The following is a 218,476-nucleotide window of genomic DNA, read 5'->3' as shown; positions in this document are numbered from 1 at the left end:
GCGCCGACGCGCTCGCCGTCGACGCGGTTCTCGCCGAGCGCGCCCGATTGGCCGCCGTCGAGGCCCTTCGGCGCGTGTCGCCGGCGCTCGGTGAGCAGCGAGACCGTCGCGCTCGTCTCGACCGTGACCGCGCGTTCGAGCCCGAGGCCGCCGCGGTACTCGCCCGCGCCGCCGGTGTCGGGCCGGAGCGCGTAGCGGTCGACCCGCAGGGGGTACTCGGCTTCGAGGGCCTCGACGGGGGTGTTGAGCGTGTTGGTCATCCCGACCTGGACGCCGTCCATGCCGTCCGACGCCGGGCGGGCGCCGAAGCCGCCGCCGACGGTCTCGTAGTAAGTGAAGTCACCGTCACGGCCCCCGATGATCAGGTTGTTCATCGTGCCCTGCCCCTCGGCGGGCACGCGCTCGGGCACCGCCTCGGCCAGCGCGCGGAACGCGACGTCGGTGACGCGCTGGCTGGTCTCGACGTTGCCCCCGACGACCGCGGCGGGCGGTCTCGGGTTCAACAGGGACCCCTCGGGCGCGCTGACCGAGACCGGGGCGTAGCACCCGTGGTTCGGCGGAATCCCGGGGTCGGTCGCGCACCGGACGACGAAGTAGACCGCGCTCTTGGCGACCGCCAGCGGCGCGTTGAGGTTGCCCGCCACCTGGTCGGCGGTGCCCGCGAAGTCGACCGCGAGCGAGGAGCCCTCGACGGTGACGGTGGCCTCGATCGGGATGTCGTCGTCCGTGACGCCGTCGCCTTCGAGGACGTCGGTGGCCGCGTACTCGCCGTCGGGCAGGTCCGCGATCTCCGACTCGACCCGCTCGCGGGAGTAGTCGATGACGGCGTCGAACGCCGCGAGCAGCCGGTCGCCGTGGTCGGCCAGCAGGTCGCCCAGCCGCTCCTCGGCCCGGTCGTTGGCGGCCAGCTGGGCACGGAGGTCGGCCCGCCGCTCGTCGGGCGTCCGGACGTTCGCCAGCAGCAGGTCGCGCACGTCCTCGTTCACCTCGCCGCCCGCGACGAGTCGGACCGGCGGCAGGCGCAGGCCCTCCTGATAGATTTCTCGCGCGCCCGCGGGCATGCTGCCGGGCGTCATCCCGCCGACGTCGGCGTGGTGGGCGCGGGAGACCGCGTACCCGACGATCTGCTCGTCTCCGATGGCGACCTCCTCGCGAGAACCGGCGTCGGCCGCCACTTCGGGCGCGAGCGGCGAGACCAGCGTCACGTCCGGCAGGTGGGTCCCGCCCGCGAAGGGGTCGTTGACGACGAAGGTGTCGCCGGGTTCGGGGTCGCAGTCGAGGACGGCGTCGACCGCCTCGGGCATCGCGCCGAGGTGGACCGGGATGTGCTCGGCCTGGGCGACCAGCCGGCCCTCGGCGTCGAACAGCGCGGTCGAGCAGTCCTGGCGCTCCTTGATGTTGGGCGAGTACGCCCCGCGAATCAGCACCTGTCCCATCTCCTCGGCGACGCTCTCGAGTTGATTCCGCAGAATCTCGAGCTCGACGGAGTCGATGTCGGCGGCGGCGGTCATCGCGCTCCCTCCTCGTCGGTACTACTGCCTCGCCGATCCCTCGACAGCACCAGCGTCCCGTCGTCGCGGACCGACGCCCGCCACCCCGGCGGGACGACCACGGTGCTGTCGGCCTGCTCGCAGATCGCGGGCCCGGCGAACGACTCGCCCGCCGGCAGCGCCTCCCGGCGGTAGACCGGCGTCTCGCGGAACCCGTCCCCGAAGTCGGCCTCGCGCTCCCCGACCCGGGCCTCGCCCGAGTGCTCGTAGGCGACCGCGGGCGTCTCGCGCGCGACGGTCGCGCTCACTCGCAGACCGACGAGGTCGACCGCCTCGTTCATCCGGTAGCCGTAGGTCGTCTCGTGGGCCGCGTGGAACCGCTCGGCGACCGCCTCGGGGTCGAACGGCTCGCCGACCGCCACCGACAGCTCGAAGCTCTGGCCGGCGTACCGCAGGTCGGCGCGGCGGTCGACCGCGGCGGCGTCGGGGTTCCGGAGGTCGCCTCGGGCTTCGTCCGCCAGGTCCGCGAGGACCGCCTCGATCTCGTCCGAATCGGCGTCGGCGAGCGAGGCGCGGTGGGTCCGGACCGCGTCGCGGGTCTCGTCGGCCGCGAGCAGGCCGAACGCCGAGAGGACCCCGCAGGCCCGCGGGACGACCACCCGCTCGACGTCGAGGTGGTCGGCGAGCGCGGCGGCGTGCATCGGCCCCGCGCCGCCGAACGCCGCCAGCGCGAACGCCCGGGGGTCGTGGCCGCGCTCGACCGTGACCGCCCGGACCGCCCGGGTCATGCTGGCGTTGGCCACCCGGTAGACGCCGCGGGCGGCCTCGACCGGTCCCGCGAGGTCCGCTTGCTCGGCGAGGTCGGCGAGTGCCTCGCGGGCGGCGTCGACGTCGAGCGAGAGTTCGCCGCCCAGCGCGGTGTCCCCGCCCAGATAGCCCAGCACGACGTTCGCGTCGGTGACGGTGGGGTCGGTGCCGCCGCGGCCGTAGCACGCCGGACCGGGATCGGCGCCCGCCGATTCGGGGCCGACCCGGAGCGCGCCGCCGTCGTCGACCCACGCGAGGCTCCCGCCGCCCGCACCCACCGTGGTCACGTCCACCATCGGGACGCCCACGGGACGGTCGCCGATCTCGGCCTCGGTGGTGCGCTCGACCTCGCCGTCCCGGACGAGGCTCACGTCGCTGGAGGTGCCGCCCATGTCGAAGGTGACCAGGTCCCGCGCCTCGGACGCCGATTCGGTCGGGGCGTCCGCGCCTTCGGCGTCCGCGGCCGCTCCCCTCGCGGTTGCGTCCGCGCCGACGACCCCCGCAGCGGGGCCGGAGAGGCAGGTCGTCACGGCGTGCTCGCGGACGGTGGCGGCGTCGGCGATGCCGCCGTTCGACTGCATCACGAGCGGGGCCGGTACCCCGGCGTCCCCGGCGCGCTCGACCAGTCGGCCGAGGTAGTCGTCTATCTTCGGGGTCACGTAGGCGTCGACCGCGGTCGTGGCGGTGCGCTCGTACTCACGGAACGCCGCCAGCACCTCGTGGGACGCCGAGACCGGGACGTCGAGTTCGTCGCGCAGCACCTCGGCGACGACCCGCTCGTTGCCCGGTTCGGCGTAGGCGTGGAGCAGCGAGACCGCGACGCTCTCGGCGCCGCTGTCCCGGATGTCGTCGGCGAGCGCCCGGACCTCGCTCTCCTCGACCGCGCGCTCGACGCCGTCGGGAGTCGCGCGCTCGGCCACCTCGAAGCGCCGTCGCCGGGGGACCAGCGGGTCGGGCTTCTCGGCGTCCAGGTCGTACAGCGCGGGCCGGTCCTGGCGGCCGATCTCGAGCACGTCGCGGAACCCCTCGGTGGTGACCAGCGCGGTCCTGGCGCCCTCGCCCTCGAGCAGTGCGTTCGTCGAGACGGTCATCGCGTGGGAGAAGACGTCGACGTCGCCGGGGTCGAGGTCGGCCTTCGCGCACGCCCTCCGGACGCCCTCCAGGACCCCCTCGCTCTGGTCGTCGGTAGTCGGGACCTTCGCGGTGACGAGTTCGCCGTCGCCCGCGAGCAGGACGACGTCGGTGAAGGTGCCGCCCACGTCGGCGCCGACCCGGACCTCGCCGGTCACGGTTCGTGGCCTCCTCGCAACTCGTCGGCGTCGCGGTGGTTCATGAGTTGTGCCAGTCGGCCGACCGGCTAATAGTTGGTGTCGAGACGGCCCCCGACGAGAGCGGCAGAATCCGAGAAGCGGACCGGAACGGGTGGAAGCGACCGCCGCGGTCAGTCGATGTCGACGCGCTGGAACCGCCAGTAGCCCAGCGCCACCGGCACGACCAGCCAGACGACCAGGATGACCAGGCCGAACCAGTTCTGGACGTAGAACGGGACCGACGACCCGGCCAGCGCCTCGGCCGGAACGATAGAACCGGCGCCCGAGAACACGAGGTCGGCGGCCTGCGAGTAGGCGTTGTTGGGGTTGAGCACCTGGACCAGGTAGTACCACGCCGGGAGCCGGCTCGTGGCGCCGGGCAGCGCGCCCTCCACGAGGTAGTAGACGCCGAGCGGAACGACGTTCCAGAGGACCTGGAAGAGGAAGAACGCGCCGACGGCCAGCGCCATGGCCCGCGACCGGGTGGCCGCGAACGCCGACGCGCCGATGGCGATGCCCACGTACGTGAGCCCGAACAGAACGGTCACGAGCGTCACGAGGACGAAGTCCACGACTGCGAGGTCGCCGAACAGCGCGAGCGCGGTGACGGCCGCGCCGACGAACGCGACGACGATGCCGACCGCGACCACCGCGGTCCGCCCGACGAGCTTCCCGAACACAACGTCTGCGCGCGTGTGGGGCAGGCCGAGCAGGAGCTTGATGCTGCCCGACTCGCGCTCGCCGGCGATGGCGAGGTACGCCACCACGAGCGCCGTGAGCGGGATGATGAGGCTCGCCGGGACGGTGACGAACTGGAGCACGTCGGGCAGCCCCGGCGTCTCGCCCAGGACCGACTCCCGGACGTACACCGCGCCCGCGGTGAACAGCAGGAAGAGGGCGGTGATGGCCCAGAGCATCCGCGAGCGCACCGCGTCGTCGAAGTCCTTGCGCGCGACGACGAGCCAGCTCACGCCGACACCCCCTCGGTGGTGTAGGCCGCGAACAGGTCCTCCAGCGACGCCTCCGTGGTCGAGATGTCGGTGACGGTCGCGCCCTGGGCCTCGACCTGGTTGATGATCTCGGACTTGACCCCCGGGTCGCTGACCGTGACCCGGATGACGTCGCCGGCCGCCATCACGTCGCTGACCGCCTCGATGCCGCTGAGGTCGAGGTCGTCGGGCACGCGGTCGACCGCGAGTTCGAGCGTCGACCCGCGGCCGACCGACTCCCGGAGCCCCTCGATGGTGTCCTCGGCGACCAGCCGGCCCTCGTTCATGATGCCGACCCGGTCGCAGACCGCCTCGACCTGGCCCAGGATGTGGCTCGAGAAGAAGACGGTCGTGCCGCGGCCCGCCTCGTCGCGCACTATCTCGCGCATCTGGCGCGCGCCGTTGGGGTCGAGGCCAGAGGAGGGTTCGTCCATGATGAGCAGGTCGGGGTCGCCGACCAGCGCCATCCCGAGCGCGAGGCGCTGGCTCATCCCGGTCGAGTAGCCGCCGGCCTTCCGGTCGGCCGCCTCCGGGTCGAGCCCGACCCGGTCGAGGATCTCGCCGGGGTCGTCGTCGGTGCCCTTCGAGTCGACGGCGAACTCGACGTGCTTGCGGCCGGTGAGCCGGTCGTAGAGGTCGAACCCCTCGGGCAGGATGCCGATGCGCCGGTGGATGGCCTGGGTCTCCTCCTGGGCGTCGTGACCGAGGACGGTCGCGGTGCCCGTGGTCGGCCGGATGTAGTCGAGCAGCACGTTGATGGTGGTGGACTTGCCCGCGCCGTTCGGCCCGAGGTAGCCGAACACCTCGCCCTCCTCGACGGTGAGGTTCAAGTCGTCGACGGCGACCACGTCATCGCCGAATCGCTTCGTCAGATTCTCGGTTCGGATAGCCGCCATGCAATAATTGTCAGAGCGTTTTCTATTCAAAGTTCGCATTGAACGTTCGGTCAGGTCGGATTCGTCCCGCGGACTCCGCGGCCCTGGACCGGAAGAGGACGACGGCAACCGCGCGACGATGGTCGACCGGTTCGTCTGCTCCGACCGGTCCCGACCCGCCGTCGCGCTCGCTCGTTGCGATCGGCAGCGTCGCCACACCTCGCCAGCGATCGACACTCCATCATCTGAATTGGCGAAAATTTAAGTCTATAATATAGTGAATGGTTGGTGTGACCGAAACGCTCCCGACGAGCGGCGCCGGGCCCGCCGAAACGCCGCCGCAGGTGCCGCCGCCGAAGCCGCCGGACGACCCCGAGGCGTGGTACGCGCCAGAGGTCCGGGCGCAGTACGAACTCCACCCTGACGTCGTCGCCACAATCGCCGAGACCGGCGACGGATTCGACTACCGCGTGCGGGAACCGCCGCTCTCGCCCGGCGGCGAGGACGCTCTGGCGACCGTCGAGGACCACTTCGCCGACGCCAACCTCGCCCGGCCGCTGACCCGGGAGGGCGCCGGCGAGCGGATGGCGGCCGGCTTCGATCCGAAGTACCGCCGCATCGTCGACCGGCTGACAGATTTGCCGCCCGAGAGCCGACGGGCGGTCGAGTACTACGCGCTCCGGGACCTGCGGTGTCTCGGCGAACTGACGCCGCTGGCGCTCGACGACGACATCGAGGTGGCCGACAGCGCGAGCGACCGGCTCGTGGTCCACACCGACGACTACGCGCCGGCCGACACCGACCTGCCGGCCGACGCCGAGTACCTCGAGCGGTTCGCCAGCGAGCGCGTCGAGCGCCACACCGTCGCCTTCCGGGAGTTCCGGGTGCCGGTCGTGGTCTACCGCGAGCACCTGTTGGCCAACGACTCGTTCGCGACCAAGTACGCGGTGCTCGAACCCGACCTGCTACCGGGCGACGAGGAACTCATCCAGGAGTGCAAAGACCGGATCTGGGAGACCAACGTCGACGGCGTGGTCGAGGACCGCGCGGCGTTCGTCCGCGAGCGCGCCCGGACCTTCCTCTCGCGGCGACTGACCGCGCGCAACACCAGGGCGTGGCTCGACGCCGCCGCCTACCGGGTCCGGACCGCGCTCGCGGAGTACGATCTGGCGGTCCCGCCCGTGAACCACCGGTTCTCGGCCGACCGCCTCTCGGACCTGGTCTACTACGTGATGCGGGACTTCGTCGGCCACGGGAAGCTGACCGTCCCCATCCGCGACGACCTGCTGGAGGACATCGAGGCCAACCGGGTCGGCGAGCGCATCAAGGTGGTGCCGCGCGGCCGGGAGATCGGCCACGGCGAGCGCGCGCCGACCAACCTCGCGTTCGAGGACGAGGCCGAGTTCGCCAACGTCGTGACCCAGATGGCCGCCAGCGACGGCACCGAGCTCAACGCCTCGAACCCCAGCGCGAAGGTGAACCTCCGGCCCGAGGGCGTGTCCGAGGAGGTGACCATCCGGGCCGCGCTGGCGCTCGGGGTCATCAGCGAGGACGGCCCGCACATCTCCATCCGGAAGCAGGCCCCCGAGGCGATGACGCCCGTCGACCTGCTGGAGTCGGGTAGCCTCTCGACCGAGATGGTCACGCTGCTCTGGCAGGTGTACGAGCACCACGGCGTCGTCCTCTTCTCGGGACCGACGGGCACTGGGAAGACGACGCTGATGAATTCGCACATGCCGTTCATCCCGTACCGCGACCGGCCCATCTCCATCGACGAGGGCTCTCGGGAGGTGCGACTGCCCCACGAGACCGGCGTCTCGCTCACCACCCGCGACCACGAGAGCGACTACAAGCGGGTCACGATGGCCGACCTGATGACCGAGTGCAATTATCTCAATCCGGACGTCGAGGTCATCGCCGAGATCAACACGCCGGCGAGCTTCGAGACGTTCGCCGAGAGCCTGAATACGGGTCACGGCATCATCGGCACCACCCACGCCGAGGACGTCGAGAAGCTGATCAACCGAGTCGTCGAGCAGGGGCTGCCGCCGTACCACCTCCGGGAGCTGGACCTCGTCGTCTTCCCCCGGCTGGTCGACGGCGACCGCTACGTCGGCGAAGTCGTCGAACTGCTCACCGAATCCGAGTACGAGAGACTGGACCCGACGGAAGCGCGATGCGGCGCGGTCGAGAAGGACGGCGCGACCGTCTACTGGAACGCGGTCGCGTGGCGCGACACCGACGGCGAGTTCCAACTGGCGTACGACCACCCGCGGCTGGGCGACGAGGCGGCGGACAGGGGACTCCGCTTCTTCGACCGCCTCGCCGAGCGGACCGACCGCACCCCCGACGCGGTCGAGGACGAGTTCCACCGCAAGCACCGCTACGTCCAGTACATGGCCCGGGAAGGTATGAACGACTTCGAGGACCTGTTCGCGTTCCTCGCGGACCTCCGGAACGACGAGGCCGCGACCGTCGAGCGCGTGAAGCGAGAGGGAACGCCGTAGCGACGGCGCAGAATCCCTTTCACCACAGCGCAGAGCCTCCATCTCGGAAACCACATATTATCGCTATAAGTACCTGAATTTAAGTACTACAAAGAATGGAATAACCCTCATGAACGCGATTCGAGGAGGGTGCTGCGGTGACCACTGCAACTGAGGCGGAACCTGCGGGCGCGACCACGGAGGCGAGCGACGCGTACGCAACGGCCGAGGCGGCCGGCACGCCCACGCTCTCGGTGCTGGACCGGGCGCTCTACGCGCTGTTCTCCCGGCACGCCGACGCGACGCGGCACGACGCCGACCGCAAGCGCTACCGTGCGACCGACGTGAGCGCGAGCTTCGACGTCTACCTCTCTCGGACCTACGGCCTGTCGTGGCTCGCACTCGCGCTCGTCGGCGGGTGGACGTTCGTCACCGTCGTGGCGCTGCCCGACGCCACGCTCGGGGCCGCAGCCGGCTTCCTCCGGCGCGGGGTCCCCGGCCTCGAAACCGTGGGCGCGCCGGCCGTCTCGCGGAACGCGGCGGCCGCGGGGACGGGGGTCGCGGTCGGCCTCGCGGCCAAGCGCGCGACCGTCGCGCTCGGCGGACGCTACCTCGAGTGGCTCGCGAGCGCCCGGCGGTCGAACATCGAGCGAACGCTTCCGGGCGCGGTCCGGTACCTCCACGCGCTCTCGTCGGGGAGCGACGACGGGGCGGCCATGCTCCGGAAGGTCGCCGACCGCCAGCAGGCGTACGGCGAGACCGCCGTGGCGTTCCGGAAGGCGCTCAACAGAGCGACCCTGACCGGGAGCCTCGGCGAGGGGCTGCGGGCGGTCTCGCGGGACACGCCCTCCCGGGACGCGCTCGCGCCGTTCCTGGTGAAGTTCCGCGAGCACGCCGAGCAGGGACCCGACGCGCTGGCCCAGTACCTCCAGATGGAGAGCCGGATGCTGTCGAACCGCCAGGCCAGGGACCGCGAGCAGGCCGGCGACTTCCTCGAACTCATGGCCGAGATGTTCGTCGTCCTGCTGGTGCTCCCGGCGCTGCTCGTCATCGTCGTGACCGTGATGAGTGTGCTCGCGCCTGGGCTAGGCGAAACCACCGCGACGCCGCTCGGCCCGATCACGGTCCGGGCGCTGCTCGTCTACGGGAGCGCCGGGTTCATCCTGATCGTCGGCGGCGTCGCGGCCGCGGTGGTCGGCTCGCTGCGCCCCCAGGACCAGTCGGGTCGGGACTACCGACGTCCGGCCGGACCGCTCGCGACACTCGCCAGCGCGTTCCGGAACCCCGCGAGCGCGTTAGTCGTGTTCGCACCACCCGCGGTCGCCTTCGGCGGCGCGCTCCTGACGGCCGACTATCGACCGGTCGACGCCGTCCTGCTGGGCTACGTCGCGCTGTCGGTCCCGGTGGGGCTGGTCGCGCTCCGGCGGGCCAACATCGACGACGCCAAGGACCGCGAGATAACCGACTTCGTCCACGCGGTCTCGGGCCACGTCAGCCTCGGTCGGCCGTTCTCCGCCGCGGTCGAGCGCGTCGCACGGGACGTGGATCTCGGCGCGCTGAACGACGACGTGGCAGACCTCGCCTTCAACGTCAACCTGACCACGCGCGACGGCGACCGCCAGGCCGCCGCGCTCTCGCGGTTCGTCGACCGGGTCGGCACGCCGCTGGCCGACCAGACCATCGGCCTCGTCACGGGCGCGCTCGACGCCGGCGGCGACGCCGAGGCGGTGTTCGAGACCCTCCAGGTCGAGATCGGTCGGCTCTACCACGAGCGGAAGTCGCTGCGCGCGAACATGCTGGTGTACGTCGCGGTCGGGTGGACCACGGCGTTGCTGGTCGTCGGCATCATGGTCGCGGTCGACGCCTACGTCCTCGACAGCTTCGCCCAGCTCTCGTCCATCTCGACCGCCGACGCCGGCATCGCGCTCGACGCCGACGCCGTGCAACCCGCGCGCGACCGCCGACGGTTCTACGTCGTCACGCAGGCGACGATGCTGGCCTGCGGGTGGTTCGCCGGGTACGCCAGCCGCGGGCGATACGAGGCGCTGCTCCACTCGGGCGCGCTGGTCGGGGTCGCGTACTTCGTGTTCGCGGGGGTCGGGATGGTGTGAGTCGTAGCTGTCGCACCGACGCCGACGGGCGTCGGAATCGAGAACTACGACTCAGTAGCCGCGATGTTTGCATCGATGCCGATGGGCATCGGACTCGGACATCGCGGCTCAGTTGGCGGAGCCGTCGCACCGACGCCGACGGGCGTCGGACTCGCGGACTTCCATTCGGGAACCGCGACCGCGCCCAGTCGAACGTCGTCGGCGTCGCCGTCCTGCTCGGGGTGGTCGTGGTCGCGCTCGGATCGCTGACCGCCGGCATCGGAACGGTCGTCGAAGAGAACGCCGCGGCGGCCGACTCGGCCCGCGTGGCCGCCGACTTCGACGCGGCGCTCGACCCCGTCGCGGCGACCGGCGTCCACCGGGGCCGCGTGTCGTTCACCGAGGGGCAACTCCGGACCGTCGAACGGGACCTCCGCGTGCTGAACGAGACCGGAGTGGTGCGGCGGATTCGGGTCGACGCGCTCGTCTTCACCGCGGGCGACCGCCGGGTGGCGTTCCTCGCCGGCGCGGTCGTGCGTGGCCCGCCCGACAACGCTCGGCTACGGACGGCGCCACCGGTCACGGCCTCGCGCGGCGGAGGCGGCGCGAGCGGAGGAGACCAACCGGGCGTGCTCGTGGTCGGTGCGCCGAAGCTGAACGGATCGGCGGCCGTCTCGGCGACCGGGGGCGGATCGGTCGTCCTCCGGACGAGCGTCAGCCACCACCGGACCGCGCTGGGCAACGGCACCTACCGGGTAGCGGTCGAGACCGCGACCCCCGAGGCGTGGCGCCGCCACTTCGAGCGTCGGAACGCGACGGCGACGACCCGGGACTTCGACGGCGACGGCGTCACCAGCGTCGTGGCCTCGTACCCGGGCGAGCGGGTGGCCTACCTCGTCGTCCACGACATGCGACTGGAGGTGCGGCATGCCTGACCGTCGTCGCGGCCCGAATCGCAGTCGGAATCGGGGTCGCGCCGCATTCGCCGACGAGCGAGCGGTCTCGCCGGTCGTCGGGAAGGCCCTGGAGGCCAGTATCGTCGTCCTCTACGTCGCCTTCCTCTCGGCGACCCTCTACGGCGGGGTCGTCCCCGAGTACCGGACCGCGGCGGGCGCGGAGGTCGGCGAGCGCGTGCTGGCCCAGTCGGCCGCGCGCGTCCAGCAGGCCGTGCCGCCCGACGCCCGCGCGGTCGAGAGTCGCACCGCAGTGTCGCTCCCTCGGACAATCCGCGGGCGAGCGTACGCCGTCCGGGTCGTGAACCGGACCCTGGTGCTTGACCACCCGCGAGACGGGGTCGGCGGTCGGGTCGCGCTCGCGCTCCCCGAAATCGTCGACTCGGTCCGGGGCAACTGGTCGAGTCGAGACCCGGCGTTCGTAGTGGTCCGGAGCCACGGTGACGACCTGGCTGTCCGACTCGAATCAAGTGGTAGACGCGACAGCGGCCGGGTCGGCACCAGCGGAGGGGATGGATGACCCGCCGCGACCGCGCCCAGATGAACCTGCCCGCGCTGGCGGTCGCGCTGCTCGTCGTGACCACCGTGACGGTCGTGAGCGTCGGGATGGCCGACCGGGCGTATTTGAGCGCCGAGCGCGACGCCGACCGGCACCGGGTCGCGGTCGCGCTCTCGGAGCGATTCGTCGGCCCCGAGTCGCGGGTCACCGCCCGCACCAACGTCCTCGACGCCGGTACCGTCTCGAGGCTGAACGCCAGCCGACTCCGGTCTCTGTTTCCGGTGGCCGAGGGCAAGGACGTGCGGGTCCGGCTCGGCGACCGGACGGTCGCGGCCGCGGGCGAGCCCACGGGCGGGACGACGGTCCGGCGCATCGTGCTGGTGGAGAACCGGACCGCGGCGTCGCTGACGCCGAACCTCTCGGCGAACGCCCCGGCCGTGACGCTCCCGCGCCGGTCGCCCCGGGTCACCGTCGCGCTCGCCCCGCCCGCCGGAACCGACGTGACCGCGGTCCGGGCGAACGGTCGGATCGTCCTCCGGAACGTCTCGGGGCTGGAGGGGACGTTCTCGGTCGACCTCTCGCGGTTCGAGACCGCGACGCTCGCGTTCGAGACCGACGGTCCGCTCCCCACGGGGAGCCTGGAACTGACCTACTATCCGGCCGAGACCCGGAAGGCGGTGCTGGCGGTGACCGTCGATGACTGAGGGGCGAGCCGGCGGCCGTTCCCCGCCGCGACCGGTCAGAGGACAGCTCTCGCTGTCGGTCGTCGAGGCCGGCGTCGGCGCGGTGCTGGTGCTCGCGGTCGCGATGGGGTTCGCGCTGGGCGTCCCGTCGGCCGCCGACGGGTCGGCCCAGCTGGACCTCTACGCCGAGGACGCCGCGACCGTGCTCGCGGGCGAACCGCCGCGCCACGGCGGGGCGACCCGGCTCTCGGAGGTCGTCCGCTCGCCCGACGCCTTCGACCGAGAGCGCTCCGCGCTCCGGCGGCGGGTCGAGCGCATCCTGCCCGACAACCTGCTGTTCCGGGTCCGGACGCCCCACGGAGCGGTCGGGTTCCGGAAGCCGGCCGGGGCTGCGGTCGGGTCGGCCACGGTGAGCACCGCGCACGGCGACGTGACGATCTGGGTGTGGTACGCGTGACGGTCGGCGGTTCGGACCCCGACGCGACGGACCGCGGGGCGGCGCCGGCCCAGCCCCCGACCGACCGCGGCCAGCTCGTGCTCGCGGCGGCCGCGATAGTCGCCGTCGCGCTCGCTCCCGTCGTGATGGCGTACCTCCAGCTGGGCTACCACGCCGACGTGACCGCCGGCGGGCAGTTCGACGCGCCGGGCCGGAACGCCGAGCGCCTGCTCACGCGGGCGGTCCACGGCGCCGCGACCGGCGTGCCCGGTAAATTCGCGTGGGACGAGCGCGGGGAGGCCGCGGCCGCGGTGCACGCCGACCTGCGGCCCAGGCTCGACGCGCTCCGGTCCTCGCGGGTCGAATCCGGGACCGTCTACCAGGTCGAGTACAACCGGTCGGCGGCCGAGGCGTGGCGGCGCGCCAACTGCCCCGTCGGGCCGGACCGGCAGTTCGGCTACTGCGACGCGAGGCGTGGCGTGGTCGTCCAGGAGCGCGCCGGCGAGACGCACGTCCTGGCGGTGGCGTTCGACGTGCGCGTGACGACCGACGACGCTGAGATGGAGTTCACGACCGTCGTCGGCGCCCTCGGATGAGAAGTTCCTCGGTTGCGGGAGGTCCGCGAGCCGACGGCCTGAGCCGTCGTCCGGCTACAGGTCGCTGCGCTCGAATCGCAGCGTTCCGAGCGCGAGCGGGATGCAGAGCCAGGCGGCGAGCACGAGCAGGGCGAACCACGCGGTCTGGTAGAACGCCCCGCCGGGGAGCGAGCTCCCGGGAGCCAGTCCGCGGACCGCCGTCTGGAACGCGGTCGTGGGGTTCAGCTGGGCGAACGCCGCGACCCACTCCGGCGTCGGTCCGGACGGGAACGAAAAGCCGTTGAGGACGTACCGGACGATAGTCGGTATTTGGCTCCACAGGCCCGCGAACAGCAGGAACGAGCCGAACGCCAGCACCGCGGCCCGGTTGGTCGTCCGGACGCTCGCCGAGAGCCCGACCGCGAGGCTCGCGACCGCGGCCCCCAGCGCCACCGTGAGTACCCAGGCGACCGCGAGCACGCCGAGGTCCGGAACGCCGTCGGTGACGAGGCGAATCAGCGCGGCGACGGCGAAGCTGACGGTCACCAGCGTCGCGATGACGGCCGCGCGACCCACCGCGGTCCCGACCGCGACCTCTCGGCGGGTATGGGGGAACGACAGCACGACGCGGAGCCCGCCGTTCTGGCGGCTCCCGACGACGCCCTGGTAGCCGGCGGTGAGAGCCGTCAGCGGGACGAAGTACGCCGCGACGGTCGCGAGCGAGGAGCCCAGCGGCATGCTGCCGGCCGAGACGTACGCCAGCAGCCCGAACAGCAGGACGTACACCGCGAGGTACACCCAGCCGGACCGCGACCGGTGCGGGTCCAGCGCGTTGCGCTCGGCGACGACGAGCCAGCTCACGCCCGACCCTCCGTGTACGCCGCGAACAGCTCGTCGAGCGACGCGTCGCTCGTCTCGATGTTGCGGACCATCGCCCCGTCGGCGCGGAGCGCGTCGAGCGCGTCGATCTTCCGGTCGTCGGGGCACGACAGCGACACCGCGGTCCCGTCGACCGAGACGTTCGACACCCCGTCGACCTCGCGGACGGCTTCGAGGCGACCGTCGGGCGACCCGTCGAGCGTGACCGTCATGGTCGCCTCGGAGCCGACCGTCTCCTGGAGGCCTTCCATGGTGTCGACAGCCACGAGGTCGCCGTCGGCCAGGATGCCGACCCGATCGCAGACCGCCTCGACCTGCCCGAGGATGTGGCTCGAGAAGAAGACGGTCGCGCCCCGGTCGGCCTCTTCGAGGACGATCTCGCGCATCCGGCGCGCCCCGTTGGGGTCGAGGCCCGTGGAGGGTTCGTCGAGGATGAGCAGGTCGGGGTCGCCGACCAGCGCCATCCCCAGCAGGAGGCGCTGGGCCATCCCCTTCGAGAAGCCGCCGACCCGGCGGTCGAGCACGTCGCCGAGCCCGACGCGGTCGAGGAGGGCCCGCGGGTCGTCGTCGGCGTCCTTCGAGTCGATGGCGAACTCGAGGTGGTGGCGCGCGGTCAGGTGGCCGTCGAGGTGGTAGCCGTCGGGCAGGACGCCGACGCGCCGGCGGATCTGCTTGGTCTCGGCCTGGGCGTCGAGGCCGAACACCTCGGCGCGACCGCCGCTGGGTCGGACGAAGTCGAGCACGATGTCGATGGTGGTGGACTTACCGGCGCCGTTCGGGCCGAGGAAGCCGAACACCTCGCCCTCCTCGACCGCGAGGTCGAGGCCGCGGAGGGCGACGACGTCGCCGAACCGCTTGCTGAGGGACCGTAGTTCGATGGCGGGCATGTCGCTCCGTTCAGACGTTCGACACAAGGCTCTTGTGTTTCAGCTGTCACGGTCGCCGTCTCGGTCGCGAGGTGGTTCCCCCGACGGTTCGAGGCGCGACGACAGATAGTACTGCCTGAACGTATCGTATGACGAGAAGCGGGAACGTGCCGCGTCGGTCGACGCCGATGCCGGTTCGCTACTTGCCGGTCAGCTTCTGGAAGACGAACAGCGCGACGATGAGCGGCAGGGCGGGAATCAGCAGCACTGCGGCCCCGATCCCGACGGCGTAGCCGATGGCGCTCATCTCGCTGTTCGGCTGCTGTCCGGCGTAGTCGGACACCTGGTTCACCATACCAGTTAAACTAGCGGTCGGCGAACATATCAATCATTCTAATCGCGCTCGGGTTGCCGCTTCCCGTCGGTCGGTTGTCCGGCCGAGCGCCGAAACCGCGCGTTCGGCGCGCGAGGAGATTACTGCAGTTCCCCGTCCAGACCCCACTCGGCCGCTCGCTCCCTGGCCTCCTCGCGGGCGCGGTCGCGTATCGCCTCGATCTTCTCCTCGTCCTCCAGGAACGCCTCGACCGCGTCGAGCGACTCCCCGCCGGGCGTCTCGTCGACCGCCCCTCCGCGGTCGTCGCCCCGGCTGTCGTCCGGGACGGCCGCCCGCGTGCGCTCGGCGAGGTCGGGGTCGCCCGCGAGGCGCTCGGCGGCCAGTCCCGGCGGGACCCGGAGGTCGGGCCGGTCGTGCCGGGCGAGCGCGTCGTCGGGCAAGCGGCGCAGCGCCACGTCGTAGGGGCCCGGCGCGGCGAGGTCGGCCAGCGCCTCGGGGCCGCCGCGGTCGGTGCCCGTGTGGTAGGCGAACCGGGGCACCCCGTCCTCGAACGCGACCAGGCCCGCCCCGTCGGCGTCGAGTAGAAGCGCGTCCTGCGGTTCGAGCACGGCGTACCCGGTGAGCTCGCGGTCGAGCGCCGCGGCCAGCGGGACGGCCGGGTCGGACTCGACGCGCGAGCGGAGCAGGGTCCCCTCGGGGAGCGTCCCGGACGGGAGGGTCGGCGCGTCCGCACTCGCGGCGTCTCCGTCCGGCGTCTCCTCGGTCGGCGCGTCGCCCCCCGGATTGCCGGCGTCCGGCACCTCTCCGCGTGGCGCGGAATCGGGCGGCGCCCCGTTCTCCGAGTTCGACCGAGTCATGGCGAGTCGGGAACTACGGCGCTCCGGAAGCGGTCGGCCACGTCGTCCGATCCGCCCGGGCGAACGTCGAGCGCCGCGGCGGCCTCGCGGTACGCCCGGGCAGCCTCGCTGTCCGGGGCGTGGGCGAGCAGGGGTTCGCCGGCGCGGCGAGCCGACCGGGCGGCGTCGGCGTCGGGCACCGCCGCCAGCGTCGGGCCGTCGAAGTAGCGCTCGGCCTTCTCGGTGACGCCCGCCGCGCCGCCGGGGTCGTGGACCTTGTTGAACACCACGCCCGCGGTGTCGGTGCCGTAGGAGTGGGCGTACTCCTGGACCTTCAGGCCGTCGCTGAGCGCCGGAATCGTGGGCTGGAGCACGACCACCGCGCGGTCGGCGAGCACGACCGGCAGGACCGCGCTCTTCGACCCGAGCGCGGCGGGCGAGTCCAGCAGCAGGACGTCGGTGTCGGCCGCGAGGTCGGCGATCACCGCGCGGAGTCGGTCGGGGTCGGCCGCCTCGAAGGCGGCGAGGCTGGTGCCGCACGGCACGACCGACATCCCGAACCGCTCGTAGACGGCGTCGTCGACCGACACCTCGCCCCGCTCGGCCTCGTCGGCGACGAGCAGGTCGTGAAGCGTGGCGTCGGCGTCGGTCAGGCCGGTGTGGAAGAGCAGGTTCGCCATCCCGGTGTCGGCGTCGACGACGGTCACGTCGTACTCCTCTGCCAGCGCCATCCCGAGCGCCACCGTGGTCGTGGTCTTGCCGGTGCCGCCCTTGCCGCTGGCTACCGCGAACGCCTCGACCATTACGCCGGGCTTGCGCCCGATGTGTTAAAAACCTACTCCTGTGAAATCAATCCCCCGTCGCGGCCAGGAACGGCGAGTGCAGCCGACGGTACTGGCAGTTCAGTCGGCGGTGACGTGAGGCCTGCAGACGACGAGTAATCGCCGGTTGGGAACTGAACTGTCACGAAGGACCGTGATACTACCCCCCACATTTATGTGGATAGTTATGGAAACTGGTACCGAGACCCATGGTTAACGATGGTAGCGGAACGGGCGAGAAACGGACAACTGGAAAGCGGACTGGGGCAGGAGGAAACAATGATAAGAAGGCGGCGGGCGTCGACCGGCGTCGGTTCCTCCAGTTCGCCGGGGCGGGCGTGGCGACGGCGTCGCTCGCGGGCTGCACGGGCGGGAGCCAGTCGAGCGACGCGAACCAGCAGCTCGACGGGCCGATAAAGATCGGCGTGCTCGCGCCCGAACCCGGGAACAACCCGATCGGCGCGTCGATAGCGAACTCGGCGAAGCTCGCGGCGAACCAGCTCAACGAGGACGGCGGCGTCCTCGGCTCGAACGTCGAGGTTGTCGTGAAGGACACCAAGGAGGACCCCGCGACCGGCCAGCGGGCGTACCAGGAGCTGACCGTCGGCGAGCAGGTGGACCTGACGACCGGCGTGTTCACCAGCGAGGTCCAGCTGAACCTGATGTCCTCGATCGCCCAGCAGCAGACGCTCCACCTGAACACCGGGGCGGCCTCGCCCGAGACGACCCGCCGGGTCGCGGAGAACTACGACCGGTTCAAGTACTACTTCCGGACCGGCCCGGTCAACTCCCACTACCTCGGCCAGAACATGGTCGACTTCGCGACGGCCAACTTCGAGTCGATGGGGTGGGACTCGGTCGCCATCCTGGCCGAGGACTACACCTGGACCGAGCCAATCTCGGAGGCGCTCAACGGGTCGCTCGGCGACGCGGGCATCGACGTCCCGGTCAACCAGCGCTACGCCGGCGGGACCGAGAACTTCTCGCCCATCTACGACGAGGTGGCGAGCGCGGACGTCGACGCGGCGTACGTCGTGATGGCCCACACCGGCACCTCCGCGGTGGTCCAGTGGGCCAAGCAGCAGCGGCCGTTCGGGTTCGGCGGCATCCACGTGCCGATGCAGCTGCCCTCCTACTACGGGTCGGTCAACGGCGCGTGCCGGTACGCGGTGACCCAGAACTCCGCGACGCCGACCAGCGAGATCACCGACAAGACGGTGCCGTACGCCAACGCCTACCAGGAGGCCAACGGGAAGTACCCCGTCTACACCGGCTACATCACCTTCGACGCGGTGAAGATGTACGCCCAGGCGGTCCAGCAGGCCGGCAGCAAGGAGGCGGGGCAGGTCATCCCCAAGCTCGAGAACATGTCCTTCACCGGCACCACGACCGCGAACTTGGAGTTCTACGGGCAGGACCACCAGTACCCCCACGACGTGAAGTACGGGAAGGAGTACGCGTGGCCGCTCTGGCTCCAGTGGCGCGAGGCCGAGGGCAGCGGGAGCCAGCAGGTCATCTGGCCCGACGACCTCTCGACGACCGAGTATCAGTCCCCGCCGTGGGTCTGACCGACGACACTCACCCCCTTTACTATGGTAGACGTACTCACTACGACGATCAACGCCGTCACGATCAGCGCACTGTACGCCCTCGTCGCCATCGGCTTCACGCTGATATTCGGCGTGGGTGGCGTCCTGAACCTCGCGCACGGCGCGATACTCACCGTCGGCGCGTTCACCGCCTACTACGCCACGAGCGCGCTCGGGCTGGGCATCTGGGTCGGCGCGGCCGCCGCGCTGGCGGTGGGCGGGCTGTTCAGCGCGGCGATGTACCTCGGGATGATCCGGTGGGTCCAGGACGAACCCATACTGGTGATGATACTCACGCTCGTGACCTCCATCGCCATCGAGCAGTTCTTCGTGGTCACGGTCGGGACCCAGGCCAAGGCGGTCCCGTCACTGCTGCCGGGTCAGCTGACGTTCGCGGGCCTCACCGTCCAGACGAACCAGGCGCTGACGTTCGTGCTGTCGTGGCTGCTCATCGGCGGGCTCGTCGTGGCGGTCAACTACACCCGGACCGGCAAGGCCATCCTCGCGACCAGCATGTCCGCGAAGGGCGCGGCGCTGGTCGGCATCGAGAGCGACCGGATGTACCTCTACACCTGGCTGCTCGCGGGCGCGCTCGCCGGCATCGCGGGGGTCTTCCTCGCGTCGTACCGGACCGCCAGCTACACGATGGGACGGGGCCCGCTCATCCTCTCGTTCTCCATCGTGGTGCTGGGCGGCATCGGCTCCATCCGGGGCAGCGTGCTCGGGGCGTACCTCATCGGCTTCCTCGAGGTGTTCACCGTCTCGTACGTGGATTCGAGCCTGAGCGGGCTCGCCTCGCTGGTCGTGCTGGTCGTCGTGCTGCTGGTCCGGCCCGAGGGACTGTTCGGCCGCGAGCTCGCGGAGGCCTGACCCATGTCCGAGGAACTGCCAACCGACGCCGAGACCGACTCCGAGGCCGACGCCAGCCGGGACCTGATCGACCCGTCCTCGGTCGGGCTGCGCCACGTCTTCGGCGCGATCGGGCTGCTCGCGCTCGGGCTGCTCCCGCTGGGCGTCGACCGGCTGCTGGTGCTGAAGCTGACGGGCGCGCTGTACTTCGCGGTGTTCGCCATGAGCTGGGACGCCGTCTCGGGATACACCGGCCAGATCAGCTTCGGCCACGCGCTGTTCTTCGCTGTCGGCGGCTACACGTCGGCGCTGCTCAACCTCCACTGGGGGTTCGACCCGGCGCTCACGGTCGTCGCCGGCATGGCGATGGCCGCGGTCGCCGGCGTCGTCGTCGGCGTTCCCGCGCTCCGATTGGAGGGGCCGTACCTCTCGCTGATCACGCTGGTCGCGCCGCTCATCCTGCTCCAGGTATTCGTCGTGTTCAGCGACATCTTCGGCGGCGAGCTCGGCCTGGCGAGCCCCGAGAACCTGCTGGTCTTCGAGAGCTTCGAGACCGCCATCACGGCCAACTACTACCTCGCGTTCGGCCTGTTCGTCGGGGTGCTGGCGCTGCTGCTGGCGGTCACGCGCTCGGACGCCGGGTCGGTGTTCACCGCCATTCGCGAGGACGAGGACGCGGTCGCCGCGGCCGGACTCAACCCGGCCAAGTTCAAGATATTCGCGTTCGTGCTGAGCGCCGCGGTCGGCGGGCTCGCCGGCGCGATGTTCGTCCACACGCCGGTCGGCAACCCCCAGCCCAGCCAGCTGCTCGTGCTCACGGTGAGCATCGAGGTGATCATCGCGGCCGTGCTGGGCGGGATGGGGACCATCGTCGGCCCGGCGGTCGGCGGGCTGTTCTTCTACATGTTCCGGGACTACCTGGGCGGCGTGACCGCGACCGTGCCGGTGCTCGGGGCGCCGATCGCGGAGCTCGACCTGCTGCTGTTCTCGCTAGCCACCCTCGTGTTGCTGTTCGTGCTGCCGGGCGGCATCGTCCGCGGGACCATCGGCCTCGGGCGGTGGGTGCTCCGCCGGGGCGGTCGGGACGCCCCGCAGACCGTCCCGGACGGGGGCGAGCCCCAGGACAGAGAGGGTCCACTCGAACGGACGCTGGCCTCGTACCGCGAGGCGTTCGACGATATCGGCAACTCGCAGGAGGAAGACCATGAGCACTGACACCCCCGCTGGAACCGACGCATCGGCAGCGACCGAGTCGTACGGCCCCGACGACGGCATCCTCGTGCTGGACGGACTGACCAAGCGGTTCGGCGGCCTGACCGCGGTCGACGACCTCTCCTTTTCGGTCGGGGAGGGCGAGATACTCGGGTTCATCGGCCCCAACGGCGCGGGCAAGTCCACGACGTTCAACTGCGTGACCGGGACGTACCCGCCGACCGAGGGGACCGTCTGGTACCGCGGCGAGGACGTGACCGGCGAGCCCGCCCACGAGATGGTCAAGCGCGGGATGGCCCGGACGTTCCAGTCGTTCCGGCCGCTGGAGGACCGCTCCATCGTCCGGAACGTCGCGCTCGCGCTGGTGCCCGACCGCGTGTTCTCGCTGTCGGGGCTCCGGGGCGAGACCCGCCGGCGCGCGACCCGCATCTGCGAGCGGGTCGGGCTGGGCGACCGGCTCGACCAGTTCCCCGACGAGCTCCCCCACGCCGGGCTGCTCCGGCTGGAGCTCGGCCGTGCCCTGGCGACCGACCCCGACCTGCTGCTGGTCGACGAGCCGTTCGCCGGCCTCTCGAACCAGGAGGTCGGCGAGATCTCCGACCTGCTGGAGACGCTCCGGGACGACGGCATCACGCTGGTGGTGGTCGACCACAACATGCGCGGGCTGCTGTCGCTCATCGACCGCGGGGTGGTCATCCAGTTCGGCTCGAAGATCGCCGAGGGCCGGCCCGAGCAGATAAAGCAGAATCAGCGCGTCCAGGAGGCGTATCTGGGGGGTGATTCGGTGTGAGCGCCGATTCGGACTCCGGTGCCGGAGACGGTGCGTCCCCCACGGATGCCTCGACAGCCCGAGAAGCGGACGAGGCGGTGCTGCGCGCCGAGGACCTCCGGGTCTCCTACGGCGAGGTGGCCGCGCTCCGGGGGCTCGACTTCCACGTCGAGGAGGGCGAGATCGTCTCGGTCATCGGACCGAACGGCGCGGGCAAGTCGACGCTGGCCGACGCTGTGTCGGGCCACGTCCCCTACGAGGGTAGCGTCACCTACCGCGGGCGGGAGGTCGCCGAATCGAGCGCGAGCGACCTGGTCGCCGAAGGGCTCATCCACTGCACCGAGACCCGCGACCTGTTCGGCTACATGAGCGTGGCCGACAACCTCGACCTCGGGTCGTACCGCCACCGCGACGACGTCGCCGAGCGCCGGGAGTTCGTCTACGACCTGTTCCCGACGCTGGAGGACCGGGCCGACCAGAACGCCCGGACCATGAGCGGCGGCGAGCAGCAGATGCTGGCCATCGGCCGGGCGCTGATGAGCGACCCCGACCTGCTCCTGCTCGACGAGCCGACGCTCGGACTCGCGCCGGTCATCCTCGAGGACATCAGCGACGGCATCGAGGAGATCCGCGAGTCGGGGGTCACCGTGGTGCTGTGCGAGCAGAACGTGACGTTCGCGATGGACCACGCCGACCGGGTGTACCTGCTGGAGAACGGACGGTTCGAGCGCGAGGGCGCGCCCGAGACGCTGCGGGGCGACGAGTACATCCGCGAGGCCTACCTCGGCGGATAGCCCCGTCGCTACCACCGTAAGAATTTTCCCCCGTATCGCTACGACTGTTAGCCGTTTGTCGGGCTGCGGGAAAAATTGGCACCGACGAGGGTAACTCTTTAGAGGGTGAGCTACGATACCTGCCTACATGGCAAACCTTGCCACGAGCATTCGGTCGGTCGCCGCGGAGCACCCCGACGAGGTCGCGGTCTCCTTCCGGGGCCAGGACGTGACGTACCGCGAGTTCTGGGCGCGGACCGGGCAGTTCGCGGCCGGACTCGACGAGCGAGGCGTCGGCGAGGGCGACAGGGTCGCGGTGTACCTCCCGAACGTCCCCCAGTTCGTGACCGCGTTCCACGGCACGCTCCGGGCGGGCGGCGTCGTGGTGCCGATGAACCCCCAGTACAAGTCCAGGGAGATCAGCCACCTGCTGGCCGACAGCGGCGCCCGCGTTGTGGTGACGCTGTCGGACCTCGTCCCGTTCGTCGAGGAGGTCCGCGACGACACCGACGTCGAGCACGTCGTCACCGTCGGCGAGGCTGCGGACGCGGGCACCGACTTCGAGGCGTTCCTCGGCGACGACCACGAGTTCGAGGCAGTCGAACGCGACGAGGACGACGTGGCGGTCCAGCCCTACACCAGCGGGACGACCGGCCAGCCCAAGGGCGTCCAGCTGACCCACCGGAACCTCACCTCGAACGCAGAGACCGCCGCGGGGCTGGTCCCCGACGGCATCCGGACAGACGACAAGCAGCTGGGCGTGCTCCCCCTGTTCCACATCTACGGGATGACCGTGGTGATGAACGCGACGCTGTTCAACGGCGGGGCCTACTATCCGCTGCCCGAGTGGGACGCCCAGGAGGCGGTCTCGCTCATCGAGGACGAGGACCTGACGCTGATGCACGGCGTGCCCGCGATGTACAACGACGTCATCAACCAGCCGAACGCCGAGGAGTTCGACCTCTCGTCGCTCCGGCTGGCGGGCGTCGGCGGGTCGGGTATCCCGGTCGAGGTGCTCCGGCGGTTCGAGGAGCTCTACGACGTCAAGGTGTACGAGGGGTACGGCCTGACCGAGACCAGCCCGGTGACCCACTTCAACAGCCCCGAGCAGGGCCGGCGGGTCGGCAGCATCGGCAAGACGCTGCCGGGCGTCGACGCGAAGATCGTCGACGGAAACTTCGAGGAGCGGCCCCGCGTCGAGCGCGGCCCGGTCGACGAGGAGGAGACCGACCTCGACGAGATCACCGGCGAGCTCGTGGTCGCCGGCCCGAACGTGATGAAGGGGTACGCCGGCCTGCCCGACGCCAACGAGGGGGCGTTCACCGAGCGCGACGGCAAGCGGTGGTTCCACACCGGCGACATCGGCTACTGGGACGAGGACGGCTTCTTCTACGTCGTCGACCGGAAGAAGCACATGATCAACACCGCGGGGTACAACGTCTACCCCCGCGAGGTCGAGGAGCTGCTGTTCGAGCACGAGGACGTGGCCGACGTCGCGGTGGTCGGCATCCCCGACGAGCGCCGGGGCGAGACCGTGAAGGCGTTCGTGGTGCCGACGCCCGACGCCGAGGCGACCCCGGAGGACCTCAAGCAGTTCTGCCTGGACAACCTCGCGGAGTACAAGCACCCCCGCGAGGTCGAGTTCGTCGAGGAGCTCCCCCGGACCACGACGGGCAAGGTCCAGAAGTTCGGGCTCCGGGAGCAGGATTCGGAGGCGGCCGAGTGACCGGGGAACGGAATCGGCGGGGCGGCTTCGCCATGGGAGGAATCCGTCCGTGACCGACGAAGCAGTCCGCCTCGATATTCAGGACGGCGTGGCGACCGTCACCCTGAGCGAGCCCGACCGCCGCAACGCGCTCTCGACCGAGATCTCGGCCGGAATCCGCGACGCGCTCGCCGAGATCGACGGGAGCGACGCCCGGTGCGTCGTCGTCGAGGGCGCGGGCGGGGCATTCTCGGCCGGCGGGGACATCGCCGCGATGCGCGAGCGCCTCGACTCGGACGTCCCCGTCGACGAGCGCGTCCGGGAGCTCGAGCGCACGACCAGCGAGACCATCGCCCGGCTCGCGACCTTCCCGCTGCCGACTGTCGCGAAGGTCGACGGCCCGGCGTTCGGCGCGGGCGCGAACCTCGCCATCGCCTGCGACGTCCAGCTGGCCAGCGACGACGCCTCCATCGGCTTCGGCTTCCGCCAGGTCGGCCTCTGCGTCGACGCGGGCACCTCCTACCTGCTCCCGCGCGTCGTCGGCGAGAACGTCGCCAAGGAACTGGTGTTCACGGGCGAACTCGTCGGCGCCGAGCGCGCGCTCGACCTGGGGCTGTTCAACCGCGTCTACCCGGCCGACGAGTTCGACGAGCGGGCCGACGAGTTCGTCGAGCGCGTCGCGACCGGGCCGACCGTGGCGCTCCGCCACGCCAAGCGCCTGCTCGCCGAGGGCCTCGACAAGTCGGTCCAGCGCGCGATGAGCGACGAGGCGACCGCCCAGGGGATCGTCTTCGAGACCGACGACCACGAGGAGGGCGTGGCGGCCTTCCTGGAGGACCGCGAGCCCGCGTTCGAGGGGCGGTGACGTGACCGACGATAGTCCGCTCGCGGAGGTCGAACCGGGCTTCGAGTACGAGACGACGTGGGAGGCCGGCCGGCTGGAGCCCCAGACGGTCACCGACGGCATCGAGATCGCCGCCACGCCCGAGATCATCGGCGCCATGGAGAAGACCGTCTACGACGGGGTCGTCCCCCGGCTCCCCGACGGCCACCGCATCGTGGGCGTCCGCATCGAGTGCGACCACCGCGCGCCCACGCCCGCGGGTGAAGAAATTGTGGTATCCATCGAGGTCGAGGAGGTCGACGTCGAGCGCGGCCACCTCGTCTCCACCGGGACGGTCGAGGACGAGGGCGACGTAGCCGCCACGAGCCGGATGCGCCACGCGGTCGTCGAGCGCGAGGCGTTCGCCGACCGGATCCGCGAGCGCGTCGACGGGGAGTGAGAGGTCGCGAGGGGCAGCGAAGTCCATTACTGCCTCCGACGCTTTGAGTCGACCATGACCGGCGACTGCACGTACTGCGGGAGCGACGTGTCCGAACACGATCCCGTGTTCGTGGCCGAGCAGCGCGGCGACGAGCGCGAGGAGACCGGGCAGTTCTGCAACTACGCCTGCCTGTCGGCGCACATCGACGAAGCGAACCTTGTCGACGGGGCGTGCTGCACCGTCGACCTCTGAGAAGCGCGTCGAACCGTCGTTCCGGCGCTCAGAACTCGTCGACGACCGGGATGCCCATCGTCCCGTAGTCGCTCATCGCGGCGAGGCGGTCGGGCACGTCGTCGAGGGTCACCGTCTCGGAGACGACCGCGCTCGGGTCGAGCGTGCCCGCCTCGACCATCCGGAATATCTCGTCGTAGCGCGGGGGCTGCATCCCGTAGGAGCCGATGAACTCGATCTCCTTCGTCGTCATCGCGTCCGTCGGTAGCTCCACGGTACCGTGCTCGTCCTGCGTCGTGAGCCCGATCTGGACGTGCTGGCCCAGCCGGCCCAGGCAGTTCACCGAGTTCCGGCAGGTCTCGGCGATGCCCAGCGCGTCGACCGAGACGTCGGCGCCGCCGTCCGTGACGCCCACGATAGTGCGGGGGACGTTCTCGGTTTCGACGGCGTTGACGGTCGCGGCCGCGCCCAGGTCCTCGGCCTTCGTCAGTTTCTCCTCGTTCAAATCCACGGCGACCACGTTCGCGCCGATGGCGTCCGCGATGTGAACCGCCGAGAGCCCCACGCCGCCGCAGCCGTGGACCGCGACCCAGTCGCCCGCGCTCACGTCCGCGCGGTGGACCAGCGCGTGGAAGGCGGTGACGAACCGGCAGCCGAGGCCGGCCATCGCCACGGGCGAGACGCCGTCGGGCAGCGTCACGGCGTTCTGGTCGGCGTGCGGGACGTGCACCGCCTCGGCGAACGCGCCCGGCGCGGCCTCGGCGAACCCCAGCGGCAGGACGTTCTCGCAGACGTTCGAGTGGCCGTTCCGGCACATCGGACAGGTGCCGTCGCTGAGGTTGAACGGGACCGCCACGCTGTCGCCCTCGCCGAGACGGGTGACGTCCGCGCCGACTTCGACAACGGTGCCGGCGGGCTCGTGGCCCAGAATCTGGCCCTTCGGGGGCTTGGCGCCGATCCACTCCCAGTCGCCCTGCCAGGCGTGCCAGTCGCTCCGGCAGATGCCGCAGGCCTCGGTCTCGACCACGACGCCGTCGGGGGCCGGTTCCGGCCGGTCGACGTCGGCGATCTCCAGGGGCTCGCCGTACTCGCGTAACACGGCTGCGCGCATACCGAGTTCCTGTACGCTCGCCCATATAAAACTACGCCAGACTGTACGCGTTTCGTGGCGGTTTCGTTAACAGTAGTGCCGCTGCCACCAAAACTACTTTTTATTGGAAGGCGATGTGGGGGTATGGCATTCCGACTGTCAGACGAGCAGCGCGCCGTCCGCGACGCGGTCCGGGCGTTCGGCGAGGAGGAGATCGAACCGGTCGCCAGGGAGCACGACGAGCGGAAGGAGTACCCCGCAGACCTGGTCGAGAAGGCCGCGGAGCTCGACTTCGTCGCGCCCTCCATCCCCGTCGAGTACGGCGGCGCGGGCATGGACATGCTGTCGACGATCATCGTGACCGAGGAGCTGTGGCGCGCCGACCCGGGCATCGGGAGCGCCATCGGGAGCCGGGGGTTCGGCTCCAACATGATACGGAAGTACGGCGACGAGTGGATGAAGGAGGAGTGGCTCCCGCGCATCGCGTCGGGCGAGTCGGCCTGCTGTAGCTGCATCTCCGAGCCCGCTCACGGCTCGAACGTGGCGGGCATCGAGACGCGGGCGGAACGAGACGGCGACGAGTTCGTCATCGACGGCAACAAGATGTGGATCACGAACGGCACGGTCGCCGACGTCGCCGTGGTGATGACCAAGACCTCGCCCGACGAGGGCCACCGCGGCATCACCGCGTTCCTGGTCCCGACGGACCTCGACGGGTTCCGGACCGAGAAGATCGACAACAAGCTCGGCATCCGGGCCTCGGACCTCGCGGAGGTCATCCTCGACGGCGTCCGCGTGCCCGAGGAGAACGTCATCGGCGAGGTCGACGAGGGGTTCTACCAGCTCATGGACTTCTTCGCCAGCGGTCGGACCAGCGTCGCGGGCCAGGCGGTCGGGGCGGCCACGGCCGCGCTCGACGCCGCGCTCGACTACGCCGACGAGCGCGAGCAGTTCGGTCAGAAGATCGGCGAGTTCCAGGCCATCGAGCACAAGCTCGCGGAGATGGCGACCAGCGTCGAGGCGGCCCGGTCGCTGACCTACCGCGCCGCGTCGTACGTCGAGGACGGCGACGACCAGCTCGCCACCCAGTTCGCGAGCATGGCGAAGCTGTTCGCCAGCGAGCGCGCGGTCGACGTGGCCGACGAGGCCATCCAGGTCCACGGCGGGGCGGGCTTCGTCACCGACCACCCGGTCGAGCGCTACTACCGCGACGCCCGCATCACGAAGATCTACGAGGGGACCAGCGAGATACAGAAGAACATCATCGCCGACAACCTCCAGTGACCATGCCCGGACACGAGGCGTGGACCGACCGGCAGGAGGCCGCGACCCTGACCGTCGACGGTCACGACCTGGACGTAGCGTACTACGAGGACGGCGAGGCGCGGAGCGCCTCGGAGAACGCGGGCGGTGACAACCGCGAGACGGGAGGCGGCGACCAGCCGGTCGTCTTCCTCCACGGCATCCCGACGTGGTCGTTCCTCTGGCGCGACGTCGCGCCCGCCATCGCCGAGGACCGCCGCGTAATCGCGCCCGACCTGCTGGGCTACGGCAACTCCGCGATGCGCGACGGCTTCGACCGGTCCATCCGCGCGCAGGAGGAGATGCTCGACGCGCTGCTCGCCGACCTCGGCATCGAGACGGCGTCGCTGGTCGCCCACGACATCGGCGGCGGGGTCGCGCTCCGCTACGCCGCGCACAACCCGGACGCCGTGGGCGAACTGGTGCTCTCGAACGCGGTCTGCTACGACTCGTGGCCGGTCGAGTTCGTCAACGACCTCGGGCTCCCGTCGACCGCCGAGCTGTCGGACGAGGAGCTCGACGCCAAACTCGACTTCGCGTTCGCCGACGGCCTCTACGACGACGGGGGCCACGAGGAGTTCGTCGAGGGGATGAAGGCGCCCTGGCAGTCCGAGGAAGGCAAACTGTCGCTGTCGCGGAACGCTGTCGCGACCAACACGAACCACACCACCGAACTCGACTACGGGGCCATCGACGCCGAGACGCTGCTGCTGTGGGGCGGCGACGACGTCCTCCAACCACTCTCGTACGCCGAGCGTCTCGCCGACGATATCGGCAGCGCCGAGGTGGTGACGCTCGACGACGCGTACCACTGGGTCGTCGAGGACCGAACCGAGGCCTACCGCGACCGGCTCGAATCGTTCCTGAAAGAGCAAGGGTCATAAACCGCTCGTGGGAACCACCTACCATGACTAACGGAGCGGACCCGCCGAACTGGAGCTTCAAGGACCGCGACATCGCGATCCTCCGGGAGCTGACCCGCGACCCCCAGCTCTCGTCGCGGGAGCTCACCACCATCCTCGCCGAGGAGTACGACATCGAGGTCTCGCACGTCACGGTCAGCGAGTCCATCCGCGAGATGCGCAACGAGGGCGTGTTCCGGGAGGCCATCATCCCGAACGAGGAGTACTACATCTTCGGCCTCTTCGAGTTCAAGTTCAACACCGAGCACTTCGCGGAGGGGTGGCGCGACGCCATGGAGTACATCCGCGACGACCCCCACACCCTGTTCTACTTCCTCTCGGACGGCGAGTACCAGTGGAAGACCGTGATGATGTTCCCGACCAGGGCGGACGAGTCGCGCTGGATCCACGAGTGCTACAAGGAGCACGGCGACGTCATCGCCAACATCCGCAACTCGGTCATCCACAACGTGCTCAAGTTCGGCACCGACCCCGAGATATTCGAGGGTCTGAACGGCGAGTACCGGGAGTAGCGGGCGTCGGAGGGCCGTTCCCGCCGAACAACTCGGGACCACCCACACCGGACGAATCGCCGCTTCGATCGGTCTGAACCGCCCTCGGCCCAGCCTACTTCACGAGCGAGAGCAGTTCGCACGACAGCACGGTCTCGTCGTCCTGGGTCACCACCTCGGCCTCGTACCGGACCACGCCGCTCGCCGTCGGGTGGTCTCGCTCCTCCTTCTCGACCAGTTCGAGTTCTACCCGGATCGTATCGCCCAGTCGCACCGGGCCGGTGAACCGCAGGCGGTCGACGCCGTAGAACGCCACCACCTCGGCCCGCTCGGCGCGGACCCGCCGGGTCAGCCCGGTCATCGCGGAGAACACGAGCGCGCCGTGGGCGACTCGCTCGCCGAAGGCCGACGCCTCGCCCGCGGCCTTGCTCGTGTGGAGTGGATTGAAGTCGCCGCTGACGCCGGCGAAGTTCGTGACGTCGGCCTCGGTGATAGTCCGCGTGGGCGTCGTGACGGTGCGACCGACTTCCAGTTCCTCGAAGGGGACGGTCACCGGTCCTTCCCCTCTTCTCGGAACAGCCGGTAGCTCGCCCGTCCGACCGCGACTTCGGTCGGTTCCTCGCCGTCGTCCTCGGGGTCCGCACTCCCGGGGTCCGCGCTCGTCACGGTCACCTCGGTCACGCCCATCGACCCGCCGGCCCGGACCACCTCGGCCTGGGCCCGGAGGTCGCCGGTCGCCGGCCGGAGGTACGAGACGTTGAGGTCGGCGGTCGTGAGCGCGGCCTCGGCGGGGTCGTCGAACGTGGTCCGGAGGACGAACCCGCTGGCGGTGTCGACCAGCGTCGCGGCGATGCCGCCGTGGACGACCGGGGTCCCCTCCGGGTCGGGGTTGACCAGCTTCTCGTCGTACGGGACCGACATCACCAGCCGGCCGGGCGCGACGTCCTCGACGGTCACCCCGAGCCACGAGAGGTAGCCGTGGCGGTCGACGAACGCCTGCATCTGGGTCGCGGCGTCGGCGGATCGCTCCTCGCCCATGGGATTACTCACCGCGGAACTCCGGCTCGCGGTCGTCGCGGAACGCCGCGGTCCCCTCGCGGACGTCCTCCGTGCCCATGAGCAGGCCGAACCCCTGGCTCTCGAGGGCGAGCGCGGCGTCGAGGCTGGCGTCGGCGCCCTCGTTCAGCACCTTCTTGGCGACCTTGAGCCCGATGGGCGGGCCCTCCAGCACGTCGTCGACGAACTCGGCGACGGTGTCCTCGAACTCCGAGGCGGGGACGGCGCGGTTGATCAGCCCCCACTCCTCGGCCCGCTCGGCGTCGATGCGGTTGCCCCGAAAGACGAGTTCCTTCGCGCGGGTCTCGCCGAGCAGGCGGAGCAGGCGCTGGGTGCCGCCGCCGCCGGGGATGAGCCCCAGGCCGATCTCGGGCGAGCCGAACTCGCTCCCCTCGGTCGCGATGCGGAGGTCGCAGGCGAGCGCAAGCTCCAGCCCCGCACCCAGACAGTAGCCGTCGACCTTCGCGACGACCGGACGCTCGAAGTCGTTGACCGTCTCGAACGCGGGCGTGACGTCCATCGCGTCGGTGGGGTCGACGTCGGCGAATCCGCCGATGTCGGCGCCGGCGCTGAACGCCCGATCGCCCGCGCCCTCGAAGGTGACGCACCGGACCTCGTCGACGTCGGCCGACGACAGCAGGTCGTCGATTTCGTCCAGCAAATCGGTCGACAGCGCGTTCATGCGCTCGGGCCGGTCGAGTTCGATTTCGAGGAGCCCGTCGTCCGACAGTTCGTAGTTCAGCAACCGGTAGTCGCCGGGGCCGTCGCCCGCGCCGCCGTACTCGTGGAAGCCAGCGCCCGCCTCCTCGCCGGTCCGGCCCGACTCGACGAGTTCGACCAGGTAGTCGTCGGGCGCGAACCGGTCCTCGCCGGTCTCCTCGCGGAGGGTCCGGAGTTTGTCGAGGACGGTGTCGAGCCCGATTTTGTCCGCGCGCCGGCAGATGCCCTCCGGGAAGCCCAGCCCGAGCTTGACCCCGGTGTCGACCTCCTCGGGGGTCGCCACGTCGTCGCCGACGAGTCGGGCGGCCTCGTTGATCATCCGGGCCTCGACGCGCAGCGTGTCGAAGCCCTCGCCGTCGCCCGGTTCGTAGTTCACGCCCTCACCGTCCTCGTAGTCGTAGAACCCCTTGCCGGTCTTCCGGCCGAGCTCGTCGTTCTCGACCTTCTCCTCGGTGATGGGTGGAATCGGCCGACCGGCCTCCTTCCGGACGTGGTAGCCCACGTCGATGCCGGTCAGGTCGGCGAGCTCGAAGGGCCCCATCGGGTACCCGCGCTGGTGGACCATCGCGGCGTCGACCTCCCGGACGGTGGCTTCGCCGTTCGAGACCATCCACGCGGACTCGTCGGTGAACGGCCCGAGCACCGTGTTGACCACGAACCCGTTGACGTCCTTCCGGACGTAGATAGGGGTCTTGCCCAGCGACTCCACGAACTCGTAGGCGGTCTCGGCGGTGTCGTCGTCGGTCTCCTCGCCGTAGATGACCTCCACGAGGTCCATCTTCACCGGCGGGTTGAAGAAGTGCATCCCGACCACGTCCTCGGGCCGCGAGGTCGCGGTCGCCATCTCGGTGATGCTCAGGCTGGAGGTGTTCGACGCCAGAATCGCATCGTCGGGCGCGAACTCGTCGAGGTCGCCGAAGATGTCCTTCTTGAGGTCCATCTGCTCGGGGGCCGCCTCGACGACGAGGTCGGCGTCCGACACCGCCGCCTCGAGGTCGGTCGCGGTGTCGATGCGCCCGAGGATCTCCTCGACCGGCTCGTCGAGGCGGTCCTTCTCGGCCAGTTTCTCGAGGCTCCACTCGATGTCGTCGTAGCCGTCTTCGACGAGGTCCTCCTCGATGTCGCGCATCGTGACGTCGTAGCCCGCCATCGCGGCGACCTCGGTGATGCCGTGGCCCATGTTGCCCGCGCCGAGCACCGTCACTCGTCGGATGTCAGGACGTGTCATACGCTACGCCGTTTCGCGACATGCCGCCTTAACTCCACCGGGAGCGAGTTATCTCTGTAAAATAGTTGCGGTCGTATCGGAAACATCGGTGTCTTTCGTCGTCGAAATCCAGCCGTTGTTAACTTCCTCCGGTGAGCGCCGGATTACTCTCCGGGTGTGAACCGGAGATCGGGGTCGGCGAACCGGTCGCGCAGCACCTTCTTGTCGAACTTGCCGGTCGCGGTCCGGGGGACCTCCTCGACGAAGGCGACGTCGTCCGGAAGCCACCAGTCCGGGAACTCCCCGTCGAGGAAGGCCAGCAGGTCCTCGGCCGAGAGGTCGGCGCCCTCCCGGACCACCGCGCAGGCCAGGGGTCGCTCGCGCCACCGCTCGTGGGGCACCGCGATGACCGCCGCCTCGACCACGTCCTCGTGGGCCATCAGCGCGTTCTCGAGTTCGATGGTCGATATCCACTCGCCGCCGCTCTTGACAACGTCCTTCGCGCGGTCCACGACCTCGATGTAGCCGTCCTCGTCGATGCTGGCGATGTCACCGGTCTTGAGCCAGTCCCCCTCGAACTCCTCCTGGTTTGCTTCGGGCCGGTTGTAGTACTCGGTGACGACCGTGGGACCGCGGACGTACAGTTCGCCGACCGCTTCCCCGTCTTCTCGCGGGCCCTGCCCGCTCGAATGGTCCGCGGAGCTTCGCTCCGCGCTATCCCAGGGGAGTTCCTCGCCGTCATCGTCCACGATTTTCATCTCCAGGCCGGGCGAGAGCAGCCCCTGCTTGGCGCGCTTGGCGAACCGGGCCTCGCGGTCCCAGTCGGCCATCCCCGCCTTCGGACGAGAGACGCTGCCGATGCTCATCGTCTCGGTCATCCCCCAGGCGTGGTCGATGGTCACGCCGTGCTCGTCCTCGTACCGGCGCATCACGCCCTCCGGCGCGGCGCTCCCGCCCACGACGATGCGCTCGAGCGAGGAGATATCGGCGTCGTGGTCCTCGAGGTAGTCCAGCACGTCTATCCAGACCGTCGGCACCCCGGCGGTGAGGGTGACGCCCTCCGACTCGACGAGGTCGACGAGGTCGGCCGCGTCCGGGCTCGGCCCCGGATACACCTGCTTGGCCCCGACCATCGTGGCTGCGTACGGGAACTCCCAGGAGTTGACGTGGAACATCGGGACGACCGGCAGCACCACGTCGGACTCCTCGATGCCGATGGCCGCCGGGGTCGTCACCATCAGGGAGTGGGCGTATATCATCTCCTGGGTGTACTCGACGCCCTTCGGCTTCCCCGTGGTTCCGGAGGTGTAGCACATGCCGGCGGGCTGGTCGCCCGCGAGATCGGGCCAGTCGAAGTCGGCCGAGCCGTCGGCGATCAGGTCCTCGAAGGCGTGGGCCGGGAGGTCCGTGTCGTCGGGAAGGTCGTCCGCCGTCCCCATCACGACCACCGTCTCGACGGTCTCGAACCGGTCCCAGAGGCGCTCGACCGTCTCGAAGGGGTCGCCGGGGTCGACCAGCAGCACGTCGTCGCCGGCGTCGTTCACGATGTACTCGACGTGGTCGTCGCTCAACTGGACGTTGATGGTGTGTAACTGCGCGCCCATCAGCGGCGCGGCGTAGTACGCCTCGAAGTGGCGGTGGTGGTTCCAGCCGAAGGTTCCCACCCGGTCGCCCGACTCGACGCCGAGGTGGGCCAGGCCGGAAGCCAGCGACCGGACCCGGTCGTCGACGTCGGCGTAGGCGTAGCGGTGGACGCCGTCGCGGGTCCGGGCGACGACCTCGGTGCCGGGAAACAGGTTGGCGGCCCGCCACAGGAACGGGCGGATAGTCATCTCCGTCGCCACGGCGGGTCACCCCTGCTCCCGGTCGCCCCGGCCCTCGGCGGGCGCGGCGTCGCCCGACGAGAGTTCGCCGCGCGCCCGCTCCCACAGGCTCCGGATGCCGCCGGTGACGCCGTTCTCGAAGAACATCACGACCGACAGCAGGATGACGCCGAACACGAGCTGCCACCGGGCCGCCAGCGCCGGGTACTGGTCGATGGTGAACCGGATGTACTCGTAGACGAACGACCCCACCGTCGGGCCGAGGAACGAGTACGGCCCGCCGATGACGGTCACGAGCACGGGCGTGGCCGAGAACGTCCAGTGGCCGATGCCCGGGACGACGCTGCTCTGGAGGGGCGCCCACATCGTGCCGACCAGCCCGGTGAACGCCGCGCTGACCACGAACGTCGCCCACGAGTGGCGCGTCACGTCGATGCCCAGCGACCGGGCGCGCTCGGGGTTCTCCCGGATGGCCAGGCAGACCCGGCCGAACGGCGACCGGACGACCCGCCAGAGCGCGTACATCGAGCCGACGAACGCCGACAGGACGACGAAGTAGAACGCGAGGTAGTCGGAGATGTTCATGAACGTGAACGCCCACCCGAACAGGTCGACCTCGCCCATCGCCTGGTAGGAGACGATGAGCCCGTCGTCGCCGTTGGTGACCAGCAGCTCGGTGGCGGTCTCGCCGAGGCCGAGGAGGTCGGCGAGCTGGCCGGTGATGTCCTGGAGCAGCATCACGAACACCGCCATGCTGAACGACAGCGTGATCATCGCGAAGTAGATCTCCTCGAGCTGGACGCTGAGGTAGCCGATGGGCACCGCGAGCAGCGTCGCGAACCCGACGCCCACCAGGACGGCGAGCGCGAACGTCGCAAGGACGCTGGCGCCGCCGAACAGCTCCTCGAGGCCCAGCAGGGGGCCGACGACGTTGAACACCTTGGCGGTCGCGTAGGCGGCGACCGCGAGGAACATCGCGTGGCCGAACGACAGCAGGCCGGTGTAGCCGTACAGCAGGTTGAACGCGGTGCCGAAGATGGCGACTAGCAGCACCGTGATGAGCAGCGACGTCTCGACCGGCCCGAGGTACAGCGGCGCACCCGCGAGCAGGGCGAGGACGACGACGCCGGCGACGACGACAGCCAGGTCGCCGTCCCGGACGCGCTCGCGTACCGTGTCTGTGTAGCTCATGTGAAGGTAGGAACTGGAGAGCCGCCCCGGCTCAGACGCCCGGCGGCAGGTTGGTGTCGGCCTGGCTCAGCATGTCGCTGAGCGTCGAGCGGTCGACGCTGATCGACTCCGAGGGCTGGAGTCCGACCCCGTCGTACGGGACGTCGTCCTGGCTGCTGGTGGTCCCGATGATGGTCGGGGCCTGGGCCTGGTGGGAGTTCGCGTCGATGCTGATCGGCCCGCGCGGGTCGTCCTGGTACTGCATCCCCTCGAGCTGGGAGATGACGTCGTCGGGGTTGGTGCTGCCGGCGTTCTCCATCGCGCGCTTGTACATCCAGAGCGCCGACCACGCGCTCGGCCCGGTGAACGATGGGACGCCGATGGTGTCGGTGTTCTGGTACTCCTGGTTCCAGGCGTCCAGGAAGCTGTTGTTGTTTTCGTTGTCGTACGTCGAGTGCCAGTACCACGACGAGTAGCTGACCCCCTCGGGCATGGTGTTTCCGAGCGCCTGGAACACCGTCGGGTCGGCGCCGAGCGTGTCGAACACGTCGGTGGCCTGCTCGAACAGCCCCTGCTGGGTCGCCTGCTGGACGAAGGTGACCGCGTCGCCGGCCCAGAACGAGGTGAACACCAGTTCGGGGTTCGCGTTCGATACCGTGTTTATCTGCGGGGTCATGTTGCTGGCGCCCACCTCGGGAAACTGGCTGGCGACGTACTCGTAGTCGGCGCCCATCGCGTTCGAGAACGCCTTGAAGTACTCCCAGCACTGCTGGCCGTAGGCGTAGTCCGGTCCGAGGTTGGCGACCCGGGTCACGTCCAGATTCTCGTTGGCGTACCGTGCCATCGCGTACGTGTTGATGGCGGTGTTCGCGTTGGTCCGGAAGTGGACCCGGGTCCCCTGGGCGTTGTCGCCGTACGTGTCCTCGTCGTGCTCGGTGATGAACGGCGTCCCGATGTCGGTCAGCGTGAGCGGGACGCCCAACTGGGCGACCGTGGGCGCGGTCGACAGCGTCACGCCCGAGGAGGTCAGCCCGATCATCGCGGCCACGTTCTGGCGCTGGACCAGGTCCCGGAAGTGCTGGTTGGCGGTCGCGGCGCTGTTCTCGTGGTCCCGGACGACGAGTTCGACGTCCCGGTCGAGGATGCCGCCCGCCTCGTTGATGCGTTTGACCGTGAGCTCGGCGGCCGCGACCGAGGCCGCCCCCAGCGCCTGGCCCAGCCCCGACAGCAGGTACACCGCCCCGATCCGGATCGGGTTGTCCTGTGCGGTGACGGTCCCCACCGGCCCCACCAGCCCGGTCGCGCCGGCCGCGCCGGCGGTCCCGAGGAAGGCGCGTCGATTCCACCCCGTCGATTCGGCTTCCCCGTCCCCGTTTTCGTGGGGACTGTTATCGGATGTCATGAAACCCACGAATCCTTGATGATAGAATCGAACATATACCTTCGCCTGAGTACGGGGTGTCACCGGTCTCGATTCTATCACTAATTTTTGCTACTTTTATTCCCGTCCAGGATTACATCCACATTTCCTGATTTTATAGAAATTGTTCCGGCGTTTTCCTGCGATTCTCCGGTGAAATCGGCGAAACGTTTAATCGTTTTCTCGATGAGTCGTGCGTATGGTTGACATCGGCCTGGTCGCCGATCAGGTGATAACGGGCCTCAGCATCGGCGCCCAGCTGTTCCTCGTCGCCATCGGCCTGAGCCTCATCTTCGGCGTGCTCGACGTGCTCAACTTCGCACACGGCGCGCTGTACATGATCGGGGCCTACGTGGCCGTGACGATGGTCAACGGCCTCACCGTGTTCGGCGTGAGCTTCCCGCGGCTCGGTTTCTGGCCGGGCGTGATCGCGGCCCTGGTCGTCGTCGGCGTCCTCGGGGCGCTCATCGAGATGGGCTTCATCCGGCGGCTGTACGGCCGTCAGGAGGAGGTGCTAGACCAGTTGCTCCTGACGTTCGCGTTCGTGCTGATACTCACCGACCTCACGCGCATCACCTTCGGGACCGGCCAGTTCGTCATCTCGCCGCCGGCCGGGCTCCAGGGCACCGTCCGGTTCACCGACTCGCTGGCGGCGCCGACCTACCGGGCGTTCCTCGTGGTGATGTCGCTGGTCGTGCTCGGGGCGCTGTTCGCGGTACTCCGGTTCACCAACATCGGTCGGCTGGTCCGGGCGACCGCGAGCGACCGCGACATGGCCCGACTGCTGGGCATCGACGTCTCGCGGCTCTACACCGGCGTGTTCTTCGTCGGCGCCCTCCTCGCCGGCCTCGGCGGCGCGCTCGCCGCGCCGGTCGGGGCGGTCAGCCCGGCGATGGGCAACCAGGTCATCATCAACGCGTTCGTCGTGGTCGTCATCGGCGGGCTCGGCTCGTTCACGGGCGCGTTCGTCGGCGCGTACGTCATCGGCCTGCTCATCGCGGTCGGCAGCATCGTCATCTCCGGGGCGGGCCAGCTGCTGCCGTTCCTGGCGATGATCGCCGTGCTCGTGCTCAAGCCCCAGGGGCTGTTCGGCGGCGAGGAGGGAGCGACGTGACGACCGTCCTGCGGACCGACGGCCTGACCCGGCGGTTCGGCGCGCTGGTCGCGGTCGACGACGTGAGCGTCGCGATAGACGACGCCGACATCACCAGCATCATCGGCCCGAACGGCGCGGGCAAGACCACCTTCTACAACCTGCTGGCGGGCCAACTGGAGCCCTCGGCGGGGCGAGTCGCCATCCGGCCCCGCCGCGAGGGGGAGGCCGTCGGCGACGGCGGGACCGCGACGGACGGCGGCAGCTCGACCGGCGGCGACGCCGCCACCGACGGCGGCACCGCGGCGGGCGGCGGGAGCGACGACGAGACGGGACCCTCGGCCGGGCCCGACGACGCGGGAGCCCCGACCGGTTCCGAGGAAACCGGGGACGACGGACTGGTCGACGTGACCGGGATGGAGCCCTACGAGATAAACCGGCTCGGCCTCGCCCGGGCCTTCCAGATAAACAACGTGTTCGAGCGGCTGACCGTGCTGGAGAACGTCCGCATCGCGCGCATCAGCCGGGAGGGCCGGACGCTCGACTTCACGTCGGTCGCGGCCACCGACGACGACCTCAACGCCGAGGCCCGGCGCGTGCTCGAACTGACGAACCTGACGGGGGTGGCCGAGACGAAGTGCGCGAACCTCTCGCACGGCGACGTCAGGAAGGTCGAGATCGCGCTGGCGCTGGGAACCGACCCGTCGGTCGTGCTGCTCGACGAACCGACCGCCGGGATGAACGCGACAGAGACCCGGCGGATGGTCGACCTCATCGGCGATCTCGACGAGCGCACCGACACGACGTTCCTCATCACCGAGCACGACATGGAGGTGGTGCTGGGCATCTCCGACCGCATCCTGGTGTTCGACGGCGGACGGCTCATCGCCGACGGCACCCCCGACGAGGTGATGGCCGACGAGCGCGTCCGGGAGGCCTACCTGGGAGGTGAGGAGTGATGGCGCTGCTGGAGATGGCCGACGTGAACGTCTACTACGGCAACAGCCACGTCGTCTTCGACCTCTCGCTCGAGGTCGAGGAGAACGAGGTGGTGGTGCTGCTCGGCCGGAACGGCGCGGGCAAGACCACCACGCTCCGGAGCATCGTCGGCACCGTCCCCCGCCGCGAGGGGATCATCCGATACCGGGACACCGACATCGTGACGACCCCGGTCAACCGCATCAGCCGGATGGGTATCAAGCTCGTCCCCGAGGACCGCCGCATCTTCCCGACGCTGACCGTCGAGGAGAACCTCCGGGTCGCGGCCGAGACCGCCGAGGACCCCCGGGACGTCGAGGAGATGTACGACGTGTTCCCGACGCTCGACGACCTCCGGGACAGCCGCGGTCGGGACCTCTCGGGCGGCGAGCAGCAGATGCTGTCGGTCGGGCGGGCCCTGGTCCAGAACCCCGACCTGCTGCTGTTGGACGAGCCGACCGAGGGGCTCGCGCCGGTCATCGTCGACGATCTCCGCCGGGTGTTCGCGGACATCGTCGAGCGGGACGTCACCGTCCTGCTGACCGAGCAGAACGTCCAGTTCGCGCTCGACCTGGCCGAGCGGGCCTACATCATCGAGAAGGGGTCGAACGTCTGGGAGGGCAGCGTCCCGGAGCTCCGCGAGCGCGAGGACCTGCTCGAGGAGTACCTCTCGGTGTCGGTCGCCGAGTCGGACTGACCGGTCGCGTAGAAATTCCTCGGGGACGAGGAGCGTCGTCCCCGCTCGGTGCGATTACATCAGCGCGTCGGCGGCCCACGCGATGATGCCGAGCGCGATGAGCGCGATGCCGACGGTCGAGGTGAACGGCTCCGGGAAGAAGAACAGGACGACCCCGGCGACGAGGAGCAGGCCGATGAGCCCCTCGTCCCACCAGCTACCGTCGTCGTCCTCGTCGTCGTACGCCGAATCGTACTCGTCGTCATCGGCGTACCCATCGTCGTAGACGTCGTCCCTGTACTCGTCGCGTCCGGCGGTCTCGTCGTCGTACGCGTCGGTTCCGTACTCTGCGTCGTCGTTGTATGAGCGGTCGTCGGACACGTCCGTTCGAAGGGCCGCGACGTCGTTAGGACTTGGGGCAGAAGCGTTACAAGGCACGCGTCCGCCGGCGAGAGCCGTACGGGACCAGTCGTCGCCCTCCGGCGGTTCGCCGCCGGCCGCCGGCCTACTCGGAGGACTCGCGGTCGCGGAGCTTCCGGCGCTGTATCTTCCCGGTCGTGGTCTGGGGGAGTTCGTCGAGGAACGCGACCTCCCGGGGGTACTCGTGCTTCGCCAGTCGGTCCCGGACCAGGTTCCGGATCTCCTCGCGGAGCGCGTCGTCGCCGGCGACGCCGGGAACCGGCTGGACGAACGCCTTGATTATCTCGCCGCGCCGCTCGTCGGGGACGCCGACGACGCCCACCTGCTCGACGTCCGGGTGTTCGAGGATCGCGCTCTCGACCTCGCCGGGCCCGACGCGGTAGCCCGCGGTGATGATGACGTCGTCGTCACGGGCCTTGAACCAGAAGTAGCCGTCGTCGTCGCGGTACCCGAGGTCGCCGGTCAGGTGCCACTCGGACCCGTCTGGGCCGGTGACGCTCGCGGCCGCGGTCTTCTCGGGCTGGTTCCAGTACTCGCGGAAGACGACCGGGTCGTCGCCGCGCCGGACGGCGATCATCCCGACCTCCCCCTGCGGGCGGCGCTCGCCGGTCTCGGCGTCGAGGACGGCCACGTCGTGGCCGGGGACGGGCTTGCCCATGCTGCCCGCCCGCGCCGGGAACCAGTCCCGGCAGTTGGCCACCAGCAGGTTGGCCTCGGTCTGGCCGTAGAGCTCGTTGACCGCGACGCCCGACAGCGCCTCGTCGGCCCAGTCGAGTATCTCGGGCGTCAACGGCTCGCCGCCCGAGCAGACCGCCTTCAGGTCGAGGTCGTACCGCTCGGCCGGGTCCGCGACGTCCATCATCATCCGGATGGCGGTCGGCGGGAGGAAGGCGTCGGTGACGTCGAACTCCGCCAGGAGGTCGTAGGCGGTCCCGGCGTCGAACCCGCCCATCGGGTAGCCGACCACCGGGCGGCCGTGGTGCCACGCCGGGAAGACGAGGTCGCCGAGCGCGCCGATCCAGGCCCAGTCGGCGGGCGTCCAGAACACCGACTCGTCGACGTCCCGCTCGAAGTACATGTAGAACGCCGGGCAGTGGCCCAGCCAGACGCCGTGGCCGTGGAGCACGCCCTTCGGCGGGCCGGTGCTCCCGCTGGTGTACATCACGATTGCCGGCGTGGCGGCGTCGGTGTCGGCGACCCCGAATCCGGCCGCCCGATCCACTTCCTCGCGGAGGGCCGCGAACGGTTCGACGTCTGCCGGTGTCCCGTCGGGGTCGACCGCGACGACGTGAGCGAGGTCGGGGCAGTCCCCGCGGACCGCCTGTACGGTATCGAGCACCGAATCGTCGGCGACGACCGCGGTCGCGCCCGAGTCGTCGAGCCGGTAGCGGAGCGCGTCCTCGCCGAACAGCACCGACAGCGGCAGCGACACCGCGCCGAGCTTCCAGCACGCGAGGTGCGTGATGGGGTTGGCGGGCTTCTGGGGCACGACCACCGCCACGCGGTCGCCGCGCCCGACCCCGCGGTCGGCCAGCCCGCGGGCGACAGTGTCCGACAGGTCGTCTAAGTCGCCGAAGGTGTAGGTCTCCCGCGACCCGTCGGGATACGCCTGGTACAGCGCGGGCCGGTCGGGGTCCTCGTGCTTGCCGACCAGGTCGCGGGCGGCGTTGTAGTCGTCGGGTATCTCGTCCCACGAGAACTCCTCGCGGGCCCGCTCGTAGGTGTCGGCGTCGAGCGTGATGCGCCAGGACATGGTGCTCCTCGGAAGTAGCACCCTCGTACGACGGGGACGACATAAAACGTGCTGGTCGGTGGCATCCGTCACGGTCGTGATCGGAACCGACGCGACCGACGCCCGCCGTCAGGCGCCGCCCAGCAGTTCCTCGACGTGGCGCTTCCCGAGCGCGATGGTGTCGTAGTCCTCGGTACCGATTTCGAGGGTCGCGGTGCCCGACCAGCCCTCGTCGGCCAGCGCCGCCAGCACCGTCGCGAAGTCGATGCGCCCCATCCCGACGGGCAGGTGCTCGTCGTCGCCGCCCCGGGTGTCGACGAGGTGGAGGTGACCGATGCGGTCGGCGTGCGCCCGGCAGAACTCGGCCATCTCGGCCTCGTCCGTCCCGGCGAGCAGCGCGTGGCTCGTGTCGAACGTCATCAACGCGTCCGGATAGCGTTCCAGCAGTTCGTCGAACGTCGTCACGTCGTAGTAGCTCGAGACGACGTTCTCCACGCAGGGCGCCAGGCCGCGGTCGCGGGCGGCCGGGATCAGGTCGTCCAGGCCGGCGTGCACGAACTCGCGGCACTCCGCCTCGGTCCACCCCAGGTCCCAGGCGTCCGAGGAGGGGTGGAACACCACCGTCTCGGCGCCGAGGTCGACGGCGAGGTCCATCCCCGCGGTGAGTTCGGCGACCGCACCCTCCCGCACGGGCGAGAAGGGCGAGCCGGGGTCGACCGCGAAGGGCAGGTGGACCACGACGCCCATCTCGGCCCCCTCCAGGGTCGCCCGCATCGAGTCGGCCCGGTCGGCGATGCGCTCGCGGGCGTAGGGGCCGTCGAGCAGCACCTCGACGAAATCGAACCCCTCGCTCGCGGCCCACGAGACGGCCTGCTCGAACGCCATGTCGAGGCCGACGGTGAATCCGAGGTCGAGGGCAGGCGCGCTGTCGGCCGGTTCGTCGCTGTCGGACATGGACACGGACTCACGTCACCCTGTGGCATAGAAATTCCGGAGTCGTTGCGGGCGCGGTCTCTGCGTCGGGACGCGACTCCGCCGCGGTCGGGCGGGAACTACTCGGTCGCGGTCGGCGTCCGGGTCACGTTCTCGAATTCGAACTGCGCTCCACCTGCGGTACTCTCCGCCACCGAGCACTCCCATTCGTAGGCGGTCGCCATCTCCTGGACGAACGTGAGTCCCAGTCCCATCCCGCCCTCGCTGGCGGCGGACGTGTATCCCGTCTCGAACACCGTCGCCCGCTCGTCGAGGTCGATGCCGCGGCCGTCGTCGGCCACGTAGAACCCGGTCGGCAGGGTGCCGACCGTGACCGTGACGTCCGTCCCGCCGTGCTCCACGGCGTTTTCGAACAGATTTCGGAACAGGTGCCGGATGTACGTCGCGTCCGCTTCGACCGTCTGGTCGACGTCGAGTTCCAGCGTCGCGTCGGGGGCGTCGACCTCGGTCCACGCCTCGCGCGCCGCGTCCGCGAGATTCACCGCCGAGCACTCGGAGATCGCGTCGCGGCCCCGCGCCACGAGCAGCATGACGTCGATGATGTCCTCGATGCGGTCGAACGCCTCCGCGACGTACTCGACCGCCTCCGGGTTCTCCTCGCGCGAGAGCTGCTGGCTGTATATCTGACCGATGGTGACGGGGTTGCGCAGTTCGTGGGCGAGCAGGCTGGCGAAGCTGTCCAGCTGCTCGTTCTGGCGTTCGAGCCGGCGCTCGCGCTCGTTGCGCTCGGTGACGTCGCGCACCACGACGACCCGGTCGGGAGCGCCGCCGGCCGAGTTCGGGAGCGGCGCGACGCTCCACTCGGCATCGAACGTCTCCCCGGACGCGGTCTCCAGCGACGTCTCGTACGTGTTCGTCTCCGACGGCCCGGCCGTCAGGTCGCGGTCGACCTCCTCCAGGATGGCCGCCACGTCCTCTTCCGTCTCGTCCGCGACGAGCGAGGTGGGCGAACCGATGAGCTCCTCGCGGTCGTACCCCATCATCTCGCAGTACGCGTCGTTGACCAGCGTGAAGCGGTCGTCGGCGTCGGCGACGAAGATGCCGTCGTTGACCGTCTCGACGATGGCCCGGTAGCGTTCGAGTTCCCGGCTGTGCTCCTCGGCGTCGACCGCCCGCGTCTTGGCGCGGCCGTCGTGATAGCCCATCCCGAGGCCGGCCACGCTGGCGAGCGCCGAGAGGATGAGGACGTTCGCGAGGGGGTCGCTCAGGCCCGTGACGAGCGAGATGAAGAGCAGGATGCCGACCATGACCCCGACGGCGCGGACGCACCACCCGGCGACCACGTGGTAGAGGTCCGGGCGGATGTTCGTCCGCGAGAGTCGATAGCCGCCGTAAGAGAGCACGAGTCCGCTCGCGCCGACGAGCAGCGATATTATCAGCACGTCACCTGTCGACCGGTCCCCGGCGACCGGGGTGACCGGAAAGGCCGCGGCAGTCGCTACGTAGAAGCCGCCGAGGGCCAGGACGAGGCGCCGCCCCCCGATACGCTCGATGCTCCTCGACAGGTAGCCCATTACCCACTCCAAGAGACCGGGCGGTCATGACGATTTTGATTCCCCGTCGCCGGTCGTTCTCGGGGCGTGTCCCGGCGGAACCCGGTTCAACGCGCCGTCCACCCGCCGTCGACCGCGAGACACTCGCCGGTGACGTACGAGGCGGCGTCGCTGGCCAGGAAGACCGCGGGGCCGGCTATCTCCTCGGGGTCGGCGAACCGGGCCAGCGGGGTCCGGTCGACGATGGACTTCCGGAGGCGCTCGTTCTCCTGCAGTTCCTCGGTGAGGTCGGTCCGGACGTACCCCGGCGCAAGGGCGTTGACCCGGACGTCGGGCGCCCAGTCGAGCGCCATGCTCTTGGTGAGGCCGACCAGCCCGTGCTTCGAGGCGACGTAGGGGTGCTGGCGCGGCAGGCCCACCAGACCGCCGACGCTGGCGACGTTGACGACGGTCCCGCCGCGCTCCGCGAGGGACTCGGCCGCGGCCCGCGCGCAGTGGAACGCGCCGCCGAGGTTCACGTCGGTCGTGAACTCGAACGCCTCGCTGTCGACGTCCTCGGGCGGGCCGAGCGCGGCGTCGGGGTTGATGCCCGCGTTGTTCACCACCGCGTCGACCCCGCCGAGTTCGTCGTCGACCCGGTCGAACAGGTCCCGGACCGCGGCCTCGTCGGTCACGTCGGTCGGCGCGACCAGCGACGACGCCCCGCGGTCGCGCACGTCCGCGACGGCGTCCTCGACCGTCTCCTCGGTTCGGGACGTGGGGACCACGTCGGCCCCGGCGTCGGCGAACCCGCGAGCGACGGCGCGGCCGATGCCGCGGGTGCCGCCGGTGACCACGGCGACGGTGCCGGAGAGGTCGAAGGCGTCGAGGTCTGTCATGGGTCGAGTGTCGGCGCACGGCGGCAAAACGATTGGGTCGCGCGGGGGTGTTCGAGGGAGTGTTGGCAGGCTACACAGACAACCGAGGGTGGGACTGAAAGGGGCCGCCCGGTCGCGCAACGCCTGGTCGTCTCAGCGACCCCTATCCGAGGTGAGCCCAAGGCGAACCGAGGATATGTCGCTGAGCGACCGCGACCGGGCGGGGGCTTTCGAGAACGAAAACGCCCCGGTCGGGTCGCCGCTGGCGGTGCTGATAGTGAATCGTTATTTAAAGACGTCTCACAGCGGTTCGTCGCCGTCGATGATGCGCTTCGCGCGCGCGGCCAGGTCGGGCACCCGGTGCTCCATCACCGGGTACATCGGGTCGTCGCTGTTGCCCTCGAGGTAGCGCCGGTAGAACATCTCGCCGAGCGCGGCCAGCTTGTACACCGCCAGCGAGCGGTAGAACCGGTCGCGCTCGTACTCGATACCGGTGGCCGCCTCGTACCGGTCGACCAGTTCCCGCCGAGTCGGGTAGCCCTCCGCCTCCATGAACGTCGCTTCGAGCTCGGGCGAGGCGGGGTCGGGGTCGCCGGGGTCGCGCCAGTACGACAGCATCCAGCCCAGGTCGGCCAGCGGATCGCCCAGCGTCGCCATCTCCCAGTCGAACACCGCGGCCAGCTCCGGGGGCGTCCCCGGCGCGAACATGACGTTGTCGAGCTTGTAGTCGCCGTGGACCAGCGCGTGCTCGTGGTCGGTCGGGCAGTGCTCGGCGAGCCAGTCGCCGACCTTCCGGAGTTCCGGCACCGTGCGCTCGTCGGCGGTGCGCTCGAACGCCCACTCGAGCTGCTTGGTCCAGCGCTCGACCTGGCGCTCGGTGTAGCCCGGCGGGTGGCCGAACTCGCCCAGACCGACGTCCTCGTAATCGACCCCGTGGACGGCTGCGAGGGTGTCGACCAGCTCCTCGCCGACGCGCTGTCGGGCTCCGGCCGTCCCGAAGCGGTCGGGCTCGGCGTCCCGGAGCACGTCGCCCGCGACCCGGTCCATCACGTAGAAGTCACTGCCGAGGACGTCGTGGTTCTCGCAGGCCAGCACGGTCGTCGGCACCGGGACGTCGGTGTCCTGGAGCGCGTCCATCACGCGGTACTCCCGGAGCACGTCGTGGGCGGTGTCGGCGGTCTCGCCCGGCGGCGGCCGTCGGACGACCAGTTCCCGGTCGCCCCACGTCACGAACAGCGTCTCGTTGGAGTGGCCCTCGCCGTGGTGGCTGACGGCGAACTCCCCGGCGTCGCCGAGTCGGTCGGTCAGGTACTCCCGGAGCGCGTCGCGGTCGACGAGTCGCTCGAAGTAGTCACTCTCGTCGGCGGCCGCGTCGCGTCCGGCTTCGGTCGTGGCGTCGTCGCTTCCTGTCATAGGTTCGTCCCACCGCGTCGTGCGGTTGCTGGGCCGGCGGCCCGCCGCGCGGGCGTTCGCTCGGCCCGGTCGTTCGCGTCGATTGTACGGACAACTCCGGTATAGAACTTACGAGGGTAACGGAATCGGGGAAATGCTTTTACATCGTTGCGAAGAGGTAGCAGGTATGGAGTACGACGACCCGGCGAGCGGCCAGGAGGTCGCCGAGCGCGCCCGGACCTTCGTCCGCGAGGAGGTGGTGCCCGTCGAGCGCGAGTACCTCGGCGCAGGACCGGTCCCGTCGGAGGTCCTGGCGGACCTCCGCGAGGCAGCGAGAGAGCGCGACGTGTACGCGCCCCAGATACCCGAGGAGTACGGCGGGATGGGGATGGACTTCCGCGAGGTCCTGCCCGTCTTCGAGGAAGCCGGCCGGAGCCTGCTCGGGCCCGCGGCCATCCGCGTCGACGCGCCCGACGAGGGCAACATGCACACGCTCGAGATAGTCGGCACCGACGAGCAGAAGGACGAGTGGCTCCGCCCGCTGGTCGAGGGCGAGGTCCGGTCGGGGTTCTCGATGACCGAGCCGATGCCCGGCGCGGGGTCGGACCCGAAGATGATCCGGACGACCGCGGAGAAGGACGGTGACGAGTGGGTCATCGACGGCCACAAGTGGTGGACCACGCAGGGCAGCGAGGCCGACGTGCTGCTGGTGATGGCCCGGACCGACCAGGACGCCCACCCCTACCAGGGCTGTTCGATCTTTCTCGTGCCCGCCGACACCCCCGGCGTCGAGATCCAGCGCGACATCCCGCACCTCGGCGGCGGCCTCACCGGCGGGAGCCACGCCGAGATCAGGTACGAGAACGTCCGGGTGCCCGAGGAGAACCTGCTCGGCGAGGAGAACGCCGGGTTCGCCATCGCCCAGCGGCGCCTCGGCCCGGCCCGCCTGACCCACTGCATGCGCTTCTCCGGGATGGCCGAGCGCGCGCTCGACGTGGCGAAGGCCTACGCCGAGGAGCGCCGGGCGTTCGACGGGACGCTGTCGGACAAGCAGGCGCTCCGGTTCGAGGTCGCCGAGGCCGAGACCCGGCTCCACGCGGTCCGGACGATGGTCCGGCACGCCGCCCGCCAGATCGCCGCCGGCGAGGAGGCCCGCATCGAGGTGGCGATGAGCAAGACGTTCGCCGCGAACGTCGCGCAGAACGCCATCGACACCGCGGTCCAGATCTGCGGCGGCAACGGCATCGGGAAGGACCTGCCGCTGGCGGACTTCTACGAGAACGTCCGGCAGTTCCGCATCATCGACGGCGCCGACGAGGTCCACAAGCGCGTCATCGCGCGCAACGCCTTCGAGGACACCGACCGGAGCGAGGTCGAGCACCTGCTCCGGTTCGACGACGGGTAGGTCTCAATTCTCTCGATTCTCGACGGTAGAATCGTCCCGGTCAGCTACGCCGACGACGGCCAGCACCTCTCGCAGATTCTCGACCTCGTAATCGACCGCAGGCCCGTCTTCGGCGCCGTACGCGACGGTCGTCAGTCCCAACTCCTTCGCGCCGGCCATGTCGTGGTCGTACCGGTCGCCGATCATGACCGACTCCGGGGCGGCGTCGGGTGACAGTCCGGCCTCCTCCAAGGCAGTCTCGAACATCCGGCGGTCGGGCTTGGTCCGACCGACCATCTCGGAGGTGGTTATCGAGTCGAACCGGTCCCGCACGCCGAACTCTTCCAGGATGCGCAGGCCCTCCTCGGTGTCGACGTCGCTGACGACGCCGACGTGGAGGTCGGTCTCGGCGAGCCGCTCGACGGTCTCGGCCGCGTCGGGTTCGGGGCGGAGCGTCCCCGCAGTCGCCGCCTCGAAGAGGGGCCGCCACTCGTCCTCGGGAATCTCCTCGCCGACGACTTCGGCGACCGCCCGGTGGTAGCCGCGCCGGGCCGATCGGAACTCCGTCCCGTCGCGCGCCCGGAAGTACTCGCCGACCGCGGTCCGCCACGTCTCGATGGCGTCGGCCGTCTCGATCTCCTCCCCGACCGACGTATCGGACGCGTGCTCCGCGACCACGCGCCGGACGAACGCCTCGTGGGCCTCGCGGACCGAGTCCGGGTCGAGGACGACGCCGCCGATGTCCCAGAACACCGCCCGGTAGTCGGATTCGGGTTCGCCGCCCGGCACGGTCAGCTCTCGTCCTCCTCGCCCTCGACCAGCTTGAACTTCTGGACCTTCCCGCTCGCGGTCCGGGGGAGTTCCTCGACGAACTCGACCTCTCGGGGGTGCTTGTACTCCGCGAGGTTGTCGAGGCAGAACTGTTTGAGCTCCTCGGGCGTCACCTCGGCGTCCGGAGCAGGCACGATGAACGCCTTCACTGTCTCGCCCCGGCGGTCGTCGGGGACCCCGACCACCGCGGCGTCGGCGACCCCCTCGTGCTCGAAGAGCAGTTCCTCGACCTCGCTCGGGTAGACGTTGTACCCCGCGGTGTTGATCATGTGCTTCTTCCGGTCGATGATCTCGTAGTAGTTGTCCGGGTCGCGCCGCGCGACGTCGCCGGTCCGGAAGTATCCCGCCTCGGTGAACGCCGCGTCGTTCGCCTCGGGCAGATCGTGGTACCCCTTCATCACCTGCGGGCCCCGGACCAGGAGTTCGCCCTCCTCACCCGGCGGGACCTCCGCGCCCGACTCGTCGACGACCTTGGCGTCGGTCATCCGCAGCGGTTGGCCGATGGTCCCCAGTCGGTGGCCGAAGGTCGTCCCCGCGCCGGTGTGGGTCGCCGCGGTGGTCTCGGTGAGGCCGTACCCCTCCCAGGCGTCGACGCCGGCGACCGACTCGAACTCCCGCTGGACCGCGACGGGCATCTTCGCGCCGCCCTGGCCGGTCTCCCGGAGGCTCGACAGGTCGTACTCGCCGAACGCCTCGTGGTTGACGAGGTCGACGTACATCGCCGCGACGCCGATGAACCCCGTGATGCCCTCCGCCTCGATGGTCCGCATCGCGTCCTCGGCGTCCCACTCGGCGGGGTTGCGGACGTACACCGCGCCGCCCCGGACCAGCGTCTGCCACGTCGAGTGGACGAACCCCGTGATGTGGTACAGCGGCAGGACCGCGAGGCTCCGGTCCTCGCCGGGGTCGACGTCGACCAGTTCGAACCCCGAGAACGCCTGGGCACGGAGGTTGCGGTGGGTGAGCAGCACGCCCTTGGGCTGGCCGGTCGTCCCGCTGGTGTACGGCTGGAGCGCGACGTCCTCGCTCTCTCTGTCGACCGTGATTGCTTCACCGTCAACGGTCGCGAAGGCGACGTCGCCTTCGGGGAGGTCGTCCGAGGGGCCCACCGTGACGACCGCCGGACTCCGGTCGGTCTCCCGGAGGGCCTCGGCGAGGTGGTCCCGGAGCGCGGCGTGGGTGACGACGACCGACGCTTCGGTGTCGTCGAGCTGGTGGCCGATCTCCCGGGCCTTGTACTGGGGGTTCATCGGCGACGCCACGGCGCCCGCCTTCAGTGTCCCGAGCGCGGCGACGACGTACTCCGGACAGTTCGGCAGGTACAGCAGCACCCGGTCGCCGACGTCGACTCCGAGGTCGCGCAGTCCGCCCGCGAATCGCGCCGAGCGGTCCCGGAGCCCTCCGTGGGTGAGTTCCGACCCTCGCATCTCAAGCGCCAGGTCCTCGGCGTGGCGCTCGGCCGTCTCGTCGTGGAGGCGCGCGACGTTGCCCGACCGTGCGCCCTCGGTGAACGCGGACTTGTCCATGAGTGGTAATGACTGGCATTCTAAATCAAGATAACGATTGCAATACCTCGCCCACATTTATTAACGACGGGCGAGTATTCTTCGGCGTAGTTAACAATGGTAACCATCGTTCCGCAGCAACCGACCGCGGAGGGAGTCGCGTGACGACCGAGCAGTTCGGCGTCGACGGGCAAACGGCCATCGTAACGGGCGCGTCGAGCGGCATCGGGCGGACCATCGCCGAGCGGTTCGCCGACGACGGCGCCGACGTCGTGGTCTGCTCGCGCGAGCAGGAGAACGTCGAACCGGTCGCCGAGGGCATCGCCGACAGCGACCGCGAGGGGTCGGCGCTCGCCGTCGAGTGCGACGTGACCGACCGCGACGCGGTCGAGGCGCTGGTCGACGCGACCGTCGAGGAGTTCGGCGGCGTCGACGTGCTGGTCAACAACGCCGGCGCGAGCTTCATGGCGCCGTTCGCGGACATCAGCGAGAACGGCTGGGAGACCATCGTGGACATCAACCTCCACGGCACCTTCCACTGCACCCAGGTCGCGGGCGAGCGCATGCGAGAGGACGGCGGCGGCGCGGTCATCAACCTCGCCAGCGTCGCGGGCCAGAAGGGCTCGCCCCACATGAGCCACTACGGCGCGGCCAAGGCCGGCGTCATCAACCTCACGTCGACGCTGGCGTTCGAATGGGCGAGCGATGACGTCCGCGTCAACTGCATCGCGCCCGGGTTCGTCGCCACGCCCGGCGTCGAGAGCCAGATGGGCGTCAGCGCCGACAACATCGACCGCGGCGACGTCGAGCGCCGGATCGGCACCTCCGAGGAGATCGCCGACATCGCGCAGTTCCTCGCCAGCGACGCCGCCTCGTACCTCGTCGGCGAGACCATCACCGCGGCGGGCGTCCCCCGCATCATGGAGACGCCCGACGTTTGACCGACCCGCGGGAGCTACCCCGACTTCGCCTTCTCGTCATCGACTCGCGCTATTCCGGGGTCCGCTCGCTGCCGGTGTACCGAATCGTGAGGAACTGCCGGCCGAACAGCCACATCTCGTGGCTGGCGACGATCGCGGCGTTCTCACCCGTCACCCGAGCCAGCGAGTCGGGATCCGAGAAGTCACCCTCGGCGGGCCACACCCGGAACCGCTGGTCGAGCGGGAGCGCGACGTTACCGAGCGGCGTCGCCAGGTACAACCCCTCGTCGCCGTCCGTAGAATCGCCGAGCGTCGTGAGTTCGATACCCCCGCTGCCGTCGTCGAGATTCACCGGCCGGAGCACCGTGCTCAGGTTCGCGCCCGGAAGCGGCACCGCGATGTTGACGTACCGGGTCGCGTCGCGCTCGTGGTGGGCGTAGATAGCCACGAAGACCGCCTCGCCCGCCGCGTTCGTCCGGACCCAGGCCCGCGCGCCGGGCCGGGGGTCGACCTCGGGGTCGACGCGGGCGAACCGGCTCCCCAGTTCCCGGGCATCGGCGCCGGGGGCGCCGCTCGACTCGTCCGGACCGGGGAGATTCAACTGCTCGATGCGGCCGGTCAGACGGCTGGCGAGCGCCGCACCGAAGCGGAACGGCCGGTGCCAGCGCACGGCGTAGCTGAGCCGGTAGTCGGCCGTGCGCTCGTAGAAGTCCCGGACCGCGGGGGCGACCGCCTCCGGGTCGAACTCTGGACCGGCGTACGCGTCCATGTCGTCCATCTCGCCGGCGACGTCGCCGTCGGCGACGATGCTCCGGCGCTCGGGGTAGTCCGCGCCGACGCGCCGACCGGCGGTAAGGGGGCTGAGCGGCACGTCGCGAGCGCGGGCGGGTCCGCGTCGGAGCGCGCCGACAAGCATCGCGAGGCCCGCTACGAGAGCGATTGCGGTCAGGGCGGCCGCAGACCGCGCTCGCCGGGAATCGAGGAGGGACACGGCCGGACTTTGAACTGCGAGACGGTCAGTATTCTGGTCGGCGCACCGAGTTGTCGGACTGCATCGAGTCACTCCGCCGGCAGCAGGGAGGCCAGTTCGAGGTGGTCGGCCAGCAGGTCCGCGGCGGCGTCGGAGGGGTCGCCCCGGTCCGACTCGGGAGACGGCCGCGGGACGCCGGCCGACTCGAAGACCGCGTCGAGGAACCCGTCGCGCGCGGCGTCGTTCTCGAAGATGCCGTGGAGGTAGGTCCCCAGCACGCGGTCGGTCGCGGCCCCCGCGTCCGGGAAGGGCCGGTCGACGTCGCCGACGAGGTCGGTCTCGCCCATGTGGATCTCGTAGCCCGACGCGGTCCCCGTCGCGCCGCCGAGCGGGCCGACTCCGGTCAGGTCGCGCTCGGCGCGCTCGACCCGCTTGTCCGGCGAGAACCGGGTCTCGACCGGGAGCAGGCCGAACCCGTCCACCTCCTCGCGGTCGCCGGTCCCCTCGACGTCGGCGTTCGCGATGCGCTCGCCGAGCAGCTGGTAGCCCCCGCAGAGGCCGACGACCGGGCCGTCGAAGGCGGCGAGGCGCTCGCCGAAGCCGGCCTCGCGGAGCGCCAGCAGGTCGTCGACCGTGTTCTTCGTACCCGGCAGGACCACCGCGTCGGCGTCGCCGAACTCCGCGTCCGGCGGGCGGTAGGCCACCCGGACGCCGGGCTCGCGCGCCAGCGGTTCGAGGTCGGTGAAGTTCGAGATGCGGGGGAGTCGGGGCACCGCGACCGTCACGGCCGCGTCGTCGGGGACCTCGTCGTCGCCGCCGCGGACCGCCGACTCGTCCGGCGACGGGAGCGAGACGCTGTCCTCGGCCGGCAGACCGGGGTCGTCGTAGGGGAGCACCCCGAGGACCGGGACGCCCGTTCTCGCCTCGAGTTCGTCCAGGCCGGGGTCGAGCAGGTCGCGGTCGCCCCGGAACTTGGTGACGACGACGCCGACCACGCGGTCGCGGAGGTCGTCGGGCAGCAGTTCGAGCGTGCCGACGACGCTGGCGAACATCCCGCCGCGCTCGATGTCCGCGACCAGCAGGATGTCGGCGTCCGCAAAGCGGGCGGTCTCGACGTTGGCGAGGTCGCGGTCCCGGAGGTTGAGCTCGGCGATGGAGCCCGCGCCCTCCGCGACCACGACGTCGCGGTCGGCCGCGAGTCGCCCGTGGGCCTCGCGGGCGGCCGCCCTCGCTCGGTCCCAGTGGTCGTCGTAGTACGACCCGGCCGAGAGGTGGCCGACCGCCTCGCCGTCGACGACGAGCTGGCTCTCGCCGTCGCCCCGGGGCTTGAGCAGGACCGGGTTGTGGTCGGTCGTCGGGACGACCCCGGCGGCCCGCGCCTGGACGTACTGTGAGACGCCGATCTCCCCCCAGCCGCCGTTCGGGGTCGCGACGGCGCGGGCGTTGTTGCTCATGTTCTGGGCCTTGTAGGGCGCGACCGAGACGCCCCGGCGGGCGAGCAGGCGACAGAGGCCCGCGGCGACCGTGCTCTTGCCGACGTGGCTTGCGGTGCCGGCGACGAGGATCGTCCGGGTCATCGGGAATCGGTCCCCCTTCGGGTCATCGGAGCGCGGTGAGACGGAGCGGCATCGGTACTCGGTCCGCCGCCGAGCGCCGCGGTGGTCCTGCTCTCGCCGTCGCTCCACCAGTCCCGCGCGAGGCCGAACGCCTCGGTGTCGGCGGGTTCGATGCCGCTGTCGGTCCGGAACGGATCGTCGCCTGTCATTGATACCGGTGGCCCCCGGTCCGCGCGTGCGAGTCGTCGGACCCCGGCGCGCCGAGCGGCCGCTCTCGGTCGAGGTTGTGAGCGACGGGCCAAGAATCTGCGCATCTCGCAAGGGCCACCGGATTACAGGAGGATTATGAACAGGGGGTAGTCGGAAATACAATACACGCGTTCTGTATCTCCAATCGATTCACCTATTCGAAAACATTATACGTTATGCCTTGGGCATAGTTAGTATGCCTCGTTCTGACAATACTGGCAGATTCGATATCGGCCGACGAAAGCTCGTTCAGTCGCTGGGGCTCGCAGGCGTCGCGGGGCTCGCCGGCTGTTCCGGCACGAGCGACGACCAGTCCACGACCACGACCGACGAGGGGACGACGACCGACGAGGCGACGACCCAGGACTCGAGCGGCGGTCAGACCGGCAGCGAACTGATCGCGACCTTCGGCGCGGACGTGAAGAACTTCGACCCGACCAAGGCGACCGACACCACCTCACAGAAGGCGTTCGGACTGGTGTACGAGTCGCTGCTCCAGGTCGACTTCGACGGCGAGATCCAGCCGGTTCTCGCGAAGTCGGTCGAGCAGACCGACGCCGACCTCACCTGGCGGGTGAACCTCCGCGAGGGCGTCACGTTCCACAACGGCAAGGAGCTCACAGCCCAGGACGTCAAGTCGTCGTACGAGCGGTACAAGGGCAGCCCGAACGAGTCGGAGGTCTACAAGTGGTACAAGTCGTCGGAAGTCGTCGACGACTACACGCTCGACCTCACCCTCTCGGACGACTACGCCCCGCTGAAGTACACCCTCGCCGCGCTCCCCATCGTGCCGGCCGAGGCCGCGAGCGACGAGCTCAGCCTCGCGGAGAACCCCGTGGGGACGGGCCCGTACACGTTCGTCGAGCACCAGCCCGACAGCCTGTTCCGCATCGAGCGCAACGGCGACTACTGGTTCTCGGGCAGCGACTCGGTGCCGGCCCAGCCGTCCATCGAGCGCATCACGTTCCGCGTCATCATCGAGCAGTCCGCTCAGCTGGCGGCGCTGCAGGGCGGCGACGTGGACATGATCAACGCGCCGCCGGCGGGGAGCGTCTCGGACCTCAAGAGCAACGACAAGTTCACCGTCACCGAGCGCCAGGCCGGCGGGTTCGACCTGCTGTCGTTCCCGACGAAGCTGGCGCCGTTCGACAACGCGAAGGTGCGGCGGGGTATCTCGCGGCTCGTTCCGCGTGACGCCATCGTCAAGTCGGTCTACAACGGCATCGGCATCCCGGCGTACACGCCGGTGTCGCCGCTCGCGGCCGACTTCACCTCCGAGGAGTTCAACCAGCAGATGGGCGAGGAGTACCTCGGGTACAACCAGGAGAAGGCCAACACGCTCCTCGAAGAAGGGTTCGCGAACTCGGACGTCCAGACCCCGTTCAAGACCACGATCATCTCGAACGAGAACCCCCAGCGCGTCCGGTGGGCACAGCTCATCGCGGAGAGCCTCAACTCCACCGACTACTTCGACGTGAGCGTCGAGCAGTTCGAGTGGAACACGTACGTGGGCAAGATCCTCAGCGAGAAGTCGGCGAGCAAGAACGAGCTCATCGCGGTCGGTTGGTCCGGCGGCTGGGACCCCGACGCGTACGTCTACAACCTGGTCCACAGCGGCGGATTCACGCCCAACGGCTTCAACATGGCCCACTACGCGAACGACGAAGTCGACAGCCTCCTCGCGGAGGGCCTGTCGACGTACGACACCCAGGAGCGGGCCGAGATCTACAAGGACCTGATGGAGATTCTGTGTCGCGACGCGCCGATGACGTACATCCGGTTCGGCATGGAGATGGACGCGTTCCACACGGATCGCGTGAAGGGCTTCCAGACCTACCCGATCAACGGGAGCGAGTTCCAGGGCATCTACGCCCCGGCCTCGGACGCGAACACCGAGCTCACGAAGTAGAACCCCGGCCGACCCCCATTTATGTCACTTCAGAAATACCTCGTCAAGCGGTTACTAATCACGATTCCGGTGCTACTGGGCGTGTCGGTGCTGACGTTCTCGCTTACGAAGCTGCTTCCGGGGACCCCGGTCGACTACATCCTCCAGTTCCAGGAGGCGACGCCGGAGCTGCGAGCCCAGCTCGAGGCCCAGTACAACCTCGACGAGCCGGTCTACGTCCAGTACTGGCTGTGGTTCACGGACGCGGTCGCGCTCGACTTCGGCCGGTCGGTCGTCTCGAACCGGAGCGTCGCGGAGGCCATCCTCAGCCGGCTCCCGAACACGCTGGCACTCGGCGGGTTCGGCTTCCTGATCGCGGTCGGCATCGGCATCCCCGTCGGCATCTTCTCGGCGGTGAAGAAGGGGAAACCGGCCGACGAGGTGAGCCGCGTGGGCGCGCTGCTGGGCATCGCGACGCCCAACTTCTGGCTGGGCCTGATGCTGCTGCTGGTGTTCAGCGTCGAACTGGGCTTCTTCCGCGTCATCCCGCCGGACAAACCGCTGCTGACGCCGGCGATGTTCAAGTTCATGGTGCTGCCGGCGATCACGCTCGGGACGGCGTCGGCCGCGCTCATCATGCGGCTCACCCGCTCGTCGATGGTCGAGGAGCTCAGCGAGGACTACGTCCGGACCGCCCGGGCGAAGGGCCTCCCCGAGCGCACGGTCATCATCAAGCACGTCCTGCGAAACTCCCTCATCTCCGTCATCACGGTCGCGGCGCTGCAGATCGCCTTCCTGGTCGACGGCGCGGTCGTCGTCGAGCAGGTGTTCTCGTGGCCCGGCGTCGGTCGGCTGCTCATCGACGCCATCACCCAGCGGGACTTCCCCATCCTGCAGGCCGTCGTCCTGTTGATCGCAACGACGATCGTGTTCGCGAACCTGCTCGCGGACATCGCCTACTCGTGGCTCGACCCTCGCATCAGATACTGACATGTCATACGACTCATCGAGATCTCCGACGACCGAACGCGGCCGCATCCGGGTGACCGGATTCGACGCCGCCGAACTCGACGATCGCGGCGAACTGTTCGACTGGAACCCCGAAGAGAGCACCGTCCGTCGCTCGCGGCGCGCCCGCGCGTGGCAGCGGTTCAAGCGCAACCGGAGCGCGATCATCGGCCTCGGAATCATCGCGGTGATGGCGGTCGCGGCGGTGTTCGCCCGCCCGGTCGTCGTCGAGGGCGTCACGGTCCAGCCGTTCTCGCTGGCGCCGTTCGACCCCGGGCAGTCGAACTTCGGCGCGCTCAAGCAGCCGCCGTCGGCCGCCCACCTGTTCGGCACCGACTGGTCGGGCAAGGACATATTCTCGCGGGTGATGTACGGCGGGCGGTTCAGCCTGTCCATCGGGTTCATCACCGTCGCCATCGCGCTGTCGGTCGGCGTCCCGCTCGGCGCCATCGCCGGCTACTACGGCGGCTGGGTCGACGAGGCGATCATGCGCGTCGTCGACATCCTCTACTCGTTCCCGTTCCTCGTGCTGGCCATCGCGCTCATCGCGGTGCTGGGCCAGGGGTTCTGGAAGATAATCCTGGCGCTGGTGCTGGTCGCGTGGATCGGCTACGCCCGGATCATCCGGGGCGAGATACTCTCCATCAAGGAGAGCGAGTACGTCACCGCCGCGCGGGCGCTCGGCGCCCGCGACCGGTCGATCATCTTCCGGCACATCGTGCCCAACGCCATCGCGCCGGTCATCGTCCAGGCGACGCTCGGCGTCGGCACCATCGTGCTGACGGCCGCCGCGCTGGGCTTCCTCGGCCTGGGGCTCCAGCCCGGCACCTCCGAGTGGGGCAGCATGCTCTCCTCGGGCCGCCAGAGCCTGATCCAGGGCCAGTGGTGGATCACCGTCTTCCCCGGACTGGCCATCTTCCTGTTCGTCCTCTCGATCAACCTCGTCGGCGACGGGATCCGCGACGCCATCGACCCGCAGGACACCGCCGGCGGGAACCGGGGTGTCCGGTGATGTCGGCGACCGACGCGCCCCTGCTGGAGGTCGAGGACCTCCGGACCAGCTTCTACACCGAGGAGGGCGAGGTGAAGGCGGTCGACGGCGTCTCCTACACCGTCGGGCGGGGCGAGCGGTTCGCCGTCGTCGGCGAGTCCGGCGCCGGCAAGTCGGTCACCAGCCTGTCGCTGATGCGGCTCATCGACGACCCCGGCCGCATCGAGGGCGGCACCATCCGATTCCGCTCGGAGACGGCGGTCGCCAAGCTCGCCCGTCGGTTCCCCGACGGCGTCGCGACCGGAGACGGCGAGGGGTTCGTCCACGTCACCGAAGTCATCGACGACGGCGAGGTTCGCACCGACGACCCCGGCGCGGTCGTTCGCGAGCGGTCCGAGGAGGTCGCCACCGACACCAGCGACGGCCGGCTCCGGATCGAGGCGGGCCACGTCGACCTGCTGGACGCGCCCGACGAGGCGATGCGGATGCTCCGTGGCGGCGACATCGCCATGATCTTCCAGGACCCCCACACCGCGCTGAATCCGGTGTACACGATCGGCGAGCAGATCGCCGAGGCCATCCGGGTCCACATGGACCTCGACGGGCAGGCGGTCCGCGACCGGGCCGTCGAGATGCTCGACCAGGTCGGCATCCCCGACCCCGGGGAGCGGTACTCCGACTACCCCCACGAGTTCTCGGGCGGGATGCAGCAGCGCGCGGTCATCGCCATCGCGCTGTCGTGCGACCCCGACCTCATCATCGCCGACGAGCCGACCACCGCGCTCGACGTCACCATCGAGGCCCAGATACTCGAACTCCTCGAGGAGCTCTCGGAGGAGTTCGGCGCGGCGATCCAGCTCATCACCCACGACCTCGGCGTGGTCGCGGAGGTCTGCGAGCGCGTGATGGTGATGTACGCCGGCCGGGCCGTCGAGAAGGCGCCGGTCGAGGAGCTGTACTACGAGCCCAAGCACCCCTACACCGTCGGGCTCATGGGGTCGATCCCGCGCATCGGCGACGAGCGCGACCGGCTCGACACGATTCCGGGCACGATGCCCGACCTGGTCCAGCTCCCCTCGGGCTGCAGCTTCTACCCCCGGTGTCCGTACGCCGAGGAGGTCTGCACGAAGCGCGACCCCCGGCTCACCGATACGGCCGACGGCACGCCCGCCGACCAGACCGACCCGACGGTCCACGCGGCGGCGTGTCTAGAGTACGTCGGCGAGCTCTCCAGGGGGCTGGACTTCGACATCGAGATACGCGAGGATACTGCGACCGACGGACGCGAGGACGCCGCGACCGACGGGGGTGAGCCGCGATGAGCGGCCGCCAGGACGGCGAGCCGGTCGTCCGCACCGAGAACCTCACCAAGCACTACACCACCGACGAGGGGTTCCTCGACCGGCTGCTCGGCGAGTCCGAGACCGTCAGGGCCGTCGACGGGGTCGACATCGAGATCGCCCCGGGCGAGACGGTCGGGCTGGTCGGCGAGTCGGGCTGCGGCAAGTCCTCGCTGGGGCGGACGATGCTCGGGCTCGAGGACGCGACCGCGGGCTCGGTCTACTACGACGGCACCGACCTGGCCGAGCTGTCGGAGAGCGAACTCCGGGAGTACCGGACCGACCTGCAGTACATCTTCCAGAACCCGTTCGCGTCGCTCAACCCGCGGCTCACGATCAGCGACATCGTCGGCGAGGCGCTGGACATCCACGGCCTCGCCGACGGGCAGGAGCGCGAGGAGCGGGTCGAGGAGCTGCTCGAGACGGTCGGGATGCAGGCGAGCCACGCCTCCCGGTACCCCCACGAGTTCTCGGGCGGACAGCGCCAGCGCATCGGCATCGCCCGGGCGCTGGCGGTCGACCCCGAGTTCATCGTCTGCGACGAGCCGGTGTCGGCGCTCGACGTGAGCGTGCAGGCCCAGATCCTGAATCTGCTGGAGGACCTCCAGGACGAGTTCGGCCTGTCGTACCTGTTCATCGCCCACGACCTCAGCGTGGTCGAGCACATCGCCGACAGGATCGCGGTGATGTACCTGGGCGAGGTCGTCGAGTTCGGCACCACCGAGGAGGTGTTCTCGCCGCCGTACCACCCGTACACGCGGTCGCTGCTGTCGGCCATCCCCGAACCGGACCCGCTGTGGGAGGCCGACCGGGTCATCCTCGAGGGCAACGTGCCGTCGCCGATGAACCCGCCGTCGGGCTGTAAGTTCCACACCCGCTGCCCCATCGCGCGCGAGGAGTGCGGCGAGTGGGACGACCACCCCGACCTCCGCGACGTCGACGGCGAGCACGGTATCGCCTGCCCCTACTACGAGGACGTCGAGGCCGAGATGGGGTAGTCCCGTCCGAGGTCACGACGGCGGCCGCCCCCGCCGCACCCGGCGGTGGCTTTATCTCGGTCGGTTCCCTTCTGCGGATATGCGCCGCATCTACGAGTCGGAGGCGCTCCGGCGCGACGACGAGGACCCCTTCGTCCCCAACGACGGGGCGGAGCGCCGCGGCGGACACGTCAACTGGGACAACCTGAGCCACGCCCTCTTCCCGGCCACGCTCCGCCCCTACGCGGTGACGGTCGACGTCGAGACCGACAGGGACACCTACGCCCCGGACGAGCAGGTCCGGTTCCGCGTCTCGTTCTCAAACCGGCTCCCCGTCCCCGTGACGCTCGTGACGGCCACGCCCGGGCGGTGGTCGTGGTCGCTCGACGGCCTCGACGAGTCGTCGGAGCTCCCCGCGGACGCCCCGGCCGAGCGCGCCCGCCTCCAGTTCGGCCGGAGCGAGCGAAAGCTGTTCCACCGGCGGTGGGACCAGCGAATCCGCGAGAGCGAGCGCGAGTGGCGGGCCGCCGAGCGGGGCGAGCACACGCTCGCGGTCGGCATCGACGCCGTCCGCGGGGCCGACCGGCTCACCGCCGAGACGACGTTCCGCATCGAGTGAGCGACGACCTCCGATTGACGACGGCGACGTCGTCGCGCCCGCCCGCGACGGCGCGGTTGCCGGGTCGCCGACGCCGGCCGCGGCTATCCGACCTCGAAGACGTCTGCGCGACGGTCGGTCACGACGCCGTGGTCGGCGTCGGCCACTGATTCCGGAATCGTCTCGTCGGTCTCCCCGTACCGCGAGTCGAGACTCGCGCGCACGGCCTCCCGGACGCAGGCCCGGACGCAGGCGCCGACCTCGGTGGCGCTGCCCGAGAAGGCGGCCGGCTCGCCCGTCGGGTCGCAGGCCGCGATGGCGGCGTCGCTCGTCGTTCCGGGAAAGCCCGTCTCGGCCAGCAGTGCGGCGGCCTTGGCCTCGACCGCCACTGCGAGCAGGTTCGCCAGCGCGCCCCCGTCGAGCGCCCGGTCGGTGCCGACGACGACGTTGACGGTACCGGGGTCGGGCGGGGACCGGCCGTCGGAACCGCCCGACCCCGGTGGTACGGAGGGTCGCCGGTCGCCGTCGGGCATCGGCAGGGCCGCCGGGTTCGAGAGGCCGGCGGTCGCCACCGCCGCGACCGGACCGAGGCGCGCGCCCCGGGCGTGCCGGAGGTCGACGCCGGTGAGTAGGGCCGGACCGGTGTCGTCGAATCCGGCCGCGGCCCGGCGCTCGGCGAGGTAGGCGTCGAGGTCGGTCCGGTCGAACCCCTCGGGCACCGAGACGTTGTAGGCCGCGTCGGCCTCGCGCCGGCCGCCGGCCCACCCGGTCGAGAGCCAGCGGGCGCCCTCGCGGCGCACCCGGAGGACGCCGTCGCTGACCTCGGTCTCGAACACCCCGTCGCCCGCCCGCTCAGACATCGGCGAGCACCGCCAGCAGTCGGTCGTTCGCCTCGGGCGCGCGGACCGCGACCCGGACGTGGGAGTCGAGGCCCCGGAACGTCGTGGCGTCCCGGATCGCGACGCCGCGGTCGCGGGCGCTCCGGACGACGTCGGCGGGGTCGCGCTCGCCGGTGTCGAGCAGGACGAAGGGCGCCGAGGACGACGAGAGCGGCGGTCCCCCGGGCGCGTAGACGCCGAACTCCTCGCCGAGCGCGTCGGCCATCCGGGCGCGCTCCCGCCGGACGCGCTCGCGGGTCTCGGCGACGAACCCCGACTGGCGCAGGCAGTGGGCGCCGACTCGGGCCGCCGGCGCGCCGAGGCTCCAGGCCCGCCGGGCGGTCGCGAGGTCGTCGCCGAGGTCGCCGGTCGCGACCGCGAACCCGGCGCGGAGTCCGGGCAGGCCGAAGAGCTTGGTCAGCGAGCGCGCGACGGCGACGCCCTCGGTGCCCGCGAGCGAGGGGCGGTCGGTGAACCCCAGGAACGCCTCGTCGGCGACGAGCAGGCAGTCGGCGTCCCGGCACCGGGCCGCGAACTCGCGGAGGGCGTCGTGGTCGTAGGCGTCGCCGGTCGGGTTGTTGGGGTTGCAGACCACGGCCGCGGCGCGGTCGGTCGGGTCGGCGTCGAGCAGGTCGTCGTGGGGGACGAACTCGGCATTCCCGCCCTGGAGGCAGATTTCGCGGGCGTACTCGCCGAAACTGGGGTAGGGAACGAGGACCGAGTCGCCGGGCGAGACCCGGGTCGCGAAGGTCAGGCGGAGCGCCGCGAGGCCGCCCGGCGTCGGGACCACGTCCTCGGAGCCGCAGCCCACGAAGTCGGCCGCCGCGGTCCGGAACTCGGGGTAGTCGTCGTCCGGATACGACCGGGCGGCCTCGAGCGCGTCGACGTGGACCTCCTCGACGCCCGGGGGCGTCCGGGGGTTGGTGTTCGCGCTGAACTCCAGCAGGTCGGGGTCGTCGGTCCCGCCGTGGGGGACCCGGCCGGCCTCGCGGACGCTATCGGGGTCCATCCGCGCCTCCGGATGGCGTCACTTCTCCCGCCCCCGAGTCGAGCAGGTCGTCATACACCGCGCGAATCCGGTCGCGGACGCGCGCCATCTCGACTCCCCGGCGCTCGGCGAGCGCGAGCGCGCCGCCCATGCCGACGCCCTCCTTGGCCTCGCCCGCGGCGAACCGGGCCATCGCGGGGTGGTCGACCCCGTCGAAGTCGGGGTCGGTGACGGTCACGTCGAGGTCGAAGTCGACCGCGGCGGAACGGAGGTCGACCGCGGGGTCCTCGGCGACGAACGCGGTCGTCGCGAGTTCGAGCGGCGCCTCGCAGTCGGCGTGGCGCGCGAGCGCGGCGACCGCGACTAACTGAGTGCCGCCGGCCAACGTGATTGTGGTGCCCGACGCCGCGGCCCCTACCACGAATCCGGCGGCGCTCGCCAGCACGGGGTCGCCGACGCGCCGGACCGCGAGGCGGGGGTCGCCGGCCGCGTCGCCCGGGCCGAGGCCGCTCGCGTCGAGGGCTTCGCCGACCACCTCGCGCTTGCGCTCGACGGGGTTGTCCGGAAGCGAGGAGGAGACCCCGCGTTCCTCGCCGAGGACTGTCAGCACGCCCAGCGCGGTCGTGGTGCCCCCGGGGATGGTCTCGGCGACCAGCACCTCGTCGTCGGGGAGTCGCCGGCCGAACTCGCGGGCCGCGGCGAAGGCGCCCGGCGCGGTCGGCACCGGGTCCGCCTCGCGGACGTCGTCGCCGGGGCGCGCGCCCACGGTGACGGTCGGCGCGGCGGTGGGTTCGGTCAGGCCGGCGTCCACCACGGTCGTCGGGAAGTCGGCGCACTCGCGGACCGCGCGGGTCGCCACTGCGGGCGTCGGGCAGCCCGAGGGGCTGACCGGCACGACGGGCGCCCGGACCGGCCGGCCGTACTCGAGTATCTCGGCGTCCGCGCTGGGCGTGTGGGCCATCAGGTCGGGGTCGGCGCCCGCCGCGCTGATGCCGTCGATCTCCGCGGTCCGGGTCGTCCCGGCGAACAGCACCAGCCTCACAGCAACCCCTCCGCGAGGTCGGCGTCCGAGAGTCGGTTCACGTTCACTGCCAGTCGCGCGTCGTAGGTCTCGTACATGGTTTCGGTGTCGGTCTCAGCGACGACGTTGACGCCGGCCGGGGCGAGTTCCCGGCCGTCACCGTCGCTCGGTTCGAAGATGGTGTCCGCGCTCGCCCCGAGTGCGCGCTTGAGCGCGGCCGGGACGCAGACGGTCAGGGAGGGCGGGCCGGATGGTACGGGGTCGGAGTCCCGGCGCGTCGCGTACGCGTCGAGGACCGCGTTCACGGCGTCGGCGTCGAGCAGCGGCAGGTCGGCCGCGACCGTGAGGACCGGGGTCTCGACCGCGTCGAGGGCGGTCTGGAGGTCCGTCACGTACCCGTCTCCCGGCGACTCGATGGTCGAGAGCGAGTCGTGTTCGGTGGCGAATTTCCGTGTCTCAGGTGCATTCGGAGAGACGACAGCATAGACGGTTCCGACCTCGCTCTCGGCGAGCGCGTCGGCGACCCGGGCGAGCATGGGTCGCCCGGCGACCTCGAACAGGGGCTTCTCGCGCTCCGCGTCGAGGCGGGTGCCTCGACCGCCGCACATCACCAGAGCGTCCACGCGACCACCCCCAGGTGGAGGCCCGCGAGGCGGGCGAGTTCGTTCGTCGCGCCGAAGACGTCGCCGTTGACCCCGCCGAGTCGGGCTTCGCTCCACGACAGCAGTGCGAGCGCGGCGGCGACGGCGCCGACGAGCGCGGCGACCGCGGGGGCGCCGAGGAGGGCGACCGGGGCCGCGACCAGCGCCGGGGCGACCAGCGCGGCCGGGTCGTTCCCGGTGAACGCCGAGCCGAGGCCCTCGAAGGCGGGGTCGCCGAGGCAGGCCAGCGCGGCCATGCCGGTCTTGGCGCCGACCTCGGCGGCGACGACGATAGCGACGGCCGCCGGCACGCCGAGGACGGCGGTGGGATGCGCAGACGGCGGGAGGCCGGCCAGCGACAGCGCGGCGAGCGCGAGGCCGACGAGCACGAGACCGAGCGCCAGGACGGCCCCGACGCCGACCTCCGTGTCCTTCAACACCGCCCGGCGGTCCTCGGCGTCGCCGTGGACGACCGCTGCGTCGCCGAGGTCGGCCACCCCGTCGGCGTGGTTGATTCCCGTGACGGCGTAGAGCGCGAGCAGGTAGCCGAACGCGGCGGTCGGACCCGGAATCGGGACGAGGGCCGGCGCGACCAGCGGCGTCGCGGCCAGCGCGCCCGCGACCCACCCTGCCAGCGGGAACGCCGCCGGCGTCTCGCTGAAGGCGGTCCACGCCGCCTCGCTCCGGCCGGTCGGGAGCCGGGTCAGGAACCCGAGCGCGCCCTTCGTCGCGGTCAGTACCACGCGACCACCTCCGGGAGGACCGAGAGCGGTGCGACCGCCGAACCGACATCCGCGGCGATTCCGCCGACCAGCAGCGCCAGCGCGCCCGCGACCGCGAAGGCCAGCGCGCCCGCGACCGCGACCACCCGGACGCCGGCGCGCGCGGTCTCGACCGACGGCAGGCCGGCCTCGGGATTCAGGACGTAGACGCCCGGCTTCTCCAACCGCGCGTCGAGGACCGCCGCCAGCGTGGCCATCGGCCACCCGGAGTTCGGGGAGGGCGGGGCGTCGGCCCACCGGCGGCCGGCCGACAGCGAGGCGACCGGGCTGCGCCCGCCCGAGGCGGTCGACTCGCCAGCCGACCCGGTGGCCGACAGGCCGGAGCGACCCGAAATCCCGCCGCGGGCGAGCGCGGCGACCGCGAGCAGTACCGCGCTCACACGCGCGGGAATCCACATCACCGCGTCGTCGAGGCGGGCGCTCGCGGTGCCGTGGGGCTTGCCGGGGTACCCGAGCATCGAGTCGAGGGTGTTGACCGCCTTCGCCCACGCGGCGGCGCCGGCGCCCAGCGACAGCGAGACGGGCGCGAGGAGCGCGAACGCCAGCAGCGCGGCCACGGCGCCGTCGGCGAGGTTCTCGGCCGCGCTCTCGACCGCGGCGCTCCGGACCTCGCCGGCCGAGAGCGCGGCGGCGTCCCGTCCGGCCAGCGCCCGCAGGCGCTCGCGGGCGGTCGGCAGGTCGGCCTCGGTCGCGGCGACCACCCCGGCGGCCGTCGAGACCAGCATCCGGAGGCTGGTCGTCGCGAAGACGACCAGTCCGGCCGCGAGGACGCCGGCGAGCGGGTGGAGGTGGGCTGCGAGCGCCACCGCGAGCGCCACCGCCGCGGCCGCCAGCAGCGGGAGCGCCGCGGCGACGACCGCGCCCGCGAGGCGGGGCCGCGACCACTCCCGGTCGGCGCGGGCGACCAGCGATCCGAACCGCGCGACCGGGTGGAGTCCCCGCGGGGGTTCGGCGACCGCGGCGTCCAGCAGGAGCGCGATTGCAATTGCGACCGCGGGTCCTGCTCCCTGCGGGAGACCGCCGACCGCGAGCGGCGTCGCCGGCGTCACCGCCGACCCTCCAGCCACGCGGGGACGTCGGTCAGCGGGACGTCGTCGAGCAGGACCGCCTCGCCGCCACAGTCCGCGATACCGCCGTCGGTCCGGGAGTCGTCGCCGACGTGGACGAGGTCAGCGACCGGGACGCCGAGTCGGTCGGCGCAGGTCTCGAACGCCCGGGCGTCGGGCTTGCGCCACCCGCAGGCGGCGCTGGTGACCACGGCGTCGAGGGCGTCGCGGTCGAGGTCGGAGCGAATCAGCGCCTGGCGGGCGAGCTGGGGGACGGCGCAGTTCGAGAGGACGGCGACCGGCCCCCGGTCGCTCGCCGCTCGGACCGCCTCGACCGCGCCCTCCCGGGTCTCCACGTCGGGGTCGAATGCGGCCACGACAGCCCGGCGGGCCGCGTTGCCGGGCGCGCTGACGCCCCTGCTGGCGAGGGCGGCACTGACGTGGGCCGGCAGCGGGACCTCCGCGCCCGCCGGGGCGTCGACGTGGACCTCCCGGTAGGCGTCGGTCCAGTCGTCGGGCACCGCGACGCCCCGCTCGCGGAGCTCCGCGGCGACCGCGTCCGCGGGGTCGGCCGGGCGGTCGGCCCTGACCAGCGTGCCGAAGAGGTCGAACGAGACTGCCACTACGTCGGTATTAGTCCAAGCAGACTTGAATCGGTCGGACCGCGACGGGCCGGCGAGACCGGACCGAGAGCCCGGTGGCGGGGCGCCGGGTCCAAAAGTATAACTCAGTTCGATGATACTACTCCGCAGAATGCGCAATTCGAGCGGACTGGCCGGGTCGGTCGCCGTCTCCGGGCTCGGTGTCGGGCTGTTCCTCCTCCACGCCGCCCGCGCTGTCGGCGAAGACGAGTCGCTGGCGACCCTCGTCTTCGGCGTCCTCCTCCCGATGGCCGTCAGCGTCGGGGTGGCGCTCGGCGGCGTCTGGCTGTGGCGGAGCGGGCTCGCCGCCGCCGGCGCTCGCCGCGTCGGGACATGGTGCGTCGTGGGCGTCGCGGTCCTGGGTCTCGGTGCGGTCCTCATCATCCTCTACCAGAGGGCCCACGGAGCGACCATGGTCGACCGGTGGTTCGTCGTGCTCGACACCGCCACGGGCGGGGCCTTCGTCGGGTTCGTCGTCGGCGTGTACGACGCCGAGCGGCGCCGCCAGCGGCGGACGATCCGGGCGCGCGAACGGGCGCTCGACGAGCTCCACGCCAGGACCCGGACGCTGGTCGAGACGTCCGACAGGGAGGCTGTCGCCTCGCAGGCGGTCGAGGCCGCCCGAGACATCCTCGGCTTCCGCATCAACACGTGCTGGCTCTACGACGGCGCCGACGACGTGCTGCGTCCGGTCGCCCAGACCGACGACGCCGACGACCTGGTCGGAGAGACGCCGACCTACACCGGAGACGACAGCCTGTCGTGGGAGGCGTTCCGGGCGGACGAGACGATGGTGTTCGACGACGTGCGCGAGGCGGCGGGCCGACACAGCGAGGACACGCCGATCCGGAGCGAGATCGTGCTCCCGCTCGGCGAGTACGGGGTGATGAACGTCGGGTCGACCGAGCCCGGCGCGTTCGACGAGATGGACGTCTCGCTGGCCCGGATCCTGGCGGCGAACACCCAGACCGCGCTCGAGCGCGCGGACCGCGAACAGGAACTCGAGACCGCCCGGGACGAGGCCGAGCGGCTCAATCGACAGCTCACGGTACTGAACCGGGTGTTCCGCCACGACCTCCGGAACGCCGCGAACGTCATCGAGGGTCACGCCGACCTGCTGGTCGAGGACGCGACCGACGAGGCCGCGGCCCGGAGCGCGGCGACGATACGCGAGCAGGCCGCCGGGCTCGTCCAGACCGGCGACCAGATACGGGACGTCGAGCGCCTGCTCCAGAACGAGGGCGAGGAGCGACGGGTCGTCGACATCGCCGCCGTCGTCGGGACCCAGCTCGACCGCGTCCGGCGCGACTACCCGACGGTCGTCGCGGACGGTCCCGACTGTGACGCCTGCCGCGTGTACGCCCATCCGCTCGTGGAGTCGGCGATCAGGAACCTGTTCGACAACGGGGTCGAACACAACGACGCGGACGAGCCCCGCATCGACGTGACGTTCGACTGCGGGTCCGAAGACGGCGTGACGGTCCGGGTCGCCGACAACGGCCCCGGAATCCCGGACGAGGAGGTCGCGGTGCTCGAACGGGGGTACGAGACGCCGCTCGACCACGCGAGCGGGCTCGGGCTCTGGCTGGTGAACTGGATCGTCCGCGAGTCGGGCGGCGCGGTGTCGTTCGACGAGCGGACGCCCCGGGGGAGCGTCGTCCGCCTGCGGTTCGAGCGGGCGCCCCCGGACGCCGCGGCGGCGGCCGACCGCGACGCCGCGCCGTCCCCAGAGCGGTAGCGGTCTCGCGTCGGAGCCGCCTACTCGACCCGGATGACGTTCGATTCGAGGTCCCGCGGGTAGTAGGTCAGCATCTCGGTGCCGTCCTCGGTGACGGCCACGGTGTCCGAGTGGCGGTAGCCGTACTCGTCTGTGTAGATGCCCGGCTCGATGGTGTAGACGTGGCCGGGCTCCATCTCGGCGTCCCCGTCCTCGCGGCCGTCCCGGGACTCGCAGTGGTCGGTCCACCCGCGGTCGATGTACGGCGGTTCGTGGGCGCCCAGCCCGATGTTGTGGCCGACGTGGTGCTGGGCGAGGTCGGCGACGCCCTGCTCGGCGAAGAAGTCCCACACCTGCTCGTCGACGTAGGCGAGTTCGACGCCCGGCCCGAGCGCGTCGATGGCGGCGGTCTGGGCCTCCAGCATCAGCTCGAAGTAGTGGGCCTGCTCGTCGGTGGGCTCGCCGAGGAACATCGTGCGCTCGAGCTCCGAGAAGTAGCCGTCGACGTTGGCGGTGGCGCCCGTGACCAGCACGTCGCCCTCCCGCAGCCGGCGGTTCGCGGTGTGGCCGTGGGGCAGGGCGGTCTGCTCGCCGGTGATGAACCCCGCCATCGCGGGGCCGTCCCCGCGCGTGCGCGGGACGTACTCATCGCCCAGCGTATCGAGCATCGCGCGGGACGCCTCCAGCGAGGCGCGCTGGCTCACGGTCGCGGGGTGCTCGCCCACCTCGGTGTGGTCGGCGAGATAGCGGTGGGCGAGGTTGCCCCACCGGGCGGACTCGCGGACCAGGTCGACCTCGGCGTCGGACTTGGCCCACCGCAGCCGGTCGACCCAGCTCTGGGTCTCGACGTCGACGAACTTCGAGAGCTGCGGGCCCTCGTAGCCCATCACGCCCGGCGCGCCGTCGGCGTCGGCGGCGACCGACTCGGCGTCGAGGTCCGACAGCATCCGAGCGGCAGTCTCGACCGGATTTCCGCCGGGGTAGTCGAAGTAGTGGTGGACCGCGTCGATGCGGGGGTTCGACTCCACCCGCTCGACCTCGAGGCGGGGGACGGTCACGGCGACCCGGTCGGCGGTCACCGCCAGGACCACCGGCCGCTCGGTCTGGATGTGGTCGAACCCGGTCAGGTACTCGATGCTGGTCGCGCCGAACCAGACCCCCGCGTCGGCGCCGGCGTCGGCGATGCGGTCGCGGACGGCGGCGAGTCGGTCCCGGAATTCGGCGTCGGGTACGCGCGTCGGCATGCGTCGACCCACGCAACCCTCGGGGTTAAACGTTGACGTGCCGGCCACCTGTCGGGGAGTTCTGCGGCGGCGAGCCCGTTTCACTCCCGGTCGTCGGGACGCAGCCCCAGCCCGATCCGGAGTAGCACGGCGTACACCGCGGTGCCGAACCGGAAGAACAGTCCGAAGACCGCCGCGAACAGCAGGCCCAGGCCGACCGCGGCCGCGGCCTCGCTGGCGGGGCCCGATCCGGCGCTGACCACCTCGACCGCGACCGTCGCCAGCGCCAGCAGCGCGCCGACGCCGCCCGCGACGTAGGCGCCCAGCGAGAGCCCGAGGCCGAGCCGCGGGGCCAGGAACTCGGTGGTCGCGCCGAGGTCCCGTGCCAGCCCCCCGTAGAAGCCGAGCAGCGCCACGAGGACCAGCGCGTCGCCGACCAGTGACGTCACCATGTCAGGCGCGTTCTCGGCAGGGTGCTATAAAAGGGCCGGACCGCTCGTCAGTCCGAGGCCGGTCCGTCGGAGACGTCCGCCGCCTTGTTCGTGTCTGACGTAGCTTTATGCCGGTCTCGGGAGATGCAGCGAACGATGGGAGACCCCGGCGGTCCGGCGGTCGGTTCGCGAGCCCCGGAGTTCACCGCGCCGCTGGCGGCGCCCGACGGGTCGGTGACGGAGGCGTCGCTGTCGTCGCTGGTCGAGGACGGCGCGGTCCTGCTGGTGTTCCAGCCGACCGACTTCGACCTGGAGGGGTTCGCCGAGCGCCGCGCGGTCGGCAAGTACGACTGGTTCGCGGCCGACGACCGGATCCGGGTGGTCGGAATCAACCGCGCCCGGCCCCGGACCAACCGGGAGTTCATCGACTACCTCGACGTGACCTACCCGTTCTGCTCGGACCGCGACCTCTCGATAGCGCGGTCCTACGGCGCGACCTACCGGGCGTTCGGCGTCGCGCCGCGGGCGCGCCGGGCCTGCTTCGTCGTGGACTGCGAGGGCGTGGTCCGGTACCGCTGGATCGGCGACCGCGGTCGACGCGACGACGGTCACCCGCAGGTCGAGAACCTCTACGCGGTCCTGACCGACCTGCTCGGCCGGCCGGACCCCGACAGCTTCGGCCTGGCGTGAGCGGTCGCCGCGGCCCGCGAGTACCGGGTCCGCGGCCGCCGCGACACGGCCACCGGAACGCTAACGTGACCCTTCTCCGATACTCCGGACGATGCTGCAGGGAGCTCCCGCCCCGACCGTCGACGTGCTCGTGGTCTTCGGCATCGTCGCCGTCGCGGTGGCGCTGTTCGTCACCGAGGCGATCCCGTCCGACACGACCGCGCTGGCGGTGCTGGTCTCGCTCGTGGTGCTCCGGGAGTTCACCCGCGTCTCCCCCGAGGACGCCATCTCGGGGTTCGCGAACCCCGCGACCGTCACCATCGTCGCGATGTACATCCTGAGCGCCGGAGTCCAGGCGACCGGGGTGGTCGAGCGGCTCGAGGTCGCGGTCGCCCGGTTCACCGGCGGCGACAGGAACCGGCTGCTGACCGCGACGGTCGCCATCACCGGACCGCTGGCGGGTGTGGTCAACAACACGCCGGTCGTGGCGCTGTTCATCCCGATGATAACGGACCTGGCCGACCGGACCCACGCCTCCCCGTCGAAGCTGCTGATTCCGCTGTCGTACGCCGCGATGCTCGGCGGGACGCTGACGCTGGTCGGCACCGCGACGAACCTGGTGGCGAGCTCGCTCGCGGCCGACCTCGGGGTGGCGGGCGCGCCGTTCTCGATGTTCCAGTTCACGCCGCTGGGCGTGATCGTGCTACTCGTCGGCACGGTCTACCTGCTCACGGTGGGCCAGTGGCTGCTGCCCGCCCGCATCGCGCCGCACGACCTGACCGAGGAGTTCGGGCTGGGAGGCCGACTCGCCCGGGTGTACGTCCGGCCGTCGTCGCCGCTGGTGGGCCGGAGCGTCGCCGAGGCCCGCACCGAGGACTGCAAGATACTCCAGATCATCCGGGGCGAGGAGACGTTCGTGGCGTCCCGGACCGACCGGGAGATAGAGGCCGGCGACGTGCTGACCGTCCGGGCCGACGAGGAGACGGTGTCGGCGTTCGTCGAGGCGTGCGACCTGCGCCGGCTCCCGCGGGCCGAGGTCACCGAGGAGGAACTCGCGCTCGGCGAGGGCCGGGGCACGCTCGCGGAGGTCATCGTGCCCGCGAACTCCGGATTCGTCGGGCGAGCGGTCGGCGAGACGAAGGTGAGCGAGCGTTACGACGCGACGGTGCTGGCGGTCCGGCGCGGGGAGACGCTCGTGGTCGAGGACGTGGGCGACGCGGTACTCGACGAGGGCGACGGGCTGCTGGTACACGCCACGCGGGTCGGCCTCGACCACCTCGAGGAGTCGGGCGACCTCCAGGTCACCGAGACGGTCGGCGGCGGGCTCGACATCGAACCCGAACCCATCGACCGCGGGCGGGCCGCGCTCGCGGTCGGCATCGTCGCGGGCGTCATCGCGGTCGCGGCCGCCGACCTGCTTCCCATCTCCATCGCGGCGCTCGGCGGCGTGGTGGCGATGGTGGTCGGCGACGTCGTCCGGCCCGCCGACGCCTACGACGCGGTCGACTGGGAGGTCATCTTCCTGCTCGCCGGGGTCATCCCGCTCGGCCTCGCGATGGAGCAGACCGGCGCCGCCCAGCTGCTCGCGGCCTACGTGACCGCGGCCTCGGCGACCCTCCCCGCGATAGCCACGCTGGGGCTGTTCTACCTCCTGACCGGGCTGCTGGCCAATCTCATCACGCCGGTCGCCAGCGTGGCGCTGGTGCTGCCCATCGCGGTCGGCACCGCGGGCGAGGCGGGCGCGAGCGCGTTCGCGTTCTCGCTCGCGGTCACGTTCGCGGCCTCCACGGCCTTCATGACGCCGATGGGCTACCAGACGAACCTGATGGTGTACAGCCCCGGCGGCTACCGGTTCACCGACTACGTGCGGGTGGGCGCGCCGCTCCAGTTGCTGTTGACGGTCGTGACGACGCTCGGCATCGCCGCCATCTGGGGCGTGACTCCCTGAGCGGTCGTGGCTCCGTAGAGACGCGTTGCGGCGTGCGGTCGCCGACTCGGACGTTTTCGGACCGATTCCCGGAACCGACTCCCGGAGAGCACCGGGGCTATGCACAGATAGTTATATAATAGTCGAGAGAGGTGCGAACAAATACCATGAGCGTTCCGTCGGCCTCGTTCCCGCGAAGCGTCACGCTGGGCGGCCTCACCGTCGCCGGTATCGGGTTCTTCCTCACCAGGTTCACCGTGACGCTGGCCGCCTACGAGGAGCCGACCGCGTTCTACCTCGCGGGCCTGCTCCCGCTGGTCCTGGGCCTCCTCCTGGCGGCGTTCGGCGTGGCGCTGGTCGTCGGGCCGTTCGACCCGGCGTTCGTCCGGCGCACCGCGGTCTGGTGTCTGGCCGGGACCGGGGCGATGGCGGCGCTCGTCGGACTCACCCTGCTCGGGTCGAACCCCCGCGGCGTCGGCGGCGTGGGGGCGACCCTCTCGGAGGCGTACCTCTCGAACTTCCTCATCGGCGGCGGCGTCGGCGGGACGCTGACCGGGGTGTACGCCGCCCGGAGCGAGCGCCAGCGCGGAGAGCTCCGGTGGCAGGCCAACCGGCTCGTGACGCTGAACCGCATCCTCCGCCACGAGGTGCTCAACTCGGTCACCGCCATCTCGGGGTACGCCGACGTCGTCGCCGACCGCGACGGGGGCGCAGGAGGGGACGACCCCCGAGGCGACCGGGCGGTCGAGGTCATCCGGCGGCGCTCCGGCCACATCGTCGACACCATCGAGGACGTGCAGTACCTGACCGAGTCCGCCCGGTCGGCCGAGACCGACCTGGTCGCGGTCGACCTGGTCGAGTGCCTCGACCGCAGCATCGAAGCGGTCCGCGAGCGCCACCCGGACGCCGAGTACGTCCTCGGCCAGGGGTTCGACGGGCCGGTCCCGGTGTGGGCGAACTCGCAACTGGACCGGCTCTTCGAGCACCTGCTCGACAACGCGGTCGAACACAACGACGCCGAGGCGCCACGGGTCGAGGTGAGCGTCGACGTCGCCGGCCAGCGCGCGACGGTCCGCGTGGCCGACGACGGCCCGGGGCTGCCCGACCGCCAGCGGTCGATACTCGAGACGGGCGCGGTCGCCGAACACGACGACCCCGCGAGCGGCTTCGGTCTCAACGTCGTCCGGCTGCTGGTCGAGCGGTTCCGCGGCGGGGTCTCGACGGACGTCTCCGACGCGGGAACGACCGTCGCGGTGTCGCTGGTCCGCGCGACGGGGTCGGCGTTCCCCGGCACGGGCCCGTCGGCGGACCGGGCGTACGGAGTCGCGACGCCGCGGCTGGCGGTCGCGGTCGGCGCCGCCCTCGTCGCGGGCGTCGCGATGGGGGCGTTCAGCCAGGCGGTCGCGAGCGTGATTCCGGTCATCGGGGCGCTGTACGGCGTCGCGCACCCGGTCGTCGGCTGGGTGACTCACGAGTTCCACAGCGTCGTGTTCGGGATGGTGTTCACGGGGCTGCTCACCGCCGGCCCGGGCAGGCGGGTCGACGGGCCCGGCGGCCACGTCCTCGCCGGAGCGGCGTGGGGGGTACTCCTTTGGGCCGTCGCCGCGGGCGTCGTCATGCCCGTGTGGCTCCGACTCGTCGGGATCCCGGCGCCGGTCCCGAACCTCGGCCCGACCGCTCTCGGGAGCCACCTCGTCTGGGGCGTCTCGCTCGGCGGCCTCTACTACCTGGGGACCGAGTGGCTCGACGCCCGGGCCGTCGACTGACGGCGCCGATTCCGACATCGTCGGGCGCCCGCAGCGTGGACCGCCGGCCGCCGCGACGACGTCCGGCCATGTCAATTATCACCGCGCGCGTGCAAGCCCGGGCATGCTCGTCAACCTCGAACAGTACCAGCGCGACGACGCCGACGACGAGGTCCGGTCGGAGGGCGACGTGTCCCCGGACCGCGACGCCGAGGACTACTTCGGCAAAGACGACCTCGCGGCCGAGGAGTGGGAGCGCGTGACCGAAGGCGACGAGACGCTGCTCCGGCGCTCGATGACGCTGGAGGAGGTGACGGCCGTCTCGGTGCCACAGGAGAAGACCCACGAGGACCTGCCGGGCATGACCATCCAGATCCGGAAGGGCGGCGAGGAGGAGTACGTCGACAACGCCAGGATCGTCGAGGTCCAGGACCCGAACCCCTGAGCCGTCGGCGTTCGCGGTCCGGACGGCGCTCGGTTCGGAACGCAGTAGATTCGACCGGGGCGCGCAGCGGCGCGGATTCACTTCGCCCCGGACGCGAGGAGAAAGCCGGGGCAGGTGGCTGTCGTGGTCGGTCCGACGAACCGACCCTCTGCTTGGGAAGAACTGACACGGAGGATCCCCTACGGTGAACCGGAGGGGCTCGGGAACGAATGGCAATCGACTTCGCGACCGTCTATCTGAGCATCCTGTCCCCCAACTTCCTCTACCTGGTCGGTCTGCTCTACGGCGGCATCTGGTACGCGAACCGCGTGACGGTGCAGTGCCCGCGCTGCGGGATAAAGTACGCGAAGTACCGCGCCGGGAACCACGAGTGCCCGCCGTCGCTCGTCGGCGACTCCGGCAGTTAGCCGGGAGCAGAGTGTCGACGCAGAGGAGGACCACGCGGAAGTGATTCTCGCACAGGCGCGTCCCGCGGGCGAAATTCGGGCGAGAGACCGAATCGCGGCTGAGTCGGGGCGAGCTCGGCGGCGAGATACCCGAACCAGACCTCGTCTGTTTCTCCCTCCAGGGGGTCCAACGAGGCCCAATGGGAGCTCGCGTTTGGATCACTCGACTACCCGGAGAATGGTCTACCGAGCCTCGATTCGCCAGTAGATGTACTGCTGGACGAACGACGGGAAGTTGTCGTGACCGCACTCCGGGCAATCGAACCCCGCAACTTCGTCGACACCGACCGGGAACACGTACCCGCAGTCGTTGTGACAGTTGGTCCCGCCGAACGCCAGAGAGAACACGTCTTCGAGGTCGGTACGATGGTCTTCGAGGTGAGTCCGTGCGTCGTCTTTCACCCCATCAGCGACGTCGTTCTCGATGACGGTATCGCAGAAGATGCACTTGAACGAGTACCCAGTCATTCCCCACCTCCTACTTCGTCGATGTCGATCACCCCATCGCTTTCGACCCAAATTCGATACCCCTCGTAGGTGAACTCGACGTGTCCGTCGGCGTCGCGGGTTGTTCGACCGTTACGGGAGGCAAAGAGCGCATCCAAGGCGTCCAAATCGACGACCTCGTTGAGGGGAGGTTGCAATTCCACCGGGTCCACGTTCTCTCGGTGAGACACCTTCGAGACGATTCGCTCTGAGGGGGTCCAGGCATCAAACTCGGACATCCGGCGAGGGTACGGACACCAGGGCAAAAAATCAAGGGGAATTTGCTTTTCTGTCCCCCTGTATCAGATATATCTGCTATACCGTTTCCCCTAGAGATGCTACATCAGCAGAACTGAACGTGGCGAGTTACTTCCGGTTAGTCCCGTTCATCGCCGTCGACGACGGACGTTCCGAAGTCGTTGAACGGCTGTTGGACCTGTTCCTTCAACACGTCCGACCGTACGATCTCGAGTCCCATATTGCGGAGGCGTTCCGCTGTGTCCGTCAGGTGTTGGGTATCTGTCCCGACTACCTCGATGTGGAGGTTCTCCTGACCGGCGAGCAGTTCGCGGACAGCGACGACGCCTTCCTGGTCGAGAACGTCGTGGCAGATACTCTCGGGGGTACCTGATGCGGTACAGGTAAACAGAACTCGAAGCGGATACCCGGCCTTCTCGTAGTCGAGCCGCGGGATGTAGCGCTTGATAACGCCTTCATCCTGCATACGAGAGAGGCGGTTCCGCACCGTACTGGCGGCGATGTCTAACTGCTCGGCCATATCGGTACTGGTGCTGTTACGCGCGTCTTGCTGGAGATAGTAGAGGATGCCTTTGTCGATCTCGTCCAGTTCGTAGGTATCCATACACCGGATTACTTCTCACTCCGATAAAAGACCACTTCCATGGCAGTTTTCCGCACCGAGATACGTCGCCACACGCCCGAGGGACGGCCGCCTTGAGGACACTTCACCCCATAACGCGAAGTCGACGGGCGCATCTTCTGCCGAGCAGTCTAAACGCCCCACAGGGCTCACTCAGGCGGTCCGCGTCCGGTCTGACAGCCCTACCTCCTGCCCGCGAGGGATGGGCTCGGAACCGGGAAGTGGTGCTAAGGTATGACCATCTGGTTGTTGTCGGTCCTGCCGGAACAGAGGCGGAGAGTTCACCGGGCCACCCGGTCGACTCACTGGGCGGAGACGGGGTATCAACACCGAAAACACGTCGCTGTCTGTCGAACGTGGTTCGTTCGGCGGAGAAGTCCGCCCTCCCCGATTCGAACACTGTAAGACGTGCTCGCTTCGCTGCGCGCGACTCACAAGCTCAAATCGGCACGGGGATCGCTGATCCACTCGGCGCGGCTCGGTCGCTCCCTCGCGTTGCGCCGAGAGAAATCAGTCCGCCCTCCCCGATTTGAACGGGGGACAAGTCGATCTACAGTCGACTGCTCTACCAGTCTGAGCTAAGGGCGGGCACGCAGTTTCACGTAGGTGCCCTGCCAGACTTAAGGGTTATTATTCACCGGTGGCGACCCCGGGACGGAGTCGACCGCGACCGGCCCGAATTCGCGCGAGTGCGGACAGTTGCCGGAGGGCGAACGATGCCCGTTGGAACGTACCGAACTAAACTATCCGCGTTCTTTACGACAGACACGTCGCCACCGATGAGGACCCGGCCGGCCAGACAGACGCGGCGACGGGCAGCGCGGACCCGCACACTCGCTGTCGGAGGCGGCCAGCCACCTCCCCGGTCGCAGTCATGTCCCGGTGCGGGAAGGACGGCAGTCCGCTCCGAAGACGGAACATACCGAATCTGGAGACATAGCAGCACGGAGACCCACCGACGAAGGAGAACCCGGAGAACCGCGGGAAGGCGGCTCGTCTCCCGTCGTCGCACGGTCGTTAGACATGTTTGGGAAGATTGAAATAGGATGGTCGTCATAGTGTGGGACGAACTGGCACATGAGTAAGATAACCTTCCGCGCGGACGAGGAACTGGTCGAGCGAATCGAGGGCCGCGACGCCTCCAAGAGCGAGATCATGCGCGAGGCGCTGCGCGCCTACCTCGACGAGTCCGGCGGTGACGCGGGCGCGACTCGGGTCCCGGACCGCGAGCGCGGCGGCGAGGTCGACGCCGACCCCGCTCCGCGCCGCGACGCCGCCCCGGAGCCCCGGGACGCCGGTCGGCCCGAGCGTCGGGGCTCCGGCAGCCTCGACGACGTCCTCGCCGAGCGCGTGGACGAACTCGTCGCCGACCGCCTCGCCGCGTGGGAGGCCCGCCGCCGCGAGCGCGACCGCCTCGACGAGCGCGGCCGCGACGTAAACGTCAACGTGACGCTGGAGACCGACGCCGCGGTCCGGACCGACGAGTCGTCGACCGAGCGAACCGGCCGGGCGGCGTCCGACGTGTCGGACGCCCCCGCGTCGGACCGGGGACGCGGTGCCGAGGGCCGCGACCCGCCGGCCGAGACCGAGAGCGTCTGCGGCCAGTGCGGCGAGTCGCTGTCCGACGACCACGTCTACTGCCCGAACTGCGGGGAGAAGGCCGCCCGGCGCGTCTTCTGCGAGTGCGGCGACGAAGTGCGCTCGGACTGGGGCTTCTGCCCCAGCTGCGGCCGCCGAACGCCCGCGGCCGACGTCCTCGACCGGTCGTAAGACGACGTTTTACGCTGGGCGTTAACTATTTAAGTTTTGACTATGTGGGTACGTTCGCGTAAGACGGTCGTCTTACACGGCGGCCCGGAACGTGGCCGAAACCCCGCGTCCCGGGCTCACCTGCCGTAAGACAACAGACGCGCGGGAAGTCGCGCGCCGTCTTACTAACAACAGGGGAATTACAGAAACATGGAGCGTGTGACACTCCGCATTCCGAAGCAGCAGATAGAAGAGGTCGAACAGATGGTCGAGACGGGAGAGTTCCCGAACCGGAGCGAGGCGATCCGGGCGGCCGTTCGAGATATGCTGAACGAACACGAGGAGGGCACGACCGAGCAAACGACGAACAAGCGGTCGTGGGCCAAGGTGTAAACGATGCAGGATATCGTTCAGGACGCGCTGGAGAACGCCGAGCAAGAGAGCCGCGAGATGGAGGCGTCCACGAACGGCGACGAGTTCGGCGACCCCCGCATCGTGATCGTCGGCTGCGGCGGCGCCGGCAACAACACCGTCAACCGGCTCTACAACATCGGCGTCGAAGGGGCGGACACCGTCGCCATCAACACCGACAAGCAGCACCTCAAGATGATCGAAGCCGACACCAAGATCCTGGTCGGCAAGTCCCTGACCAACGGGCTCGGCGCGGGCGGCGACCCCTCGATGGGCGAGCGCGCGACCGAGATGGCCCAGGGCACCATCAAGGAGGTACTCGGCGACGCGGACCTCGTGTTCGTCACCGCAGGCATGGGCGGCGGCACGGGCACCGGCGCGGCGCCGGTCGTCTCGAAAATCGCCAAGGAGCAGGGTGCAATCGTCGTCGGGATGGTCTCGACGCCGTTCAACGTCGAGCGCGCGCGCACGGTGAAGGCCGAGGAGGGGCTCGAGAAGCTCCGCAACGAGGCCGACTCCATCATCGTGCTCGACAACAACCGGCTGCTGGACTACGTCCCGAACCTGCCCATCGGCAAGGCGTTCTCGGTGATGGACCAGATCATCGCCGAGACGGTCAAGGGCATCTCCGAGACGATCACCCAGCCCTCGCTCATCAACCTCGACTACGCCGACATGACCTCGATCATGAACCAGGGCGGAGTCGCGGTGATGCTGGTCGGCGAGACCCAGGACAAGAACAAGACCGAGGAGGTCGTCCGCGACGCGATGAACCACCCGCTGCTCGACGTGGACTACCGCGGGGCCTCCGGCGGCCTCGTCCACATCACGGGCGGCCCGGACCTCACGCTCAAGGAGGCCGAGTCCATCGCCAGCAACATCACCGAGCGCCTCGAGGCCAGCGCGAACGTCATCTGGGGCGCGCGCATCCAGGACAACTACAAGGGCAAGGTCCGGGTCATGGCCATCATGACCGGGGTCCAGAGCGCCCAGGTCCTCGGCCCGAGCACCCAGAAGCAGGCCGACAAGTCGCGCCAGCAGATGGGCGACGTCGACGCCCAGTCGTTCGACGCCAGCCAGAACGTCGAGGAGCTCGGCGGGACGGGCGAGACCCACAGCGCCGAGCAGTCGGACGACTCGTGGGGCGCCAAGAGCGACGGCGGACAGGACCCGGTGGAGCAGAACAACGGTCTCGACGTCATTCGCTGACGGACCGTCCGATTCCGGTTCACCGTCGAATCGTCGATACGCTTTTTGTCGCGCTGAATCAGTCACCAACCGAGCGACGCATCCTCGCCGAACGTCGAACCAGTTCGTCGGCGTCCCCAGTCGTCGAGCCGCGAAGGGTCAGGCCGCGTGGATCGCGTCGAGCAGCGAGCACTTCCGGCAGACGTCGCGGGTGGTCGAGGCGCCGCAGCGCTCGCACTCGCCCAGGTCGGTGTCGCCCTCCTCGCGGGCGCCGAACTGCTCGGCGGCCAGCGACGCCAGCTCCTCGTAGCCCGACATGATGGAGTGGCGGGTCCCCGGGTGGTTCTCCTCGAGTTCGTGGATGAGCTCCTGGATCTCCCCGCGGTAGGCCTCGCTGGCGTGGGGGCACTCGGTGATGTGGGCCGGGAGGTCGTTGAGGTGAGCGTAGAGCGCGACCTCCTTCTCGGGGACGTCCCGGAGCGGTTTGGCGCGTGGAACGAAGTCGTCCTGCTCGCCCCGCTCGTCGAACCCCCCGAGGCTCGCGTCGAAGTGCTTGGCGATCTGGGCGACGTCGCCCTCCAGGAAGTTCATCAGCGCGGTCTCGGCCTCGTCGTCGAGGTTGTGACCCGTCAGCAGCTTGTCGGCGCCGAACTCCTCGGCGTAGGACTCCAACAGGTCCCGCCGGAACACGCCGCAGTAGGCGCACGCGGCCATCCCCTCGGGGTCTTTCTCCACGACGTCGTCCATCCGGACGTCGAACTCCTCCTCGTAGGTGACCAGCTCGTGGCGGATGCCCAGCTCCTCGGTCAGCTCCACGCAGGCGTCGACGCTCTCGTCGCGGTACCCCTCGATGCCCTCGTGGACGGTGAGCGCGACCAGTTCGATGCGGGGGTCCTTCTCGAAGGTCCGGTGGAGGATGTCGGTGAGGACCACGCTGTCCTTGCCGCCGGAGAGGCCGACGACCCACGTCTGGGGGTTCTCGGGCGTGGCGTCGTCGGGCACGAGGTCGTCCTCCCGGACGCGCCGCCGGACGCGCTTGTCCACCGACGCGGTGAAGTGGTCCTCGCAGAGATGCAGTCCCGAGTAGGCGGCGTGCATCACCGCCTCCCGGTCGCACTTGTCGCAGTCCATCGCTCGTGAGGTCGGGTTCCGGGCGTTTGTCGGTTTCGCCTCGAACTGATGAATGAATCAGTGCTATATCAAATCGTCGTCCGGTCTCGAATCCGACATCTCAGGTCCGGGCAACGGAGAAGCGCGCGGGTTACAGATGTAAAACGTGCAATTTCTACGGGAACGGGCGCAGGAGCCGCTAGTTCCCGCCCTCGGAGCGGTTCCGGCGGACTCCACGGTCAGCCGGCACGCACGCCAATCCGGTACCTCGGACAGCCGGTCTCTCTGACGAGCCGGTCGGCCCCGGAGCATAAGGCGGGCCGAAGCGTACGCGGACCCATGCCGGTGGGTGGGTACGACCCCGAGGACCTCGACGAGAAGCTCGAAGCCGCGATGGAGACGGAAGGTACCGAGCCGTCGAACTGGCTGACCGACGAGGAGCGCCGGGAGTGGGATGACGGCGAGAATCTCGTCGACCTCCTCGACGAGGAGGACATCCACGACCTGCTCGGGGAGGACGGCGACGACCGGGCGACCGACGAACCGGGGAGTTGAGTGGCTGGGCGGCGTAGCGCCGTCGATGCGCCGCGTACCCCAGGACGAGGTGCTCCGCGAGTGGCTCCGGGTCGAGCGGAGCAAGCCCGACGCCGAGTGGTTCCCCGTCGACTCGCTGTCCGAGCGGGAGGCGCTCGACGAGCTGCTGGAGCGCAAGCCCGGCGCGGCCGCGTTCGTCTGGCGGGACGCGCCGGTCCGGTGGCGCGAGACGACCCTCGACCGCGAGGCGGTCGAGTCGTTGGAGGTGGTCGAAGGGCCGCAGAACCTCCGGTGGCGCGCGCTCTCGCCCGACGGCACGGTCCGGGGCGCGGCCGACCGCATCGTCCGCGGCGACCCCGACGCGCTGGCGGCCGAGACCGGCGCCGACGTCGGGACCGTCGTGGACTTCGTCGACGAGATGCCCGAGGGACCGCTGGTGGTCTCGACGAGGGAGGGCTGCGTCCCCCGGTTCCTGGCCGACGGCAACCACCGCGCGGTGGCGCTGGCTCTCCGGGCGCGGTCGGCCGACCACGAATTCTCGCCGCCCCGGGCCTACCTCGGCGTCGGCGCGAACCGGGTGCTCCGGCCGCTGGCCCAGCGGGTCTGCGGGGCGGTCCGAGAGCTCCTCGGCGGGGAGTCGGACTGAGTCGGCTGTTTTCGGGCAAAGAATCATAAGTCGACCTGTCGTAGCCCGGGCGGACGGTGCCGAGCCGTCGGGACGGGGAGCATGTCAGCACGGTCGGTCTACTTCACGGGGGACGGCGAGGTCGAGGTGCGCGAGCGCGAGGTGGACGACCCCGGCGAGGGGGAGGTCCGGGTCCGGGCCGAGCGCTCGGCGGTCAGCCCCGGCACCGAACTGCTGGTCTACCGCGGCGAGGTGCCGACCGGGATGGCCGCCGACGCGACCATCGACGCTCTCTCCGAGGAGTTCGAGTTCCCGCTCCGGTACGGTTACGCGGTCGTCGGCCGGGTGACTGCGACCGGACCGGACGTCGACGCTTCGTGGGCCGACCGTCGCGTACTCGCGTTCAATCCCCACGAGAGCCGCTTCTGCGCGTCGGTCGACGACGTGGTGGCCGTGCCCGACGACTGCTCGGCGGCGGCGGCGACGTTCCTGCCGAACGTCGAGACCGCGGTGAACCTCGTGCAGGACGGCGCGCCGCGACTCGGCGAGCGCGCGGCGGTGTTCGGCCAGGGCGTGGTCGGCCTGCTGACCACCGCGCTGCTGGCCGATTGCCCGCTGGCCGCCCTGGCGACGGTCGACCGCCACCCCGCCCGGCGCGAGCGGTCGCTGGAACTCGGCGCCGACGCCGCGCTCGACCCGGCCGGAGCGGCTGAAGTCGACGCCGACGTCGGCGACCGGCTCCGGGAGCGATTGGGCGACGAGTTCGCCGGCGCGGACCTGACCTACGAGCTCTCGGGCGCCCCCGAGGCGCTGGACGACGCCGTCGCGGCGACCGGCTACGACGGCCGGGTGGTGGTCGGGTCGTGGTACGGCACCAAACCCGCGGAGCTGGACCTCGGCGGGCGGTTCCACCGGAGCCGAATCAGCATCGAGAGCAGCCAGGTCAGCACCATCGACCCGGCGCTCCGGGGGCGGTGGTCGAAGGACCGCCGGTTGGCGGTGGCGTGGGACCGGCTCCGGGACCTCGACCCCGAGCGGTTCGTGACCCACGAGTTCGACGTCGGAGCAGCCGACGAGGCGTACGCCCTGCTCGACGAGAATCCCGGGGAGGCGCTCGGCGTGACCTTCCGGTACTGAATTTTCGCTCCGGTCGCGGCCGCACCGTCGCCGAGAATCGGGATTCGTTTCGCGGAGAGTCCGCCTCGAACCCGGCCCCGACTTTCAAGCCGGTAGCGGTCGTGTCGGTAGTGGAATGTACACCGTCACGGTCCGGCGCAGCTTCGTGGCCCAGCACTTCCTGACGGTCCCCGACCCCGGTCCCGAGGGCGACCTCCACTCCCACCACTACACAGCGGAGGTCCGTCTAGAAGGAGGGGACCTGAACGAGTACGGTTACCTCGCGGACATCGACGCCGTCGAGGAGCGCGTCGACGCCGCGGTCGACCGCTACCGGGACGAGACGCTCAACGACCTGCCGGCGTTCGAGGGGCTCAACCCCAGCCTCGAACACTTCGCGCGCGTCTTCGGCCGGCGGTTCTGGGACGGCCTCGACGCCCCCGAGGTCGAGTCGCTGACGGTCGAACTCCGGGAGGACGACGTGGCGCGGGCGTCCCACCGGCGGGAGGTCTGACCGGCCGCCATGCGCGTCGGCCTGGTGGTCTACGGCGACCTCGAGACCACCAGCGGCGGCTTCCTCTACGACCGGAAGCTCGCGACCGCGCTCCGGGCGGCCGGCCACCGCGTCTCGGAGGTCTCGCTCCCGTGGCGCGACTACCCGCGCGCGCTCGCCGACAGTCTCGACCCGCGAGTCCGCCGCCGGCTCCGTGGGTTCGACCTGCTGGTCGAGGACGAGCTCTGCCACCCCTCGCTAATCGGCCACAATCGAGCGGTCGACGCGCCGGTCGTGGCCGTCGTCCACCACCTCCGGAGCAGCGAGCGGTGGCCCGCGTGGCAGCAGCCGGTCTACCGCGCGGTCGAGCGGCGCTACCTCCGGAGCGTCGACGCCGCGATCTACGCCAGCGAGGCGACCCGACGCGACGCCGAGCGACTCGCGGGACCCCGTCCGTCGGCGGTCGTCCGGCCCGCCGGCGATCGGTTTGACCCCGACGTAGACGCGGACGCAATCGCGGCGCGGGCCGAACGCGAATCACTCAGAATCTGCTTCGTCGGCAACCTCGTCCCGCGGAAGGGCCTCCACGTGCTGCTCGACGGCCTCGCCCGCGTGCCGGGCGACTGGCACCTGTCGGTCGTCGGCAGCGAGTCCGCCGACTCGGAATACGCCCGCGAGACCCGCCAGTGCGCCCGGAACCTGGGCATCGCCGACGGCGTCCGGTTCGAGGGACGACTCCCGGACGACGCGCTCGCCGACCGACTCGCGGAGAGCCACCTGCTCGCGGTCCCCTCGCGGGTCGAGGGCTACGGCGTCGCCTACCTGGAGGGGATGGCGTTCGGCCTCCCCGCGCTCGCGACGACGGCCGGGGGCGCACCCGAACTCGTCACCCACGGCGAGGACGGGTTCCTCGTCCCGCCGGGCGACGCCGCGGCGGTCGCCGAGGCGGTCGAGACCGTCCTGGTCGACCGCGAGCGCCTGCGCGAGATGGGGATCGCCGCCCGCCGCCGGTTTGAGCGCCACCCGAGCTGGGACGAGTCGATGGGGAAGGCCCGGCGCTTCCTCGAAGCAGTCGCCGAGGGGCGGGAATCGACGCCGCAACCCGGCCGACCCGGGGAGGAGGCCCGACAGTGAACTTCCGGCGGTACCTCTCCGCGAAACGGAGCGTCGACGACCGGGCGCTGAACCGGCGCGTCGAGACTCGCCTCGCCGAGGAACTCCGGGACCGCGACCGACTCCGCGCGGTCGAGGTGGGCGCAGGCACCGGGTCGGCGGTCACCCGACTGCTCGCCCGGTCGTGGCCCCCCGACCGCGTGCGCTACACCGCGGTCGACATCGAAGAACGAAACGTCGCGGCCGCGCGCGAGCGCCTGCCCGCGCGCGCCGCCGCGCTCGGCTATGCGATCCGGCGCGCAGGCGACCGATTCGTCTGCTCGCGAGGGCACCGGCGGGTCGAGGTGGCGTTCCGGACCGCCGACGCCTTCGAGTTCCTCGCGTCGCTCGACGAGCCGGCCGACCTCGTGGTCGCCCACGCCTTCGTCGACCTGGTGGACCCGGCCGACGCGCTCGCGGCGTTCCGGGACGCGCTGGCACCCGACGGCCTGGCGTACTGTCCTATCACCTACGACGGCGAGACCGCGTTCGAGCCGTCCGCCGACCCCGGCTTCGAAGAAGAACTGTTCGACGCGTTCCACCGCCACCTCGACGCCTCGGGCGAGAGCGAGGCGGGCCGGCGCCTGCTCGCGCTCGCGTCCGAAGATGCTGAACCTGCGGAGGAGACCGGGGGCGCGGGCGTCCTCGCGGCCGGCGGCTCCGACTGGGTGGTCCGGCCGCGCGACGGGGGGTATCCCGCCGACGAGCGCTACTTCCTGCGTTGCATCGTCGCACTGATCGAGCGCGCAGTTCGCGCTGAGGCCGCGGTGCCGGACCGGCGGCTGACCGAGTGGGCAGTCGAGCGACGCGACCAGATCGACGACGCGGAACTGGTGTACGTCGCCCACCAGCTCGACCTGCTGTTCCGGTGAATCGACCGAAACGTCCGATTCCGGGCATACTAGCTCGCGTCCGGGCTGTTCGAGGAAGGTCGTAGGGGGAGACGGAACGGTCCGATGACGGATATTCGATATAGCAGTATCAAATTTATCTTCGGTTAGCACCGGGACTCCGGACGACCGAGTGGACGGGGCGAAAACGGCGAGTCACCTACTCGAAAGGGCGTCTGACTGCGTTACGCAGAGCAGTTGTTCGGCCCCAGCTCCAGTTCGGTCGCTTCGTCCATCGGCACGTCCTCGGCGCCGCGGTTGACCGCGATAATCCGCTCGAAGTTCGGCGGCTTCTCCCGGTCGCCCGCCGTCAGGCGCTCGACGAACTCGTCCTCGCTCGCCCGGAGCAGGTCGAAGGCGGTTCTGGCCTCGCCGACCGTCGCGCGCACCGGCTCGCCCGGTCGCCCGTAGGCGAACTCGCCGTCGCCGGTGACCTCGACGTGACCCGGCAGGACCGCGAGGTCGTCCGGCTCGGCCAGGATCGTGCGGTGGAGCGACTCGTACTGCATCCGGGCGCCCTCCGCGGCGTCCTCGTCGCCGAACTCCAGTTCGGTCCGGCCGACCGACCCGACGTGGAGGGTGTCGGCGGTCAGAACTGCCTCCCGGTTCACGAGCAGGTTGACCGACTCGGTGGTGTGGCCCGGCGCGCGGAGCGCCTTGAGCTGGACGTCACCGACCTCGACCACCTCGTTGCGGTCGAGGGGCGCGAAGTCGTAGGCCACGTCGCGCTCGCGGGCGGCCTCGCTCAGGTGGTAGGGAACGCCGAGTTCCGCCGCGAGGTCCCGGCCGCCCGAGACGTGATCGGCGTGGACGTGGGTGTCGAGGACGCGGGTGATCTCCCAGTCGCGCTCGTCGGCCGCCGCGCGGAACTCCGCGGCGTGGCGGGTGGCGTCCACGACCGCCGCCTCGCCCGCCCCGGGGTCGGCGACGAGGTAGCCCAGACACCCCTTCGCGCGGCGCTGGACCTGCACGATCTCGGCGGGTCCGTCGGTCTCCACGGGCACCGCGTCGTACACCTGGCTCCAGGCCTCCATGCCGCCGGTGACGACCGCCACGTCGTCGTATCCCGCCTCGCTCAACTCCTCGGCGAAGTGGTCGGAGGTGATACCCTTCGCACAGATGGTCACGATCTCGTCCTGGCCGTCCAGCAGGTCGTCGAGTTCGGCCTTTCGGTCGTCGGTCAGGTCCTCTTCGGCGTCGAACGGGAACTGCTCGGCGCCCCGGACGTGCCAGGAGTCGTAGCTCTCGTCGCCGCGGGTGTCGAGGAGGACGAACTCCTCGCCGGTGTCGAGCATGTCGGCCAACCGTCGAGGGGTCACTTTCGCTGGCATCTCGTCGGGGACTCTCGGCGCCCGCGGCCTTAATCCTGATTGCCGCTGTGAAAACAGTGCAAGACCGCGACGCGGCGGTCGGTTGCGGTCGATGTCGGTCGATGTCGGTCGGTCAGACCAGGGAGCGTAGCCGGGGTCAGATGAGCAGCTGGATGTCGGCGTCGGCCATGTGCTCGAGCGCGGTGGCCGCCCCGACGCCGGTCGTCACGTCGTCGTACATCTCGGACTCGTCGTAATCCATCAGCTCCATCGTCATCTGGCAGGCCTGGAGGTCGACGCCGGTGTCCAGCGACAGCTCGATCAGTTCCTCGATGGTCGCGGTGCCCTGCTCGTCGATCTTCTTCTCCATCATCCTGGTCGCCATCGAGTCCATGAACGGGAGTGCGGCGACCGCGTTGGGCATCGGCATGTTCGGGTTGCCGACCGCGCTCATCTTGAGGTCCTTCGACTTCTCCTCGTGGAGGATGTCGAGCCCCCAGAACGTGTGGAACACCACGACGTCCCAGCCGAACGCCGCCGCGGTGCTGGCGAGGATGAGCGGCGGGTACGCCATGTCGAAGGTGCCCTTCGTGGCGACGATGGTCATCTTCTTCTGTCCGTCGCCCTCATCTGCCTTCACCGCCGACAGTTCGTCCTCCAGTTCGTCGACGCGGTCCTGCAGGTCCGCGACCGCCTCGGCGCTGGCGTCGGGGTCGGGACTCTGCGGCGTGTCCGTGCTCATGTTATTCGGTCTTGCGGACGTAGTGCTTGAAGACCGCCTCGCCGCCCTCCTCGCCCTCGTCCTGGTCGAGGAGTTCGACGCCGTCGGTCGTGTTCGCCCAGCCTTCGATGTCGCTCACACTGCCGGAGTCGGTCGCGATCACTTCCAGCACCTCGCCCTCGTCGAGTCCGTCGGCAGCCTGCTTGGACTTGACGACGGGCATCGGGCAGGACTGTCCCTTCACGTCGAGCGTCTCGGTAATGTCGTATGCTTCACTCATTGGTAACACCAGTGGTCTATCTTGTGCGTACCAGGCAATACCGGTTGCCGGGATAAAAGCTTGTTGGTTCTTGGGCGTGCCGGACAAGTTCCTTCCGACGGTGATCAGCACGTGTGCACGCGATGAAGTAATATTTTGCCGGAATCAGGGCTTCAAGGACGTATCGATTCCAGTCCGGGTGGAGAAGCGTCCAGGCCACCGCGAATTTGTTTTGTTGATATTGCGCAATACTATGCAAACCCTTATGAGGGAGCGACCGGTTAGGTTTACCCGTAATGAGCGAACCAGAGTTCCCGACCCCCGACGTGGAGGTCGACAGCATCGAGCCCGAGACGCTGAAAGAGAGCATCGACGCCGGCGAGGACGTGTTCATCCTCGACACGCGCGTCCCCGACGACGTCGAGGAGTGGGCCATCGACGGCGAGAGCGTCGAATCGCTCAACGTCCCCTACTTCGAGTTCCTCGCTGGCGAGCCCGACGAGGAGGTCTTCGATCAATTGCCTGACGACCGCGAGATCGCGGTCGTCTGCGCGAAGGGCGACTCCAGCGAGTACGTCGCCGGCGAACTGATCGAGCGCGGCTACGAGGCCCGCAACCTCGCGGACGGGATGCAGGGCTGGGCGCGCATCTTCGAGTACAGGGAGATCGACGCCGACACCGACGCGACGGTCGCGCAGTACCAGCGCCCCTCCAGCGGGTGCATGAGCTATCTCGTGGTCTCGGGCGACGAGGCCGCGGTGGTCGACCCCCTGCGGGCGTTCACCGACACCTACCTGCAGGACGCCCGCGCGCTCGGCGCGGACCTGACGTACGCCATCGACACCCACGTCCACGCCGACCACGTCTCCGGCGTCCGCGAACTGGTCGACGACGGCGTTCATCAGACTTCGTCCGATGCAGCCCATCAGAACGCAGAGCGTTCTGAGGACGTCGAGGGCGTCCTCCCGGCGGCCGCCATCGACCGCGGCGTCACCTACGACGAGACGGTCACCCACGCCGAGGACGGCGACGCGTTCGCGGTGGGCGACGTCGAGATCGAGACCGTGTTCACGCCCGGTCACACCACGGGCATGACCTCGTACCTCGTCGACGACGCCGTCCTCCTGACGGGCGACGGCCTGTTCGCCGAGAGCGTGGCCCGGCCCGACCTCGAGGGCGGCGACGAGGGCGCACCCGACGCGGCCCGCCAGCTCTACGAGTCGCTCCAGGAGCGCGTGCTCGCGCTCGACGACGACGTCGTGGTGGGCGGCGCCCACTTCAGCGACGCCGCCGACACGCGCGAGGACGGCACCTACACCGAGACCATCGGCAACCTCACTGAGAAGATGGACGCGTTGACGATGGACGAGGAGGAGTTCGTCGACCTCGTGCTCTCGGACATGCCGCCCCGGCCCGCCAACTACGAGGAGGTCATCGCGACCAACCTCGGTCGGGAGGACCAGACCGACGAGGAGGCGTTCGAGCTCGAACTCGGACCGAACAACTGCGCGGCGAGTTCCGACGCGATGACCAGCGACTAAACTCCCGAGGACTGAGAGACCACTATGGAACCACTCGTGACGTTCGGGGAGCTGTTCCCCCACGGGATCTGGCGGTACGCCGCGGGCGGGGCGCTCATCGGACTGGGCGTCGCCGCGATCTACCTCGGCACCGCGATCCCGGCCGGGGCCAGCACGTTCCTCGAGTCCACGCTGTCGTACGTCTCGGACGTGCCGCGGTTCAACCGCGCGAAGTACGTCGCCTCCCGCGACTGGCGGGTCGCGTTCACCCTGAGCATCGTCGCGGGCGCGGCGGTCTACGCCGTCGCGTTCGGTGACTTCGGCTGGACGACCGAAGTCTCGTGGTGGCGGCTGCTCGGCGGGGGCGTCCTGGTCGGCATCGGCACCAGAATCGGCAAGGGGTGCACCTCCGGCCACGGCATCTGCGGCGTCGGGTCGGTCGCGCCCACCTCGCTGGTCAACGTGGCCACGTTCCTCGTGGTCGCGATCGTGACGGCTCAGCTCCTGCAGGCCGCGGGGGTGACGCCGTGAGCGGTCCCGCGAGCGACGCCGGGAGCCGCACCGACGCGGGGGACGGACAGGACCGCCACCCCCTGTTCATGCCCCTCGTCGTGGTCGGCGGGCTGATATTCGGCTTCGGGCTCGGCCTGAGCCACATGGCCCGGCCCGAGGTCGTGCTGGACTTCCTCCAGTTCGAGGACTTCGGCCTGCTGTTCGTGATGGGCGTCGGCTCGATCGTGGCGGGCGCCGCGTTCGCGATCGGCACCCGGTTCCTCGACCGGGCGCCACTGACCGGCCGGGCGTACGCCCGGCGGCTCAAGTCGTTCGACCGCAACGTCCTCACGGGCGGGGTCGTCTTCGGCGTCGGCTGGGGCGTCTCGGGCATCTGTCCGGGCGCCGCCTACGCCAGCCTCGGCATCGGCAACTACCCCATCCTGCTGGCCATCGCCGGGATGTTCGTCGGCGCGTACGCCCAGGGCGTCTGGCGCGGACGGAGCGACGACGCCGACTCGGCCGTCGCGACCGGCGACTGAAACGCCACCCGAACGACTTCACACGTTTCTCGACGCCGCGTTCTAGCTCCGGAGAGCCACCGCGTTGTCGGTCGGCACGCGTCTCGGGCCCGACGTTGCACGACCGGAACGACGAACGATTTCGGACTGCCGACAGTATTGTCCGGAGAGACAATATCAGGTATCGAAATCCACCTGTCAGGTGGCGGCTTTCGCGCGCGGACCGACGAACCACCGTTCGGAACTCGGATTACGGTGCTTCTTCGCCGTCTCCGCGAGGCTGTAGTCACGCATAACGTATGCCTAACTATGCGTAGGATAGCAAGATAGTATTGCATATTTTTCCCAAAACCATTAAATAGGGGTGGCGGATACCCTCGACCGCACAGAAACCCATGATGCTCACAATACTGAAACGGTGGTCGAACCATGTTCGGACTTGAGACCCTCTCCGGGCCCGTCGGGGCCGCCGCGCTGATCGGCGCGGTGCTGCTGGAGGCGGTGGTACTGTACGTCGGCTACGGCGCCCTGGAGCGACTGCTCGGGCCGACCGTCACCGCAGTCCTCCGGGGTGACTGACGATGGAACTGTTCGGCGTCGCCGGGCCCCTGCTGGGGATGTTCGCCGGATTCGGCCTGCTCATCGGCCTCCTGTTCGGCTTCTTCGGGATGGGAGGGTCGTTCCTCGTCACGCCCGCGCTGCTCGTGATGGGCTACCGGACCGACGTCGCGGTCGCGTCCGGGCTCGCGTTCGTGTTCGGGACCTCGGTCATCGCGACGCTCAAGCACCGCGACCTCGGGCAGGTCGACTACAAGCTCGGGGTCCTGATGATCGCCGGCACGACCGCCGGCATCGAAGTCGGGAAGATCGGACTCCACTGGCTCCAGCGCGCCGGGTTGGCCGACACCGTCGTCAGCGTCGCGTACGTGGCGCTGCTCGGCGGCATCGGCGTCTTCATCACCTACAACGCGGTCAAGGGTGAGAGCGGCGGAGGGGTCAGCCACGAGGCGGAGACCGACGGGGAACTCGACGCGGACGACATTCCCGATATTGCCAAGACGATCCAGTCGTACCGGGTTCCGCCGATGATGAAGCTCCGGGGCGGCGTGCGCGTCTCGCTCTGGATGATACTCGGCGTCGCGTTCGCGACGGGCCTGCTGTCGGGCTTCCTCGGGGTCGGGGGCGGCTTCATCCGGATGCCCGCCCTGTTCTACCTCATCGGCGTCCCGGTGCCGGTCGCGGTCGGGACCGACCTGTTCGAGATCGTGTTCTCGGGCGGGCTCGGGAGCTTCCTGTACGCGATGGACGGCGCGGTCAATCTGACCATCGTCGCTCCGCTGCTCGCCGGGAGCGCGCTCGGCGCGCGACTCGGTGCCGCGGCCACGGGCCTCGTCGACGAGGACGACATCAAGGTGTACTTCGGCGCGATGCTGCTGCTGGGCGCCGTCGCGGTCGCGGTCCGGAAGGTCGGCGGCATCGTCGAGATGCCCGTCCTCGACGCGGTCAGCCTCGCCATCATCCTCGGCGCCGCGCTGCTCGTCAGCGGTGCGGTCGTGGCGAGTTCCGTCCGGGAACTCCGCGCCGAGACCGCCGAGCCCGCCGCGTCGTCCGGCGACTGACCCGGCGCGGCCGCGCGGTGCAGTGTTGTACAGGGTATGCAAAACCTTTTACGTGCCTGGTCCCTACCCTGGGGCATAATGGCTGACTCGATGGCTGAATACCTCCAGAAGGACATGGAGTGCGAGGGGCTGCTGGAGTGCATCCACGGCCTGAAAGAGCTCGACCGCGAGTGCTTCCAGGCGCTGGTCGAGACCGAGGAACCGCTGACGATCGACGAGGTGTCCGACCGGGTCGACCGCGAGCGCTCGACGGCGTACCGGTCCATCCAGCGGCTCCTCCAGGCGGGCTTCGTCCAGAAGGAGCAGGTCAACTACGAGCAGGGCGGCTACTACCACGTCTACCGGCCGACCGACCCCGACGAGGTGGCCGACGACATGCAGCGGATGCTCAACGACTGGTACGCCAAGATGGGTCAGCTGGTCCAGGAGTTCCGCGACAAGTACGAGCAGCAGCCGGTCGCGGCCGAGCACTGAGGCCGGTCGGCCGAATTTCTGCGGCCTAGTTGGACTGCCTCCCGTCGAACTCGCGAGCACTCGCGAACCGACGACCGTCTCGAGTCGAGAACACGGCACCGTTAACCGCTCCGAACCCGAACCGGGAATCCATGAACCGAGACGAGGCGATCGAACGCGTCGAGGACATCCTCGCCGCCGTCGAGGACGAGACCATGCCGGTCCCGGTCCGGGAGCTCTGGGTCTACGGCGACGTCGCACTCGGCCTCGACCCGGTCGAGCGACTCGACGTGTACGTCACCAAGGACATCCTCCTGCGGGGCGACGACGGCGACGCCGCCGAGCGCTTCCGGAAGTCCCACGGCGTCGAGGGGGTCGGCAAGACCGTCCGGGCGGAGTGGGCTGAGCAACACCCCGAGTACCTCCGGGCGAACGACAGCGGCCACGCCGCGCCAGAGAAGTGCCTGGCCGCCCACCTGCTGCCCGAGGACGAGCCGGTCCACCTCGAGGTCTGCAACTCCAGCTTCGAGGACAACGTGACTCAGCGACTCAAGGGCGCGATGCAGCGCGAGGCCTACGAGCAGATTCTGGACCCCCGCGGCGTCTGCCTCTGGGTCGGGGGTGAGCCGAGCGAAGCGAGGCGAGGTTCGGCGGACTCGTCCGCCGGTGGCCAGCGCAGCGACGAGGCCCTGCGCAAACTCCGAGAGAGCGAACTCGCCTTCCCGACGCTGCCCGACGCGCTGGAGATGCTCGGCATGGACGAGTCCAAGACCGACGAGGCCGCCGCGGCTGTCGAGTCCTACCGGAAGCGCCAGGAGGGCGCTACCGTCCGCGGCGACGTGGTTTAACTGCGTCGCTCCGAGCGGAACGAAGTGGCGAACAGGCCGCGTTCGAATCCGCGCAGGGGCTCGCGGCACTCTCTCCTTGGCCGCCTGCGCGGCGGGTCTCAGGTCACGGCCGGGATTCATCGCGTCTTCCGTTTTAATCTCTCCCCCGAGAGTGCGAGTCAGTCGAGGAGCCGCTCAAAACGGCGCGAAACGACGACTAATCAGCTCTCGAAGCCGTCCTCGAACGTGAACGTCCCGTTGCGCTGGACCACCTCGCCGTCGACTTCGATGTACGACTCGTCGCTCATGTCGACGAGAATCTCGGCGTGGGTACGGACTCGCGGGTCCATACGTCCCGGAACGACGACCGGGCCGTTAGGTCTGCCGGCGCACCGTCAGTACGGGCACCGGCGAGGAGCGGACGAGGCGCTCGGTGACGCTACCGAGCAGCACCCGGTCGGTGCCGCCGCGACCGGTCGTCCCCATCGCGACCAGGTCGACGTCGTTGTCGTCGACGTACCGCAGGAGCTGTCGGTGGACTCGCCCGCGGAGAATCTCCTCCGCGACGGCGTCGACCCCGGCATCCTCGGCCCGGGCGGCCACGTCGGCCACCGCCTCCTCCGCGACGTCCTCGAATCCCTCGCTGGCCGAGGCCGACCGGACGTCGAAGCCAAGCGACGTGTCGTCGACCACCGAGACGGCGTGGACCGTCGCGTCGAGGGCGGCCGCGAGGTCGACCGCTTCGTCGACCGCCGCCTCCGCCGCGTTGCTCCCGTCGGTCGGGACCAGGACGTCCTCGTAGGGGAACGACGTGCGGGCGTCGTCGTGGGAGCGGATGGTCAGCACGGGCACGTCCGACAGCCGCACCGTCTTCTCGGTGACGCTGCCGAGCAGGAGCCGCGAGAGGCCGTCGCGGCCGTGGGTCGGCATCACCACGAGGTCCATTCCCTGCGACTCGGCGTAGTCGGCGATGGTGCTCGCCGGGTCGCCCTGGACAACCTCGGTCTCGCAGTCGACGCCCCGCTCGCGGAGGTCGGCGGCGACCGGGTCGACGATCTGCTCGCCCTTCCGTTCGAGCGCGTCGACGACCTCGGTGCCGATGGTCGTGACGCTGTCGCGCTTCGTGTTGGCGACGAACAGGACCCGAACCGCGGCGTCGAACCGGTCGGCGATGTCGCCGGCGTGTCCGATGGCGGCGTCGGCCCCCTCGCTGCCGTCCACCGGGACCAGGATGTTCTCGAACATGTCGTTGTGAAGGAGCGCACGCGGTAAAGAGGTTAGCCCGGGAGAATCGTCGCTCTTCAGCGTGTGATGGCAGGGTGGCCCTTCCACCGGTTCCGGCTACCCGACCAAATCTTCGTTTGGGTGGACTGAAAGGGGCCGCCGGTCGCGTGCAGTTCAGTCGTCTGCGGGACCACTATTCGGCGCGGGCCGTGCGGAGAGCGCCGAATATGTCCCGCAGCGACCGCGACCGGGCGGGGGCTTTCGGGGATGTCGTCACAGCAAGCGTAGTCCGAACCCAGTAACGACAAAAGAACCCACTACGATCTCACACCGACCCGACCGTCACGTAGAAGGGGACGACCTCGGCCCGGCGGTACTCGCCGTCGCCCATCTGCTCGACGACGTCCCGACCCATCTCGCGCCAGTCGCTCCGGAGGTCGTCGTACTCCGCGGCCGAGAGGCCGCCGGCCAGCAGCGTCGCCCGGTCGTCGGCCAGTCCCTCGCCGCTGGCCTTCCGGCGGGCCGAGCGCAGGTCGCGGTCGGCGTAGGGCGGTTCGACCGTCCGTGCGTGGACGTGCCGACGCGTGGACACGTCCGAGAGGCCGACCTCCTCGAACGCCTCGCGGGTACCCTCACCGCCGAGGGTCACGTCGGTCTCGACCCCGTCGAGGTAGGCCCGGCGCGCCCGGGCCGCCAGGTCGCTCTCGGCGCCAACCGTGGACTCGACCGCCACCGCGGCGTTGTCGGGTTCGACCGCGGCGACGAGGTCGGTCGAGACTCGCCGGAACTCCCGGACAGCGGCGGCGGGGTCCGGGAGGTTGATGAGCAGGGCCTGGCAGACCACGAGGTCGAAGCGGTCGTCCGGGAACGGCAGGCGGAGCGCGTCGCCCGCGACGGTCTCGACTCCGCCCTGCTCGCGGGCCACGGCGAGCAGGCCGGGGTCGGCGTCGACCCCGACGACCTCGCCCGTCGTCTCCTCGGCGAGTACCCGCGAGAGTTCGCCGGTGCCGCAGCCGACGTCCAGAATCCGCTCTCGGGAGTCGAGGTCGAGGTCGGCCAGCGCCTCGCGGTCGTCCCACATCCCGCGGCGCGTGTCCCGGAGGTAGTCGGCGGAGAACTGTCGCACGGCTGAATCTGAATCGGCGTTGGGACGCGAGAGGCAAAAGCGGGGCGGTCCGTCGCGGCGCGCTCGGCGGAGCAGCCTCCGCGTGACGGACCCCAGCAGTGCGCTCGCGGACGGCTCGCCGGAACACCAAGCGTGATACTGCTGGACCGTCCACCGGGAGACAGTGATGGGAATTATCGTAGCAAGCCGTCGCTTTTCGCAGCGTATCCGGGCAGATCGAGCGACAGGACCCACGGGGCGAGTGGGAACCGCTGAAGGTCTACGATAATTCCTATGAGTTCACCGCGCAGCGACTTCCGGGCCGGAGTCCGCGTGGTCGCGCCCATCCTCCTCGGGGTAATCCCGTTCGGGATGGTCGCGGGCGCGGCGGCCGTCGGCGTCGGCATCCCCGCGGCCCAGGCGGTCGCCATGTCGGTCGTCATCTTCGCCGGGGCCTCCCAGCTCGCGGCCATCGAGCTCGTGGGCCGGGGCGCGCCCGCGCTCGTCGTCGTCGCGACCGTCCTCGTGGTCAACCTCCGGCACGTGATGTACAGCGCCTCCATCGCGCCCCACTTCGCCCGGCTGTCAGCCCGGTGGAAGGCCGGGCTCTCGTACCTGCTCACCGACCAGGCGTACGCGATCTCGCTGATGCGGTTCGAACGGGAGCCGGAGACGAGTCGGCGCTGGTACTACCTCGGGGTCGCGTTCCCGCTGTGGCTGACGTGGCAGGCCGCCACCGTCGTCGGCGTCCTCGTCGGCGCGCGGGTCCCCGAGGGCTGGCACCTGGAGTTCGCGGTGCCGCTGGTCTTCCTCGCGGTGCTGGTGCCGGCGGTCACCGACCGCGCGACCGGCGCCGCGGCCCTCGTCGGCGGCGCCACGGCCATCGCCGCCAACGGCCTGCCGTACAACATCGGGCTGGTGACCGCCGCGGTCGTCGGTATCGCGGCCGGGATGGTCGCGGAGTCGGCGCTGGGGACCGGCGAGGAGCGGGAGGTGTCGTAGATGGCCGCGAGCGACTTCGACACAATCGTGCTCTGGCTGGTCATCCTCGCTGGCGGCGTCGGGACGTTCGCGCTCCGGGCGTCGTTCGTGGCGCTGTTCGGCCGGCTCGACGACGTCCCGCCCCGGGTCGAGCGCGCGCTCAGGTTCGTCCCGGCGGCGGTGCTCTCGGCGCTGCTGGTACCGGAACTCGTCTTCGCCGACGGCGGGCTGGCGCTCTCGCCGGCGAACCCGAAACTGCTGGCCGGCGCGGTCGCGGCCGCGGTCGCGTGGCGGACCGAGGACATTCTCGCGACGCTGGTCGCCGGGATGGGCGCGCTGTGGCTGGTCACGTTCGCGCTGGGGTAGAGAACGAATTCTGCGGTCCGAAACGCGGTTTCGTCAGTTCTCCCGCAGTTCCTTCACGCGCTCGATGTTCCACGCGAAGCCCTTGCCGTCCTCGTGGGGCGTCTCCAGGACCAGCGGGACGTCCGCGAGGTCAGGGTGATTGATGAACGCCCGCATCCCCTCCTCGCCGATGAGGCCCTCGCCGATGTGGGCGTGCTCGTCCTTGTTCGTGCCGCACTCGTGCTTCGAGTCGTTGAGGTGGACGCACTCCAGGTGCTCCAGGCCGACCACGTCGTCGAACTCCGCGACGGTCTCCTCGACCGCCTCCTCGCTGGAGAGGTCGTAGCCCGCGGCGAACATGTGGGCGGTGTCGAGGCAGACGTCGAGGTCCTGGTCGGAGCGGGTCAGCACCTCGTGGAGGTGCTCGAAGTCGCCGCCGAGCTTGGTGCCCGATCCGGCGTCGCTCTCGACCAGCACGGTCACGCCGTCGGGGACGTCGAGTTCGTCCAGGGCGCTGGCGGCGTTGTCGAGGCCGCCGTCGACGCCCGCACCGGTGTGGGCGCCGAGGTGGACGTTGACGTACGGGATGTCGAGCTTGTCGGCGGCGTCGACCTCCTTCTGCATGCTGTCGATGGACTTCTCGCGGAGGTCGTCCTTGGGCGTGCAGAGGTTCACGAGGTACGACGAGTGGATGACCCACGGACCGACGTCGTTCTCGACTGACGTGGTCCGGAACCGCTCGGCCTCGTCGTCTTCGATGTTCGGGTCCTGCCACACCTGCGGGGAGTGGGTGAATATCTGGCCGCAGTTGCCGCCGTCCTCGATCTGCTCGTCGACGGCGTTGTAGACGCCGCCGGCGATGGACTCGTGTGCGCCGACTCTCATGTGTTCGGGCAGGGATGGAGGGGTCAAAGGCGCTTCGGAACCGGGGTCGGTCGCCGCGGCCGCCCTCACCGGAATCGGTCGCAAACGACCGGCGACCGCGATACCGACGGCGCCGCGACCGGCGGGCGACGATACCGCCGCGTACGGTGTCCGCTCGGGGCGCACGCTTTTTCGACTGCGGCCCGTAGGACCGGCGTGCCCATCGACCTCGACACCTTCGAGCGGGGCGGCGAGCGCTACTCGATCGAGGAGCGGATCATCCAGTTCCTGCACGACCACGACGATCAGGCGTACAACGTCCGGGAGATCACCGAGGCGGTGATGGACACCGGCTGGTCGGAGGCAAACGTAGACTATCCGGTCGACGACGACCTCATCGGTTGTATCGTCGACGTCGCGACCGTGAGTTCGATCGTCGACAGGCTCGTGGACAACGGCGCACTCGAACGCAGAATCGTCGACACCGGAGTCGGCGAGCAGAGCTACTACCACAGTCGGGCGGAGTAGCCCGCCGCGACTTCGAAGACGGGCCCGGACGAGTTCGGCCGGAGCCGCGGGGAGCGATATGAGGTGGAGTTAAAGTGGTCCGCGCGTCAGCCTCGGCCATGGGCGATTTCACGGGGATCGAGGTCGGCGAGACGGTCGAGGGCGGCGGCGGGACGCTGGTCCGGCCGGACGGGACCGCGTCCGAGGTCGCGCTGTCCGACCTGCTGGACGACGGGCCGGTGCTGCTCACCTTCTACACCAACGACTTCAGTCCCGACTGCATCGAGGAGTGGTGTTCGTTCCGCGACTACGACTGGTTCGCCAGTAACGACGCGGTGCGGGTCGTCGGGGCGAGCAAGTCGCGACCGTTCACCCACCGGAAGTTCATCGACCACCTCGACCTCCAGTTCCCGCTGTACGCCGACACCGACCTCGACCTCGCGGCGGCGTTCGGCGTGCGCTACCGGGCGTTCAAACTGGTCCCGCGGGCGCGCCGGTCGTGCTTCCTGCTCGACGAGGACGGCGTCGTCCGGTACAGGTGGGTGGGCGAGCACCCGCTCGACCCGAGCCGCGACCAGCCTCCGATATCGGAGATACACGAGGCCATCGTCGAGGAGTTCGGGGGCGACGACCCCGAGACGTTCGGCTTCTAGTAGGGATTATCGTAGCGAGTCATAGGTTCTCGCGACAGGTCCCGGCGTAATCGAGCGACAGCACCCACGTTCTGGTCGATGAATCTCCGAAGTTCTACGATAATCCCTCTGAGCCCCCGAGACTACTCGGTCGGGTCCTCGCGGTCCCGGACCCACGCGTCGCTCTCGTACTTGGCCGCGGCCCGCTCCTCGGCCCGCACCAGTTCGTCGTCGGTCCAGCCGCCCTCGTCGGCGTCGGCCCACGCGCGTAGGGCTTCCTCGACCGCTTCGACCGCCTCCTCGCGGTTGACGTCGGCCTGCTCGCGCATCGTCGTGACGCGTTCGCGGAACTCCGCGGGCGTCGTGTCGGGGTCGGCGAACGTCCCGAGGTGGCGCTCGGCGTCGAGGTCGAACTTGAGCGAGCCGTGCTGGATGACCGCGTCCTTCCGGCGGTACTGGGCGTTGCCCGAGATCTTCCGCGCACCTTCGTCCGCGCCGGAGGCGTCCCCCGCGACCACGTCGTGGGCCGGGTGGAGCTCCCGGAGGTAGCACGCCGGCTGGTGGATCGCGGGCTGCTTCTCGTCGGCGAACCGAGCGTCGACGCCGAGTCGCTCGAAGGCGTCGAAGACGGGCTCGCACAGCAGTTCGTAGGTGTCCATCAGGTCGCCGGGGAGTTCGTCGGCGGGCGCGACGATGGAGTAGGAGATGTCGCCGTGCCGGTCGTGGTAGATGCCGCCGCCGCCCGTAGGGCGCCGGGTGACGGTGACGCGCTCGCGCTCGCAGTCGTCCCACGCCACGGTGTCGGGGTCCTGGCGGTAACCCAGCGAGAGCGTGCTCGGGTCCCACCGGTAGACCCGCACGGTCCGGGGACCGCCCGCGGCGGCGGTTTCGGCGGCGACCTCGTCGAGCGCCATGTTGAGGGGGCCGCGGCGGGACTCCTCTCGGACCAGCCGCCACTCCCGGTCTGCCAGCGTCATACCGTGCGGTTCGGGCGAGGCGACCAAGTGGATTGCGAAGGCGAACAGTTAAGTGATTTAGGCAACCCTAAACTAGGTATGAGACTCGACCGACTGACCGGCAAGCGGCCGAAGCGGAGTCGAACGTGGGCCGCGGTCTGCGCCGGTCTCTTCGGGGACTCGGCGGCCGAGGAGCGCGACGAGTCGGGGTAGCCGTCACGGCTTTCGACGTGGACGGCGAGGCGATACGCGGGAAGCCATGTCCGACGCCTCGATCCGCACCTCGGCGTTCACTCACGGCGAATCGATCCCCGAGAAGTACACCTGCGAGGGCGAGGACGTCTCGCCCGAACTGACGCTCGCGGACGTCCCCGAGGACGCCGCGGCGCTCGCGGTCGTGGTCGACGACCCAGACGCGCCCGCCGGGACCTTCACTCACTGGTTGTGCTGGAATCTGCCGGCCGACACCGTCGAGATCCCCGAGGACGTGCCCGCACTCGCCGAGGTCCCCGACCTCGGCTGCGCCCGACAGGGCGAGAACGACTTCGGCGACGTGGGCTACCGCGGCCCCTGCCCGCCGGAGGGCGACGACCCCCACGAGTACCGGTTCACGCTCCACGTGCTCGACGAGGAACTCGGCGCCGACGCCGGCGCGGTCCGGACGGCGGTCCAGGACGAACTCGACGCGAAGACCCGCGCCGTCGACCGGTTCACCGGGACGTTCTCGCGGGAGTAGCCGAAGGACGCGCGGGCAGTCGCGAGCCGGGGCCGGACGGCGGCCGCGAGAAAGCGGGACTTTCATCCTCGGACGACCGCGACCGAATGCACCGCGCCCGTCGTCGGTCCGCCGTACAGGTATGCATAGCAATCCCACGGTCGCGATAGAACAACGCGTGATTTCTCGTCCGCAATAGAGAAACGTCCACGCACCGATTCGCTCCGACACGCGAAAGAAGATCGTGGTATCGCCCGCTCGGCGAGCGAGACGGGTCGACAGGGTTGAATCTCGTCGGTGGCGTGGTGGCCTCAGTTACCGCCGGTACTGTTACCGCCGGTCTGGTTGCCGCCACCGCCGCCGGCGTTACCGCCACCGCCGCCCGACTCGTTCTTCCGGACGTTGTTGAACATCTGGCGGCTCGTGCCGGCCGCGCCGAACTTCGGGAACTGGACGTTGTCGTACCAGAACCGCTGTTCGAGCTGGTGATAGACGTTCAGCATCGTCACGTCCTCCCAGTTGGCCTCCTCCATCTGGACGTACGCCTGGTTGCGCTGCTGCTCGGCCTGGTCGGTCGGCGCGGGGTTCTGCTGGATCGTGTTCCACGCGTTCCTCGCCCGCTGGGACGCCTGCGTGTCCGACCAGTTGACGTACGAGATCGGCGCGTCCTGCGAGGTGTCGGTCTGTGGCGGGTTCAGCAGCTGCAGGAAGTTGTCCGGCGCGGGCCAGTCCATCACCCACCCCAGCGAGTACGCCTGCAGGTTGCCCTGCCGGCCGCGCTGGAGCAGCGTCGAGAACGGCGCGCTCTGGATGTTCATGTCGATGTGGGCGCTGGCCAGCTTGTCGCGCAGGAGCTGAGCGACCTGCGGCCAGGTGTTCGAGGCCTGGTAGACGGTGAGGGTGAACTGGTACCGGTTGTTCGGGCCGTAGCCGGCCTCCTCCATCACCTGCCGGGCCTGGTCGAGGCGCGTCTCGTTGTACCCGTACGGGTAGTTCTGGCTGGCGTGCTGGGTGGCGGCGTCCGGGCCGCCGGGGTAGATGGCCGGCGGCGTGAGGTGGTAGGCCGGATCGCCCCGGCCCTTGAACACCTGATCGACGAGCTGCTGCTGGTTCATGGCGTATGCCGCGGCCTGCCGGGCGGGCTTCTCGACCCGGTTCGTGTTGAACCCGATGTAGTAGGTGTCGATGGTCGAGACGCCGAGGTACTCCAGCGTCTCGCCGTTCCGGACCGGCCCGTACGTCCCGACCTGCCGACCCCGGTCGTCGGTCCGCTCGACGTTGACCTGGTTCGGGTTGTAGAACGACGTCGGGATGTTGAACGCGTCGGCGTTCTTGTTCATCGCGTACGTGTAGATGGCGTTCGCGTCCGACATGATCTGCCAGTGGACGCGCTCGACGTCCGCGACGTTCCCGTGGTAGTTCTCGAACCGCGACACCGACGTCTCCGTGGCAGACTCCCAGTTCTCGAACGCGAACGGGCCGCATCCGACCGGCTGGCTCTTCGAGAACTCCTGGTACGACAGCTGACCGTCGTACCCCTCGATATCGCCGACGAGTCCCTCCGGGACCGCCGCGAACGACGTGTACGCCAGCATCGGGAGCGTCGCGTGGAACGGTTCGGCGAGCTCGAGCTCCAGCGTGTAGTCGTCCGGGGCCCGCACGGCCATCGACCCGGGGACGTAGTTGCCCTCCCCGTCGGTGGAGTGCTTCACGCCGATGGAGTCGAGGATGAAGTACGCCCGTCGGGACTGCTCGGACGCCGCGAGTCGCTCCCACGAGTAGACGAAGTCCTGAGCGGTGAGCTCGTCGCCGTTGTGGAACTGCACCCCCTGCTTGAGGTTGAACGTGTACGTCCGCAGGTCGTCGGACAGTTCGTACTCCGTCGCCAGCAGCGTCTGGACGTTCGTCTGCCCGTTGGGGTAGTTCATCAGGGCGTCGAACACCTGCTGGATGACCTCGCCCGAGGCGGTGTCGGTCGCCCTGACGGGGTCGAGCGTACTCATCGTCTGGTTGATGAGGTTGAGCGTCCCGCCTCCGCCCTGACCACCCTGCTGGGTCGTCGTTTCTTGTGCCGCACTCTCCTCCGCGAAGCCACTTCCGAGCGCGACGGCAGAGGCCGCACTCCCGGTAGCCGCCAGGAAGGATCGGCGGCTGGTGTCTTGGTCCCCCATTGCAAGGCCAGTTACCGTCTGAACGCCCATTTAAGCCAGTGTCGGTGAGGGAAGACGAAGCAGTTGGTAAAACCCGGTCGCCCTCCAGTATTTCGAGCCGTCGGGCGTGGAAACCCCAATCGGCCTCAAAGATTACATTTTATATCGTCGTCTGTAGTTTATGCCTGGTGGCCGGTCGGTATTTGGCCGACGCTTTGAAGTAGGAGAAGCGACCGGCCGACCCCGAGGCAGAACTGACCGGTACCCGGGCCATTCGAGAACCCCCTCGCAGGACGGGGTCGGCGTCCGTTCCGGCAGTCGACGTCCCGCGGGGCTTTTACCCGACGGACGACTACGTGGCGGTGATGGTCCAGAACGTCGCGGGCATGCTGACCGAGTTGGAAGCCGAGGACTTCCACCTGCTGTCGGGCATCGAGCAGGGCATGCGCTTCTCGGAGTGGGTCGCCCGCGGGAAGCTCCCGGAGTTCTCGCGGCTCACCGCCGAGGAGGTCGACTACCGGCTCGACCGGTGTCTCGACCGCGAACTCATCGAGCGCAGGACGATCCAGTACGAGGGCTACCAGCTCAAGTTCGAGGGGTACGACGCGCTGGCGCTGCACACCTTCGCGGAGCGCGATACCCTGGAGGGGTTCGGCGCGCCACTGGGCGTCGGCAAGGAGAGCGACGTCTACGAGGTCCAGTCGTACAAGCCGCTCGCGCTCAAGTACCATCGCGAGGGGTACACCAACTTCCGGGAGGTCATGAAGGAACGCGACTACACGTCCGACCGCGAGCACGTCTCGTGGCTCTACACCGCCCGGAAGGCGGCCGAGCGCGAGTACGAGGCGCTTGAGTCGCTCTACCCCGACGTGACGGTGCCCCAGCCGGTCGACCACAACCGCCACGCCATCGTGATGGAGAAGATAGACGGCGTCGAACTGTCCCGGACCAAGCTCGAGGACGACCAGGTGGTGCCGATACTCGACCTGATCCTCGGCGAGATGGGCGACGCCTACGCCGAGGGCTACGTCCACGCCGACATGAGCGAGTACAACGTCTTCGTCAACGCCGAGGGCATCACCATCTTCGACTGGCCCCAGGCCACCCCGACCGACCACGAGAACGCCGCCGAGCTGCTCGAACGCGACGTGGACAACGTGGTCGGCTACTTCCGCCGGAAGTACCCCCGGCTCGTCCCCGACGAGATCGACGCCGGCGCGGTCGCGTCGACGCTCGCTTCCGGCGAGTTCGAGACGGTCCGGGAGCACGGTACCGGGGAGTAACCCCGGTCGTAGGGTCGGTTGTAATTCTGTCTTAGTCCGGATCAGTCGTCAGACAGTGTCACGCTCGAGACACTGCCGGTGGCGGACCGGAGCTGAAAAGAGTTACAACCGACCCTATCAGAGCACCAGCGATATCGCGGCCAGCACGAGGAACGCGATCACCAGCCACTTCGCGATATCCATCGACAGCCCGGCGATGCCGCCGGCGCCGAGCGCCGCGGCGATGATGGCGAGCACGAAGAAGCCGATGGCGAGTTCGAGAATCGCCATGCTATCGGCCCCCAGTGGCGCTGGTCGGTCGGTCGTCCACGCTCGGATCTCGACTTGCTCGGAGCATGGACGAACGTCGAACCTCCGCGAGGTTAGTTATCAGGTGGCTAAATTCTTCGGACGGAGGGAGGCCGCCGGGAGCCGCGCGGAACGGTCTGCAACGGTGGAACGCAACGCGCGATTTCCACCCGTTCGGCGGCCCGAAGCCACTTCCGCCTGACGACGGATACCACTAGCCGTCTCATGCGAACGGAGCTGACATTCGCGTTCCTCGTGCTGTTGTCGGGAGTGACGACGTTCGCGGCAGTTCCGGCCGCCGACGCGGTCCCGCGGACCGATGCGCCGCGGACGCAGGACGGCGCACCGCCGGACCCCGAGTCCGACGTGCTGGGATGGGAGAACGGCTACTGGTACAACGAGTCGTTGTCGGTCGACGCGTCCGACGGACTCAACGACTCGGAGCTCGAGAAGGTCGTCGCCCGGTCGATGGCGCGCGTCGAACGCATCCGGCGACTCGAGTTCGACTCCCGGGTTCCGGTCCGGGTCGTCCCGCGGGACGCGTTCAGCCGGCAGCGCGGTCGGTCGCCGCCGTCGGCGCTGCGCGCGTTCGAGAACGCGAAGTACGAGGCGCTGTTCATGGTGAACGAGTCGACCGACTCGCTGGCGGTCCAGCGACGCAACTCCGGAGCGGCCGTCGGCGGGTTCTACAGCCCGACGGACGACCGCATCGTGGTCGTCTCCGAGAACGTCACGACGCCCCGGCTCGACGAGCTGACGCTGGGCCACGAACTCGTCCACGCGCTCCAGGACCAGCAGTTCGACCTCGGCCGGTTCGAGCGCCCGACGCGGGAACAGCACAACGCCGTCGACGGGCTCGTCGAGGGCGACGCCAACTACGTCCAGCACATCTACGAGCGCCGCTGCAACGACGAGTGGGCGGGCACGTGTCTCGGCATCACCGAGCGACCCCAGGACTCCGCCGGGTCGCTCGCCAACATCGGCCCGTACCTCATCAAGTTCCAGCCCTACAGCGACGGGCCGGCGTTCCTCCGGTCCGTCAGGGACGAGGGCGGCTGGGAGCGGGTCAACGGTCTCTACGAGGACCCGCCCGCGAGCACCGAGCAGGTCATCCACCCCGAACTGTACGGTGAGGACCAGCCCCGACCGGTCCGGGTTCCCGACCGGAGCGACGAGTCGTGGGAGCGCCTCGACGTTCCGAACCGGGTCGACTACGGCGAGTTCGGCGAAGCCGGGCTGTTCTCGATGCTGGTGTACCCCGGCATCGCCGAGGGCGGCAACCGGACGGTGATTCCGCCCCGGTCGTTCCTCACGCCCGAAGCGGGCGCCGGGGGACCCGACTTCGACCCGTACAACTACAGCGACCCCGCGACGGCGGGGTGGGACGGCGACAGGCTCGTGGTCTACACGAACGACGAGGCGCCGGCGAACGAGACGGGCTACGTCTGGAAGACCGTCTGGGACTCCCGGCGCGACGCCCGGCAGTTCGCCGAGGCGTACCGGCAGTTGCTCCGGATCCACGACGCGAACGCCGTCGAGGACCGCGAGAGCACGTGGGTGATCCCCGAGGACCGCGAGTTCGCCGACGCCTTCCGGGTCGAGCGGCGCGGGGACGCGGTGACGATAGTGAACGCGCCGACGGTCGACCAGCTCTCGGGCGTCGACTCGCCGCCCGAGGCGGCGGCCAACGCGACCGTCTCCTCGTGACGCGGCCCGACCCAATCCGAAGTTCTTAAACCCCGACGACGAGAAATCCCGGTAACTCGCTGGCAGACGGGCACCAGCGGGCACCTGTGGGCCGGGCGCGGGCGGTTCGCTCGCGGTCGGCCGCGGGACGGGATGTGGTCCGCTCCTGCGGACTGAACCACCCAACGCCCGTGGTGATAACCATGGCAAGGAGCTTCTACTCCCACATCAAGGACGCGTGGAAGGACCCGGACGACGGCGACCTCGCCGAACTCCAGTGGCAGCGCAAGCAGGATTGGCGCGAGCAGGGCGCCATCGAGCGCGTCGAGCGCCCGACCCGCCTCGACAAGGCCCGCGAGCTGGGCTACAAGGCCAAGCAGGGCGTCGTCGTGGCGCGCGTCAGCGTCCGCAAGGGCTCGGCCCGCAAGGAGCGGTTCACGGCCGGGCGACGCTCGAAGCGCCAGGGGGTCAACCGCGTCTACCGACGCAAGAACCTCCAGCGGATCGCCGAGGAGCGCTCCTCGCGGAAGTTCCGTAACCTGCGCGTGCTCAACTCCTACTGGGTCGGCGAGGACGGCAGCCAGAAGTGGTTCGAGACGATCCTGCTCGACCCCGAGCACCCGGCCATCCAGAACGACGACGACCTGAACTGGATCTGCGACGATTCGCACAAGGGACGGGCGTTCCGCGGGCTGACCAGCGCCGGCCAGAGCAACCGGGGCCTCCAGCAGCGCGGCAAGGGCACCGAGCACACCCGCCCGAGCAACAACAGCGGCAAGGGCCGCGGCAAGTAGTCGGCTGCACTTCTCACCCGAATCGAACTCGTCTTTCTATCCGAGCGTCACCGCGATAGCCGACAGGCCGACCAGCGCGACGTGAAATGTCCGGGTCGAAGCACCGACGAAACCGGCCGAGTGACCGAGTCGCGTCCCGCGGAGCGACCACGGATTTATACACGCAAGCGCCCTACTCCCGGCCATGAGTCTCTCGCTCGACCCGACCCAGCTCGACCGCTACTCGCGGCACATCATCATGGACGAGGTGGGCCCGGAGGGCCAGCAGTCGCTGCTCGACGCCGCGGTGCTGGTCGTGGGCGCGGGCGGCCTGGGCGCGCCGGTCATCCAGTACCTCGCGGCGGCCGGCGTGGGGACGCTGGGCGTCGCCGACGACGACGAGGTAGAGCTGAGCAACCTCCAGCGCCAGATAATCCACGGCAACGACGACGTGGGGCGGCCGAAGGTCGAGTCGGCGGCCGACTTTGTGGCCGACCTCAACCCCGACGTGACGGTCCGAACCCACCAGGTCCGGGTCGATCCCGACAACGTCGAGGACCTGATCGCCGACTACGACTTCGTGGTCGACGCGACCGACAACTTCCGGACGCGCTACCTCGTCAACGACGCCTGCACGCTCTCGGGGACGCCGTTCTCCCACGGCGCCATCTACAAGTTCGAAGGGCAGGTCACGACGTTCACCACGGAGGGGCCGTGCTACCGGTGTCTGTTCCCCGAGGCGCCGCCCGAGGGGATGGTCGCCGACTGCGCGAGCACGGGCGTCCTCGGGGTGCTTCCCGGCACGGTCGGCTGCATCCAGGCCACCGAGACGGTCAAGCACCTGCTCGGCGCGGGCGAGGTGCTCGACGGCCGGATGGTGTTCTACGACGCGATGGACATGAGCTTCGAGGAGGTCGAGTTCCGGCAGAATCCGGACTGCCCGGTCTGCGGCGACGACCCCATCGACTCGGTCGCGCAGGTCGAGTACGCCGAGGAGTCCTGCCCGGTGAACGCCGACTGACCGAACGTATTCGCCGTCGGGCTTACGTTTCTCCGAATCTGGGAATCACTCTCCGTTTATATCCCCTACCGGAGCGTCTGTTCAACTGTAAGGTGAACGACGATGGCTACTAACGAAATCAACACCGGAGCGAACGAGTTCGAGAGCACGATCGGCGGCGTCACGGTCCACGGCAAGGCCCACAGCCTGAGCGCGTGGTTCGTGCTGGCCCTGCGGCTCATGATGGGCTACGCGTTCCTCTACTCGGGCTGGGACAAGATCACGGCGGCCGAGCCGTTCAGCGCGACCGGCTATCTCATGAACGCGGTCCCGGCGGCCAGCCCGCTGGTGGACCTGTTCCACTGGATGGGCAGCACGGCGTGGTTCGCCGACTTCCTCAGCGTCGCCGTCCCGTGGGGCGAGCTCCTCATCGGGCTCGCGCTGCTGGTGGGCGCGTTCACCCGCCTGGCGGCGTTCTTCGGCGCGTTCATGATGCTGATGTTCTACTTCAGCAACTGGGACGTCGCCCACGGCCTCATCAACGGGGACTTCGCGTACATGCTGGTGTTCCTCGCGGTCGCGGCGTTCGGCGCGGGCCGCATCCTCGGGCTGGACGCCATCATCGAGCAGTACGACCTCGGCGGCCGGGCCCTGGTCGAGAAGTACCCCCGGCTGCGCTACGTCCTCGGCTGACCGCCGTTTTTTCTCGCGTCGCGAGCGTCTGAACGGCCGTGCTGTAGTTACTGCTCTTCCGTCTAAATCCGCGGATAAATTTATATTTGCTATATCAAACGCTGAGGGCGACGTCACTCAGAGCGCTGGCGTGCGTTCGCAAAGAGCCGTCTCTGCCGACGTCGCGTGCTACGGACTAGCTTGCCACTTGCTACCAGGTGTTGAAAAGTTATAATGTCGACACGTCAGTACAGTACGAGTCCATGGTGCTGAACGAACGCCCCTGACAGACGGCCCGGTCACCGGAGTACACGCCGTGTACGCCCGTGGCGGGGCTCCCGACACAGACGTCCGGCCCGCAGACCGACGACGCACACCCCCGCCAATGTACGATAGCTCCAGTCCGCACGCATCGACCCGCCCAGCCCGCACAGGACCCGCACCGCACCCGACGGACGGCCTCGCCGTGCTCGCCGGCTTCGCCGCGCTGTTCCCGCTGACGCTGCTCGTGCTCGCGCATCCCGCCGTCGCGGCGGCGACCGCGACCGGCGTCGGCGTCGGCCTGCTCGCGCGCCCGCTGGTCCGCAGGCTGACGCGCCGCCCCGTCAGACCCCGCCCGAGTCGGACCGAGCGGCCGACCGACGGGGTCGGCCCCGCCGCGACGGGAGAGTAACCGCCGGATAGCCGGCCACCAGCGACCTATTTTTCGGCGTTCTCGCCGCATCACGCTCGATAGCCTCGCAGCGCCGACTCCGCGGTGGCCCGCCGCGGAGCGAATCGCCTATTGGCGCTCCCGCCCGAGGGCGAGGCGAGAACCATGTCCGAAGACCAGCACTACGACGTGATAATCGTGGGCGGCGGCGTCGCCGGGCGCTCGGCCGCTATCTACACCGCGCGGCACGGCCTCGTCACCGGGGTCCTCGACGCCGGCGGGTCCATCCTCCGGCGGAACGCCCGGCTGGAGAACTACCCAGGCTTCCCGGCGGGCGTCGACGCCCGCCTGCTGCTGGACTCGATGCGCGACCAGGTCGAGCAGGCGGGCGGGGAGTTCCGCGAGGCGGAGGTGGCGGCGGTCCGGCGGGCGGCGGACGCCGAATCGTTCGACGCGGACGCCGGCGGCCCAGTGGCCGACGCCGCGGACAGCGACGAGTCCGTCGACGGTCGGTTCGACGTCGAGACGACGGACGGCGACCGCTACCGGACGGACTACGTGGTCGCCGCGACGAAGAACGCGACCGACTACCTCGACCCGCTCGACCCCGTCGAACTGGTCGACCGCGGGAAGGCGTTCGTCGAGACCGACGAGCGGGGGCGGACCGGCGTCGAGGGACTGTACGCCGCGGGCCGGCTCGCCGGCAAGCCCCACCAGGCGGTCGTCGCGGCGGGCCACGGCGCCGAGGTCGCGGTGACGCTGCTGGAGGACGACGACCGACCGTTCTACCACGATTGGGTCGCTCCCGAGGGGTACTTCACCGGCCGGGGCCGGGAGGTCCCGCCGGGCTGCGAGGAGATCGGCGACGAGGAGCGCCGGCGCCGCGAGGACGAGTCGCTCGACGCGATGCGCGAGTACTTCGCCGACCCGCACCCTGACGGCCCGGAGAACCACCCCAGCGTGGCGGCCGACGACGAGTAAGTCGGTCCGTCGGGACGCGCGACCGGTCGCTCGGTGGTCCTTATTTGGCTACGGGATCTGTAGTACTGACCGAGACCATGGCAACCTCCATCGACTCCCAGACGCGGCCCGGCCGCTCGCTCGCCCGGCGCGGCCTGCTCGCCGTCGCCCCCTCGATACTGCTGAACGCGATCATCCTCGCGGCCGCCCGGGCCGCCGGCGTCGCGCCGGGCTTCCGGGCGCTCACGTGGCCCCCGGTGATGTTCCTTACTGTGGTCGGCGCCGGCGGCGCGGTCGGCGTCTACTGGCTGCTCGCCCGCCGGTCCGACAGCCCGGACCGAACGTTCACCGTCGTCGCCGCCGTCGTCCTCGTGCTCTCGTTCGTCCCCGACTTGCTGCTGCTCTCCGCGGACGAGAGCGCGACCGCGTTCGGCGTCGCGGTGCTGATGGTCATGCACGTCGCGGTCGCCGCGGCCTGCGTCGGCGCGCTCGCTCGCGGGGGCGGGTCGGCGTGACCGACACCGTGCTGGTGACCGGCGCGACCGGCACCGTCGGTTCGGCGGTCGCGGACCAGCTCGCCGAAGCCGACGCCGAGGTCCACCTCCGGGTCGGCGTCCGCGACCCCTCGCAGGCGACAGCGGGCGGCGACGAGGCCTCTGCCGTCGAGTTCGACTTCGAGCGCCCCGAGACGTGGGGCGCGACCCTCGCGGACGTCGACCGGCTGTTCCTCGTCCGCCCGCCGAACGTCGGGGTCGACCGGCTCCGGGAGTTCGCGGACGCCGCGGTTCGGGTGGACGTCGGGCACGTCGTCTACCTCTCGGTGCTCGGCGCGGAGAAGAACCCCTTGCTCCCGCACTACCGGATGGAGCGCCACCTGGAAGCCGCCGACGCGGCGCACACCTTCCTCCGGGCCGCCTACTTCATGCAGAACCTGAGCGAGATCCACCGCCCGGACGTCGCGGAACGGGGCGAGATCTACGTCCCCGCGGGCGACGGCGAGACCGGGTTCGTGGACGCCCGCGACGTCGCCGCCGTCGGCGTCGCGGCCCTCATCGAATCCGGCCACGAGAACCGGGCGTACGACGTGACCGGCCCCGAGGCGCTCGACTACCACGAGGTGGCCGCGGTGTTCTCCGAAGTGCTCGGCCGGCGAATCACGTATCCCGAGCCGACGATTCCGGCGTTCGTCCGCCGGATGCGCTCGCGAGACGTGCCGTATCCGATGATCGCCGTGATGGTCGCGCTCTACTCGGTCACGCGTCTCGGCCTCTCCGGGCGGGTCAGCGCCGACGTCGAGCGAGTGCTCGGCCGGGAGTCGCGGAGCCTCGGGACGTTCGTCGAGGACTACGCAGACGCCTTCGGGCGGTGAGCGCGGTGGTCGGGCGAACCCCCGTCGGCGGTTCGACGGGGGTCTACGCGCCGTCGACCAGCCGCTCGAACTGCTCGGGCGGGATCGCCCCGCGGGCGGCGTGGCCCTCGTAGACGAACGTCGGGATGCCAGAGACGCCGGCCTGCTGGGCCCGCTCGAACTTCTCGCGGAGTTCGGCTTCGAGCGTCTCGTCTCCGGTCGCGTCCCGAATCTCCTCGCCGTCGAGCCCCGCGCTCTCGGCGACGTCGGCCAGCACGTCCGGGTCGCCGATGTCGCGACCGTCCTGCCAGAGCGCCTCGAAGAGCGCCTCGTGGAAGTCGAGGAACGTCTCCTCGCCCTCGGTCTGGCGGACGTACAGGGCGGCCTGCTGGGCGTTCCACGAGTCGACGTCGGTCGAGAAGTCGAGGTCCATCTCGACGTCGTAGCGCGCCTTGAGGCGCTCGACGTTCTCCCGGACCTGCGCGAAGTAGTCGTCGTCCTTGCCGTCGTCGACGTCCTCCCGGATCTCGCCGTCGGGGCCGCGCTTGTACCCCCGGAGGTCGTAGAACCGCCAGTCGACCGCGGGCGGGTCGTCGGTCTCCTCGCGGTACCGCTCCATCGCGGCCTTGCCGAGGTAGCAGAACGGGCAGACGTAGTCGGAGTAGACGGTCAGCGCGTCGTCAGCGGATGCTTCGCTCATGGACGCAGTTAGGTCTCCGGACTCAAAAACGGCGTCCCGACGGCCGGGTTTTCCGCTACCGGTGGCGCCGGCGGAGAGTGAGCGCGCCGACGGCGGCCGAGAGTGCTATTCGCGCCCGCCGCGGGACTCGACGAACGCGACGACCGCCTCGGTCCCCTGGAACCCCTCGGCCATTCTCCCGACCAGCTCCCCGTCCTCGAACAGCAGCAGGGTCGGGACGCTCCGGACGTCGTACTCGTCGACGAGCGAGAGGTCCTCGCGGGGGTTGAGCATCGCCACGGCCGCGTCGGTCGCCCGGGCGACGTTGCCCACCACGGGCTCGATGGCCTGGCAGAGCGAGCAGCCCTCGGTGTAGAGGTCGACCAGCGCCAGGTCGTTCTCGGCCACGAAGGCGTCGAAGTCGTCGCCGCCGTCGAGGCGGACCGGCTTCTCGGGGGTGATGGCGTCGGTGTCGGTCACGACCGGGGGTAGGTGACCGCGACGGTTAGCCCTTCGGTCGGCGTCCGGGACTACCGGAAAAGCCGGGCGGAAATTCGACGGGGACGAACGCAGTAATCGCGGGCCGACGAGGGGCCGACAGCGGGCGGGCGACCGTCGGCCATCGATTCCTATTTCGGGCTCCGGCCCCACTACTCTCACCCATGGACGCGGCGCTGGGGCCACCCGAGAAGATGGCCGAGAACGAAGCGGACCTGACGCCGATGATGAGTCAGTACTTCGAGCTCTGCGGCGAGTACGACGACTCGCTGGTGCTGTTCCAGGTGGGGGACTTCTACGAGACCTTCTGCGAGGCCGCCGAGCGCACCGCCCGCCTGCTGGAGATCGCGCTGACCCAGCGCGAGGACTCGACCGGCACCTACCCGATGGCGGGCATCCCCATCGACAGCGCCGAGTCGTACATCGAGACGCTGCTGGACGCGGGCTACCGGGTCGCGGTCGCCGACCAGGTCCAGGACCCCGAGGAGACGACCGGGGTGGTCGACCGGGCGGTCACCCGCATCGTCACCCCCGGCACGCTGACCGAGGACGAACTCCTCGACACCGACGACAACAACTTCGTGGCGTGCCTCACCGAGGACCCCGACCGCTACGGCCTCGCGCTGCTCGACGTCTCGACCGGCGACTTCTACGCGACCAGCGCCCGACGGGCTGACGCGGTCGCCGACGAGGTGAGCCGGTTCGCCCCCGCCGAGGCCGTCCTGGAACCCGACGCGGAGGATTCCGCGGGCGTCTTCGACGCGGACTGCATGGTCACGCCCTACGACCCCGAGGCGTTCGACGCCGAGGCCGCCGCCGAGCGAGTCGAGGAGTACTTCGGGTCGCCGGAGACCCTGCTGGCCCACGACGCGGAGGTCCGGGCCTGCGGCGCCCTGCTGGCCTACGCCGAGTACACCCGCGGCGGGGTCGAAGGCGCCGAGGGGAGCGAGACCGACGGGGACGGTGCGGAGTCCGAGGGAGACGCTACCGGAACCCCCAGCCTCGACTACCTCAATCACCTGACGCGCTACGAGCCCCGCGAGTACATGCTGCTCGACCGGGTGGCGCTGTCGAGCCTCGAGCTGTTCGAGCGCCGGGCGGTTCACGGCGACGCCGACGTGACCCTGCTGGGCGTGCTCGACGAGACGTCGTGCGCGCTCGGCAGCCGGAAGCTGAAGGACTGGCTCCGGCGGCCCCTGCTCGACGAGGACCGCATCGAGGCCCGGCTCGACGCGGTCGAAGCGTGGACACGCGACGTCCAGTCCCGGGAGGCGGCCCGCGAACTGCTGCGGGACGTGTACGACATCGAACGGCTCATCGCCCGCATCTCGCGGGGCCGGGCCAACGCCCGCGACCTGCGGTCGCTCAAGGCCACCCTCGACGTGGTGCCCGAGCTCAAGGCCGAACTGGCCGACTTCGACGCCGACCTGCTGGTCGAGCTGCGCGAGCGCCTCGACGAACTCGACGACGTCCGTGACCTGATCGAGCGCGCCGTCAGAGAGGACCCCGCCCGCGAAATCACCGAGGGTGACGTCATCAAGCGGGGCTACGACGACGAACTCGACGAGCTCCGTGCGACCGAGCGCGAGGGCAAGGCGTGGATCGACGACCTCGAACAGCGGGAGCGCGAGCGGACCGGTATCGACTCGCTCAAGGTCGGGCACAACTCGGTCCACGGCTACTACATCGAGGTCACCAACCCGAACCTCGAGAAGGTGCCCGACGACTACAACCGGCGCCAGACGCTGAAGAACTCCGAGCGGTTCTACACGCCCGAGCTCAAGCAGCGCGAGGACGAGATACTGCGGGCCGAGAGCCGGGCCGACGACCTCGAACACGAGCTGTTCCGGGAGGTGCGGTCGACCGTGGCGGCCGAGTCCGAGCGCGTCCAGGCGGTCGCCGACGCGCTGGCCCGGCTCGACGTGCTGGCCGCGCTGGCGGAGGCGGCGGCCACCCGCGACTACGCCCGACCCGAAATCGGCGGCGACGGCATCCACGTCGAGCGCGGCCGTCACCCCGTCGTCGAGCGCACCCAGCAGTCGTTCGTCCCGAACGACGCCCACCTCGATTCGGACGATTCGTTCGCGGTCATCACCGGCCCGAACATGTCGGGCAAGTCGACGTACATGCGCCAGGTCGCGCTGATAACCGTGCTCGCCCAGACCGGGAGCTTCGTCCCGGCCGCCGACGCCCGGATCGACCCGGTCGACCGGGTGTTCACCCGGGTCGGCGCGAGCGACGACATCGCCGGCGGGCGCTCGACCTTCATGGTCGAGATGACCGAGCTCGCCGCCATACTGGAGAGCGCGACCGAGGACTCGCTGGTCCTCTTGGACGAGGTGGGCCGGGGCACCAGCACGACCGACGGCCTCGCCATCGCCCGTGCCGTGACCGAACACGTCCACGACGAGGTCGGCGCGCGCACGCTGTTCGCCACCCACCACCACGAGCTCACCGAGACGGCCGACGAACTCCCGGGCGCGTTCAACCTCCACTTCTCGGCGGACCAGACCGACGAGGAGGTCGTCTTCGACCACGACGTCCGGCGCGGGGCGGCCACCGCCTCCTACGGCGTCCAGGTCGCCCGCGAGGCCGGCGTTCCCGACGACGTGGTCGACCGGGCGCGGGAACTGCTGGCCGACGATGAAACGGCGGACGTGGCGGCTGCGAAGGGCGGTGAGGCTGCCGGGGGCGAAACCGGCGAAAGCGCGACCGAAGCCGGCGCGAGCGAATCCGATAGGACCGAAGTCGATGCGGCGGCCGAACCGCCGAGAGCCATCGCGGACGGCCCCGAGGACGAACTCGCTGCGAGGCTCCGCGAGGTCGACGTGGCGACGATGACGCCGCTGGAGGCGATGAACGAACTGGCAGAACTGAAGCGCGAAGTGGAATAATCCGGACGTTCAGTCCGATTCGCAGCCGTACTGCTCGTCGGTCGGTCGCCCACCGTCGGTCAGCGCGCGGTCGGCGACCGGCGACCGGAGGAGACCCCCGACGTCCATCGACTCGCTGCCGAGCACCGCGAAGCCGGCGAAGATGGTGAGGAAGCCGAGGACGGCGAGCGTCGAGACTGCCTCGCCGAGCAGCGCCCACCCGCCGAGGGTCGCGACGACCGGCACGACGTAGAAGGCGAGGTTGGCCCGGATCGCGCCGACCTCGTCGAGGAGGCCGAAGTAGGCGATGTACGCCAGCGCGCCGGCGAACAGGCCGACGTAACCGAGCGCGGCCAGCGCCTCGGGCGTCCACGAGACGGCCGCGACCGACTCGCCGGCCGACAGGCTCAGCAGGTGACAGAGCAGCGCGGCGAACGGCAGCGCCCACGCGGTCCTGACCGTGCTCGACAGGTCGGCGTCGGCCCGCCGGATGAGGACGCTCCCGAGAGCGCCGCTCGTCGCGCCCGCGAGCAGGATCGCCTTGCCGACCGCGCCGCCCCCGAGCAGGTTCGCGGGGTCGGGGCTGGCGACCAGTCCGACGCCGACGAGCCCGAGCAGCATGCCGACCCCGCCGCGGGCCGAGAGGCGCTCGTCCGAGAGCAGTCCGGCCGCGAACACCGGCGTCAGGATCGGGTTGAGGCTGAAGACGATGGAGGCGACGGCGCTGGTGGCGTACTGCTGGCCGACGAACAGCAGGGCGTTGGCCAGCCCGATGACCAGAATCCCGGTCGCGAGGATGCCGGCGACGTCGCTCCGCGTCCGCGGGAGCAGGTCGTCCCGCGGCGTCGTGAGCGCCACGTACCCCAGCAGCGCCGCCGCGGCGACGTCGAATCGCAGCGCGACGAACAGCAGGGGCGGGAAGTAGGCGAGGCCGGCCTTCGCGGCCACGAACGTCCCGCCGAACAGGACGCTGGCGGCCGCGAAGAACGCGAGGGTGCGCTTCTCGATCACTTGCTACGCCACCTCCGTGCGAGCCGTGTGCGCCGGGGGAGAGAGCGCCGACGCGTCGAGAGAACGAATCATACTCGTCCGTAAGGGCGCCGGGGTTATAGTTTCGTTCAGAAATTATTTCACGGCAAGAAATGGCTGCGGACCGGCGAGCGCTTTCGCGACGTGCAACGGTTTCACGGTACGAAAACGGTTTACCGGCGGGAGCACGAGTACGAGGCATGGAGTCCGCGCTGGAGGAGATCGAGTTCCTCGCGCTCTCGGCCAACCGCGTCGAGGTCCTGCGACTGCTGGCCGACGACCGCCGGACGCGCAGCGAGCTCGCGGCGGCCACCGGCGCGTCGCAGGCGACCCTCGGTCGCATCCTCGGCGACTTCGAGGACCGGTCGTGGATACGCCGCGAGGGCGGCGAGTACGCGGCGACCGCGACCGGCCGGCTCGTCGCAGAGGGGTTCACCGACCTGCTCGACATCCTCGAAACGGAGGGCGAGCTCCGCGGCATCGTGCGGTACCTGCCGACCCACGCCATGGACTTCGACCTCCGACGGCTCGCGGACGCGACCATCACGGTCCCGAACCAGACGCGGCCGAACGCGCCCGTTCAGCGGGTGCTCGACCTGCTGGGCGACGCCGACGAGATCCGCATCTTCTCCCACGCGTTCAACGGGCAGAGCCTCGCGCGGGTCCGCGAGCGAGTGACCGCCGGCGAGGGGCGGTTCCGGGGCGTCTTCTCGAAGAGCGCCATTGGCGCGCTCGCCGACGACTCGGGGCTGCGCGGGCAGCTGACGTCGCTGCTCGACGCCGACGGCGCGGAGCTACGCGTCCGCGAGGAGGGGATTCCGCTGGCGGTGACGGTCGCCGACGACGCGGTCCACCTGCTGCTGCGCGACGAGAACGGCGTCCTGCAGGCGTCGGTGGACACCGACGACCGGGCCGTGCGCTCGTGGGCGCAGGACACGTTCGACCACTACTGGCGGACCGCGACGCCGCTCGATACGGACGATCTCTCGGACTGAGCCTGGGCTTGCCGGACAGGGTCGTCCCGTCACTCCGGCGGCCCGAGCGAGACGAACTCCAGGCCCTTCTCGGCCAGCAGTCCCCTGGCGCGCTCGGTCACCGAGGGCGCGACCAGGAACCCACGGATCTCGGCGTCGGCGTGGAGGTCGCGGTCCAGCGCCTCGACGTACCGCGAGAGCTGGCCCACCGCGTCCGGGCCGACGCGCTTGCGCTTGAGTTCGACCACGACGGTCGCGCCGTCGTCGTCCTCGCCGTAGATGTCGACCGCGCCGGCGGGCGTCTCGCGCTCGATGGCGAGCGGCCGGAACCCCGGCTCGACGAGGTCGGGCGCGTCGAGGATGCGCCGGCGGAGGTCCTCCTCGGTGCCCTGGAGCGTCAGGTCCTGGCGGTCGGTCACGTCGAACGTCGAGAGCTGCTCGACCCGCTCGAACGTGACGACCAGCTCCTCATCGGGCGAAGTGCGGCGGCTCACGATACGGAGGTCACCGTCGGCGAGCCTCGCCTCGTGGGTCGAGCCCGGCGGCTGCCAGTTGACCGGTTTCTGGCCCTCGTCGGTGTGGACCAGCGCGGTGCCGTCGGGCTTGAGCACGACCAGCCGGTCGCCGGGGCCGAGCGTGCTGGCGGCCCGGCCCTCGTAGTCGACCGTGCACCGGCCGAAGACGGTCACCATCCCCCCGCGGTCGACCGCCGCGGCCACGCGGTCGCGCGCGGCGGCGGGGTCCGGCCGGCTGAGGGTGGCGCTCGCGGAGTCGCCGTCTGCTATCGTCACTGCCTGCGGGTAGGCGACGGACGCACTAAAGCGGCCCGTGTCCGTCGGTCGAGGTGTCGGAAACCGGGAGTCGGCCTCGTGCCGCGACCGGGTTATCCCGGCAGCGCCCGACTCACTCGGCCACGAACACCTCCCGCTCGCCGGCCCACGCGCGGACGCGGGCGGCGAGGTAGTCGGCCGCCTCCTCGGGCGAGAGCGCGCCCCGGTCGACCATCTCGCCCGCGACGCCCTTGGTGCCGCGGAACCACCCCCGGAGGAAGTCGGCGTCGTTCCAGACCTCGACCAGCGCGCCGTGGCCGACGGTCTCGCTGCGGTCGACCGCCTCGCTGTCGGCGTCGAGGCCGAACCAGAGGACGTGGTACGGCGTCGTCTCGTAGTCGGCGTCGACCACGTAGAACGCCTCGTGATGGAGGAAGTCGACGTAGTTGGCGGCGGCGTCGGCCAGCGTGACGCCGGTCATCACCGGGTCGGGGTCGACGGCGAACGCGGTGTCGGCGGCGAACGGCGACGCGGCCGAGATGTGGTCGGCGAGCGCGAAATCGGCCGCGCCCCAGTGCGAGCGGTGGAGGTCGTACGTCGCGTCGGCGGCGGGAGCAGTTGTTTCGTCGGCGACGGTCGATTCGTCGCAACCGTCGTTCTCGTCAGTTCCGTCGGTCTCGATAGCTTCGCCGGTCTCGTCGGTTCCGTCGGTCTCGTCCCGCCGATAGGCGAGGAGCGCGCGGTGTCCCATCGGCGGGTCTCGTCCCGGTTTCGGATTTAAACGTTCGCGCGTCCGGGACGGCGACCTCGCGCCGGCAGCCCGCCGACCCCTACCTCAGGCGAGGGCCTCGTCCTGCTCCTCGGCGGCGTCGAGGTGCTCGCGGCCCCAGTCGCGCATCTCGAAGATGAGCCGTTCGAGCGACTCGCCCTTCTCGGTCAGCGAGTAGTTGACCCGGACCGGCTTGTCGCTGACGACCTCGCGGTCGACCAGTCGCTTCTCCTCGAGGTCCTCGAGGCTGTCCGAGAGCACCTTGCTGGAGATGCCTCCGACGTCGGACTTGAGCTCGTTGAACCCCATCGGGCCGCCCTGGAGCAGCCGGTGGACGATGACGGGGTGCCACTTCTTGCCGATGAGCGCCGCGGTCGCGGTGATGGGACACCAGTCCTTGCCGGCGCACCACACCGGGAGTCGGTCGGTCTCGTCGGTCATGGACGGGGCTACTGCCGCGGCGCGTAAAAAGTTACCTCGACCCATCTAGTTACCGGAAGTAACTCACTGCGGAGACGCCGCGCCGGTCGGTCGACGTCCGCGTCCCGCGAGCGCGTCTCGTCTCGACGTGAGCGCGCGTCGGTCGCGCGCCCGGGAGAATCACCACCGATTTGTCCGCGACGCCCCAACTGTCGCCGATGACCGACCTCGGCAAGGTGGACCGCGAGTTCTTCGACGAGCGCATCTACCCGCACCTCGGCGCGGACCGCGGCGACGTCAGCCTCGGCCCCCAGCACGGCGTCGACTTCGGCGTCGTGGAGATCGGGGGCAGGGCGGTCGTGCTCGCGAGCGACCCGCTGTCGCTGACCCCGGCGCTCGGCTTCGAGAAGGCGGCGTGGTTCGCGGTCCACGTCGCGCTCTCGGACGCCGCGGTGTCCGGTATCCCGCCGTCGCACCTCGCGGTCACCTTCACCCTCCCGCCGGCGATGACCGACGAGGAGTTCGGCACCGTCTGGGAGACGTTCGACCGCGAGGCCCGCGACCTGGGCGTCAGCATCGTCACGGGCCACACCGCCCGGTACGGCGGCTGCCAGTACCCGTGGGTCGGCGGCGCGACCACCCTCGCGGTCGGCGACCCCGACGACCTGGTGAGACCGGACGGCGCCGAACCGGGCGACCGCCTGCTGGTGACCAAGGGGCCCGCAATCGAGGTCGCTGGCTTCCTCGTGACGGTGTTCGAGGACGCGGTCGACCTACCCGAGGAGACGATCGCCGCGGCCAAGGAGCGGTTCTGGGACATGAGCCCGGTCCGGGACGCGCTGACCGCCGCGGCCGCGGGGCCGGTGACCGCGATGCACGACGCGACCGAGGGCGGCCTCCGGGGCGCGCTGGTCGAACTCGCGCGTGCCGGCGGCGTCCGCCTCGACGTCGACTCCGAGGCGGTGCCGGTCCTCCCCGGGGTCGCCGAGGCGTGCGACCACTTCGGCATCGACCCGTGGGCCGCGACCAGCGAGGGGACGCTGGTGCTGACGGTCGAGGCGGGCGGCGCGGAAGCAGTGCTGGCCGCGCTCGAGGACGAGGGCATCCCGGCCGCCGACGTCGGCGAGGTCCGGGAAGGCGAGGGCGTCTACGTCGACGGCGAGCGGACGACCCACCCGGAGGTCGACCCCACGTGGGCGGTGTTCGAGGAGTACGCCGAGAAGACGGGGCTGGGCGAGTAGCGGGGCGGTTCGGACGGGAGGCCAGGAGCGGTGGGCGACGGCGGAGAGGTCCACAAGGTGTCGTTTTATCAACCGGAGTCGCGTAGAGACGACTATGCGACGCTTCTGGTTCGCCGTCCTTGGCGTCATCTTCGGAATCGCCGGTGTCGCCTTTCTCGCGGCGTTCGGCGCGCCGGCGACCGACCCGGCGGCCCTCGTGACGTTCGCGCTCTGGTTCGCCGCCTCGGCGCTGTACGTGCTGGGCGGCCTGGAGGTCGCCGTCGCCGACCTGAAATGGGACCAGCTCGTCGGCGTGGGCAACGTCTGTCTGGGCCTCCAGCAGACGGTCCGACTCGGGGTCTGGTTCGCGGGCGGGTCCGGGGAGACGGAGACGCTCGCGGTCACGGTCGCCAGCGGGGTAGGTGGGCTGGCGCTGGCGTACATCGGCCTCGACTGGGTCCGCGGCGGTCGCCACTTCGACCTGTCGGGGTTCGGCGAGGACCCGCCGACCGACCCAGAGTAGGCGACCTCCTGACGCTACTGCTCGCTCGACCGCAGCCACGCTTAACCGCACGCAGAGCGTACCGAAGGATGAAATGACCAACTGGTACGCAGTCGCCGTGGGGTTCGTCGTCATGACCGTGGCCGGGCTCGTCGGCCTGGCGGTTCCGGGCTTCGGCCAGCTGACCGCGGGGCTCGTCGGCGGGTTCGTCGCGGGCTACATGGCCGCGGGCGGCGTCGGGAGCGGCGCGTGGCACGGCCTGCTCGCGGGGTCGCTGGGCGGCATCCTCACGGCGCTGATATTCGGACTGGTGGTCAGCGCGGTCGGCGCGATGGGGCTCGGCCCGCTCGGTCCGCTGCTCGGGGGCGGCCTCTTCGTCGCCCTCGTCGTCCTCGCGCTGGTGATGGGCGTCGAGAGCGCGCTCGCCGGGGCGGTGGGTGCGCTGCTCGCGGAGTGAAGACTAGACGAGACTCCTCCGTTTCCGAACGCCGGACCCCACCGACCGAACCATTTTCCGGGTTCGGTCCGAATCCACCCGCATGGCGACAATCGACGCCGACACCCTGCTCCCGAACGAGCGGATGCGCGAAGGCGCGCGAGACGGCGACATCACACAGATCCACCGCGGCCGGCAGTACGCCGACGAGGGCGACCGCTTCGAGGTCGACGGCCAGTCGTTCGAGGTCGTCGAGGTCCGCGAGCGCACCCTCGGCGACCTGACCGACGAGGACGCCCGGAAGGAGGGGATGCGGGACCTGGAGCAGTACCGCGAGATACTGAACCGGGCTCACGACGACTTCGAGTGGGACGACGACAGCGACGTGGTGCTCCACCGATTCGAGAAGGCGGCCCGAGGATCGTAACGGGTCTCGTTCTGTCGGGTTTTCCGGTGTTGAGTGATACTGGTAGTGGCACGGATGACGAAGACGGTCGGCTGAAGGCTATGACGGAGACGGTCGGCGGGAAGCTAGCTACTGCCGTCACCAATGAGTTTCCGCACAGCAACCGCGACCGCCGGCCACACACCTCCCCAACCGACTGCGGTCCTCATCCCTCACGCGGCTGGCGCGACACGAGGTCGCGCCGTGGGAGCGAAGCTCCCACGAGCCTGCGGTCGCTTTCGCTCCCGCAGGCGCCAGCGCGCGCCGACCGCAAGTGAGGATCAGTTTCCGAGAAAGGGGCAATTCACCGACGCTCGCGCAGTTCCGCCCGGAGGTCCGCGACGTCCATGTCCTTCATCGACAGCAGCACGAGCAGGTGGTAGACGATGTCGGCGCTCTCGTGGGCGATCTCCTCGCGGTCGTCGTCCTTCGCCGCGAGCACGAGCTCGGTGGTCTCCTCGCCGAGCTTCTCCAGCACCGCGTTCTCGCCCTTCTCGTGGGTGAACAGCGACGCGGTGTACGACTCGTCCGGCAGGGTCTCCTTGCGGTCCTCGACGACCGCGAACAGTTCGTCGAGCACGGCGTCGGTCGGGGCCGCGGCGGTCGCCTCGTCGGCGTCCGCTCGCGTCTCCTCCGAGTCGGTCGACCGCCCGGTCATGGGCTGAGGTCCGTGACCTCCTTGATGTCCTGGAGGTCCTCGAACTCGTCGGGGTCGCGCCGGCCCGACTCGAACACGTCGGTCTCGACCTCGACCGGGGCGTTGGTCCGGGCCGCCAGCGCCAGCGAGTCGCTCGGCCGGGCGTCGACCACGGTGTCGCCCCGCGGGGTGTCGACGTGGAGGTCCGCGATGTAGGTGTTGTCCTCCAGCGACGTGACCACGACGCGAGTGACCCGGCCGCCGAGCTCCTCGACGAGGTCGAGCGTCAAGTCGTGGGTCAGCGGGCGGCCGATGTCCTCGGCTTCCATCCCGCGGGCGATGCTGACGGCCTCCTTGAAGCCGATGAAGATGGGGAGTACGCCCTCCTCGTCGCGGGGCGCGAGCACGACGACCGGGACCGGCCCGTCGTCGGTCATCGCGACCCGCACCGCGTCGATGTCGGCGTCCATGTGCAACCAGACGGGGGCCAGAAAGAAAAGTCTGCCCTACTGGTCGGGGGCGGTCGCGTCCCCGGACTCGCCCGCCGGGTCCGCTCCGTCCGCCGCCTCGAAGAGCGCGAGGTCGTGGAGCCGGGCGTCGGGCGTCAGTTCCGGGTGGAACGAGGTGCCGACGACCGGCCCGTCCCGGACCGCGACCGGTCGGTCGTCCCACTCGGCCAGCACCTCGACGCCCTCGCCGACGTCGGCGATGACCGGCGCGCGGATGAACACCGCCGGGAAGGGGTCGTCGAGCCCGGACACGTCGAGGGGCGCCTCGAAGCTGTCCTTCTGGCGGCCGAAGGCGTTTCGCTCGACGGTCACGTCGGCCGCTCCGAGGTTCCGGACCCGGTCGTCGCCCGCGTCGGTCGCCGCCACGATGAGGCCCGCGCAGGTCGCCAGCACCGGCTTGCCCGCCTCGACGTGGGTGACGATCTCCTCGTCGATGCCCTCGTCGTGGAGCAGCCGCGAGATGGTGGTCGATTCCCCGCCGGGCACGAGCAGCGCGTCGCAGTCGGGGACCGTCCCGGCCGTCCGGACCTCGACGACCTCGGTCTCCCGGCCGTAGGCCTCGCCGGCCCGCCGGACGGCGTCGGCGTGCTCGCTCACGTCGCCCTGCACCGCGACGACGCCCGCTGTGAGAGTCATGGCCGCGGGTAGGGAGCGGACCGCAAAAAGTGGCGCGTCTCGCCGTCGGCGCGGGGACGATCGAACGTCCATCCAGTCACTCGACGCCGAACTCCCGCAGCGCGTCGCGGTGCTCCCGCGCCCGGGCGTCGACCGCCGACGCCGGACGGCCGGCCATCTCCTCGCCGAGATTGACCATCAGCCGGAGCCGCGCGCCGAACAGGCAGCACCGCCGATGGGTCTCGAAGCCCTCGCGGTCGAGGACCGAGGGGCTGCGCTCACGATAGCCGTCGTGGAGGCGCTCGCGGAGCTGCTCCTGGCGGTGCTCGCCGACGGAAGGCCAGTCGACCAGCAGCGCCTCGGTGACCGCGAGGTCCCAGGCGGCGGGCGCGGCGGTCGGGGTCGCCCAGTCGAGCACCGCTCGCGTCGCGCCGGTCTCGGGGTCGACGAGCAGGTTGGCGAGCCGGTAGTCGCCGTGCGTGACGACCGGGTCGAACGGCGCCAGTTCGCGGAGGTCGTCGGCCATCGCCTCGGCGCGGGCCGACACCGCCGGCCGGAGGTCCGAAAAGCGGGTGTCCGCGAGTCGGTCGGCGTTGTGCCCCAGCCACGCCTCGAAGTAGGTCGGCCAGTCGGGGAACCCCCGGGCCAGGTGGAGGTCGTCCGCGCCGGCGTCGAGGCCCAGCACGCCCCAGCCGTCGACCGCGAAGGGGTCGTCGCCGGTCGGAATCGCGTCGACATCGGCACGAGCCGCATCGCTGCCGACCGGGAACGCCTCGTGGAGCACCGCGAGATTGCGGCCCGCCTCGACGCACACCCGCTCGAAAGCGTCGGCCGAGAGCCCGTCCGGGTCGCAGGCGAGATTCGCGCCCGCTACGCGCTCCATCAGGAAGTACGGGTCCTCACCGAACTCCCCGGTGCCGACGACGGGCGGGACCGGGACGTCGGTGCGCTCGGCGACGGCGTCGAGCAGGCGCGGTTCGGCCCGGCACCCCGCGGCGAAGTGGTGGTCGCCGACCTTCAGGACGAGGTTCCGGCGCTCGCCGTCCGCGGCGACGACGAGCCGGTAGACCGCGTTCTTCCCCTCCTCGACCGGAACGGCGTCGCGGAGTTCGGCGTCCGGCAGGGCGGCGCGGACGGCCGCCCGGAGGTCGTCGACGCCGTGGGGAGCGCCGGGGACCGAGATGTAGTCGTTCCCTGACACGTTCGGCGCTACGGGGACGGTCCTGATATACTTTCTATCACTTCTCGCTCGTCCGGGAGCTGTACAGCGTCCCGAGGCTGAGCCCGTAGACGAGGTGGCCCGCGTGGAAGACGAGGCGCTCGTCGGCGTCGAGTTCCTCGTCGAGGAGTCGTCCCAGCATCACGCGCTCGCCGAAGATCGAGAGGCCGAGCGCGTAGAGGCTCCCCCACGCCAGGCCGAGCGCCTCCCGGGAGGCGGTCGCGCGAGAGGCGTCCTTCCGGGACTGGCGGGCCACCGCCGGCTCCACGGGACTGACGTCCGCCGACGCGCGCGACGAGTCGGCGGGGGTGAGCGCGCCGAAGACGGCGCCGCCGACGGCGCCGTACAGCAGGTGGAGCGCGACGGCGGCGACCGGGTGGTCGTCGGGGTCGCCGCCCGAGACGTACTTCGCCCAGAACTCCGCGGTCGGCGGCAGCGAGCGGGAGACCGGGAGCCGGTAGGCGGTCATCACGAGCGTCGCGACGAGGCCGGCCTTCGACCCCGTTGCGAGGCGGCCGGCGAGGCCGGCGGGCGGTCGGGCGGTCGATTCCGATTCGGTACCGGCGCCGCGGCGGGGCCGCCGGTCGGCGGTGCTGACGAACGGGAGGTCCATGGGGAGACGCCGGTACCGACGCGGATAGCGCTGGCGGCCGGCGGGGAAGCCGGGAATCGGACTCGGGAGTCCGAGGCCGGTTACAATCCGAGGATGTTCAGGACTTCGATGAAGACGCCGAAGAGGACGCCGAAGGCGACGATGGTCTTGGGGTCGATGCGGATAGCGTTGCGGTCCTCGGCGTCGAAGTATCGGACGAGCCCGGCGCTGGACATCAGCCCGCCGGAGTTCTGGCCACTGCTCATAGCCGATGGTCCGGTCGCCCCCTGCGTAAACCTTTCGGAGCGGACGCCGGCCGTGCGGCGGGAACGAAAGGGCGGCCGAGACGAGACTGCCGGGACTCGACCGCGCCGCTCGGCGGCGAGAACGCGGCAAGGACGCGCCGGTGGGAAAACCCTTATGCGCGCGGCGAAGATACTTCCGCGGGAACAGCAATGACTGTCACGCTGAAGGACTTCTACGCGGATTGGTGTGGCCCGTGCAAGACGCAGGACCCCATCCTCGAGGAGATGGAGGAGGACTGGGACGAGAGCGTCGAGTTCGAGAAGATAGACGTCGACGAGCATCAGGACGTCGCCAACGAGTACCAGGTCCGGTCGATCCCGACCATCGTCGTCGAGAACGACGACGGCGTCGTCGAGCGGTTCGTCGGCGTCACCCAGCGCGACGAGCTCGAGGACGCCCTCGAAGAGGCCGGCGCCTGAGCCGGCGGCGCGCGGTTCGCGCCGGGCGGCGTCCCGCGTGCGGAACCCGAACGGATTCGATTTTCGCAGGTCGCTGAACGCGTAGCGTCCGGTACCCTCGCAGGCGCGACCGGATCGGGGCCGACGCGCTGCCGGCGACGACCCGGAACTGTGGGTCGCGGACGGGACAGCGCGAGCACCAAACAGTTAAGATAGCAGTTCGCCAACAGTTACGCATGCCCTCCAGAAGACACGTCCTCGCGGCCGGCGGCCTCGCGCTGGCCGGTGGCGCCGGCTGTGCCCAGGTCAGAGACGCGGTCGCCGCCGCCGACGAGGATGGAACGACGACCGATGAGACGACGACCGGCGACGGCGCCGCGGCCGCGACCACCGCGAGCGACGGGGACGCCGGGTTCCGCATCGCGGTCACCGACGGCGACGGCGGCGAGGTCGAGCTCGTCACGGGCGCGGACGTGGCGACGGTCGGCGATGTCGAGCGGGCCCGAACCGCCGACGGCTATCGGCTGGCGATGACCCTCACCGACGATGGGACCGCGGCCTTCGCCGACGGGCTCGAACGGGTGGGCGCGCTCGACGACCCGGACTCCCACCGGATCCGGACGTACTTCGAGGGCGAACTGCTCTACGAGGCCAGACTCGGGCACGACCTCGCCGACGCCATGGCGACCGGCGACTGGGACGGGGAGTTCCTGTTCCACGTGACCGAGCGCCAGACGGCCGAGAAGGTGAGAGCGGCGCTGAAAACTGGCGGCGCGACCCGGACGACGATCGAGAGCGGGTGAGTCGACGAGACTGCGTGAGTCGTCCAGAGCGGGTGACAGTCGCTACTGGGAGTCGTCGAGGTCGTACAGCTCGCCGTACTTCGACTTCACGTAGTCGAGGAAGTAATCGGCGGTGTACTCCTCGCCGGTCGCCTCCCGGATGAGGTCGTCGGTGGTGTACCGGCTGCCGTGGCGGTGGACGTTCTCGGTCAGCCAGTCGTGGAGCGGCTCGAAGTCGCCCTCGGCGATCTTGCCGTCGAGGTCCTCGATGTCCTCCTCGGCGCTGGCGAACAGCTGGGCGGCGAGCACGCTGCCCAGCGAGTAGGTCGGGAAGTAGCCGAAGTCGCCGTGGCTCCAGTGGATGTCCTGGAGGCAGCCCTCGGCGTCGGAGTCGGGCCGGACGCCCAGGTACTCCTCGTACTTGTCGTTCCAGAGCTCGGGCACGTCCTCGACGTCGATGTCGCCCCGGACCAGGTCGCGCTCGATCTCGAACCGGACCACGATGTGCATGTGGTAGGTGAGCTCGTCGGCCTCGACCCGGATGAGGTTGTCCTCGTACACCTGGTTTGCGGCCTCGTAGACGTCCGCGACCGAGGCGTCGCCCACCTTGTCGGGGAAGCGGTCCTCGACCGCGGGCAGGAACCGCTGCCAGAACGCCTCCGACCGGCCGACGTGGTTCTCCCACAGCCGCGACTGGGACTCGTGGACGGTCATGTCGCGGGACTCGCCCAGCGGCGTGCCGTAGTCCTCGCGGGGTAGGCCGAGCGTGTAAGTCGCGTGGCCGAACTCGTGGACCGTCGACATGAGCGCGCTCAGGGGTTCTTCCTCGTCGAAGCGCGTGGTGACGCGGGCGTCGAACTGGTTGCCGGTCGAGAACGGGTGGGGCGCGGTGTCGAGCCGGCCGTGGTCCCAGTCGTACCCCAGCGTGTCGAGCACGTCGCGGGCTAGCTCCTCCTGGGTGTCGGTGTCGTACTCGCCCGAGAACGTGTCGACTGCGAGGTCGGCGTCCGAGTCCCGGACCGCCTCGACCAGCGGGACCAGCTCGTCGCGGAGCTGCTGGAGCACCTTCTCGGCGGTCTCGATGCCGAGGTACGGCTCGTAGTCCTCGAACAGCACCTCGTAGGGGTCGCGGTCGGGGTCGATGTGCTCGGCGTACTCGCGCTTGAGCTCGACCAGCTTCTCGAGGGTGGGCGCGAACGTCTCGAAGTCGTCCTCCTCCTTGGCCTCCTGCCAGACCGGCATCGCCTCGGAGGACACCTCCGAGATCTCCTCGACGAGGTCCTGGGGCACCTTCGCGGCCCGGTCGTGCCGGCGTCGGACCTCCCGGACGACCGCCTCGCGCTCGGCGTCGAGGTCCTGGCCCTCCAGCTCGTCGAGCATCTCGGCCATCTCGTCGGAGGTGAGCATCTCGTGACTCAGCGTCGAGAGCGCCGAGCGCTGCTTCGACCGGGCGGGCGTGCCGCCCTCGGGCATCATGACCTCCTGGTCCCACGCGAGCACGCCGCCGGCCTGCCCGATGTTCGAGAGCCGCTGCACCTTCTGGATGAACTCCGAGTACGTGTCGGACGCCTCCTCGGCGCCGGCTTCGCTTGCCATGGCTGCGGGGTTCGGCTGCGGCGATTATCAAAGCGCGGATTTCGAATCGAAACACGAGGTGGACGGCGACCGGTACAGGGCCGGCAGCCGAGTCGATTGACGGGAGACGACCTCAGAAGTTCTCGGCGGTCCCGCGGTAGATGTCGTAGCACCGCTCCAGCACGTCGACGCTCACGCTCTCGGTCTCGGTGTGGGCCTCGCCGGGTTCGGCCGCGCCGCAGACCACGCAGGTCGTCCCGGCCTCGGCGAGCCACCCGGCGTCGGTCGCGTGGGGCTTGGTGACGAGTTCGGGCGACTCCGACTGGGCCGCTCGCGCGGCGGCCAGCACCGTCTCGGCGAACGCCTCGTCGTCGCACCGCATCGGCGGAAGGTCCTGGTCGACGGTCCACTCGACGCCCTCGACCGCCTCGACGCGCTCCAGGTCGGCCCGCTCGCCCGGCACCGTCCGCTCGTCGACCGTGACGGTGCACTCCTCGGGGATCACGTTCCAGGCGCTCCCGCCGTCGATCTCGGTCGCGGCGAGGCTCCCCTCGACGCGCTCGCCGAACACCTCGGTCGACGGGAAGTCGAGGTCCCGCAGGACGTCGACCGCGTCGCAGGCCCGGTAGACCGCGTTCTCGCCGGCCTCGGGCTCGCTGGCGTGGGCGGCCGACCCGCGGGCGGTGACCGTGCTGCCCCGCCGGCCCTTGTGTGCGACAGCCACGTCGGTCGCGCCCGGCGCGGAGTAGCCGGTCGAGCCCTCGCCCACCACGGCGTAGTCGGGCGCGAACCCCCGGTCGATGGCCGCACGAGCGCCGACGCCGCCGTCCTCCTCGCCGACGAAGCTGGCGAAGACGAGTTCGGGCGCCGGGTCGGCGTCCGCAGAGAGGACAGCATCGCGGAAGGCCAGCATCGCGGCCGCGACCGCGCCCTTCATGTCGGCGGTGCCCCGGCCGCGGAGCCGACCGTCCCGCTCCGTGACGACGTACGAACCGTCCGCCTCGGTTTGGGAGTCGGCCGGGGGCACCACGTCGTGGTGGCCGACCAGCGCGAGCGAGTCCGCGTCTCCATCGCCGCGCCTGGCGATGACGTTGCCCGACTCGTCGCGGGTCACCGCGGCGTCGGTCTCCTCGCGGAGCCAGCGTTCGATGAAGTCGCCAGCCTCGGTCTCGTCCTCGTGGCTCGGAATCGAGACGAGGTCGCGGGTCAGGTCGACGACGTCGCTCATACCGGGGATGTGGAGCGCGAGCCGCTTCAACCCGGGGGTCGCGGAACCGCAGTCGGATTCACTCGTCGAGCAGTGCCGAAACGAGGGTCGCCTCGGCCTTCCGGAGGTGTTCGGCCGCGGTCGCGGTGGCGCAGTCCAGTTCCCGGGCGACGTCCTCGCCGGTCGCGTCGCGGGGCACGTCGTAATAGCCCAGTTCCAGCGCGGCCCTGACGGCCTCCCGCTGGCGGGGCGACAGTCGGCCGAGGACGCCGTCGTCCGCGACGCGCTCGCCGCCGACCGCCTCCACGTCGACGGCCACGCCCTCCGGGACCTCCTCGACCGCGGCCTGGATGTCGGCCTCGGTGCCGACCAGCGTGAAGGTGCTGCTCGCGTCGCCGTGGCACTCGACGGGCGGGACCGTCATCAGGCTCCCCCGGGTGAAGTTGTCGAACAGTTCCCGGCCGAGGGTCTCGCTCTCGGCCGCCAGGAAGCAGTAGCACGACCGGTCGGTGACCGGGAGGATCTCGGCCTCGGCGACGTTGTCGGCCGCCCGGAGGTCGGCCTCGTAGCGTCGGTAGTCCCCGCGGAGCCGGAGCAGGAACCCCACCGGCGGCGTCGAGACGTTCCAGTTGACCAGGTGGACCTGCGAGAGGTACGCCGCGCGCGTCGTGAGGAGTTCGTACACCGGCGGGAGGTAGGCGGCCGGCGGGTCGATAGTTATCCGCACGCGCTTCATGTCATCGGGTTCAGGGAACCGGCTGATAAGCGTTGCTCCGGTTTCCCGGGCGGGCGGCAGTGATAAACCCCGGCGAAATATCCGGCTCAAGCGGCTTGTCCCGGTCGGCCGAACTGTCGGACCGAACCATGAGCCGGAACTACGACCGCGGTCGGGTCGAGGACTTCGGGCGGTGGACCGAGTTCTCCGCGGGCATGTGGGCGTGGCTGCTCCACAAGTTCAGCGGGTGGATACTCGTCGGATACCTGTTCATCCACATCCCGGTGCTGAGCGCGGCGCTGCGCGGCGCCGACGCGTACACGGCGCGACTGCAGGGGCTCGAGAGCCTGCTCGTCGTCCGGGTGATGGAGGTCGGCCTCCTCGCGGTCGCGGTCTTCCACATCCTGAACGGCGTCCGGCTACTGTTCGTCGACCTGGGTGTCGGCCTCGACCAGCAGGACAGGAGCTTCTACGTCGCGCTGGTCGTCACCGGCCTGATCGTGCTGGCGAGCGTGCCGACGTTCCTGGCGGGGGCGTTCTGAGATGGCCGAGCGCCACTCCTCGTTCCGACGGGGGAGCGCGTCGTGGCTCCTCCAGCGAGTGACGGCGGCGTTCCTCGTCGCGGTCCTGGCGTTCCACTTCTTCCTGCTCCACTTCGTGAACCACCCCGCCGAGGTGACGCTGGCCGGGACGCGAGCCCGGATGCGGAACGTCGGCTACTTCGCCACGATGGCGCTGTTCCTGCTGGCCGCGACGTTCCACGGCGTCAACGGCGTCTACAACGCGCTGGTCGCCCAGGGGCTCTCGGGCACCCCGAAGAAGGTCGTGCTCGCGGTCCTCGCGGTGTCGGGGGTCGCGCTGGTCGTCCAGGGGCTCTACGTCGCGGTCGCCATGGCGGGCTGGGCGTGAAGCGGGCCGAACCGCATTCCGGCCCCGGTCGCCGAGCCTCGACCGCCGCCTACAGCTCCTCGCGCTCGAACTCCCGGACCTGCTCGCGCACCCCAGCGAGTTCGTCGGCGACCGCGGGCGAGGCGTCGTCGGCGAGCCGGTCGAGCTCCGCCCGGACCTCCCGGAGGCGGTCGGGCCGCGGGTCGTTCTCCGCCGACCGCATCCCCGACAGCGACTCCTCGATGGACTCGATGGTCAGGCGCACCTCGCGGTCGGCGTCGGCGTCGTCCCGGATGCGCTGTATCTCCTCGTGTATCGCTCGGAGGTCGGCCATGTCCGAGTCGACGAGTTCCGCGAGAAAAGGCGTGGTGGCTACGCGTAGTGCTCGTCGAGGTACTCGACGATGCGGTCGCTCTCGTAGCGCGACTCGTCGCTCTCGGGGTCGACGAGGAACGGGATCTGGTCCTTGCCGCCGCGGTCGAGCAGTTCCTCGTGGGCCTCCTCGTCGCGCACCTCGCCGCCGTGCGTCCGCGGGTTGTGCGCGACGTACGACAGCCCGAGCGCCTGCATGTGCTCGCGGACCTTCTTGGAGTAGGGACAGCCCTCCGCCTGGTAGAGTTCCAGCACGGTCACGGGTACGCGCCAGCCACGGGAAACGTCCGTGGCCGACGAGTCCGAAGCCGGTTCAGCCGAAGTCGGCTCCGCCTCGACGTAGACTCCGCCGGAGGGCTCGACCGGCCGGGGCACGCTCTCGACCCAGTAGAGCGCGCTCGGCCGGCTGAGTAGCTTGAACAGTCGGGCACAACTTGAAAAAGGGTCGATGTACTATAGCGCCCATGTCTGAAGAGCTACAGTCCGCGTCGGGGGACGCGGCAACCGCCACCGCGGACCGCCAGACTGCCGTGGAGGGGCGGTGCGGCCACACCCACGAGGCCAGCGCCGTCACCGGACTGGGGGGCGTCTGCTGCTGGCGGCCGGTCTGGGGCGAGACCGAGCGGTGCATCTGGCACGCCGACGTGGCACAGAAGCCCTCGCGGGAGCTCGAGGAGTCGGCGCCGAGCGTCGGCGACCGCCTCGACGGGGCCATCTTCCGCGACGTCGAACTGTCGGGGGCCGACTGGACCGTCGGGCTGACCGTCACCGACGCCCGGTTCGTCAACTGCAACCTCGAGGAGACCGATCTCGGCGGCGCCGACCTCCGGTACTCCCACTTCGAGGGCGTCGACGCCCAGGGGGTGAACCTCCGGGGCGCGAACCTCGAGCACGCCGAGTTCGACCGGACCGACCTCCGGGGGGCCGACCTCTGCGGCGCCCGGCTCCACTACGCCGTGTTCGACAACGCCCGCATCGCCGAGGAGACGACGTTCGGGAAGAACGTGGTCTACGAGGAGGAGCTGCTCGACCACGACGACCAGCGGCGGATCGCGTCGCTGGACGTGGTCCGCCCGCGGGACCACGACGAGAACCGCGTCGAGCGGTACGAGGCCGCCCACTGGACGTACAACGAGCTCCAGCGGCTCGCCGAGGACAACGGTCTGACCGAGGCGTCGCGGGAGTACTACAAGAAGCGCAAGAACGTCCGGCGGCGCGAGGCGTGGGAGTTCGGCCCGTACACCCGGGCGCTCGCCCAGGAGGCGTGGCGGTGGACCACGGGGTACGGCGCGAACCCGTGGCGGGTCATCGTGACGTCGCTGCTGGTCATCGTCCTCTGCGGCGTCCTCTACCCGTTCGTCGGCGGCATCCAGGAGGCCACCAACGGGACCACGGTGACCTACTCGGTGACCAACCCCGACGCCGGACGGCTCCAGTACCTCCTCTTCGCGATCTTCTTCCGGAGCCTCTACTTCAGCACCGTCACCTTCGCCACCCTGGGGTACGGCGACATCGAGCCGGTGGGCAACTACGCGCGGGCCATCGCGGGCACCGAGGCCCTGCTGGGCCAGCTCCTGATGGCGCTGCTGGTGTTCGTGCTCACGCGGAACGTCACCTGGTCGGAGTAGTCAGATGGCGCAGTCGTCGACGTACTCGAACCCCTCGTCGTAATCGTCGCGCTCGTCGCCGTCTCCCGCGTCTGCCTCGTTCTCGCCGCGCCCGCCGCCCGTCGCGAACCGGCTCCCGGAGTTCCGCCCGCGCTCGCCGTCGGCCGCGTTACCGCCGGCCCGGTCGCGGCCGTCGCTCCCGCGGTCGGCGCGACCGCCACGGTCGCCGCGCCCGCCGCGCTCGACGTCACCGCCGCGTCCGCCGCCCGCCGCCGTCTCGTCCTCCGCCGCAAGCTTCCGCTCGACCGCGTCGGCGACCCACGACTCGAGCGACTCGCCCCCGTCGAGGTCGTCGTCGATGCGGTCCTTGAGGCCGGCCTCGACCGTGACTACGAGATGTTCGTGGCGCATGGACCGCGGTGTACGGGACAGCGCCGGATAAATGAGTCGCCCACTCCGACGGTCGAATCGGGAGGCCGACGACCGGGTCGTCCGGTCGGTGCCCGCGGACCGGCGGTCGCTCAGTCGTCCATCGCCTCGGTCGCCTCGTCGGCGGCCCGGTCCGGACGGGCCCGGTCCCACACGGCGACCACGAGACCGCCGACGAAGTTGAAGACGAGGTCGTTGACGACGTCGTCGAGGCCGAACTGTATCAGCACCGCCCGCCCGCCGACGAGTTCGGCGGCCGCGCCGGCGGAGAACTCGAGGATCTCCCACAGCACGCCGAACGCCATCACGAACACGAGCACGACCAGCGCCTCCACCCCCGGCGTCAGGGTGGTCCGGTCGGAGTTGCGCTCGACCGCCTTGACCGTCGCGTAGCCCGCGCCGGCGACGACCGACGCCGAGAGGGCGTGGGCCACCGAGTCGTACCACGGGAGGTTCTGGTATGGCCAGACGATGCCGACCGCGTGGACGAACACCGCGACCGAGAGCCAGAGCACGTGACCCGGGTCGAGCGAGATGCCCGCGTCGCGCCGCAGGACCGCCGGGACGAACGTGACCGCCAGCGACACGAGGCCGTTGACCGCGACGCTGTACTCCCCGCGGTAGACACCGTAGCCGGCGATGGCGAGCATGCCGACCTGGAGCAGCCGGACCAGCGCCCGCTCGCGGTCGTCGCCGAGGGGTGGGCTCATCCGCCCTCGCCCTCCGCCACCTCGGACACGCTCTCCTCGCGGCCGCCCTCCGGGCCGTGCTCGAAGTACAGCTCGAAGACGACCGCGGCCGCGACGCCGGCGACGGTCGCCCGGACGAACTCCCAGTTGACCGCGTGCAGCCCGCCGAGGAGGTCGGTGCCGAGGTACCGGTCGGAGTAGAACTGGAGCACCGCCCAGGCGCCGATGGCGGCCATCGTGGTCAGGACCACCAGCGCGTCGGCGAACCGGGGCGCATCTCGGCCTCGGTGAACAGCGACACCTCGACCACGACCGCGAGCGCCACCGCGGCGACCCCGACGTAGACGGCGTACTCGGTGACCCACGCGGGACCGACCGCCCGCGACACGCCCGGCAGCACCGCGAGCGCCGTCACCGCCGGCGGGAGCGTCGCCGTGAGGTCGCGGAACGCCGCCGCGGGCACGACGAGGACGACCAGCGTGGCCGCGAGGAACCCGGTCCAGACGAGGTCGCCGTCGACCAGGTTCTCGAGTATCGTCAGCGCGAGCACGCCGACCAGGACCCAGCTCGCGACGTCGGCCGCGGACAGTGAATCGGACACGCCCATATCAGTTCCTAGTGACCGACGCGATTGAAGGTTGTTGCCCGGCCGGCGTTCCGGAACGTCGCGAACCCACCGCACGGGGCCGCTCGCTCGTAAAGGGTTTGAACGCGCCGCCCGAAAGGCCGGTATGAACGTACTTCCGGACACGAGCGTCGTCATCGACGGCCGGATCTCCGAGCGCGTCGAGGACGGCGACTTCGAGGGCGCGACGGTGCTCGTCCCCGAGGCCGTCGTGGCCGAACTCGAGGCCCAGGCCAACGGCGGCGCCGACAGCGGCTGGGATGGCCTCGCGGAGCTCCAGCGGCTCGCCGACCTGGCCGACGAGGGGACCATCGAACTGCGGTACGTCGGCGCGCGGCCCGACGCCGACGAGCAGGGCCGGGCCAGCGAGGGCGAGATCGACGCCCGCATCCGGGACCTCGCCGCCGAGCACGACGCGGTGTTCGTCACCAGCGACGTAGTCCAGAGCGAGGTGGCCCAGGCGAAGGGCATCGAGGTCGAGTACGTCTCCCCGCGGGTCGACGAGACCGAGGTCGGCCGGCTGGCGGTCGAGGACTACTTCGACGAGCAGACGATGAGCGTCCACCTCAAGGCCGGCGTCGAGCCGATGGCCAAGCGCGGCGACGTCGGCGACATGCACTACCAGACCATCCGCGACGACCCGCTCGACGAGGAGCGGCTCAGGGAGCTCGCACAGGAGATCGTCGACAGCGCCAAGGAGAGCGACGAGGGGTTCATCGAGCTCGACGAACCCGGGATGACCATCGTCCAGTTCCGCGACTACCGGATCGCCATCGCGGAGCCGCCGTTCGCCGACGGCTGGGAGATCACCGCGGTCCGGCCCATCGTCAAGACCGACATGGACGACTACGAGTACGCCGAGGAGCTCAGAGAGCGGCTGCTCGAGCGCCAGCGCGGCGTGCTCATCGCCGGGTCGCCCGGCGCCGGGAAGTCGACGTTCGCCCAGGCGGTCGGGGAGTTCCTCTCGGACAACGACTTCGCGGTCAAGACGATGGAGAAGCCCCGCGACCTCCAGGTCGGCCCCGAGATCACCCAGTACACGGAGCTCGGCGGCGAGATGGAGAAGACCGCCGACTCGCTGCTGATGGTCCGGCCCGACTACACAATCTACGACGAGGTGCGAAAGACCGACGACTTCGAGGTGTTCGCCGACATGCGGCTCGCGGGCGTCGGGATGATCGGCGTGGTCCACGCGACCCGGGCCATCGACGCGCTCCAGCGGCTGGTCGGCCGGGTCGAGCTCGGGATGATCCCCCAGATCGTCGACACCGTCGTCTACATCGAGGCCGGAGAGGTGAACAAGGTGTACGACGTCTCGACCCAGGTCAAGGTGCCCGAGGGGCTGATGGAGGAGGACCTGGCCCGCCCGGTCATCATGATCCAGGACTTCGAGACCGGCCGGCCCGAGTACGAGATCTACACCTTCAACCGCCAGGTCGTCACCGTCCCGCTCAACGAGGGCGAGCGCGAGGAGAGCGGCGTCTCGAAGCTGGCGAAACAGGAGATCGAGCGCGAGATCCAGTCGGTCGCCCGCGACCGGGTCGACGTCGACGTCCAGGGGCAGAACCGCGCCACGGTCTACGTCAGCGACGACGACATCTCCTACGTCATCGGCAAGGGCGGCGGCCGCATCGACGACATCGAGAACCGCTTGGGCATCGACATCGACGTCCGCACCCACGACGAGAAGCCCCAGTCGGCCTCGGGCGCACCCGGCGCTGCGGGCGGTGCAGGCGGCGGGGCCGCGCAGGGCGAGACGGTGACGCCCGACATCACCTCCCGGCACATCGTGCTGCCGACCGACGGCCACGCCGGCGAGACGGTCGAGGTCCAGGCCGACGGCGAGTACCTCTTCACCGCGACCGTGGGCCGGGGCGGCGACATCCAGGTCTCGCGGGGCAGCGCCATCGCCGAGGAACTCGAACGGGCCATCGACCGCGAGCAGGCGATCACCGTCGTGGGGGCGTAATCGGCCGGGAGCGGCTCGTTTTCTCCGTTCGCTCGCGGTTCCCAGTTCGCGGGATTCGCAGGCCGATTAAATGACGGCTCGGCTCCACCGTCTCGACCGTGGATATGTACACCGACGAATCTCCTGCGGGAGCCGACCCTGAACCGTCCGTCGAGAACTCCGGTGACGTCCGGATGTCGGCCGACGCGGTCGAGGAGTTCCTCGACCGGCGAGGGTGGGGCTGCCTGACGCTCGCGAGCGACGGCGACGCCTACGCGATACCGATGTCGTTCGGCTACGACGGCGACGGAACGCTCTACTTCTTCGTCCAGGCCGACCGCGACGGGCGGAAGATGGCGTACCTCGACGCGACCCGGACCGCCACCTTCCTCGTCCCCGAGATCCGACCGCCGTCGTGGACCAGCGCGGTCGTCCGGGGCGGAATCGAGCGCGTCCCCGACGAGAACGTCGAGGCGGCGTACGCCGCCTTCGCGGCGAACGCGTGGTTCCCGGCGTGTCCGTGGACCGGCGACAGGCACCCGACCGCGTTCGAGTTCTACCGGCTCGACGCCGACGAGATGACCGGGCGGAGTTCGAGCGCCGCCGGCGAGTAGGGCGTCGGGGGAACCCGGAACGCATCGAAGGCGCTCGGCCCGGTCAGTCGCCCGCCGTCCCGGCCGCCGACCCGCCGACCGGCGTCCCCGCGCCGAGGTACCGGTACCAGAGGACGAGCAGACTCGGCAGGACGACCACGCTCGACGCGAACGCGAAGACGATGGCGGTGCCCGTGACCGCGCCGAAGCGCTGGAGCGAGGGGACCAGCGCGAGCAGCAGCACCCCGAACCCGCCGGCGGTCGTGACCGCGCTCGCCAGCAGCGCGCCGCCGGTACCGGCGAGCGTCGTCTCCAGCGCCGCGACCGGGTCGCCGGCGGCCGACAGCTCGTCGACGAACCGCTCGCTGATGTGGATAGAGTAGTCGACGCCGATGCCGATGGCGATGCTGGCGATGATGGCCGTCTCGGTGGTGAACGGGATGTCCAGCAGGTACATCGCCCCCAGGATCCAGCTCAGCGCGAACACCACGGGGACCATGGTGACCGCGCCGAGCGAGAGGGTGCCGTACCGCCGGTAGAAGACGGCGGTCAGGAACGCGACGATGACACCGAGCGTGATGAGGAACGTCTCGACCAGCGTGAGCAGCAGTTCCGCGTTGACGATCTCGTTGATGATCGGCTGGCCCGTCGCGGTGACGGTGAGGTCGGTCCCGGACTCGACGGACGCGGCGACGGCCCGCATCTCGCTCGTGACCGCGCCGGTGTCCGACCCGCCGCGGACCGACACCGAGAGCCGGAGCGCGCGGTACTCGCCGTCGGCGCGGTGGATGACCCCGGCGGCCTCCTCGGGCGCGGCGGCGTACACCGCGTCGTAGACCGCCGCCAGGTCCTCGTCGGGCACGCCGTCGCCGTCGGCGTCGCGCTCGGCGACGACCCGGGCGACCGTCTCGTTCTCGGCCGCGACCCGCCGGACGACCGAGAGGGGGCCGTCGACCGCGGGCCGGCCGGAGGCCAGCGTGATGGCGGTCGAACTATCGTTTATCTCCTCGCGGGCGGCCGCGAGGCGGTCGAGGGTGTCCGGGGCGGTGACCGGCCCCTCCACCAGTATTTGGACCTGCGACCGGTCGCGCGACTGGACGAACCTGTCGTTGAGGAAGACGACGTTCTCCCGGATCTCGTAGTCGCTCGGCCGGAGCGGGCCGGGCAGCGAGTCCATCCACGCCGGGGAGTCCCGCGGCAGGAAGTCGACCTGGTTTATCGAGGTGTCGACGTCGGTCGCGGCGTAGCCCCCGGCCGCGCTCACGGCCAGCGCGACCAGGACGACCGCGACCGGGAGCCTGCGGGCCGCGGTCGCGCCCAGGCCCAGCAGCCGGTTCACGGCGGTCCCGCCGGTGCCGAACGCCCGCTTGCGGCGGTCGACCCCGAGGCGTTCGAGCAGCCCGTCGAGCTCAAGCTTGAGCGCGGGCAGCAGGCCGGCGAACACCACGAACGCCGAGACGATGCCGAACGCGCTCACCAGTCCGAACTGCCGGATGGACTCGATGGGGCTCACCAGGTTCGAGGTGAACCCGACCGCGGTCGTGAAGGTCGTCGCCGCGAGCGCGACGGCCACGCCGGCGAGGCCGACCCGCATCGCCTCGCGGGGCGAGCGGTCGTGCTCCTCGGCCCTGGCCTCGCGGTAGCGCATGACGACGTGGAGCGCGTAGTCGATACTGAGGCCGATGAGCAGGAACGGGACCGCGATGATGATCTGGGTGACGCCGACGCCGGCCCACCCCATGAACCCGCCCATCCAGACCAGGACGAGCAGCGTCCCGAGGAGCCCGAGCGCCACGTCGAGCAGGTCGCGGTAGGCGACGAACAGGACGCCGAGGACGAGCACGAGCGCGAACGGGGTGATGACCGCGAAGCTCTCGCCGGTCGCCTGCCCGGACAGTTCGTCGACGATGCCCGCGCCGAACACGAACACGCCGGTCGAGTCGACGGTCCGGTCGGCGACGTCGCGGGTCGCGAGCTGGGCCGCCGCCGCGTCCTCGGAGAGCGAGTCGCCGCCGGCGTCGTTGCGCTGGAAGACGAAGAGGACGCGGGCAGAGGCGGTCGTGGTGCCCGGCTCGTAGTCGGTCGCCAGCAGCGTGTAGGGGTCGACCGGGCCGGTCGCGGCTCGGTCGGGGTCGAGCACGCCCAGGAGGACGCGGTCGATCTCGGACTGCGACATCGACTCCAACTGGGCGATCTGGGCGTCCAGCGTCGGTCGGCGCGGGGCCGGCGCGCCGCGGGAGTCGTTCGCGGCGGTCGCGTTCCCGGCCCGCGCCCGGCGGATCGCGGCGGTCGCGACGAGGTTCGAGAGCCCGACGGTCGGCTGCCCCTCGCGGAGCGTCGGCCCCACCGTCTCGTCGTCGCGGAGCCGCTGCTGGAGTCGCAGGGTTTCGAGCAGCGACTCCCTGGTCAGCACGTCGTCGCCGCGCACGACGACCTGCATCACCGAGGTGTTCTCGTCGCCGGTGGCGAAGTTGGCCTCGATGTAGTCGAGCTTCTGCGCCTCGGTCGAGTCGCTGCCGAAGCTCGCGATGGTCAGTCCGGAGTCGACGTTCGCCGCGCCGTAGCCGACGACGGCGGTCGAGACGAGCAGCAGCGCGAGAACGACTCTGCTGTACGACGTCAGCACGTCGGCGTAGCGGTCGGGGAGGCTCATCGGTCGACCGTCGTTTCGTCCCCGGCATATAAATGGTTGTAGGATTCTACAATAACTTCGAGACGGCGGGGGCGACTCGAAACTACTTAACTACGAGCGGTACCTGCGTTCGGCAGAGCCCACATGAGCGCGCACGACGCAGTCGAGGCGCTGAAGGAGCTCGGCCTGTCGAACTACGAGGCGCGGGTGTTCGTGGCGCTCCAGCGCCTCGGAACCGGGACCGCCCAGTCGGTCAGCCGGGAATCGGACGTGCCGCGGTCGCAGGTGTACGGCGCGGCCGACGACCTGGCGAACCGGGGGCTGGTCGAGGTGGTCGAGTCCTCGCCCAAGGAGTACCGCCCGGTGAGCCTCTCGGCCGCCCGCGAGCAGCTCCGGGCCCGCATCGAGCGCGAGCACGAGCGGGCCTTCCGGAACCTCGACGCGCTCCGGGACGAGCACGCCGACCGCGGCGACGACCGCGACGTGGCGACCCTCCGCGGCCACCACGCGATCCACGAGCGCGTCGCGGACCTGGTCGACGGGGCGACCGAGCGGGTGATCATGGTGGCCGGCCGCGGCGACCTGATCTCGGAGCAAGTCGCGGCGGCGTTACGGGAGCGGGCCGACGCCGGCGTGTCGGTCCTGCTGGTCACCGAGGACCAGACGGTGGCCGACCGGTTCGCCGACGCGCCGGTCCGGGTCACGGTCGCCTCGCCCGACCGGACCGGCGAGTTCACCGGCCGGACGCTGCTGGTGGACGACGCGACCGTGCTGCTGTCGGTCCGGACCGAAGACGGCCCCGAACCGTTCGCCGAGACCGCGCTCTGGACCGCCGACTCGCGCATCGGCGACATCCTCGCCGAGTACGTCCACGCCGGGATGCAGTCGGGGTTCGAGGCGGGCGGGGAGTCGGAGGACTGAGAACTGCGGCGGACCCGCGTGCGGGCAAACGCCTGCGTGCAGGTCGGTTCGGACAATCAGCGGAGAACGGCGGGCGTCGGTCGGTCGCTCACTCGGCGCACTTCTGGGCGTCGGCGCCGTCGGCCGAGGTGTCGCAGGCGACGTCTATCTCGTAGAGGTTCTGACGCGCGTCAGCGAAGTACACGTCCTCGGTCACCACGTCGAGTTCCTCCAGTCGCTCGAGCGCGTACCGCACGGTGCGGGCCGACAGCATCGACTCCTCGACGATCTGTTTCTGCGTGAGCGCGCCCTTGTACTCCAGCACCTTGAAGACCAACTTCGCGCTGGGTGGCAGGTCGTCGATGTCCTCCAGCTCGGACTGAGTAGCCATCATTACGAATCGAAACACGCCACCGGCATAAAAGTACGACCTTTGCACTACGACCTTGCAGCGGCTCGACCAAAAATTGTACGGCGGTGCAAGGGGAGCCGCGTCGGTAGTCACGGCCCAGTTCCGCTCTTGTACCGCGGTTCTCGGCCAGCACCCAGCGAGACAGGGCCCGTGACTACCGCGCAGACCCGGGTCGGAGCCGGACCGGCACGCGGCCGCGAACCGTGGGGAGCGCTGGCCGAACGGACATGACGGGACCGGACGGTGTCGGAATCCGGAGCGGGACGAAAGGTTGGGGTTTTTGAGGGAGCGTCCCCGACCAACAGGCATGGCGACCGAACAGGCTTCCGAGCGACGGGCGTCTCACGTCAGAGGCGTCACCGTGACGGCCGTGGCCTCCCTGGGGGGTATCGCCGCGGCGCTCGTCTCGGCGATGGTCCTCGGCACCGCCGCCAAGGACCAGCTGGGACTGGCCATCGTGGTGGCGTTCGTCGTGCTCGAAATGCCCATCATGCAGGGACTCGGCATCGACGTCGGTGACTTCTCCACGAAGGACCACCTCTACGTCGCGTTCATGACCTTCTCGCTGTGGTTCGTCACGTGGACCATCCTCCTGACCAACGGAGTCACCTTCTGATTCATGGCGGACGACAGCATCGCGGTCGTGGACCTCGAGCGGTGCCAGCCCGACCGCTGCAACTACGAGTGCAAGAACTACTGCCCGCCCAACCGGACGGGCAAGGAGTGCATCACGCTCCGGGGCGACGACGCCGAGGAGGGCGACCCCGACCAGATACACATCAGCGAGGAGATCTGCCTGGGCGAGACCTGCGGCATCTGCGTCGAGAAGTGCCCGTTCGACGCGATCGAGATCATCAACCTGCCCCAGGAGCTCCAGGACGACCCGGTCCACCGGTACGGCGAGAACGCCTTCTCGCTGTACGGGCTGCCGGTCCCGCTGGAGGGGCAGGTCACCGGCATCCTCGGCCCGAACGGCATCGGGAAGACCACCGCGGTCCGGATCCTGGCGGGCGAGCTCGCCCCGAACCTGGGCGAGCACGCCGACCCGCCGGGCTGGGACGCGGTGCTGGAGGCCTACCGGGGCACCGAGCTCCAGGACTACCTCGCGGCCGTGAAGGACGGCGACGTGAGCGTCGCCCGCAAGCCCCAGTACGTCGACAAGATCCCCGACCGGTTCGACGGCCCGACCGAGCAACTGCTCGAGAACGTCGACGAGCGCGGCGTGCTCGACGACCTGCTCGAGCGACTCGAGATCGAGCACGTCCGCGACCAGGACATCGACAGCCTCTCGGGCGGGGAGCTCCAGCGGGTCGCGCTGGTGGCCTGCCTGGCCCGGGACGTCGACTTCTACTTCGTCGACGAGATCACGCCGTACCTCGACATCAGCCAGCGCGTGAAGGCCGCCCGGCTCATCCAGGAGATGGCCGAGGAGGAAGGCAAGTCGATGCTCGTCGTCGAGCACGACCTCGCAATCCTCGACCTGGTGGCCGACAACCTCCACGTCGCGTACGGTGAGCCGGGCGCGTACGGCGTCATCACCTCGCCGAAGTCGGTCCGGAACGGCATCAACGAGTACCTCGAGGGGTACCTCGACAACGAGAACATGCGCATCCGGCCGAACGCCATCGAGTTCGAGGAGCACGCCCCGCGGCAGGTGACCCGGGCCGACACGCTGGTCGAGTACCCCGACATCTCGAAGTCGTACGGCGAGGGCGAGTTCGGCCTCGACGTCGAGGGCGGCGCCATCCGGGAGAACGAGGTGCTGGGCGTCGTCGGCCCGAACGGCATCGGGAAGTCGACGTTCGCCGACCTGCTCGCCGGCCAACTCGAGCCCGACGAGGGCGACGTGGACTTCGACCTGGACATCTCGTACAAGCCCCAGTACATCGAGATCGACCAGCCGATGCAGGTCGAGGCGTTCCTGCGGTCGATCACCGACCGGGTGGGAACCTCGTACTGGGACACCGAGATCGCCCAGCCGCTCCAGCTCGACCGCATCATGGAGCAGAACCTGCTGGACCTCTCGGGCGGCGAGCGCCAGCGGGTCGCCATCGCGGCCTGCCTGTCGGAGTCGGCCGACCTCTACCTGCTCGACGAGCCCTCGGCGTACCTCGACGTCGAGCAGCGGGTGCGGGCGACCAACGCCGTCCGGCGGTTCGCCGAGCAGCAGGACGCCACGGTGATGGTCATCGACCACGACATCTACATGATCGACCTGCTCGCCGACCGGCTGATGGTGTTCGACGGCGAGCCCGCGGTTCACGGCCGCGCCAGCAAGCCGAAGGGGATGCGCGAGGGGATGAACGACTTCCTCGCGAACCTCGACATCACGTTCCGGCGCGACGAGAACGTGGGCCGGCCCCGCATCAACAAGCCGGGGAGCCAGCTCGACAGGGAACAGAAGAAGCAGGGCGAGTACTACTACGCGCCCTGACGACGGCCGGGTTGCCACTCCGGCGGCCCCGGTCGACGTTCTAGCAGTCCGGTTCGATACCCCGTTCTCAGTCGAATCGCCTCGCGGCGACCGACTGCGAGAACCGTACTCGCACGTCCTGCACCCGACCCGTACGGGGCGGTTCTCCGCCGGCGCGGAACCGAACGATTTTCGTCAGCGAACGCATACCCCCACGCAGTGACACGACTTCCGGAGTGGCTAGGGACCGGCCACGAGCGCCGCGCGAAACTGTTCGCGTTCGTCGCGGTCCTGGCGCTCGCGGTCGCGAGCGTCGGCGTGCTCGCCGCCCCCGACCAGCCCCGCCTCACCGTCGCCGAGGAGTCGCCCGAGAACAACACCCTCGTCGCCCTCCAGGGGTACAAGGACGAGGGCCGAGCCGTCGAGTTCTCCCCCGACGGCGAGATCGTCTGGGAGTACGCCGACGCCGACGACGTGTTCGACGTCGAGGCGCTCGGCCCCGACCGGGTCCAGGTGTCGACCGCCACCGAGATCCCGGACGGGGAGTGTCCGGCCCGCTTCCGCGACGACGGGTTCCGGAACTGCGTGCGCAACGCCCTCCGCATCGTCGAGCAGTCGACCGACGAGGTGGTGTGGGAGTACGCGTGGTACGACGCGGAGCTCCACGAGCACGAGCTCCACGACGCCGACCACTACGCCGTGAACGGCAGCGACCGGTGGGTCCTGGTCGACATGGGCAACGATCGCGTGTTCGCGGTCAACCGCCAGCAGGAGATCGTCTGGCAGTGGAACGCCACCGACACCTACGACCGGCCGAAGGGGATGGGGCCGGAGGGCGACTGGACCCACATGAACGACGTCGACCGGATCCGGCCGGGCGTGTTCCAGGTCAGCCTCCGGAACTTCGACACCGTGGTCGAACTCCGCGTCGAGAACGCCACGGGGAGCAGTGCCGGCGCGGGACCGGGCGACCGCGACGTGACGGTCCGGCCGATAGTCGGGCCGAACCAGTTCGCCGGCAAGGGCGACGTCCTCTACGAGCAGCACAACCCCGACCGGCTCGCCGACGGCCACCTGCTGGTCGCCGACAGCGAGCACGACCGGGTGGTGGAACTGAACCGGTCGGGCGAGGTCGTCTGGGAGTTCGGCGGCAGCGCGACCCTGAACTGGCCCCGTGACGCCGACCGGCTGCCGAACGGCCACACCCTCGTCACGGACTCGTACAACGACCGGGTCGTCGAGGTGGACGAGGACGGCGAGATCGTCTGGGCGGTCGAGACCGGCGGGCTGCCCTACGAGGCCGACCGGCTGCCGGGCGAGGGCTCGAGCGACCACCCGACCGCGACCGAGGCCGACCTCGCCGACGGCGGCGAGGAGTCGGTCGTCGAGCGGTACGTCGGCTTCGCGGCCGCCATGACGAAGTACGTCCTCCCGACCGACCTGGGGCGACAGGTGGTGCCCCTCGCGGTGGGACTGGTCGGACTGTTCGGCGCGGTCATCGAGGGCGTCAGGTGGCGGGGGCTACCGTTCCGGAGGTAGTCGGCGACTCGAACGCGGAAGACGGCGATAAAAGGAGGCTAACGGCGTCGGCCGGCGGTTACATCACGTCGCGCTGGCAGGAGCCACAGAGGTTCTCCTCCTTGACGTCGACCTCGCGGACGGTCGGCGAGAAGTTCATGACGCAGCGCTTGTTGTCGCAGTGTTCGAGTCCGAGCGTGTGGCCGATCTCGTGGACGACCTCCTTGCGGACCCGGTCGTCGAAGATCTCGCTCGCGCTCCGGTTCGAGAACCCCCCGTCGCTGGAGGTCTGGAGTCGGTACGTCGAGATGACGCTCCCGTTCCCGTCGAGGTAGGCGAGACCGAACACGTAGTTGCGGCGGCGGTAGAAGAGGTCCTTGGGCGTGATGGCGATGTTCTTCTCCCCCGACCCCACGCGGCCCGCGAGTTCGATGAACTCCTCGGCGCGGTACTGGTCGCGCTTCTCGTCGTGGGCCCCGGTCGGAATCGGCTGGGCGTCGTGGATAGTGACCTCGCAGTCGTAGACCGAGCGCAGGGCGGTCGAGGCCTGTCGCTTGACTGTCGCAGAGAGATCCCCGACCGGGACGACGTCAACGAGCATGGGAAACACTATGCGGGAGCGGCCCATAAACTTCCCGCCGTGCGACCCCGAGCCCGTCGTGCCATCGTCGGCCGCCTGTCGGACTTCGAGCGACTGGTGGAGGTCGGGGTGGGCAACCGACCCGACGTGGCCGGCGGGCTGGCCGACGCCGGCAAGCGCGTCACCGCGACCGACGTCCACCCCCGCGAGGTGCCGGCCGGGGTCCAGTTCGTGCGCGACGACATATGCGACCCCGACCCAGCGGTCTACCGGGACGCCGACGCCGTCTACGCCCTCAACCTCCCGCCGGAGCTCCACCGGCCCGCGCTGTCGGTCGCGCGCGACCACGGCGCCGCCTTCCTGTTCACGACGCTGGGCGGCGACCAGCCCGCGGTGTCGGTCGCCCGCGAGACGCTCCCCGGCGAGACGCTGTACGTGGCGCGCCGGTAGCGTTCGGTCCGCTGAACCGGCAGTAGGGAGACCGTACCCGCCAAGAGCCTTAACACCGCATCGGACGACGAACGAGGTGTGGCAGTCGCACCCGATCCAGCAGAGATCTTCGAGCGGGCGGTCGAGGAGGGCGAGCGGCGACTCGATCAGTCGTGGCTCGAACTCGCCTCGACCAGCTTCATCGCGGGGTTCACCGTGGTGTTCGGCATCGTCGCGCTCGGCATCGTGGAAGCCGCGGTCGAGCCCCGGTTCGGCCACGGTATCGCGAAGATCACGGGCGCGCTCGCGTTCGGCATCGCGCTCGTCTTCCTGGTGGTGGGTCGCACTGAGCTGTTCAACGAGAACTTCTTCGACCCGGTCGCGAAGGCGGTCGAGAAGGACGGGTCGTGGATGGTCGGCCCGCTCGTCCGGCTGTGGGCGGTCACCTTCGTGCTCAACCTCGCCGGCGGCGCCCTCTTCGTCGCCGTCCTGTCGGTCGACGGCGCGCTCCCGTCCGGGGCGGCGGAGGTCCTGGTCGCCTTCGCCAACGAGGTCGTCCACCGGCGGACCGCGCCCGAGTTCGTGAAGGGCGTCGTCGGCGGGATGCTGGTCACGCTGCTGTCGTTCATGCTGGAGGCGGTCGACAGCGTCGGGAGCCGCATCGCGCTGGCCTACGTCGTGGGGTTCCTGCTGACGCTCGGCGTCTTCGACCACGTCATCGTCACGATACTCCACGTCGTCTTCGGGTTGTTCCTGGGCGCGAACATCGGCCTCGGCGAACTGGCGGTCACGACCGCCGTCGTCACGGCCGGCAACTTCGTGGGCGGCCTCGGACTGGTCACGCTCACGCACGTCGCGCAGGTGAAGGGGGCGCGGGAGTCGGGGGAGTAAGTCCGTCGGCAGCCCCACGGTCGAATCGGACGAGTCCGTCGAGCGGCCGAAGCGCGAGCGGGGAGCCGACGGAGCCACCTGCGAGTGGTGTGGTAACACGACACCAGCGTTATGGCAGTGAACGGCGTAGTCGTCGCATGGGCACCTGCAAGCGATGCGGCGAGAAGATGACGGGGGACCGAGGGTGTTCGTACTGCGGCAACACCTACTGCCCCGAGCACCGACTCCCCGAGAAACACGACTGCGCCGGAGTGAAGCACTGGGACGTCGAGGGCGAGCGCTTCGACAGCGGCTTCGGCGGTTCGGAGTGATCCCGTTCCGTCCGGCGCCGACGCTCCGCGGTGGCGCGCGCTCGACGACGGAAGACCCTTCAATTCCCGCTGACTACCCCCTCGCATGCAAGCAGACGCGGTCGTGCTGGACATCGACGGAGTCGTCGTGGACGTGGCCGACTCCTACCGACGCGCCATCGTGGAGTCGATAGAGCGCGTCCACGGCGACACCATCGAGGAGTCGACCATCCAGGCCTTCAAGGATGCGGGCGGCTTCAACAACGACTGGGAGCTCACCTACGCCGCGGCGCTGTTCGTGCTCGCGCGCCGCGAGGGGCTCGACCTGGACGTCGGGGCGTTCACCGACCGGATCGCGGCCCGGCGAGCCGAGGGCGACGAACCCGGGGCCGCCGACGGGCTCGACGCCGCCGAGGCCGTCGTCGACGAGGCCCTCTCATCGGCGGCCCGCGAGCGCGCCAGGGCGGACTGGAATCCCGCGCGCCTCCGCGAGGTGTTCCAGCAGCTCTACCTCGGCGCGGAGCTGTACGCGGACATCGAAGGCGGAGAGCCCGACCTCGACGCGTCCGGCTTCATCCACGACGAACCCGTCCTGCTCGATGACGAGACGCTGGACCGACTCGCCGACTACCCCCTCGGCGTGGTCACCGGACGCCCCGCCGCCGAGGCGGACATCGCCCAGCGCCGGGCGGGCCTCGACGTGCCCGACGACCGCCGGTTCACGATGGACGACTGGGCCGAGGGCAAGCCCCACCCGCGGGCCCTGACGACGCTCGCCGAGCGGTTCGGAGCGGGGTCGGTCGTTTTCGTCGGCGACACGCTCGACGACGTCCGAACGGCCCGCAACGCCGCCGACGAGGACCCCGACCGCGACTACTTCGGCGTCGGCGTGCTGACCGGCGGGCTGACCGGGCAAGCGGGCCGCCGGAAGTACGAGGCGGCGGGCGCCGACGCGGTCGTCGACTCGGTCAACGACCTGCCGGAGCTGTTGGGGTAGGTAGACTTTTCCGGGTCGGCTTCGGACCCCGGACATGGACTGGTCCCGGTTCGGCGGTGCCGTCGTCGATGCCCTGCTGATCTCGTTCCTCCTCGGCGGGCTGTTCTCTCCGCCGGACCCGATCACGCAAACCGTCGTCGTTCCCGCCCTCCTTCTCCTCGTCCTCCCGGCTACCTACCGGTACGAACCCCGTCTGTACGCCCGGGGATGGAAGCGACACGCCCTGTTCGTCGTCCTCGTCCTCGCGACCCAGTTCGTCTGGAATGTGGTCGTGCGGACCGAAGCGGTCGCACCGTCGTCGTTCTACTCGCCGCTCCGACTCGCCATCCTGTCGGTCGGGGTCGCCCTCGCCGCGTGGCTGGCGTACGGCGGTGGCCTGGAGCGTCTGCGCGGCGAACCCGGCGAGGCGTGACCCTCGAGACACACCATCGAGTTTCCGCATCCGAGATTTCGGCGACGTATAATACACGCAACCCATCAAAGGTTTATTATAGATAAGCAGTAACGGAATCGCATGAGCTTCTCGCCCGTCGACGCCGTGGGCCTCGCAGAGCCGAGCGACTCCTCGAACGCCGCGTCTCGGACCGCGGAGAGTTCCGAACGGGACCGCGTCCTCGTCCCGCTGTTCGACCGGTCGCGCGCCGCGCTCGCCGACCAGCTACGAATCGCGGGGACGCTGGCCCGGACGACCGGCGCCGCCCTCCGGGTGGTCGCCCCCGCCCGGATCCCGCCGCAGGCGCCGCTCGGGCTCAGTCACCGGTTCGTCGGGGCGGACGACCGCGAACGCCTCGACTGGGGCGTGGCCGAGGCGGAGGCGTACGCGACGGACGTCGAGCGGGAGCTCCTGGTCGGTCGGCGGCCGGTCTCCCGGGTTCGCGACCACATCCGCGACGGCGACGTCGACGCGGTCGTCCTGCCGGGCGAGTCGACGGGGGGCCGCCTCCGGCGGAGCGAGACCGAGCGCCTCGCGGCCGACGTCGACTGCGACGTCGTCACCGTGAACGGACGGCGGGGCTACGACGAGGTACCGTCGATACTGCTTCCGGTCGCCGGCGGCCCGCACTCGGGACTGGCCGCGGACGTCGCGCGGCAGATCGCGGCCGCCAACGACGCGTGGGTCGACGTGCTCCACGTCGTCGAGGAGGACGCCGGGGAGGCCCGACGGCGGGAGGCCGAGGAGTGCGCGGAGGCCGCGTACCGGCGCATCGGGCGTCCGGAGACCACGACGACGTGGGTACTGGAGGCCGACGACCCGACCGAGGCCATCGTCGAGCAGTCCCGGTACTACGAGCTCACCGTCGTGGGCGCGCCCACGACCGGACGGTTGCGTCGGCTCGTCTACGGGTCGACGAGCAGGACCATCGGGGCCGACGCCGAGAGCGTCGTACTGTCGGCCCGGAGCGCCGACTCGACGGCCTTCCTCGACTGAGCAGCGAGCGGAAGTGAGGAACGTTTAATCCGGCTCCGACCCGACTGTGGGGTATGCGAATCGCACTCCTCGGCGGCACCGGCGACATCGGACAGGCGCTCGCGCTCCGGTGGGCACGCGACACCGACCACGAGATCCTCGTCGGCTCGCGCGACCCGGAGAAGGCCCGCAACAAGGCCGACGAGTACGAGACCGAACTCGACAGCGTCGGCGTCGACCGCGAGGTCAAGGGGTTCGCCAACGAGATGGCGGCCGACCGGGCCGACGTGGTGGTGCTGGCGGTGCCCGCGTTCCACGTCCGGGACCTGGTCGAGGACATCGCCGACCGGATCGGCGACGCCGACGCGCTGGTCACCCCGGCGGTCGGGATGGACCGCGACGACGAGGGGTTCCACTACAAGCCGCCGAAGGCCGGCAGCGTCACCGAACTGGTCGCGGACACTGCGCCCGAGGGTATCCCGGTAGTCGGCGCCTTTCACAACCTCTCGGCCGACCGGCTGGCCAACCTCGACGTGGAGCTCGACCTCGACACGCTCGTGGTCGGCGACGACGGGGATGCGGTCGAGACCGTGGTCCAGCTCGCCGACCAGATCGAGGGCCTGCGGGCGCTGAAGGCCGGCGGAGCCGCCAACGCCGCCGAGGTCGAGAGCCTGACGCCGCTGCTCATCAACCTCGCCCGCGAGAACGAGGGGCTCCACGACGTCGGCGTGAAGTTCGAGTAGCGCTCGCTCGGCGAACCGGCGACGCTCTTCTCCGCCGGCACCCCGTTCGATCACCCCGGCGTTAAGCACCTCCTACGCGGCGCGACAGGTCACGCCACACGAGAAATCGGCCGTTTCGATAGCTCTATAGCCGGACTGTTACACCAACACGGTTATAAGGATGGTGTGCGTTAGCATACCATGTATGGCGACCGCACCGACCGGCGACGACGACGTTTTCGACGAATTCCTGTCCGAGCGCGGCCACGAAACCGAGACGGTCGGCTGGCAGCAGGACTATAACAAGAAGCAGTGTCCCGAGTGCGGCGGACTCCACGACACGTCCGCGAGCGAGTGCTCGGTCTGCGGCTGGCGACCGTAGGCGCGGCCGCCCGTCTCGCGACCGCCCGGCGACGGTCCCGAACCGACGACTCATTCCCGAACGGACGGCTCATTTTTCCGCGGGGCGACCCGATGCAGCCCGTAGCAAGGCGTTTCCGACTCGACGCAGTACCGGACCCATGGTCCGATTCTCGACGCTCGTCATCCTCGCCGGGGTCGTGTTACTGTTCGTCCCGATTCCGCCGATAGCGACCATCCTCGGCGTGCTCACCATCGCGGCCGGCATCGCGATGCGACTGCTGGGGTGACCCGGGCGGCTGCGGCGCAGTGGTCAGTTCCGTGCCGACCGACTGAACACCGCGCCCGCGTGAGTACGGCGCCCGCGACGACACCCGCGTAGCCGTCCCGCGTCCGAAGCAGGAGGGCACGCCGTCGTGAACGGGGGACGCGGTATCTGCCGGCGAGTCGACGACCGCGACCTGACCCCGGGGATCGCCTCGAACAGCGACAGGATCGCGTCCGCCGTGATGGTCCCTGAGACCGCGACCAGATTGTCCGCCCTACGGGGCGGTTCGACACGTAATACCATCGTCCGGTAATTTTCACCTTTCGAATCTAACGACGTAGAACCGTTAGTCTCCGGCGTGCGGTCGTTAGTCCGCGCCTAGAGAGGTTCGAGTCAGTGTCGATAGAAATATATTGTAAGATTTCCGTAGTAGCACGAGAGAAATGCCTGAGTGCCAGAACTGCGGGTCGTTCGTGACGGACGCCTACGCGCGAGTGTTCACGCCGCGAGAGGTGGACAACCCACGAGTGTGCCCGGAATGCGAGGACAAGATCCGAGACGGAAGCGAAGTCCGCGAGGCACGGTCGCCGCGAAACACCTCGTAGTCGGTCGAGCAGCCCCGTTCTCCGCCTGTACCGCGTGTTCCGGAAACCGAGCGGTCCCGGATCGCGGCGCTCGATTCGATTCACATCGTTTTATGAGTGATGGGGCCATGGGATTGGCGTAATGAGCCAAGACTCGGAAGAACGCGTTACCCGTCTCTTCGGTGGCCCCGGGAGCGGGAAGACGACGGAGCTGCTCGACCGCGTCGAGGAGATCCTCGACACGGAGGGCGTCGGGGTCAACGACATCCTGCTGGTCTCGTACACCCGCGCGGCCGCAAACGAGGTCCGCGAGCGCCTGGCCGAGCGCCGCGACCTCAACCCCCGCTCGCTCCAGGGGACCGTCTGCACCATGCACGCGAAGGCCTACGAGCTGCTCGACCTCTCGCGCAACGACGTGGTCGGCGAGTCCGACAAGAAGGAGTTCTGCGAGGACTTCGGCATCGAGTTCGAGGACGAGTACAGCGGTGCGGGCCGCCGGACCGCCCGCTCGACCACGATCGGCAACAAGATCATCGCCACCAGCCAGTGGCTCCAGCGCACCCGCCGCGACGTCGCCGACTGGTACGACGTCCCGTTCCAGTGGAACGACGAGGAGGTCCGGCTGCCGCCGGACATCGACCCCAACGCCCAGGAGGGCAACAAGTACACCCCGACCTGGCCCAGCGACGACGACCGGATCGACGTCCCCGAGGCCATCCGCGGGTGGCGCAACTACAAGGGCGAGAACGACCTCGTGGGCTTCGCGGACATGCTCGAGCGGGTCAAGCAGCGCTCGCTGCTCCCCAACGTCGACTACCTCGTCATCGACGAGTTCCAGGACATCACCAGCCTCCAGTACGACGTCTACGAGGAGTGGAAGCCCCACATGGAGAAGGTGCTCATCGCGGGCGACGACGACCAGGTCGTCTACGCCTGGCAGGGCGCCGACCCCAAACTCCTGCTCGAGGAGAGCGGCGACGACGTCATCCTCGACACCTCCTACCGCCTCCCCTCCGAGATCCTCCAGGTGGTCCAGCAGGAGGTCCGCCACATCGAGGAGCGCCAGGAGAAGAACCTCTCGCCCCGCAAGGAGGGCGGCACGGTCGAGCAGGTCGACTCCCCGTCGATGCTCGACCTGGTGCGCAACGTCCGCCACACCGTCCAGAGCGACGAGGGGACGCTGATGATCCTGTTCCGGGCGCGCTACCAGATGTTCCGGTTCATCGACGAGTTCATCGACGAGGGCATCCCGTTCCAGTGCCTGACCGACCAGCGGATGTGGACCGACCGGCTCCAGCAGTACGTCGAGGCCGTCGAGAAGGTCGACGAGGACGAGCCCATCACGGGGCTCCAGGCCCGCCGGCTCGCCGACATGCTCCAGGACTCGGCGTTCGGCACCAACGAGCGCGACGAGCTGTTCGACGCCATCGACGAGCGCAAGGAGGCGGCCGACACCGACGACCTGGCCGAGATCGAGGTCGAGCCCGACTTCGTGACCGACTTCGCGCCGTTCATGCCCGGCCCGGCGTCGGCGGGCGACATGGTCCGGAAGGTCACCAGCTTCCAGAAGAACTCGATGCGGGCGTACTTCCAGGGCGACTACCAGGGGATGGAGGCCGACCGCGTCCGCCTGGGCACCATCCACTCGGCGAAGGGTCGCGAGGCCGACCACGTGTTCGTCGCCACCGACCTGACCGAGAAGGTGGTCGAGCAGATGGCCGCCACGATGGACGGGATGGTGGACGGCGAGGAGTTCACGTCGACGACCGACCCGGTCCCGGTGCTGACCGACAACGAGCGGCGGGTGTTCTACGTCGGGATGTCCCGGGCCCGCGAGCGACTGGTCATCATGGAGAACCTCGTCGGCGGGGCGCCGACCCTGCCCATCGACGTGCTGCTGTACAACGAGCGCAACGAGAAGGACATCGAGGACGCGCTGGCCGAGGTCTCGGGCGCGACCCCGCAGTGACGACGGCGTAGCTCCCTTTCTCGTCGCCCGGTCCGGCCGCACGTGTTCGGTCGACGAGCCCGTTTTTCGTAGTTCCCCGATAGAAGTTTTGAGAAATTAACCGCGGGATTATCACAGGTAACAAACGCGTACCAAGATTTATATAACGTAATTTTTCATTACGGGTGATGAGAGAGATGAGATTGGATAACAAAGGGAGTTGTTACTCGGTTGCTGACACCTTGTCTGCGGTCGAAGCGTCCTTCGGTAGGAAGACACGTGTCGCCGAGAACGAACGAACGACGGCGGGCAGAGGGAGCGGCCGATGAAGATACGGACGAACCTCATCGTGGTGTTCCTGATAATCTCGCTGGTGCCCGTCGCGGCGGTCGGAATGGCGGGCCTGCAGAACATGGAGTCCGTCGGGTCGTACGCCCAGGACAAGAGCACCGAGCACATGGAGCGCCAGGTCACGGGCGAACTCAACAACAGCGTCGCGGCCAGGCAGGAGGAGTTCCAGAACCTGCTCAACGTGCGGCGCATCGACGCGCGGTCGCTCGCCGACTCCAGGCCGGTCCAGAACTACGAGGCGGCGAGCGCGGGCCAGATGGAGCTGTTCCGCGAGCAGAGCGAGCGCCGGGTCGGCCACACGGCGCTCCAGATGCACGACACCATCGAGACGACCACGCGGACGGTGCTCGAGGAGCGCTACGACGGCCGGAGCTGGAATGAGCTCTCGGCGACCGAACGCGAGCAGGTCGAGCGCCGGGTCGAGCGCATCCTCGTCGGGACGGCCGGCAACGGGACCGAGTCCGACGGCACCGTCTCGGAGATGTTCCAGCCGGGGTACATCGGGGACACCGGCTACGCGTACATCACCGACAGGGACTCGAACATCGTCTCGCACCACAGCCTCGCTGACGGGTTCAACCTGAAGGAGGACGCCTCGCTGACCGTGTTCGACGAGATCGAGTCGAACGTCGAGTCCGAGGCGGCCATCAGGAACGGCTCTGACTGGGGCATCGCCACCTACGAGTGGGAGGACACCACCCAGGAGGGCAACCCGCTCGAACAGAAGTTCATCGCGTACACCTACTACGAGCGGTTCGACTGGGTGCTGGCGCCCAGCGTCTACTACTACGAGCTCCAGACCGCCGCGGTGGCGAACGCCCGGGAGGGAATCAACGAGTCGTTCCGGAGCTACATGAAGAACCGCGCCATCACGGTCGACGGCGTCGACCGGCCGGCCTACGACGAGATCATCCTGACCGACGACAGCGGGCAGGGCGTCCTGCACGCGTCGCGGACCGACGGCGAGCAGGTCGTCACCGAGTCGGTCGAGGGCACCTCGTACGCCGACACCGAGTGGTACCGGGCGACAGACACGCTCGAGCGGGGCTGGGTCCACGTCAGCGACGTCCGGGAGGTCGACGGCGCGCTGCGGATGTACGTCTCGACCCCGGTGTACCACGACGGGGCGTACGCGGGCACAGTCGCGCTCCGGTTCAACTTCTCCATCCTCTCGCGGCTGACCAACGACGTCACGGTCGGTGACAGCGGCCACCTGTCGGTCGTGGACGGGGACGGTCGGATACTCAGCCACCCGAACCGGTCGCTCGTCGACGCCGAGGCCAACATCGCGAACGAGGCGACGTGGGGGTCGCTGGCCGGCATCGCCCGGGATCGCATCCTCGCGGGCAAGTCCGGTCTCGACACGTACGCGCGGACCGAAGGCGGCGCCGAGCACCGCTACTACGTGGGGTACGCGCCGCTCCGGTTCGGCGACCAGCGGTTCGCGCTGCTGGCCACGGTGCCCGAGCAGGACGTGACCGGGCCGGCGGCCGCGCTGGGGAGCGAGGTGAGCGAGCGCACGACGTCGGCGCGCAACCTCGTCCTCGGGCTGGTCGGGCTCGTCGTGGTGGTCGTCGTGGGGCTGGGGTACAAGCTGGCCCAGTACTTCTCACGGCCCATCGAGCAGGTCCGCGACCGGGCGACCGCGCTGGCCGAGGGCCGGTTCGACGAGGAGGTCGACGTCTCCTCGCCCAACGACGAGATAAACGAGCTCGCCGACGCGTTCGCCGAGATGCAGGCGAACCTCCGGCGGCAGGTCGCCGAGCTCCGGAGCGTCAGCGAGAACCTCGGCGAGGGGAACCTGGACCGGGACGTCGACACCGACCTCCCCGGCGAGTTCGGCGCCATCATGACCGACATCGACGACGGCATGGCGCGGCTCCGGACCGGGTTCGGCGAGATACGCCAGACCAGCCAACAGATCAAGCGGGGCGAACTCGACCAGGACGTCGACACCGACCTCCCCGGCGAGTACGGGGCGGTGCTCGCGGATCTCGAGTCGGGCGTCGAGCAGCTCGGCGCCAGCTTCGACCAGATTCGGGACGCCAGCGAACAGCTCCGCGAGGGGAACTTAGACCAGGACGTCGAGACCGACCTGCCCGGCCAGTACGGCGCGGTGATGGCCGACCTCGACGCCGGGCTGAGCGAGGTCGAGCGGAGCCTCGCGGAGGTCAAGGGACTGGCCGACCGGTTCGCCGAGGTGAGCGACGAGACCGCCACCAGCGCCGAGGAGATCGAGGCCGCGAGCCAGGCGACCGCCGAGTCGGTCGAGGAGATCGCCCACGGCGCCGAGCGCCAGACCGAGCAGCTCCAGGAGGCCGCCAGCGAGATGAACGACCTCTCGGCGACCGTCGAGGAGATCGCCTCGTCGGCCGACGGCGTGGTCCAGACCGCCAACGAGGCGGCCGAGATGGCCGACCGCGGCCGGGACCGCGCCGGCGACGCCATCGAGGAGATCGGCGCCATCGAGTCGGAGGCCGACACCGCGGTCGAGCAGGTCGAGGACCTGGGCGACCGCATCGAGGCCATCAACGAGATCGTCGGGCTCATCACCGACATCGCCGAGCAGACCAACCTGCTCGCCCTGAACGCCTCCATCGAGGCGGCCCGCGCAGGCGAGGCCGGCGAGGGGTTCGCGGTGGTCGCCGACGAGATCAAGACCCTGGCGAGCGAGGCGGGCGACGCCACCGACGAGGTCGAGGAGCTCATCGACGACATCCAGGACCACGTCGGCGACACGGTCGGGGACATGCAGTCGATGCAGGAGCGGGTCGAGACCGGCTCGGAGACCATCGAGGGCGCCATCGAGCAGTTCGACGACATCGCCGACGTCATCGAGGACGCCGAGCACGGCGTCGAGGAGATCTCGGCCGCGACCGAGGACCAGGCGGTCTCGACCGAGGAGGTCGTCTCGATGGTCGACGAGGTGTCGAGCGTGAGCGAGGAGACCGCGGCCGAGGCGTCGAGCGTGTCGTCGGCGACCGAGGAGCAGACCGCCGCGATAAACGACGTCTCGCGCAACGTCCAGGAGGTCTCGGAGTCGGCCCGGAACCTCCAGTCGCTTGTCGACCAGTTCGAGGTCGGCGACTACGACGACGAAGTCGGGACCGGCTTCGACGCCACCGAGTTCGAGCCCAAGCCCGCGGCGACCGACGGCGGCGCCGCGGACGCGACCGACCCCGACGCGTAGCCCGTCCCCGCCCCTCGCCGGTGGTGCAGCCAGTCGCCTTTTTGCGCCCTGTCCGCTAGTGCCGCGCATGACCGAACTGAAAGAGGAGGTCGTCGCGGAGCTCGAGGAACATCAGGAGACGCTCCGGTTAGACGAGTTCGTCCGGCTCATCGAGACCTACCACGAGCCCGGCGTCCCGGGCGTCGACCGGGAGACCATCGCGGCGTACGCCGACGCGGCGTACTTCGACGTGGACGAATCCGCGCTCGACGACCGGCTCACCGACAGCGACGACTGGGAATCCGGCAAGCGCCTCTACGAGGTCGGGGACGGCCGCATCAGCAACTACCCGCCGGAGTGGCACGAGCGCCTCGGGGGGACCGACGACGTCAAAGACATCATCGAGACACTCCAGACGGACGTCACCGAGCCCGAGGGCCAGGTGCAGGAGGCGGTCACCGACGAGGGCGTCCCGGAACAGAAGGTCGCCCGAGTGGCCAAGATAGTCGCGGACCTGGACGAACAGGAGGTCCGGGACCGCATCAAGCGGCTCCGCGACGACGGCGAGATCGAGGAGTTCGCGTCCCAGGGGCCGAGCCCGCGGATCCAGGTCCGGGAGCGCCCGGACGGTTAGTGTCGAGAGGCCGGTCGGACCGCGAGATCACTCCTCGTCGTCGGGCGTCTCGACGACCTTGCTCACCGTCTTCTCGGCGACGGCGGCCGGAACGTCGGTCGGCGTGGTCAGGTACTCCTCCAGCGCGACCATCGCGACCGCCACGGCCACGAAGAGGCCGCCCAGCAGGCGCTGGCCGTCGAGCAGGAGCCGGACGCCGAGCAGGCCGAGCGGGAGCGCGAAGACCAGCGTCGCCGCCAGCTGGAGCGTGCCGATGATGCCCTTCATCACCCGTCGGTTCCGAGCGAGCGGGCAAAAACCTCGCGGGTACGTCCCGAGCGGACCGACGCGACGAGAGGAGCGAAAACGCTCCCGCGTCCGAACGGACGCTCGCCCGCCGACGGTCGACTCCGCAACCCTTTTCACTCGACCGTCACCACAAATCTGGTATGTTTACCGGAATCGTTGAGGAGGCCGGCGAAGTCGCCGACGTCACCGCGGCAGACGACGGGCGGCGGCTCCGCGTGGCGGGCGACGAGGTGACGGGCGACCTCGACCGCGGCCAGAGCGTCAGCGTCAGCGGCGTCTGTCTCACGGTCGAGGACCACGGACCCGACTGGTTCGAGGTGTTCCTCGCGAGCGAGACGGTCGCGAAGACCTACCTCGGCGACGTCGAACCGGGCGACCCGGTGAACCTCGAGCGCGCCATGCCCGCCGACGGCCGGTTCGACGGCCACGTCGTGCAGGGCCACGTCGACGCCACCGCAGAGGTCGCGGACGTGCGCGAAGTAGGAGAGGATGGCGAGGCGCGCGCCGCCTCGGAGGAGCCGAGCGGTGAGCGAAGCGAGCCGCGAGGCGGCTGGGAGTACGAGTTCGCGATCCCCGAGGGGTACGGCAAGTACGTCGTCGACAAGGGGTCGGTCGCGGTCGACGGCATCAGCCTCACGGTGGCCGAGCGCGGCGAGGACACCTTCACGGTCGCCATCATCCCCGAGACCAGGGCGGTGACCAACCTCTCGGTGAAGTCGGTCGGCGACCCGGTCCACCTCGAGGTCGACGTCATCGCGAAGTACGCCGAGCGACTGCTCGACGACGCGGGGGTCGAGTCCGACGACGCGACGACGGCGGAGGTTCTGGAAGCGCCCGAACGGTGACGGCCGGAACCCGCCGACCCCTCCGATTTCCGAAACGAGTCTGACGAGCCTTTTTTACCGAAGCATCGAAACCGGAACCCGATGCGAATCGCGGGACTCCTCGTCGGACTGGTCGTCGCCGGCGGCGTCGCCGTCGGCGCCGCGGCGCTCGCCCCCGGCGCCCAGCCGACGCCGACGACGGCCGGCGCGGGGCTGCTCGGCACCGGGCTGGTGGGCCTGGTCGTCGTCGCCTTCGACCGGGCGGTCGAGCGCCGGCGGACGGCCGCGCCGTTCGGTCGCTGGCGCGGGTGCGAGACCGGCCTCTCGAACGCCGACCGGCTCGCGGTCGCGCTCGGATCGGCCGCGGTGTTCGTCCGGTTCGGCCTGGTCCACCTCGTCGCCGACCCGCTCCGGGTCGACGGCGCGGCGCTGACCGCGCTCGCGGTCGCGACCATCGGCGTGACGGTCGGCTATCGAACGGCCGACGGCCTGCTCGACGGGCTCCGCCACGGCGCGCTGGCCTGCGGGCTCGGCGGCGCGCTGTGCGTCACGCTGGCGGCCTACGACGTCCAGCGGGTCGTCGCGGTCGCCGCGTTCGACGCGGCGGTGGCCGGCGTCGGCGTCGTCCTGCCCGTGTCGTTCGGCGCGTTCGGCGGGCTCTCGGGCGCGGTCGGGTGGTGGCTGGCCGACCGGGTCGCCGGTGGCGACCCGCTGGCGTGAGAATTCGGACGCGACCCGTCGGTGTTACTCGGACCGGTCGTCGTCGGCGTAGGGACCCTCGGCGCGTCGGCGCTCGGCGGACGACTCGGCTGACTCGTAGTCGCCGATGCCGTCGGTCGACTCCTCGAAGTCGGCGCGGTCGCGGCCGACGCGACTCTCCTCGAAGGAGACGCTCTCGTTCATGTTGACCTGGCGGTAGGCGTCGCGGTAGCGGGCGATCTTCCGGTAGAGCAGGTAGCCGAAGACCCCGTCGTACACCAGCACGAAGCCGATGAACGCCACGCCCGGCGCGACCGCGACCCCCAGCAGCGACAGGATCGGGTCGAGATAGGTGACCAGCGTGTTGTAGGTCGCGTGGATGAACGCCGCGATGAGCAGCCCCTTGACCACGATGGGGCCGGCGTTCTCGCGGTTGAACTTGGCGAGACCGAGGTAGTAGCCCGCGAACGCCGAGTAGATGACGTGACCCGGGCCGGCGAGCAGTCGGACCGCGGCGGTCTGACCCGCCGACGCGATCTGCTGCTGGCCGACGGTGCCGACGTCGGCGATGCCCTGGGTGATGTAGATGGCGTTCTCGATGGTGGCGAAGCCCAGGCCCGCCATCGCGCCGTACACCGCGCCGTCGATGACCGCGTCGAACCGGTCGCTCCGGAAGGCGTAGAGCCGGATCGCGAGCCACTTCACGGTCTCTTCGACCGGCGCGACCACGACGTAGAAGAACAGCGCCATCCCCACGACCGGGACGAGCGTGACCGCCGCCGCGACGGTGTTGATGATGGCGGCGAAGCCGGCGAACAGGACGCCGAGCAGGAAGGTCCCGACGAGCAGCACGAGCGGTTCGGACGTGGTCACGTCGGCGTACCAGATGTACGCCGCGAGCCCGAACGCGGGCACGACCGACAGCAGGACGAACGCGCCGATGACCGGATCGCTGACGGCCGCCAGGCCGGTCAGCGCGAACTGCGCGACGAGGATGGCCAGCGCGAGGAGGATCACGACGGCGTGGCCCAGCCGCCGCGTGCCGCGGTAGACGCCGCCTGACAGTCGGTCGAGCCAGCTCCGGGGCTCCCAGGTCGCGACGTCGTAGAGGTCCGCCGAGTCGGTCGCGCCTTCTTCTATCGGGTCGCGGTCACGTGCCATCGACCGGGGGTAGGAATCCCAGTACCAATTATCTGGCTCCCGACGGACCTAAGAGCCCTTAGTTGTGATAATACACCATTAGGATGGACAGGGGAACGCTTATCATGGAGAACGGGACTCAGCTTTCGGTATGACGACGTACCGCAGCGAGAGCCGAGGACTCATGTACACAGCCCCGCCGAGCGGGGACGAGAACGCGGAGGACGAGCGAGCCGAGGAGACCGCGGACGAGGAGCGCGGGACGCCCGACCTGGGGCCGACCAGCGCCGCCACTGACGCCAACTGGACCGGTACCGTGCCGGCCGACGACTGAGCGACCGAACGCCGCACGACCTGGAACTGACCGACGGACGCCCGTCGCCCGACGACCCCGTCATCCGACGACCCCGTCATCCGACGACCCCCGGTACCAATCGACGACCACGTCTCTTCTCGCCCGAACCGCTACACCGAAGGGAACGCCGCCCGACCGTCCGGTATGAGCCTCGACCCCCGCATCCGCCGGGCGCTCCGCGAGGCGGGCGTCCCCGAGGAGACGCTCCGGGAGGCCGCGGACGCCGCGGCCGCCGACGCGGAGCGCGCGGCCGACGAACTGGAATCGTTCTTCGAGGACCGCGAGACGGTGTACTCCGACATGGACCTGACCCACAGCGCCGACGAGTACCCCGAGCACGCCGTCGAGTACGCCGACCTGTTCACCCACAGCGAGGACGTCCGGGGCTGGCTCCGGTTCGACTCGTGGGGCGTCTACGTCGAGGGCGGCCGGGTGCTGAGCGACGAGGTGGTCGAACTGACGCTCGGCCCGACAATCCACGACCGGGTTCGGTTCGCCGCCGACCACGAGGAGCTATGAGCCGCGCCCGTGTTCGCGTTCGCGGCATCTACACGACCGCACTGACCGAGCGCCTCCGCGAAGACTTCGACGTCGTCCAGGCCTCGCCGCCCATCCGGCGGCGGTTCGACGCCGACTTCGACGCCGTCGAGTACGACGTCACGGTCGAGACCACCGACGACCGGCAGGGCGTCGGCGTCTCCGGGAGCGGTGCGACCGGAGGCTCGTCGGGCGAGCGAAGCGAGTCCGACGGCGTCTCGGGGACCCCCGACGCCGTGGAGGCCGTCGCCGACGACCTCGCCGCGGTCGGCGTCGACGCATTCCGGTGGCCGGACCCGGCCCCGCGCGGCGCGGTCTTCGACGCGGCGGTGACCGACACCCTCGGCGGCGGCGCGGTCGTCGACCTCGGCGTCCGCGAGGGGTACCTCTCGTTCGGGAGGGTCGACCGCCGCGTCGACGAGGGCGACCGCGTCCGGGTCCAGGTCCACGACCCCGCTCCGCCGTGGGCCGACCACCGGCCGGTCCTCGGCACCGAGGTGCAGGTGTTCGGCGGGGTCGCCAGCCTCTCGACCGGCGTCGACCGGGTGGTCGCGGCGGGCGACGAGGCGACCCGGACAGAGCTCGCCCGGACGACCGAGATGCTCCCGACCGAGGTGCCCGACGGCTGGGGCGTCCGCTGGGAGTACGCCGCCGAGGACGCGAGCATGGACGCGATGGACGACGCGCTCGGCCGGGCGGGCGACCGTGCCGAGGCGGTCGACGACGCGCTCGCGGAGGCGCCCGGCTCCCCCGCGGACGCCGACCGGGGCGACCTGCCCCGTCGACTGGTCGCGCCCGAGGCGACGACGTGGTGCTGGTTCGGCCGGGAGTCGCGGTTCGGACTGGACGCCGACCGCCGGACCGTCACGACGACGATGCCGGGCCACCACCGCGTGAAGGCCGCCCGGGAGTCGGCCAGCGCGGCGGTGGACTTCGTCGAGGACCTGTGGGCGGAAACTGAAGGGCTCGGTACTGCGGACGACGACTTCCCCACCGGGGCGGCGCTCCGGCAGTTCGGGCCGAGCGAGGGCGACCGCGTCGAGATCGCCCACGGCAAGCCCGACGGCCGGTGCTTCTCGCTCGGCCGCGGGGAGGTCACCGAGTGCGACCCCGAATCGGGGAAGGTGACGGTCCGCCGCGAGATGTCGGGGCGGGGCACCTACGACGCGCTCGGGACCGACCGCGAGCGCGGCGACGTCGCAGTCACGAAGTTCCGGGAGGGCCGGTGGTGGTACCCCACGGTCTACCGGAGCGAGGACGGCGCGAGCAAGGGGACCTACGTCAACGTCTGCACGCCGGTCGAGCTGTTCCCCGGCGCCGCCCGGTACGTCGACCTCCACGTCGACGTGGTGAAGTTCCCGGACGGCGGGGTCGAGCGCGTCGACGACGACGAACTCGACGACGCCGTGGAAACCGGAGACGTCGCGCCCGACCTCGCCGAGCGAGCGAGGAGCGTGGCGAGCAGCGTCGAGCGCGCGCTGAGATAGAGGAGAAGTCGGGGTCAGCGCGAGAGCTTCTCGCGGCTGACCTTCACGCCGGTCGGGGTGACCAGGATCTGGTCGTCGCCCTTCTGGACGATGTCGCCGTCGACCTCGCGGGCGACCTGCTGGAGTTCGTTGGTGATGCGCTCGACCGTGGTGTCCTCGGTCCGGAGCCGGGTGATGTCCGCGACCACGAGGTCGCCGTCGTAGATGGCGTCCTTGATGGCGATGACGTCCTGCTGGCCCTGAATCTCGGCGATGTGGACCTGCATCGCGGCGTCGCCCGACGCCGTGTCGAAGTCGTCGAGGTTGAGTTCCACGTAGTCCTCGGCCGTGTGTGCGTCCCGGTCCCCGAGGATCTTGCTCATGAAGCCCATAGGCACATGGGCCGGTCGAGACGGTATAGTTCTTACGTCAGACGGCCGTGCAAGGTTCCCGACCGCGGCGGACCTGCGGGTCGCCCGAGGGGGCTCGCGACGGCCGCCGGGGCCACGGATTACCGCCGGCGACCTGCCGGCAGACCGAGTTTTTTGGCCCGCGGGGTCGTCGTTCGAGTCGTGACATTCAGCATCTGCGTCCGCGAGGAGTACGTCGACGAAGGAAGCGAGGCGGCCGCCTCGGACAGTCGAGCGGCGGAGCCGCGAGACGGCGACGAGCAGACCCGGTTCGGCGTCGCGGTCACGACCCGGCTGCCGGCGGTCGGCACGCTCTGCCCGTTCGCCAGCGAGAACGGCGCGGTGGCCACGCAGAGCCTGGTCAACGTCGACCTCGGCCGGAAGGGCGTCGAGTACCTCGACGACGGACTGGCGGTCGATGACGCCCTGGAGGCGCTGCTCAACGCCGACGACGGGGCGACCCAGCGCCAGCTCCACGGGGTCGACGCCGACGGCACCTTCGCCTTCTCGGGCGCGGAGTGCAAGGGCTGGTACGGCCACGTCGAGCGCGGGAACTTCACCGTCGCCGGCAACCTGCTGACCGGCGAGTCCGTGGTCGAGGCGACCGCCGACGCCTACGAGGAGCGCGCGCCCGGCCCGGACGACGAAGCCGACGCGCCGCTCGCCGAGCGACTCATCGACGCCCTCGAAGCCGGCCACGCCGAAGGCGGCGACAAGCGCGAGGACCTCAGGGTCCAGAGCGCGGCGCTCCTCGTGGAGCGGACCGAGGACCGGGAGATGGAGCCGTACTACGACGACCTCCGGGTCGACGCGACCGAGACCCCGGTCGCGGACCTGCGCGAGACCTACGAACTCGCCCGGGAGGGGTTCGAGGCGGCGGTCGAGCGCTACGAGGAGGCCTACGAGGACGACGAACTGGACGCGGCCGACGACGGGGACGGGACGGGGAGTTCGGACAGCGGCGAGGACGAGACCGCCGGCGCGACCGGCGAGTAGCGCCATGTCGCCGGGCGAGCCGGGGCGGCGCCTCCGCGCGACCGGGGTCGCTGGCGTCGCGGGCGGACTCGCGTGGGCGGCGCGAGCGGTGCTGACGTTCGCGGCCGACCGCGGGGCGTCGGTGCTCGGCTACGGCGCCCTCGACGCCGTCCTGCCCCTCGCGCTCGCGCTGGCGGCGGTCGGGGTCGCGGGCCACTACGCCCGGACCCAGGCGTCGTGGGGCGCCGGGACGACCGCGGGGTTCGTCGCGTTCTTCGCGGGGCTGCTCGGTACGCTCGCGGGGTCGACGGCCTACGTCGGCGGGGGGTTCCTCATCGGGTGGACCATCTCGGTGTGGTCGTACTTCCTCGCGCTCGTCGGCGCGGTCGGGTTCGGTGCGGGGCTGCTCTGGGACGAGGTCCCGCCCCGCGCGGGGGCGGCGCTGCTGGCGTTCGCGCTTCCGGCCGGCCTGTTCGCCTCGCTGTCGCTGGCGGTCGGAGGCGTCGTCCCGGACGAGGCGGTGGTTCCGGTCGGCCCGGGCGTGCTGCTGGGCGCCGGTATCGCCGCGCTCGGCTGGTGGGTGTGGCGGAGCGGGTAGCATCAGGAGCAAAGCGAGCCAAGGCTCGGAAGACGCGGTTTGTTTTCCGGCGCGCCCGCTGGAAAAGGTCGTTGTTAAATATTGAACTCGTAGAGGTCGTCGCCGACGTGGTGGACCGACTCGACGACCTTCCCCTCGGAGCCGACCATGTCGTCGCCGTCGGTCTTCGCCCGGCCGACCGCCAGCACTTTGCCGTGGGACTCCTCGGCGATGGCCACCAGGTCGCCCGCCCCGATGTCGGCGTCGGCCTCGACGATGCCGGGCCGCATCACGTCCGCGCCGTCGCTGACGAACGACACCGCGCCGGCGTCGACGGTGACGACGCGGTTCTGGGGCGGGTACTGGTTCGCGCCGCGGACCGTGAGGAACGGCTCGTCCTCGTAGTAGAGCACCGCGGGGTCGCCGTCGACCAGCACGAGGTCGAACGCCGAGTCCTCCAGTTCCACGAGCTCGTAGGCGTCGGCGTCGAGTTCGACCCCGAGCCGGTCGGCGAGCCGGTCCTCGATGTCGCCCACCTCGTCGCTCCGGAGGTGGTGGCGGGACTTGACTTCCATACAGTAGCGTGTGGCGTTTCGCGGCTTTATACCCTCGGCTTTCGGCCCGATTCCATTTTCAGATAAAGGTAAAAGCCCGCCGGTGTTACTGCCACCTATGAAGGCAAAGCGGGAGTACCGCGACCGGGACGCGGTCGAAGTCGCGGTGCTCGACGCCCTCGTCGACCGGAACGACGAGGGCATGACCGTCTTCGAGATTCGCTCCCACGTCGACAGCGACATCGACGAGCTGGAGACCGCCCTGGCCAACCTCAAGGAGGACGACCTCATCGCCGCCGAGAAGCGCGACCGACGGACGCTGATCCGCCCCGACGACCGGGTGATTCCGGACCCGGACGAGGAGGTCGACGAGCAGTCGTTCGTGGACAAGGTCATCGACCGTCTGCCGCTGTAAGTCGCGGACCTCGGCGGCCGCCGCCCGCGCGCCGGGGGGCGTCGAAACCGCCGAAACCGCCGGACGACCGCTCGGAACCCCGAGCGCCGCCGCCCGCCTCGCCGATTCCGACCGTTTAATCCCGGCCCGGGCCCAAGTCCGTAGTAATGACTGTCATCGAGGGCCAGCAGACCGACCTCGGGGCGGAGTGGACGGAGGTAGGCGACCGGCGCGTCCCCGCCGACTACGGCCGGCCGGGGCGCGCCCACGGGGCGGTCCGGCGGGTGGTCGGCGTGACCGAGATGCCGTACGGGGTGGTGGTCGTCCGGGGCGACGACCGGGTCGAGTACGTCGACAACGTGGTCTCGAACGACGTCCCCGGCGAGGACGGAGAGGGAGTGTACGCGCTGCTGCTCGACCCCCAGGGCGGCGTGGAGCTCGACATGTACGTCTACAACGCGGGCGAGCAGCTCCTGCTGTTCGTCCCGCCGGGCGAGGCCGCGCCGCTGGCCGAGGAGTGGCGCGAGAAGGTGTTCATCCAGGACGTCGAGATCGACGTCGCGAGCGACGACTTCGCGGTGTTCGGCGTCCACGGCCCGAAGGCGACCGAGAAGATCGCCAGCGTGCTCAACGGCGCGTCCTCGCCGGAGGGCCACCTCTCGTTCGTCCGCGGTCGGATGGCGGAGGTCGGCGTCACGGTGGTCCGGACCGACGCGCCGACCGGCGAGGAGGGGTACGAGGTGGTCTGCGCCACCGGCACGACGGTCAACGAGACCGGCGAGGAGCGGGCGAACGCCGAGCTCGTCTTCGACACGCTGCTCACGCAGGGGCTGAACGCCGCGCCGTTCGGCCGCCGGACCTGGGAGTCGCTGACCCTCGAGGCGGGGACGCCGCTGTTCGAGACCGAGCTGGCGGGGCGGATCCCGAACGTCGTCGGCCTCCGGAACGCGGTGGACTTCGACAAGGGGTGTTTCGTGGGCCAGGAGGTGGTCTCCCGCGTGGAGAACCGCGGCCAGCCGAGCCAGCGACTCGTCGGGCTCCGGCCCGAGGCGGTGCCCGACGCGGGCGCCGCCGTGTTCCGGGGCGACGAGGCGGTCGGCGAGGTGACTCGCGCCGCGGAGAGCCCGAGCGTGGAGGCGCCCATCGCCTTCGCCGCGGTGGACTTCGACGTCGGCGAGGACCCGGACGCCGACCTGTCGGTCCGAGTCGGCGGCGAGGAGGTTCCCGCGGAGCTCGCCGACCTGCCGTTCGTGGAGGGGAGCGACCGGTCGGCCCGGATTCCGAAGTACTGACCGTCGGCCCCGTTTACGGACTCGTCAGTACCCGCGCCGGATCGTCAGGGCGTGGGCGTAGTCGGACTCCGAGAGGACCCCGACGGTATCGCCGTTCGACTCGACCAGCGCGGTCGAGGAGCCGGACTGGGTTAGCATCGCCAGCGTGTCGAAGGCGTCGGCGGTCGATTCGACGCGCGGGACCTCCTGGACGATGTCCCCGATTCGCGCCGTATCCCACTCCTCGCGTCCGACAGTCCGCAGGTCGGCGAGCGTCACGACGCCCACGACGGCGCCGTCGTCGTCCGTGACCAGGTGGGCTGTCTGGCGGTCGCGGAGCATCAGGTCGCCGAACTCGTCGATGGTGGTCGTCCCCGGAACCGTCGCCGGATCCCGCGTCATGACGTCCCCGACGGTGAACCCTTCGAGCAGTTCGTCGAGGAGCACGGTCCGGGACTCGGTGGTCGCGGCCCCGTAGATGAACAGCGCGAGCAGCAGCATGATGATCTGGAAGTTGAGCACCCCGACGATGGCGAACAGGAACGCGAACAGGACGCCGACGCGGGCGGCGATCCGGGTGGCGGTGCCGTACGGCCGCGAGCGAGCGAGCAGCGCGCGGAGGACCCGGCCGCCGTCCATCGGGAACGCCGGGAGCAGATTGAACGCGGCCAGCGTGAGGTTCGTGATGGCGAGCCAGCCGACGACGAACCGGGACACCTGAAGCGAACCCGGAAGGAGTAGGGTTCCCGTCCAGCAGACCGCCGCGACGAGGACGCTCGACGCCGGTCCGGCGATGGCGATCCAGAACTCGCGGTCCCACTCCTTCGGAAGGGTCTTCAGCGACGCGATGCCGCCCAGAATCCAGAGCGTGATCGAATCGATCTCGATGCCGTACCTGAGCGCGGCCCAGGAGTGTCCCAGCTCGTGCAGCGTCACGCTCGCGAACAGGCCGAGCGCCGCGGCGACGCCGATGAGCCACGGCGTGAAGCCGGCCCGGAGGCGCTCGAGGTCGAAACCGACGCCGGTTAGCCCTTCGATGAGTCCGGCGTAGAGTTCGATCTGCTGGCCGCTACCGATCAGCCAGGCGAGAATCGGGAGAAAAATCAGCAGCGACGTGTTGATCCGAATCGGGATGTCCCAGACCTCGGTGATGGTGTAACTACGCATACCGCGTCGTTACGATGCCCTCCACTTAATTCACCGCAAAGGGACGGGAGAGTCTCCAGAATTGCCGCGGTTTCTCGGGACGGAGGACTCGGCTCGGTTCCGGTGGACAAACCGCGTCCTCCGACCTTCGTCTCACTGCGTTCGACTCAGTTCCCCTCGATGGCGTCGACCACCATCGCGGCCGCGACCACTGCTTCCTTGGGGATGCCGCCGTCGTCGTCGATGGTCACGTCGTACGTGTCCTTGAGCGAGAACCGGCCATCGATGGTTCCGACGTGGCGGCCGTCCGGGGCGGTGATCTCGTACTCGTGGGGGATGAGCCCGAAGATCTCGCTGAGGTGGCGCAGCAGCGAGACCAGTCTGCTCTTGGAGGTGATCTCGGCGACGGGGTCCCCGGTGTCCGGGTCTCGCAGGGTCCACTTGTCCACCACGAAGGTGAACTCGCGGTCGAGCACGACCACGGTCTCGCCGGTCCGGTCGTCGACCAGCGCGTAGTCGCCCGCGAAGTCGAAGACGCCGCCGGCCTTCACGGTGAACGCCGGGTTCCCGTCCGCGTCGACGAACGGGAACTCCTCCTTGAGCTTGAACAGCTTCTGCTTGCCCCGGAGGACGAGGTCGCCGGCGGCGTCGTAGGCCTTGTACTTGTTGCGGATGGGCGACTGGACCACCGTGTACTCGCTGTCAGTCAGGTCGAGACCGGCGATGTCGGAGACCATGGCACCGATTTCCGCGCCGGCGGTTAAATACCTCCTGGCATCCCGCGAGACGAACGCCACGGCGGACGGGTCGCCGCCCCGGAGTGACCGGCGGGTCAGGCGTACTCCCGGGCGACGACGCCGACGATGGTCTTCGTGAACCCGAGGACGATGGGGCCGACGAAGATGCCCGTGAAGCCGAACACCGCCAGGCCGCCGAAGATGCCGACGACGAGGATGGCGGGGTTGAGGTCGGCGCTCCGGCCGCCCAGCACCGGCCGGAGGTAGTTGTCGGTCAGGTTGACCACGCCGAAGCCGTAGACCAGCAGGCCGACGCCTCGGAACGGGCTGCCGACGGCAAGCAGGTAGACCGCCGCCGGAATCCAGATGAACATCGAGCCGACGAACGGGAGCAGGCCGAGCACGACCGCGAACACCGTCCAGAACAGCACGTTCGAGAATCCCAGGACCAGGAGGGCGGCGCCGGTCAACACCGCCTGGACGACCGCGATGACCCCCTGCGTGATGAGCACCGCGTAGGTGAGCCGGTCGAGGTCCGCGAGGAGTACGTCCTGCACGTCGGCCGGGAGCGGCGTCACGTCGCGGAACCAGCTCACGACGTCGTCGCCGCCGACCAGCAGGTAGTAGAGCGCGAAGCCGAGGATGGTGAGCCCGACCGCGGCGGTCGAGGCCCCGCCGACCACGTTGACCGACTCCGAGAGCACCCGGCCGGCACCCGACCGAACCGCGCTCGCCAGGTCCCGCCCGAGGTCGCTCGCGACGAACTCCTCCAGGAACCCCACGTCTATCTCGCCCGACTGGACCTGCTCGACCACCGTGAGCGCCTGCTGGACGACGACTCGAAGCATCAGGACGAACGGCAGGACGAACAGGACGGTCGCTCCGACCATGAGGACGACCGCCGACTTGCGCGGGCCGATCCTGGGCGCGAGGCGCCGCTGGAGGGGGAACAGCGCGTAGGCCAGCAGGACCGCGAGCGCGACGTAGGTGAAGAAGGGCCGGACGACCAGCAGCGAGACGTAGACGGCGACGACGAGCAGGGCGAGCGCGAACGACTTCTCGGCGTCCATGCCCGACCGCTACGCCGACCCCGATGAAAAAATCACGTGACGGTCTGCGGCGTAAAGGCGGCTTGTCGGCCGGCAGCGGCGCCGAGGACGTCCACTCGACCGTGAGCGACCCCGACGCCGGTCACTCGGTCGACCGGGCCTCGAACGCCGCGACCGTCTCGTCGGGGACCGACTCGGGGGCGAACAGCGTGACCACGTCGCCGGCCTCGACGACGGTGTCGCCCTTCGGGGAGAGCACCGCGTCGCCGCGCTCGATGCTGACGACGAGCGACTCGTCGTCGATGATGCCCGACTCGTTGGCGTCCTCCAGGGTCAGGCCGGTTATCTCGGCGTCGGCGGGGACGGTGAACTCGATGACCTCCGCGCCGCCGGTCAGGCTCTGGACGTCGGCGAGCGACTGCCGGCCGGGGTCGTCGTCCGGGCTGAAGGGGTGGTACGGGTGGAAGATTTCGTCCTGGACGATGTCCTCTCGTTCGAGTTCGAGGCCCAGATTCGAGAGCTCCCGGGCGATGCGGCTGATGTCGTCGGTGTCGGTTCCGACCCCCGTGACCACCAGGTTCTCCCGGCCGGCCATCAGCTTCCGGACGTTGACGACGCCCGAGACCCCGAGCGCCTCCTGGGCCAGCCGCTGGCGGTCCCCGACCGGGACGGTGCACGTGAACTGGTTGACGATGCGGCCGTCGGTCCGCTCGTAGTCGACGTCGGCGTGGTACCCCTCGATGATGCCCTCGTCCTCGAGCTGGCGGATGCGGTGGCGGATGGTGGCCGGCGTCACGTCGACCTCCTCGGCGATGGTCGGCGCCGTCGTGTTCCGGGCGTCGGCGGCCAGATGGTAGAGGATGCGCTTGTCGATCTCGTCGACGCGGTAGCTCATGCGCGCGTCTACACGTGGCGGCGATAAAAGCCCGGCCTTTGCGGTCGGTCTCGGATTTGGCGGGGATGACCGTGCTCCGAACCCACGGTATTCAGTTTCCGAAAACGAGATGCTTTTTTACTTCTGTATCGAAAGCGTTTGTCGGAGCTTTTATCAGATCGGGGCGCATCGGTCGTCGTATGTCCGACCTGGACGACGTGGGGTCGACCCCCTTCGACACGATGACCTCCCACATGGACCACGAGGACCTCGTCTGCCCCGAGTGCGGCCACGAGGACGAGGCGGGCGAGTGGGAGGCTCGGACCAGCGGCGCGGAGGTCGTCTACACGCACGCGTGTCCGTCGTGCGACGCCGTGCGGAAGCGCACCGTCCGCCTCGACGAGAGCGAGGACGACTGAGGGATTCGACCGCGAGAACACCGCCGGAGTCGGGGTCGCAGGCCGACGCCCGCTGCCGCCCCGGCCGGCCATTCAGTTGCGTTAAGTGGCCTGAATCCCTGTCTCCTCTTGATGAACGAGACGGCACAGTACGCTGACGAGCATTCTCTTCGCACACGGAAACGATGAGCAAGGAGTACATCGACGTCAAGGGGGCGGAGGAACACAACCTCAAGGACCTCGACATCTCCATCCCGCGCGAGCAGTTCAACGTGGTGACGGGGCTGTCGGGGTCGGGGAAGTCGTCGCTGGCGTTCGAGACGGTGTACGCCGAGGGCCAGCGCCGGTACATCGAGAGCCTGTCGGCGTACGCCCGCAACTTCCTGGGCCAGATGGACAAGCCCCAGGTCGAGAACGTGGAGGGGCTCTCGCCGGCCATCTCCATCGACCAGAAGAACGCCGCCAACAACCCCCGGTCGACGGTCGGGACCGTCACGGAGCTCCACGACTACTTCCGGCTGCTGTACGCCCGCATCGGCACCCCCCACTGCCCCGAGTGCGGTCGCGAGGTGGGCGAGCAGAGCGCCCAGAACATGGTCCGGCGCGTGCTCGAACTCCCCGAGGGCACCCGGGCGAAGGTCGCGGCGCCCGTGGTCCGCGACCAGAAGGGCGCGTTCGAGGACCTGTTCGACGACCTGGTCTCGGAGGGGTACGGCCGGGTCGAGGTCGACGGCGAGGAGTTTGACCTCACCACGAATCGGCCCGACCTCGACAAGAACTACGACCACGACGTCGACGTGATCGTCGACCGGGTGAAAGTCTCCCCCGAGGCCCGAAGCCGAATCACCGACAGCGTCGAGACGGCCCTGGAGGAGGCCGACGGGGTGCTGAAGGTCATCCTGCCCGACCCGCCGGAGGGGGCCGCCGCGGACCTCGGCGGCGCCACCGCCCGCTCCACGGGCGACCTCGCCGACGACGGCGAGAGCGAAGACGCGGACGACCGCCTCGTCGTCGAGTTCTCCGAGGACCTCGCCTGCACCCACTGCGGCATCGACTTCCGGGAGATCGAGACCCGGAGCTTCTCGTTCAACAGCCCGCACGGCGCGTGCCCGGAGTGTGAAGGCATCGGCGAGACCAAGGAGGTCGACGAGGACCTCGTGGTCCAGGACCCCGAGAAGCCGCTCAAGCACGTGTTCGAGCCCTGGAGCTACAACCGGACCTACTACCGGCGCCAGCTCGACAACGTGGCCGAGCACTTCGGCGTGAGCCTCGACACCCCGTTCGAGGACTTACCCGAGGACGTGCAGGACGCCTTCGTCTGGGGGACCGACGAGACGGTCCACTTCGAGTGGACCACGAAGAACGGTACCCGCGAGAAGGACGAGCGCTTCGAGGGGGTCGTCCCCAACCTCGAGCGCCGGTACGTCGAGACCGACTCCGACAGCACCCGCGACCACATCGAGGAGTACATGGCGGTCACCGAGTGCCCCGAGTGCGAGGGGACCCGGCTCAACGAGCAGAGCCGGTCGGTGTACGTCGACGGCACCTCGATCACCGCGGTCAACGAGCTGTCCATCGGCGACGCCCTGGAGCACTTCGAGGGGCTGGAGGCGAAGCTCGACGAGCGCGAGACCAAGATCGCCGAGGAGATCTTGAAGGAGATCCGGGCCCGCCTGGGCTTCATGGAGGAGGTCGGGCTGGAGTACCTGACGCTGGACCGGGAGGCCTCGACGCTCTCTGGCGGCGAGAGCCAGCGCATCCGGCTGGCGACCCAGATCGGCTCCGGGCTCGTCGGCGTGCTCTACGTGCTCGACGAGCCCTCCATCGGGCTCCACCAGCGCGACAACGACCGGCTGCTCAACACGCTCAAGGAGCTCCGCGACCTGGGCAACACCCTGCTCGTCGTCGAACACGACGAGGAGACGATGCGGCAGGCCGACAACGTCATCGACATGGGGCCCGGCCCGGGCAAGCGCGGCGGCGAGGTCGTCGCCCAGGGCACCACCGAGGAGATCGAGGCGTGCGAGGAGTCGATCACCGGCGACTACCTCGCGGGGCGCAAGGAGATACCCGTGCCCGACGACCGCCGCAACTCCGACGCGAGCATCACGGTCGAGGGGGCGCGCCAGCACAACCTCAAGGACCTCGACGTCGACATCCCGGTCGGGCAGTTCACGGCCATCACGGGCGTCTCGGGCTCGGGGAAGTCGACCCTGATGCACGACATCCTCTACAAGGGACTGGCCCGAGAGATGAACAACAACACCAGCGTCGACCCCGGCGACCACGACGCCATCGAGGGCATCGACAACGTCGAGAAGGTCCGGCTCATCGACCAGTCGCCCATCGGCCGGACCCCGCGGTCGAACCCCGCGACCTACACCGGCGTGTTCGACTACATCCGGGAGCTGTTCGCCGAGACGAAGCTGGCCAAGCAGCGCGGCTACGAGAAGGGCCGGTTCTCGTTCAACGTCAAGGGCGGCCGGTGCGAGGAGTGCGGCGGCCAGGGCACGGTCAAGATCGAGATGAACTTCCTCTCGGACGTGTACGTCCCCTGCGAGGAGTGCGACGGCGCCCGGTACAACGACGAGACCCTCGACGTGACTTACAAGGACAAGACCATCGCGGACGTGCTCGAGATGTCGGTCGAGGAGGCCTACGAATTCTTCGAGCACGACCAGCGCATCGCCCGGCGGCTCGGCCTGCTGAAGGACGTCGGCCTCGACTACATGAACCTCGGCCAGCCCTCGACCACCCTCTCGGGCGGGGAGGCCCAGCGGGTCAAACTCGCCGAGGAGCTGGGCAAGAAGGACACCGGCGACACGCTCTACCTGCTCGACGAGCCCACCACCGGGCTCCACAAGGCCGACGAGCGCAAGCTCATCGAGGTGCTCCAGCGGCTCACCGACCAGGGCAACTCGGTCGTGGTCATCGAGCACGAGCTCGACCTGGTGAAGAACGCCGACCACGTCGTCGACCTCGGCCCCGAGGGCGGCGAGAACGGCGGAGAGGTCGTCGCGGCAGGCACCCCCGAGGCGGTGGCGCGCGACGAGGAGTCGCACACCGGACGCTACCTCCGGGACCTGCTCCCCGACGTGGAACTGGACGGCCCGCGGACCGACCGGCGGGCCGCGCCGGCGACCGACGATTAACGTTCCGTTCCCGTTCTCGGGTCGAGAGCTACGTATCGTCACATTAACTCCGGGAATTGCGCTATTACTGCCAACAAAGGTAATCGAATTGATAGTGGATGCGAGCTAAGTACTGGATAACAAAGTGTGGCCCGAGTGAAACTGGGCTACCGTGATGGGATGGGTGGCGGTGGCACCGGCGCAACAAGCGATTGAGCGACTTCGGTAGTATGAGTTCGGCTGACAATTCACCGGAACGGGAGACACTGTCCGAAGATCTCATCTTCGACGTGTTGAAGAACCGGCGACGGCGATACACGCTGCATTACTTGAAGCAGCAGGACCGGCCGGTCGAGCTGAGCGAACTCGCCGAACAGGTCGCGGCCTGGGAGAACGACACGACCATCGAGGGGCTGTCGGCGAACGAGCGCAAGTCCGTCTACACCTCGCTGTACCAGACCCACCTCCCGAAGCTGGCCGACGCCGGCATCGTGGACTACAACCAGAACCGGGGGGTCGTGGAGCTGTCCGACAACGCGGCCCAGCTGGAGGGGTACCTCCGGCCCCAGGACGAGTTCCCGTGGATCCGCTACTACCTCGCGCTCGCGGTCGTGAGCGCGGTCCTGGTCGTCGGCGACCTGTTCGGCGTCCCGCCGTTCGACGCGATTCCGGACGAGGTCTGGGGGATTCTCATCGTGGCGGCGTTCGCGCTCTCGGCGGCGACCCACTACTTTCGTCGGCGACAGCTCGCCCAACAGGAGGCGCCGCCGAACGTCGAACAGTAGTCCGCGGTCCGTCGAGCAGTGACCGCGGCCGCGGGAGGCCAGAACGGTGATTACTTGGGCGAACGAGTAGTACGCTCGAGCGATGTACGACTTCGTAGTCGTGGGGGCAGGTCCGGCCGGGTCGCGATTCTCCCGACGGGCGGCCGAACGGGGGTACGACGTGCTGACGCTCGAGCGGGGCACGGTCGGCGAGCCGCTGGCGTGCTCGGGCCACGTCAGCACCGACATCTGGGAGTACGCGCCCGACGGCGCCCGCGAGGAACTCCTCCAGAACGAGGTGTACGGCGCGCGTTTCCACGTCGGCGGCCCCGGAAGCGACGACTACCCGTTCTACAAGCGCGAGGCCGTCTCGAACGTCATCGACCGCGTGGGGCTCGACCGCCGGCTCGCCGAGGCCGCCCGAGAGGCCGGCGCGGACCTCCGGGAGGACCACAGCGTCTCGTCGGTCGAGGAGAAGCCCGACCGCGTCGAGGTGACCGCGAACGGGCCCGACGGCACCGAGACGTTCGAGGCCCGGATGGTCGCGGGCTGCGACGGTCCGGTGTCGCGGGTCCGGAGCGAGCTCGGCCTGCCCGACCCCGGCGAGAAGCTCCAGGGCGTGCTCGCCTTCTCGGAGGAGGACGACCCGGGCGACTACGTCGACGTCCACCTCACCGCCCCGAGCTTCTTCGCCTGGCGCATCCCCCGCGGCGAGGCCGGCGTCGAGTACGGGCTGGCCGCGCCGCCGGGCTCCGAGCCCTCGGCAAACGACCTGTTCGGGGAGTTCACCGCGGATTACGACGTCGAAACCGTCGACTTCTGCGCCGGCATGATTCCGGTCGGGCCGGCCGAGACCGTGACCGGCAGACGCGGGTTCCTCGTCGGCGACGCGGCGGCACAGACCAAGCCGTTCACCGGCGGCGGCATCCTCTACGGCATGACCGCCGCCGACCACGCCGCCCGCGAGATCGACCCCGAGCGCCCGGCGACGCTGCGGGACTACGAGGACGCGTGGCGCGACGACCTGAGCACCGAGATCAAGCTCGGCCACTGGATACGCCGGGCCTACTCGCTACCGGAGTCGGTCCAGCACGCCGGGCTGTCTGCGTTCTCGGGCGAAATCGGCGTCCACATGGACAAGCCCACCTCCTTCTTCTCGAAGGAGCACCTCAGGAAGCTGCTGTCGGGGTCGTAACGACGACCCAAACAACCACGTACCCCCCGCGACACCTCCCGGTATGCTCGTTCGAGAGGCCATGTCCGACGAGGTGGTGACCGTCGACGCCGGCGCCTCGCTCCGGGAGGCGGTCGAGCGGATGCTCCGGGAGGGCGTCGGCAGCGTCGTCGTCACGCGCGACGGGACGCCCGCCGGCATCCTGACCGAGACCGACGCGCTGAAGGCCGGCTACCTAGCGGAGCGTCCGTTCGCCGAGATTCCGGTGGCGAAGGCGGCCACCGGGTCGCTGGCGACTATCGCGCCCGGGACGACCCTCCGGAAGGCGGTCGAGACGATGCGCGACCGCGACGTGAAGAAGCTCCCCGTGGTCGAGTCGATGGAACTGGTCGGCATCCTCACGACGACCGACGTGGTGCGCAATCAGGAGGCGCTCCTCGACGAGGCCCACCGGGTGAGCGAGGGCCGGGAGGGCTGGTCGCCCGAGCGGAAGCGATGGGACGCCGGGGACCCGTGATGCGCGGCGGGGCGTGCGACCGGTAGCCATCGAGTCACGTCCCGGAATCGGCACAAAGCACTTGCTCGCCGGCCGGGAAGTTGGCCGGCATGGACGCCCGACTCGGTCCCCTGGCGCTCGCCGGCCTCCTCGTCCTCGCGGGCTGCGCCGGCGGACTACCCGGCGACGATGGCGCGTCGGCAGAGGACGCGCCCCCGACGGGCACCCAGTTCGTCTCGGTCGACCGCTACGAGAACCGGAGTCGCCACGCCCAGTGGCCGGACCGCCAGACGGTCGTCTTCGAGGACCTCTCGGAGTCCCGGCAGCAGGTGTTCGAGAAGGCCCTCTCGGGCGGGTCGGTGGAGGTCGCGCCGGACGAGTCGAACCCGTTCTCGTTCCACGACGACGACCGTCCGCGGGCAGTGCGGTACGACGGGACGTGGTACTACGTGCGCGTTGCTATCGTCTGAGGCCGCGTCAATCCGCGAACCCTGGCCGGCGACGTCACACCGTCTCGGGCAGCCACCCGCCGTCGACCTCGACGTTCTCGCCGCTGATGTAGTCGCTGTCCTCGTCCAGGAAGAACAGCATCGCCTGGGTCACGTCCGCGAAGTCCGCGGGCCGGTCCCGGGGCAGTTCCTCGGGGAACTCGTCGGAGTTCTCGACGACGTACGGCGAGACCGCGTTGACGGTGATGCCGTCGTGCTGGGTGTCGTTGGCGAGCATCCGGGTGAACATCAGGACGCCTTGCTTGGCGATGAAGTACGGCGCGTTCTTCGGGCTGACGAGGCCCTTCCCGGAGCTCGCGTAGCCGACGTTGACGATGCGGCCCCACGACTCCTCGCGCATCGCCGGCAGGGCGCGCCTGCAGCAGAGGTAGGTGCCGTTGACGTTGGCCTGGAGGACGGTGTTCCACTGCTCGAAGGAGATCTCCTCCCAGTGGCGGGGCGCGAACGGGCCGACGTTGTTGACCAGCACGTCCACTGCGCCGAGATCGTCCTCGACCGCGTCGAACATCGCGTCCACGTCGTCGGGGTCGGTCACGTCGCCCTGCACCGTCGTCGCGGCCGGCGCGCCGCGGTCGCGGGCCGCGTCCGCCACGTCCGCGGCGTCGTCGGCGCTGGAGCGGTAGTGGACCGCGGTCGACGCCCCGCTGTCGGCCAGCTCGAGCAGCAGTTCCCTGCCGACGCCCGTCGCGCTCCCGGTCACGAGCGCGACGCGGCCGTCCAAGTCGGGTCGGATCATGTCGGGGGATTCGGGGTCGTCGTATTTCTGCGTTGAGGCTTGGGCGGAGCCTCGCGGTTCCGCGATAAGGAGTGAGTCAGCGATACGACACGTTCGGGCGGCGGCGCGAGCGCGAACGGCCGCGCGCCGGAGCCACGGACGCGAGCGCGCGAGACTCGTCGCGGCCACGCACCCTTAATATCAGGAAGGTAGTCGTTCGGGTATGGCACTGGAGACCATCCTGCTCGCGGTCGGGCCGGGCGACGCCGACCGCACGGAGGAACTGGCGCGGACAGTCGTCGAGGTCGCGGAACCGACGGACGCGCGGGTCGTGCTGGCCCACGTGTTCACCGACGAGGAGTTCGACGGCGTGGTGAGCAACCTCGACTACGACCCCGCGGGCGAGATCGACCCCGACGAGGTGGCCGAGCGTCACGCCACCGTCCGGCGGCTCACCGACGCCTTCGACGACGCCGGCGTCGAGTACGCGGTCCGGGGCCGGGTCGGCGAGCACGGCGAGACCATCGTGGACCTGGCGAAGGAGGTCGAGGCCGACCGCGTCGTGGTCGGCGGCCGGAAGCGCTCGCCGGCGGGCAAGGCCGTCTTCGGCAGCACGGCCCAGGAGGTGATGCTCAACGCGCCCTGCCCGGTGACGTTCGTGCGGGGTGAGTGACGCCTCGAACGACTCCGTAGCTGGGACGACTTCGTAGCGGGGAGTGGTCGCGCGTCTGCATGGCGACCGTTCGACCGGGGACTCGGCGGTAGCCGCGCCCTACTCCTCGGCCCGGCCCTTCCACTCGCGCTCCTGCCGGCGCTCGGCGACGTGGCGACGGCCGCCGGCGACCGACTCCCGGGCGTCGGCGCCGAACGACCCGGCGTCGGCGAGCGGCCCGTCCTGGAACGCCTCCAGTACGCCGTACGACCACGTGTCGCCGACCACGCCGCGGGGGAGCAAATCGTCGCGCAGGCGGTCGGCGAGGTCGTCGTACCCGGCCGCGCGCAGGTCGTCCTCGGCCGCGGCGAGGTGGTCCATCGCGTGGCCGGTCGCGTGGTGGAACTCGACGAGGTGGCCGTGCGCCCGGTGGAGCCACTCGACCCCGAGTTCGACCTCGTGGAGCGCCTCGACCTCCGCGTCCGAGAGGTCGTCGTCCGCCGCGTCGTCGGTTCCGGTTCGCATGTTAATTGTTAACTCATACCCTCCTATAACGGTGTCGCAGGCGAGCGGCCCGAACCGCGCCACGGAGTGCCATACTCGCCGTCGAGTAAATGCTTGTAGTTAAGTGCGACCGGGCCGTCAAACCGGGGTGAATGGCGTACTACGCGGGCGTCGACCTCGGTGCGACGAACGTCAGGGCGGCAGTCGCCGACGACGAGGGTGACGTGGTGAGCGTCCACCGCGCGGACACGCCCAACGGCCCGACCGGCATCGCGATCACGGAGGCCGTCCTGGAGTGTCTCCGCGAGGCGTGCGCGGCCGCCGACGTCGACCCGACCCAGATCGCGGCCGCGGGCATCGGCTCGATCGGCCCGCTGGACCTCGCGGAGGGCGCGGTCGAGAACCCGGCGAACCTCCCGGACACCATCGACCGCATCCCGCTGACGGGGCCGGTCGGCCAGCTCATCGACAGCGACGCGGTGTACCTCCACAACGACACCGTCGCGGGCGTCATCGGCGAGCGGTTCTACAGCGACCGCAACCCCGACGACATGGTGTACCTCACCATCTCCTCGGGCATCGGCGCGGGCGTCTGCGTCGACGGCCAGGTGCTCGCGGGCTGGGACGGCAACGCGGGCGAGGTCGGCCACATGGTCGTCGACCCGCGGGGCCGGCGCACCTGCGGGTGCGGCCGGGAGGGCCACTGGGAGGCGTACTGCTCGGGCGAGAACATCCCCGAGTACGCCGGACTCCTCGCCGAGGACGCCGGCCGACTCGACACCGACCTGCCGCTCGACGACCCGGACTTCTCCGCGGCGGACGTGTTCGAGCGGGCGGGCGACGACGAGTTCGCCGACCACGTGGTCGAGCAGGTCGCCCACTGGAACGCGCTGGGCGTGACCAACATCGCCCAGGCGTACGCCCCGCTGGTGATCTACGTCGGCGGCGCGGTGGCGCTGAAGAACGAGGCGCTCGTGGTCGACCCCATCCGGGAGCGGCTCGACGACCTCGTGTTCAACAACGTCCCCGACGTCCAGCTGACCAACCTCGGCGACGACGTGGTGCTGAAGGGGGCCATCGCCAGCGCCCTGACCGGCGGCACGGGCGACCGGACGAGCCTGGCGGTCTGAGCCCGAAGCGTTACGAAACCCCCGCTTCCCGGCGCCCGCCCATTTATGCGGCTCCGTCCCGTGAATTCCGGCATGGACAGGCGTTCGTTTCTGCGAGGGCTCGGCGGCGCGATGGCACTCGCGACGGTCGGGCCGGCCGGCGCGGTCGAGACGACCACGGCCCACCCCGGTCCGTACCGGCCGCTGGGCAGCGTCTCCGTCACCAACGCCCGCGAGGCGGTCCCCGACCCGAGCGGCGACTTCGCGTACGTCGCCACCGCCGACGGGTTCGCGACGGTCGACGTCCAGGTCCCCAGCGACCCGCGAGTCGTCTTCCGAGCCCAGAATCTGTTGTCCGGTCGGGAGACGGGGCCGCTCCGGCTGGTCCAGGACGTGAAGGTCGAGGGCGACCGCCTGATTGCGGCCGGGCCGGCCGACCCGCTCCGCGGGGACGTGCTTCAAGGGTTCGTCCTCTACGACGTGAGCGACCCCGCCGACCCCGAGCGGGTCGCCTTCCACGAGACCCGGTTCCCCATCCACAACTGCTTCATCCGAGACGGCGTCGTCTACCTCACGGCCAACATGGAGGACACCAACGCGCTCGTGATGGTCGACGTGAGCGGCGGGACGCCCGAGGAGGTGGGCCGGTGGTCGATCACCGATCGGAACGCGGCGTGGAGCGAGGTTCCCGCCAGCCTCTGGACCGTCCACGACGTGTGGGTCCGGAACGACCGGGCGTACCTCGCCCACTGGGACGCCGGGACCTACATCGCGGACGTGAGCGACCCGTCGGACCCGTCGTTCGTCGCGAAGATCGGCGGACGGTCGCCGGCGGAGCTCCGGGAACTCCCCGAGCAGGCGCGGCAGGTCCTCCGACTGCCGGGCAACGACCACTACGCGATGACCAGCGACGACGGCAATCTGCTCGGCGTCAACGAGGAGGCGTGGCAGGTCGACGGCGAGGGCGGGCCGGGCGGCGTCGAGCTGTGGGACGTCTCGGACGCGACGAACCCGACCCGGCTCTCGACCATCGACGCGCCGCGCTCGCCCGGTTCGTTCTACGGCACGTGGACGACCGCCCACAACTTCGACATCGTCGGCGACCGGCTGTTCACCTCGTGGTACCAGGGCGGCGTGAAGATCCACGACATCTCGGACCCGGCGAACCCCCGGCAGCTGGCGTGGTGGCGCCGGCCCGAGGAGGCGTCGTTCTGGACCGCCAAGCGCGCGACCAAGGGGTTCTACGTCGCCAGCAGCATGGGCCGGGACGAGAACGGGATGGGCGGGCTCTACACCTTCCCGATAGAGGAGGACCAGCAGCGAGATCCCCCGTCGCTGACGACCGAGGCCGCCGAGACCGCCAATCGGACCACGAGCGGGCAGGCGGCGTTCGCGGACGACACCACGACCGACGGAACCGCGACCGACGGGTCCGAATCGGAACCCGGGTCCGGCGCGGCCGGGGGCAGCGTCCCCGGCTTCGGCGTCGGAGCGGCGCTCGCGGGGCTGCTCGGCGCGGGCGCGTGGCGGCGATTCCGCGGATAAACCCAAAGTCCTAATCCCCGTAGCTCCTACCCACTCTCAATGACCGAGGACGACGACTCCCTGCAGACCCGGGTCGAGCGCTGGCTCACCGGCCAGATGCCCATCATCAGCATGCACGGCGGCGAGAGCGCCGTCCAGAAGGCCGACCCCGACAGCGGCGAGGTCGTCGTCGAGCTCGGGGGCGCCTGCTCGGGCTGCGCCATCAGCCCGCGGACCGCCCAGAACATCAAGCTCGACCTCGCGAAGGACTTCGAGGAGGTCGACGACGTGACGGTCCGTGTCGCCGACGACGGCACCGGCGACTGGGACATCGACCAGCCCGAGAGCGTGATGGGCATCGACCGCAACGAGGGCGGCCGCGGCGGCCGGGGCGAGGGGTCGCCCGATAGCGACCACTTCTGAGTTCTGTTTTCGAGCGCGGATACCCGTCGCTCCGTCGGAACGCCGTCGAATAGAGAGAAGGCGGTTTCGCGAACGGGACTACGAGACGCCGTCGGGCTTCTCGGCGTCGTCCTCGACCTGCCGCTTCATGGAGTCGCGGCGGGCCTTGGCGTCCCGGCCGGTGGCCTCCAGCAGGAAGGTGTTCTTCTTGTCGACGGCGTCGGCCGCCGCGTCGGCGTTGCCCTCGGCGATGACGTCCTCGGCGTCGCGCTCCTCGAAGTGGACCGCGAGCTTGTCCTTCTTGCCGCTGTACTCGGCCGCGCCGGCCAGTATCTTGTCGAAGACCGGGTTGTCGGGGTCCTCGACCACGTAGAGCTCGTGGCCGTTGTGCTCCTCGGTCCCGGTGACCTCGCCGAAGAACTCCTCGATCTTCGCCTTCATGTCGGGGACGCGGTCGTCCAGGTGTTCGCCGCGTCGCATCTTGTACTCTTTCATGGTAATCGCCCATTGGACAGGGTGGTGTAAACCCTTTTCGCGTCGTTCTCCTTCTTGAATCCGACGCTTCCGTCGCCTGAAACCGACCCGTTACTCGTCGGTGAATTCGTCACTCCTGGGCGAGGTAGCCCCGGGCGCACTCCGGGCAGATGTCGCCGGCCCGGAGCGACGACCCCGAGACGCTCGCGCGGTAGTCGCACTCGGGACAGACGAACTCGGCGTCGAGGTCGGGGTCGTCGGCCGGCCCCGACAGGCTCGGCGCCTCCGCGCCGGCCGAGATGCCCGACGAGAGCTCGGGCCCGCTTCCGCCGGCGTCGCGAGCCTGCAACGTGTCGCCCTCGGCGTTGACGAACTCGACCTCCTCGTCTTCCCCGTCGGCCGGGCCGGCCGACTCCGGGGTGAGGCCGCCGCCGAACTCCACGTCCGTGCGCTCGCCGTCGTCGGGTTCGGCGTCGTACCCCTCGTCCTCGCGGCCGACGTCGGGCCACTCGGTCGCCCCGCTCTCGTCGGTCTCGGCCGGGTGGGTGGTGTCGGCCTCGGGCCACTCGCCGGCCGTCCGTGCGTCGTCGCCCGAGTCCGCACCGCCGTCGTCGTCGAGGATCACGCCGTCGTCCTCGGCCGCCGACGGTCCGGCGTCGACGTCCGCGTCGGCGCCCTCCGGGTCGGCGGTAGCGTCGGCGCCGTCGCCGCCGGAAGCGTCCGCCGCCGCGCCGGCGTCCGACGAAGGCGATCCGTCCGAGTCCGGCGCCGACGGGTCCCCGGAGCTCGGCGAGTCGGTGATGATCTCGGCGTCGTGGCCGCCCCCGGTCCGGCCGACGCCCGCGTCGGGGCCGGACGGCGAGTCGGGATCGGGGGTCGCGTCCGGGCCGGTGCTCGCGTCCGGGCCGGCGCTCGAACTCCCGTTCGCGCCATCGACGTTCGACGCCCCCGCGGCCGCGTCCCCTTCGGCGGACTCCCCGCTCGGTGCGGGCGTCTCGATGGCGGTGACCTCCTTGTTCTCGGTGACGACCCGCCGGTCGCCGCACCGCTCGCACTCCTCGAACTCCCGGACGGTGACCACGACCTCGCTCCCCTGCTCTTCGCGCTCTCGCTCGATCTCCGCGTCCCCGTAGCTGTGACCCAGCAGCGAACACCTGAGACTCATTGTGCTGACCCTTACGTTCATCTGTGGTAAACCCTGTGTTTCGGCGTACGACGGGCGTCTGACGGCGACAGAGCGGGAGGAGGGTCGGGCGTGAACCGACGGGGGAAGGAGTCGGAGAGGAACGGTCGCCGCCCGGGCGACGCGGTCCCGACCCGGCGCGGAGTGACGGCTCGGCGGAGCGGGAGCGGGAGCGGTGCCGGAGGAACGAAGCTGCGGGGTCCAGTTGGGTAGTGGTTCGGGGTGCCAGCCCGGGCGGACAGCGCGAAGGTAGCGCGAAGGTAGGCTGATCGGCGGTGGCGACTGTCTCCACTCGGTGGCTGTTGCGGGCGGTCTATAGGCTTTCTGCTGACCGGAACTGGTAGGTCCGGCGCCCCGAGAGGTCGGGTGTCGCGACGTGATACCGCTACGACCCGTCCCGACGTCGTCAGTTCCTGGGGTTCGGCCGATACATTGAACTACCTGGAGCGAAGAATGCCCCGAGTACGGTATTAATTATGGGGAGCACATTTGAAAATGAAACGGGCGCGACCGACGGCGCAGCGACGCACCGCGTCGAACACGACTGGGCGAGCGACGACGAGCTGAGCGAGACCATCGTCAGCGCCGTGGCGTCGGTGCTGGAGACCGACCCCACCGACCTCTCGCCGCTGTACGAGGTCATCGACCCCGACGCGCTCAACAGGCTCTACGCGCCGACGCCGAACGCGCACGTGCGGCCCGGCGGAGGCCGTCTCACCTTCTCGTACAACGGCTGCCTGGTGACCGCCTACTGGGACGGCGCGGTCGAGATCGAACCGCCGGTCGACCGCGACTGAGGGCGAGCAGGCGAGTCGAGGAGGACTGCGCAGCGCCCGACGAGTCGGCACGCCGAGCGACGGCAGCGGCCCGTCGACCAGCACCTCGGAATGGTTTTCCCGACGGTCGTCGTACCCGGCCGTATGGAGAGGAAGGCCGGCTTCGAGGTCCAGATCGGCGCGGGCGACCTCGCCTTCGACTCGCGCGACGCGACGCTGCTCCGGACCATCGACGAGACGGGGTCGCTCAACCAGGCGACGGACCGGCTCGGGCGGTCGTACTCCCACGCCCAGCGACGCCTGGTCGAACTCGAGGACCGGTTCGGGCCGCTGGTCGAGCGCGAGCGCGGCGGCTCGGGCGGCGGAGGCAGTCGGCTCACCGAGACCGCCGAGGAGCTGCTCGTCCGGTTCGACGGCCTCCAGGCGGAGCTGTCGGGCGTCGTCGACGTCGCGCGCACCGCCCTCCCCGGGACGGTCCGCGAGCGCGACGGCGAGTTCGCCGCGGTCGAGACGTCCGCCGGGGCGCTCCAGGTGCTCGTCCCCGAGGGAGTCACCCCCGGCGCCGCAGTGGAGGTGTGGCTCCGCGCCGACGCGGTCACGCTCAACGCGCCCGACGACGCGCCGGAACCCGACGCCACCAGCGCCCGGAACCGCTTCGCCGGCGACGTGCTCGACGTCGACCGCGGCGAGACCGTCGCTCTCGTCGCCGTCGACGCGGGCGCCGACGTCCCGCTGCACGCCCGGGTGACCCAGGACAGCGTCGAACGGCTCGGCCTCGAGCCGGGCGACGAGGTCGTCGTCACCTTCAAGGCGACCGCTACGCGGGCGATTCCGAAGGAGTAGTCGCTACAGTTCGGGTCGCCCTGCGGGCGTCCGACTTCCGAGGGTCCGATACACTCGTCGTAACGAGTTTGCCTCGCCTGAAGCGGCGAGTACTACGTGTGTTCGCCGGTAGCTCGCACAGAATGTAGGAGACTCGCTGGGACCGAGCGAACGCGGTCGTTCGCGACGGTCAGCGAGTCCGCTGACCGGTCGAGTGAAACGAGGACGGAAGTGGACTCGCTGGGATTTGAACCCGACGGGCCTCACCGCACCGCAAGCGGAAGGACGGGCGATACCATTGCCCGGAGCCACACGCGGTAACCGTCCCGTCTGGTTGGTGGTCACCTACGACAGCCAACCATGACGAACCTCGAACCACTCCGACCGGAGAAGGCCGTTGAGATGTATCTAACCAGCCGCGAAGACGAAGTGACAAAGAAGTCACTCCAGAACATCAAGTCCGACCTCAAGGTGTTCAAGCAGTGGTGTGACGAGCGCGACGTTACCAACATGAACGACGCGACCGGACGGGCGTTAGCCGACTTCCGAACGTGGCGGAGCGAGCAGGTGAAGCAAATCACCCTGAAGCACAATCTTTGGACCATCAAGAAGTTCATCCGCTTCTGTGAGCAGGTGGATGCCGTTGCCGAGGGGGCCAGCGAGAAGGTGGTCATCCCCGAGACGACCGACGCTGAGGAGGTGAACGATTCGTTCATCCGAGCGAGCGACGCCGAGGATATCCTCGATTACCTCGAACGGTTCGAGTACGCTTCGCTACGGCACACTGTGTTCTTCACACTGTGGCATACAGGGATGCGGAGCAGTTCGCTTCTCGCACTTGACCTCAAGGACTTCCACCCGGAGGAAAACAAACTATGTATCCGGCATCGCCCAACAACGGGTACCGCGCTGAAGAACAAGGAGAAGGGTGAACGCAACGTGTTCATCAAGGACGAACTGGTGACGGTCATCAAAGACTTCATCAGCGAGAACCGCGCCGACGTGCTTGACGAACACGGACGCCGCCCACTGTTCGCAACGAGGAATACACGCGTCTCTCGCACCACCGTTCAGCGGGTAATCTACACGGCCACCCGTCCGTGTCACATCGGGAAGGAGTGCCCGCACGACCGAGAGCCGGACACTTGCGAAGCCAACTCCTACAACCTCGCCTGTAAGTGCCCGACGTCGCTCTCACCGCATCCGCTTCGGAAAGGAGCAATCACCTACTCGCTCAATGAGGAAACGCCGAAGGACGTAATTAGCGACCGTATGGACGTAAGCAGGGAGGTACTTGACAAGCACTATAACAAGCAGTCGAAGGACGAGCAGATGGAAACCCGGCGGAAATACCTTGACGATTTGTAGGTCAGTATTCCGACATCGTCAATGAGCCAACCCAATTTGGTGTGAAGTCGTTCCGTGAATTGCTAACTGTCTTCCTTTATCGATAGTGTAGTTCGTCTGCAGGTTTCTGAATTATCTCGAACACCTCCTTCGCACGGAAGACTCGGTTTCTATTTTGTCCCGTGATTTCCTCCAATACTCCGTCGTCCTCCAACCGGCTTACCGCGTTGTTCGCCGTTCTGTACGTCATATCTAGCATTTCCTTTGCCTCGTTAACTTTCAGATAGGGTTTCGTGAATATCTCCACTGAGAGACGCGAGACAGAGTTCGCTTCGTCCTGATACCTGTCTCGGTATTCGTCTCGTAAATCGAGTAGTTCTGAAGCTCTACTAAATGCCTCCTCTGCCTGCTGAGAGATACCCTTCAAAAAGAAAACCAACCACTCTTGCCAAGCGTCATCTCGACTTACGGCGAGTAGTCTGTCTGTGTATTCCTCACGATTACGATTGAAATAGGAACTAGGATACAGATATGGTTCTGGCAAGAGTTCGTCATTACACATCATTAGCATGATTAAGAGTCGTCCCATTCTCCCATTTCCATCTCGAAAAGGATGAATAGTCTCAAGCTGATAATGTACTAAACCAATATCTATCAGAGGCTGATATTTCCCTCCAGTTTGAATGTACGTCTCTAAATTCTGCATTGCATATGGCACTACAGAAGGTGGCGGCGGGACGAATCTTGCGTCCCCCCCTCGGTTCCCGAGATACACCTGTGTATCTCGAAACTCTCCCGGCTGTTTGTCTCCTCCTCTGACGCCACTCATTAAGGTGTTATGCAAGGTTTGGATGAGGTCAAGATTAATACCGCCCTCCATCTCATCAATACCTTGAAAGACAGCCTTGACGTAATTGTGAACTTCCCTCAGTTCATTACGGCTGGCTCCAGAGGAACTGTTTTCTCGACCTGCTTCGTATTCATAAACATCTGAAAGAGTTACTCGTGTACCCTCAATTTCGGACGAAACGACTGCCTCCTTGTAGATAAACGGGCTGATTAGCATACTGGGGTTCTCAACACGTCTCCCAACACCGCTTAATTGACCTACGTTGTTAGTCGCTTCTGCGAACACGTCCAATAATTCCTCATCCATCTCAAGCTCAGGAGGAAGGGGGTCAGGTTTGAAGGCAATATCACCCCCCGAGTTTACGAGCTCTCCGGGCATTCCGCCAGATTGGAACCGGTCAACGTCCATGTATACATACCGTATGAGAAGCGCATATTAAACCATTTCGGATATAGGTACAATACAGAGGGGTAGAGCGACTCCATATTATACCGTATCGCCGCTACAGTTCAATAGCAGAAAAGAGAAGTGTCGTGTGATAAGTGGTGCTGTAGAACCGGTGTTGAAGCGATACGGTGAGACAGTACAATAAGACGTGCTAAGCTCAGATGTGTTGAAGCGATACGGTGAGACAGTACAATAAGACGTGCTAAGCTCAGATGTGTTGAAGCGATACGGTGAGACAGTACAATAAGACGTGCTAAGCTCAGATGTGTTGAAGCGATACGGTGAGACAGTACAATAAGAGATACGGTGAGACAGTACAATAAGACGTGCTAAGCTCAGATGTGTTGAAGCGATACGGTGAGACAGTACAATAAGACGTGCTAAGCTCAGATGTGTTGAAGCGATACGGTGAGACAGTACAATAAGAGAGAATGGTATCAACCCATGGTGAATTGAAGCGGTAACCTGTCTTCTTCAGCAGGCGGGGTTCCACATACTCTTATCTCATTCCTCGACCGGCAACGGGACGACCGCCACGACCTCTCCCTCCATTTGAGTCGTTCAGTAGCAACCCTACTGTCCCGAGGAAGAAACCTGCAATTAGCAGGAAGGTACCCAGTTGAGGGGCATCAAGAATGGCGATTCCTGCAAGATAGGTAACTCCTCCTCCGGCCAGTCCCAGAAGTTGACCATGAAGAAGACAGGCGAGAACTGCTCCAATCGTTATCAATAGGGCGGCAGTATGAAGTACACCAATGAGTTCACCCGGACCGGGAAACTGACCACCGAAAGCATTATTCTGGCTGTAAGCGGTTGCTTCTGCGGCGGTACGGATGGTAAGTTCGGACACTCGGATAACGGGGTTAAATCCGAAATCGGTCCAAAGGCCTGTGAAAAACAGGCTTATCATTGCCACGTACAACGGATGGGTTTTGTTGTTCGATGACATCCAGTTGTGTGAACAACGTCAGTTATTAATAAACTGACGCATATTTCCCCAATCGATATATGAAAAGATTCTATGTCACTGTCTGTTGAGTGGAAATCTGGAAAACCGTGCATTCTGAACGTCTTCCATACTATCGGTTCCGGTCCACCAATACAGGGTGACCACTGACGGAAACCGTTTAGCGGGGAACATCGGGAAGCCCGACGCGGAGGGAGCGAAGAGACCGGAGCGGGCTGTCGGGGTCAAAGGTCACTGAACTTGTATCCGGCCACCCCTCGCCTTCGGCTCGGACGGTGGCCGCCGTTCTCGACGGTAACCGCTTTGTATACCGTCAGTGGGAAAGTGACCGTTGCCCTCCTCCGCCGCCCCTCCGTTGGGGTAGAATGGTAGAGGGTTTATATAGGGGGGGTCACCCCCGGTACTTGTCCTTGGCTTGAGTGACCTTGTTGTACAGGCTAATGAGTTCCCCCTTCTGGTAACCTTCAGCACGTGCAACTCGCTTGAACTCAAGGTCCATCTTTTCGTCTGGCACACAGGGATGGCATTTCCTCTCGTTTTCCTCTGAGTTCTCAACTACAGCGATGCACGTACAGAATGCCACGGTACCCGCATCTGTCCCGAATTTCCGGAGGTTAAACCCAAGGAATAGCCTCTCGGCTTCTCGCTTGTAACATGGGTTCAGTCCGACCTGTGAAGCGATTGCCTGAATCAAATGCCGATTCAGAAGATTAGTGTTGTATCTATCATTGGTCCATTTCCGCCCGTTCCTCAACCCACTGTTGTATTCTGAGAGCCGTTTGTACTTTCTTCGTTGTTCTGGGTCATGCTTACAGTCAATGTCGTACCGAATCGTGGTTGCATTCTGTGCATCAGGATTATAGATGTCCGATTCTGATGCTGGCTTTGGGTCACCCTCATATCGCCAGCGGTTCTCATTGTATTTCGACCATTCAACAAAGGGAGTCGATTCCAAACGAGAGCCGCCGCTATTGCTTGCTATGGTACTCATTGTTTGATTTTGAAGTTCTCCAAGTGGACGACATCTCGGCTGAAACTTCTGTTCGAGAACCGAGCCTGCACGCACCGCTCAGAGGGATGACCCACCGGAGAACTTAGTCACAAGAGTAGACACAATTGAAACGGTTAAAATTTTTGTTTGTATTTTGTCACCTTAGTATAGGCGAATTTCATCAAAATTCTCTGTCGAAGTAACGGTTGTGTGTGGAATAGCGAATCGATTGATGTTCTAACCGGAACCCCCGGGCTTCCCGGTGTTCTCCGCGTTGGTCATGCGCTACTATCGCCGGAACACCTAAGTCACGAGATTCCGACAGTAATTGTAGCCACCAACAGACGGTGACGGTGCCGCTACCAACACGGGTGCAATTGGGAACAGCAAGCCTTGCAGGTTCGTTCCTGATTTGCACCGTGTATGACTTAAACAAAAGCGTGGATGCCGACGCCGTGTGGTAATTGCGGTTGCGGCGTCAGCCGCATGGACTCGCTGGGATTTGAACCCAGGGCCTCTTCCTTGCGAAGGAAGCGATCTACCGCTGATCTACGAGCCCGCGAACGCAGTAATTCGTAGCGCACCCACTTATTAGAACCTTATGTTTCGGGGGCGGCGTGGCGGTGAGACTCACGGCGGGGAACATCGGTCACGGCCGGAGGAGCCGGACCCGGCCGGCCAGCAGGCCGAGAGCGAAGCCCGTGAAGTGGGCGATCAGCGCCACGCCCGGCCGGGCGGTGAGCAGGGTCGCGGCCGCGGCGACGGCGAGCAGGAGCGCGACGCGGGTTCGGCCACGGACCGGGAGCCAGCCGAGCACCGCGTCGGTCAGGCGGTTGCCCGCGAGCAGGTAGCCCAGCAGGCCGAAGACCGCGCCGCTGGCGCCCAGCACTGCAGGAACCGGACCCGGCGATAGCGCGCCGGTCACGACCACCTGCGCGACGCCCGCGACCATCCCGACGCCGGCGAAGAAGACGTGGAACCGCCACGTCGTCGTCGCGCGCTCGACCGCGAACCCGACCAGCAAGAGGACGACCGCGTTCGAGACGAGGTGGCCGACGCCGGCGTGGGCGTAGACGCTGACGAGCAGGGTCCACGGCCGGACCGAGATCGGCGGCGCGAGCGCGAACAGCCCGAGCGAGAGGCCCCGGGAGACCAGCCCCACGAGCGACTGGACCGCGAAGACGACCAGGAACGCGACCAGCGTCTGGACGGTCGGACTGCCGGCGAGCCCGCTCGTCGACTCGCGTTTCGGTGCCTCGACCTCGTCGTACCGGTGGCTCACGGGTCGCTCCCTCCGGTGAGAGACCGGTCGGTAGCCGGTACTGGACCACTGCGCCGGACCACTCGCGTCGGAGGTCGCACGTGCGGCGGTACGGCCGGCGCGGTCAAAAAGACCGGGGAGGGTCGCGCCTGCGCAGCTATCCGAATCGAATAAACGGAGAAATTTCGCCGGTCGAGCGGCGGGTCCGGGACCGGGGACCCGTCAGCGGTGACGGCCGGCTCAGTTCCGAGGGACGAGGTCCCTCGACCCTCGCGAACTCGTCGAGTTCGCTCAGTCCTCGAGGACGATCTCGATGGAGACGTCGTTCGGGACCTGGATCCGCATGAGCTGGCGGAGCGCGCGTTCGTCGGCGTCGATGTCGATGAGACGCTTGTGGACGCGCATCTCCCAGTGCTCCCACGTCGCCGTCCCCTCGCCGTCGGGGGACTTGCGGGTGGGTATCTCCAGCGTCTTGGTCGGAAGCGGGATGGGCCCCGACAGCGAGACGCCGGTCTTGTTGGCGATCTCGCGGACGTCGTCGCAGATGTCGTCGAGGTCTTCGGGACTGGTTCCCGCCAGTCGGACGCGTGCTTGCTGCATGCGTTATGGCTCGTTGACGCTGAGGACCTGACCGGCCGCGATGGTCTGGCCCATGTCGCGGATGGCGAAGCTGCCGAGTTCCGGAATCTCCGAAGCCGGCTCGATGCTGAGCGGCTTTTGCGGTCGGACGGTCACCTTCGCGGCGTCGCCCGACTGGATGAAGTCGGGGTTCTCCTCGGCGACCTCGCCGGACGAGGGGTCGATCTTCGCGTCGATGGACTCGATGGTACACGCGACCTGCGCCGTGTGGGCGTGGAAGACCGGCGTGTAGCCGTCGGTGATGACGCTCGGGTGCTGCATCACGACGATCTGAGCCTGGAACGTCTCGGCGACGCTCGGCGGGTCGTCGGCCGGGCCACAGACGTCGCCGCGGCGGATGTCGTCCTTGCCGATACCGCGGACGTTGAACCCGACGTTGTCACCGGGCTCGGCCTGCGGGACCTCCTCGTGGTGCATCTCGATGGTCTTGACCTCGCCGCCCACGTCGCTGGGCTGGAAGCTGACGTTGTCGCCCGTGTTCAGCATGCCAGTCTCGACGCGGCCGACCGGAACCGTACCGATGCCCGAGATGGTGTAGACGTCCTGGATCGGGAGCCGGAGATCGGCGTCCGTCGGCGGCTCGGGCGCCTGGAGGCTGTTGAGGGCCTCGAGGAGGATCTTGCCGTCGTACCAGTCGGTGTTCTCCGAGCGCTCGGCGATGTTGTCGCCCTCGAACGCCGAGATCGGGATGAAGCTCGCGTCCTCGGTGTCGAACTGGACCTGGTTGAGCAGGTCCTTGACCTCGGAGACGACCTCCTTGTAGGTGGACTCCTGGTAGTCGACGACGTCCATCTTGTTGACGCCGACGATGAGCTCGTTGATGCCGAGCGTGCGGGCCAGGAAGACGTGCTCCTGGGTCTGGGGCGCGACGCCGTCGTCGGCCGCGACCACGAGCACCGCGTTGTCTGCCTGGGAGGCGCCCGTGATCATGTTCTTCACGAAGTCGCGGTGGCCCGGACAGTCGACGATGGTGAAGTAGTACTCGTCGGTGTCGAACTCCTGGTGGGCGATGTCGATGGTGACACCGCGCTCGCGCTCCTCGGCGAGGTTGTCCATGACGTAGGCGAACTCGAAGCCGCCCTTGCCCTTCTCCTCGGCCTCTTCCTTGTGCTGTTCGATGACGTGCTCGGGTACGCTCCCCGTCTCGTAGAGGAGTCGCCCGACCAGCGTACTCTTCCCGTGGTCAACGTGGCCGATGATGGCCAGATTCTGGTGCGGTTTGTCTTCGCTCATTGTATCTCACGCGCAGACGCGCTCTGTCGGTATCTTTTGGCAGAAGCAGTTAAAACCATTTCGATACGGTATGCTGGCCACCCCGTCGCCGTCTTGCGGTTATTGCTAGACCATCGCACGATTGTCTCCTCGGTGAGAGGAATCGGACGGCGACCCGTCGGCGGGCCCGCGCCGGCCGCCGGTCGACTCGGCCGAACCCGACCAGTCGACTTACCGACCAATCAGTCGTCGAGACGGTTCACGTCCGCGAGGACCGCGGTCGCGGTCTCCGGACCGCCCGCCCCGCGGCCGCTCAGGTTGAGCCGGCCGGCGTGCTCGGTCTCGAGCTGGACGATGTTCCGCGTCCCCGAGACCGCGAGGACGCCGTTCTCCGGGACGAGCCGGGGGCCGACCCGGACGCCGTCGGGCGCGGCCTCGCCGATGAGCCGGATGGTCCGGCCGTCCTCGGCCGCGAGTTCGAGCGCGTTGCCCGGCAGCTCCGCGATGCCCTCGACCTCGGCGTCGTCGAGCGTGTACTCCTCGTCGCCCAGCACGTTCGCGAGGATGACGCACTTGAGCGCGGCGTCGGTCCCGTTCACGTCGAAGGAGGGGTCGGCCTCCGCGACGCCGAGGTCCTGGGCCTCCGCGAGGACGTGCTCGTAGCCCAGGCCCTCGCCGGCCATCCGGGTCAGGATGAAGTTCGCGGTGCCGTTGAGGACGCCGCGGGCGGCCGAGATGGTGTCGGGGTCGTAGCTCTCGATGGTCGAGAGCACCGGGATCGCCCCGCCGACCGTCGCCTCGAACCGGACCGACCCCTCGCTGTCGCGCTCGAGTTCGCGGAGGTCGGCGTACCGCTCGGCGACCGGCCCCTTGTTCGCCAGCACGACGTGACGGTCGCGTTCGAGCGCCGCGCGGACGTGGCCGAACCCGGGTTCGGCGTCGCCCAGCGTCGTCGGCGTCGCCTCGACCAGGACGTCGTACTCGGCGTCGAGCGCGGCGTCGGGGTCGGCCGGCCCGACTCGCCCGGACTCGTCCTTCTCGGCGAGCGCCGCGGCCACGTCGATTCCCTCGTCGTCCACCGCGGCACCCGACGAGTCGGCGAGCGCGGTGACACGGTGGCCGTACTCGCCGGCGAGTTCGGCGACCGACCGGCCGACCGCGCCGGCGCCCAGAACCGCCAGCTTCACGCGAGCCACCCCCGGTGGCGAGCGTGATCTCGGAAGTCGCACGCTCGCGAGGTGAGCGAGCGCGAGCGAGCGACCGAGCGGGAACGTCTTCCGGTGTTCACGCCGACCCCTCCAGTTCCGTCAGGGGTTCGACCACGCGCAGGTCCTTGCGCTCGGCGACCTCGCAGACCGCCGCGATGGCCTGGCCGGTCGCGCCGGCCTCGGCCGCGAGCCGGAGCCGGGCGCTGGCGACGTCGCTGGTCCCGCCCGGCGCCGAGAGCGACACGTCGGTGACCGAGGCGTCGGCGTTGGACTCGATGGACGAGAGGGTCTCGGAGAGGTCGGTCTCGACGACGTCGCCGACCAGCAGCACCGACACCTCCTCGCCGTAGCGCTCGGCGCCCGCCTGGATGACGTTGACGCCCGCGTCCCGGAGGTCGGCGACGAGCGCGTCGAACCGGTCGGGCGGACACTCCAGGTCCACCTCGACCGGGATGCGCCCCCGCGGTGTGACCGACCCGCGCTCGTGGAACACCGACAGCAGGTTGCCCCCGTTGGCCGCGATGGGTTCGAGGGCGCCCAGGAGTTCGCCGGGTTCGTCTACCAGTTCGAGCCGGACGGTGTACGCCCGCGGGTCGGTGGCGCTCGCGTCGTCACTCATCTTGCCCTTCCATCACGCGCGGGCGAGCATAAGGCTTCAGGCGGTCGCAAAACTGGCCGAACTGCGGTGACGGTCGGCCGACCGTAGCCAGTCGAGCGGTTTCTCGGGGGGAAGGGGCACCATCGAAACGACCGAAACCGTCCGAACGGAGATCGTAGGCGGAGACAGGCCCACCCAAGTCATCGAATACCGTGGCACTAGTTAGCACATACTCAAATCCCGGGACGCCGACGGCTGGAACATGGCGACGTACGACCACTCGACCGACCGACGACGTACCGACTCGGACGACCACGTCTGCGTGTTCTGCGGCGAGACGTTCGACGCGGACGAGCGGACGACCTGTCCGTCGTGCGAGGCCACCGTCGTCCTGCGAGGCGCGCGCTGAGAGAGGACGCAGTCAGGAACGCCAGTCGAGCGACGGACCGAGTAGAGCGAGTGCGGGCGGGTCAGACCGTAGAGATGGGGAGCGGTGGAGGAGAGGACAGGTGGGCGATCGAGGTGCGTCGCCGGGAGGCTCCGAGCCGCGGCGGTCGCTGGCCGGGGCCAGGCGGGCCCGGCGCGGCCTACTCGTTGGTGGGTGCCTTCGAGACCTCGGACGGGTACTCCGCGCCCGCGGACAGCATCGCCCAGATGCCCGCGACGACGCCGACCCAGAGGAAGACGACGAGGCCGACCCACAGCAGTGTGACGACGGGGTCCATGACTGGGGAGTCGAAACGAACGGCGCCGCGCGACTTGGTTATACACCACCTACGCCGGATGCGAACGGGTGGTAATACGTGACAGGGAAGGTCTGAATCGACGGGCGTTCGCGGTACGCGACGGCAGTGCGAGAGAGAAAACGAGAATCGGGAGCGGCGGCCGGGATCGACCGCGGCGCGGGCCGGTCAGAAGTAGTCGACGGGCTCGGGCAGCTCCTGCTTCATGCCCTTGCGCTCGCGGATCTCCATGATGGTCTCGCGCTGGAGGTTGTCGGCCATGACCTCGAAGCCGGCGTTCTCGGTGTTCCACGACGCGCGGCCCTCGGTTGCGCTCCGGATGTCGCTGGAGAAGCCGATCATCTCGTCGACCGGCGCGATGCCCTCGACGACCATGAGGTCGCCCTCCTGGTACATGTCGTCGACCCGGCCGCGGCGACCCTGGATCTCGCCGGACGCCGCGCCCATGTGCTCGTTGGGCACGTCGATGCGGACGTCCTGCATCGGCTCGAGCAGCCTGATCTTGCCCTGGACGAGAGCGTTGTGGACCGCGTTGCGGACCGCGGGGATGACCTGCGCGGGACCGCGGTGGATGGTGTCCTCGTGGAGCCTGGCGTCGTTGAGCCGCAGCAGCGTCCCCTGGACGGGTTCGCCGGCCAGCGGACCGTCGTCGAGTGCCTCCTCGAGGCCCTCGATGACGAGCTCCATCGTCTCGTTGAGGTGCTGGATACCCTTCGTGTCGTCGATGAGGATGTTGGTCCCGTGGATGTGCTCGACGTTCTGGGACGAGTCCTTGTCCATGCCCGCCTCCTGGAGCGCCTCGCGGCGCTCCTGCTCGGGCATGTCCATCGAGACGTCGCCGAGCTTGATCTTCTCGACGATCTCCTCGGTCAGCGGCTGGGCCTGGATGTAGAACCGGTTGTGGCGGTTCGGCGAGATGCCCTCGATGACGTCGGTCGGCTCCTGGATCATCTCGCGGAAGACGACGATGGGTTCGCCGGTGTTGACCGGGATGCCCTGGTTGCGCTCGATGCGCTGGGTGATGACCTCGAGGTGGAGTTCGCCCTGCCCGGAGATGAGGTGCTCGCCGGTGTCCTCGTTGATCTCGACCTGGATGGTCGGGTCCTCCTTCGAGACCTGCCGGAGCGTCTCGATGAGCTTCGGCAGGTCGTCCATGTTCTTCGCCTCGACGGACTTCGTGATGACCGGCTCGGAGATGTGCTCGATGGACTCGAACGGCGTCATCTCGACGCTGGACACCGTTGAGCCGGCGATGGCGTCCTTCAGGCCGGTGACCGCCGCGATGTTACCCGCGGGGACGCGCTCGACCTCCTCGCGCTCGCCGCCCATGTAGATGCCGACGCTCTGGACCCGGTTCTTGCCGGCAGTCCCGGAGACGTACAGCTCCTGGCCCTTCTCGAGCGTGCCGGAGAACACGCGGCCCGCCGCGATCTCGCCGGCGTGGGGGTCGATGCCGATGTCGGTGACCATCAGGACGACCTCGCCCTCGGGGTCGACCAGCCGCATCGTGTCGGCGAGTTCGGAGTCGGCGTCGCCGCGCCAGATGCGCGGGATACGACGGGGCTGGGCGTCGATGGGGTCGGGGAAGTGCTCACAGACCATGTCGAGCACGACGTCCGACAGCGGCGTGCGCTCGTGGAGCTCCTGGCGCTTGTCGGCGCGTTCGAGGTCCATGATGTCCCCGAAGTCCATCCCGGTGCGCTGCATCGAGGGCATCGAGACGCCCCACTTGTAGAGCGCCGACCCGAAGCCGACGGTCCCCTCCTCGACGGAGACCGTCCAGTCCTCGACGTCGTCCATGTCCTCGGTCATGCCCCGGATGAGCTCGTTGACGTCGTCGATGACGTTGAGCAGCCGGCGCTGCATCTCCTCGGGCCCCTCCTGGAGCTCGGAGATGAGTCGGTCGACCTTGTTGATGAACAGCGCGGGCTTGACGCCCTCGCGGAGCGCCTGTCGGAGCACGGTCTCGGTCTGGGGCATCGCGCCCTCGACCGCGTCGACCACCACGAGCGCGCCGTCGACGGCGCGCATCGCGCGGGTCACGTCCCCACCGAAGTCGACGTGGCCCGGCGTGTCGATGAGGTTGATGAGGTGCTCGGTGTCCTCGTACTCGTGGGTCATCGAGACGTTCGCGGCGTCGATGGTGATGCCCCGCTCCTGCTCGTCCTCCTCGGTGTCCATCATCAGCTGGGTCGCCTCACCCTGGTCGGCGATCATGCCCGCACCGGCGAGGAGGTTGTCGGTCAGCGTGGTCTTCCCGTGGTCGACGTGCGCAGCGATAGCGATGTTCCGGATCTGCTCCGGCTCGTCCATCAGTCGCTCGCACTGTTCGACGATCTTCTTTCGTCTTCCCATTATGGGTCTTCTACCTGCAGGAAGTTGAAAAGCGTAGTGTTTCGCCGCGAGTGAGCGTGTGGGCTATTGTCGGGGTAGTTCGCGGTCGCCCAGACCCCATCGTTACCGAGCCGAGCGCCGCGCCGAGAGCGGCGTCGTGCCGACTCCGTTCGGCCTGTAGTAGCGGAGAATGTTGCCGGGTCTGAAGCGGCGTACGTACCGCCGGAACGCGGTCAATCGCCGCCTTCCGGCGCAAGAGTCTTGTCCGACGAACCCCTGTGACAGATACGCATGGAGGTTCACGTCCACGGTCCCGGTCCGGCCGCGCCGTTTCTCCGCGCCCGCGACCTCTTCGAGACCGAGCACGACCTCGACTTCCCCGTCCGCGTCCGCGTCCGGGAGAACCCCGACGAGCGGACCTGGACCGCCCACCCGGACGACCACGTCCTGAACATCTCCCGGCAGGCCGCGACCAGCGCGATGGCCCGCGAGCTCGCGCTCCACGAGTTCGCCCACATGGCCCGCCACGAGCAGGACCACCCCTCGCACACCCAGTCGACCGAGGAGGTGCTGTTCCTCGCGCTGTCGGGCAAGTCGGTCGAGCGCAGCCGGGTGGCCCACTGCTACCAGATCGCCAACCACATGAAGGACATCTACGCCGACGACATCACGCTCCGAGTCGGCCCGACCGACAAGCTCGTCTCCTTCCTCGAGTCCGAGCTCGCGGCCGCGGTCGCCGACCGACCGACCCCCGGCCGCGACGGTCCGTCCCGGAAGCGCGACGGCCTTCGGCTCACCGGCACCGCCGACCCGGAGATGACCGCGGTCAACGCCGCCTTCGCCCTGGCGCTGGTCGAGCGCCACGACCTCGTCGGACCGGACCACCGGCTCTACGACCTCGCGCACGCGGCCGCCAACGACGCGGCCGAGGTCAGCCTCGCGGAGTTCAAACACCGCTTCTCGTCGCTCGGCCCCGACCCCGACGAGAGCGAGTACCGCCGCGCGCTGGTCGACGCGACACGGGCGTACGCGGTCGGCGGCGGCGAGAAGGCGGCCGACTAGTCGGCGCTACGCCAGTTCGGCCAGCGCGAACAGCAGCCCCGGAACGACAAGCAGCGCGAGGCCGCCGACGATCAGCAGCGCCGGGACGACGAGCAGGCCCATTTCGGTGAACAGCCACAGGCCGACGCCAGCGAGCACGGCGACCAGTCCGACCAGTCGCAGGAGCCACGTCACGACGCCTTCGAGCCCCGAATCCGCCAGCACGTCGACGACTTCGAGCGCTTCGTCCATGGCATCCGGGGCGTGGCGACGCCAGCCACTTGTAAGGTGGGGAGCGTTCGGCGCGTCGAGCGCGATTCGAGCTCGTTCACTCGATCATCAAACTCAGTTCGACGTGAACATGGCCGAGACTTTCCGTGCCGAGAGCGTACCCAGACGGTATGCCCGACCAGGCGGTGCGGTACCAGACCGACCTCCTCCGGGAACTCGTCGACAGCGCCGAAATCCGGACAGAGCTATCGCCAGCGGAGGCGGACGCGCTTCGCCACCGTATCCAACAGGCCGACTCCGAACAGGACATCGCGGACGTCTGGGCGGAACTCGACGACGACTTCCGGCTCCTCGACGAGGACCGGTGGGCCCGCTGACCCCGCCGGCTACCGCCCCGTCGGTCGTGAACGACAACAAACCGCACTTCCACGTGCTGCTGTATCTACCTCGCCAACCTTCCAACTCCCGGAGTCGAGTGCCGTCATCACCACACTGAACAGTCCGCCCGTCGTAGCGCCGACGATGTCCTACACGAAAGTCGACTCCCGCGACGTCGAACCGATCGGCGAAGGGCTGCGGTTCCTCCGCGACCCCCTCGACTGCGAGAAGCTGGGCGTCTCCGTCCTCGACGCAGACCCCGGCTGGACCGGCAAGGAGCACGACCACGCCGAGGACGGCCAGGAGGAGGTGTACGTCCTGCTCGAGGGCGAGGCCACCGTCACGGTCGAGGGCGAGGACGTCGAACTGTCCGCGCGCGAGGCGCTTCGGATTCCGGCCGACGCGACCCGCCAGATCCACAACGGCGACACCGAGAGCACGTTCGTGCTGGTCGGCGCCTCCGGCGGGGAGTAGATCGACGGCGGCGAGGAGCAGAGTCGACGAGCCGGGAGGGAACTCGAGGACGGCGAGGAACGGGGCAGTCGCTACCCGGTTCGCGAGAACGAAAGAGAGGAGGAGAGTCTCAGCGGGCCGCGGCCGCGACGCGCTCTTTCTCTTCCTTCTGGTTGATGGCGTAGGTCTGGACGTCGTAGTCGGCCGCGCCGATGAGCTGCTCGGCCAGCGCCTCCGAGGCGTCGGTCGACGTCTTGAACGACGAGCTCTGGACGCCCTCGGCGATGAACTTCAGGGCCTGGTCGACCCGGCGCTGGGGCGCCACGTCGACGGCCTTCGGGACCGAGATGCCGCCGTACTTCAGGCGGACGGTCTCCTCGCGCGGGGCCGCGTTCTCGACCGCGGTGACGAGCACCTGGACCGGGTTCTCGTCGGTCCGGTCGTTGATGGTCTCGAACGCGTCGCGGGTGATCTGCATCGCCTTCTGCTTCTTGCCGGTGTTCTCCTCGGTCTGCATCAGGCGGTTGATGAGCCGCTCGACGATGGAGACCTCGCTCTTCTGGAACTGCTTGGAGGCGTGGCGGCCCATCGTGTGGGCGACCGGCGTGACGGTGATGTAGCGCTCGGTCGAGGGGTCGCCGTACTCGACGTTGGTGACGTCCCACTCGCCGAACAGCTGCGCGGCGGCGGTGCCCTCCTCGTCGGTGCCCGCGGGCTTGTCGGGCTCGGGCTGGTCTTCTGCCGCCATGGTTATCGCACCGGTTTCTCCGCGTTCCCGCGGACGAGTTCCTCGAGGCTCACGCCGTTGACCTTCTCGACCTTGTAGTTGACGCCCGAGAGGTCGCCCATCGCGCGGCCCTTCGCGCCGCCGATGCCCGCGATGGTCACCTCGTCGTGCTCGTCGATGAACGAGATGGCGCCGTCGCCGGGGCAGAAGGCGGTGACCTGCTTGCCGTTCTTGATGAGCTGGACCCGGACGCACTTCCGGATCGCGGAGTTGGGCTGCTTGGCCTCGATGCCCACCTTCTCCAGAACGATGCCGCGTCCCTGGGGCGCGCCCTCGAGGGGGTCGGACTTCTCCCCGAGGCCGCGCTCGCGTCGGGCGTAGTCGGAGTCGGACCACCGATGGTTCTGGCGGTCCTTCCTGAGCTTCCGCGCTGCGTACTTGCCGTTCGCCATATGGCGTGTGCTATCCGTCCGAGCTACTTAAGCCTCCCTCTTTCGAGGCGGCCGAAACGGCCGCAGATCGCTCAAGCGGGGCCGATTACGCCGTCTGAGCCGGTCTCGGAGAACAGTTCTGCGCGCCGCTTAGCTCCGGTTCGGTCAGCAGAGTCGCTCGCGTCCGAAAAATGGGGTCGCGGGTCCTACTCCTCGAGCGAGAACACGCCGACCGTCCGGCCGTCCCGGGCCGACCGGAGGCCGCCGCCGCCGGCCTGGACCGCGACGTACTGCTTGCCGACCTCGGGGTCGTACCAGCTCATCGGCGAGGCGTTGACCGACGCGTCGAACTGGTACTGCCAGAGCCGCTCGCCCGACTCGGAGTCCAGAGCCATGAACTCCCCGTCGCCGTTGCCGACGAAGGTGAGCCCGGTCGTCGTGCTCATCGAGCCGCCCATCGAGAACTCCTGCCACTCGTGCTGCCAGGCGACCTCGCCGCTCACCGGGTCCACCGCCGAGAAGATGGCCCTGTTGCCGCTCCACTCCTCGGGCGCCGGTCCGGGGTCGTCCATCGCCGGGTAGACGGTGAAGCTCCCGCCGAGGTACGTCGAGGGGTACTCCCACTCGCCGACCTCGTCCCACTGGAACTTGCTCGGGTAGTTCATCGCCTTGACGTGGACGTTCCCGGTCTCGCGGCTGTACGACGCCGGGTTCCACTCACCGCCGCCGTCGGCCGAGGGCATGATCCACGGCGTGTCCTCGAGGTTGTCCTGCGGGAGGTGCCACATGTTGAGGTGCTGGCAGAACTCCCTGCTCCGCTCGTAGAGCTTGCCGTCCCGGGCGCCCAGCAGGTAGTTCCACCCGGTCTTCCCGGCGTGGCTGACCATCTTGCGGTTCTCGCCGTCGACCTCGGTCTCGAACAGCACCGGCGGCTGGGACGCGTCCCAGTCCCACCAGTCGTGCTGGACCTCCTGGAAGTACCACTGGACGTCGCCCGACTGGGTGTCGAGCGCGACGATCGCGTCGGAGTACGGGTTCGGGCCCGGCCGGACGATGCCGTTGACGTCCGGGCCGGGGTTGCCGACGCTGGCGTACAGGGTGTCGGTGTCGGGGTCGACCGTGATGGTCATCCAGTTGGTCGCCGCCCCGTTCTGCCAGGCGTCGCCGACCCACTGCTCCTCGGGCAGCATCGAGGTGCGCCACTCGCGCTCGCCCGTCCGAGCGTTGACGGACTCGATGAAGCCCTGGACGCCGTACTCGCCGCCCGCGCTCCCGTTGAGGACGCTCCCCTCGTAGACGACCGGCGCCCACGTCGCCGAGTAGCCCTGGCCGGTGGGCGCGGAGTCGTACAGCCACTCCTGCTCGCCGGTGTACCGGTTGATGGCGACGAGGTTGGCGTCGAGCGTCGTCATGAAGAGTCGGTTGCCGCGGACCGCGACCCCGCGGTTGTTCGACCCGCAGCACAGCAGCGCCGCCCGCTTGTCGGGGCCGTCCTCGCCGGGCGCGTACCGGTAGGTCCAGATGACCTCGCCCGACCGGGCGTTGACCGCCCGGACCACGTCGGGGCCGTTGGTCTGGTACATGATGGGCGGGTCCGACGGGACGACGACCGGCGTCCCCTCGAGCTTCCCGCGCTCGACCTGGTTCTCGACCTCGATGGTGTACTCCAGGTCGAGGCTCCCGACGTTCTCCGGCGTGATGACGTCGGCGGTCGTGAACCGCTGCTGGCGGTAGCCGCCGCCGTACATCAGCCAGCTCTCGGGGTCGTCGCCCGAGTCCATCAGCATCTGGCGGGTGACCCTGAGCCGCGGGATCTGCTGGCCGTCCTGCCGGATCGTCTCGGGTCCGTCCGCGAGGTACTCGACCGTCACTCCCTCCTCCGTGCGCCGAACGTCGGCGTGCGGTTCGTCGATGCTCATCGCGAATCACCTCCGATCGGCGCGCGCTGGTCGTCGCCGATCCTGAACAGGTCGGCCTCGATCCGCTCCTGACCGCGGATCGCGACCGCCGAGCCCCCGGCGAGCCCGGCGGCGAGCTGGCTGTCGGACAGTTCCTCGGGGCCGGCGAGGTCGCGGGCGGCCGAGACGAACAGGTGGATGCCCCCGAGCATCTGCTTGACGTCCCAGACGCCGTCCGCCAGCATCTCCTCGGTCAGTAGCATCTCGCGCTGCCAAAGCTGCTGGTCGAGCTCGTCGATCCACAGCAGCGCGCCGCCGAGCGCCCGCTGGTGGAGCGGCGCGACGTTCGCCGGGTCGAACTCCTCCGGGTCGGCCGGCAGCGCCGCGGTCGAGACCCAGTGCGAGAGCCGGTCGTTCTCGTTCACCGCGTCGACCACCGCCGCGGTCCGCTCGCGCTCGTCGAGCCCCGCCTCGGCCAGCGCCGCGGTCAGCGGCTCGGCCCGGACGAGCTCGGTCGCGGTCGCCCGGACGTGCTCGGGCGTGAACTCCGGCAGGTGGCGCTCGGCCGACGCGAAGAAGCCGACATCGGCCAGGTGGTCGTAGGCCTCCCACGCCGGGGCGGCGATCTCCTGATACGCGGTCGCGCCCGGTTCGTCCGGGAACCCCGCCTCCCGGAGCGCGGGCAGTTCGGCGATGCTCGCGGCGATACCGTCCCGAGCCGACGCCAGCCGACCCGCGTCGAGGCCGCCGGCGAGGTCGGCCCGGATCTGCTCGCCGTACGTCGCCATCTCCTCGGACGCCTCCGCGCCGACAGCGCCCCGGAGGTCGCCCAGCGAGAACTCCGCGGCCGCGCCGACGCTCCCCGCCACGCCCAGCACCTTGAGGAAGTTCCGCCTGTCTCGTTCGTCAACGTCCGGTACCTCGTCGAGTATCGTGTCAGTTTCCCCCATTCGAATCCCCACGGTAACGTCGGCAGTGTCGAGGTTTTACTTTTCCCTCGGAAACGGGTGTCGCGCCGCTAAAATTTCCGGAGGCGACCAGTCTTTGGAACGGTCGCCGGCGGACACCCGGTCCGGAGCCGTGCCGTGCGGTAGCGGACGAAACCGGGCGGAAAACGAAGGTGTCGAGTCGAACGGAAGACGACCCGCGAGCCGCTCAGGTCAGCTGGATGTCGTCGATGTCGTAGTGGCGCTTCGCGAGCTTCTCGGCGGCCCGGATGTTGCGCCCGTCCTCGCCGATGGCGATACCGGTGTCGGCCGAGTCGACCTCGGCGTAGGCGACGATCTCGTCGTCCTCGCTGACGGTGACGTTGTACACCGCCGCCGGCGCCAGCGCGTTGGCGACGAACGCCTCGGGCGTGTCGGCGTCCTCGACCAGCACCACCGACCGGCCCAGTTGATCCTCGATCTCCCGGACGGTCTCGCCGCCAGAGCCGATGGCCTTCGCCATGTCGCCGGGCTTGACCAGGAACACCACGCGCTCCTCGTCGCCCTCGTCGTCCTCGAAGACGACGCAGTCGCGGGCGGTCGCGCCCGTCTCGTCCTCGAAGAGGGCGATGAACTGGCGGGCCGTGTCCGAGAGCGTGACGACCATGCTCAGTCGGAGGCCTCGGGCTCGCCGCCCGACGTCGACGACCCCATCCGGAGGTCGACGTCGCCGGTCCCGAGCTTGATGGGCTTGCCGACGATGACGTTCTCGGTCACGCCGTTGAGGTCGTCGACCTCGCCGTGGATGGCGGCGTCGAGCAGGTGGTTGACCGTGACCTCGAACGCCGCCCGGGCCAGGACGGACTCCTTGCTACCCGAGATGCCGTGGCGGCCGATGGACTCGATCTCGCCGCGGTTGGTCATGATGTCGGCGACCAGCATCAGGTGGCGGATGTTCACGTCGTCGAGACCCTGCTCCTCGAGCGTGTTCATCGTCTCCTCGATGATGGCCTCGCGGGCCGCCTCGATGCCGAGGTTCTTGTGGATCTCGTGGATGTTGTTCGAGGTGGTCCGGGAGGCGTCGACGCCCTCGATCTCCATGACGTCGCCGAACGCCGACCCCTCGGTGTAGAGGACGAACTCCTCGCCCTCGTCGAGCTGCTCCTTCCGGATGACCACGCGGGAGATGTCCTCGATGCCCTTGAACACGATGTCGCGGAGCTGCTCGACCAGCTGGAGCAGGTCCCGATAGCTCGGCTCCTGGGGACCGAACTCGATGACCGCGCCCTGCTGGGTGGTCTGGACGCCGAGCTCGTCCTCGATGATCTCGGCGACCTCCTCGGGGGTGATCATCCGCTCCGTGAGGGTGTCCTCGTTGAGGTCGATCGAGACCACCATGTCGGCGACGTTGGTCGAGATGTCGCCCAGCGCCAGGATGCGGGTCGCCTCGATCTGCCAGACGACCTCGTGGGCCTTCTCGCGGTCGGTGGCGTACTCGTCCTCGAGGTGGACCGTCATCATCGGCGTGTCGGGGGTCTTCCGGGCGTCGACCAGCTCGATGAGCCGGGGCAGCCCCTGGGTCACGTCAATCTCGGCCACGCCCGCGTAGTGGAACGTGTTCATCGTCATCTGGGTGCCCGGCTCCCCGATGGACTGGGCCGAGACGGTCCCGACGGGGTCGAGCGGGTCGACCCGCGTGTCGAGGTACCGGTTCTCGACCGCCTGGGTGATCTGGTCGGTCTGCTCGGCGGTGACGCCGTCGCGGCGCTCCACGGTGCTGTACACCTCGTCCTTCAGCCGTCGCGGGAGGTCGGTGTCCTCGACGACGGCCTCGATGTCTTCGGATACGTCGTAGTCGGTCATGATGTGGATGGGTTGGGTACGGCGTCAGTCGTCGCTCCGGGCCTGCCGGGCGTCGACGTGCTCCGAGAGGTTCGTCGGCGGCTGCTTCTCGCCGAGGAACTCCTGCTTGCGCTCCTCGCTGCCGAACTCCTCCTCGAGGATGCGGTCGGCGATCTGGTCGACGTCGATGTCGCTCTCCTCGTTGGAGGCGACCTTCACCGGGCTGGTGCCGTCCTCGCCGAACTCGAACTGGACGATGGTGTCGGAGGTGTCCCGGACCGTCCCGTCGTACTGGGTCTCGAGCTCGGAGAGGGCGTTGATGAGCCGGCGCTGGAGGTAGCCGGACTTCGAGGTCCGGACCGCCGTGTCGACCAGGCCCTCGCGGCCGCCCATCGCGTGGAAGAAGAACTCCCGGGGGTTGAGCCCGCCGGTGTAGGAGTGCTCCACGAAGCCGTGGGCCTCCGCCGAGAGGTCGTCGGGCTTGTAGTGGCTCAGCGTTCGGTCCTCGTAGCCGCGGTTGATGCGCTCGCCCCGGACCGCCTGCTGACCGACCGCCCCGGCCATCTGGGTCAGGTTGAGCATCGACCCCCGCGCGCCGGACTCGGCCATGACCACCGCGGGGTTGTCGTCGGCGAAGTGGTCCTCGGCGATGTCACCCGCGGAGTCGCGGGCCTTGCCGAGCGTCTGCATAATCTTCATCTCGAGGGTCTCGTCGACGGTGCGGCCGGGCAGCGACTCGAGGTCGCCGTTCTCGTAGGTCTCGATGAGCTCCTCGACCCGGTCGTAGGCGTTGTCGATGGCCTCGTCGATGCGGTCCTGAGCCTCCGGCGGAATCGACTCGTCGTCGATACCGATCGAGAACCCGAAGTGCATGATCGAGCGCATCGCGAGCGCCGCCACCTCGTTGATGAAGATGCGCGAGCGGGTGTTGCCGTACACCTTCGTGATGGTGTCGACGATCTCGCCGCCGAACTCGCCGACCTCGTCCTCGGCGATGGTGCCCTCGACCAGCGTGCCGTCCTCGATGAGGACGTCGTCTCCGACCGTGCCGGTGAACTCCATGTTGAGGTCGCTCGGCAGCAGCTCCGAGAAGATGTCACGCCCGGTCCAGTAGGGCTCGCCGTCCTCGTGGCCCGACGGCTCCGGGAGCTCGTCGATCCGGGTCGCCCGCAGCAGGTCGAGCGCCTGTGTCTCGTTGAAGTGGGGGTTCTGGTTGGTCAGCAGGTACATCCCGGAGATGTGGTCCTGGATGGCTCCGATGATGTTCTCGCCGAACCGCGGCGAGAGGATCTGCTCCTGGACGCGCATCAGGACGCGGGCCTCCGCCCGGGCCTCCTCGTTCTGGAGCGCGTGCATGTTCATCTCGTCGCCGTCGAAGTCGGCGTTGTACGGCGGGCAGACGACCGTGTTGAGCCGGAACGTCTTGTACGGCATCACCACGACCTCGTGGGCCATGATGGACATCCGGTGGAGCGACGGCTGGCGGTTGAAGATGACGATGTCGCCGTCGACCATGTGGCGGTTGACCTCCCAGCCGGCCTCGACCTTCGTCGAGAGCTCCTCGCAGTTCTTCTCGGTCACCTTGAGCCGGCGGCCGTCGGGGCGCTTGACGTAGTTCGCGCCGGGGTGGCCCTCGGGACCGTTGGCGACGTAGCGCCGGGCTTCCTCCTTGTTGCGCTCGGTGACGTTCATCGTCTGGGTCATCTCGCGGGCGACGCGCTCGGGGACGCCGACCTCGTTGAGCGAGAGGGTCGGGTCCGGCGAGATGACGGTCCGGGCCGAGAAGTTCACGCGCTTCCCGGAGAGGCTCCCCCGGAACCGGCCCTCCTTGCCCTTCAGCCGCTGGCTGAGCGTCTTCAGCGGCCGACCGGAGCGGTGGCGGGCCGGCGGCGTGCCCGAGATCTCGTTGTCCATGAACGTGGTGACGTGGTACTGGAGCAGCTCCCAGAGGTCCTCGATGATGAGCTGGGGCGCGCCCGCCTCGCGGTTCTCCATGAACCGCTGGTTGATGCGGATGATGTCGACCAGCTTGTGGGTCAGGTCGTCCTCGGAGCGCTGGCCGTTGTCGAGCGTGATGGACGGGCGGGCCGTCACCGGCGGCACGGGCAGCACCGTCAGGATCATCCACTCGGGCCGCGAGCGCTCCGAGTTGATGCCCAGAACCTCGACGTCCTCGTCCGGGATGTCCTCGAACCAGTCCCGGATGTCGCTGGGCATCAGCTTGTTCATGTCCTCCTCGGTGAGGTCGATGTCGAGCGCCTTCTCGAGGGCCTTCCGGTCGGACTCCCGGGGCCGGAACTCGCCCGACATGATCTCGTTGATGCGCGAGAGGTCGATGCCGGTCTGCTCGGCCAGCTCCTGGGGCGCGATGGGTTCGCGCTCCTCCTCGTCGTCCTCGTCTCCGCTCTGGCCCTGCATCGCGGCCGCGATCTGCTCGGAGTACTCGCTGGTGAGGACCTGCTGGACCTCGTAGTAGGTGGTGGGCTTCTCGTGGTTGATGTCGTACTGGACCTCGCCGCAGAACGGGCACCGGTCCTTCTTGCGGGCCTCCCGGATGGCGGCCTTGGTGACGTCGTTGATGTCGTTACCCAGTTCCCGCGTCCGGGTCAGGTTCGACTCGTACTTGGCCTTCTCGTCGTCGGTCAGCAGGAGCCGCGAGCAGTTCCGACAGGTGCCCCGGAGCAGTCGCCGGATGAGCTTCGTGAACCCGACGTGGATGACGGGCGCGGCGAGTTCGATGTGGCCGAAGTGGCCGTTACACGACCCCGAGTGCTTCCCGCAGGTCTTGCACTCCAGCCCGGGGTCGATGACGCCCAGCCGGGGGTCCATCAGCCCCATGTCGATGGGGAAGCCGTCGTCGTCGTAGGTGTCGGCCGTGATGATCTTGGTCGCCGACATCTCTCGGTACTCCTCGGGGTCCATCAGCCCGAAGCTGATCTCGCCGATCTCCTTGGGTGTTTGTCCTGTTGACATGTTAGACTGCGTCCTCCAGTTCGAGTCGCGGGGCGATGCCGAGCGCCTTCATCTCGTCGAGCAGGAGCTTGAACGCGTAGGACATCTCGATCTCGTGGATGTCGGTCTCCTCGTCGCAGTTCGGGCAGTAGACGCGGTTCTGCTCGACGTTCTCGACCGCGCTCATGCCGCAGTTCGCGCAGACGTAGATCCACTCGCGGTCCGACTCGTCGAGCAGTCGCTCCTTCAGGGTCAGGGCCGCGCCGTGCCCGATGAGCACGTCGCGCTCCATCTCCCCGACCCGGAGGCCGCCCTCGCGGGCCCGGCCCTCGGTGGGCTGGCGGGTGAGCACCTGCACCGGGCCGCGCGAGCGGGCGTGGAGCTTGTTCGAGACCATGTGGTAGAGCTTCTGGTAGAAGATGGTCCCGATGAAGATTTCGGCCTCGATCTTCTCGCCGGTGACGCCGGAGTACATGATCTCCTTGCCCGAGGACTTGAAGCCCTGCTCCTCGAGGCCGCCGCGGAGTTCCTCCTCGTCCTCGCCGGTGAACGGCGTCCCGTCGACGCGCCGCCCTTCGAGCGCGCCGACCTTGCCGCCGATCATCTCCAGCACGTGGCCGACCGTCATCCGGGACGGCAGCGCGTGGGGATTGATGATGAGGTCGGGCACGACGCCCTCCTCGGTGAACGGCATGTCCTCCTGGGGCGCGATGTGGCCGACGACGCCCTTCTGGCCGTGCCGGGACGCGAACTTGTCGCCGAGTTCGGGGATGCGCTCGTCGCGCACCGACACCTTCGAGAGCTTCGAGCCGTCCTCGCCCTCCATCAGGGTGACGGTGTCGACGACGCCCGATTCGCCCGAGCGCATCGTGACCGAGGTTTCGCGCCGCTTCTGCGGGGAGAGGCCGCCCATATCGTCGGGCTCCTCGAGGAACCGGGGCGGGCTCGTCTTCCCGAGCAGCACGGAGTTCTCGTCGACCCGGGTCTCGGGGTTGACCAGACCGTCCTCGTCGAGGTGCGTGTAGGCGTCCTCACCGCGGGCGCCCCGCACGTCGTCGCTCGGAATCTCGAAGCGGTCCTCCTGGCCGCCCGGATACCGGCGCTCCTCGCCCTCGTAGGTCCGGAAGAAGTGCGACCGGGCGAGCGCGCGGTCGACCGAGCCGCCGTTGAGCACCAGCGCGTCCTCGATGTTGAACCCCTCGTAGGACATGACGGCGACCGTGAAGTTCTGGGCCGCGGGCCGCTCGTCGTAGCCGATCTGCTCGGTGGTCTGGGTCTTGACCATCGAGAGCTGGGGGTAGTGCAGCAGGTGCTGGCGGGTGTCGGGCCGGATGCGGTAGTTGGCCGCCGGCAGCCCGAGCGACTGCTTGATCATCCCCGACCCCATCGTGATCCGGGGTGAGGCGTTGTGCTCGGGGTACGGCACCATGCCCGCGCCGATGCCGAAGATGAGCTGCGGGTCGACCTCGAGGTGGGTGTGGTCCTCAGTGAGGTGCTCCTCGTCGACCGCGACGTAGATGTCCTCCTCCTCCTCGGCGTCGATGAACTCGACCTTCCCGCGCTCGACGAGGTCCTCGAAGTCGAGGTCGCCGTTCTTGAGCGCCTCGACCTCCTCCTCGGTCGCGAGGGGTTCGCCGTTCTCGACGACCAGCAGCGGACGGCGCGCCCGGCCGGCGTCGGCGTTGATGATGACCTCGCGGGTCCGCTCCTTGATGGAGACGTTGACCATCTCGCTCACGTCGCCCCGGCGGCGCGCGTGGCGGACCTGCTCGGCGAGCTGTTCCGGGTCGGGGTGGGTCCCGACCAGACTACCGTTCACGTATACTTTCGCTTCTCGTCCCTGACTCATGTTAGTCGTCCGCGCTCGCGGTTGATTCGACGCCCTCGATGCCCGGGATGCCCTCGACGCCCATCGAGGCCAGCTCCCGCTTCAGTCCCTGTTCGTCGTCGATGTTCTGGGAGAGCTCCATCGCCTGCGCGAAGTTCTTCACCAGCCCACAGTTCGGTCCCTCCGGGGTCTCGGAGGGACAGATGCGACCCCACTGGGTCGCGTGGAGGTCCCGCGCCTCGAAGTGGGGCTGGCTGCGCGACAGCGGCGAGCGGAGCCGCCGGAGGTGGCTGAGCACCCCCATGAAGTCGGTCCGGTCGACCAGCTGGCTCACGCCCGAGCGGCCGCCGACCCAGTTGCCCGTCGCGATGGGGTGTTCGAGCCGCTCGGTCAGCACGTCCGACCGCACCACGGTGTTGACCGAGAGCTGGCGGTTCCGCATATTGGCCCGCTCGAGCTGGTACTTCACGTCCCGGGCCAGCTTGTTCAGCGCGGTCCGGAACAGGTCCTTCATCAGGTCGCCGCTGACCTTCAGCCGCTTGTTGGCGTAGTGGTCCTTGTCGTCGGGTTCGCGCCGGTCGAGCGCGAGCTCGAAGCACGCCTCGGCCATCCGGCAGAGGTAGTACGCCTTGTTGATCCGGACGTCCTCCTCCTCGACGCCCTCCTCGTGGAGGTGCGGCAGGAGGTAGCGGTCGATGACGTAGTTGGCCCGCTTGAGCTGGTAGTTCTTCCCCTGGCCCGAGGCGACGCGCTTGCCGAGCGTCTCGATGGCCTCCTCCTCGGTCTGGACGTCGGCGGCCTCCAGGTTCTCCAGCATGAACTTCACGATCTCGGGGTCATCCGAGACCCGGTGGACGATCTCCTCGTCGGATTCGAGCCCGAGCGCACGGACGAGCGTCACGAAGTTGACGCTCCCCGAGACCGAGGGGAACGACACCTCGAGCAGCCCGTCGCGGGTCCGCTCGACCAGCACCAGCGCGCGGTAGCCCCGGCGCTGGCTGAACGTCTTGGCGACCTGGATCTCGTCGCCGTACTTGGTGTCGTACTCCGCGAGGATCTTGTTCGGCGCGAGGTCCTCGCTGGTCATTAGCACGCGCTCCGAGCCGTTGACGATGAAGTAGCCGCCGGGGTCGGCGGGGTCCTCGCCGATCTCGACGAGTTCGTCGTCGGAGAAGCCCGCGATGTTGCACTTCTCGGAGCCGACCATGATGGGCATCCGGCCCACCTTGGTCTCGGTGGCGTCGACGACGCGCTCGTCCTCGCCCTCGCCCTTCACGATGGACATCTCCATGAACACGGGCGCGGCGTAGGTGATGTTGCGCAGCCGGGCCTCCTGGGGGTACAGGAGCTCCTCGCTGCCGTCGGCCTCTCGCACGCGCGGTGTTACGATTCGCACGTCGCCGAGTTCGACGTGGACCGGTTCCTCGTCCTCCTTGTCGCCGATGTCCGTGTCTATCGTCCCTTTCTCGTCGACGACCTCCTGCATGCCGCGGCCCAGGAAGCTGTTGAACGAGCGGTAGTGGTGTTCGGCGAGCCGTTCCTTCGAGAAGTACTCTCGGGAGATGGCGCGTCTGTCTTCTCTGTTCATTGTTAGTCTACGACCAGTCGGTAAATTGTCGCGGTGTCTGTCGTTCGGGAGTCGCGCACGATTTTGATGACGTCACCGACCTCCGCGTCGTCGGGTACTGCGGCGTCGGTGCGCTGGATCTTGGGCAAGTCGGTCGGTTTGATGTCGTACTCCTCCATCACGTCGTCTAGCTCGTCGTCGTCGACGACGCTGTGGTCCGGAACCATGTCGTGTTGGCTTACGTCTACCATGTGTGGCGATGGGCTGTCTGGCGAACGGGAGAAATGGCTATCACGAGATACTACAGGGCAATACACAGGGCGCTCATTTAAGACTTGCTAAGTAGCGCCGCGCACGGCTAACTGTTCGACCCACCCCGGTCGAACCGCGGCCGCGGCGGAGTGCCCACGGGTGACACCGACTTTCCGGAACTATAAATCGTTTGGGGCGGTCACCCGCCCGACGGCGACCGGTCGATGGGGGACTACGGCGGGTCCGTTTGAGAAGCCTTAAGTCCGACCGGGGATAACGCAGGAATGCGTCCCGAAGCCCGGGTGGTGTAGTGGCCCATCATACGACCCTGTCACGGTCGTGACGCGGGTTCAAATCCCGCCTCGGGCGCTTTCTTCGGAACTCACGTTCGGAGCGATCTCTACGCGTCGACGGTGAACGCTGAGGGCCGCGTCGAAGCGGACTACACCGCCGAGGAGATCGACGCGTATGCGGTGTATTCGTCCGAGACGGACGCAGTATACTGGGTCCCTATCGAAGAGACCGGGAACGGGGAGATGCGGTTACGAGTCGAGGAACCCCACTCGAAGGCCCCCGAATCGCGGTTACACTGGGCAGACGAGTATCGCATGTCGGAGCGGTTCGAGTAAGACGGGGTGCGGTTTCTTTCCGCTCGGGGTACGTCAGTAGCTCACAATGGCCGGCGAAACCGACACCCATTAATAATCCCGGAGGGAACGAAGAAGTGCGTACGAGAGCCCGGGTGGTGTAGTGGCCCATCATACGACCCTGTCACGGTCGTGACGCGGGTTCAAATCCCGCCTCGGGCGTCTTTCTGTTGCGACCAACGACGAACGGGACACGTCAGTGTCGAGTGAGTCCGGTCGCAACGAAACGCGAAGAAGGGATTTGAACACAAGGAGTCGCACGCCCGGAACGGCCCGCAGGGCCGCACGCCCGGACCGCCTCCGCTCGAGTTCAAATCCCGCCTCGGGCGCTTTCTCAAGGTTACGAGTGTAAGGAGAGACGCTTCGTCACCGAATGCAGTTCCGCGGTTCCGTAGTCGTCCGGAGCCGTCGCTCGCCGGAGTGCGAGCCCCGGACTGACCCCTCGATAATTCGAAACGCCGGCGCGTTCGCGCGACCCCGATGTCCGAAAATCCCGCCGCCAGCCCGGCGTTTCGGTCGCGGGACCGAGGGCAAACGTTTTTGAAACCCCCCTGAGAGATGTGTAGGTGATGGCTACAGGTCGTCAAACGAAAACGACGCTCGCGGCGTGGGGGCTGGCAGGGGTACCGATTCTCGCGACGCTGGTACAGACGACGCTGGCGATGCTGGAGACGACGCTCGGGTCCGCCGGGCTGGGCGGGATGCAGGACGCGATCCGGTCGGTCGCGGTGTTCGACGCGGCCGCCGTCCTCATGTGGCAGAGTCCGACGCTCGTGTTCGGCCTGTTCGTCCTTATCGCGGGTGCCTGGGTCGCGCAGGGCGTGGCCCAGTTCGGTCGCCGGAACCGGGACGTGACGTTCGCGGCGGCCGGCCTCGTGTCCGTTCTGTTCTTCGCGCTCTTCTTCGGCGTCTACTCCCCCATCTTCGGCATGGACGTGCCCGCGGTGCAGGCGGTCGCGTTCTTCGCGGTGCCGGTGCTGGCCTCCGGCGCGGCGCTGGGCGCCGCGCTCACCCACGACTGGGCCGAGGAGGTCGTCGAGGAGAAGTCGGCCGAGCTCGCCGACGCCGCGGCGGAACTCGACCGCAAGCGCGAGGCGTTCGAGGAGGCGTACCGACGGCGACTCGGCGACCTCGACGCGCTCGCAGACGTGGCGCCGACCGGCGTCGAGCGCGCCCGTGAAGGACGGCAGGAGTTCCTCGACGAGTGCGACGACGTCGCGGCCGACATCGACGCAGCCGAACGGGGCTCGGCCGACGAACTCCGGGCCGACGCCGCGTCGCTCCGGAGTCGGGTTGACGCGCTCGACCCCGACGCCGCGGTCGACGGCATCGACGACGAGCTCCGCGAGCGGGTCGCGTCGGGCGTCAGGACTACTTACGGCACCGTCAAGTGCTGGTCGCGGTACGACCGCGCCTACGAGCTCGTGAACCTGCCCGGCCGCTTCCGCGAGGTCGACGTCCCGGCGTTCGACGCGGCGGTCCACGTCGACCGCGTCGACGAGGCCTTCCTCGACCGGCTCGACCGCGGCGTCGACCTCCAGACCGTCGCGGCGGGGGTCGAGCAGGTCGACAACCACGTCGCGCGCGTAGAAGCCCACCTCGCCGAGCGCGAGGCCGCGTTCGCCGAGACCGCCGAGGCCGCCGAGTCGGACCTCGACGCCGTCGAGGAGAAGGTCGAGCGGTTCGACGGCCGGATCGCCGACCGGCTCCGCGAACTCGTCGTCGAGGGGCGCCACGACGACCTGCCGAGCGTCCGGGCCGTCCGGCGCGACCTCGACGCCGCGAAGGACGCGCTCCACGACTGCCGGTTCGACGACGCCGAGCGGCGGGCCGAGTCGGCCGCGGCCGACGCGGGCGAACTCGTCACGCTCGCGGAGTTCGTCTGGAGCGTGGTCGGCACGGTCGACCACGGCGGCGAGCGCGTGTCGCTCCCGGCCGGCGTCGACGGGGCGATCGTCGCCGAGCTCCGGCCGGCGTTCGAGCGCGACCACGACGTGGAGCTCCGGGTCGAGGCCGGCGCGGTCCGACTCACCTACCCGGACGCCGCGGCGGTCGCCGGCGGGGAGTCCGGGCGCGCCGCGTCCGACCCCGCCCCCGACCCGGAGCCCGAGAGCGACGAAAGCGGACGCGAGGGCGACGACGACCGGGGCGACCGGGCGCGGCCGGAGGAGGTCATCGACTCGGTGCTGTTCGTCCTCCGGGAGCTGAAGAACGCCGGCCGGGAGACCGACGCCGACCGAGCGGAGCTCCAGACCGACGGGCTGCCAGAGAGCGTCGCCTCGCCCGCGGTGCTGACCCAGCTGGAGCGGTTCGGCCGGCGCCAGACCGACGTGGTCGAACGCCTCGACGTCCAGGAGGGCGCGCCGCCGGGGTTCGTCGAGCTGGTGCCGAAGGAGGGCACCTCGACCGACCGAGCGATCGACGCGATCCACGAGCGGTACCAGGAGCAGTACGGATAAGTCGACCGACGACAGGAGTCACGCAGACACAACAATGACCAAGTGCAGAATTTGCTTCCAGACGGAGACGGAATGGGCGGAGGACAGCCTCGACGAACACCTGCTCGGCGCGCACGCGGGCGACGAGACCTCGGTGCGGGCGGTGTACAGCGACCGGTACGACCAGCTGTTCGAGGACGGCGAGCCCGTCGACGTCGGCGGGAACGGCGAGGAGCCCGTCGCGCCCGACGATGCTGACGAACCGGACGACGGTCCGGGCGACCAGTTCGGGAGTTCGGTCGACGACGACCTGCTCGACTCGGCGTACGGCAAGAAGTGGTACATGATCGGCGTCGGCGGCGCGGGCAACAACATCATGGACGCCATCCTGCTCCGGAAGGACACCCTCGAGCGCAACAACGAGGACCGGGCGCTGGTGTGGCGCGGCGGCCTCGCCGGCTACGGGATGCTCAACACCAACATCGCCGAGCTCGAGCAGACCTACTACGCCCAGGAGCTCAAGGAGTACAGCCGCAACGACCTGCTACCCAACGCCATCATCGGATTCGGCAAGCACGACTACTCGGGGATGGGTCGGCGCTGGGACAACGGCGAGAAGGTGGTCCGGGCCGACTTCGAGGAGGGCAACCCCTTCCGCGACCGGTGGGACATGGACCCCCAGGACATCGGCGACGCCCAGGCCATCATGTTCGTCCACAGCGTGACCAAGGGGACCGGGTGCGGGTCGACCCCGGCGCTGGCCGAGCAGATACGGGAGAACGTGCTGTCGGACGACTACGTCATCGACAAGGCGATGCTGAGCTCGGTCGTCATCCCCTCGGCCGAGGACAAGTTCGGCGGCCGGGCCCGGACCAACGGCGCGGTCGGGCTGGCCCGCATCTCCCAGACCGCAGACGCCATCATCCCGTTCAACAACGAGCGGCTCCAGGACGTCCAGGGCGACGTCAAGCCCCGGATCGACGGCATCGAACGGTACAACCCGCCCCAGTACACCGAGCTCAACAAGCCGCTGGTCGCGTACCTCGAGGCGTTCACCATGTCCTCGACGCCCCAGATCGTCGACCAGGACGCCACCATGTCGATCCAGGGCGAGGTGTTCGACGTCTCGGACAGCTTCCGGCCGGTCGAGGACAAGTACCCCCTCGACCTCGACCGGGAGTACACCCCCGCGGTCGTGCTCGCGCCGGTGCTCGGCCGGTCGCGCGACGCCCAGCTCGACGAGTCGGGCCTCGAGATCCTGGTCCGGAACGCGCTGTTCCACAACAAGCTCTCGGACTTCGACCCGACCACGGCGTGGGGCGGCACGTTCCTGGTCTACGGTCCCGAGGAGAAGATGGAGCACGTCTCGCCGTACGTCAACGACAACACGCTCCGCCGAATCATCGGCGGCGACGAGTTCCTGAACGTCGACGACACGAGCGGCGCCGAGTCCATCGACATCCACATCAGCCAGATGGTCATCCCGTACCTCGACGACGTCTACCTCTGGGGCGCGCTCTGGAACCCCCGGATGCCGTCGCTGGAGGCGATGTACGACCACGCCCAGCAGCTCAAGGAGGAGGGCAACAGCCGCCAGGCCGAGAGCCTCCGGGACGTCTGGCACCTGGTCGACCCGCTGTTCTCGTGTCTCGGCCGGGAGAACATGGCGTAGAACCATGGAGGTACTCGTTCCCTTCGGGGGGCTGGCCGCGGCCGGGGTCGCGTGCTCGCTGGCCGCGGTCGGGGTCGCCGGGCTGTTCGGTCGGGACGACGACGGGGACGGCGACCTCGACCGCATCGCCCGGCGACTCGACGCCCGCGAGGACCCGGACGCGATACTCCGGCGGCTCGAAACGCTGGAGAGCGCGGTCGACGACCTGGTGGGCGACGCCGACCTCGACCGCCACCTCCGGGACCCGCCGGCCGCCGACGCCTCGAGCGTCGAGAAGGTCGAGGCGCTCTCGCGGGCGGTCGGCCGCGACCGGCTCTCGATCCGGCCGCCCCGGACCGGCGGCGGGTCGGGCGACGACGCGGCGGTGG

General features: G+C 69.4%; 230 protein-coding genes, 4 tRNA genes and 3 pseudogenes (1 of these 237 cut by a window edge). 128 read left to right on the top strand and 109 right to left on the bottom strand.

Annotated elements, in window-relative coordinates:
- From DVR07_RS01135 to DVR07_RS01120, 4 genes are all read right to left on the bottom strand, one after another.
- Positions 1-1,511, bottom strand: partial view of a hydantoinase B/oxoprolinase family protein gene (locus DVR07_RS01135; protein ID WP_115794948.1) — the 5' portion only. Its footprint begins 142 nt before the window's first position; 1,511 of the gene's 1,653 nt are visible here — the first part of the coding sequence; its start codon is at positions 1,509-1,511; its stop codon lies beyond the left edge, outside the window.
- On the bottom strand, positions 1,508-3,586 hold the full coding sequence (locus tag DVR07_RS01130) for a hydantoinase/oxoprolinase family protein (RefSeq protein WP_115794947.1): 2,079 nt from the start codon (positions 3,584-3,586) through the stop codon (positions 1,508-1,510). Before DVR07_RS01130 ends, DVR07_RS01135 begins: the two co-directional genes overlap by 4 nt.
- A 152-nt stretch (positions 3,587-3,738) precedes the next feature.
- A complete protein-coding gene (locus DVR07_RS01125) occupies positions 3,739-4,578 on the bottom strand; it encodes an ABC transporter permease subunit (protein ID WP_115794946.1) in 840 nt (279 codons plus the stop codon).
- Positions 4,575-5,492 (bottom strand): ABC transporter ATP-binding protein, encoded by a 918-nt coding sequence (locus DVR07_RS01120; protein WP_115794945.1) that lies wholly within the window; start codon positions 5,490-5,492, stop codon positions 4,575-4,577. The genes DVR07_RS01125 and DVR07_RS01120 overlap by 4 nt, the downstream gene beginning before the upstream one ends.
- Positions 5,493-5,761: 269 nt before the next feature.
- On the opposite strand from DVR07_RS01120, the gene DVR07_RS01115 reads away from it, so the two are divergent.
- From DVR07_RS01115 to DVR07_RS01085, 7 genes and pseudogenes are all read left to right on the top strand, one after another.
- On the top strand, positions 5,762-7,978 hold the full coding sequence (locus DVR07_RS01115) for a type II/IV secretion system ATPase subunit (protein WP_240318838.1): 2,217 nt from the start codon (positions 5,762-5,764) through the stop codon (positions 7,976-7,978).
- A gap of 137 nt (positions 7,979-8,115) precedes the next feature.
- Entirely contained in the window at positions 8,116-10,068 is a 1,953-nt protein-coding gene (locus tag DVR07_RS01110) for a type II secretion system F family protein (protein ID WP_115794943.1), read from the top strand.
- 182 nt (positions 10,069-10,250) lie between these two features.
- A pseudogene (locus tag DVR07_RS01105) lies at positions 10,251-10,982 on the top strand (DUF7289 family protein); the annotation flags it as partial.
- Positions 10,975-11,520, top strand: coding sequence for a DUF7266 family protein (locus DVR07_RS01100; protein ID WP_115794942.1), 546 nt, complete (start codon positions 10,975-10,977; stop codon positions 11,518-11,520). The pseudogene DVR07_RS01105 and the gene DVR07_RS01100, both read left to right, overlap by 8 nt.
- On the top strand, positions 11,517-12,203 hold the full coding sequence (locus tag DVR07_RS01095) for a DUF7263 family protein (RefSeq protein WP_240147421.1): 687 nt from the start codon (positions 11,517-11,519) through the stop codon (positions 12,201-12,203). The genes DVR07_RS01100 and DVR07_RS01095 overlap by 4 nt, the downstream gene beginning before the upstream one ends.
- The gene (locus DVR07_RS01090) at positions 12,196-12,639 is read left to right on the top strand and encodes a DUF7262 family protein (protein WP_115794941.1); all 444 of its coding nucleotides are present in this window, start codon (positions 12,196-12,198) and stop codon (positions 12,637-12,639) included. The genes DVR07_RS01095 and DVR07_RS01090 overlap by 8 nt, the downstream gene beginning before the upstream one ends.
- The gene (locus DVR07_RS01085) at positions 12,627-13,214 is read left to right on the top strand and encodes a DUF7261 family protein (protein ID WP_368280866.1); all 588 of its coding nucleotides are present in this window, start codon (positions 12,627-12,629) and stop codon (positions 13,212-13,214) included. Before DVR07_RS01090 ends, DVR07_RS01085 begins: the two co-directional genes overlap by 13 nt.
- Positions 13,215-13,268: 54 nt before the next feature.
- Here the strand turns inward: DVR07_RS01085 and DVR07_RS01080 are convergent, their stop codons facing one another.
- From DVR07_RS01080 to DVR07_RS01065, 5 genes are all read right to left on the bottom strand, one after another.
- Positions 13,269-14,054, bottom strand: a complete 786-nt coding sequence (locus tag DVR07_RS01080) for an ABC transporter permease subunit (RefSeq protein WP_115794940.1) — start codon at positions 14,052-14,054, stop codon at positions 13,269-13,271.
- Complete coding sequence (locus tag DVR07_RS01075) at positions 14,051-14,959, bottom strand: ABC transporter ATP-binding protein (protein WP_115794939.1); 909 nt, start codon at positions 14,957-14,959, stop codon at positions 14,051-14,053. Before DVR07_RS01075 ends, DVR07_RS01080 begins: the two co-directional genes overlap by 4 nt.
- Positions 14,960-15,137: 178 nt before the next feature.
- A complete protein-coding gene (locus DVR07_RS21265; protein WP_162829394.1) occupies positions 15,138-15,293 on the bottom strand; it encodes a DUF7535 family protein in 156 nt (51 codons plus the stop codon).
- Between the two features lie 119 nt (positions 15,294-15,412).
- Entirely contained in the window at positions 15,413-15,958 is a 546-nt protein-coding gene (locus DVR07_RS01070) for a hypothetical protein (protein WP_115796266.1), read from the bottom strand.
- A gap of 167 nt (positions 15,959-16,125) precedes the next feature.
- Positions 16,126-16,911, bottom strand: coding sequence for a nucleotide-binding protein (locus tag DVR07_RS01065; RefSeq protein ID WP_115794938.1), 786 nt, complete (start codon positions 16,909-16,911; stop codon positions 16,126-16,128).
- Between the two features lie 227 nt (positions 16,912-17,138).
- On the opposite strand from DVR07_RS01065, the gene DVR07_RS01060 reads away from it, so the two are divergent.
- The 9 genes from DVR07_RS01060 (at position 17,139) to DVR07_RS01020 (ending at position 25,343) form a co-directional block, all read left to right on the top strand.
- Positions 17,139-18,497: an ABC transporter substrate-binding protein gene (locus DVR07_RS01060; RefSeq protein WP_115794937.1), complete on the top strand. Its 1,359-nt coding sequence runs from the start codon at positions 17,139-17,141 to the stop codon at positions 18,495-18,497.
- A gap of 24 nt (positions 18,498-18,521) precedes the next feature.
- Complete coding sequence (locus DVR07_RS01055; protein WP_115794936.1) at positions 18,522-19,388, top strand: branched-chain amino acid ABC transporter permease; 867 nt, start codon at positions 18,522-18,524, stop codon at positions 19,386-19,388.
- Between the two features lie 3 nt (positions 19,389-19,391).
- Positions 19,392-20,582, top strand: a complete 1,191-nt coding sequence (locus DVR07_RS01050) for a branched-chain amino acid ABC transporter permease (RefSeq protein ID WP_115794935.1) — start codon at positions 19,392-19,394, stop codon at positions 20,580-20,582.
- On the top strand, positions 20,572-21,369 hold the full coding sequence (locus DVR07_RS01045; RefSeq protein ID WP_115794934.1) for an ABC transporter ATP-binding protein: 798 nt from the start codon (positions 20,572-20,574) through the stop codon (positions 21,367-21,369). The genes DVR07_RS01050 and DVR07_RS01045 overlap by 11 nt, the downstream gene beginning before the upstream one ends.
- Positions 21,366-22,142: an ABC transporter ATP-binding protein gene (locus DVR07_RS01040; protein WP_162829393.1), complete on the top strand. Its 777-nt coding sequence runs from the start codon at positions 21,366-21,368 to the stop codon at positions 22,140-22,142. The genes DVR07_RS01045 and DVR07_RS01040 overlap by 4 nt, the downstream gene beginning before the upstream one ends.
- Positions 22,143-22,269: 127 nt before the next feature.
- Positions 22,270-23,847: a long-chain-fatty-acid--CoA ligase gene (locus DVR07_RS01035; protein ID WP_115794933.1), complete on the top strand. Its 1,578-nt coding sequence runs from the start codon at positions 22,270-22,272 to the stop codon at positions 23,845-23,847.
- A gap of 49 nt (positions 23,848-23,896) precedes the next feature.
- Positions 23,897-24,691 (top strand): enoyl-CoA hydratase/isomerase family protein, encoded by a 795-nt coding sequence (locus DVR07_RS01030; RefSeq protein ID WP_115794932.1) that lies wholly within the window; start codon positions 23,897-23,899, stop codon positions 24,689-24,691.
- A 1-nt stretch (position 24,692) separates the two neighbouring features.
- Positions 24,693-25,109: a thioesterase family protein gene (locus DVR07_RS01025; RefSeq protein WP_115794931.1), complete on the top strand. Its 417-nt coding sequence runs from the start codon at positions 24,693-24,695 to the stop codon at positions 25,107-25,109.
- 54 nt (positions 25,110-25,163) lie between these two features.
- Positions 25,164-25,343, top strand: coding sequence for a hypothetical protein (locus tag DVR07_RS01020; RefSeq protein WP_115794930.1), 180 nt, complete (start codon positions 25,164-25,166; stop codon positions 25,341-25,343).
- A 28-nt stretch (positions 25,344-25,371) separates the two neighbouring features.
- Here the strand turns inward: DVR07_RS01020 and DVR07_RS01015 are convergent, their stop codons facing one another.
- Positions 25,372-26,433: a zinc-dependent alcohol dehydrogenase family protein gene (locus tag DVR07_RS01015; protein WP_115794929.1), complete on the bottom strand. Its 1,062-nt coding sequence runs from the start codon at positions 26,431-26,433 to the stop codon at positions 25,372-25,374.
- 123 nt (positions 26,434-26,556) lie between these two features.
- On the opposite strand from DVR07_RS01015, the gene DVR07_RS01010 reads away from it, so the two are divergent.
- Genes DVR07_RS01010 through DVR07_RS01000 form a run of 3 tightly spaced genes read left to right on the top strand, consistent with a single transcriptional unit; the run spans position 26,557 to position 29,149 of the window.
- Positions 26,557-27,696 (top strand): acyl-CoA dehydrogenase family protein, encoded by a 1,140-nt coding sequence (locus DVR07_RS01010; protein ID WP_115794928.1) that lies wholly within the window; start codon positions 26,557-26,559, stop codon positions 27,694-27,696.
- A 2-nt stretch (positions 27,697-27,698) separates the two neighbouring features.
- The gene (locus DVR07_RS01005; protein WP_115794927.1) at positions 27,699-28,598 is read left to right on the top strand and encodes an alpha/beta fold hydrolase; all 900 of its coding nucleotides are present in this window, start codon (positions 27,699-27,701) and stop codon (positions 28,596-28,598) included.
- 23 nt (positions 28,599-28,621) lie between these two features.
- Positions 28,622-29,149, top strand: a complete 528-nt coding sequence (locus DVR07_RS01000) for an Lrp/AsnC family transcriptional regulator (RefSeq protein WP_115794926.1) — start codon at positions 28,622-28,624, stop codon at positions 29,147-29,149.
- Between the two features lie 94 nt (positions 29,150-29,243).
- Here the strand turns inward: DVR07_RS01000 and DVR07_RS00995 are convergent, their stop codons facing one another.
- From DVR07_RS00995 to DVR07_RS00970, 6 genes are all read right to left on the bottom strand, one after another.
- On the bottom strand, positions 29,244-29,681 hold the full coding sequence (locus DVR07_RS00995; RefSeq protein WP_115794925.1) for a MaoC/PaaZ C-terminal domain-containing protein: 438 nt from the start codon (positions 29,679-29,681) through the stop codon (positions 29,244-29,246).
- Positions 29,678-30,166: a PaaI family thioesterase gene (locus tag DVR07_RS00990; RefSeq protein ID WP_115794924.1), complete on the bottom strand. Its 489-nt coding sequence runs from the start codon at positions 30,164-30,166 to the stop codon at positions 29,678-29,680. The genes DVR07_RS00995 and DVR07_RS00990 overlap by 4 nt, the downstream gene beginning before the upstream one ends.
- A 4-nt stretch (positions 30,167-30,170) precedes the next feature.
- Positions 30,171-32,132 (bottom strand): 3-hydroxyacyl-CoA dehydrogenase/enoyl-CoA hydratase family protein, encoded by a 1,962-nt coding sequence (locus DVR07_RS00985; protein ID WP_115794923.1) that lies wholly within the window; start codon positions 32,130-32,132, stop codon positions 30,171-30,173.
- A gap of 143 nt (positions 32,133-32,275) precedes the next feature.
- Positions 32,276-33,943, bottom strand: a complete 1,668-nt coding sequence (locus DVR07_RS00980) for a long-chain fatty acid--CoA ligase (RefSeq protein ID WP_193569996.1) — start codon at positions 33,941-33,943, stop codon at positions 32,276-32,278.
- 18 nt (positions 33,944-33,961) lie between these two features.
- A complete protein-coding gene (locus DVR07_RS00975; protein ID WP_115794921.1) occupies positions 33,962-35,125 on the bottom strand; it encodes a branched-chain amino acid ABC transporter permease in 1,164 nt (387 codons plus the stop codon).
- A 31-nt stretch (positions 35,126-35,156) separates the two neighbouring features.
- Positions 35,157-36,506, bottom strand: coding sequence for an ABC transporter substrate-binding protein (locus tag DVR07_RS00970; RefSeq protein WP_115796264.1), 1,350 nt, complete (start codon positions 36,504-36,506; stop codon positions 35,157-35,159).
- A 217-nt stretch (positions 36,507-36,723) separates the two neighbouring features.
- Here DVR07_RS00970 and DVR07_RS00965 point away from each other — a divergent pair, with 217 nt between their 5' ends.
- From DVR07_RS00965 to DVR07_RS00955, 3 genes are read left to right on the top strand one after another with little or no spacing between them, the layout of a single operon-like run.
- The gene (locus DVR07_RS00965) at positions 36,724-37,638 is read left to right on the top strand and encodes a branched-chain amino acid ABC transporter permease (RefSeq protein WP_115794920.1); all 915 of its coding nucleotides are present in this window, start codon (positions 36,724-36,726) and stop codon (positions 37,636-37,638) included.
- On the top strand, positions 37,635-38,576 hold the full coding sequence (locus DVR07_RS00960; protein ID WP_115796263.1) for an ABC transporter ATP-binding protein: 942 nt from the start codon (positions 37,635-37,637) through the stop codon (positions 38,574-38,576). Before DVR07_RS00965 ends, DVR07_RS00960 begins: the two co-directional genes overlap by 4 nt.
- On the top strand, positions 38,576-39,292 hold the full coding sequence (locus DVR07_RS00955; RefSeq protein ID WP_115794919.1) for an ABC transporter ATP-binding protein: 717 nt from the start codon (positions 38,576-38,578) through the stop codon (positions 39,290-39,292). The genes DVR07_RS00960 and DVR07_RS00955 overlap by 1 nt, the downstream gene beginning before the upstream one ends.
- A gap of 54 nt (positions 39,293-39,346) precedes the next feature.
- Here DVR07_RS00955 and DVR07_RS00950 read toward each other — a convergent pair whose 3' ends face one another.
- From DVR07_RS00950 to DVR07_RS00925, 6 genes are all read right to left on the bottom strand, one after another.
- Positions 39,347-39,652: a hypothetical protein gene (locus tag DVR07_RS00950; protein WP_115794918.1), complete on the bottom strand. Its 306-nt coding sequence runs from the start codon at positions 39,650-39,652 to the stop codon at positions 39,347-39,349.
- A gap of 124 nt (positions 39,653-39,776) precedes the next feature.
- A complete protein-coding gene (locus DVR07_RS00945) occupies positions 39,777-41,444 on the bottom strand; it encodes an acyl-CoA synthetase (RefSeq protein WP_115794917.1) in 1,668 nt (555 codons plus the stop codon).
- Between the two features lie 108 nt (positions 41,445-41,552).
- A complete protein-coding gene (locus tag DVR07_RS00940; RefSeq protein WP_115794916.1) occupies positions 41,553-42,377 on the bottom strand; it encodes a sugar phosphate isomerase/epimerase family protein in 825 nt (274 codons plus the stop codon).
- Positions 42,378-42,475: 98 nt separating this feature from the next.
- On the bottom strand, positions 42,476-43,930 hold the full coding sequence (locus tag DVR07_RS00935) for a PAS domain S-box protein (RefSeq protein WP_115794915.1): 1,455 nt from the start codon (positions 43,928-43,930) through the stop codon (positions 42,476-42,478).
- A gap of 86 nt (positions 43,931-44,016) precedes the next feature.
- Complete coding sequence (locus DVR07_RS00930; protein ID WP_115794914.1) at positions 44,017-44,787, bottom strand: SDR family NAD(P)-dependent oxidoreductase; 771 nt, start codon at positions 44,785-44,787, stop codon at positions 44,017-44,019.
- Positions 44,788-45,066: 279 nt separating this feature from the next.
- Positions 45,067-46,179, bottom strand: a complete 1,113-nt coding sequence (locus DVR07_RS00925; protein ID WP_115794913.1) for a phosphotransferase family protein — start codon at positions 46,177-46,179, stop codon at positions 45,067-45,069.
- A gap of 166 nt (positions 46,180-46,345) precedes the next feature.
- Here DVR07_RS00925 and DVR07_RS00920 point away from each other — a divergent pair, with 166 nt between their 5' ends.
- Positions 46,346-47,563: an acyl-CoA dehydrogenase family protein gene (locus DVR07_RS00920; protein WP_115794912.1), complete on the top strand. Its 1,218-nt coding sequence runs from the start codon at positions 46,346-46,348 to the stop codon at positions 47,561-47,563.
- A 3-nt stretch (positions 47,564-47,566) separates the two neighbouring features.
- Here the strand turns inward: DVR07_RS00920 and DVR07_RS00915 are convergent, their stop codons facing one another.
- Complete coding sequence (locus tag DVR07_RS00915; protein WP_115794911.1) at positions 47,567-48,331, bottom strand: HAD family hydrolase; 765 nt, start codon at positions 48,329-48,331, stop codon at positions 47,567-47,569.
- A 2-nt stretch (positions 48,332-48,333) separates the two neighbouring features.
- On the bottom strand, positions 48,334-49,899 hold the full coding sequence (locus DVR07_RS00910) for a class I adenylate-forming enzyme family protein (RefSeq protein WP_115794910.1): 1,566 nt from the start codon (positions 49,897-49,899) through the stop codon (positions 48,334-48,336).
- A 140-nt stretch (positions 49,900-50,039) separates the two neighbouring features.
- Between DVR07_RS00910 and DVR07_RS00905 the strand changes: the two genes are divergently transcribed.
- Complete coding sequence (locus DVR07_RS00905; protein ID WP_115794909.1) at positions 50,040-50,819, top strand: SDR family NAD(P)-dependent oxidoreductase; 780 nt, start codon at positions 50,040-50,042, stop codon at positions 50,817-50,819.
- Positions 50,820-50,868: 49 nt separating this feature from the next.
- On the opposite strand, the gene DVR07_RS00900 is transcribed toward DVR07_RS00905, so the two are convergent.
- The 3 genes from DVR07_RS00900 to DVR07_RS00890 all read right to left on the bottom strand — a co-directional run bounded on the left by DVR07_RS00900 (position 50,869) and on the right by DVR07_RS00890 (position 53,533).
- Positions 50,869-51,789 carry a hypothetical protein gene (locus DVR07_RS00900; RefSeq protein WP_162829392.1) on the bottom strand — a complete coding sequence of 307 codons (921 nt, stop codon included), beginning with the start codon at positions 51,787-51,789 and terminating at the stop codon, positions 50,869-50,871.
- A 68-nt stretch (positions 51,790-51,857) separates the two neighbouring features.
- Positions 51,858-53,345 (bottom strand): cobyric acid synthase, encoded by a 1,488-nt coding sequence (locus DVR07_RS00895; protein WP_115794907.1) that lies wholly within the window; start codon positions 53,343-53,345, stop codon positions 51,858-51,860.
- Positions 53,342-53,533 carry a hypothetical protein gene (locus tag DVR07_RS00890; RefSeq protein WP_115794906.1) on the bottom strand — a complete coding sequence of 64 codons (192 nt, stop codon included), beginning with the start codon at positions 53,531-53,533 and terminating at the stop codon, positions 53,342-53,344. The genes DVR07_RS00895 and DVR07_RS00890 overlap by 4 nt, the downstream gene beginning before the upstream one ends.
- Positions 53,534-53,769: 236 nt before the next feature.
- On the opposite strand from DVR07_RS00890, the gene DVR07_RS00885 reads away from it, so the two are divergent.
- From DVR07_RS00885 to DVR07_RS00860, 6 genes and pseudogenes are all read left to right on the top strand, one after another.
- Positions 53,770-55,482: an ABC transporter substrate-binding protein gene (locus DVR07_RS00885; RefSeq protein WP_115794905.1), complete on the top strand. Its 1,713-nt coding sequence runs from the start codon at positions 53,770-53,772 to the stop codon at positions 55,480-55,482.
- Between the two features lie 21 nt (positions 55,483-55,503).
- The gene (locus tag DVR07_RS00880; RefSeq protein WP_115794904.1) at positions 55,504-56,451 is read left to right on the top strand and encodes an ABC transporter permease; all 948 of its coding nucleotides are present in this window, start codon (positions 55,504-55,506) and stop codon (positions 56,449-56,451) included.
- 1 nt (position 56,452) lies between these two features.
- Positions 56,453-57,481 carry an ABC transporter permease gene (locus tag DVR07_RS00875; protein ID WP_115794903.1) on the top strand — a complete coding sequence of 343 codons (1,029 nt, stop codon included), beginning with the start codon at positions 56,453-56,455 and terminating at the stop codon, positions 57,479-57,481.
- A complete protein-coding gene (locus DVR07_RS00870) occupies positions 57,481-58,782 on the top strand; it encodes an ABC transporter ATP-binding protein (protein WP_115794902.1) in 1,302 nt (433 codons plus the stop codon). Before DVR07_RS00875 ends, DVR07_RS00870 begins: the two co-directional genes overlap by 1 nt.
- Positions 58,779-59,729: pseudogene (locus DVR07_RS00865) on the top strand (ABC transporter ATP-binding protein); the annotation flags it as partial. The gene DVR07_RS00870 and the pseudogene DVR07_RS00865, both read left to right, overlap by 4 nt.
- Positions 59,730-59,877: 148 nt before the next feature.
- Positions 59,878-60,396, top strand: coding sequence for a hypothetical protein (locus DVR07_RS00860; protein WP_115794900.1), 519 nt, complete (start codon positions 59,878-59,880; stop codon positions 60,394-60,396).
- 83 nt (positions 60,397-60,479) lie between these two features.
- Here DVR07_RS00860 and DVR07_RS00855 read toward each other — a convergent pair whose 3' ends face one another.
- The 7 genes from DVR07_RS00855 to DVR07_RS00825 are packed head-to-tail and all read right to left on the bottom strand — an operon-like array spanning position 60,480 to position 66,354.
- Positions 60,480-61,235, bottom strand: coding sequence for an adenosylcobinamide amidohydrolase (locus DVR07_RS00855; RefSeq protein ID WP_115794899.1), 756 nt, complete (start codon positions 61,233-61,235; stop codon positions 60,480-60,482).
- On the bottom strand, positions 61,228-62,262 hold the full coding sequence (locus DVR07_RS00850) for an aminotransferase class I/II-fold pyridoxal phosphate-dependent enzyme (protein WP_115794898.1): 1,035 nt from the start codon (positions 62,260-62,262) through the stop codon (positions 61,228-61,230). The genes DVR07_RS00855 and DVR07_RS00850 overlap by 8 nt, the downstream gene beginning before the upstream one ends.
- Positions 62,249-63,283 (bottom strand): nicotinate-nucleotide--dimethylbenzimidazole phosphoribosyltransferase, encoded by a 1,035-nt coding sequence (locus tag DVR07_RS00845; RefSeq protein ID WP_115794897.1) that lies wholly within the window; start codon positions 63,281-63,283, stop codon positions 62,249-62,251. The genes DVR07_RS00850 and DVR07_RS00845 overlap by 14 nt, the downstream gene beginning before the upstream one ends.
- Complete coding sequence (locus DVR07_RS00840) at positions 63,280-63,870, bottom strand: NTP transferase domain-containing protein (RefSeq protein WP_115794896.1); 591 nt, start codon at positions 63,868-63,870, stop codon at positions 63,280-63,282. Before DVR07_RS00840 ends, DVR07_RS00845 begins: the two co-directional genes overlap by 4 nt.
- The gene (gene cobS / locus DVR07_RS00835; RefSeq protein WP_115794895.1) at positions 63,870-64,646 is read right to left on the bottom strand and encodes an adenosylcobinamide-GDP ribazoletransferase; all 777 of its coding nucleotides are present in this window, start codon (positions 64,644-64,646) and stop codon (positions 63,870-63,872) included. Before cobS ends, DVR07_RS00840 begins: the two co-directional genes overlap by 1 nt.
- The gene (locus tag DVR07_RS00830; protein WP_205410974.1) at positions 64,637-65,671 is read right to left on the bottom strand and encodes a CobD/CbiB family cobalamin biosynthesis protein; all 1,035 of its coding nucleotides are present in this window, start codon (positions 65,669-65,671) and stop codon (positions 64,637-64,639) included. The genes cobS and DVR07_RS00830 overlap by 10 nt, the downstream gene beginning before the upstream one ends.
- A gap of 59 nt (positions 65,672-65,730) precedes the next feature.
- Complete coding sequence (locus DVR07_RS00825; RefSeq protein WP_115794893.1) at positions 65,731-66,354, bottom strand: HAD family hydrolase; 624 nt, start codon at positions 66,352-66,354, stop codon at positions 65,731-65,733.
- A gap of 130 nt (positions 66,355-66,484) precedes the next feature.
- Here DVR07_RS00825 and DVR07_RS00820 point away from each other — a divergent pair, with 130 nt between their 5' ends.
- On the top strand, positions 66,485-68,110 hold the full coding sequence (locus DVR07_RS00820) for a sensor histidine kinase (RefSeq protein WP_162829391.1): 1,626 nt from the start codon (positions 66,485-66,487) through the stop codon (positions 68,108-68,110).
- A 20-nt stretch (positions 68,111-68,130) separates the two neighbouring features.
- Here DVR07_RS00820 and DVR07_RS00815 read toward each other — a convergent pair whose 3' ends face one another.
- Both DVR07_RS00815 and DVR07_RS00810 read right to left on the bottom strand, forming a co-directional pair.
- Positions 68,131-69,333, bottom strand: coding sequence for a M24 family metallopeptidase (locus tag DVR07_RS00815; RefSeq protein WP_115794891.1), 1,203 nt, complete (start codon positions 69,331-69,333; stop codon positions 68,131-68,133).
- 80 nt (positions 69,334-69,413) lie between these two features.
- Positions 69,414-69,764 carry a hypothetical protein gene (locus tag DVR07_RS00810; RefSeq protein WP_115794890.1) on the bottom strand — a complete coding sequence of 117 codons (351 nt, stop codon included), beginning with the start codon at positions 69,762-69,764 and terminating at the stop codon, positions 69,414-69,416.
- Positions 69,765-69,899: 135 nt separating this feature from the next.
- Between DVR07_RS00810 and DVR07_RS00805 the strand changes: the two genes are divergently transcribed.
- From DVR07_RS00805 to DVR07_RS00785, 5 genes are all read left to right on the top strand, one after another.
- Positions 69,900-70,433 carry a redoxin domain-containing protein gene (locus DVR07_RS00805; protein ID WP_162829390.1) on the top strand — a complete coding sequence of 178 codons (534 nt, stop codon included), beginning with the start codon at positions 69,900-69,902 and terminating at the stop codon, positions 70,431-70,433.
- A gap of 91 nt (positions 70,434-70,524) precedes the next feature.
- Positions 70,525-72,360, top strand: coding sequence for an SLC13 family permease (locus DVR07_RS00800; protein WP_115794888.1), 1,836 nt, complete (start codon positions 70,525-70,527; stop codon positions 72,358-72,360).
- Positions 72,361-72,506: 146 nt separating this feature from the next.
- Positions 72,507-74,105: a sensor histidine kinase gene (locus DVR07_RS00795; protein WP_115794887.1), complete on the top strand. Its 1,599-nt coding sequence runs from the start codon at positions 72,507-72,509 to the stop codon at positions 74,103-74,105.
- 103 nt (positions 74,106-74,208) lie between these two features.
- Positions 74,209-74,529 (top strand): hypothetical protein, encoded by a 321-nt coding sequence (locus tag DVR07_RS00790; protein WP_115794886.1) that lies wholly within the window; start codon positions 74,209-74,211, stop codon positions 74,527-74,529.
- Between the two features lie 209 nt (positions 74,530-74,738).
- Complete coding sequence (locus DVR07_RS00785; RefSeq protein WP_115794885.1) at positions 74,739-74,936, top strand: hypothetical protein; 198 nt, start codon at positions 74,739-74,741, stop codon at positions 74,934-74,936.
- A gap of 222 nt (positions 74,937-75,158) precedes the next feature.
- Here DVR07_RS00785 and DVR07_RS00780 read toward each other — a convergent pair whose 3' ends face one another.
- The 4 genes from DVR07_RS00780 to DVR07_RS00765 all read right to left on the bottom strand — a co-directional run bounded on the left by DVR07_RS00780 (position 75,159) and on the right by DVR07_RS00765 (position 76,929).
- Positions 75,159-75,443 carry a hypothetical protein gene (locus tag DVR07_RS00780; protein WP_115794884.1) on the bottom strand — a complete coding sequence of 95 codons (285 nt, stop codon included), beginning with the start codon at positions 75,441-75,443 and terminating at the stop codon, positions 75,159-75,161.
- Complete coding sequence (locus DVR07_RS00775; protein WP_115794883.1) at positions 75,440-75,700, bottom strand: HalOD1 output domain-containing protein; 261 nt, start codon at positions 75,698-75,700, stop codon at positions 75,440-75,442. The genes DVR07_RS00780 and DVR07_RS00775 overlap by 4 nt, the downstream gene beginning before the upstream one ends.
- 137 nt (positions 75,701-75,837) lie before the next feature.
- On the bottom strand, positions 75,838-76,323 hold the full coding sequence (locus tag DVR07_RS00770; protein ID WP_115794882.1) for an Lrp/AsnC family transcriptional regulator: 486 nt from the start codon (positions 76,321-76,323) through the stop codon (positions 75,838-75,840).
- Positions 76,324-76,855: 532 nt separating this feature from the next.
- Positions 76,856-76,929: transfer RNA gene (locus DVR07_RS00765), tRNA-Tyr, on the bottom strand.
- Positions 76,930-77,418: 489 nt separating this feature from the next.
- Here DVR07_RS00765 and DVR07_RS00760 point away from each other — a divergent pair.
- From DVR07_RS00760 to ftsZ, 3 genes are all read left to right on the top strand, one after another.
- A complete protein-coding gene (locus DVR07_RS00760; protein ID WP_115794881.1) occupies positions 77,419-78,111 on the top strand; it encodes a double zinc ribbon domain-containing protein in 693 nt (230 codons plus the stop codon).
- Positions 78,112-78,300: 189 nt separating this feature from the next.
- Positions 78,301-78,483, top strand: coding sequence for a ribbon-helix-helix domain-containing protein (locus tag DVR07_RS00755; protein ID WP_115794880.1), 183 nt, complete (start codon positions 78,301-78,303; stop codon positions 78,481-78,483).
- 3 nt (positions 78,484-78,486) lie between these two features.
- Entirely contained in the window at positions 78,487-79,710 is a 1,224-nt protein-coding gene (gene ftsZ / locus DVR07_RS00750; RefSeq protein ID WP_115794879.1) for a cell division protein FtsZ, read from the top strand.
- A gap of 138 nt (positions 79,711-79,848) precedes the next feature.
- Here ftsZ and ncsA read toward each other — a convergent pair whose 3' ends face one another.
- Positions 79,849-80,820: a tRNA 2-thiolation protein NcsA gene (ncsA, locus tag DVR07_RS00745; RefSeq protein ID WP_115794878.1), complete on the bottom strand. Its 972-nt coding sequence runs from the start codon at positions 80,818-80,820 to the stop codon at positions 79,849-79,851.
- A 318-nt stretch (positions 80,821-81,138) separates the two neighbouring features.
- On the opposite strand from ncsA, the gene DVR07_RS00740 reads away from it, so the two are divergent.
- The 6 genes from DVR07_RS00740 to DVR07_RS00715 all read left to right on the top strand — a co-directional run bounded on the left by DVR07_RS00740 (position 81,139) and on the right by DVR07_RS00715 (position 85,591).
- Positions 81,139-81,354: a hypothetical protein gene (locus tag DVR07_RS00740; RefSeq protein ID WP_115794877.1), complete on the top strand. Its 216-nt coding sequence runs from the start codon at positions 81,139-81,141 to the stop codon at positions 81,352-81,354.
- A 25-nt stretch (positions 81,355-81,379) separates the two neighbouring features.
- Positions 81,380-81,979: a hypothetical protein gene (locus DVR07_RS00735; protein ID WP_115794876.1), complete on the top strand. Its 600-nt coding sequence runs from the start codon at positions 81,380-81,382 to the stop codon at positions 81,977-81,979.
- A gap of 81 nt (positions 81,980-82,060) precedes the next feature.
- Positions 82,061-83,095, top strand: coding sequence for a zinc-binding dehydrogenase (locus DVR07_RS00730; RefSeq protein WP_115794875.1), 1,035 nt, complete (start codon positions 82,061-82,063; stop codon positions 83,093-83,095).
- Between the two features lie 115 nt (positions 83,096-83,210).
- On the top strand, positions 83,211-83,588 hold the full coding sequence (locus DVR07_RS00725; RefSeq protein ID WP_115794874.1) for a 6-pyruvoyl trahydropterin synthase family protein: 378 nt from the start codon (positions 83,211-83,213) through the stop codon (positions 83,586-83,588).
- A gap of 9 nt (positions 83,589-83,597) precedes the next feature.
- Positions 83,598-84,701 (top strand): glycosyltransferase family 4 protein, encoded by a 1,104-nt coding sequence (locus tag DVR07_RS00720; RefSeq protein ID WP_115794873.1) that lies wholly within the window; start codon positions 83,598-83,600, stop codon positions 84,699-84,701.
- Complete coding sequence (locus DVR07_RS00715; RefSeq protein ID WP_115794872.1) at positions 84,698-85,591, top strand: class I SAM-dependent methyltransferase; 894 nt, start codon at positions 84,698-84,700, stop codon at positions 85,589-85,591. Before DVR07_RS00720 ends, DVR07_RS00715 begins: the two co-directional genes overlap by 4 nt.
- Before the next feature lie 203 nt (positions 85,592-85,794).
- Here the strand turns inward: DVR07_RS00715 and DVR07_RS00710 are convergent, their stop codons facing one another.
- The 3 genes from DVR07_RS00710 to DVR07_RS00700 form a co-directional block, all read right to left on the bottom strand.
- A complete protein-coding gene (locus tag DVR07_RS00710) occupies positions 85,795-86,940 on the bottom strand; it encodes an MBL fold metallo-hydrolase (RefSeq protein WP_115794871.1) in 1,146 nt (381 codons plus the stop codon).
- Between the two features lie 136 nt (positions 86,941-87,076).
- Positions 87,077-87,661, bottom strand: coding sequence for a DsrE/DsrF/DrsH-like family protein (locus tag DVR07_RS00705; protein ID WP_115794870.1), 585 nt, complete (start codon positions 87,659-87,661; stop codon positions 87,077-87,079).
- Position 87,662: 1 nt separating this feature from the next.
- Positions 87,663-87,920, bottom strand: coding sequence for a sulfurtransferase TusA family protein (locus DVR07_RS00700; protein WP_115794869.1), 258 nt, complete (start codon positions 87,918-87,920; stop codon positions 87,663-87,665).
- Positions 87,921-88,195: 275 nt separating this feature from the next.
- Here DVR07_RS00700 and DVR07_RS00695 point away from each other — a divergent pair, with 275 nt between their 5' ends.
- The 7 genes from DVR07_RS00695 (at position 88,196) to DVR07_RS00670 (ending at position 93,352) form a co-directional block, all read left to right on the top strand.
- Positions 88,196-89,440: an MBL fold metallo-hydrolase gene (locus DVR07_RS00695; RefSeq protein WP_115794868.1), complete on the top strand. Its 1,245-nt coding sequence runs from the start codon at positions 88,196-88,198 to the stop codon at positions 89,438-89,440.
- A 24-nt stretch (positions 89,441-89,464) separates the two neighbouring features.
- A complete protein-coding gene (locus DVR07_RS00690) occupies positions 89,465-89,950 on the top strand; it encodes a YeeE/YedE family protein (RefSeq protein ID WP_115794867.1) in 486 nt (161 codons plus the stop codon).
- 68 nt (positions 89,951-90,018) lie between these two features.
- Positions 90,019-90,453 carry a DUF6691 family protein gene (locus DVR07_RS00685; protein ID WP_115796262.1) on the top strand — a complete coding sequence of 145 codons (435 nt, stop codon included), beginning with the start codon at positions 90,019-90,021 and terminating at the stop codon, positions 90,451-90,453.
- Positions 90,454-90,861: 408 nt separating this feature from the next.
- Positions 90,862-91,011 carry a DUF7512 family protein gene (locus tag DVR07_RS21920; RefSeq protein WP_165881715.1) on the top strand — a complete coding sequence of 50 codons (150 nt, stop codon included), beginning with the start codon at positions 90,862-90,864 and terminating at the stop codon, positions 91,009-91,011.
- Positions 91,012-91,013: 2 nt separating this feature from the next.
- A complete protein-coding gene (locus tag DVR07_RS00680; RefSeq protein WP_115794866.1) occupies positions 91,014-92,051 on the top strand; it encodes a sulfite exporter TauE/SafE family protein in 1,038 nt (345 codons plus the stop codon).
- Positions 92,052-92,129: 78 nt separating this feature from the next.
- Positions 92,130-92,525 carry a helix-turn-helix domain-containing protein gene (locus tag DVR07_RS00675; RefSeq protein ID WP_115794865.1) on the top strand — a complete coding sequence of 132 codons (396 nt, stop codon included), beginning with the start codon at positions 92,130-92,132 and terminating at the stop codon, positions 92,523-92,525.
- Between the two features lie 131 nt (positions 92,526-92,656).
- Entirely contained in the window at positions 92,657-93,352 is a 696-nt protein-coding gene (locus tag DVR07_RS00670; protein ID WP_115794864.1) for a DUF7095 family protein, read from the top strand.
- A 200-nt stretch (positions 93,353-93,552) separates the two neighbouring features.
- Here DVR07_RS00670 and DVR07_RS22450 read toward each other — a convergent pair whose 3' ends face one another.
- The 3 genes from DVR07_RS22450 to DVR07_RS00660 all read right to left on the bottom strand — a co-directional run bounded on the left by DVR07_RS22450 (position 93,553) and on the right by DVR07_RS00660 (position 95,681).
- Positions 93,553-93,681 carry a hypothetical protein gene (locus DVR07_RS22450; protein ID WP_255457507.1) on the bottom strand — a complete coding sequence of 43 codons (129 nt, stop codon included), beginning with the start codon at positions 93,679-93,681 and terminating at the stop codon, positions 93,553-93,555.
- 25 nt (positions 93,682-93,706) lie between these two features.
- The gene (locus tag DVR07_RS00665; RefSeq protein ID WP_115794863.1) at positions 93,707-94,576 is read right to left on the bottom strand and encodes a universal stress protein; all 870 of its coding nucleotides are present in this window, start codon (positions 94,574-94,576) and stop codon (positions 93,707-93,709) included.
- Positions 94,577-94,880: 304 nt separating this feature from the next.
- Positions 94,881-95,681 carry a class I SAM-dependent methyltransferase gene (locus DVR07_RS00660; protein WP_115794862.1) on the bottom strand — a complete coding sequence of 267 codons (801 nt, stop codon included), beginning with the start codon at positions 95,679-95,681 and terminating at the stop codon, positions 94,881-94,883.
- A gap of 273 nt (positions 95,682-95,954) precedes the next feature.
- Between DVR07_RS00660 and DVR07_RS00655 the strand changes: the two genes are divergently transcribed.
- Positions 95,955-96,662, top strand: a complete 708-nt coding sequence (locus DVR07_RS00655; RefSeq protein ID WP_115794861.1) for an AzlC family ABC transporter permease — start codon at positions 95,955-95,957, stop codon at positions 96,660-96,662.
- Positions 96,663-97,007: an AzlD domain-containing protein gene (locus DVR07_RS00650; protein ID WP_115794860.1), complete on the top strand. Its 345-nt coding sequence runs from the start codon at positions 96,663-96,665 to the stop codon at positions 97,005-97,007.
- Between the two features lie 33 nt (positions 97,008-97,040).
- Here the strand turns inward: DVR07_RS00650 and DVR07_RS00645 are convergent, their stop codons facing one another.
- Positions 97,041-97,871 (bottom strand): deoxyribonuclease IV, encoded by an 831-nt coding sequence (locus DVR07_RS00645; protein ID WP_115794859.1) that lies wholly within the window; start codon positions 97,869-97,871, stop codon positions 97,041-97,043.
- Between the two features lie 195 nt (positions 97,872-98,066).
- On the opposite strand from DVR07_RS00645, the gene DVR07_RS00640 reads away from it, so the two are divergent.
- Both DVR07_RS00640 and DVR07_RS00635 read left to right on the top strand, forming a co-directional pair.
- Positions 98,067-98,378 (top strand): hypothetical protein, encoded by a 312-nt coding sequence (locus DVR07_RS00640; RefSeq protein WP_115794858.1) that lies wholly within the window; start codon positions 98,067-98,069, stop codon positions 98,376-98,378.
- 98 nt (positions 98,379-98,476) lie between these two features.
- Complete coding sequence (locus tag DVR07_RS00635; RefSeq protein WP_115794857.1) at positions 98,477-99,010, top strand: redoxin domain-containing protein; 534 nt, start codon at positions 98,477-98,479, stop codon at positions 99,008-99,010.
- A gap of 122 nt (positions 99,011-99,132) precedes the next feature.
- Here DVR07_RS00635 and DVR07_RS00630 read toward each other — a convergent pair whose 3' ends face one another.
- Complete coding sequence (locus DVR07_RS00630) at positions 99,133-99,966, bottom strand: lipoate--protein ligase family protein (RefSeq protein WP_115796261.1); 834 nt, start codon at positions 99,964-99,966, stop codon at positions 99,133-99,135.
- 238 nt (positions 99,967-100,204) lie between these two features.
- Here DVR07_RS00630 and DVR07_RS00625 point away from each other — a divergent pair, with 238 nt between their 5' ends.
- Complete coding sequence (locus DVR07_RS00625) at positions 100,205-100,681, top strand: YbhB/YbcL family Raf kinase inhibitor-like protein (protein ID WP_115794856.1); 477 nt, start codon at positions 100,205-100,207, stop codon at positions 100,679-100,681.
- Between the two features lie 290 nt (positions 100,682-100,971).
- Here DVR07_RS00625 and DVR07_RS00620 read toward each other — a convergent pair whose 3' ends face one another.
- The gene (locus DVR07_RS00620; protein ID WP_193569994.1) at positions 100,972-102,831 is read right to left on the bottom strand and encodes an ABC transporter substrate-binding protein; all 1,860 of its coding nucleotides are present in this window, start codon (positions 102,829-102,831) and stop codon (positions 100,972-100,974) included.
- Between the two features lie 344 nt (positions 102,832-103,175).
- Here DVR07_RS00620 and DVR07_RS00615 point away from each other — a divergent pair, with 344 nt between their 5' ends.
- On the top strand, positions 103,176-104,093 hold the full coding sequence (locus DVR07_RS00615) for a serine/threonine-protein kinase RIO2 (protein WP_115794855.1): 918 nt from the start codon (positions 103,176-103,178) through the stop codon (positions 104,091-104,093).
- Positions 104,094-104,210: 117 nt separating this feature from the next.
- Here DVR07_RS00615 and DVR07_RS00610 read toward each other — a convergent pair whose 3' ends face one another.
- Positions 104,211-104,357 (bottom strand): DUF1328 family protein, encoded by a 147-nt coding sequence (locus DVR07_RS00610; protein ID WP_115796259.1) that lies wholly within the window; start codon positions 104,355-104,357, stop codon positions 104,211-104,213.
- 249 nt (positions 104,358-104,606) lie between these two features.
- Between DVR07_RS00610 and DVR07_RS00605 the strand changes: the two genes are divergently transcribed.
- The 8 genes from DVR07_RS00605 (at position 104,607) to DVR07_RS00570 (ending at position 111,493) form a co-directional block, all read left to right on the top strand.
- The gene (locus DVR07_RS00605) at positions 104,607-106,088 is read left to right on the top strand and encodes an Hvo_1808 family surface protein (RefSeq protein ID WP_193569992.1); all 1,482 of its coding nucleotides are present in this window, start codon (positions 104,607-104,609) and stop codon (positions 106,086-106,088) included.
- 182 nt (positions 106,089-106,270) lie between these two features.
- On the top strand, positions 106,271-106,861 hold the full coding sequence (locus DVR07_RS00600) for a 50S ribosomal protein L15e (RefSeq protein ID WP_115794854.1): 591 nt from the start codon (positions 106,271-106,273) through the stop codon (positions 106,859-106,861).
- Between the two features lie 184 nt (positions 106,862-107,045).
- Complete coding sequence (gene ubaA / locus DVR07_RS00595) at positions 107,046-107,861, top strand: SAMP-activating enzyme E1 (RefSeq protein ID WP_115794853.1); 816 nt, start codon at positions 107,046-107,048, stop codon at positions 107,859-107,861.
- Positions 107,862-107,963: 102 nt separating this feature from the next.
- Complete coding sequence (locus tag DVR07_RS00590) at positions 107,964-108,533, top strand: DoxX family protein (protein WP_115794852.1); 570 nt, start codon at positions 107,964-107,966, stop codon at positions 108,531-108,533.
- Positions 108,534-108,978: 445 nt separating this feature from the next.
- Positions 108,979-109,185 (top strand): hypothetical protein, encoded by a 207-nt coding sequence (locus tag DVR07_RS00585; RefSeq protein ID WP_115794851.1) that lies wholly within the window; start codon positions 108,979-108,981, stop codon positions 109,183-109,185.
- A gap of 144 nt (positions 109,186-109,329) precedes the next feature.
- Complete coding sequence (locus DVR07_RS00580; RefSeq protein WP_115794850.1) at positions 109,330-110,145, top strand: NAD(P)/FAD-dependent oxidoreductase; 816 nt, start codon at positions 109,330-109,332, stop codon at positions 110,143-110,145.
- 77 nt (positions 110,146-110,222) lie between these two features.
- The gene (locus DVR07_RS00575) at positions 110,223-110,639 is read left to right on the top strand and encodes a DUF6069 family protein (protein WP_193569991.1); all 417 of its coding nucleotides are present in this window, start codon (positions 110,223-110,225) and stop codon (positions 110,637-110,639) included.
- On the top strand, positions 110,636-111,493 hold the full coding sequence (locus tag DVR07_RS00570) for an SDR family oxidoreductase (RefSeq protein ID WP_115794849.1): 858 nt from the start codon (positions 110,636-110,638) through the stop codon (positions 111,491-111,493). Before DVR07_RS00575 ends, DVR07_RS00570 begins: the two co-directional genes overlap by 4 nt.
- 43 nt (positions 111,494-111,536) lie before the next feature.
- On the opposite strand, the gene DVR07_RS00565 is transcribed toward DVR07_RS00570, so the two are convergent.
- Both DVR07_RS00565 and DVR07_RS00560 read right to left on the bottom strand, forming a co-directional pair.
- Positions 111,537-112,172, bottom strand: a complete 636-nt coding sequence (locus tag DVR07_RS00565; RefSeq protein WP_115794848.1) for a DsbA family oxidoreductase — start codon at positions 112,170-112,172, stop codon at positions 111,537-111,539.
- A 105-nt stretch (positions 112,173-112,277) separates the two neighbouring features.
- Positions 112,278-112,631: a thioredoxin family protein gene (locus DVR07_RS00560; protein ID WP_115794847.1), complete on the bottom strand. Its 354-nt coding sequence runs from the start codon at positions 112,629-112,631 to the stop codon at positions 112,278-112,280.
- A 182-nt stretch (positions 112,632-112,813) separates the two neighbouring features.
- Between DVR07_RS00560 and mutS the strand changes: the two genes are divergently transcribed.
- Positions 112,814-115,543 carry a DNA mismatch repair protein MutS gene (gene mutS, locus DVR07_RS00555; RefSeq protein WP_115794846.1) on the top strand — a complete coding sequence of 910 codons (2,730 nt, stop codon included), beginning with the start codon at positions 112,814-112,816 and terminating at the stop codon, positions 115,541-115,543.
- 9 nt (positions 115,544-115,552) lie between these two features.
- Here the strand turns inward: mutS and DVR07_RS00550 are convergent, their stop codons facing one another.
- Positions 115,553-116,533 carry a DMT family transporter gene (locus DVR07_RS00550; RefSeq protein ID WP_115794845.1) on the bottom strand — a complete coding sequence of 327 codons (981 nt, stop codon included), beginning with the start codon at positions 116,531-116,533 and terminating at the stop codon, positions 115,553-115,555.
- Between the two features lie 218 nt (positions 116,534-116,751).
- Between DVR07_RS00550 and DVR07_RS00545 the strand changes: the two genes are divergently transcribed.
- Positions 116,752-117,546, top strand: a complete 795-nt coding sequence (locus tag DVR07_RS00545; RefSeq protein ID WP_115794844.1) for a helix-turn-helix transcriptional regulator — start codon at positions 116,752-116,754, stop codon at positions 117,544-117,546.
- A 29-nt stretch (positions 117,547-117,575) separates the two neighbouring features.
- Here DVR07_RS00545 and nucS read toward each other — a convergent pair whose 3' ends face one another.
- The 3 genes from nucS to DVR07_RS00530 all read right to left on the bottom strand — a co-directional run bounded on the left by nucS (position 117,576) and on the right by DVR07_RS00530 (position 119,505).
- Positions 117,576-118,316 (bottom strand): endonuclease NucS, encoded by a 741-nt coding sequence (gene nucS / locus DVR07_RS00540; RefSeq protein ID WP_240318836.1) that lies wholly within the window; start codon positions 118,314-118,316, stop codon positions 117,576-117,578.
- A gap of 112 nt (positions 118,317-118,428) precedes the next feature.
- Positions 118,429-119,046 carry a DUF6735 family protein gene (locus DVR07_RS00535; RefSeq protein WP_115794843.1) on the bottom strand — a complete coding sequence of 206 codons (618 nt, stop codon included), beginning with the start codon at positions 119,044-119,046 and terminating at the stop codon, positions 118,429-118,431.
- Between the two features lie 84 nt (positions 119,047-119,130).
- A complete protein-coding gene (locus DVR07_RS00530; protein WP_115794842.1) occupies positions 119,131-119,505 on the bottom strand; it encodes a winged helix-turn-helix transcriptional regulator in 375 nt (124 codons plus the stop codon).
- Between the two features lie 197 nt (positions 119,506-119,702).
- On the opposite strand from DVR07_RS00530, the gene DVR07_RS00525 reads away from it, so the two are divergent.
- The 4 genes from DVR07_RS00525 (at position 119,703) to DVR07_RS00510 (ending at position 122,069) form a co-directional block, all read left to right on the top strand.
- Entirely contained in the window at positions 119,703-120,725 is a 1,023-nt protein-coding gene (locus DVR07_RS00525; protein ID WP_115794841.1) for an AIR synthase family protein, read from the top strand.
- Positions 120,726-120,819: 94 nt separating this feature from the next.
- Positions 120,820-121,227 carry a hypothetical protein gene (locus tag DVR07_RS00520; protein WP_115794840.1) on the top strand — a complete coding sequence of 136 codons (408 nt, stop codon included), beginning with the start codon at positions 120,820-120,822 and terminating at the stop codon, positions 121,225-121,227.
- A 73-nt stretch (positions 121,228-121,300) separates the two neighbouring features.
- Entirely contained in the window at positions 121,301-121,663 is a 363-nt protein-coding gene (locus DVR07_RS00515) for a DUF5518 domain-containing protein (protein WP_115794839.1), read from the top strand.
- Between the two features lie 82 nt (positions 121,664-121,745).
- On the top strand, positions 121,746-122,069 hold the full coding sequence (locus DVR07_RS00510) for an ASCH domain-containing protein (RefSeq protein ID WP_115794838.1): 324 nt from the start codon (positions 121,746-121,748) through the stop codon (positions 122,067-122,069).
- A 322-nt stretch (positions 122,070-122,391) separates the two neighbouring features.
- Here DVR07_RS00510 and hisE read toward each other — a convergent pair whose 3' ends face one another.
- From hisE to DVR07_RS00480, 6 genes are all read right to left on the bottom strand, one after another.
- Positions 122,392-122,745: a phosphoribosyl-ATP diphosphatase gene (hisE, locus tag DVR07_RS00505; protein WP_115794837.1), complete on the bottom strand. Its 354-nt coding sequence runs from the start codon at positions 122,743-122,745 to the stop codon at positions 122,392-122,394.
- Positions 122,742-123,194 carry a bifunctional nuclease family protein gene (locus tag DVR07_RS00500; RefSeq protein ID WP_115794836.1) on the bottom strand — a complete coding sequence of 151 codons (453 nt, stop codon included), beginning with the start codon at positions 123,192-123,194 and terminating at the stop codon, positions 122,742-122,744. The genes hisE and DVR07_RS00500 overlap by 4 nt, the downstream gene beginning before the upstream one ends.
- Before the next feature lie 36 nt (positions 123,195-123,230).
- The gene (gene pdxT, locus DVR07_RS00495; protein WP_115794835.1) at positions 123,231-123,869 is read right to left on the bottom strand and encodes a pyridoxal 5'-phosphate synthase glutaminase subunit PdxT; all 639 of its coding nucleotides are present in this window, start codon (positions 123,867-123,869) and stop codon (positions 123,231-123,233) included.
- Positions 123,870-123,945: 76 nt separating this feature from the next.
- The gene (locus DVR07_RS00490; RefSeq protein ID WP_162829389.1) at positions 123,946-125,049 is read right to left on the bottom strand and encodes a phosphotransferase family protein; all 1,104 of its coding nucleotides are present in this window, start codon (positions 125,047-125,049) and stop codon (positions 123,946-123,948) included.
- Between the two features lie 37 nt (positions 125,050-125,086).
- Positions 125,087-125,680: a hypothetical protein gene (locus DVR07_RS00485; protein WP_115794833.1), complete on the bottom strand. Its 594-nt coding sequence runs from the start codon at positions 125,678-125,680 to the stop codon at positions 125,087-125,089.
- An 80-nt stretch (positions 125,681-125,760) separates the two neighbouring features.
- Entirely contained in the window at positions 125,761-125,925 is a 165-nt protein-coding gene (locus DVR07_RS00480; protein ID WP_115794832.1) for a preprotein translocase subunit Sec61beta, read from the bottom strand.
- A gap of 189 nt (positions 125,926-126,114) precedes the next feature.
- On the opposite strand from DVR07_RS00480, the gene trxA reads away from it, so the two are divergent.
- Together trxA and DVR07_RS00470 are read left to right on the top strand one after the other, a co-directional pair.
- Positions 126,115-126,384 carry a thioredoxin gene (trxA, locus tag DVR07_RS00475; protein WP_115794831.1) on the top strand — a complete coding sequence of 90 codons (270 nt, stop codon included), beginning with the start codon at positions 126,115-126,117 and terminating at the stop codon, positions 126,382-126,384.
- 215 nt (positions 126,385-126,599) lie between these two features.
- Positions 126,600-127,166 carry a hypothetical protein gene (locus DVR07_RS00470; protein WP_115794830.1) on the top strand — a complete coding sequence of 189 codons (567 nt, stop codon included), beginning with the start codon at positions 126,600-126,602 and terminating at the stop codon, positions 127,164-127,166.
- A gap of 42 nt (positions 127,167-127,208) precedes the next feature.
- Here DVR07_RS00470 and DVR07_RS00465 read toward each other — a convergent pair whose 3' ends face one another.
- The 3 genes from DVR07_RS00465 to DVR07_RS00455 form a co-directional block, all read right to left on the bottom strand.
- Positions 127,209-128,741: a carboxypeptidase M32 gene (locus DVR07_RS00465; protein ID WP_115794829.1), complete on the bottom strand. Its 1,533-nt coding sequence runs from the start codon at positions 128,739-128,741 to the stop codon at positions 127,209-127,211.
- A 112-nt stretch (positions 128,742-128,853) separates the two neighbouring features.
- The gene (locus DVR07_RS00460; RefSeq protein WP_115794828.1) at positions 128,854-129,948 is read right to left on the bottom strand and encodes a M20 family metallopeptidase; all 1,095 of its coding nucleotides are present in this window, start codon (positions 129,946-129,948) and stop codon (positions 128,854-128,856) included.
- Positions 129,949-130,006: 58 nt separating this feature from the next.
- The gene (locus DVR07_RS00455; RefSeq protein ID WP_115794827.1) at positions 130,007-130,663 is read right to left on the bottom strand and encodes a helix-turn-helix domain-containing protein; all 657 of its coding nucleotides are present in this window, start codon (positions 130,661-130,663) and stop codon (positions 130,007-130,009) included.
- Positions 130,664-130,791: 128 nt separating this feature from the next.
- Here DVR07_RS00455 and sdhC point away from each other — a divergent pair, with 128 nt between their 5' ends.
- Both sdhC and DVR07_RS00445 read left to right on the top strand, forming a co-directional pair.
- Complete coding sequence (sdhC, locus tag DVR07_RS00450; protein WP_115796256.1) at positions 130,792-131,184, top strand: succinate dehydrogenase, cytochrome b556 subunit; 393 nt, start codon at positions 130,792-130,794, stop codon at positions 131,182-131,184.
- 1 nt (position 131,185) lies between these two features.
- Positions 131,186-131,551 (top strand): succinate dehydrogenase, encoded by a 366-nt coding sequence (locus DVR07_RS00445; RefSeq protein ID WP_115794826.1) that lies wholly within the window; start codon positions 131,186-131,188, stop codon positions 131,549-131,551.
- A gap of 49 nt (positions 131,552-131,600) precedes the next feature.
- On the opposite strand, the gene DVR07_RS00440 is transcribed toward DVR07_RS00445, so the two are convergent.
- Positions 131,601-131,864 (bottom strand): DUF7553 family protein, encoded by a 264-nt coding sequence (locus DVR07_RS00440; protein WP_115794825.1) that lies wholly within the window; start codon positions 131,862-131,864, stop codon positions 131,601-131,603.
- Between the two features lie 38 nt (positions 131,865-131,902).
- Positions 131,903-132,163: a glutathione S-transferase N-terminal domain-containing protein gene (locus DVR07_RS00435; RefSeq protein ID WP_240318835.1), complete on the bottom strand. Its 261-nt coding sequence runs from the start codon at positions 132,161-132,163 to the stop codon at positions 131,903-131,905.
- A gap of 203 nt (positions 132,164-132,366) precedes the next feature.
- Here DVR07_RS00435 and DVR07_RS00430 point away from each other — a divergent pair, with 203 nt between their 5' ends.
- Complete coding sequence (locus DVR07_RS00430) at positions 132,367-133,530, top strand: pentapeptide repeat-containing protein (RefSeq protein WP_115794824.1); 1,164 nt, start codon at positions 132,367-132,369, stop codon at positions 133,528-133,530.
- Here the strand turns inward: DVR07_RS00430 and DVR07_RS00425 are convergent, their stop codons facing one another.
- From DVR07_RS00425 to DVR07_RS21910, 4 genes are all read right to left on the bottom strand, one after another.
- Positions 133,531-133,920 carry a hypothetical protein gene (locus DVR07_RS00425; RefSeq protein WP_115794823.1) on the bottom strand — a complete coding sequence of 130 codons (390 nt, stop codon included), beginning with the start codon at positions 133,918-133,920 and terminating at the stop codon, positions 133,531-133,533.
- 110 nt (positions 133,921-134,030) lie between these two features.
- Complete coding sequence (locus tag DVR07_RS21260) at positions 134,031-134,648, bottom strand: hypothetical protein (RefSeq protein ID WP_162829388.1); 618 nt, start codon at positions 134,646-134,648, stop codon at positions 134,031-134,033.
- On the bottom strand, positions 134,645-134,863 hold the full coding sequence (locus tag DVR07_RS21915; protein WP_205410968.1) for a hypothetical protein: 219 nt from the start codon (positions 134,861-134,863) through the stop codon (positions 134,645-134,647). Before DVR07_RS21915 ends, DVR07_RS21260 begins: the two co-directional genes overlap by 4 nt.
- Positions 134,864-134,868: 5 nt before the next feature.
- The gene (locus tag DVR07_RS21910) at positions 134,869-135,228 is read right to left on the bottom strand and encodes a hypothetical protein (protein WP_205254468.1); all 360 of its coding nucleotides are present in this window, start codon (positions 135,226-135,228) and stop codon (positions 134,869-134,871) included.
- Between the two features lie 130 nt (positions 135,229-135,358).
- Here DVR07_RS21910 and DVR07_RS00410 point away from each other — a divergent pair, with 130 nt between their 5' ends.
- A complete protein-coding gene (locus tag DVR07_RS00410; RefSeq protein ID WP_115794821.1) occupies positions 135,359-137,221 on the top strand; it encodes a PINc/VapC family ATPase in 1,863 nt (620 codons plus the stop codon).
- Positions 137,222-137,325: 104 nt separating this feature from the next.
- A complete protein-coding gene (locus DVR07_RS00405) occupies positions 137,326-137,814 on the top strand; it encodes a pyridoxamine 5'-phosphate oxidase family protein (protein WP_115794820.1) in 489 nt (162 codons plus the stop codon).
- 43 nt (positions 137,815-137,857) lie between these two features.
- Here the strand turns inward: DVR07_RS00405 and DVR07_RS00400 are convergent, their stop codons facing one another.
- Positions 137,858-140,446 carry an efflux RND transporter permease subunit gene (locus DVR07_RS00400; RefSeq protein ID WP_115794819.1) on the bottom strand — a complete coding sequence of 863 codons (2,589 nt, stop codon included), beginning with the start codon at positions 140,444-140,446 and terminating at the stop codon, positions 137,858-137,860.
- Positions 140,447-140,569: 123 nt separating this feature from the next.
- Between DVR07_RS00400 and DVR07_RS00395 the strand changes: the two genes are divergently transcribed.
- On the top strand, positions 140,570-141,346 hold the full coding sequence (locus tag DVR07_RS00395) for a TrmB family transcriptional regulator (RefSeq protein WP_115794818.1): 777 nt from the start codon (positions 140,570-140,572) through the stop codon (positions 141,344-141,346).
- Between the two features lie 88 nt (positions 141,347-141,434).
- On the opposite strand, the gene DVR07_RS00390 is transcribed toward DVR07_RS00395, so the two are convergent.
- Positions 141,435-141,716, bottom strand: coding sequence for a helix-turn-helix transcriptional regulator (locus DVR07_RS00390; RefSeq protein ID WP_115796254.1), 282 nt, complete (start codon positions 141,714-141,716; stop codon positions 141,435-141,437).
- 328 nt (positions 141,717-142,044) lie between these two features.
- Here DVR07_RS00390 and DVR07_RS00385 point away from each other — a divergent pair, with 328 nt between their 5' ends.
- The 3 genes from DVR07_RS00385 to DVR07_RS00375 all read left to right on the top strand — a co-directional run bounded on the left by DVR07_RS00385 (position 142,045) and on the right by DVR07_RS00375 (position 145,689).
- The gene (locus DVR07_RS00385; RefSeq protein WP_115794817.1) at positions 142,045-142,353 is read left to right on the top strand and encodes an EMC6-like membrane protein; all 309 of its coding nucleotides are present in this window, start codon (positions 142,045-142,047) and stop codon (positions 142,351-142,353) included.
- Positions 142,354-142,356: 3 nt separating this feature from the next.
- Complete coding sequence (locus DVR07_RS00380) at positions 142,357-144,171, top strand: ribosome biogenesis/translation initiation ATPase RLI (RefSeq protein ID WP_115794816.1); 1,815 nt, start codon at positions 142,357-142,359, stop codon at positions 144,169-144,171.
- Positions 144,172-144,369: 198 nt separating this feature from the next.
- Entirely contained in the window at positions 144,370-145,689 is a 1,320-nt protein-coding gene (locus DVR07_RS00375) for a hypothetical protein (protein WP_115794815.1), read from the top strand.
- A gap of 58 nt (positions 145,690-145,747) precedes the next feature.
- Here the strand turns inward: DVR07_RS00375 and DVR07_RS00370 are convergent, their stop codons facing one another.
- Entirely contained in the window at positions 145,748-146,269 is a 522-nt protein-coding gene (locus DVR07_RS00370) for an archaemetzincin family Zn-dependent metalloprotease (protein WP_115794814.1), read from the bottom strand.
- Positions 146,270-146,308: 39 nt separating this feature from the next.
- Between DVR07_RS00370 and DVR07_RS00365 the strand changes: the two genes are divergently transcribed.
- The 13 genes from DVR07_RS00365 (at position 146,309) to DVR07_RS00315 (ending at position 158,299) form a co-directional block, all read left to right on the top strand.
- Positions 146,309-146,698, top strand: coding sequence for a UPF0146 family protein (locus tag DVR07_RS00365; RefSeq protein WP_205410967.1), 390 nt, complete (start codon positions 146,309-146,311; stop codon positions 146,696-146,698).
- 78 nt (positions 146,699-146,776) lie between these two features.
- Positions 146,777-147,568: a formate/nitrite transporter family protein gene (locus DVR07_RS00360; RefSeq protein ID WP_115794813.1), complete on the top strand. Its 792-nt coding sequence runs from the start codon at positions 146,777-146,779 to the stop codon at positions 147,566-147,568.
- A gap of 137 nt (positions 147,569-147,705) precedes the next feature.
- Positions 147,706-147,879 carry an AN1-type zinc finger domain-containing protein gene (locus tag DVR07_RS00355; RefSeq protein ID WP_115794812.1) on the top strand — a complete coding sequence of 58 codons (174 nt, stop codon included), beginning with the start codon at positions 147,706-147,708 and terminating at the stop codon, positions 147,877-147,879.
- 85 nt (positions 147,880-147,964) lie between these two features.
- A complete protein-coding gene (locus tag DVR07_RS00350; RefSeq protein WP_115794811.1) occupies positions 147,965-148,855 on the top strand; it encodes a TIGR01548 family HAD-type hydrolase in 891 nt (296 codons plus the stop codon).
- A gap of 34 nt (positions 148,856-148,889) precedes the next feature.
- Entirely contained in the window at positions 148,890-149,267 is a 378-nt protein-coding gene (locus tag DVR07_RS00345) for a hypothetical protein (RefSeq protein ID WP_115794810.1), read from the top strand.
- Between the two features lie 102 nt (positions 149,268-149,369).
- Positions 149,370-150,284, top strand: coding sequence for a universal stress protein (locus DVR07_RS00340; protein WP_115794809.1), 915 nt, complete (start codon positions 149,370-149,372; stop codon positions 150,282-150,284).
- 53 nt (positions 150,285-150,337) lie between these two features.
- Positions 150,338-151,006, top strand: coding sequence for an NADPH-dependent F420 reductase (gene npdG / locus DVR07_RS00335; RefSeq protein WP_115794808.1), 669 nt, complete (start codon positions 150,338-150,340; stop codon positions 151,004-151,006).
- Between the two features lie 184 nt (positions 151,007-151,190).
- Complete coding sequence (locus DVR07_RS21905) at positions 151,191-151,367, top strand: HVO_0416 family zinc finger protein (protein WP_165881714.1); 177 nt, start codon at positions 151,191-151,193, stop codon at positions 151,365-151,367.
- A 139-nt stretch (positions 151,368-151,506) separates the two neighbouring features.
- Positions 151,507-151,635: a transporter gene (locus DVR07_RS00330; RefSeq protein WP_115794807.1), complete on the top strand. Its 129-nt coding sequence runs from the start codon at positions 151,507-151,509 to the stop codon at positions 151,633-151,635.
- A 421-nt stretch (positions 151,636-152,056) separates the two neighbouring features.
- Positions 152,057-152,218, top strand: a complete 162-nt coding sequence (locus DVR07_RS22730; protein ID WP_420028692.1) for a DUF7563 family protein — start codon at positions 152,057-152,059, stop codon at positions 152,216-152,218.
- Positions 152,219-152,339: 121 nt separating this feature from the next.
- On the top strand, positions 152,340-154,166 hold the full coding sequence (locus DVR07_RS00325; RefSeq protein WP_115794806.1) for a UvrD-helicase domain-containing protein: 1,827 nt from the start codon (positions 152,340-152,342) through the stop codon (positions 154,164-154,166).
- Between the two features lie 304 nt (positions 154,167-154,470).
- Complete coding sequence (locus tag DVR07_RS00320; protein WP_115794805.1) at positions 154,471-157,686, top strand: methyl-accepting chemotaxis protein; 3,216 nt, start codon at positions 154,471-154,473, stop codon at positions 157,684-157,686.
- A gap of 67 nt (positions 157,687-157,753) precedes the next feature.
- Complete coding sequence (locus DVR07_RS00315; RefSeq protein ID WP_115794804.1) at positions 157,754-158,299, top strand: hypothetical protein; 546 nt, start codon at positions 157,754-157,756, stop codon at positions 158,297-158,299.
- A 27-nt stretch (positions 158,300-158,326) separates the two neighbouring features.
- Here the strand turns inward: DVR07_RS00315 and DVR07_RS00310 are convergent, their stop codons facing one another.
- Positions 158,327-158,566, bottom strand: a complete 240-nt coding sequence (locus DVR07_RS00310; protein ID WP_115794803.1) for a DUF7533 family protein — start codon at positions 158,564-158,566, stop codon at positions 158,327-158,329.
- Between the two features lie 161 nt (positions 158,567-158,727).
- On the opposite strand from DVR07_RS00310, the gene ribE reads away from it, so the two are divergent.
- Both ribE and DVR07_RS00300 read left to right on the top strand, forming a co-directional pair.
- Complete coding sequence (gene ribE / locus DVR07_RS00305; RefSeq protein WP_115794802.1) at positions 158,728-159,432, top strand: riboflavin synthase; 705 nt, start codon at positions 158,728-158,730, stop codon at positions 159,430-159,432.
- A gap of 81 nt (positions 159,433-159,513) precedes the next feature.
- A complete protein-coding gene (locus tag DVR07_RS00300) occupies positions 159,514-160,131 on the top strand; it encodes a hypothetical protein (RefSeq protein ID WP_115794801.1) in 618 nt (205 codons plus the stop codon).
- Between the two features lie 24 nt (positions 160,132-160,155).
- On the opposite strand, the gene DVR07_RS00295 is transcribed toward DVR07_RS00300, so the two are convergent.
- Complete coding sequence (locus tag DVR07_RS00295; RefSeq protein ID WP_115794800.1) at positions 160,156-161,271, bottom strand: PrsW family intramembrane metalloprotease; 1,116 nt, start codon at positions 161,269-161,271, stop codon at positions 160,156-160,158.
- Positions 161,272-161,401: 130 nt separating this feature from the next.
- On the opposite strand from DVR07_RS00295, the gene DVR07_RS00290 reads away from it, so the two are divergent.
- From DVR07_RS00290 to DVR07_RS00280, 3 genes are all read left to right on the top strand, one after another.
- Positions 161,402-161,584: a hypothetical protein gene (locus tag DVR07_RS00290; RefSeq protein WP_115794799.1), complete on the top strand. Its 183-nt coding sequence runs from the start codon at positions 161,402-161,404 to the stop codon at positions 161,582-161,584.
- A 165-nt stretch (positions 161,585-161,749) separates the two neighbouring features.
- Complete coding sequence (locus tag DVR07_RS00285; protein WP_115794798.1) at positions 161,750-162,124, top strand: DUF7532 family protein; 375 nt, start codon at positions 161,750-161,752, stop codon at positions 162,122-162,124.
- Positions 162,121-163,629 carry a DUF402 domain-containing protein gene (locus DVR07_RS00280; RefSeq protein ID WP_115794797.1) on the top strand — a complete coding sequence of 503 codons (1,509 nt, stop codon included), beginning with the start codon at positions 162,121-162,123 and terminating at the stop codon, positions 163,627-163,629. Before DVR07_RS00285 ends, DVR07_RS00280 begins: the two co-directional genes overlap by 4 nt.
- Positions 163,630-163,643: 14 nt before the next feature.
- On the opposite strand, the gene DVR07_RS00275 is transcribed toward DVR07_RS00280, so the two are convergent.
- The gene (locus DVR07_RS00275) at positions 163,644-164,000 is read right to left on the bottom strand and encodes a cell division protein SepF (RefSeq protein WP_115794796.1); all 357 of its coding nucleotides are present in this window, start codon (positions 163,998-164,000) and stop codon (positions 163,644-163,646) included.
- 180 nt (positions 164,001-164,180) lie between these two features.
- Here DVR07_RS00275 and DVR07_RS00270 point away from each other — a divergent pair, with 180 nt between their 5' ends.
- Together DVR07_RS00270 and DVR07_RS00265 are read left to right on the top strand one after the other, a co-directional pair.
- Positions 164,181-165,014 (top strand): DUF1028 domain-containing protein, encoded by an 834-nt coding sequence (locus DVR07_RS00270; protein ID WP_115794795.1) that lies wholly within the window; start codon positions 164,181-164,183, stop codon positions 165,012-165,014.
- A gap of 4 nt (positions 165,015-165,018) precedes the next feature.
- The gene (locus DVR07_RS00265) at positions 165,019-165,591 is read left to right on the top strand and encodes a hypothetical protein (RefSeq protein ID WP_115794794.1); all 573 of its coding nucleotides are present in this window, start codon (positions 165,019-165,021) and stop codon (positions 165,589-165,591) included.
- Between the two features lie 74 nt (positions 165,592-165,665).
- Here the strand turns inward: DVR07_RS00265 and DVR07_RS00260 are convergent, their stop codons facing one another.
- Positions 165,666-166,145 carry an RNA-binding protein gene (locus tag DVR07_RS00260; protein WP_115794793.1) on the bottom strand — a complete coding sequence of 160 codons (480 nt, stop codon included), beginning with the start codon at positions 166,143-166,145 and terminating at the stop codon, positions 165,666-165,668.
- A 97-nt stretch (positions 166,146-166,242) separates the two neighbouring features.
- Between DVR07_RS00260 and DVR07_RS00255 the strand changes: the two genes are divergently transcribed.
- Together DVR07_RS00255 and ygfZ are read left to right on the top strand one after the other, a co-directional pair.
- Complete coding sequence (locus tag DVR07_RS00255; protein WP_115794792.1) at positions 166,243-166,539, top strand: DUF6432 family protein; 297 nt, start codon at positions 166,243-166,245, stop codon at positions 166,537-166,539.
- Positions 166,540-166,685: 146 nt separating this feature from the next.
- Positions 166,686-167,810 carry a CAF17-like 4Fe-4S cluster assembly/insertion protein YgfZ gene (gene ygfZ, locus DVR07_RS00250; RefSeq protein ID WP_115794791.1) on the top strand — a complete coding sequence of 375 codons (1,125 nt, stop codon included), beginning with the start codon at positions 166,686-166,688 and terminating at the stop codon, positions 167,808-167,810.
- Positions 167,811-167,834: 24 nt separating this feature from the next.
- On the opposite strand, the gene DVR07_RS00245 is transcribed toward ygfZ, so the two are convergent.
- The 4 genes from DVR07_RS00245 to DVR07_RS00230 form a co-directional block, all read right to left on the bottom strand.
- The gene (locus tag DVR07_RS00245; RefSeq protein ID WP_115794790.1) at positions 167,835-168,956 is read right to left on the bottom strand and encodes a site-2 protease family protein; all 1,122 of its coding nucleotides are present in this window, start codon (positions 168,954-168,956) and stop codon (positions 167,835-167,837) included.
- Positions 168,957-169,102: 146 nt separating this feature from the next.
- Complete coding sequence (locus tag DVR07_RS00240) at positions 169,103-169,672, bottom strand: LURP-one-related/scramblase family protein (RefSeq protein WP_115794789.1); 570 nt, start codon at positions 169,670-169,672, stop codon at positions 169,103-169,105.
- Positions 169,673-169,767: 95 nt separating this feature from the next.
- On the bottom strand, positions 169,768-170,742 hold the full coding sequence (locus DVR07_RS00235; protein WP_115794788.1) for an AI-2E family transporter: 975 nt from the start codon (positions 170,740-170,742) through the stop codon (positions 169,768-169,770).
- Between the two features lie 121 nt (positions 170,743-170,863).
- A complete protein-coding gene (locus DVR07_RS00230; protein ID WP_115794787.1) occupies positions 170,864-171,616 on the bottom strand; it encodes an Lrp/AsnC family transcriptional regulator in 753 nt (250 codons plus the stop codon).
- A 179-nt stretch (positions 171,617-171,795) separates the two neighbouring features.
- Between DVR07_RS00230 and DVR07_RS00225 the strand changes: the two genes are divergently transcribed.
- From DVR07_RS00225 to DVR07_RS00200, 6 genes are all read left to right on the top strand, one after another.
- Positions 171,796-172,014, top strand: coding sequence for an HVO_0649 family zinc finger protein (locus DVR07_RS00225; RefSeq protein WP_115794786.1), 219 nt, complete (start codon positions 171,796-171,798; stop codon positions 172,012-172,014).
- Between the two features lie 164 nt (positions 172,015-172,178).
- Positions 172,179-175,145 carry an excinuclease ABC subunit UvrA gene (gene uvrA / locus DVR07_RS00220; RefSeq protein ID WP_115794785.1) on the top strand — a complete coding sequence of 989 codons (2,967 nt, stop codon included), beginning with the start codon at positions 172,179-172,181 and terminating at the stop codon, positions 175,143-175,145.
- Positions 175,146-175,354: 209 nt separating this feature from the next.
- Complete coding sequence (locus DVR07_RS00215) at positions 175,355-175,909, top strand: DUF7344 domain-containing protein (RefSeq protein ID WP_115794784.1); 555 nt, start codon at positions 175,355-175,357, stop codon at positions 175,907-175,909.
- 82 nt (positions 175,910-175,991) lie between these two features.
- On the top strand, positions 175,992-177,083 hold the full coding sequence (locus DVR07_RS00210) for a geranylgeranyl reductase family protein (RefSeq protein ID WP_115794783.1): 1,092 nt from the start codon (positions 175,992-175,994) through the stop codon (positions 177,081-177,083).
- A gap of 43 nt (positions 177,084-177,126) precedes the next feature.
- Positions 177,127-177,579, top strand: a complete 453-nt coding sequence (locus DVR07_RS00205) for a CBS domain-containing protein (RefSeq protein ID WP_115794782.1) — start codon at positions 177,127-177,129, stop codon at positions 177,577-177,579.
- Between the two features lie 89 nt (positions 177,580-177,668).
- Complete coding sequence (locus DVR07_RS00200) at positions 177,669-178,028, top strand: hypothetical protein (protein ID WP_115794781.1); 360 nt, start codon at positions 177,669-177,671, stop codon at positions 178,026-178,028.
- Positions 178,029-178,062: 34 nt separating this feature from the next.
- Here the strand turns inward: DVR07_RS00200 and DVR07_RS00195 are convergent, their stop codons facing one another.
- Positions 178,063-178,803, bottom strand: a complete 741-nt coding sequence (locus tag DVR07_RS00195; RefSeq protein ID WP_115794780.1) for an SDR family NAD(P)-dependent oxidoreductase — start codon at positions 178,801-178,803, stop codon at positions 178,063-178,065.
- Between the two features lie 202 nt (positions 178,804-179,005).
- Here DVR07_RS00195 and DVR07_RS00190 point away from each other — a divergent pair, with 202 nt between their 5' ends.
- Positions 179,006-179,455, top strand: coding sequence for a universal stress protein (locus DVR07_RS00190; protein WP_115794779.1), 450 nt, complete (start codon positions 179,006-179,008; stop codon positions 179,453-179,455).
- A 99-nt stretch (positions 179,456-179,554) separates the two neighbouring features.
- Here the strand turns inward: DVR07_RS00190 and DVR07_RS00185 are convergent, their stop codons facing one another.
- Positions 179,555-179,959, bottom strand: a complete 405-nt coding sequence (locus DVR07_RS00185) for a hypothetical protein (RefSeq protein ID WP_115794778.1) — start codon at positions 179,957-179,959, stop codon at positions 179,555-179,557.
- Between the two features lie 131 nt (positions 179,960-180,090).
- Between DVR07_RS00185 and DVR07_RS00180 the strand changes: the two genes are divergently transcribed.
- From DVR07_RS00180 to DVR07_RS00170, 3 genes are all read left to right on the top strand, one after another.
- Positions 180,091-181,068, top strand: a complete 978-nt coding sequence (locus DVR07_RS00180) for an ROK family protein (protein ID WP_115794777.1) — start codon at positions 180,091-180,093, stop codon at positions 181,066-181,068.
- Between the two features lie 72 nt (positions 181,069-181,140).
- Positions 181,141-182,592 (top strand): LVIVD repeat-containing protein, encoded by a 1,452-nt coding sequence (locus tag DVR07_RS00175; protein WP_115794776.1) that lies wholly within the window; start codon positions 181,141-181,143, stop codon positions 182,590-182,592.
- Positions 182,593-182,631: 39 nt separating this feature from the next.
- On the top strand, positions 182,632-182,994 hold the full coding sequence (locus tag DVR07_RS00170) for a NifU family protein (protein WP_115794775.1): 363 nt from the start codon (positions 182,632-182,634) through the stop codon (positions 182,992-182,994).
- A gap of 78 nt (positions 182,995-183,072) precedes the next feature.
- Here the strand turns inward: DVR07_RS00170 and DVR07_RS00165 are convergent, their stop codons facing one another.
- Positions 183,073-183,468: a DUF5611 family protein gene (locus DVR07_RS00165; RefSeq protein WP_115794774.1), complete on the bottom strand. Its 396-nt coding sequence runs from the start codon at positions 183,466-183,468 to the stop codon at positions 183,073-183,075.
- A 109-nt stretch (positions 183,469-183,577) separates the two neighbouring features.
- Entirely contained in the window at positions 183,578-184,612 is a 1,035-nt protein-coding gene (locus DVR07_RS00160) for a DUF7093 family protein (protein WP_115794773.1), read from the bottom strand.
- Between the two features lie 494 nt (positions 184,613-185,106).
- Between DVR07_RS00160 and DVR07_RS00155 the strand changes: the two genes are divergently transcribed.
- The 3 genes from DVR07_RS00155 (at position 185,107) to DVR07_RS00145 (ending at position 187,596) form a co-directional block, all read left to right on the top strand.
- Positions 185,107-185,427, top strand: a complete 321-nt coding sequence (locus DVR07_RS00155) for a HalOD1 output domain-containing protein (protein WP_115794772.1) — start codon at positions 185,107-185,109, stop codon at positions 185,425-185,427.
- 123 nt (positions 185,428-185,550) lie between these two features.
- A complete protein-coding gene (locus tag DVR07_RS00150; protein WP_115794771.1) occupies positions 185,551-186,249 on the top strand; it encodes a TOBE domain-containing protein in 699 nt (232 codons plus the stop codon).
- 339 nt (positions 186,250-186,588) lie between these two features.
- Positions 186,589-187,596 (top strand): tyrosine-type recombinase/integrase, encoded by a 1,008-nt coding sequence (locus DVR07_RS00145; protein ID WP_115794770.1) that lies wholly within the window; start codon positions 186,589-186,591, stop codon positions 187,594-187,596.
- 76 nt (positions 187,597-187,672) lie between these two features.
- Here DVR07_RS00145 and DVR07_RS00140 read toward each other — a convergent pair whose 3' ends face one another.
- The 9 genes from DVR07_RS00140 to DVR07_RS00110 all read right to left on the bottom strand — a co-directional run bounded on the left by DVR07_RS00140 (position 187,673) and on the right by DVR07_RS00110 (position 195,769).
- Positions 187,673-188,833 carry a Fic family protein gene (locus DVR07_RS00140; RefSeq protein WP_115794769.1) on the bottom strand — a complete coding sequence of 387 codons (1,161 nt, stop codon included), beginning with the start codon at positions 188,831-188,833 and terminating at the stop codon, positions 187,673-187,675.
- 538 nt (positions 188,834-189,371) lie between these two features.
- Entirely contained in the window at positions 189,372-189,821 is a 450-nt protein-coding gene (locus DVR07_RS21255; protein ID WP_162829386.1) for a hypothetical protein, read from the bottom strand.
- Between the two features lie 409 nt (positions 189,822-190,230).
- Positions 190,231-190,830: a hypothetical protein gene (locus DVR07_RS21250; RefSeq protein WP_162829385.1), complete on the bottom strand. Its 600-nt coding sequence runs from the start codon at positions 190,828-190,830 to the stop codon at positions 190,231-190,233.
- A 487-nt stretch (positions 190,831-191,317) separates the two neighbouring features.
- A tRNA-Ala gene (locus tag DVR07_RS00135) sits at positions 191,318-191,389 on the bottom strand.
- 90 nt (positions 191,390-191,479) lie between these two features.
- Positions 191,480-192,112, bottom strand: a complete 633-nt coding sequence (locus DVR07_RS00130; protein ID WP_115794768.1) for a rhomboid family intramembrane serine protease — start codon at positions 192,110-192,112, stop codon at positions 191,480-191,482.
- A gap of 270 nt (positions 192,113-192,382) precedes the next feature.
- On the bottom strand, positions 192,383-192,691 hold the full coding sequence (gene rpsJ, locus DVR07_RS00125) for a 30S ribosomal protein S10 (protein ID WP_115794767.1): 309 nt from the start codon (positions 192,689-192,691) through the stop codon (positions 192,383-192,385).
- Positions 192,692-192,694: 3 nt separating this feature from the next.
- A complete protein-coding gene (tuf, locus tag DVR07_RS00120; protein ID WP_115794766.1) occupies positions 192,695-193,963 on the bottom strand; it encodes a translation elongation factor EF-1 subunit alpha in 1,269 nt (422 codons plus the stop codon).
- Positions 193,964-194,184: 221 nt separating this feature from the next.
- On the bottom strand, positions 194,185-195,129 hold the full coding sequence (locus DVR07_RS00115) for a homoserine dehydrogenase (RefSeq protein WP_115794765.1): 945 nt from the start codon (positions 195,127-195,129) through the stop codon (positions 194,185-194,187).
- A gap of 97 nt (positions 195,130-195,226) precedes the next feature.
- Positions 195,227-195,769 carry an amino acid-binding protein gene (locus DVR07_RS00110; protein ID WP_115794764.1) on the bottom strand — a complete coding sequence of 181 codons (543 nt, stop codon included), beginning with the start codon at positions 195,767-195,769 and terminating at the stop codon, positions 195,227-195,229.
- A gap of 241 nt (positions 195,770-196,010) precedes the next feature.
- Between DVR07_RS00110 and DVR07_RS21245 the strand changes: the two genes are divergently transcribed.
- Positions 196,011-196,157 (top strand): hypothetical protein, encoded by a 147-nt coding sequence (locus tag DVR07_RS21245; protein ID WP_162829384.1) that lies wholly within the window; start codon positions 196,011-196,013, stop codon positions 196,155-196,157.
- 178 nt (positions 196,158-196,335) lie between these two features.
- Here the strand turns inward: DVR07_RS21245 and DVR07_RS21240 are convergent, their stop codons facing one another.
- A complete protein-coding gene (locus DVR07_RS21240; protein ID WP_162829383.1) occupies positions 196,336-196,473 on the bottom strand; it encodes a hypothetical protein in 138 nt (45 codons plus the stop codon).
- A 186-nt stretch (positions 196,474-196,659) separates the two neighbouring features.
- Complete coding sequence (locus DVR07_RS00105; RefSeq protein WP_115794763.1) at positions 196,660-198,846, bottom strand: elongation factor EF-2; 2,187 nt, start codon at positions 198,844-198,846, stop codon at positions 196,660-196,662.
- Between the two features lie 270 nt (positions 198,847-199,116).
- Between DVR07_RS00105 and DVR07_RS00100 the strand changes: the two genes are divergently transcribed.
- Positions 199,117-199,887, top strand: a complete 771-nt coding sequence (locus DVR07_RS00100; RefSeq protein ID WP_115794762.1) for a DUF5781 family protein — start codon at positions 199,117-199,119, stop codon at positions 199,885-199,887.
- Between the two features lie 6 nt (positions 199,888-199,893).
- Here DVR07_RS00100 and DVR07_RS00095 read toward each other — a convergent pair whose 3' ends face one another.
- On the bottom strand, positions 199,894-200,118 hold the full coding sequence (locus DVR07_RS00095) for a hypothetical protein (protein ID WP_115794761.1): 225 nt from the start codon (positions 200,116-200,118) through the stop codon (positions 199,894-199,896).
- Between the two features lie 149 nt (positions 200,119-200,267).
- On the opposite strand from DVR07_RS00095, the gene DVR07_RS00090 reads away from it, so the two are divergent.
- Together DVR07_RS00090 and DVR07_RS00085 are read left to right on the top strand one after the other, a co-directional pair.
- Entirely contained in the window at positions 200,268-200,474 is a 207-nt protein-coding gene (locus DVR07_RS00090; protein WP_115794760.1) for a hypothetical protein, read from the top strand.
- Positions 200,475-200,619: 145 nt separating this feature from the next.
- Positions 200,620-200,949 carry a cupin domain-containing protein gene (locus DVR07_RS00085; protein ID WP_115794759.1) on the top strand — a complete coding sequence of 110 codons (330 nt, stop codon included), beginning with the start codon at positions 200,620-200,622 and terminating at the stop codon, positions 200,947-200,949.
- A gap of 109 nt (positions 200,950-201,058) precedes the next feature.
- Here DVR07_RS00085 and DVR07_RS00080 read toward each other — a convergent pair whose 3' ends face one another.
- The 10 genes from DVR07_RS00080 to DVR07_RS00035 all read right to left on the bottom strand — a co-directional run bounded on the left by DVR07_RS00080 (position 201,059) and on the right by DVR07_RS00035 (position 213,350).
- A complete protein-coding gene (locus tag DVR07_RS00080) occupies positions 201,059-201,676 on the bottom strand; it encodes a 30S ribosomal protein S7 (RefSeq protein WP_115794758.1) in 618 nt (205 codons plus the stop codon).
- A gap of 2 nt (positions 201,677-201,678) precedes the next feature.
- Entirely contained in the window at positions 201,679-202,107 is a 429-nt protein-coding gene (locus tag DVR07_RS00075; RefSeq protein WP_115794757.1) for a 30S ribosomal protein S12, read from the bottom strand.
- Between the two features lie 185 nt (positions 202,108-202,292).
- Positions 202,293-204,005, bottom strand: coding sequence for a pyrroloquinoline quinone-dependent dehydrogenase (locus DVR07_RS00070; protein WP_115794756.1), 1,713 nt, complete (start codon positions 204,003-204,005; stop codon positions 202,293-202,295).
- Positions 204,002-204,934, bottom strand: a complete 933-nt coding sequence (locus DVR07_RS00065) for a hypothetical protein (RefSeq protein ID WP_115794755.1) — start codon at positions 204,932-204,934, stop codon at positions 204,002-204,004. Before DVR07_RS00065 ends, DVR07_RS00070 begins: the two co-directional genes overlap by 4 nt.
- Before the next feature lie 205 nt (positions 204,935-205,139).
- Positions 205,140-205,577 carry a NusA-like transcription termination signal-binding factor gene (locus DVR07_RS00060; RefSeq protein ID WP_115794754.1) on the bottom strand — a complete coding sequence of 146 codons (438 nt, stop codon included), beginning with the start codon at positions 205,575-205,577 and terminating at the stop codon, positions 205,140-205,142.
- 2 nt (positions 205,578-205,579) lie between these two features.
- Positions 205,580-206,773 (bottom strand): DNA-directed RNA polymerase subunit A'', encoded by a 1,194-nt coding sequence (gene rpoA2, locus DVR07_RS00055; protein WP_115794753.1) that lies wholly within the window; start codon positions 206,771-206,773, stop codon positions 205,580-205,582.
- Positions 206,774-206,797: 24 nt separating this feature from the next.
- Entirely contained in the window at positions 206,798-209,725 is a 2,928-nt protein-coding gene (locus DVR07_RS00050; protein ID WP_115794752.1) for a DNA-directed RNA polymerase subunit A', read from the bottom strand.
- A 1-nt stretch (position 209,726) separates the two neighbouring features.
- Positions 209,727-211,553, bottom strand: coding sequence for a DNA-directed RNA polymerase subunit B (gene rpoB, locus DVR07_RS00045; RefSeq protein ID WP_115794751.1), 1,827 nt, complete (start codon positions 211,551-211,553; stop codon positions 209,727-209,729).
- Between the two features lies 1 nt (position 211,554).
- Complete coding sequence (locus DVR07_RS00040) at positions 211,555-213,120, bottom strand: DNA-directed RNA polymerase subunit B'' (protein WP_115794750.1); 1,566 nt, start codon at positions 213,118-213,120, stop codon at positions 211,555-211,557.
- A gap of 2 nt (positions 213,121-213,122) precedes the next feature.
- Complete coding sequence (locus tag DVR07_RS00035; RefSeq protein WP_115794749.1) at positions 213,123-213,350, bottom strand: DNA-directed RNA polymerase subunit H; 228 nt, start codon at positions 213,348-213,350, stop codon at positions 213,123-213,125.
- Between the two features lie 297 nt (positions 213,351-213,647).
- Here DVR07_RS00035 and DVR07_RS00030 point away from each other — a divergent pair.
- From DVR07_RS00030 to DVR07_RS00005, 6 genes and pseudogenes are all read left to right on the top strand, one after another.
- A tRNA-Asp gene (locus DVR07_RS00030) sits at positions 213,648-213,720 on the top strand.
- Between the two features lie 29 nt (positions 213,721-213,749).
- Positions 213,750-213,980 (top strand): annotated as a pseudogene (locus DVR07_RS00025) (group I intron-associated PD-(D/E)XK endonuclease); the annotation flags it as partial.
- Between the two features lie 107 nt (positions 213,981-214,087).
- A tRNA-Asp gene (locus DVR07_RS00020) sits at positions 214,088-214,160 on the top strand.
- Positions 214,161-214,567: 407 nt separating this feature from the next.
- Entirely contained in the window at positions 214,568-216,457 is a 1,890-nt protein-coding gene (locus tag DVR07_RS00015; RefSeq protein ID WP_162829382.1) for a hypothetical protein, read from the top strand.
- Positions 216,458-216,491: 34 nt separating this feature from the next.
- Positions 216,492-218,108: a cell division protein FtsZ gene (locus tag DVR07_RS00010; protein WP_115794746.1), complete on the top strand. Its 1,617-nt coding sequence runs from the start codon at positions 216,492-216,494 to the stop codon at positions 218,106-218,108.
- A 4-nt stretch (positions 218,109-218,112) separates the two neighbouring features.
- Positions 218,113-218,476: hypothetical protein (locus tag DVR07_RS00005; protein ID WP_162829381.1), on the top strand; the 364-nt coding region annotated here is incomplete at its 3' end.

Origin of the sequence: Halorussus rarus (assembly GCF_003369835.1) — an archaeon.
In the GTDB taxonomy this organism is placed as follows: Archaea; Halobacteriota; Halobacteria; order Halobacteriales; family Haladaptataceae; genus Halorussus; species Halorussus rarus.
Note: the sequence above shows the minus strand (reverse complement) of the source record. Positions and strands in the feature narration are given on the sequence as shown.

Excerpts from the sequence above, each read along its gene's own strand:
- DVR07_RS01120 (WP_115794945.1), bottom strand. The coding sequence starts at position 5,492 with ATGGCGGCTATCCGAACCGAGAATCTGACGAAGCGATTCGGCGATGAC.
- DVR07_RS01100 (WP_115794942.1), top strand. The coding sequence starts at position 10,975 with ATGCCTGACCGTCGTCGCGGCCCGAATCGCAGTCGGAATCGGGGTCGC.
- DVR07_RS01095 (WP_240147421.1), top strand. The coding sequence starts at position 11,517 with ATGACCCGCCGCGACCGCGCCCAGATGAACCTGCCCGCGCTGGCGGTC.
- DVR07_RS01090 (WP_115794941.1), top strand. The coding sequence starts at position 12,196 with ATGACTGAGGGGCGAGCCGGCGGCCGTTCCCCGCCGCGACCGGTCAGA.
- DVR07_RS01075 (WP_115794939.1), bottom strand. The coding sequence starts at position 14,959 with ATGCCCGCCATCGAACTACGGTCCCTCAGCAAGCGGTTCGGCGACGTC.
- DVR07_RS21265 (WP_162829394.1), bottom strand. The coding sequence starts at position 15,293 with ATGGTGAACCAGGTGTCCGACTACGCCGGACAGCAGCCGAACAGCGAG.
- DVR07_RS01065 (WP_115794938.1), bottom strand. The coding sequence starts at position 16,911 with ATGGTCGAGGCGTTCGCGGTAGCCAGCGGCAAGGGCGGCACCGGCAAG.
- DVR07_RS01060 (WP_115794937.1), top strand. The coding sequence starts at position 17,139 with ATGGTTAACGATGGTAGCGGAACGGGCGAGAAACGGACAACTGGAAAG.
- DVR07_RS01055 (WP_115794936.1), top strand. The coding sequence starts at position 18,522 with ATGGTAGACGTACTCACTACGACGATCAACGCCGTCACGATCAGCGCA.
- DVR07_RS01050 (WP_115794935.1), top strand. The coding sequence starts at position 19,392 with ATGTCCGAGGAACTGCCAACCGACGCCGAGACCGACTCCGAGGCCGAC.
- DVR07_RS01045 (WP_115794934.1), top strand. The coding sequence starts at position 20,572 with ATGAGCACTGACACCCCCGCTGGAACCGACGCATCGGCAGCGACCGAG.
- DVR07_RS01035 (WP_115794933.1), top strand. The coding sequence starts at position 22,270 with ATGGCAAACCTTGCCACGAGCATTCGGTCGGTCGCCGCGGAGCACCCC.
- DVR07_RS01020 (WP_115794930.1), top strand. The coding sequence starts at position 25,164 with ATGACCGGCGACTGCACGTACTGCGGGAGCGACGTGTCCGAACACGAT.
- DVR07_RS01015 (WP_115794929.1), bottom strand. The coding sequence starts at position 26,433 with ATGCGCGCAGCCGTGTTACGCGAGTACGGCGAGCCCCTGGAGATCGCC.
- DVR07_RS01010 (WP_115794928.1), top strand. The coding sequence starts at position 26,557 with ATGGCATTCCGACTGTCAGACGAGCAGCGCGCCGTCCGCGACGCGGTC.
- DVR07_RS01005 (WP_115794927.1), top strand. The coding sequence starts at position 27,699 with ATGCCCGGACACGAGGCGTGGACCGACCGGCAGGAGGCCGCGACCCTG.
- DVR07_RS01000 (WP_115794926.1), top strand. The coding sequence starts at position 28,622 with ATGACTAACGGAGCGGACCCGCCGAACTGGAGCTTCAAGGACCGCGAC.
- DVR07_RS00990 (WP_115794924.1), bottom strand. The coding sequence starts at position 30,166 with ATGGGCGAGGAGCGATCCGCCGACGCCGCGACCCAGATGCAGGCGTTC.
- DVR07_RS00985 (WP_115794923.1), bottom strand. The coding sequence starts at position 32,132 with ATGACACGTCCTGACATCCGACGAGTGACGGTGCTCGGCGCGGGCAAC.
- DVR07_RS00980 (WP_193569996.1), bottom strand. The coding sequence starts at position 33,943 with ATGACTATCCGCCCGTTCCTGTGGCGGGCCGCCAACCTGTTTCCCGGC.
- DVR07_RS00975 (WP_115794921.1), bottom strand. The coding sequence starts at position 35,125 with ATGAGCTACACAGACACGGTACGCGAGCGCGTCCGGGACGGCGACCTG.
- DVR07_RS00970 (WP_115796264.1), bottom strand. The coding sequence starts at position 36,506 with ATGACATCCGATAACAGTCCCCACGAAAACGGGGACGGGGAAGCCGAA.
- DVR07_RS00965 (WP_115794920.1), top strand. The coding sequence starts at position 36,724 with ATGGTTGACATCGGCCTGGTCGCCGATCAGGTGATAACGGGCCTCAGC.
- DVR07_RS00955 (WP_115794919.1), top strand. The coding sequence starts at position 38,576 with ATGGCGCTGCTGGAGATGGCCGACGTGAACGTCTACTACGGCAACAGC.
- DVR07_RS00945 (WP_115794917.1), bottom strand. The coding sequence starts at position 41,444 with ATGTCCTGGCGCATCACGCTCGACGCCGACACCTACGAGCGGGCCCGC.
- DVR07_RS00940 (WP_115794916.1), bottom strand. The coding sequence starts at position 42,377 with ATGTCCGACAGCGACGAACCGGCCGACAGCGCGCCTGCCCTCGACCTC.
- DVR07_RS00935 (WP_115794915.1), bottom strand. The coding sequence starts at position 43,930 with ATGGGCTACCTGTCGAGGAGCATCGAGCGTATCGGGGGGCGGCGCCTC.
- DVR07_RS00930 (WP_115794914.1), bottom strand. The coding sequence starts at position 44,787 with ATGACAGACCTCGACGCCTTCGACCTCTCCGGCACCGTCGCCGTGGTC.
- DVR07_RS00925 (WP_115794913.1), bottom strand. The coding sequence starts at position 46,179 with ATGACAGGAAGCGACGACGCCACGACCGAAGCCGGACGCGACGCGGCC.
- DVR07_RS00920 (WP_115794912.1), top strand. The coding sequence starts at position 46,346 with ATGGAGTACGACGACCCGGCGAGCGGCCAGGAGGTCGCCGAGCGCGCC.
- DVR07_RS00910 (WP_115794910.1), bottom strand. The coding sequence starts at position 49,899 with ATGGACAAGTCCGCGTTCACCGAGGGCGCACGGTCGGGCAACGTCGCG.
- DVR07_RS00895 (WP_115794907.1), bottom strand. The coding sequence starts at position 53,345 with ATGACCCGGACGATCCTCGTCGCCGGCACCGCAAGCCACGTCGGCAAG.
- DVR07_RS00890 (WP_115794906.1), bottom strand. The coding sequence starts at position 53,533 with ATGACAGGCGACGATCCGTTCCGGACCGACAGCGGCATCGAACCCGCC.
- DVR07_RS00885 (WP_115794905.1), top strand. The coding sequence starts at position 53,770 with ATGCCTCGTTCTGACAATACTGGCAGATTCGATATCGGCCGACGAAAG.
- DVR07_RS00880 (WP_115794904.1), top strand. The coding sequence starts at position 55,504 with ATGTCACTTCAGAAATACCTCGTCAAGCGGTTACTAATCACGATTCCG.
- DVR07_RS00875 (WP_115794903.1), top strand. The coding sequence starts at position 56,453 with ATGTCATACGACTCATCGAGATCTCCGACGACCGAACGCGGCCGCATC.
- DVR07_RS00870 (WP_115794902.1), top strand. The coding sequence starts at position 57,481 with ATGTCGGCGACCGACGCGCCCCTGCTGGAGGTCGAGGACCTCCGGACC.
- DVR07_RS00860 (WP_115794900.1), top strand. The coding sequence starts at position 59,878 with ATGCGCCGCATCTACGAGTCGGAGGCGCTCCGGCGCGACGACGAGGAC.
- DVR07_RS00855 (WP_115794899.1), bottom strand. The coding sequence starts at position 61,235 with ATGTCTGAGCGGGCGGGCGACGGGGTGTTCGAGACCGAGGTCAGCGAC.
- DVR07_RS00850 (WP_115794898.1), bottom strand. The coding sequence starts at position 62,262 with ATGGACCCCGATAGCGTCCGCGAGGCCGGCCGGGTCCCCCACGGCGGG.
- DVR07_RS00840 (WP_115794896.1), bottom strand. The coding sequence starts at position 63,870 with ATGTGCGGCGGTCGAGGCACCCGCCTCGACGCGGAGCGCGAGAAGCCC.
- DVR07_RS00820 (WP_162829391.1), top strand. The coding sequence starts at position 66,485 with ATGCGCAATTCGAGCGGACTGGCCGGGTCGGTCGCCGTCTCCGGGCTC.
- DVR07_RS00815 (WP_115794891.1), bottom strand. The coding sequence starts at position 69,333 with ATGCCGACGCGCGTACCCGACGCCGAATTCCGGGACCGACTCGCCGCC.
- DVR07_RS00810 (WP_115794890.1), bottom strand. The coding sequence starts at position 69,764 with ATGGTGACGTCACTGGTCGGCGACGCGCTGGTCCTCGTGGCGCTGCTC.
- DVR07_RS00805 (WP_162829390.1), top strand. The coding sequence starts at position 69,900 with ATGGGAGACCCCGGCGGTCCGGCGGTCGGTTCGCGAGCCCCGGAGTTC.
- DVR07_RS00800 (WP_115794888.1), top strand. The coding sequence starts at position 70,525 with ATGCTGCAGGGAGCTCCCGCCCCGACCGTCGACGTGCTCGTGGTCTTC.
- DVR07_RS00795 (WP_115794887.1), top strand. The coding sequence starts at position 72,507 with ATGAGCGTTCCGTCGGCCTCGTTCCCGCGAAGCGTCACGCTGGGCGGC.
- DVR07_RS00790 (WP_115794886.1), top strand. The coding sequence starts at position 74,209 with ATGCTCGTCAACCTCGAACAGTACCAGCGCGACGACGCCGACGACGAG.
- DVR07_RS00785 (WP_115794885.1), top strand. The coding sequence starts at position 74,739 with ATGGCAATCGACTTCGCGACCGTCTATCTGAGCATCCTGTCCCCCAAC.
- DVR07_RS00780 (WP_115794884.1), bottom strand. The coding sequence starts at position 75,443 with ATGACTGGGTACTCGTTCAAGTGCATCTTCTGCGATACCGTCATCGAG.
- DVR07_RS00775 (WP_115794883.1), bottom strand. The coding sequence starts at position 75,700 with ATGTCCGAGTTTGATGCCTGGACCCCCTCAGAGCGAATCGTCTCGAAG.
- DVR07_RS00770 (WP_115794882.1), bottom strand. The coding sequence starts at position 76,323 with ATGGATACCTACGAACTGGACGAGATCGACAAAGGCATCCTCTACTAT.
- DVR07_RS00760 (WP_115794881.1), top strand. The coding sequence starts at position 77,419 with ATGAGTAAGATAACCTTCCGCGCGGACGAGGAACTGGTCGAGCGAATC.
- DVR07_RS00755 (WP_115794880.1), top strand. The coding sequence starts at position 78,301 with ATGGAGCGTGTGACACTCCGCATTCCGAAGCAGCAGATAGAAGAGGTC.
- ftsZ (WP_115794879.1), top strand. The coding sequence starts at position 78,487 with ATGCAGGATATCGTTCAGGACGCGCTGGAGAACGCCGAGCAAGAGAGC.
- ncsA (WP_115794878.1), bottom strand. The coding sequence starts at position 80,820 with ATGGACTGCGACAAGTGCGACCGGGAGGCGGTGATGCACGCCGCCTAC.
- DVR07_RS00740 (WP_115794877.1), top strand. The coding sequence starts at position 81,139 with ATGCCGGTGGGTGGGTACGACCCCGAGGACCTCGACGAGAAGCTCGAA.
- DVR07_RS00735 (WP_115794876.1), top strand. The coding sequence starts at position 81,380 with ATGCGCCGCGTACCCCAGGACGAGGTGCTCCGCGAGTGGCTCCGGGTC.
- DVR07_RS00730 (WP_115794875.1), top strand. The coding sequence starts at position 82,061 with ATGTCAGCACGGTCGGTCTACTTCACGGGGGACGGCGAGGTCGAGGTG.
- DVR07_RS00725 (WP_115794874.1), top strand. The coding sequence starts at position 83,211 with ATGTACACCGTCACGGTCCGGCGCAGCTTCGTGGCCCAGCACTTCCTG.
- DVR07_RS00720 (WP_115794873.1), top strand. The coding sequence starts at position 83,598 with ATGCGCGTCGGCCTGGTGGTCTACGGCGACCTCGAGACCACCAGCGGC.
- DVR07_RS00710 (WP_115794871.1), bottom strand. The coding sequence starts at position 86,940 with ATGCCAGCGAAAGTGACCCCTCGACGGTTGGCCGACATGCTCGACACC.
- DVR07_RS00705 (WP_115794870.1), bottom strand. The coding sequence starts at position 87,661 with ATGAGCACGGACACGCCGCAGAGTCCCGACCCCGACGCCAGCGCCGAG.
- DVR07_RS00700 (WP_115794869.1), bottom strand. The coding sequence starts at position 87,920 with ATGAGTGAAGCATACGACATTACCGAGACGCTCGACGTGAAGGGACAG.
- DVR07_RS00695 (WP_115794868.1), top strand. The coding sequence starts at position 88,196 with ATGAGCGAACCAGAGTTCCCGACCCCCGACGTGGAGGTCGACAGCATC.
- DVR07_RS00690 (WP_115794867.1), top strand. The coding sequence starts at position 89,465 with ATGGAACCACTCGTGACGTTCGGGGAGCTGTTCCCCCACGGGATCTGG.
- DVR07_RS00685 (WP_115796262.1), top strand. The coding sequence starts at position 90,019 with ATGCCCCTCGTCGTGGTCGGCGGGCTGATATTCGGCTTCGGGCTCGGC.
- DVR07_RS21920 (WP_165881715.1), top strand. The coding sequence starts at position 90,862 with ATGTTCGGACTTGAGACCCTCTCCGGGCCCGTCGGGGCCGCCGCGCTG.
- DVR07_RS00680 (WP_115794866.1), top strand. The coding sequence starts at position 91,014 with ATGGAACTGTTCGGCGTCGCCGGGCCCCTGCTGGGGATGTTCGCCGGA.
- DVR07_RS00675 (WP_115794865.1), top strand. The coding sequence starts at position 92,130 with ATGGCTGACTCGATGGCTGAATACCTCCAGAAGGACATGGAGTGCGAG.
- DVR07_RS00670 (WP_115794864.1), top strand. The coding sequence starts at position 92,657 with ATGAACCGAGACGAGGCGATCGAACGCGTCGAGGACATCCTCGCCGCC.
- DVR07_RS22450 (WP_255457507.1), bottom strand. The coding sequence starts at position 93,681 with ATGGACCCGCGAGTCCGTACCCACGCCGAGATTCTCGTCGACATGAGC.
- DVR07_RS00665 (WP_115794863.1), bottom strand. The coding sequence starts at position 94,576 with ATGTTCGAGAACATCCTGGTCCCGGTGGACGGCAGCGAGGGGGCCGAC.
- DVR07_RS00655 (WP_115794861.1), top strand. The coding sequence starts at position 95,955 with ATGAGTTCACCGCGCAGCGACTTCCGGGCCGGAGTCCGCGTGGTCGCG.
- DVR07_RS00650 (WP_115794860.1), top strand. The coding sequence starts at position 96,663 with ATGGCCGCGAGCGACTTCGACACAATCGTGCTCTGGCTGGTCATCCTC.
- DVR07_RS00645 (WP_115794859.1), bottom strand. The coding sequence starts at position 97,871 with ATGAGAGTCGGCGCACACGAGTCCATCGCCGGCGGCGTCTACAACGCC.
- DVR07_RS00635 (WP_115794857.1), top strand. The coding sequence starts at position 98,477 with ATGGGCGATTTCACGGGGATCGAGGTCGGCGAGACGGTCGAGGGCGGC.
- DVR07_RS00630 (WP_115796261.1), bottom strand. The coding sequence starts at position 99,966 with ATGACGCTGGCAGACCGGGAGTGGCGGCTGGTCCGAGAGGAGTCCCGC.
- DVR07_RS00625 (WP_115794856.1), top strand. The coding sequence starts at position 100,205 with ATGTCCGACGCCTCGATCCGCACCTCGGCGTTCACTCACGGCGAATCG.
- DVR07_RS00620 (WP_193569994.1), bottom strand. The coding sequence starts at position 102,831 with ATGGGGGACCAAGACACCAGCCGCCGATCCTTCCTGGCGGCTACCGGG.
- DVR07_RS00615 (WP_115794855.1), top strand. The coding sequence starts at position 103,176 with ATGGTCCAGAACGTCGCGGGCATGCTGACCGAGTTGGAAGCCGAGGAC.
- DVR07_RS00605 (WP_193569992.1), top strand. The coding sequence starts at position 104,607 with ATGCGAACGGAGCTGACATTCGCGTTCCTCGTGCTGTTGTCGGGAGTG.
- DVR07_RS00600 (WP_115794854.1), top strand. The coding sequence starts at position 106,271 with ATGGCAAGGAGCTTCTACTCCCACATCAAGGACGCGTGGAAGGACCCG.
- ubaA (WP_115794853.1), top strand. The coding sequence starts at position 107,046 with ATGAGTCTCTCGCTCGACCCGACCCAGCTCGACCGCTACTCGCGGCAC.
- DVR07_RS00590 (WP_115794852.1), top strand. The coding sequence starts at position 107,964 with ATGGCTACTAACGAAATCAACACCGGAGCGAACGAGTTCGAGAGCACG.
- DVR07_RS00580 (WP_115794850.1), top strand. The coding sequence starts at position 109,330 with ATGTCCGAAGACCAGCACTACGACGTGATAATCGTGGGCGGCGGCGTC.
- DVR07_RS00575 (WP_193569991.1), top strand. The coding sequence starts at position 110,223 with ATGGCAACCTCCATCGACTCCCAGACGCGGCCCGGCCGCTCGCTCGCC.
- DVR07_RS00565 (WP_115794848.1), bottom strand. The coding sequence starts at position 112,172 with ATGAGCGAAGCATCCGCTGACGACGCGCTGACCGTCTACTCCGACTAC.
- mutS (WP_115794846.1), top strand. The coding sequence starts at position 112,814 with ATGGACGCGGCGCTGGGGCCACCCGAGAAGATGGCCGAGAACGAAGCG.
- DVR07_RS00545 (WP_115794844.1), top strand. The coding sequence starts at position 116,752 with ATGGAGTCCGCGCTGGAGGAGATCGAGTTCCTCGCGCTCTCGGCCAAC.
- DVR07_RS00535 (WP_115794843.1), bottom strand. The coding sequence starts at position 119,046 with ATGGGACACCGCGCGCTCCTCGCCTATCGGCGGGACGAGACCGACGGA.
- DVR07_RS00530 (WP_115794842.1), bottom strand. The coding sequence starts at position 119,505 with ATGACCGACGAGACCGACCGACTCCCGGTGTGGTGCGCCGGCAAGGAC.
- DVR07_RS00525 (WP_115794841.1), top strand. The coding sequence starts at position 119,703 with ATGACCGACCTCGGCAAGGTGGACCGCGAGTTCTTCGACGAGCGCATC.
- DVR07_RS00520 (WP_115794840.1), top strand. The coding sequence starts at position 120,820 with ATGCGACGCTTCTGGTTCGCCGTCCTTGGCGTCATCTTCGGAATCGCC.
- DVR07_RS00515 (WP_115794839.1), top strand. The coding sequence starts at position 121,301 with ATGACCAACTGGTACGCAGTCGCCGTGGGGTTCGTCGTCATGACCGTG.
- DVR07_RS00510 (WP_115794838.1), top strand. The coding sequence starts at position 121,746 with ATGGCGACAATCGACGCCGACACCCTGCTCCCGAACGAGCGGATGCGC.
- hisE (WP_115794837.1), bottom strand. The coding sequence starts at position 122,745 with ATGACCGGGCGGTCGACCGACTCGGAGGAGACGCGAGCGGACGCCGAC.
- DVR07_RS00500 (WP_115794836.1), bottom strand. The coding sequence starts at position 123,194 with ATGGACGCCGACATCGACGCGGTGCGGGTCGCGATGACCGACGACGGG.
- pdxT (WP_115794835.1), bottom strand. The coding sequence starts at position 123,869 with ATGACTCTCACAGCGGGCGTCGTCGCGGTGCAGGGCGACGTGAGCGAG.
- DVR07_RS00485 (WP_115794833.1), bottom strand. The coding sequence starts at position 125,680 with ATGGACCTCCCGTTCGTCAGCACCGCCGACCGGCGGCCCCGCCGCGGC.
- DVR07_RS00480 (WP_115794832.1), bottom strand. The coding sequence starts at position 125,925 with ATGAGCAGTGGCCAGAACTCCGGCGGGCTGATGTCCAGCGCCGGGCTC.
- trxA (WP_115794831.1), top strand. The coding sequence starts at position 126,115 with ATGACTGTCACGCTGAAGGACTTCTACGCGGATTGGTGTGGCCCGTGC.
- DVR07_RS00470 (WP_115794830.1), top strand. The coding sequence starts at position 126,600 with ATGCCCTCCAGAAGACACGTCCTCGCGGCCGGCGGCCTCGCGCTGGCC.
- DVR07_RS00465 (WP_115794829.1), bottom strand. The coding sequence starts at position 128,741 with ATGGCAAGCGAAGCCGGCGCCGAGGAGGCGTCCGACACGTACTCGGAG.
- DVR07_RS00460 (WP_115794828.1), bottom strand. The coding sequence starts at position 129,948 with ATGAGCGACGTCGTCGACCTGACCCGCGACCTCGTCTCGATTCCGAGC.
- DVR07_RS00455 (WP_115794827.1), bottom strand. The coding sequence starts at position 130,663 with ATGAAGCGCGTGCGGATAACTATCGACCCGCCGGCCGCCTACCTCCCG.
- sdhC (WP_115796256.1), top strand. The coding sequence starts at position 130,792 with ATGAGCCGGAACTACGACCGCGGTCGGGTCGAGGACTTCGGGCGGTGG.
- DVR07_RS00445 (WP_115794826.1), top strand. The coding sequence starts at position 131,186 with ATGGCCGAGCGCCACTCCTCGTTCCGACGGGGGAGCGCGTCGTGGCTC.
- DVR07_RS00440 (WP_115794825.1), bottom strand. The coding sequence starts at position 131,864 with ATGGCCGACCTCCGAGCGATACACGAGGAGATACAGCGCATCCGGGAC.
- DVR07_RS00430 (WP_115794824.1), top strand. The coding sequence starts at position 132,367 with ATGTCTGAAGAGCTACAGTCCGCGTCGGGGGACGCGGCAACCGCCACC.
- DVR07_RS00425 (WP_115794823.1), bottom strand. The coding sequence starts at position 133,920 with ATGCGCCACGAACATCTCGTAGTCACGGTCGAGGCCGGCCTCAAGGAC.
- DVR07_RS21260 (WP_162829388.1), bottom strand. The coding sequence starts at position 134,648 with ATGAGCCCACCCCTCGGCGACGACCGCGAGCGGGCGCTGGTCCGGCTG.
- DVR07_RS21915 (WP_205410968.1), bottom strand. The coding sequence starts at position 134,863 with ATGGCCGCCATCGGCGCCTGGGCGGTGCTCCAGTTCTACTCCGACCGG.
- DVR07_RS00410 (WP_115794821.1), top strand. The coding sequence starts at position 135,359 with ATGAACGTACTTCCGGACACGAGCGTCGTCATCGACGGCCGGATCTCC.
- DVR07_RS00405 (WP_115794820.1), top strand. The coding sequence starts at position 137,326 with ATGTACACCGACGAATCTCCTGCGGGAGCCGACCCTGAACCGTCCGTC.
- DVR07_RS00400 (WP_115794819.1), bottom strand. The coding sequence starts at position 140,446 with ATGAGCCTCCCCGACCGCTACGCCGACGTGCTGACGTCGTACAGCAGA.
- DVR07_RS00395 (WP_115794818.1), top strand. The coding sequence starts at position 140,570 with ATGAGCGCGCACGACGCAGTCGAGGCGCTGAAGGAGCTCGGCCTGTCG.
- DVR07_RS00390 (WP_115796254.1), bottom strand. The coding sequence starts at position 141,716 with ATGGCTACTCAGTCCGAGCTGGAGGACATCGACGACCTGCCACCCAGC.
- DVR07_RS00385 (WP_115794817.1), top strand. The coding sequence starts at position 142,045 with ATGGCGACCGAACAGGCTTCCGAGCGACGGGCGTCTCACGTCAGAGGC.
- DVR07_RS00380 (WP_115794816.1), top strand. The coding sequence starts at position 142,357 with ATGGCGGACGACAGCATCGCGGTCGTGGACCTCGAGCGGTGCCAGCCC.
- DVR07_RS00370 (WP_115794814.1), bottom strand. The coding sequence starts at position 146,269 with ATGCTCGTTGACGTCGTCCCGGTCGGGGATCTCTCTGCGACAGTCAAG.
- DVR07_RS00355 (WP_115794812.1), top strand. The coding sequence starts at position 147,706 with ATGGGCACCTGCAAGCGATGCGGCGAGAAGATGACGGGGGACCGAGGG.
- DVR07_RS00350 (WP_115794811.1), top strand. The coding sequence starts at position 147,965 with ATGCAAGCAGACGCGGTCGTGCTGGACATCGACGGAGTCGTCGTGGAC.
- DVR07_RS00345 (WP_115794810.1), top strand. The coding sequence starts at position 148,890 with ATGGACTGGTCCCGGTTCGGCGGTGCCGTCGTCGATGCCCTGCTGATC.
- DVR07_RS00340 (WP_115794809.1), top strand. The coding sequence starts at position 149,370 with ATGAGCTTCTCGCCCGTCGACGCCGTGGGCCTCGCAGAGCCGAGCGAC.
- npdG (WP_115794808.1), top strand. The coding sequence starts at position 150,338 with ATGCGAATCGCACTCCTCGGCGGCACCGGCGACATCGGACAGGCGCTC.
- DVR07_RS21905 (WP_165881714.1), top strand. The coding sequence starts at position 151,191 with ATGGCGACCGCACCGACCGGCGACGACGACGTTTTCGACGAATTCCTG.
- DVR07_RS00330 (WP_115794807.1), top strand. The coding sequence starts at position 151,507 with ATGGTCCGATTCTCGACGCTCGTCATCCTCGCCGGGGTCGTGTTACTG.
- DVR07_RS22730 (WP_420028692.1), top strand. The coding sequence starts at position 152,057 with ATGCCTGAGTGCCAGAACTGCGGGTCGTTCGTGACGGACGCCTACGCG.
- DVR07_RS00325 (WP_115794806.1), top strand. The coding sequence starts at position 152,340 with ATGAGCCAAGACTCGGAAGAACGCGTTACCCGTCTCTTCGGTGGCCCC.
- DVR07_RS00320 (WP_115794805.1), top strand. The coding sequence starts at position 154,471 with ATGAAGATACGGACGAACCTCATCGTGGTGTTCCTGATAATCTCGCTG.
- DVR07_RS00315 (WP_115794804.1), top strand. The coding sequence starts at position 157,754 with ATGACCGAACTGAAAGAGGAGGTCGTCGCGGAGCTCGAGGAACATCAG.
- DVR07_RS00310 (WP_115794803.1), bottom strand. The coding sequence starts at position 158,566 with ATGAAGGGCATCATCGGCACGCTCCAGCTGGCGGCGACGCTGGTCTTC.
- ribE (WP_115794802.1), top strand. The coding sequence starts at position 158,728 with ATGTTTACCGGAATCGTTGAGGAGGCCGGCGAAGTCGCCGACGTCACC.
- DVR07_RS00300 (WP_115794801.1), top strand. The coding sequence starts at position 159,514 with ATGCGAATCGCGGGACTCCTCGTCGGACTGGTCGTCGCCGGCGGCGTC.
- DVR07_RS00295 (WP_115794800.1), bottom strand. The coding sequence starts at position 161,271 with ATGGCACGTGACCGCGACCCGATAGAAGAAGGCGCGACCGACTCGGCG.
- DVR07_RS00290 (WP_115794799.1), top strand. The coding sequence starts at position 161,402 with ATGACGACGTACCGCAGCGAGAGCCGAGGACTCATGTACACAGCCCCG.
- DVR07_RS00285 (WP_115794798.1), top strand. The coding sequence starts at position 161,750 with ATGAGCCTCGACCCCCGCATCCGCCGGGCGCTCCGCGAGGCGGGCGTC.
- DVR07_RS00280 (WP_115794797.1), top strand. The coding sequence starts at position 162,121 with ATGAGCCGCGCCCGTGTTCGCGTTCGCGGCATCTACACGACCGCACTG.
- DVR07_RS00275 (WP_115794796.1), bottom strand. The coding sequence starts at position 164,000 with ATGGGCTTCATGAGCAAGATCCTCGGGGACCGGGACGCACACACGGCC.
- DVR07_RS00265 (WP_115794794.1), top strand. The coding sequence starts at position 165,019 with ATGTCGCCGGGCGAGCCGGGGCGGCGCCTCCGCGCGACCGGGGTCGCT.
- DVR07_RS00260 (WP_115794793.1), bottom strand. The coding sequence starts at position 166,145 with ATGGAAGTCAAGTCCCGCCACCACCTCCGGAGCGACGAGGTGGGCGAC.
- DVR07_RS00255 (WP_115794792.1), top strand. The coding sequence starts at position 166,243 with ATGAAGGCAAAGCGGGAGTACCGCGACCGGGACGCGGTCGAAGTCGCG.
- ygfZ (WP_115794791.1), top strand. The coding sequence starts at position 166,686 with ATGACTGTCATCGAGGGCCAGCAGACCGACCTCGGGGCGGAGTGGACG.
- DVR07_RS00245 (WP_115794790.1), bottom strand. The coding sequence starts at position 168,956 with ATGCGTAGTTACACCATCACCGAGGTCTGGGACATCCCGATTCGGATC.
- DVR07_RS00240 (WP_115794789.1), bottom strand. The coding sequence starts at position 169,672 with ATGGTCTCCGACATCGCCGGTCTCGACCTGACTGACAGCGAGTACACG.
- DVR07_RS00235 (WP_115794788.1), bottom strand. The coding sequence starts at position 170,742 with ATGGACGCCGAGAAGTCGTTCGCGCTCGCCCTGCTCGTCGTCGCCGTC.
- DVR07_RS00230 (WP_115794787.1), bottom strand. The coding sequence starts at position 171,616 with ATGAGCTACCGCGTCGACGAGATCGACAAGCGCATCCTCTACCATCTG.
- DVR07_RS00225 (WP_115794786.1), top strand. The coding sequence starts at position 171,796 with ATGTCCGACCTGGACGACGTGGGGTCGACCCCCTTCGACACGATGACC.
- uvrA (WP_115794785.1), top strand. The coding sequence starts at position 172,179 with ATGAGCAAGGAGTACATCGACGTCAAGGGGGCGGAGGAACACAACCTC.
- DVR07_RS00215 (WP_115794784.1), top strand. The coding sequence starts at position 175,355 with ATGAGTTCGGCTGACAATTCACCGGAACGGGAGACACTGTCCGAAGAT.
- DVR07_RS00210 (WP_115794783.1), top strand. The coding sequence starts at position 175,992 with ATGTACGACTTCGTAGTCGTGGGGGCAGGTCCGGCCGGGTCGCGATTC.
- DVR07_RS00205 (WP_115794782.1), top strand. The coding sequence starts at position 177,127 with ATGCTCGTTCGAGAGGCCATGTCCGACGAGGTGGTGACCGTCGACGCC.
- DVR07_RS00200 (WP_115794781.1), top strand. The coding sequence starts at position 177,669 with ATGGACGCCCGACTCGGTCCCCTGGCGCTCGCCGGCCTCCTCGTCCTC.
- DVR07_RS00195 (WP_115794780.1), bottom strand. The coding sequence starts at position 178,803 with ATGATCCGACCCGACTTGGACGGCCGCGTCGCGCTCGTGACCGGGAGC.
- DVR07_RS00190 (WP_115794779.1), top strand. The coding sequence starts at position 179,006 with ATGGCACTGGAGACCATCCTGCTCGCGGTCGGGCCGGGCGACGCCGAC.
- DVR07_RS00185 (WP_115794778.1), bottom strand. The coding sequence starts at position 179,959 with ATGCGAACCGGAACCGACGACGCGGCGGACGACGACCTCTCGGACGCG.
- DVR07_RS00180 (WP_115794777.1), top strand. The coding sequence starts at position 180,091 with ATGGCGTACTACGCGGGCGTCGACCTCGGTGCGACGAACGTCAGGGCG.
- DVR07_RS00175 (WP_115794776.1), top strand. The coding sequence starts at position 181,141 with ATGGACAGGCGTTCGTTTCTGCGAGGGCTCGGCGGCGCGATGGCACTC.
- DVR07_RS00170 (WP_115794775.1), top strand. The coding sequence starts at position 182,632 with ATGACCGAGGACGACGACTCCCTGCAGACCCGGGTCGAGCGCTGGCTC.
- DVR07_RS00165 (WP_115794774.1), bottom strand. The coding sequence starts at position 183,468 with ATGAAAGAGTACAAGATGCGACGCGGCGAACACCTGGACGACCGCGTC.
- DVR07_RS00160 (WP_115794773.1), bottom strand. The coding sequence starts at position 184,612 with ATGAGTCTCAGGTGTTCGCTGCTGGGTCACAGCTACGGGGACGCGGAG.
- DVR07_RS00155 (WP_115794772.1), top strand. The coding sequence starts at position 185,107 with ATGGGGAGCACATTTGAAAATGAAACGGGCGCGACCGACGGCGCAGCG.
- DVR07_RS00150 (WP_115794771.1), top strand. The coding sequence starts at position 185,551 with ATGGAGAGGAAGGCCGGCTTCGAGGTCCAGATCGGCGCGGGCGACCTC.
- DVR07_RS00145 (WP_115794770.1), top strand. The coding sequence starts at position 186,589 with ATGACGAACCTCGAACCACTCCGACCGGAGAAGGCCGTTGAGATGTAT.
- DVR07_RS00140 (WP_115794769.1), bottom strand. The coding sequence starts at position 188,833 with ATGGACGTTGACCGGTTCCAATCTGGCGGAATGCCCGGAGAGCTCGTA.
- DVR07_RS21255 (WP_162829386.1), bottom strand. The coding sequence starts at position 189,821 with ATGTCATCGAACAACAAAACCCATCCGTTGTACGTGGCAATGATAAGC.
- DVR07_RS21250 (WP_162829385.1), bottom strand. The coding sequence starts at position 190,830 with ATGAGTACCATAGCAAGCAATAGCGGCGGCTCTCGTTTGGAATCGACT.
- rpsJ (WP_115794767.1), bottom strand. The coding sequence starts at position 192,691 with ATGCAGCAAGCACGCGTCCGACTGGCGGGAACCAGTCCCGAAGACCTC.
- tuf (WP_115794766.1), bottom strand. The coding sequence starts at position 193,963 with ATGAGCGAAGACAAACCGCACCAGAATCTGGCCATCATCGGCCACGTT.
- DVR07_RS00110 (WP_115794764.1), bottom strand. The coding sequence starts at position 195,769 with ATGAGTGACGACGCGAGCGCCACCGACCCGCGGGCGTACACCGTCCGG.
- DVR07_RS21245 (WP_162829384.1), top strand. The coding sequence starts at position 196,011 with ATGGCGACGTACGACCACTCGACCGACCGACGACGTACCGACTCGGAC.
- DVR07_RS21240 (WP_162829383.1), bottom strand. The coding sequence starts at position 196,473 with ATGGACCCCGTCGTCACACTGCTGTGGGTCGGCCTCGTCGTCTTCCTC.
- DVR07_RS00105 (WP_115794763.1), bottom strand. The coding sequence starts at position 198,846 with ATGGGAAGACGAAAGAAGATCGTCGAACAGTGCGAGCGACTGATGGAC.
- DVR07_RS00100 (WP_115794762.1), top strand. The coding sequence starts at position 199,117 with ATGGAGGTTCACGTCCACGGTCCCGGTCCGGCCGCGCCGTTTCTCCGC.
- DVR07_RS00095 (WP_115794761.1), bottom strand. The coding sequence starts at position 200,118 with ATGGACGAAGCGCTCGAAGTCGTCGACGTGCTGGCGGATTCGGGGCTC.
- DVR07_RS00090 (WP_115794760.1), top strand. The coding sequence starts at position 200,268 with ATGCCCGACCAGGCGGTGCGGTACCAGACCGACCTCCTCCGGGAACTC.
- DVR07_RS00085 (WP_115794759.1), top strand. The coding sequence starts at position 200,620 with ATGTCCTACACGAAAGTCGACTCCCGCGACGTCGAACCGATCGGCGAA.
- DVR07_RS00080 (WP_115794758.1), bottom strand. The coding sequence starts at position 201,676 with ATGGCGGCAGAAGACCAGCCCGAGCCCGACAAGCCCGCGGGCACCGAC.
- DVR07_RS00075 (WP_115794757.1), bottom strand. The coding sequence starts at position 202,107 with ATGGCGAACGGCAAGTACGCAGCGCGGAAGCTCAGGAAGGACCGCCAG.
- DVR07_RS00070 (WP_115794756.1), bottom strand. The coding sequence starts at position 204,005 with ATGAGCATCGACGAACCGCACGCCGACGTTCGGCGCACGGAGGAGGGA.
- DVR07_RS00065 (WP_115794755.1), bottom strand. The coding sequence starts at position 204,934 with ATGGGGGAAACTGACACGATACTCGACGAGGTACCGGACGTTGACGAA.
- DVR07_RS00060 (WP_115794754.1), bottom strand. The coding sequence starts at position 205,577 with ATGGTCGTCACGCTCTCGGACACGGCCCGCCAGTTCATCGCCCTCTTC.
- rpoA2 (WP_115794753.1), bottom strand. The coding sequence starts at position 206,773 with ATGACCGACTACGACGTATCCGAAGACATCGAGGCCGTCGTCGAGGAC.
- DVR07_RS00050 (WP_115794752.1), bottom strand. The coding sequence starts at position 209,725 with ATGTCAACAGGACAAACACCCAAGGAGATCGGCGAGATCAGCTTCGGG.
- rpoB (WP_115794751.1), bottom strand. The coding sequence starts at position 211,553 with ATGAGTCAGGGACGAGAAGCGAAAGTATACGTGAACGGTAGTCTGGTC.
- DVR07_RS00040 (WP_115794750.1), bottom strand. The coding sequence starts at position 213,120 with ATGAACAGAGAAGACAGACGCGCCATCTCCCGAGAGTACTTCTCGAAG.
- DVR07_RS00035 (WP_115794749.1), bottom strand. The coding sequence starts at position 213,350 with ATGGTAGACGTAAGCCAACACGACATGGTTCCGGACCACAGCGTCGTC.
- DVR07_RS00015 (WP_162829382.1), top strand. The coding sequence starts at position 214,568 with ATGGCTACAGGTCGTCAAACGAAAACGACGCTCGCGGCGTGGGGGCTG.
- DVR07_RS00010 (WP_115794746.1), top strand. The coding sequence starts at position 216,492 with ATGACCAAGTGCAGAATTTGCTTCCAGACGGAGACGGAATGGGCGGAG.